Origin of the sequence: Halarcobacter ebronensis (assembly GCF_013201825.1) — a bacterium.
GTDB lineage: Bacteria > Campylobacterota > Campylobacteria > Campylobacterales > Arcobacteraceae > Halarcobacter > Halarcobacter ebronensis.
This window is the reverse complement of record NZ_CP053836.1, coordinates 1,441,786-1,672,471: the sequence shown is the minus strand read 5'-3', so window position 1 is coordinate 1,672,471 and position 230,686 is coordinate 1,441,786. Positions and strand designations below refer to the sequence as shown.

Genomic DNA, 230,686 nt, shown 5'->3' with positions numbered 1-230,686 from the left:
ACAAGTTCAGCTTCATGTATTGAATGTCACTCTAAAATTAAAAGTGATTTACCAAAAGATATGGAACCGTTAGCAAGAGAGATTCACCAATACAATAATGCAAAATCTGTTGAAGATCAAAAACAGTGTATTTATTGCCATAGGGGAGTTGCTCACCACTATAATAAAGAGTGGGCTACAAAACATACTGAAAGTATAAAAAACAATTAAAGCATAAGGAGATGGTTATTCCATCTCTTTATCTTCTTTTATTATTCATTATGAAATAGGATGATAAATTTACATCCCTTTGTAGTATTTTCAACATATATTGAACCTCTAATTAAATCTTGTACAATCTTTTTTGCCATATATAAACCCAAACCTGTACCAAACTTTTTATTTTTTGTACTAAAATAAGGGTCAAAGATTTTTAAAAGGATATCTTCTTTTATTCCGCCAGCATTATCTTCAATAGATAGTTTGTTTTTCAAAATAGTTATTGTAACTCTTTTTTTTGATTCATTTACAGATAGAAAAGCATCCAAAGAGTTGTTTAAAATAATAGTTAAAGTTTGAATTAACTCATTTTTATAATTGGTATATTGCATATCATATACTGTTCTAACAGTTACCTCAACTCTCTCTTTTTTTATTCTGCTATCAAGAAGATTTATAGAGTATTGGCAAGCCTCTTTTAAAGTAAATGTCTCTTTTTTTTGTTTTATAGCAAAAAAGTTTGTAAAGTCATCTATTGTTGTTGACATAAATTGTAATTGACCCTCTGCTTCTAAACTCTTTTTTTCTAAATATTTTGAAGTGAGTTTATTTGATTTATCAGCCAAAAGAATATTATTAAAAATAAGATTTAGATGGTTTAAAGGTTGTCTCCATTGATGGGCAACTGCAGCTATCATCTCACCCATTGCCGCAAAACGAGACTGTTCAAGAATCATTTTCTCATATTTAAAAGATACCTCTTGAGCTAAAATCTTTTCTTTCATTATCTCTTTTAATTTTAGATAGATTGCTAAACTAAAGATAAAACCTTCTATACAAGTAAAAATCTGTTTTGCATTTGTAAACTCAAGATAGAAATCCCAACCAAGTAGTCTCGAGAGATTTACTAAGGCATAATAACTTACAAATCCTAGAAATCCAAACGCATAGATTAAAGAGGCAATATTTCCTTTGTATGCTGCATAAAAACCTATTACAATTAAAATGATTTCCCCAAAAGCTCCGTAATAAACTGGACCTCTCATTAAATCAAGTGGTAAAGAGAGAATTATTGACAAATTAAGAAAAGCATCTATTTTAGGCATCTTCTCTTTTGTATTTAAAAATGCTTTTGTAAATATGATAGAAAAAACCATCATACTATATGCATATAAATCATTAAGTAAAATGTGGGCAATAGTTGGAACGTTTTCTAATAATTTATAAAAATATTGCCATGCATCAGATGTTGCAATAACTACCCATGCTTGATATAAACCTAGATATAAGTAGGCTTTCTCTTTAATAATAAAAAAGGTAAAAATACTATAAAGGGTCATTGACAACAATATTCCAAAGAATAGCCCGTGGTGATATAATTTTTCAGTATCCAATAGAAACTGTTTTGCAAGATGTGCATCAACAAAATACATATAATTAAATTGATCTAAACCTTTTTTTGCTTTTACTTGAATATATAAAGTTCTTTTACTTTTTTGTGGTATTGTAATAATAGAAGATTGTTTTAAAAAGTCATTTGAATCAATTATATCTTTTGAGAGAATTTTTTTATTTTCATCTACTAAATATAGCTCAAAATGGCTTCTTTCCCATCTTGTTAGCCAAATTTTATTTATTGGTGAATCGCTGTCATTTACAAGTTGAATTCTTAGCCAAAGATTGTCATTTGACTCATTCCTTCTTAAAACCCTTGTAAAAGCTTTTTCTGTTTTAAAACTGTTTGGCATATTTATTGCTTGAGTAATACTATTTATCTCTTTTGACATATCAATCTCTTTAAAAATAGAGATTTTAGGAATAGTAATATCTATACCAAATAGAGTGTTTATAAAGATTAAAATAAGAAAAATTGACTTTTTCATTTTACTCTTTTAGGATAAGTTTATATCCTAGCTTAGATATATTTTTTATACATCCTTCAGGAAGTTTTTTTCTAAGATTAAATACAAGTGATCTTACAGCAGAATTACTCATTCCATCTTGCCAAATTGTATTTTCAAGCTCATCATATGAGATAACTCTACCAGGAGTTTTTAAAAGAAGTTCGAAAAATATTTTTTCATTATAATCTAAATATACCTCTTCATCATTTATAATTAGACGATTTAATTTTGTATCATAGTAGTCTTTATCATTGAGAAATTTTTTTGGGTTATCCTCTTTTATCATATTACTTATACATATGTTTAAAGCTTTTTCAATCTCTAATAAAGGAACAGGTTTAACTAAATATTTTACAATATTTAACTCAACAGCTTTTAGCAAATATTCAGTATTTGTATATGCTGTAGTAATAATAATTTGAACTTTTTTGTCTGTTTTTCTAATAAGTTCTGTTAATTCCAGTCCATTAAGACCTTCCATCTCAATATCTGCAATAATAATATCTGGTTTCTCTTTTTTATATTTTATGTAAGCTTCATTTCCATTATCTACTGCAATGACATTTACAGATAAAAACTCTAAAAGCTCTATCATATTTTCACGGATAAAAGTCTCGTCTTCCGCATAAAGTATTTTAATATTTCTAAACATTATTTTTGTCCCAATACTTATATTATATATTATACCTAGATGAAGATTAAATACTAAGAAGTAGTCAAAAACTATAAAAAAAGTCTTTTTAATTTAATAAAAAAAGATAAAAAGTAATATAATATTTCCATGAATAATAATTTGTTAAAAGAAGCCTATAAATTAAGATTTGAATACTATAATCTCTATGAAGAGAAAGAAGAAAAATGGCATCAAAAATATAAAAATCATATTTTGTATGAGGTAGTAAAACAGAGTTTTTCTTATAGTTATATAGATATAGCTGAAATTATGCCAAAACTGATAGAAAAAATAAAAATTGAGTAGTTTTTAAATCTTTTCATAATAATTAAAAAGAATAAGAAAAAATAAAAAATTTGAAACTATATATTTAATTATAAAAGAGAATTTTTTTATTTTGTGCTTGTTAATTATTATTGATGTACTTGCACCAATATTTTCTCCTAAAATATAGTAGATAAAAAATATATTCATTTTCTCTTCTTTTTTATAAATTAATTAAAAAATAATTATATATCTATTTAGATTTATTTTTCTATTATAAATAATCAAAGAGTTTTAAACCTAAATCTAATTTTTATTAAAATATAATATTTTATTTGAAGGTAATTAAAGAATGAAAATTAGAGTATATTATGAAGATACAGATATAGGTGGTGTTGTTTATTATGCAAACTATCTAAAATTTTGTGAAAGAGCAAGAAGTAATCTCTTTTTTGAGAAAGGTATGACACCACATCAAGAGAGTGAATTTTTTGTTGTAAAAAAAGTTGAAGCAGATTATATAAAATCAGCTACTTTTGCTGATATTTTAGAAGTTACATCAGAGGTTTTATCAAAAAAAGGTGCAACTGTAGAAATTTTTCATAAGATATTTAGAGGTGAAGAGTTACTCTTTGAAGCAAAAATCATGCTAGTTTATCTAAAAAATAACAAACCATCAAGAATTCCAAAAGAAATTTTAGAAATTTTTTAAGCTATTTATAATAAAAGTGCAGTTTCTTAGTATATACTTAAAATAGGCATTTCCATAATATTAAAGTTTTATTATTTTTTAATAATAATTTTATTACATAACTAGAACATAATAAATATTCTTTTTATTTACTTTTTTTAGATATAATTCCTCCCTTTTCGAAAAAAATCTGTTAGGGTAGTATTGATTTTAGGAGGAGTATTGTGGGTAAATATGTGATTGCTTGTATCGTAAATGATATTCAAATCTTAGATGGACTATATAATAAAATATCTAGAATAGTAGATTCTGACTATATTGTAGAAAGCTATGTAAATGCTGAACAAGCATTAATTGGTTGTTATAACTATATTATTGCAGGAAATGAAATACTTATAACAATTTTAGGTAATAATAATTCAGAAATGTCTATTGATAAGTTTATTGTAGAACTTAACAAAAACTCCCCAAATACAAAAAATATTCTTTTTGAAGATGTAGCAACTATTGATTCTTTAAAAAGAATAATAAATGAAGCCTCTATTTACCAAATAATACCAAAAAGATTTGATCAAGTTGATTTAGAGTTAATAATTCTTGAAGCAATAAAACAAAATGCAGTTGAAAAAAGATTAAAAGATTATCAAAGAGTATTAGAAAGTGCGGTTGAAAGAAGAACAAAAGAGTTAAATGATATAAATGTAAAACTTGAGATTTTAGCTACAACTGACTCATTAAGTGGAGTAAACAATAGAAGAAGTTTTTATGAATCTTCAGGACCAATGATTAGATACTCAAGACGAGAAAATAAAAAGCTTGCTGTACTTATGATTGATATTGATAAATTTAAAATGATAAATGATATTTATGGTCATGCAACAGGAGACAAAGTTATCAAATTGATGGCTCAAAAAACACAAGGTGTATTAAGAAAATCTGATATCTTTGGAAGACTTGGTGGAGAAGAGTTTGCAGTTGTTTTACCAAATACTTCTGAAAGAGGAGCAATGAAAGCTGCAGAAAACATTAGATTTGAAGTTGAAAATCTTGAAATTAAGAGTCCAAAAAATGAGATAGTAAAATTTACAGTAAGTGTTGGTGTTACAATGCTTCATTCAGATGATCCTGATTTAGATACTATCCTTCACAGAGCAGACCTAGCCTTATATGATGCAAAAAGAGCAGGAAGAAATAGAGTATGCCTTTCTAAAACAGACCTTAATGCTGAAGCTTGAGAGAAGTTTTCAATAAACAAAAAGTTCTAAAAGGGTAGAATACCGCTAAATAATAACTTTTAAAGGATAATTTAGTGTTAGAAATTTTTGTTGTTTTATACTGTTTATATTTTCTCCTTACAACTTATACTTCTATAATGCAAATTGGTTTTGTAAAAAATGCGAGAGGATTAAAAGCAATTATTCTTGATGAAAATAGATATCTTGAAGCTGCAAACTATTCAATAGAAAAGGAGAGAATGGCAATTCTCTCTTCTTTTTATAGTTTTATTCTTTTTATTTTGTGGATAGGTTTTGGATTACAAACCCTTGATTCTTTCGTAAATATTGAATCTTCATGGCTCAAAGCAGTAGTTTTTATTGATCTGTTTATAATTATAAATTGGATTTTGGGGCTTCCTTTTGATTTATACTCAACTTTTAACCTAGATAAAAAATATGGCTTTTCAAATATGACACCAGCGCTATTTATCAAAGATACAATAAAAACAGCCATTTTATTTTTGGTTTTTGGCTCTTTAGTTATAGCTGCAATCTCTTGGATAATAAGCAGTTTTAACACTTGGTGGGTTTGGGGATTTGTTTTTATTTTTGCGGTAATTATCTTAATTAATATGCTATATCCAGTAATAAGAGATAAGATGTTTGATAAATTTGAACCTTTAAAAGATAAAGAGTTAGAATCAAAAATAGAGAATCTATTAAATCAAGTTGGATTTAAAAGCAAAGGAGTTTTCTCTGTTGATGCTAGTAAAAGAGATAATAGATTAAATGCTTATTTTGGTGGTCTTGGAACTACAAAAAGGGTTGTCTTATTTGACACCTTAATAGAAAAACTCTCTCATAATGAACTTTTAGCAGTTCTAGGTCATGAGTTGGGGCATTTTAAAAATGGTGATATCTTAAAAAATATAGCAATCATGGGATTTGTTATGTTTGTATTTTTTGCAATCTTTGGAAACATTAGTGAAGAGATGTTTTTAGGACTTAGATTAAACAATGAACCCTATGCAATTATTGCAATATTTTTAATTTTTTCACCTATTTTTTCATTCTTTTTAATGCCATTAATCTCTTTGATTTCAAGACATAATGAGTATGCAGCAGATGAATTTGGCTCAAATATGCAAAGTAAAGAGGATTTGGTTAGTGCTTTATTAAAATTGGCAAATGAGAATAAATCATTTCCTCTGTCTCATCCTTTGTATATATTCTTTTATTACTCTCATCCTCCTTTGGTTGAAAGGTTTAAAGAGTTAGGTTTTGATGTTCATGAAAAAAGTGATGAGGCTTTGAAAGATAGTATTTATGCAAATTGATACAAATCTTTATTTAATTATTTTTTTTACTTTTCTCTTAGGTGCAGCAGTTGCAGTATTAGTAACTTGGCTAGTTCTTAAACAAAGGGTATCCCTTTTGGAAGAAAAAATTGAACTAACCCATGAATCTTATGAGAGTTTGGTAGAGAATTTAAAAACCTCTATAATGAAACTTGAAGAGGATCTACTCTTAAAAGATAAAACAAATGAAGAAAAAATCTCTCTTTTGGAGAAAAATTTTGCAGAAAAAATGGAGTATGAAAAAAATACTGCCAAAATAAAACAAGACTCTTTGACTCAATCTTTTGAAGATAAAAAAGAGCAGATAAAAGGTGAGTTTGCTATAAAAGAGGAGGCTTTAAAAGAAAAAATTGAACTTTTAGAGTCTTCAAAAGAGAAATTAAAAATAGAGTTCGAAAACCTAGCAAATAAACTTTTTGAAGAGAATCAAAAAAAATCTACAAATAACTTGACTCAAATGTTAACGCCTTTTAAAGAGCAATTGGCAAGTTTTGGGAAAAGAGTAAATGATATCTATAATGATGAAACAAAACAGAGAGTCTCTTTATTAACAGAGATTAAAAACCTAAAAGAGCTAAATAACCAAATCTCTCAAGATGCAATAAATCTTACAAAAGCACTAAAAGGTGAAAATAAAACCCAAGGTGATTGGGGAGAGTTGATTTTATCTAAAATTTTAGAACAAACAGGACTTAGAGAGGGAGTAGAATATACAACTCAAGGCTCTTTTACAGATGAAAATGGTAAAAGACTAAGACCAGATGTAATTGTTCATTTGCCTCAAGATAAAGATATTGTAATTGATTCAAAAGTCTCTTTGACTGCTTATTTAAACTATAGTGAAGCACAAGACGATGTACAAAAAGATTTAGCTACAAAAGATTTGATTAAATCAATTTACGCTCATATAAAAGCTTTGAGTGTAAAAAGCTATGAAAATATTGAAGATGTAAAAAGTTTAGATTTTGTTTTGATGTTTATTCCTATTGAAGGGGCTTTTATGCTTGCTGCTTCAAGTGATAATAATCTATTTAAAACGGCCTTTGAAAACAATATCATGTTAGTTTCACCTTCAACACTCTTTGCAACTCTAAGAACAATAGAGAATATATGGAGATACGAACATCAAAATGAAAATGCTCTTATAATTTCAAAAAAAGCAGCTGATCTTTATGACAAGTTTTCAAATTTTGTAACTGATATGGAAGCGATTGGATTAAATATTGCAAGAAGTCAAAAAGCTTATGATGATGCTATGAATAAACTAAGTACTGGAAAAGGAAACTTATTAAGAAGAAGTGAAGAGTTTATTGAACTAGGAGTTAAAGCTAAAAAGAGAATTGACTCCAAAAAAATGATTGGTGAATAGTTATGTTATATATTGAAAAGTTTTTATCTAATTTTTTTCTACTTATTGATGCTATGTCTTTATATATAATGGTTGGACTTTTAATTGCAGGGATTTTAAAACAGTTAATACCTGATAACTTTATCTCAAAAAATCTTGGTACAGGTTCTACCTCCTCTGTAATAAAAGCAACACTTTTTGGAATACCTCTTCCTGTTTGTTCTTGTTCTGTAATTCCAATAGCTCAAGGGCTTAAAAAAGAGGGTGCTAGTAAAGGTGCAGTACAGAGTTTTTTAATCTCTACACCTATAACTGGAGTTGACTCTATTTTAGCAACTTTTTCTTTTTTTGGTTTATTCTTTACAATTTTTAGAGTAGTAAGTTCAGTTATTATTGCTATATGTGTGGGATTGATTCAAAACTTTTTTGATAAAAAAGAGGAAATTAAAATTGTAAAACCTCTTTTTTCAACAGCTCCTATACAAAAAGAACAGAGTAGTAGTTGTTGTAGCTCATCTTGTGGTTGTTCTGAAAAATCAAAAAGTTTTTCTATAAAAGGAGTTTTTACTTATGCATATGTAACTCTTTTCTCAGATATGGTAAAAGCACTTTTTGTTGGACTTATCTTGGGAGCTTTGTTTACAACTTTTGTTCCAAGAGAGTACTCTTCATTACTTTTTGAGAATCAAGTTTTAACATATTTTGTGATTTTATTAATTGCTATTCCTCTTTATACTTGTGCAACAGCTTCACTGCCAATTGCAGCTGCATTAATGATTCAAGGTATGAGTGCAGGTGCTGCATTTATTTTTTTAACAGCTGGTCCTGCAACAAGTGCTGTTACTATGAGTGTAATATTTAAAATGTTGGGTAAAAAGTCTTTAATAATATATGTTTCAACTATCGCAGTACTTTCTGTTGTTTTTGGAGTTCTTTTTGATACTTTTTTGGGTACAGTTGAACTTTTAAATATTAGTAGTAGTGAAGAGAATTACTCAATTTTTAGTAGAATAAGCTCAATTATAATGCTTCTTTTAATCTTTTATTATCTATTAAAACCTTTATTTAATAAAAAAGAGAGTTGTTGTAGTGGTGAAAAGAGTAGTTGTTGCTCATAAGAGTTCTTTTACTTCTTATTCTTTTATAACCCAGAAAAACTGGGTTATTTTTTTATAAATAGTGAAAGATAAATTCCAAGAGCAATAAATAATGCTCCTATTAAGTGGTAGAGATATGGAACTTCTCCCAAAAAAATAAAAGCTAAAATTGCACCAAAAAGTGGCATTAAGTGAGTGAATTGTCCAGTTCTTTCAGCTCCTATTGTATCTATTCCTATATGCCAGAAATAAAAAGATAATAAAGAAGCAAAAACAGAAACATAGATAAAAAAATACCAATTGTCTTTTAGAATCATAATCTCTTTATCTAAACTATAACCTTGAGATAAATACCAAGGTAATAAGAAAATAAAACCTATATAAACTACTAATATAAATAGTTCCACATGATTTAAGTCTTTTGGTTTTAACTTTATAAAAGTAGAGTAGGTTGCCCATAAAAGTGAACTTACAATAACCCATAAGTCTCCATGGGTAAATTTTAGATGAAAAATATTTGTTAAATCTCCTTTAAGCACTAAAAATATAACACCAAAAGTTGATATAACTATTCCTGTTGTTTGTACCTTTGTAATTTTGCTTTTTAGTATTAAAAAAGAGAAAAGAAGAATTAGAATAGGAATTATTGAGTTAATCAATAGAGCATTGGTAGCTGTTGTTGTATGTAAAGCTATATAAAGAACCGTATTAAAAAGAGTAATCCCTACAATAGCTAAAAATGTTAGAAAAATAAAATTCTTTTTATATATAGTAATAACTTTTTTAATATCAATTTTAAATAGAAGTGGTATTGTAAGAATAATAACAAAAAACCATCTAAAGAATGCCAATTCTACTGCTTGAATATCTCCACTTACAAATCTTCCTAAAATAAAGTTTCCTGACCAAAATAGAACACACAATCCTAAAAGTAGATATACTTTTTGTTCACTCATACTATTATTTCAATTCATTTAATAAAATGATATCAACTAAATCATTAGCTTTTATATCTTGACTATCCTCTTTTTGTATTAAAAGAGCAGGATTTTCTAACATATTTGTTAAAATAGCACTTGTACCTTGTTTTTTACCATCAAAATCTATTTTATACTCTCCTTCAATATATTTAACATTACAAGCAGTAAAGATGGTTTTTTTCATAAGTAGTGGAAAATCTCTATCTATTCTAGCTTTTACTATTGGAAGTTCTCTTTTTGTTCCCATAAACTTATAAATCATAGGAAGAAGGTAGATAATTGCACAAACTGTTGATGAGTATGCAAATCCTGGCAGAGAGACAATAAGTTTATTCTCTTTTTTTGCTATTAAAATAGGACCACCTGGTTTAACTTTTACACCATGAAATAAAACTTCAGCTTTTAGTCTATCTTTTACAACATCTTGTACAAAATCATAATCTCCTTTAGAAACACCACCTGTTGTTACAACAATATCTGAATGTTCTAAAGCATTTGTCATCATTTCAGTAATACTATCCATATCATCTTTTACTGTCCCCATTTGAATAGTTTTAGCTCCAGCTTTTTTTGCTAACGCTTCAATGGTAAAGTGATTTGAACTTCTTATTTGAGAATTATTTGTTTGCTCTTCTCCAATATCAAGTATCTCACTTCCTGTACTTGCAATACTAACTATTGGTGCGCTATATACATAAATTTGAGATATATTAAGTGAAGCTAAAACTCCTATTTCAGCAAAACCAATAAGAGTTCCTTTTTTAATAAGAACTTCTCCTTGTTTATAGTTTTCACCTATTGCTCTTACTGCAAAACCTTTTGCAACTTTTTGCGTTATATAAATTTTATTATCTTTTACTTCAACATTTTCAATTGGTATTAAAGTATCAGAACCTTTTGGCATAAGTGAACCTGTAAAAGTTTTAATAGTTGTTCCATTAGTAACTTCAGATTCTATTACTGTCCCTGCAGGATTTTTATCAATAATCTCTATAAATTCTTTTTCCTGATCTTCAAATCTGATTGCATAGCCATCCATCCCAGAAGTTGGTAGTATTGGTGAATTGTCATTCGCAATTATATCCTCTGCAACGATTTTACCGAGAGAGTTTGTTAAAAAAGATTTTTCCTTATTTTTAACTTTAAATTCGATATTACTTAAGATTGTTAAAGACTCATCATAATCAATAAATTTTTTCATAAATTACTCCATTAAATAATGTTTGAATATTAACATATACTTAAAAAAAGTTAACTTTATGAGGTAAATTTGGCTGTTTTTTAAGCCTAAAATAGCTTTATAATAGCATTATTAACTATTTTGTTACAAAAAGGAATAATTAATAACATTCAATAAAAAATAATTGACTTAAGAAAGAAAAATCGTAATAATAGATTTATCGTTATATAACAAAAACTTATATAATTGGCTATTATAATTGATATAAGTTTAAATTAACATGTTTTCTTTAGTTACCAATATTAGAGGCAATTATAATAACTATAAGAAAAACAAATTTAATTTAGACATTTTCATTATAATTGATTTTTCAAGGAGGAATAATGACAAAAGTTACTAATACTTCTGAAAATTTTCCCGATGAAGTTTCTGATAAAAAAGAGCTTAGTAGGAGAGATTTTTTTAGAAAAACTGCAGTCTATTCAGCAAGTGCTATTGCTGCAGCTAATGTTTTGTCTCCAGTTAATTTAAAAGCTGATGATCCCGCAATTATTGATGAAGCAGAGTGGGGGACAAAACTTGGTGACATGGTTACAAAAAATTTATATGGTATGCCTTCACCTTATGAACATAATGTTGTAAGAAGAACTACAGATTTACTTTCATCAGGTGATATGTATGCTTCTGTATCTATGTGCCCAGTACATGAATTAAGTGGAATAATCACACCAAATGGATTATTCTTTACTAGAAACCATGGTGGTACAGCTCATGTAGATCCAGCAGAATTTAGGTTAATGATTCATGGTAAAGTTAAAAGAGAGGTTGTTTTAACTTTAGATGATTTAAAAAAATATCCAAGTGAAAGTAGAATATATTTTATAGAGTGTCCTGCTAATGGTTCCACTGGTTGGAGAGGACCACAATTCAATAACTTACAATTTATGAAGGGTATGATGAGTTGTGCAGAGTGGACAGGTGTTATGCTAAAAACTGTATTAGATGATATTGGTTTAGAAGATGATGCAGTATGGATGCTTTCAGAAGGTAGTGATAATGCTGGAAATCCAAGAACAATTCCTGTTGAAAAAGCACTTGATGATGCAATGCTTGTTTGGGGACAAAATGGTGAAGCATTAAGACCTGAGCAAGGTTATCCTTTAAGACTTCTAGTTCCTGGATGGGAAGGAAACTTAAATACTAAATGGCTAAAAAGATTAGAGTTCTCAGACAAACCTTGGCACTCTAAAGAGGAGACTTCTAAATATACACTTCTTCAAAAAAGTGGTAAAGCAATTCAATATTTTTGGCCAAATGAAGTTAATTCAGTAATTACTTCTCCTTGTCATCAAAAACCTTGGACAAATCTTAAAAAAGGTGATTTAATTGAAATCGAAGGATTAGCTTGGTCTGGACACGGTACAATCAAACATGTTGACATCTCTTTCGATGGTGGTGACAACTGGGTTGAAGCTAGTTTAAAAGGCTTAGTTTTACCTAAAGCTTGGACTAGATTTAGCTACATCTTTAAATGGGAAGGGAAACCTTTACTTTTAACAAGTAGAGCAACTGATGATTCAGGTAATACTCAACCAACGATAGATCAAGAAACAGCAGCAGTTGGTGTTGAATCAATCTATCATAGAAATGGGATGGTTACTTGGGAAGTATCAGCAAATGGGGAGGTTAATAATGTTCACATTAGAAAACATAAGGCTTAATAAAATAGTAGTAAGTTCTACTGTAATAGCTACAGCATTATTAATTTCTGCATGTTCTACAACAACAAGATCAGTTGATGGTGCTGTTAAGTATGAAGTTAAAGATGGTAAATATACCTCTTATCATGTAAACACTCAAAAAGTAGTTGGTAAATATAACTATGGAAGAACTCCAACAAAAACAGAAATTGCAGCTTGGGATAAAGATGTTATGCCAGATGGAACAGGATTACCTGAATATGATGTGAAACAAGGGAAAGTTGTTTTAGATGATGATGGTAAACCTAAAAAAGCTGAGGGTTCAGTTGAGTGGGGTGCAGAGTTATATGATGAACAATGTGCAATGTGTCATGGTGAATTTGGAACAGGTGGTAAAGGTTATCCTCCATTATCAGCTGGTACTGCTTCAACATCATCATTGAAAAATCAATTGTTAAATCCTGCAGATGAGAATCCAGGAGTTGAGCCTCCCGTTAAAGTGATAGGTACTTATTGGCCATATGCAAGTACTTTATTTTGGTACATTCAAGACTCTATGCCTTTCCCTCATCCAAAATCATTATCTAATAGTGAAACCTATGCATTAGTTGCATATCTTTTAATGGAAAATGGTGTAAAGATTGATGGTGTAGATTTAGAAGATGATTTTGTCTTAGACAAAGAGAAATTCTTAAAAATCAAAATGCCAAATGCAGATGGTTTTTATCCAAATGTAGATACTCCTGAAAACCCTAAAAAAGGTGTTGAAAATATTAAAACATTTTTAAGTGACCCTAAAAATTATGGAACAGGTACAAGATGTATGAATGATTGTATCAAAGGTGATGTTCCAGTTCTTAGAATTAAAAATGAATTAAATGATTTTAACCCTCCAGCTTCAACTGAGAGATCTTGGAAAGAAGTGGGTGCAAAAGAGGTTTCTCAAGAGCAAAAAAATTATGAAACTTATTGTGCTGCTTGTCATGCAAATGACGCAATAGGAGCACCTGTAGTTGGAGACAAAGATGCTTGGGAAGAGGTAGTTGCGCAAGGTATGGATGCAGTATATGCAAATGGTTTAAATGGTATCAATGCAATGCCACCAAAAGGTGGATCAGATCTATCTGATGAAGAGTTTAAAAAAGTTGTTGATTTTATGATCAACTCTAGTAAATAAAAGGAGAAAGCAATGAAATTAATCAAAAGTTTAGTTGTAGCTACAGCTATTAGTACTCTTACTGTTACTTTATCATCAGCAAATGATGATTTAGTAAAAGAAGGTGAAAAGATTTTTAATACAAAAAATCTTGGAAACTGTTTAGCGTGTCATGATGTTAATGGTAAGAAAATTGATGGACCAGGTAGTATGGGACCAAAACTTCAAGCTTTGAAATATTGGCCTGATGAAGCTTTGTATAACAAAATTTATGACCCATATACAGATAATCCAATCTCACAAATGCCAGCATTTGGTAGAAATGGATGGTTAAGTGATTCAGAAATTAAAGCAGTTGTTGCTTATTTAAAAACTGTTGAATAATAAATTTTTAAAAGGAAGAAAAAATGATGAATAGAAGAAATTTTTTAGGTTTAGGTTTAGGTGCATTAGCTGTTTCAATGACACCAACTACATTAAGTGCAGTTAACTTTAGAGAAACAAAACCAAAAGCATTTACTGCAAAGAAAGTTGATGTAGCAATTCAAGAGTTATTTGGTACATCAAAAACAATAGAAGGTAATGTTGAGTTAAAAGCTCCAGATATTGCTGAAAATGGTGCAGTTATTCCTGTTTCAGTAGAAGCAAAATCAGGATCAAAAGTAGCAATCTTCCAAGATGCTAACCCTGAAGCTACAGTTGCTGTATTTACAGTTCCAAAAGGTGGAATTATTGATTATGGTATCAGAATTAAAATGGCAAAAACTGGTAATGTAACTGCTGTTGTTGAAGATGGTGGAAAACTATACTCTGCAACAAAAGCTGTAAAAGTTACAATCGGTGGATGTGGTGGTTGATTTAGTTTTACCACTAATAAAAAGATTTCATAATATATAAAAATAAAAAGGAATAATAATGTCAAGTACAAGAATTAAAGCAAGTTTAAAAAAAGGTGTTGTAACTGTAAAAGCTCTTGCAAAACACGATATGTTAAGTTATCAAGAGGCTGAAAGAGCAAAAAAAGAGGCGAACTTTATTACTTATGTTGTAGCAAAAGTTAATGGAAATATAGTTTATGAAGTATCGACAAGTCAGTTCTTATCTAAGAATCCTTATATGAAATTCTCATTTAATGCAGATGCAGTTGGGGCAAAATCTGGTGATGAGTTAGAGTTTTCTTGGGTTGATTTAAAAGGTAATACTCAAGTAGATAAAGAAAAAATTAAATAATCAATCATTTAAATGATTGATTAAAAGACTATAAGGAGATATGTATGTTATTAAATATTGCAAAGACAACTGCATTGGTTGCGTTAACTGCTTATACATTAAATGCAGCAGATTTTAATGCGCAAGCTGAAAAAGATAGAATTGCTTTAGTAAAATATTTTGAAGCAAAATTTGAAGATCCATTGAAAAACAGAAATACTTTTTTCCCATACTCAACAGATGATGAGTTGGAAAATAATATTATGTCTGGATTAAAATTTGAGGACTTTTCAAAGGGTAACTACTCATTTTCTAAAAATGGAAGAATGTCTTATGATGAAATCAAAGAGATGCCTCCATATGAAGAGTTTGTAGAAAAAGGTGAAGCATTATATGAAAAACCTTTTGCAAATGGAAAATCATTTAAAGACTGTTTCCCTGATCCATCACAAGCAGGTGTAATGTATCCATATTTTGATGAAACAAAAAAGGATGTGCAAACTCTAACAGTTGCAATTAATGAGTGTTTGGTTGCAAATGGAGAAAAACCTTGGAAAACATCAAAAGGACCTATTGCTCATTTGGAAGCTTTTTTTGCTCAATCAGCACAAGATGCTGAAAAAGTTATTGATGTAAAAATTGATAGTGCAACTGCAGCAGAGGCTTATGAAAGAGGTAAAGAATATTACTATACACAAAGAGGATACTTAAAACTAAATTGTGCAGAGTGCCATGTTATTGGTGCTGGACAAAGAGTTAGAAATGAAAGTTTATCTCCATTTTTAGGTCAAGTAACTCATTTCCCTGTATATAGACTTAAATGGGCGGCTAGTGATAAAAATAATGATGGTTTAGGAACTTTAGAGAGAAGAATGTCAGGGTGTATTAAAGATCAAGGTCAAGTACCACCAAAAGATGACTCTAGAGATATGAAAGAACTACTATTTTTCATGGCATATATGTCAAATGGTATGAAAATTGACGGTCCAGATATTAGAAAGTAAGTAGGAGATTATTATGAAAAAACTATTAAATTTATCATTAGCTACAGTTGCTGCTTTTTCATTAACTGCTTGTGTTAGCTCTTCTACACCTAGTATAGAATCAGCTTTAAAAGAGGATTTAAAAACTGTTTGTAGCGTAGAGAAAAGTGGAATTGAAAATGTAATTGCAACAGCAAAACAATATAATGAAGTTGCTAAAGCAAAACATTTAGAGTTTAGAAGACTTGATGTAAATAACAGTGATTTAATTATCTCTGTTGAAGAGGCAATTAAAACAGGTGCAAAAGAAGTTAATCCTAATGACTTTAAAGGAAAACCATCTAAAACAAAATTAGCTACAGATTATGCGGCTGAGAGAGCTTGTAGATTTGCTATATCTGCTTTAATTCAAGCAGATGAGGGTAAAAAAACTTGGAGACTTTCTGTTCCAGGTGATGGGTTTAAATATTAAAATTGTTAGTTAAAAGTCAAGATATCTTCTTGACTTTAACTTAAAATAGATATGAAATGAAATTGGGGATAAAAGTATGACTATTTTAAAAAAGTTACTTATTGCATCTGCTATAGCTGGAGTTTGTTCTGTAACAGCAGTGGCAGAAGATTCTGAAAAATATGTTGCAATATCAAAGGGTGTTAAATCTATTGATATGAATCTAAATGGTGAAAAATTTACTCTAATGAGAAATCAAACTGCAGGAAATAAAATATCATCACTTTATGATACAACGGATAGGGGAGTTCCTCAACCAATGGTTTTAGCTCCTGGAGTTGAAACTTTAGGTGAGTTAGAATTTATTGAGTATATGAAAAAAGCTCAAACTGACACTTCTATTGCAATTATAGATTCAAGAAAACCAGGATGGTTTGCAAGGCTTAGAATACCAGGAGCAGTAAATGTTCCTTATACAAATTTTGATGAGAAAGATACTGCTATTGAGATGATGGAAGATGAGATGGGAGTTGTTCAAAAAGATGATGGAACTCTTGATTTCTCAAAAGCAAAAACTTTAGCATTATATTGTAATGGTTATTGGTGTGGACAAACTCCAGGTATGGTAAAAAATGCAAAATATGCACTGTTAAAAATGGGATATCCAGCAGAAAAAATTAAATACTACAGAGGTGGTATGCAAGCTTGGACATCTTTGGGATTTTCAGTCGTAGGTTCAAGTAACTAATTTAGAATGTCTCTAAATTTATTTAAAGGGATTAATTAAATGAGTAAATTAAGTAGAAGAGAGTTTGTATATATGATGGCACTACTTGGTGCTGCACCGGTATTTGCTAATTCTCACACAAGAATGACAAATACTAATAAGTTGGAAGATTACTATAAGTTAAAGCCATTTGGTAATGTAAGATTAATGCATATGACAGATTCTCATGCACAACTTTTACCAGTGTATTTTAGAGAACCAAGCGTAAATTTAGGATTATTTGAAAACTTTGGTAAGCCTCCACATATTGTAGGTGAAAAATTCCTAGATTATTATGGAATAAAAGGTAATAAGAGATTAGAGTATGCATACTCTTGTGTTAACTTTGAAAAGCATGCAGAAGTTATGGGAAGAACAGGTGGTTTTGCACAGATAAAAACTGTTGTTGATTCTTTAAGAAATAACTTTGGAAAAGAGAAAACACTTCTTTTAGATGGTGGAGATACTTGGCAAGGTAGTGCAACTGCTCTTTACACAAGAGGTAAAGATATGGTTGGAGCAATGAATCTTTTAGGTGTTGATGTTGCTGTTGGACACTGGGAATTTACATATAATGCTCAAGAAGTTTTAGAAAATGTAAAAATGCTTGATGCGGAGTTTATTGCACAAAATGTTAAAGTAAAAGAGGATGCTCTTTTTAATGGAGCACAAGCTTATGACGAAGATACAGGTCATGCTTTTAAACCATATACTGTAAAAAAACTTGGTAATGCAAGAGTTGCTATTATTGGACAAGCATTCCCATATACAACAATTGCAAATCCACAAAGATTTATTCCTGATTGGACTTTTTCTATTAATGATGATGGAATGCAAGAGCTTGTAGATGAAGTAAGAGAAAAAGAGAAACCAGATGCAGTTATTGTGCTATCTCATAATGGTTATGATACTGATAAAAAAATGGCAGAAATTGTTACTGGAATTGATTTTATCATGGGTGGACATACACATGATGGTGTTCCAGAAGCGTATCCTGTTAAAAATGAAAGTGATGTTACATATGTTTGTAATGCGGGTTCAAATGGTAAATTTTTAAATGTACTTGATTTAGATATTCAAAACGGAAAAATCAAAGATTTTAAATTTACACTTCTTCCAATTTTTTCTGATTTAATTCCTGAAGATAAGTCTATGAAAAAATATATTCAAGATGTAAGAGCTCCATACTTAAAAGATTTAACAAGAGAAATTGCAACAACCGAAGAGACTCTATTTAGAAGAGGAAACTTTAATGGTTCATGGGATCAAATTATTTGTGATGCATTAATGGATGTAAAGGGAGCTGATATTTCACTCTCTCCTGGATTTAGATGGGGAACTTCAGTTATGCCAGGACAAGCAATTACTTTTGATGATCTTATGACTCAAACAGCTATGACTTATCCTGAGACATATGCAAGAGATATAAGTGGAAAAGATATCAAACTTATCTTGGAAGATGTTGCAGATAATCTATTTAATCCAGATCCATTTTATCAACAAGGTGGAGATATGGTTAGAACAGGTGGAATCTCTTATAAAATTGATCCTAGTGCAAAAATGGGAGAGAGAATTTCTGAAATTACACTTACTAAAACAGGGAAAAAACTTGAAGCTAGTAAATCATATAAAGTTGCTGGTTGGTCAACTGTTGGTGCTAAATCTCCAGGTGAACCTGTTTGGGAAACTGTAGAAACATATCTTAAAAATGTAAAACATATAGCAAACTTAAAAGTTGATACTCCTGATATTGTTGGAGTTAAAGGTAATCCTGGAATTATCTAACTTTAGAAGAAGAGATTTTATCTCTTCTTCAATTTAATGGATACTCAAAGGAGTATTTTTTAAATTGAAGAAAAGAGGTGTTTTATAATGAGTAGGGCTGTCTTGTTATCTATTTTTCTATTTTTTACAACTATAAATCTCAATGCAGATTTCCATGAAGGGAAAAAGCTTTTTATAGAAAAATGTTCATCATGTCATAAAGAGTATATCTCTTTTAAAAAACTTAAAGAGAATTTCTTTGAAAGAAATAATACTTTATTAAATCTTACTATTCCCACAGAAAATATGTTAGCTTGGGCAATTATGGAGAGCAGTAAAAAAATTGGTGATCCTAATGATAATGAAATGAGAAAAATTGAGATTGAAGATTATTTAAAAACATATTTAGCAAATCCAGATTTAAATGATAGTATTTGTGATTCTCATGTATTGAAATATTATAAGAAAAAAGAACCAATGGAAATAAGTGATGAAGAATCAGAGCTCTTGGCACAATATTTTATGGGATATAAAGATGATAGGTTAAAAAACAATCCTAAACCTGTAAAAATCTTGTCAAAAGATTATAATGAAAAAGAGATTTTAGAAAAGGCAAAAAAAGAGGGCAAAGAAATAATTGTTTTTGCTACTTCACAAACATGTTATTTTTGTAAAAAGATGAAAAAAGAGGTTTTAAGTTTAACAGAGGTTGAAGAGGCTATAAATGAGGATTTTATTTTTTTAGAAGTTGATATTGATTTTGTTAACTTACCCTTTGGTTTGAAAAAATATTTTAAAGGGATGACTCCAACATTTTTCTTTTTAACTACAGATGGACAGTTATTACATACTTATCCAGGAGCTTGGGTTAAAGATGATTTTTTACAAATTTTAAAGGAAAATTTATAATATGTATTTAGGAAAAGTAATTGCTACATTTAGTGCAAAAAAAGGTCAAAGTGGACTTCCTAGACCAAAAGTAGATGATTTAAATCTAATTTTTGGTTTTGGAATAGAACATGATAAGTTTGCAGGAAAAGATGTTGATAAAGCAGTTATGATTGTTGGTAAGTATAGTTATGATTATGCAAAAGCCAATGGAATAGAACTTGAGTATGGAAGTTTAGGTGAAAATATACTTTTTGATTTCAATCCACATGATTTTCCTATTGGTACAGAATTTAAAATAGGAGAGACTGTTTTACAAATCACAGAAAATTGCACAATATGTAACCATTTGGCAGTCTTTGATGATGATTTACCCATTTTATTAAAAGAGTGTAGAGGTTTATATTGTAAAATAAAAGTTGGTGGTAAAATTTCAGAAGATTTAAGTGTAAAAATCTTAGAAGATAAAAAAATAGCATCATAAAAGGAAAAATATGAAAAAAATTTTATTGTTGGCAATAGTTAGTCTATTTGCTTATGCACAGTCAACGTTTAGTAATCCTCAACCAACTTTTGAAAATCCGAGAAAAGTTGCAATACAGCTTTATGATTCTGATTTAAAGAAAGTAAATCATAATTTGAGTACTATTTATAATATTTTAAAAGAGTATCCCCAAGAGAGCTTGAAAGTAGTTGTTATAGCTTATGGAAATGGAGTTAGAGCTTTGAAAAAAGATTATGATAAACAGGCTTTAACTAGAATTAACTCATTAATGGAATATGATGTTGAATTCATAGTATGTAGAAATACAATGGAAACTATGAAATGGACTGAAGATGATTTTATTGACGGAGTTTCATATGCACAAGCGGGAATTGTTGAGTTAATTGAGAGACAAATTGCAGGATATATTGGTATTATCGCTTATTAGAAGTTATAAATTTATAAACAAGATTGCAAGATAAATTATTTTTTAAGGGTAATTTATTAAAATAATAACTTAAAAAAGGAGTTTTTATGATTAATAGAATTTTTTTAGTTTTAATATTTATTGTTTTTTCTCTTTCATTAGAGGCAAAAAAAATTAGTGAAAGTGAATGTTTAGCAACAGAAGAGAATTTTATTTATGCTGGTGGTGAGTGCGTAGAGTATAGAGCTTATAAAGGTGATTCAGATGATAAAATCATTATTATAGTTCATGGTACTTGGGATGAAGGAACAAATACTTTAGGAAGATATGCTCCTTTTGCTGAGACACTTAATATGAATACAGATATCACAACAGTGGCTGTTGCTCTTCCAGGTTATTCAAATTCTTCAACTAATAATTTTACCGCTTTATCTCATGAAGGGGTTAAAAATCTTGCTGCAAAAAAAGAGTATGTTGAATTTTTGGGTGATTTAGTAAATGAATTAAAAGAAAAATTTGAGGCAAAAGAGGTTACTTATGTAGGTCATAGCGCAGGAGCTATGATGGGTGCAACATTAACAGGACTTAGACCAGGGTTAATACAAAATATTGCATTAGCTGGGGGTAGATATGATATTCATCAGACAGAAAAAGGCAATGATTTAATATCTTTTATTGATGTAATTGATAATGTTGATAAAAATACAAAATATCTGTTTATCTATGGAAGTGAAGATAAAATTTCTAAACCAGAAGTTACAACAAGTTTTTTTAAGATTGCAAAAGAGAAAGGTCTTAATGCAAAACTGATAAAAGTTGAAGGTGCGGAACATTTAGATTTAGATATGACAAACACTTCTATTGATGCAATTACTAAAATGGTAGAGGGAGAATAACTCTCTTCCTCTTACTTTTCAACTTTTGGAATAATAATTTTAAACTCTATACCATTTAACTCTTTTCCCTCAAAAATATAGTTACTGTTTTTTACATCAATTACTCCATTTAGGTGTTTATTTATAATTTGATTTGTAATATATAGACCCAATCCTGTACCTAAACTTTGGTGTTTGGTTGTAAAGTATGGCTCAAATATTTTACTTATAATTTCATTTGAAATTCCACCTGCACTATCTTTAAAAATAATAACTATTGTGTTATCTATAACTTTTGCATCAATAAAAATATATCTATAATCTTTATCTATGTTATTTTTAATAAAAGCATCAAGTGAGTTATTAAAGATATTTAACATTGCTTGCATAAAAAAGTTTTCATTTGAGTAAGTTATTATATTCTCTTCAATATTTGTATGACACTTAATATTCTCACTTTTTCGTGACTCTTTAAAAATTTCTTTAATCTTTACAAAACTATTAGAGAGGTTATAATTCTCTCTTTTTTGACTATTATTTTCAAAATATGAAGAGAAATCATTAACAATTTTTGCAAGATAATTTCCATTTTCTAGTATTTTATCTGTGTATTTAATTATCTCTTCTTTACTTATATCTTGTTTTAGTTCATATGAAAGTTTTATAGCACTTGCAAGGGTAGTTATTGCTGATAATGGTTGTTTCCATTGATGGGATATATTTTTTAACATTTCAGAGATAGCAGAAACTTTTGCTTGGTTGTGAATCAAAATTTCTTGTTCTTGAACTTTCTCTTCATTTAGTTTCTTTTGATGGATATTTCTTAATATTCCACAAGCTTGAATTACTTTTCCATCAAAATCTTTTTGGACAGTTCCTCCCACACATTCAACCCAAATATATTCATTATTTTTATTTAATACTCTATACTCTATAGAAAAAGAGATATCATCTTCCAAATCTTTTTCAATCTTTGATATTACAAACTCCAAATCTTTTGGATGAATTTTATCAAACCAATCTTTTATGCTATTGCTAAACTCTTCTCTTTTTAAACCAAGCATATTAAGCCATTTATCATTAACTTGTAGCCAGTTTGTATTTTTATTCCAATCCCAGTATCCCAATTCACTACTATTTATTACATTTAATAGTTGCATTTTTGAGTTATTAAGCTCTTCTGTTCTCTCTTTTACTTTATTATCCAAGCTTCTATTTAATCTTTCAAGTTCTAAATTTTTAATATAAATTTTTTTATTGTAGTTATAATAAAAATAGACAAAAATAAAAGTTGCAATAAGTATATAAATAGCAGTTTTTAATGTTTGGTCAAATGCTTTTATGTAAGCGTTATCTAAAGGTTTTTTTATTGATAAAATAGCTTTCATATTTCCTTCTTGCTCTCCAAAACCAGCTTTATTGCCATATAATTCTACTAATTGTTTAGGTGCAGCTTCAGGTGTTGAGTGACATTTCATACACTTTGCTTCCAACTCTTTTGTTGGCAAAGCAACATATAAAATATCTCCATTTTCACCTTTTTTTATCTCTTCATATCTTTTGATTTTTTTATCAAGGAATGTATTTAATATTTTTTTTTCTTCTTTAGTTACTAAATTGTAAGGGTTTCTAGGATTTGGTGAAGCAAATCTTATATCTGTTGTGGGAAGATTTTTTTCTTTTCTTATTTCATTGTAATAATCATTTATTTTATTTGCACTGTATGTTGATGAAAGTAGGGCAGGAGTAAAATAATCATAAGAGATTTTATCAGCTGCTTGTAATTTGTCAATCTCGTCTTTTTGATCATCACCCACATATTTTCTTATAGCTTGAATTTGAATTAAAACATCTTCTATATTTGTTATCTCATTGTCAATTTCACTCTTTTTATTATCTTGATAAACAAGGTATATAACTAAAATATATAGACAAAAAGCAATTGCAACAACAAGTTTAAATTTATGTATATTTGGATAATGCAAATAAATCTCCATTTTGAAAAGTAATTATTATATATTTTTTTATATTAAAAATATATTTTATGATTACTTTTTTCTTATTTACACTAAATTTAGTTATTCTATAGTAGCATTGTAAGAGATAAAAACAAGGATTATCATGGATAAAAAAAGAGAAATTCTATTTAACATAAACAATTTTTCTTTTGCCTTTTCAAAAGCGTTAGATTCTATAGAAATGGAATATTTTTTTGTTTCAAATGGACACTCAAGAAGGGTTGCTTATGTCTGTTTAATGCTTGCAAAAGAGTTTAATTATTCAAAAGAGGGATTAAGTGATATTTGTGCTTACTCTTTATTACATAATATTGCTTTAAAAAAAACAAAAAGTAAAAATAAGCAATACTGTGATTTTTCTCAAACTTATATGCAAAGTTTTCCTTTCCTTTTAAAAGACCAAGGAGAAGTTTTAAAGTACCAATGTGAACATTTTGATGGAACAGGTATTTTTGGTTTAAAAGAGAGTGAAATACCACTTTTTTCTCAATTTATTTCATTTGTTGATATTATTGATACAAAATTTGATTTATCAAAAGGTGATGTACAAAACAGAGAGAAAATTCTAAACTTCATTAAAGAGGGTGAAAACAGACTTTTTTCAAGTGATGTAGTTGAGTGTTTTGTTGAGTTTTCACAAAAAGAGAGTTTTTGGTTAGATTTACAAAATGAAGATGAAATTGCTGCTTATATATTTAAATCATTATCAGATGTTTCAATAGCTTTAGAGTATGAAAAACTTTTAGAGATAACATCAATTTTCTATAATTTAGTAGATGAAGATGGAAAACTCATTGAAAATTGTTCAAAATTAGCAGATTTATATAATTTTGATCATAAAGATAAACAAACCTTTTTAATTGCTGCAAGTTTAACAAATCTTGGAAAGTTTTTTATTAGTGACTCAATATTAAATAAAAATTCAAGTTTAGATACCCATGAGTATTTAAAGATTAAATCTTATCCTTACTATACTAAAAAAGTATTATCTGATGTTTTAGGTTTTAATGATGTTACAACCTGGGCTACAAGAGTTCAAGAGTTTATTAATGGTAAAGGGTATCCTTATGCTCTTGAAGGCAAAGATTTAAGTTTAAAAGATAGAGTAATGCTTATTTCAAATATCTTTACCTCTTTAACCTCTAAAAAGAGTTACCGAGATGCCTATAAAAAAGATGAAGCTTTTAAAATATTAGATGATATGGCAGAAAATAGTTGTATTGATAAAGCAATAGTAGAGGATATAAAAGAGGTTTTTAAATAGTAGATTACAAAAGTAATCTACTATTCAGATGTTGTTGTAAGATTTAACATCTTCCACGAGTACATTCCACCTCTATACCATTTTATTTTTTCTTGAGGATACCCTAACTTAATAAGATTATTAATTGCAAAAGTTGATTGTGGACACCAAGCTCCATTACAAAAAAGAACAAGCTCTTTTGCTTTGCTAAAATCATATTTGTCTTTTGAAATCTCTTTTACTCCAATCATTTCAAGAACATCATAGAAGTCATCAGGATATTTACTTTTATCAAAATATGTAAAAGGGATATTTTCTGCTGTTGGGATACTCATTTGCAAGAACCAATCAGGAAGTCTTGCATCAATTAAAAGCATATTTTTGTTTGTTTGTGCTTTTTCAATAAAATCAATTACTTCAAGTTCTCCTATTGTTTCAATTTTATCATTTATTTTCATGGGAGTTATTTTCCCAACAGTGGTAACAAATTTTTTTACGCACTTTTCAGATAATCCTTCTTTAGCATAATTACCTGACCATATATTTTTAGGATCAGCTCCATTGATTTTTTTACACTCTTCATCGGTAATTCTTTTTATGATATATGAGTTATCATCATAATTGATTTGAACACCATCACCTCTTAAATCATAATCATTTGCATAAGCTAGTCCAGAAACAAAAGCTAAGGCAACAAATATCCTAGAATGTATAGTTTTCATTTTCTATCCTTTTATAATTTTCTTATATATAAAAATATATTCAATTTTTATATTAAAAAAACTTAAGTTTAAAAAATAATTTTTATTAATAATATAGATTATAAGAAGTATATTTAAAAGTGTTAATATTTTAAAATTAAGTAAGTTTAAAAGGTAATATGTGAATTTAGTTTTTACTATGTTTCATCATCATTATTTGTTCATAAAGCATATTCCCAAAACCTTCAGGTAGTTCTTTATGTTCTCTTTCAACAATAGTTATAATCTCTTTAATCTGTGCATTTGTCATTGATTTTACAACAGGAATTATTGAATTCGCTATAGTCTTTTTAAATTGGGTAATCTCTTCTTTTGTCATTGTTATTCTTAATTTTGATTATTGTTAATGTGAAATTATATTTATTTTTTCTAAAAAATTAGTTAATTGAGCTTTACAAATTATTCTAATTTAATTATTTGAGAGATTAGACTTGATTTAATGGTATTAAGAATAAATTATGCTATAATCGCGAAAAAATTATAGGAAAGTACGTTTTGATTGAATTAAGTAAAAAGATATCTAAGTTAGTTGGAAAGACTAATGCAGAGTATGAATTGATAAAAGAGGGAGATAGAGTTCTAGTTGGCTTTTCTGGTGGAAAAGATTCTACTACTTTAATTCATTCTTTAAATCACTTAAAACGTGTTGCTCCATTTAACTTTGAGTTTAAAGCAGTAACAGTAACTTATGGAATGGGTGAAAGAGTTGAATTTTTAGCTAAACATTGTGAAGAACATGGAATAGAACACGAAATAATTGATACTGAAATATTTGAATTAGCAGGGGAAAAAATTAGAAAAAACTCATCTTTTTGTTCTTTTTTCTCTAGAATGAGAAGAGGGTATTTATACTCTACTGCACAAGAGCAAGGGTATAATAAGCTAGCTTTAGGGCACCATTTGGATGATGCAATGGAATCTTTTTTTATGAACTTCTTATACAATGGTGCTTTAAGATCAATGCCTCCAATTTATAAAGCTGAAAATGGTTTGGAAGTTATTAGACCTCTTATTTTTTGTAGAGAGAGACAATTAAGAGCATTTGCTCAAACAAATGAGATTAGTGTAATTGGAGATGAAGCTTGTCCTGCAATGAGATTTGATATTAAAATGCCTTATGCAAGAGCTAAAACAAAAGAGTTACTTGCAAAAATGGAAGAGGAAAACCCACAAATGTTTATATCAATGAAAGCTGCTTTTAATAATGTTCAAACTTCGACATTTTTTCAAAAAGAGTTTTTAGACAGAGATTAAGATGAAAATACTAATTTCTGCCTGTCTTCTTGGAGAAGATGTTCGATATGATGGAGAAAACTCATCTATTGCATATGGTGCAAATTTCACCTTTGCCCAAAAAGAACTCTTTATGGATATCTTATGTGATAATGAAATTTACTCTTTTTGTCCAGAGGTTTCGGGAGGCTTACCAATACCAAGAGAACCCTCTGAAATAGTCTCTTTAACAAAACCTTTTATAATTAAAAATAAAGAGGGAGAAGATGTAACTATTAATTTTCTTTTAGGTGCAAAAAATGCTTTGGATTTATGCCAAAAAGAGAATATTACTATTGCCCTTTTAAAAGCAAATTCTCCTTCATGTGGTAATAAAAATATTTATGATGGAAGTTTCAGTGGAAACTTAATTCCTGGAGAAGGAATAACTGCAAAACTATTAAATGAAAATGGTATAAAAATTTTTAATGAAAAAGAGTTGTTGGAGTTATCAAAGTTTCTAAAAATGAAACAAGTTATTTAAAAAATTATTGATTGAATTTTTGTTATAATTTTAATAAATGTAAAAGGATTTATTATGAAAAGATTTTTATTATTTTTAGTTTTTTTCTCTTTAAATTTATATGCTTTTGATAGGGTGAATTTTGAATATGCAGCTTGGAGCAAAGATATAGATATTTTTGGAATTGGATTACAAAAGGATTTAGATTATAAAATCATTGAGAATACAAAGTTGAGTGTTGAAGTTGATGCTGAATATGTAGATGGTGAAAATGATGATATGTATATTTTAAGTGCTCAACCAATGATTAGTTATGATTTAACTTCAAAACTATATATTCAAGCTGGAGTAGGTTTTGCTTATTTTAGTGAAAAAAGCTTGGATGATAAAAGATTTGGTATGCATTTTCAGTTTAAAGAAAATATTGGATTTGGCTATAGAATTACTGACAACTTTGAAACTACTTTAAAATATACACATTATTCAAATGCGGATTTGGATGATGAAAACTCTGGAATTGATTCTGTTGGTTTAAAATTTATTTATCTATATTAATCTAAAAAACTATTAATCAAAGAGGATAGGGTATGTGCATCCATTGCTCCACTAACTCTTTTTGCTTCAATTCCATTTTTATAAATGATTATAGTTGGAATAGATCTTATGCCATATTTCGAAGCTAAGATTTGTTCCTCTTGCGTATTAACCTTTGCAAATAGTATTTTTAATGGATATTTTTGAGAAACTTCATTAAAAACTGGTGCCATCATTTTACAAGGACCACACCAAGAAGCCCAAAAATCTACAATAACAGGGATATCTGAGTTGACAACAACATGATCAAAATTTGATTCTTTTAGATTTATAGGCGTTGTATCAAGTAGTGAAGCTTTGCAATTGCCACAATTTGCCTTAGTATAACTATCTTTTTTTGGTATCGAGTTAACTTTTAAACAGTGTGGACAGACTACATTTATTTTTGACATTTTTTATGCTTTAATATCTAAAAGTGAATCCATTACTTCCATTTGTGTTACTATTCCTGTTTCATTTGCAGAGTATGCGATAGTTTGAGGAATTTGTTCAATAAGTGAAGAAGTTAAATCAGAAGCCATATCTCTAAGTTCAGGGTCTGCTACAACTTGTGAAACTTGAGCAATATTTTGAGCCATTTGATTAACTTCCATTTGGATAGCAAGCATACTAGATAGATTATTATTAACTGTCATTAAAAACTCTCTTCTTGACTTTGAAGTAACATTCTATTTAGATTTGCAGTTTTAGCAATTTGAGCATCTGCAGCACTCAACTCATTTGGAGCAGAAGCAGCATTTTGTAACTGTTCTAGTTTATAGTTTGCACTTCCTTCATCTTCAGGAATTGATGTATCATATCGCACTGAACCTCCATTTGCATAAAGTTTGCCATCTGGTCCAACTTGATAATTATAGTTTATTGGTGTAGTTGTTGGTGCATTTGCTGCATGAGCTTGTTCATGTGCTTTTGTTTCTGTATCTAGTTTTTTAAATTTTCCAAGAACTAAATCATAATCTTTTTGATCATATTTACTGTTTGTTTCATTAGTTTTATCATATGATTCTTGAGTATTTTTTTCTTGTTCTTTTTTATCAATATTGGCTAAATCAGCCCTTTTTTGGGCAAGTTGCATATATATGTTTGATCTAGATACACTATTAATCGCTTCCATGCTATCACCTTTTAGTCATATTTATAAAATTCTATCACAATTTTAAGGATAAGTAAAGAAAAGTATAAACTTAATAGTTAATAGCTACTTTATAGCTTGGATCATCCTCTTCATAGGTACAAAATGGACCTGCATCCTTAAGGATTTTTTTACAATCTTCGCTTAAGTGTCTTATAACAAGTTTTTTATCTGCTTTAGCATACTTTTTAGTAATTGTATCTATTGCTTCAACTCCAGAGATATCCATAACTCTAACATCTTTGAAGTCAAGTACAATATTTTCTGGATCATGATTAATATCAAATAATTCAAAAAATGAGGTTGTAGAACCAAAAAATAGGGGACCATCTAGCTGATATATTTTTTTATTTCCCTCTTCTCTTTTTGTTCTACATCTAACTTTTGAATGTTTCCATGCAAAAACTAAAGCTGAGATTATAATTCCTGTAATAACAGCAATTGCAAGATCTGCAAAAATTGTTATTACTGTTACAGCTATTAAAACAAATCTATCAGAGTTTGGCATATATCTAATTCTATTTGCACTCTCCCATTCAAATGTACCAATTGAAACCATAAACATAATACCTACTAAAACAGCAACAGGAATTAATGAGATAAAAGAGGAGAGGAAAACAACAAAAGAGATAAGTAAAATTGCAGCTGTAAGTCCTGAAAGTCTTCCCCATCCTCCATTTGAAAAATTAATTATTGATTGTCCAATCATAGCACATCCAGCCATGCCTCCAAAAAAACCGCAAACAACGTTTCCTGTTCCTTGGGCAATGCACTCTTGGTTTCCACTTCCTCTTTTCCCACCCATTTCGTCCAAAACTGAAAGAGTAAGCAAAGATTCAATAAGACCAACTAATGCAACTAAAACTGCATATGGAAGAACAATAAGTATAGATTCAAAATTTATATGAAGAGTAGGAATTGCAAAACTTGGAAGATTTCCAGAAATATTTGCCAAATCACCAACTCTTTTAGTATCTAAATCAAAAGCAATTACAACAGCTGAGATAACTATAATTGCAACTAAACCTGAAGGAATAGTTGTGGTAATTTTAGGGAAAATTTTTATAATAATCATTGTAGCTAAAACCAAAAGATACATAATCCAATTTTCACCTTTAAAAAGTGGAAATTGTGCCATTGCAATTACAATTGCAAGACCATTTACAAAACCATACATTGCAGGTTGTGGAACAAGTCTTATTAGTTTTCCAAGTTTTAAAACTCCTATTGTAATTTGTATTAATCCAGCAAGAATTGTTGCTAGAAGAATATATTGTAAGATATATGAAGCCAATTCACCATTTTGTGTTAATTGTTCAAGCATTGATAGGCTTAAAGACTCTTTTACTTTTACTCCAAGTCCAACTAAAACAACTGCAACTGCACCTGTTGCACCACTTATCATTCCTGCTTTTCCACCAATTATTGCAGTAATAAATCCTAAAATAAAAGCAGTATATAATCCAACAAGTGGAGAAACACCAGCAATAATCGAAAAAGCAATAGCTTCAGGAACAAGAGCAATAGCAACAACAATTCCTGATAGAACATCATTTTTTATAGAGTGACCGATAAATGTATCTTTTATATTTAGCAAAATTATCCTTTTTTTAAGTAAAGGCGCGATTATATCTAAAAAAGTATTTAATAAAACTTTAAGCTTTGCATAATCTTAATTATTAGTTTTTTGGCTATAATTACAGCCATGAAAAAAGAGTTCTATAAAAGTGTTAGTTTTAAACTTAGTGTATTAAGTATTATTATTCTTTTGTCGTTGTTAACATCGGCTTTTATGTTTAATTCTCAAATCGATAAATTAAAAAAAAGAATTGATTATATCTACTTTGGTAACTACATTCCTGTCCTTAAACTTCATACAATAGATGATACTTATAATGCTTTAATTGAGTGTATGAAAAAGTATAAGAGATGCGACAGAAGTTCATACTTTAAAAAGATAAGAAGTGAGTGGAAATATTATAACAATGCTTATAAATCTGATTCTGAAAGAATGGTTGTTAACAAAGTTGATAAAAGTGTTATGAATTCATTAAATAATGAGGCTAAAATCCCAGTTTATAATAGTGTTATTAATGAAATAAACTTTTTAAAAGAGCATGAAAAAAAAGTTGCATATAAGAAAAGAAAAGAGTTTTTAGAAGAGTATTCATCTATAAAAGATTATCTTTTTTATAATATGATAATATTAGTTTTTATCTCATTTATTTTTATTGCTCTTATTATCTATTCAATTATAAAAAAAGACAATCAACTTAAAATTTTGACTAAAAAGTATAAACTTGAAGCTATTACTGATGGTATGACTAAACTTTACAATAGAAAGTATTTTGACAAAATTTTTGATAATATGCCATTTATCTCCAATGCAAATAAGTGGAAATGTGCTTTTATAATCTTGGATATAGATTTTTTCAAACAGTACAATGACACCTATGGACACGACATGGGAGATGTTACTTTAAAAGCTGTTGCATCTACACTTAAAAAATATTTTAATAAAGAGTATGAATATGTTTTTAGACTAGGTGGAGAAGAGTTTGGAGTGATTTTGTTTGATACAGATGAAGCAATATTAGAAGAGTGTCTAAAAGATGTAAATAAAAGTGTAGAATCATTAAATATTGAGCATAAAAATAGTAAAATCTCCAGTGTTGTTACAATATCAATTGGAGCAATAATTTATGAGCCAAATAGTTATGTATCTTGTAATAGGTTATATAAATTGGCTGATGAATCTTTGTACAAATCCAAAGAGAATGGTAGAAATCAATACACAATTTATAAAGAGGAATAATCATAATGTTTTTATTTAACAAGATGAATCATTTTAACCTGGCAAATTTAGCTACATTTTTTAATATAGCTTCAGGAATGATGGCAATATATTATTTAACTCACGATGAGTTTATAGCAAGTGCACTTTTTGCTTGGTTAGCTGGTGGGTTTGATATAGTTGATGGCAAAATTGCAAGAAAATATAACTTATCAACAGAGTTTGGAATACAGTTAGACTCATTTGCAGACTTTTTATCATTTGTAATTGTACCTACAATGTTTGTGTACTTTGCAATAATTGATGGGAAAGAGTTAATGCTTTTTACGCCATTAGTTGCTTTTGCCTTTATTTACTATGTTATTTCAGGACTTAGAAGATTGATTCAATTCAATATAAATGCCCATGAAGGTGAAGTTGAAAGATATTTTACAGGAGTACCAACCCCTCTTGGAGCTATTTTATTATGGGTTGTTTATCTGATTTGGCTTACAGGTTTTATAAATGAATATGTAGTTCTTGTTGCAATGATTATAATAGGATATCTTCTAAACTCAAAAGTTAAAATCAAACACCCATAAATGAATAAAATTACTACAATTGACTTAGGTTCTAACTCTTTTAGAGTATTGATATATGATTGTACAAATCATAAAATTTTAGATGAGTATAATGAAGTTGTTGGAATGGCTGATGGAGTCAATGATACAGGTTTAATATCTATTGAAGCTCAAAGAAGAGTTGTTGATGCAATTAATAAATCAATAGAAAAACTTAAATATGAACCAAATAAAGCTGTTTGTGTAACAACAGCAGCCATGAGAATGGCAAACAATAGTAAAGAGGTTCTAGACTATTTTAAAAAACATTGTGATGTTGATTTTAAAATAATAGATGGGCAAGAGGAGGCTAGACTCACTCTTCTCGCTGTACAGTATGCTTTAAAAAGAGAAAATATTGACTCTTCAAATTTTATACTGCTTGATATTGGTGGTGGTTCAACTGAAATAATTGTAAATAAAGGTGCAGAGTATTTTTCAAAAAGTTTTAATTTTGGAATAGTGACTTTAACACAAAAATATTTTTCAAAAGATGAACTAATCTCTCAATTAGAGGTTTATAAAAGAGATATAAAAGCATTTTTAGATAGTTTAGATATTGACTTAAACCCTTTTACTTTCGTTGCAACAGCAGGTACCCCAACAACAATTGCTGCAATAAAATTAGGGCAAGATTTTTTCCACTATGACAAAGAAAAAGTAAATGGTTCAACTGTAAATTTATATGATTTAGAGGACTGTTTGAATATTTTTAAAAATGAAACTAAAGAGAATATTACAAAATTAGTTGGTAAAGGAAGAGTCGAGTTTATAGAAGTTGGAGTTTTTATTTATAAATCTATCTTTGAAGTTTTAGAAAAAAATGAATCAATTGTTCTTGATGATGGTTTAAGAGAAGGTGTAGCAATAGATTTCTGTATAAAATCTAAATTAGCTTAAGAGTCTTACACTTTGCTCTTGCACAATATTAGCTTGTGAACTTACTAAATAACCAGAGTTTGAACTTATATTCTCTTTTGTAAAATCATTAGACTCTTTAGGAAAATTAATAGTGCTGTTCTTTTTATTTTGATTTGACAAAGAAGTTTGTTCTTGTATTGATTCTCTTGCACTTTTTTGAAGATTAGTTCTTAACTCTTCAAGTTGAGACTCAATATTTTTCAGGTTTTCAATACCCTCATCTAAACTATTAAGGCTATTAGATATTCCCTCTTTTGTATTCAAATCATTTTTCCCTATTTCATGGGAAATAGCAGAAGCTATTTGAGGCGTATTTGGTTTATTTATTGAGTAATAAGTTTCAATTGTTGAAACTTCAATTGTTTTATTTTGGTCATAATTATCAACAGAAATAAGTTTCTCTCTATTGTAAGTAGTTTGAAAAGCAACTTCTCTAAATTTTAAAAGCTCTTTATTTATCTCTTCTTTAATTTTATTGTTGTTTGTTGATTGAGTATCTTTTTCATTAATATTTTCAAGTTTATTTTTCATATTTTGAAGAAACTCTTGTTGTGTTTGAATACCTTTTTGTGCAACGGTAGTTTTTCCCATTCCTGTATTATATGCTTGTAAAGATGCAGATAACTCATCTCTTCTTTTATTGTACTCTTTTATTGAAAGGGAATAAGAATCACTCTCTTCATATTCAGCATTTGTTTTTGCTGATGACGTGGCAATATTTTTGTTATTTGAAAGACTATTAACAGAAGCTAAATTATTGTCAATGTTATTAATATTCATGTGTCCCCTCATTTATATTAGAATTCTACAAAAAAAATTATTAATTTAATATAAACTTAATTTATTAAGAAGGGCGTATTAAAGACACTATTAATAAAAAATTATGTAAAATATCTGACTAATTTATAATAGGAGAGACAATGAAAATAACTGGCGCAAAAATGGTTATAGAATCATTAAGAGAGGAAAGGGTTGACGTAGTATTTGGTTACCCTGGAGGCGCTATTATGAATGTCTACGATGAAATTTACAAACAAGGATTTTTTCAACATATTTTAACTAGACACGAGCAAGCTGCAATTCATGCCGCTGAAGGGTATGCAAAATCTACTGGAAAAGTTGGAGTTGCAATTGTTACTTCAGGTCCTGGATTTACCAATGCAGTTACTGGTCTAGCTGATGCTTATATGGATTCAATTCCATTAGTTGTTATATCAGGACAAGTTCCAACTACGATTATTGGAACTGACGGATTTCAAGAGATTGATGCAGTAGGTATATCAAGACCTTGTACAAAGCATAACTATTTAGTAAATGATGTTAAAGATCTTCCTAGGATTATCAAAGAGGCATTCCATATAGCAAGTACAGGAAGACCAGGTCCAGTCCATATTGATATTCCAAAAGATGTTACAGCTGATGTTGGAGAGTTTAAATATCCAAAAGAGGTAGATTTACCAACTTATAAACCAACTGTTAATTACAATAAAAGACAGTTAAAAAAAGCAATGACAGCTATTGCTAAATCAAAAAAACCTCTATTTTATGTAGGCGGAGGAGCAATTTTAGCAAACTGTGCTTATGAAATTAGAGAGTTAGCAGAGTTAACTAATATTCCAGTTGTTGAAACATTAATGGCAAGAGGAGTTATGGGAGATGACCATAAACTTTTAATTGGAATGTTGGGTATGCATGGAGAGTTTGCAGCAAATATGGCAGCACACGATACTGACTGTATTATCTCGCTAGGAGCTAGATTTGATGATAGAGTTACTGGAAGATTAGATGAATTTGCTAAAAAAGCAAAAGTAGTTCATATTGATATTGACCCAACTTCAATTGCAAAACTTGTGCATACAAATTATCCAATTGTTGGTGATTTGAAAGTTACTGTTGAAGCTATGATAGAGACAGCAAAAGAGACAGAGTTTAATGACTATACAAATTGGGTTTCATTATTAAGAGATTATAGAGAGAAAGAGCCTTTAAGATTTAATGATTCTGATTCTGTAATTAAACCTCAATGGGTTATAAAAAGAGTAGGGGAGTTACTTGGAGAAAATGCAATAATCTCTACTGATGTTGGTCAACATCAAATGTGGACGGCGCAATTTTATCCTTTTTCATTTCCAAGACAATTTAATACTTCTGGTGGTCTGGGAACAATGGGATTTGGGCTTCCTGCAGCTATGGGTGTTGCAAGAGGAAATAAAGATAAAATCTCTATTAACTTTACAGGAGATGGTTCAATTTTGATGAATATCCAAGAGTTAATGACTTGTGTAGAGAATAAATTACCAGTTATTAATATTATTTTAAATAATAGTTATCTTGGAATGGTAAGACAGTGGCAAACACTATTTTATGAAAATAGAATTTCTCAAACTGATTTGTCTTTACAACCAGACTTTAAAATGCTAGTTGAAGCTTTTGGTGGAGTTGGATATAGAGTAAAAACGAAAAAAGAGTTTGAAGAGGCATTAAATGATGCAATTGAAAAGAAAAAACCAGCAATGATTGATGTTGTTGTTTCAAGGGATGAAATCGTTCTTCCAATGGTTCCAAATGGCCATGCATTAAATGAAATGACACTTATAGGAGATAACAATGAATAATTTTAACCACTATTATGATACTGAAACAATAAGAAGAGTTATCTCAGTAATTGTCATAAATGAACACAATGCCCTTTCAAGAATTGTTGGACTATTCTCAGCTAGAGGTTATAATATTGACTCTTTAACCGTTGCTCCAATTATTGGTAGTGAGTACTCTAGAATGACCATCGTTACAACTGGTGATAAAAGAGTGATAGATCAAATTGTTAAGCAGTTGAATAAGTTAATACCGGTTTTAAAAGTAAACGAACACCAAAATGTAATAGAGAAAGAGACTGTTTTAATTAAAATACCAATTGATCAGCCATTAAGTGATATTGATGTTATTGCAAGAGCTTATAATGGACATATTCAAAATGTTACAGATGATGCAATTGTCATCTCTGCAACAGATGAACCAAGCAGAATTGCAAATTTTACAAATATAATGAGCAAATTTAAACCACTTGAAGTTGTAAGAAGTGGTGTTGTAGCAATGGAAAGATAGGAGATTCTCTTCTATCTTTTTTATTTAAGGATAAAAATTGAAATTAAATGAAATTGCAAAAAATTTAGGATTGAAGTGTGATAGTAATATTGAAATTACAGCTTTAAATTCACTTCTTGATGCAAATGAAAATCAACTAACTTTTTTTGAAAATAAAAAATATCTGCATGATTTAGCAAAAACAAAAGCTGCAGCAGTATTTATAAGAGAGGAGTTTGTAAAAGAACTTCCATCAAATACAATTGCATTAGTTTGTGAAGAGCCTTATTTAACTTTGGCTTATGCTTCAAAATTCTTTGCACCCAAAATAGTAGAAGAAGAGGGAAGTGAATGTGTTATTGGTAATAATACAAAAATATTACCAAATGTTTATCTTGGTAAAAACTCATCTATTGGTTCAAATTGTACAATAATGTCTGGAGTTTACATTGGAGATAATGTAACAATAGGAGATAACGTAACAATCTATGCAAATGTCTCTGTTTATAGAGATTGTAAGATAGGAAGTGATTGTATAATCCATGCAGGAACAGTTATTGGAAGTGACGGTTTTGGTTTTGCACACACAAAAGATGGACAATATATTAAAATATACCAAAATGGTAATGTAATTATTGGAAATAGAGTAGAAATAGGAGCAAATACCGCTATTGATAGAGCAGTATTCAAATCTACAATTATTGAAGATGGTGTTATTATTGACAATCTTGTTCATATTGCCCATAACTGTAGAATTGGTCATGGTTCTATTTTAGTGGCACAAGTTGGTCTCTCTGGTTCAACTATTCTTAATGAGTATGTAGTAATGGGTGGACAAAGTGGAACATCTGGGCATCTTGAAATTGCACCATTTACAACAATAGCTGCACGTGGAGGAGTAACAAAAAGTATTACAACTCCTAAAAAACAGTGGGCAGGTTTTCCTTTGTTTGAGCATAAAGAGTGGTTAAAACTTCAAGGTAAAATCGCAAGATTATTAAAAAAATAAAAGGCTTCAAAATAGTTAAGAAAATTTTATCTTCAATATTTTTATTTATTATTGTTTATTTCGAGTATGCGACTTTTGTAAATGATAAAGTTAGTGTTGGTAAAGTAGGCTCAATTTTTGCTACTTTCTCTCATACTTATTTTGGGTTTTTATCTTACTTTTGTTTACTCTTTTTTCTATACCCTTTATATCTTATAAGTATAAAAAAAGAGTTTGATGTCAACGAATTTTTATTAAAGAGTTCTTCTATAATATTGCTTCTTGTCTCTTTGCTTGTATTTCAATCATTAGTAGTTGAAAAGGGGATTTATTCAGGAGAAATTGGTAATTTAATTGTCTCTTCAATTTTTCCTTTTATTGGCTTGGCTGGAGTTTGGATATTTGTAATTGTTGGTTTAATTATCTCTTCACTAATTCTTTTTGAGGATTCAAATATAAAATTTAATCCAAGAAAAATGATTCCTAATTTTAAAAGAGTAGATACTTCAATTAAACCAAAACGAATAGAAAATAAAAGAAAAGATAAAAGAGAAAGAAGAACAGCTCCTGTAAAAGAAGAGAGAGTTTTGGTTAAAAATGAGGGCGACATTGCTGAAATAGTAATTGAAGAGATTGATGAGAGTTCATTAGCTGATATAGAAGTTGATGACCTAAATATTATAAGCTTAAATCAATTAGATGATGAAAATATAGTTGATACAAGAAGTAAAAATATAGTTTCATTAGATGATAATGATATTGAGGATGTAATAGATGTGGAACAACCTCATGCCTTAATTGTTGATGAATTAGAAGAGAATAAAAAACTTTTAGATGAGATAGAGTTAGGTAAAACTGAAAAACCTAAAGATTTTGAGCTTCCTTCAACTAAGTTTTTTCAAGCTCCACCTAAAGAGAATAAATCTAAAATTTCTGAAGCACAAATAGATAAAAAGATTGAGGATTTACTTGAAAAACTTTTAATGTTTAAAATTGAGGGTGATGTTGTTAGAACATATACAGGTCCTGTTGTAACAACTTTTGAGTTTAAGCCTGCACCAAATGTAAAAGTTTCTAAGATATTAAACCTACAAGATGACCTAGCAATGGCTCTAAAAGCTCAAACTATAAGAATACAAGCTCCAATTCCAGGAAAAGATGTTGTTGGTATTGAAGTTCCTAATGATGATATGCAAACTATTTTTATAAGAGAACTTTTAGAGAGTGAAATTTTCCAAAATGCAAAATCACCTTTAACCATGATTCTAGGTAAAGATATTGTTGGAAAACCTTTTGTAACAGACCTTAAAAAGCTTCCTCACTTGCTAATTGCTGGAACGACTGGATCAGGTAAATCTGTTGGTATAAATGCGATGATTTTATCTCTTTTATATAAAAATTCACCAGATAATTTAAAGCTGGTTATGATAGATCCAAAGATGCTAGAGTTTTCAATGTACAATGATATTCCGCATCTTTTAACTCCTGTTATTACAAAACCTACAGATGCTATTAATGCTTTGGCAAATATGGTTTCAGAGATGGAGAGACGTTATACTCTAATGTCAAAAACAAAAACTAAAAATATTGAGAGTTATAATGAAAAAGCACAAAGGGATGGGTTTAATCCAATTCCATATATTGTAGTTGTAATTGATGAATTGGCAGATTTAATGATGACAAGTGGAAAAGATGTAGAGCTTTCTATTGCGAGACTTGCACAAATGGCAAGGGCTTCAGGAATCCACTTAATTGTTGCAACACAAAGACCATCTGTTGATGTTGTGACAGGTCTTATTAAAGCAAATCTTCCAAGTAGATTATCATATAAAGTAGGGCAAAAAGTTGATTCTAAAATTATTCTAGATTCACTTGGTGCTGAGTCTTTATTAGGACGAGGAGATATGTTATTTACACCTCCAGGAACTTCTGGATTAGTTAGACTTCATGCGCCTTGGTCTATGGAGACAGAGATAGAGAATGTTGTAGATTTCTTAAAAGATCAAAAAGAGGTCGAATATGATATGAATTTTGTTAAAGATAGAGCTGAAAGTTCTTTATCTTCTGGTTCAAATAGTTTAGAGCTAGGGGAGTTAGATGAACTCTATGAAGAAGCAAAAGAGGTAGTATTAATTGATAGAAAAACTTCAATCTCTTATATTCAAAGAAAGCTAAGAATTGGTTATAATAGAGCTGCTACAATTGTTGAGCAGTTGGAACAAACAGGGGTTATCTCAGAAGCAAATGCAAAAGGAAATAGAGAAATTTTAGTATAAATTGTATTTTGTTACTTTTTATTAAACTTTGTTTATTAAAATTATTCTTTATTGTAAAGGATAGATGTGATAGAGATTTTAATGATTGAAGACGACCTAGAATTAGCAGAAATTCTAGTGGATTATTTAGATCAATATAATATAAAAGTTACAAATTACGAATCCCCTGAATTGGGTATTTCTGCCCTGCGAGTTAAAAAATATGATTTAGTTATTTTAGATTTATCTTTACCTGAAATAGACGGCATTGAAGTGTGTAAAATGATACGAGCTCATAATGATATTCCAATTATTATTTCTAGTGCAAGATCAAATATTGGCGATAAAATTGCATGTTTTAGTTATGGTGCTGATGATTTCCTACCAAAACCATATGATACTCAAGAACTTATTTTTAGAATTAAATCAATTCTTCGTAGATGTAATTTGAATATTACAAAAAAAGAAGAGGTACAAAAGAGACAAGTTTTTATTCATGATGAAAGTAGAATGGAAATTAGAAAAGAAGATGAGCTTTTAAACCTAACTAATGCTGAGTATCATATACTTGCATATATGATTAAAAGAGCAGGTTTTGTTGTTTCAAGAGAAGAGCTGCTCTCAAATGTTGAATCAATAAAATATGAGAGCAGTTATAAAAGCATTGATGTTCTTATAGGTAGAGTAAGAAATAAAATTGAAGAGAACTCTAAAAAACCTAAATATATACTTTCTATTAGAGGAGTAGGTTATAAATTGGTTAATGAGTAAGAAAAATTCAATAATTTTTCAAATAACCCTCTTTTTCTTTTCTGTTTTTGTTCTAATAAATTTTTTAATTTATGTACAATTTAATCTTGATAATAATAGTTTTAAAGCATTAAAATTTAAGCGTTATTTTTCAGTTTTCAAAATTGTTGAAATCGATTTAAGGAAAGGCATAGATAAGAATAGTATAAATGATAAAATATCTACATTTAGTATGAAATTATCAGATAAAAAAATTGAAGAGATTAAATCATTAAATCCTATAAAAATAGAGTTTGAAAAGGATGAACCTATTGAGCTTTTTAGATTAGATAATAAGCTATACGTATATTTTAATCCAAAACCAATGCCAATTGGAACAGAGCTTCCTCCTCCTTTTATCCCAAAAGAGTTAGATTTTTTAGAGAAAATGAAACCTCCTTCTATATTATTAATTGATGAATCTTCTGAGTCTGACCATAAACTTTTTTGGTTGATGATGCTTATAGCAATTGATATAACCCTTTTATGGTTTTATTATTTTTTATATAAAAAATTCAAACCACTTATAAAACTTAAAAATGAGATAAATAGATTTTATGAAGGTGATTTAAATATAGACACCAGTATGAAAGGAAAAGATGAAATATCAGAAGTTTCAAATGAGTTTAATAATGCAATAGAAAAAATTAGAGATTTAAATAACTCTAGAAAACTTTTTATGAGAAATATTTTGCATGAATTAAAAACACCAATAACAAAGGGTAAATTAATATCTGATACATTAGAAGAGGGAAGAAAAAAATCTATTTTGCAAAGAGCTTTTTTAAGATTAGAATTTTTATTAGAAGAGTTTGTAAAACTTGAAGAGATTACTTCAGGAAAAATAGATCTAAACAAAAAAGAGTATAGGATTGTTGACTTACTAGATCAATCTTTAGATATTCTATTAATTGATAAATCACAAGTTGAAATTTACTCAAATCTAACAAAAATTGAGGTTGATTATGACCTTTTTGCAATCTCTTTAAAAAATTTAATAGACAATGCGATGAAATATAAAACAGAAGGGAAACCTGAAATTGTTATAAATAGTGATAATTTAATAATCAAAAATCATGGAAAACCACTTAAGAAAAATTTTGACGAATATATAAAACCTTTTAATCGAGAGTATGAGTCAATTGATAAGGGTTTAGGATTAGGACTATATATTACTAATAATATTATAAAACATCATGGCTTTAATCTCTACTATTACTATAGTGACGACTATCATATCTTTAAAATACAATTTTAAAATTCTGTTACTTTTTATTTACTTTATGCTAATATAATTCAAGTAGTGAAATATTTTTGTTTTTAAGCAAAATGCAAGAAAGGAGTTTCCTATGGCAACAACTAGTGCAACTAGTGGAGTAACAACTTCAACTGGAACTGATGCTTATGGTAATACGTATACAACAAGTGTTAGTGCAGATGGATTACAAAGTGAAGATTTTATTAAACTAATGCTAAAAGAGTTATCATTACAAGATCCAACAAATCCTGTTGATTCTTCGTCAATGTTAGATTCTCAATTGCAATTGTCTACTTTAGAAGCTAACTTGGCAACTGTAGATGCAATGGGTACATTAACTGATACTTTTCAACAAAATGCATTATCTAATGCTGCCTCTTTAATAGGTAATATTGTTGAAAACGGAGAGAAAGATGATAGTGGAAATGTAAAACAGTATAAAGTATCTTCTGTAGAAGGTAGTGATGGAAAAGTTTATCTTACTGCCTATGAAATTACTGGTTATTATGATGTTTATACCTTTGCAGAGACAGAGAATTCAAATGACTCTTTAGATTCAACAAATAGTGAAGATAGTATAACTTTAACTGATTCTAAAGGTGAAACACATACAATTGAAACTAGTGGAAAAACTTATGATCAATTAGCAGAAGAGATAAATGCAATTAGTGGTGTTAGTGCTTCTATGGCAGAGAATGCTAGTGGAAAATATCAGATGGTTGTTTATGTAAATGGTGGTAATAGTTCTATTAATTCAACAGGTGATTTAAATATGTCATATAGTATCAATAGTGCAACTACATATAATGAAGAGGCTGATACTTTGTTATATTCTGGAATTACCAAAATATATTGATTATGACTTCTAAATTTACAAAAGTTTAGATATAATAGAATAAATATGCAGTTTTTATATCTGCAATACAATTAAAAGGATTTAAAATGATTGGTGCATTATGGACTGGAATTTCAGGATTATCGGCAGCTCAAGCTGCAATTGATAATGAGTCTAATAATATAGCAAACGTTAACACTGTTGGTTATAAAGCTTCTAGGGTTTCTTTTGCTGATTTGATGTATCAAGACAGTATAGGTAAAGGGGCAACTGTTACAAGTGCTGAGAAACAGTATGTTCAAGGAAGCTTAAATCTTACTGGCTCAAATTATGACTTGGCCCTAAATGGGGATGGATTTTTCGTTGTATCAAATGTAAATGCAACAGGAACTTCTGAAACTTACTATACAAGAGCTGGAAATCTAAGAATGGGAGATAATGGTACTTTACAAGATGCTAATGGCTATGAAGTACAAGGTTGGGCTATGAGTACATTAGACCCAACAAGTGATGTTATCTCTACAAATAAAAACTGGACCTCTTTTAATGATAATTTTACAGAAATTGCTGGTAATCAGATTATAAAATTTTCAAATAAAATTGAGACATATGCTGCAAAAATGACAGATTATCAAACTAGTGCAAAAAGTGACTCTTTAGAGCTTACAGGTTCAGGTATAAAATCAAAATCATCTAAAATCTCTGATATTGAGCAACTTATTACTAAATATACTAGTGCTTTAGAAGATTATGCAGAAAATCCAAATGCAACTTCTTCTCCATCAATTGCACAATCAAGTGTAATTGATTTTCCAAGTCTTACAAGTAGTTCTTTAAATGGTGAGAAACAACAAATTTATGTATATATTGATGGAAATAAATATCCAGTGGATTATGTTAATACAACTGCTAATACAGAATTAAGAGCAGAACTTGAAGCACTATATGATGCTGGGATGACTGGTTTAGATTTAGATGGAGATGGTGCAGCAGACTTATCTGATGAAGAGTATAATATTTTAGCAAGTAGGGCGGCAACTTATAAAGCCTTAGCTGATAAGATTTCAGATATTACAGGATTAGTAGCTTATACTGTAGATGCATCAAATAACCCATCAACAAATATTGCAGATGTTTTAGAAGGAAGAATTAGAATAGATTCAATCAATCCTGGAGAAGATTTTCTTATAGGAGATGTTTCTGAATTTTCCAATTCGACTGAACTTGAAGGTACAAAAGTAAATATAACTGAAGCCGTTGCTGGAACAGGCGAAGGTGCTGTTGAGTCAGCAATGAATGCATTAAGAAATGCTGTTGCTGGTAAACAATATGATGTTTATGAACAAAATGATATTGTCTCAGATGATGATGGAAACCTTATAACATGGGATGATGGTACTGCTGGTACAGGAGATACAATAAGTTTTAGTATGACAATTGATGGAATTGTTCATACTGTAACAAGTACTCAAGGTGTAACAGGAACAGAGGTTTCATATAAAGAAGCAGTTACAGATTTAATCTCTCAAATAAATCTAGATCCAGATTTAAGTTTACTTGTTGAAGCAAAAACAATCAATGGAAAACTTGTTATTGAGTCAAAAACAACAGGTGAAGAATTCACTGGTATTATTAGTTATACAGATGATTCAACGGCAACAACTTATACTAAAGAAAAAGATTTAGAACTTAGTGGGAATACAGGTGCTGGTGCAGAATTTATGCAAATAATCTCTAATGTTGATCAAGAGACTTCAAAAACTTCATTACAGTTAAAACTTGATTCATTAGGTCTTACAGATGAATCATTTGGTGAGTTTAATGTGGATGAAACAGGTCTTATTACAATTACTCAAGATGGAGTGGATTATGTTGTTGGTCAAATTGCAATTGCACAATTTGCTAATAATATTGAGTTAAAAGCTATTGGTAATAACCTTTTAGCAGAGACTACATCAAGTGGTAAACCAATTTATACAATCAATAATGATAACTCTACATTAATTAGTGCTAAAACATTAGAATTAAGTAAAGCGGATTTAAGTGAAAGTTTGGTTAATCTTATGGTTTTTCAAAGAGCTTTTGAAGCAAACTCAAAATCAATTACAACAGCTGATGAGTTGTTAACAACTTTAATTCAATTAAAGAGATAATAATTAGGAGTGTAGTATGGTTAAGTCTATTTCTCAAATAAAATACAATCTTTCATTACTAGATGAGAGAAATGCTAAAGTTAATACTGCTTTAGGTACAAAAGAGGCTTTAGAGTATGGAAGTGATAATGCAGTTCTATATAGTCAAATATTAAACATTCAAAATGATAAAAATGGCTATACTGCAATTTCACAATATATTACACTTAGTCAAGCTTTTAATACTATTAGTGATGATACTATGGCAGAAGTTAAAAATACTACACAATCAGTTATAGGTGATTTACTTGAAGCAAATAATGATACTACTGCTCAAAGTCAAAGAGAAATTATAGCTACTCAATTAGAGGATTATAGAAATTCTCTTTTAGCTCTTGCAAATACTAATGTAAATGGACAATATATTTTTTCAGGCGTAAATACAAGTACGATACCTTTTATAAAAGATGCAAATGGAGTAATATCATATCAAAGTGATAATTCGACAAGAAAAGTTAATGTTGAAGATGCAACATACACAGCACAAGGAATTAATGGCATTAAGGCTTTTTATTATGTTAATAATGAAGTAAGTAGTGGAGCAAAATATGAATATGGTTCAACTTTCACTGTAGATTCAACTGAGACTATTGTTGATCAAGATGGGAATAGTTGGCAATTTGTTGATACTACCATTCCTGCTGATGGTACTTTTGATGGTTTATACATGAATGGTGATACATCAACTACTCCAATATCTATTGTAGATAATGGTGATGGTACAATAACAATAACAAATGATTCTCCATCAACTGAACTTAATATTACTAGTGATGGGGAGTCTTTTACCTTCACTACAAATGAAATTATATTAGATAAAGATGAAAACGAATGGAAATTGATGGATACAGACAATGACGGAACTTTTGATGGCTTGTATATGAATGGTGATACTACAACAACACCAATTACTGTTACTGATAATGGTGATGGAACTATTACTACAACAAACACATCAACAGTTGATCTTGATGTATATCATTCTGTTTTTGATGATTTAACTGATGCAATTAATGCTTTAAGACTTGTAGATAATAATGGAAATACGATTACTAAAGTTGAGCAAAGAAATGTTCTTACTAATGTTATTGATAAAATGAATGATGCATATGAATCACAAAACATTGCTCATTCTTTAGTTGGAACAAGAACAAGTACAATTAATGCATATGCAAATATTGTTTCTAGTAAAGTAACAAATCTAAAAATCTTAGAAGAAAAATATGCCTCTGCAGATTTAACTTCTCTTGCAATTGAAGCTAAAGCTTTAGAAAGTACTTATACAGCAATGTATGCTACGATTAGTAGATTAAATAGTATGTCTTTGGTTAAATATTTAAGTTAAGGAAAGGTAAATGATTATGATTTATTATTTTTCTTCTTTTAAAATATTAAGGAGTTCATTATGATGGATTCATTATATATAGCTCAAACTGGGCTTAAAACATCAAGATATGGGGTTGATGTTACTTCAAATAATATTGCAAATGAGGATACAAAAGGATATAAAAAAAGAGTTATCCAAACTAGTGAATTAAATTCATTAGAGAATAATATAGGGAATGGTGTATCCTTTGATGGTGTGATAAGAACTACTAGTCAATATTTGTATAGTCAAATTTTGAATCAAAATAGTTATTCAACTTATTATACTCAACAAAATAGTACATTAAGTAGTGCAGAGATGATTTTTAAAGAGACTGCAACAAGTGGATTTTCAGTAACTTTAAATAATTTCTTTACTGCTGTTGAGAGTTTAAGAGGAGAACCCACATCATCAACCTATCAAGCAGAAGTTGATACACAAGCTCAAATGGTTATAACTGGAATAAAAGGTGTATATGCTGATTTAGAAGAGTTACAAGATGATAATTTGTCTTTACTAAAGGATCAAGTTGACGAAGTAAATTCAATATTAGAACAAATTGTTCATTTAAATAGAAAAATGGTTGAAACAGGTGAAACAAATGATCTTCTTGATAAGAGAGATGCTTTGGAAAGTCAGTTATCAGATTATGGAGATATTGATGTAAGTACAGCAAATGGTAATTATACATTAAAAATTGGAGGTGAAAATGTAATATTTAATACTTCTAGTTTTCATAAATTATCTATTAATGAAGAGTATATTCAACAAAAAGACATATATACAACTACAGAATTAGAAGATTCAAATGTATCTGATGGAGATACAATTACTATTTCACTTAATAATACAACAACATTAACATTAAGTGCAAATGTTAGTGGATTACCAGAAAATGAATTAAAGCAACAAATTGTTGATGCAATAAATAGTAATCCTGCTTTTAATTCAGTTGAGGCATATCTCGACTCTTCTAATAATCTTGTAATTAAAGGAGTTGAAGGTGGTGAAGATAATGCCTTTGATATAAAAATTACTGTGAATAATGCAACATTAGAAAAAGATGCAATTTCACAAGAATCCTTGGACCATGTGTCTGTTGCAGTTTATAATAATGAGTTAAATTTATCAGGTGGTTCAATGAAATCTTTATCTGAAAATTTGACAAGTGAAACATCTGAAATATTATCATATAAGCGTGCCTTAAATGATTTTGTAAAGGCATTTGTTGAAGCTTATTCTAAAGATAATAGTACAACACTATTTACAGGTACAAGCGTAAATACTTTAAGTTATGTAAAAAATAGTACTTTTTCTTTAACAGCGGGTGATTTAGAAGCTATTTCACAAGTACAATGGAATGATAATTTATCAATAGGTAATGATAGTTCAGTATCATTAGATGAATTTTATAAAAAGTTATTAGTTAGAGTTTCAACAGATGTTGAAGATAATTCTTTTAATTCTGAGTCTCAAGATGCAGTTTTAAACTCAATGTTAACAACTTATGAAAATTTAACAAAAGTTGACCCAGATTCAGAGATGATTAGTTTGATGCAATATCAAGCTGCATATGAAGCAAATGCTAAAGTAATTACAGCAGTTGATGAAATGTTACAAACTATTTTAAATATGTAGTAAAGGATATATTATGGCTGAAGGAATTTTAGGACTTGGAAGTTCAGGCAGTTTAGAATTAAATGATGAGTTAATTGAAAAGCTAAAAACAGCTGAAACTACAGCATATGTAGACCCTATTGATGACAGTATTGAAAAGAAAGAAGCAGAATTAACTGCTTCAGAGAAGATTGCAGATAAAATTGCAGAGTTACTGACTGTAGTTGAAGGATTTGATTTATATACATCCGATACTAATGTATTTGACCAAGTTACTGCTTCTACAACAGGTACTTCAGCAAGTTTTGATGCTACTGACACATCAAATTTAAATCCTGGGACAATTGTAGTCAATGTTACACAACTGGCAACTAAAGATGTTTATCAATCTAGCTTAATTAGTGATCCAACTTCATATATTGGGGCTGGAAAATTAACAATTACTGTTGGTGAAGATAGTTATACTTTTGACACAACAGATGAAATGACATATGAAGATTTAGTTACTAATTTGAATTATACAAGTGCTCTTGATGCTTCTTTAGAAAAAGTTAGTGACAACTCTTATAGATTAGTTATTAAAAGTTCAGAAAGTGGATTAGAAAATGCAGTAACAATTTCTCAGACAGATATTGATCTAGGATTTGGAGCAGATGAAAGTCATATTCAAACATCACAAAACTTTATTGGTACTATTGACGGTATTAGTTATAATATGTCTTCAAATAAAATTACAATGAATAATGGACTTATTATTACAGCTGTTGATGAAGGAAAATCTTCTATATCAATTTCAAATGATGATTCATACATTACTGAACAAATTTCAAAAATGGCAACAGTTTATAATGAATTAGTTGATTTGGTTAGTTCTTCTACTACGGCAGATGATGATGGAAATGTTTTGATTTCAGATTCAAGCGCAATAAAATCAATTTTAAGTGATATTAAAAATATGTTTTTTGATTCATATGGATTAGAAGATGAAGAAAATATTTTTGTTTATGGAATTTCTTTTGATACAAGTGGATACATGCAAATTGATGCTTCTGAACTTGCAGAAGCAGTTACAAATAACTATGATGATTTAAAAGAGTTATTTGTTGGGTATGCAGAGAAAGAAGGAATTGGTACTAAGTTAAGTACCTATCTTGATGATTTAGACAGTAGTTCTGGTACTTTAACAACTTTTTTAAATAAAGTGCAAAGTAGTATTGATGATTTGAATGATAATAAAGAAGAGGAAGAGACTAGAATTGATACTAAATATCAACAATTGTCAGAACAATTTGCTGCATATACTGTAATTATTACTCAAATGGAAAATGCATTTCAATCTCTAAAAATATTAATGGACAGTAACAATAACGATAACTAATTAGTGTTACCCTTTATTTACTAAAAAGTTATAGAATTTCATAATTGAAGGAGAATATTATGAATACTATAACTTCGCAAAATTCAGACTTGCTATCTCTACTCAATATAATCTCTGATAACTCTTTAAGACGGAATGATACCAATAGTGATGGTGCTTTAAGTATTGATGAAGTTGATTTAGAAGATGATATATTCAGCTTAATGGATAGCGATTCAGATGGTTTATTAACTCAAAGTGAAATAACAAAAGCAATAGATAGTAAGCTTTCAGAATATAGTGAAATGCCTACATCAGAAGAGTTTGCTTCTTTATTGACAGATCTTGGTTTGCAGATGCCAGATTCACCCACTCAAACCAATAACACAAACAGTAGTGATTTTGTTTCAGAATTAATCTCTGCCTATGATACAAACAAAGATTCAATTCTTAGCGAAGATGAACTATCTTTATTAACCAGTGAAGAATTTACTGCATTAGATAGTGATGGTGATGGTTCAGTTACCACAGATGAATTAACTGCTGCTGTTGATTCTATTGCCGCAGGTTCAACAGCTCCAGTTGCTCCAGGAGGTTCATCTTCATCAAGTAGTAGCGAAAATGAAGAAGATTACGATATTATGGATACAAACAAAGATGGAGTTGTATCAAAAGAAGAGATGGAAGCTTATTATGGAATTAGTAATACTAGTGAGTCAAATAGTTCCAATTCTAAAGCTAGTAATAACGATTCTATAGAGAATATAAAAAAGCTATTTGATGTTATAAAAAATACTACACAAGATGATGAAGAAGATCTAAAATTAAGTAATTTTAGTAATATTATGAAGATGTTCAATAATGAAAATAACTCAAATGAATTTAATACGTATGTAAATAATTTATCTGATAAATCTTCATCCTTGTATGGTTATGCATAAAATTATATGATTTATATAAAAAAGCAATAGTTTTTAATTGCAATTTTATGTAGAATAATTTAAGTATATTTTTATATTTGCATAATAATTTGTTAATTTTAATATAGTAGAATTTCCATAATTTTACTATATTAAAAGAAAGACTATATGAAGAGATTAATACACTTTTTTCTAGATAATGCTAGGCTAAACTACACAATACTAATTTTTTTAATTTTCATGGGGATTAGTTCATATATAAAGATACCTAAAGAGGTTTTTCCTATTGTTGCAGAAAACCAAATTGTTGTTAGAGGAAGTTATGTAGGCGCAAATGCAGCAAGTTTGAACTCTTTTGCTGTAACAGAGATAGAAAATGAACTTGAGAGCGTAGTAGGGATAAAAGAGATTGAATCAACTATTCGTTCAGGCTCTTTTAGTATTGTTTTATATTTAGAAGATTCTTACGAACCAAATGATTTAATAAATGATGTAAAAGATGCAATAAGTGTTGTTAGAAGTTCCCTTCCTAGCGATATGGATGAACCAACTGCATCTGTTGTAAAAAGAACAATGTCTTTGTTAACAATTGCCCTAACAGGCGATGATGAAAAAGAACTTTTAGATATCTCTAAAGATTTAAAAACTGAAATTTTCAAATTTAACCATATAAATGAGATACAAATAAGTGGTGATTCTGATTTACAAATTGATATCTATTTAGATGAAGAGAAACTAAATGCTTATGGAATAAATAGTAAATCACTTATTTCACAAATTCAAAATCTATCATATATCTACCCTGTGGCTTCAATTGAGCAAAAAGGGAACTATGTTTATGTAAATACTACAGATAAAAAATTAGTTGATAATTTTTGGGAAAATTCATTAATAGAAGTTAATTCAAAAAAACTCTATCTTTCTGATTTGGCAACTATAAAAATTCATTATCCAAAAGAGGACACAATTGCAAGGGTAAATGGTAAAAGTTCCATTACTTTAAATATTTACAAAGATGAACAAGCAAATGTAATTGAGCTCTCTAAAGAGGTTCAAAAATATCTACAAGAGTTCAAAAAAAATCATAAAAATATAAATATTGAAGTGATTCATGATGATGCAAAACCAATTAAAGAGAGACTAAATACAGTAATCTCAAATATTTCATTTGGATTGGTTTTAGTTGGATTATCTATGTTTGTACTTATTAGTCCAAGAATATCTGTGGTTGTAGTTCTAGGTATTCCTTTCTCATTTATTATAGGTGTAATTACTTTTTATTATGCAGGTTATAGCCTCTCTATGTTATCACTTTTAGCTGTTTTAATTATGATAGGTATTATTGTTGATGATGCAATTGTTGTAAGTGAAAATATTCAAAGATATTTAGATGAAGGCAAGAGCATAAAAGATGCTGTTTATAAAGGAACTATTGAGATGCTTCCTCCTGTATTAGTTGCATCTTTAACAACTGTTTTTGCTTTTTTACCAATGTTATATCTATCTGGAAGAATAGGCTCTTTTATTAGTATTATTCCTATTGTTGTTTCAATATTAATTGTTGCCTCTTTAATAGAATCATTTTTATTTCTTCCAATACATGCAAAACACATGTTAAAACCAAAAGAGAAGATGTTAAACTGGGCACCTGTTTATAAATTTTATGAGAAAATTCTTCATCTGCTTATTCATAATAAATTTATTTTTCTTGGAACTTTTGTAATAGTTGTACCCTTAGCAACTTTTTTTATGGCAACAAGTATGAGATTTCAATTTTTTCCAAATATGGATAGTGATAGAATCACACTTTCAGTAAAGTTTGATGAATCAAAATCTTTAGAAGACTCTTCACAGATTGCAAAAAGTTTTGAAAAGGTACTTTTAGATAATAAAAAAGAACTTAATCTAAAAACTTTACAAAATAGAGTAGGGCTCTTTTCTTCTTTAAGTGGAGATAGTGAAAGTATAGAAAATGCCTTTACTATGAGTTTGATGCTTGAAGATTTCAAAGAGAACAACTGGATACAAAACTATTTACAACCTATTTTTACATTCTCTTTTGATTTTGAACAAAAAGAAAAAACAAGAATTAAAAAAAGCTTTGAGATTCAAAAAGAGGTTCAAACTTTAATTGAACCTCTATTAAAAAAGTTTGATGTTACGGACAAAACTCTTACAACCACTAGAATTGGTATTGTAAGAACCGATTTAGAGTTTAAAATCTCTTCAAAAGATTCTAATTTGATTCAGGAATCAATACAAAAACTAAAAGAGGAGTTAGCGAAAATTGATGGAGTTGTTGATATCTCTGATAATGCTGAGCTTGGTAAGTATGAGTATAGATATAAAGTCAATAATTACGGGGAATCTTTAGGGTTAACAGAGAGTTATATTGCAAATGCTTTAAATAGCTATTTTATGGAAAGAGATCAAACTAAAGCTGTTAGTATTGATGGTCTTGTTGATGTAAAAACACAGCTTTTAACAAAAGATAATTTAGATTCATTTAAAAACTTCCAATTACCTCTTGAAGACGGTAGATTTGTAGAGTTAAGTAAAGTTGTTGATTTTACCATTACAAAAGATTTTGAGACTTTAGAAAAAGAGAATTCAAAAATTATAAAAACAGTTTATGCAAATGTTGAGTTAGAAAAACTAACTTCAAGCGAAGCTCTAGACAAAATAAGACCTGCATTAAATGAGATTGAAAAAAGTGGTGTTGAGATAATACTAGGTGGTGAATTTGAGCAAAATGAACAATTAAAAGATGAGTTAAGTATTGCAGTAATGATATCAATATTTTTGATATTTATAGTACTTCTAATTAACTTCCCATCTTTTAGAATCTCTTTTATTATCATTTCAGTAATACCTTTTTCTCTTATAGGTGCTTTATTAGGGCACCTTGTTATGGGTTTAAATATTATGATGCCTTCATTAATTGGTATGTTGGGACTTGCAGGAGTTGTTATCAATGATGGTATTATTATGCTTGATTTTATAAAAAATACAAAAACAAAAGAGGAGTTTTATAGTAGGGCAAAATTAAGAATAAGACCTATTTTAATTACCTCTATAACTACACTTTTAGGATTATCAACTTTGATCTTTTATCCATCGGGTCAAGGAGTTGTTTTACAGCCCCTTGCAATATCTTTAGGATTTGGTCTTTTATGGGGAACAATTCTAAACTTAATATATCTACCTGCACTATATGCAGTACTTTTTAAACTAAAGGATTAATATGAAATATTTACTGATTTTTTTACCAATTTTTATCTATGCAAAGAGTTATATAGGTGTAGTTGAACCTGTAAATGAGTTTACAATATATGCTAAAACTTCGGGGGAAATAGTATCTTTGGATAAAAATGATGAGATGAAAATATTAACAAAAGATATTATAAAAATTGACAAAAGCTTAGAAGTTGATACTCTAAAACTATATGAAGAGCAGTTAAAACTATATAATCAAAAGCTTGAGATTATGCAAAGTAATTATGAAAAATACATAACAATAAGAGGAATGAGTAAAGTTGATAAAGATAATAAACTATTGGAGATAATTGACCTAAAAAACTCTATTGCAACTCTTAAAATATCAATTGTAGATTTGAAAAATAGTATTAAAGATAAAACCATAAGTATTAATAATCTATATTTAAAAGAGTTTTTAGTAAATAAATATGATTATTTAACAGCTGGAACAAAGGTTGCTACTGTTTATGATATGTCAAAATCAAAATTAACTGTTTATGTTAATGCTGAAGATTATAAAAACATAAAAAATAAGCTTATATATATTAATGATGTAAAGAGTGATTATAAAATAAATAAAATAGATATTACAACAGATACTACATATATATCTTCTTATAAAACAGAAGTTTTAATAGATTCTAAAGAGTATGGAAAAACTTTGAAAGTGGAGTTTAAAAATGAATAAAAACCTTTTATTTATAACAATTCTTTTCTCTTTTGGCTCTTTAATACAAGCAGAAGAGCTTGAAATCTTATCTCCAACACAAAAGAGTATTTATAATACAAAGAAAAAGATAATAGAAGAGGATAAAAAGATTAATGAAAAGAGTTGGTTGTCTAATATAAATCTAAATAGTTCAATTGTTCGAGATAAGGATGAAAAAGATACAAAAGAATTTTCTCTCTCTTATGAACAACCAATATTCAAATTTGGAGGGATTTTAAATACAATAGATGTTGCAAAGATTCAAGAACAATATGATTTGATGGACTTGAATATAACTTTTATAGAGTATATAAATACAATTTATACTACTGTAGTAAATCTAAAACTTACAGATCTGAATATAGAAAAACAGAAGCTCTCTATTGAGAATAAAACAATTAGTTTAGAGATAATAAAAGCTGAGTATAAAGCAGGTCAAACTGATGTTACAAACCTAAATGACACAATAATGGAAAAAAATGCTTTGGAAGAGGAGTTAGCTGAACAATTAAGAACAAAACAAGAGTATCTTTCTACTCTTTCACAATATACCAAACTTGATTATAAAAAAATTGATATTCCTAATTTGAAATTAAAAGAGTTAGATAGCTATTTAAAAGATTCAAGAGAGATTAAATTAGCTAAATATAATGAAGATATCTCTAAACTAAACTACAAAATCAAAAAAAGTGATTATCTCCCTGAACTTTCATTAACTTCAAACTATGGTTATGATTTTACTAAGTCAGATGGAGAGAATAGTTATAACTATGGAGTTAAGATTTCAATTCCTATAAGTTTTTCTTCAATTAATGAGATTGAAAAATATCAATTAGATTACCTTTTATCTCAAAAGCAAAAAGAGCAAAAAGAGATTGATGAGACTGTTGCATATAATAAAATTATTGAGAATATAAGGAAATATAACAACTCTACAAATATTGCTTCAAAAGATATAAAACTTTATGAAGAGCTTTTAGATAGCGTTAGTCAAGAGTATAATGCAGGATATAAAGCAATTGAAGATGTAGAGATTTTAAGTAATACAAAAAAAATGAGAGAACTTGATGTCGAAATAAACAAACTTAATATTTTAACACAACTAATTGCAATGTATTACTAAGCCTTTTTTACCCATATTTGAGGTATTTTTTTATACTATGACTATTAATTAAACATTTGTATGATAAAATTAATTAATTATATAAGTAAAAGGAGTATGTTATGAATACAAGTATTGTAGGAAGACACATAGAATTAACTGAACCTATTAAAGATTATGTTAATAGTTCAATTGAAATTTTCAAAAAATACAATTTAGATATTATATCTGTAGGTGCGATTATTTCACAAGAAGAGAAAAATGGTAGAAAAGCTTTCACATTTGAATTTACATTAAATATAGCGCATTTAGACACTGTTGTTGTTAAACAAAAAGATAAAGATCTATATTCTGCAATTGATATAGCTGTTGATAGAGTATCTAAAGTTTTAAGAAGACATCACGATAAAATTACAGGGCATAAAGCAACTAAACTTAGTGAAGTTGAAGCAAATGAAATCGAAGATGAAGTTGCTGCACAACTTGAAAAATTCGAAAATGAGATTATTCCTGTAAAAATGGCTTCATACAAACCAATTGACATTGAAGAGGCTTTAAATGCTTTAAAATCAGGTGATGATGTATTTAAAGTGTTCTACGATAAAGATCATAACTTAAGAGTACTATATAAAACAAAAGAACAAGGTATATTTGGATTATACTAAGAGTTTCTAAGAACTCTAAAAAGGTATTAGTCTTTTGGCTAATACCTTTTTTTAATTTAAAAAGGTAATAAGATAGAATGAATAATGAGTTAAAAAAAATTGCTTTAATTGGTCAACCAAATGTTGGAAAGTCATCACTTTTTAATAGAATTGCAAAAAAAAGAATTGCAATAGTATCTGATATGGCAGGAACTACAAGAGATATAAGAAAACATCAAGTTGAGATTTTAGATAGAGATGCAATTATGCTTGATACAGGTGGTATTGATGAAACAAATGATGAGATATTTTCAAATGTAAAAAGAAAAGCAATAGAGTGTGCAAAAGAGGCTGATATAATACTTTTTATGGTTGATGGTAAAAAGATACCTGATGATAAAGATAAAGAACTATTTTATGAGCTTCAAGCACTTAATAAAAAACTTGCATTAGTAGTTAATAAAATTGATAATGACAATGAACTAGAGAGACTTTGGTCTTTTTATGAATTTGGAATTGATGAGGATAATCTTTTTGGTATCTCAGTTTCACATAACAGAGGTACAAAAAAACTTTTTGATTGGATTGCTGTACAACTTCCTCCAAGAGAGGTTGTTGAAGAGCTAAATATTGAAGATGATGAAGATGATTTTCTAGAAGATTTTTTAAATCCTATTGAAGATATTAATGAACAAGCTGAATCTGAAGAGGATGATGAATTAAGAGTAGCAATAATAGGAAGAGTAAATGTTGGTAAATCTTCAATTTTAAATGCACTTGTTGGTGAGGAGAGATCAGTTGTATCTTCAGTTGAAGGAACAACTATTGATCCTGTGGATGAAACTTTTGAATATAATGATAGAAAAATCACTTTTGTTGATACCGCAGGACTTAGAAGAAGAGGTAAAATTGAAGGTATCGAAAAGTTTGCTTTAATGAGAACCAAAGAGATGTTAGAGAAAGCAAATTTAGCTCTACTTGTATTAGATGCTTCTAGAGAACTTGTAGATTTGGATGAAAAAATTGCAGGTTTAGTTGATGAATATGCTTTAGGAACAATTATTGTTTTAAATAAATGGGATGAAAATATGGATACATTCCAAGATTTAGAAGAGAAAGTTAGAAGTAAATTTAAATTTCTTTATTATGCTCCAATAATTGCAGTTTCAGCAAAAACAGGAAGAAGTATAGATAGATTAAAAGATAAATTAATAGAGATTTATGATAACTATTCACAAAGAATACCAACATCAGTATTAAATAAAACTATCGAAACAGCAACAATGAGACATGCTCTTCCAAGTCCATCTGGAAACTACCTTAGAATTTATTATGCTACACAATTTGAAACAAAACCTCCAAGAATCGCATTAATTATGAATAAACCAAACCTTTTACACTTCTCTTATAAGAGATATTTGATAAACTTCTTAAGAGAAAATATGAATTTCGAAGGAACTCCAATTCACATAATTGCTAGAAAAAAAGGTCAAAGGGATTTAAGTGATGAAGAACTTGAGGAGTTTAATTAAAATAGGAGTTAATCCTTGATAAAAATAAATAGTTTAAAAAATGATTTTTTTGGTGGAGTTACAGCTGCTGTTGTAGCTTTGCCTTTGGCTTTAGCGTTTGGTGTAGCAAGTGGAGCTGGACCAACTGCAGGTCTTTATGGTGCGATAGTTTTAGGCTTTTTTGCTTCTTTGTTTGGTGGAGTGCCCACACAAATATCTGGTCCCACTGGACCAATGACAGTAGTTACGGCAACTGCTATTGTAGCTTTTCCAGATGATTTTCAATCTGTTATTAGTGTTATTTTTTTAGCTGGATTGATACAAATCTCTTTTGGTATTATAAAGATTGGTAAATGGGTTAAGTATATTCCTTATCCTGTAATTTCAGGTTTTATGAGTGGAATAGGTATAATTATTATAATTTTGCAGATAAATCCATTTTTAGGTGTTGAATCAAAAGGTTCAATTATCGAGACATTGATTGCTGTTCCTAAAAATTTTGCTATTACAAATATGGATTCAATAATATTGGCTTCAATTACTCTTGTTATAATGTTTTTTACTCCAAAAAAAATCTCTAAGATTATCCCTTCCGCTTTAATTGCTTTAGTTATTGTAACGCTACTATCTTTTTATTTAAACTTTGAAGTACCAACAATAGGTCAAATACCAATGGGATTGCCTGAAATAACTATTCCTACAAAATTTAATATTTTGCAGTTAAATACAATTATTACTCTAGCCATTACCTTGGCTCTTTTAGGATCAATAGATACCCTGTTAACATCGCTTGTTGCAGATTCAATGACAAAAACAAATCATAAGCCAAACAAAGAGTTAATAGCTCAAGGAATAGGGAATGCTCTTTGTTCTTTTGTTGGAGCAATTCCAGGAGCTGGGGCAACAATGAGAACAGTAATAAATATTAAAAGTGGTGGAGAGAGTAGGTTATCTGGAATGATTCACTCTGTTACTTTACTTTTAATTGTACTTTTTTTTGCTCCTTTAGCTTCAAAAATACCACTATCGGTACTTGCTGGTGTATTAATAAAAGTTGGTTTTGATATTTTAGATTACAAATTTTTAAAGATTATGAATAGAATTCCAAAAGTGGATTTATTGATAATGTTAACAGTGTTTTTTTTAACTATCTTTGTAGATTTGATTATGGCTGTTGGTGCAGGTATAACTTTTGCTTCTATAATTGCAATTTATAAAGTATCAAAAAGAACTAGAATGCAGACAAAAAATATGTCTAAAAAGATAAAATTTGACATAAGTATAGACAATAAAGAGACTCAAATTTTAGAGATTGATGGTTCTTTGTTTTTTGGTACAGCATCAATTTTAGATAGAAAAATTGATAAGATTAGACCTCAAACAAAATTTGTTATATTAGATTGTTTGAAAGTACATTTTATAGATCTTTCTGCAATATTTATCATTGAAGAGGAGATAAATAAGTTAAAGGCAAAAGATATTCAAACTATTTTGATACTAAAACACTACCAAAAAAGAAAACTTTTAAAATTAGATGTTAATGACATTTTTAAAAATACAGTTATCGTAAGTAATATTGACAGTGCTGTAAATACAATACAACACAACGAATACAATGAGAATAAATGAGTAAAATCTATCTTTTAAATAACCAAAAATATGAAGGTGTTGAAAATATTGAAGTTTTTAAAATAGATTATATTAATACTTATATAGATTTTTCAAAGTATGACGCACTTATCTTTACATCTAAAAATGCAGTTTTATCATTAGACAAGATTTCAAATGAATGGAAAAATGTTCCAAGTTTTGCAATTGCACAAAAAACTGCTGATATTATAAAAAAGCTTGGTGGAAAAGTTGAATTTATTGGTTCACATGGTCATGGTAATGATTTTGCAGATGAATTAAAATATTTTTTAGTTGGAAGAAAAGCACTTTATATTAGAGCACAGAAAGTAGTATCAAATTTAGTTAAAAAATTAAAAAATAGTCAAATAGATATTTCTGAAGTTATTACTTATAAAACTGTTTGCAATGATAAGATAGATACAAAATTAGAAGAGAATGCAACGATAATTTTTACCTCTCCTTCAAGTGTAGAGTGTTTTTTTAATAAGTTTGAATGGAAAGAGACTTATAAAGCAATTGCAATAGGTAAAACAACAGCAAATTATTTACCTGAGTATGTCAAATATAAGATTAGTGATAAAACTTCAGTTGATGAGTGTATAAAACTTGCTATACTGGGTAGTTTTTAATCTTTAATTCAAAGATAATTAGTTAAAATAAGAGATATCTAAGTAGCGCGGGATTTCCATTGTTGAGGGTCCGATACATTTTTATTGCGGACGATTGTAACTTATATGGTGTGTAGCAGTTATTTCTGCTCCTGAAATATGATTCTCGTCTGCTATCGTTGGCTTTTAGGGCCATTTTGATGGTTAACGACTACTTGGATACATATTTTTATTACTTTTTTTAAGGAAAATCTAGTGAACATTTTAATTCTTGGTAGTGGTGGTAGAGAATACTCTATAGGGTTAGCTATATCTAAAGAGAAAGAGAACCATAACTTATATTTTATGCCTGGAAATGGTGCAACTGATAGTTTAGGAACAAATATTGATATTAAAGATTATAATAAACTAGCAGCATGGGCAAAAGATAATAACATTGATTTAACAATTGTAGGACCAGAAGCTCCTTTAGTAGATGGTGTTGTTGATATTTTCAAAGCAAATGATTTGGTAGTTTTTGGACCAAGTGCAAAAGCAGCACAACTTGAAGGTTCAAAAGTATATATGAAAAATATTTTAAAAAAATATAATATACCAACAGCAGCATTTATAGAGACAAAAAGTGAAAAAGAGGCTCATTCTTTTATTGATACAATGAAGGAACCAATTGTTGTTAAAGCAGATGGTTTATGTGCAGGAAAAGGTGTAATAATTGCTCAAACAAAAGATGAAGCTAAAAAAGCAGCTACTGATATGTTAAGTGGTGAATCTTTTGGTGATGCAGGAACTTCAATTGTTGTTGAAGAGTATCTTGATGGATATGAATTATCAATATTTGCAATTTGTGATGGAGAAAATTATAAAATATTGCCTGCTGCACAAGATCATAAAAGAGTGGGGGATGGCGATACTGGTCCTAATACTGGAGGGATGGGTGCTTATGCTCCAACACCACTTGTAAATGATGAAATTTATAAAAAAGTTGAAGAGAGAGTTGTAAAACCAACATTAAAAGGAATGCAACAAGAGGGAGCACCTTTTGAAGGTGTACTTTTTATTGGCGTTATGGTAGTAAAAGGTGAGCCAATAATTTTAGAGTATAATGTAAGATTTGGTGATCCAGAGTGTGAAATTCTTATGCCTCTTCTTGAAACGCCAGTTTCAGAACTTTTTTATAAAGGGGCAACTAAACAATTAGATAAACTAGATATCAAAATCAAAAATGAGTTTGGTGTTGCAGTTGTTATGGCAAGTGCAAACTACCCTTACAGCTCTTCTGCGCCAGCTGAAATTATCGTTGATGAAATAGTTGATGAAGAGATTTTAAATAATACTCATATTTCATATGCAGGTGTTTCAAAAGAGGATGGAAAACTTTTTGCAACAGGAGGAAGAGTTTTACTTTGTGTAGGATTCGGAACTACTATTAAACAAGCTAGAGATAGAGCATATAAACTTTGTGGACAAGTACATTTTGCAGGTAAGAAATGTAGAACAGATATTGCATATCAAGCCTTAAAATAAATAGTTGTCTAAATATGAATAAGAGCGAGAACTTAGAACTAGCTAGTATAAGATCACGGGCTTTTGCCTTTGTTATTGATGATTTTTTAGTCACTTTAATTGTTATTTTAATATATTGGGATAAAATAGCAATTGCAGGTGATGATGTAATGTCAGCATTAATTATTATGAATGACTTTATTTTACAAGTACTTTTTTTGAAATTTTTATATCAATCTTTTTTTGTCTGGTATTATGGGGCAACAGTTGGTAAAATAGTTACAAAGATAAAAGTAATTGACTTCTATAATTTTGGAAAAGTTTCTATCACTTCTGCAATGTTAAGATCAATTTTTAGAATAGTAAGTGAAATGTTTTTTTATATTGGATTTATATTCGCATTTTTCAATGATGGAAGACAAACATTTCATGATAAATTAGGAAGGACATTAGTAGTCAATGCTTAAAAAAACACTATTACTATTTATTCTCTCTTTATCTTTCTTATATGCAGAAGTAGAAAGATTTCAAATAATCTCTAATGATTTAGTTACAAAAAATGATATTGTTATTGCAACAGGAAATGTTGTTGCTTTTTCTCCAACTTATTATATAACTGCACAAAAAGCGATTTATGATAAAAACAAAGGTACTTTTGAACTTTTTGATGATGTTGTTATTTTAAGAAATAATAATATTCAAATGAATAGTAATTATGCATTTTTGGATTTAAATACAAATGACATGTATCAAAAACCAAGTATCTATTTTGAAGATTCTAGTTCAATTTGGATTAGTTCGAAAGATTCACAAAGAAAAGGGGATATTGTTTATATTGAAGATTCTATCCTTTCTAGTTGTGATTGTGTGGATCCTGATTGGAGTATAAAGTTTAGTAGTGCAGATTATGATACAAAAGATAAATGGATAAATGCATATAATTCAAGACTCTATTTTAAAAATGTCCCATTATTATATTTCCCATATTTTGGTTTTTCAACAGATAGAACAAGAAGGACTGGACTTTTATTTCCTACTGTAGGTTATTCAAGTACTGAAGGTGCATATTATGCACAACCACTATTTATTGCTCCTGCTCAAAACTATGATTTTGAATTAGTTCCTCAAATTAGGACAAGTAGAGGGGCAGGATTTTACGCATATTTCAGATATGCTGATTCAATTAATTCTATGCTTAGTTTAAGTGCAGGTTTTTTTAAAGAAAAAGAAACATATCAAAAAGAGCATAAACTTAGAAATGATAACCATAACGGTGTAGATTTAAATTATGTAAGAAATAGCATTTTGTCTCCTAACAAACTTGGATATAATGATGGTTTATATGTAGATATAAATTACTTAAATGATAGTGAATATAAAACTTTAGAAGTTGCTGGTGATGAAAACTCAATTACTGAAAAAGTTGAATCAAAAATCAACTATATTTACAATACTCCAAGCTATTTTTTAGGTTCATATTTTAGATACTATATTGATGTTTCAAAAGAGTCAAATACAAGTACAATGCAAGAATTACCAAAACTTCAAGCTCACTCATATACAAAACCAATTTTTTTAGATAAATTAGTTTACTCAACTGATATTAAATATACTAACCATACTAGAGAAAAAGGAATTAAGGCACAACAATATGAATTAAGTCTACCAGTTTCATATTCTCAATCATTTTTTAACAATTATGTTAATTTAATATTAAAACATGAATTTTTAGTTAATAGATATAGTTATTCAGAAGCTTCAAAAAACTTTGATGATGGTACATATGTAGAATCAAAAAGTACAATCTCATTAAATAGTGATTTAGTTAAACCTTATGAAAATTATATACATACAATTAACTTGTTTGCAAATTTAAACAAAGTTGAAGAGATTGAAAAAGATGGTTATTTATATAATATAACCACTACAGATTCTGAATTACAACCTTTTACAATCGATAGAGGTGAAAATAGTTTAGAATTAGGGATCAATCACTCTTTTTATGATAGAGAAACCTTGCAACAAATAGTAAACCATAAGTTAAAAGAAGTGATTTTATATGATAATATAAGTGACTTAAGAACTAGTTATATTGAAAATGAGATTATTTATAACTATATTTTAGGTTCAATTAGTAATAGATTAGTTTATGACTATCAATACAGAAAAGTTGCAGAAAGTTCATCATCATTCTCTTTATCTTATGAGAATTTCTATCTACTATTAGGACATTACCTTACAAAAAACACTCCAAATTTACAAAAAGAAGATTTAGAGTCATATCAAGTTGAAGCAAAGTATAGATTTTCAGATAAATATTCTGTATCTTATTATACAAATTACAATTTATTAGATAATTTAAGAACAAAACAGGGATTAAAATTTAGAATTAGTGAAAGCTGTTGGGATTTAGATATTAAGTTTGAAAAAGAGTTAATTGCAACTTCTAGTACAGACCATAGTTCTATAACACAAAATGCATTTTATCTACAACTATATCTAAAACCAATTGGTGGTATAACACAAAAATATACCTATAATAATGAGGAAAATGTTAATTAAATATGACACCTGATAAAATATATTTTAAAAATAGAGAAGTCGCAGCATACAGACTTATTGATATTTTGCCAATAAATAAGATGAAACTAGAAGAGTGGATTGTTATTTCAACTTCATATAATGCTCTACCCATTGCAAAAATAGTAGCAAATGAACTTGATGCAAAAATGGATTTGATGTTTTCTAGAAAAATCTATGCACCAAATAATGATGAGTGCGAAATAGCAATTGTAACCGAGAGTGAAGAGGTAGTAATTCATGAAGAGTTAGTAAAAGCATTTGAGATAAGCCTAGATTTTGTATTTTCAAAATCTAGATATATCTATGATAACGAATTAACTACTTGTGTTAATAAGTTTAGAGAAGGTAAAAAGCTAGAAGATTTAGAGAATAAAAATGTTCTTTTAGTTGATGAAGGATTAAATACAAGTTTAACTATGATGGCTTGTATTAAAACAGCTATTCATTTAGGTGCTAAATCTGTGTCTGTTGCAATACCAATATTGCCGACTGCAAGTATTCAGACAATTGAGTCTATAGCAGATGATTTATATTATGTTAAGAATCTAGATCATTTTATTTCAATAGATTTTTATTATGACGAATTAGAAGAGATAACATATGATGAAATTAAAAATTATAAAGGATAAATTTTATGTCAACAGTTTGTGAATTTGAGTTAAATGGAAAACAAGAAATTTTTGAGTTTGGGAAAGTTGCCAAACAAGCTAATGGATCAGTATTAGCAAAATTAGGGAATGCTGTTGTATTAGCTACAGTTGTTAGTGAATTTGACAATCCTGTTGAAGAAGATTTTACACCTTTGACTGTACAATATGTAGAGAAGACTTATGCTTCTGCTAAACTTCCAGGTGGTTTTATAAAAAGAGAAGCAAAACCTAGTGATTTTGAAACATTAACTTCAAGAGTTATTGATAGAAGTTTAAGACCACTATTCCCAAAAGGGTATGTTTATCCTACAACAATAACTGTTATGGTTTTAAGTGCAGACAAAAATGTTGATTTACAAGTTTTAGCTTTAAATGCTGCAAGTGCTGCATTGTATACTTCTAATCTCCCAATAAAAAAATCAGTTGTTGGAGTTAGAGTTGCAAAAGTTGAAGGAGAATATATTGTTAATCCTAATTCTGAACAGCTTAATGAATCAACTTTAGACCTTTATGTTGCTGGAACTAAAGAAGAGTTATTAATGATAGAGATGAAAGCTATTTCATCTGAAGAGATGGTTGAAATCGATATTGAAGCTTTTACAAAAGTTCATAAAACAAACGAAATGTCTGAAGATGAACTAGTTGAAGCAATTTCAGTAGCTCAAAATGCGTTAAAAGCATCAAATGAAACTTATGAAATAGGGTTTCAATCAGTTTCAAAAGAGGCTGTTGAAATTAAATTAGTTGAATTTACAATAGATGAAGCTGTTATAAAACATGTAAGAGATAATTATTTAGAAGAGATAAAATTTGCTTTACAAAAATTAGCAAAAAGTGAAAGAGCAACTGAACTTAAAGATGTATCTAAAAAGATTATGGCTGATACTTATTGCAGTTCAAATGGGATTGAATTTTCAACTATTTATGAAGCAGTTTCTTTAGTTAAAAGAGAAGTTGTAAGAGCAATGATTGTAAATGATAAAGTTAGAGCTGACGGAAGAGGTTTAAAAGAGGTTAGACCAATTACTATTGAAACAAATATTTTACCATCTGCTCACTCTTCATGCCTTTTTACAAGAGGTGAAACTCAAGCATTAGTTGTTGGAACTTTAGCAGGAACTAAAGATGGTCAAATGTATGAAGTGTTGACTGAAAAATCAACTAGAGTGGAAAACTTTATGGTTCACTACAATTTTCCAGGTTTCTCTGTTGGTGAAGCAAAACCTATGTTTGGGGTAGGAAGAAGAGAGCTAGGACATGGTAACTTAGCTAAAAAAGCACTTGAAGCAACTATAGATAAGGATTATGAAGATACAGTAAGACTTGTTTCTGAAATTTTAGAGTCAAATGGATCTTCTTCTATGGCAACAGTTTGTGGAGGTTCTTTGGCTCTTAAAGCAGCAGGTGTTCCTGTATCAAGTCTTGTTGCTGGTGTTGCAATGGGAATGGTTGTTGAAGGTAATAATTACTCTGTATTAACTGATATTATGGGATTAGAAGATCATGATGGTGATATGGATTTTAAAGTTGCTGGAACTAAAGAAGGGATAACAGCTCTTCAAATGGATATCAAACTTGGTGGAATAGAGTTATCAGTATTAAGAGAAGCACTATATCAAGCAAAAGAGGGTAGGGAACATATTTTAGGTATTATGGAAGAAGCTGCACTAGAAATTGTACCAAGTGAAGCATTACCTTTAGTTGAACAATTTGCAATTGATCCAAGTAAAATTATGGTTGTTATAGGTAAAGCTGGTTCGACTATTAAAGAGATTATTGAAAAATTCTCTGTATCTATTGATTTAGATAGAGACAGTGGAAATGTAAAAGTAAGTGGTGAAAATAAACAAAATGTATTAGATGCTTGTGAACACATTAAATCTATTTCAAGTAGTTCTAGAAGAGACAATGACAAAAAGAGTATTGACTTTGAAAAACTTTATGAAATAGATGAAGTTTTAACAGGGAAAGTAGTTAGAATTACGGACTTTGGAGCATTTGTTGAATTACCAAAAGGTGGAGAAGGGCTTCTTCATATATCTAAGCTTTCTAAAGAAAGAGTTACAAGAGTTGAAGATGTTTTAAAAGTTGAAGATAATGTTGAAATTAAGGTTTTAAAAGTTAAAAAAGATAGAATAGAATTAGCTTTAAATGGTATTTAAAATCTTAAAGTTAATTTAATATTTCTTTAGTTAAGATAGATAAAATAATATTTTTTTAAAAAATACAAGGGGTTTTTATGGCTAAACTTTTAATCGTGGATGATTCAACAATGTTAAGAGATATGCTGAATTATGCACTTAATGAAGGTGGTTATAATGATGTGATTGAGGCAGTAGATGGAGTTGATGGTTTACAAAAAGCTAAAGCTACTACATTTGACTTAATCATTACTGATGTTAACATGCCAAATATGGACGGATTAACACTAATTGGTGAGCTAAGAAAATTACCTGCATATGCAAGTAGACCAATTTTAGTATTAACTACTGAAAGAAGTGATGAAATGAAAGCAAAAGGTAAAGCTGCAGGAGCTACTGGTTGGATTGTTAAACCATTTGTTCCAGAACAACTATTAAAAGCAGTTAATATAGTATTAAGTAGATAATAAAAAGGTTTAATTATGTCTGGTTTTGATATTTCTAAATATAGAGAAATGTTCCTAGAAGAGGCTGAAGAGTTATTTGAATCAGCTGATAATGTTTTGCTTGAAGCAGAAAACAATGGATCATTAACTGATGAAGAGATGGGACAACTATTTAGAGATGTACACACCCTAAAAGGTAGTGGTGCATCTGTTGAGTTGTCGATGTTTGCAGAATTTACCCATAATGTTGAAAACATGATGGATAAGCTTAGAAATCATGAAATTGAATTCAAACCAGAAATGGCAAGTACTTTAATTGATGGTTTAGATGTAATGAAAGAACTTCTAGATTTAGAAGTTGCTGAGGAGTTAACAAGAGAAACTTTTGAAGAATTAACTGCTGACTTGTTAATTGATATTAAAGCTTATATTAATGGAAAAGTTCCAGAAACAACAGCTGCAGCTGAGCCTGTAAAAGAAGAAAAGACAGTATCTACCCCTGCATCTAAAACTGTGGCAAAAACTTCTAATGATGATATAGGTTTATATGATTCAGATATTAATGATAGTAAATTTAATGTTTCATATGGATTTTTCAAAGATGATGAAATTGGTCATGAAACAGAAAATAGTAATTATGGATTTTTTGATGAAGAGTTAGATAAAAGAATTAGTACTGAAGCTCTTCCTGTAATTACTCATAATGAGAATGAAGATTTTGGATTTTTTGATGATATGCCAAATATAACTCCTGACGCTAAACTTCAAGGAAATAATTCTGATCAAAAAGAGGCTATTTCAGCAACTCAAACTAGAAAAGAACCTGCAAAAAAAGTTGAAGAACAACCAAAAGATGGAGAAGAAACAGAAGAGGCTTCATCTCCAAGAAGAACTCCAAGAGCAGCAACTGGTGCTGCAGCAAAAGAAGAAAAAGATAAAAAAGCTTCAGCTTCGAATAATATTAGAGTAAATCTAGATAAAATTGATTTATTAATGAATAATGTTGGAGATCTAGTTATCACAAATGCTATGTTAACACAGTTTACAAGCTCTATTGAGGATACAAAAACAAGAAATGCAGTATTAGAGAGATTAGAATTGCTTGAACGACATATTAGAGATATGCAAGATTCAATTATGAGTATAAGAATGGTTCCTATGGAATCTATTTACTCAAAATTCCCTAAAGTTGTTAGAGATATTTCTAAAAAACTTAATAAAAAAGTTGAATTTAAACATTATGGAGATAATGTTGAGATAGATAAAGCAATGATTGAAGGTTTAACTGACCCATTAATGCATATTATTAGAAACTCACTTGATCATGGTTTAGAGACTCCTGATGTTAGAAAATCAAGTGGAAAAGATGAAACGGGATCTATTACTATTTCAGCAGAGCAAGCTAATGGTCAAATGATTATCACAATTGAAGATGATGGGAAAGGTATTGACTGTGAAAGAGTTGCACAAAAAGCTCTAGATCAAGGACAAATTGATGAAAATCAATATAATACAATGAGTGATAATGAAAAAGCTATGTTAGTTTTTGGCGCAGGTGTTTCAACAGCAGAAAAAATTACTGATATCTCTGGAAGAGGTGTTGGAATGGACGTTGTTAAAACAAATATTCAAAAACTGGGTGGAGCAATTAAACTAGATACTGAACTTGGAAAAGGTACAGTTATAACAATTATGCTTCCTCTAACATTGGCAATTCTAGATGGACTTGATATTGCAGTTGGAGATCAAAAATATATTTTACCATTAAGTTCTATTGTTGAATCATTGCAACCAACTTCAGATATGATCAAAAAAATTGGTGATGGTTCTCAAGATCTTTTAATGTTAAGAGAAGAGTTTATCCCTGTAGTAAGATTACATCAACTTTTTGGTGTTGATCCAACATTTGAAAAACTTGAAGATGGAATGCTTATTGTTGTAAAATCAGGTACACAAAAAGTTGCAATTTCAATTGATGAATTCTTAAATCAGCATCAAGTTGTAGTTAAACCTTTAGATAAAAACTTTAGAAGTGTTGAAGGTATTGGTGCTGCAACAGTTAGAGGAGATGGAAGTATTGGCTTGATTCTCGATGTTTTAGGAATCATTAATGCTCAAATAAAAATCGAAAAAGATTTGAACAACTTAATGCAAAAAGCATCGTGAGGTTGAATGAGCAGTAGTAATGATTTACACGACAGAGTAAAAAAAATTCTTTATTCTTTAACAGGAATTTCTCTGTCGGAAAATAAAGATATTATGATTGCAAATAGGCTTCATAAGTTAAAAAGAGATACAAGATATGATGGTGATATAGAAGAGCTTTTGGATGCAGTAGAAGAGGGCTCTTTTACAATGGAGTTTATTAACTCTTTCACTACCAATAAAACACATTTTTTTAGAGAAGATTTCCACTTTGCAGACTTAAAAGATAGAGTTTTACCTATCTTTGCTAAAAATTCACAACAAATTAAAATGTATTGTTCTGCTTCTTCTACGGGTGAAGAACCATATTCTATGGCAATGACTGTTTTAGAAGCTAGTGAAGAGTGTGGGAAAAATATCAATGCAACAATTTTAGCTACAGATATTGATACAAATGTATTACAATATGCTGCAAATGGTGTTTATAGATATTCAAAATCTTCTAAAGAGTTTCCTTCATGGTTAAAACCTTCAAAATATTTTAAAAGAAGAGTTCAAAAAACACTTGCAAGTGAAGAGATTTTAATAAAAGTAAAACCTGAATTACAAAAAATGGTTACGTTTAAGGTGATGAACTTAAACGATCCTTCATATCCATATCAAAAAGATTATTTTGATGTAATTTTTTGCAGAAATGTGTTAATCTATTTTTCAAATGAAGATCAAAATAAAATTTTGAAAAAACTTTTTTCTCATTTGAAAATTGGTGGTACATTATATCTTGGACATTCAGAGAATCCACAGGATCTTATAAGTTGTGTTGAAAGAGTAGGGCAAAACATTTTTATCAAAAGAAAGGATTTTTATTGATAATTATAGGGCATAAAGATGGAAGCATTGAAAAAGCTTCTTTATCAAGATTTACTCAAAAAACTAAGGGTTTTAATACTCATACAATAATTGGTGGTGAATTTGCAGTTGGTCCTGATGATGATTTTATTGCATTTAAAACACTTCTTGGGTCTTGTGTTGCAATTATGTTCTATGATAAAGTAAGAAAAATAAAAGGTATGAATCACTTTTTATTGCCAACAACAAATAGTACAAATGATGATATGAAATATGGTTTATACTCAGTAGAAGCAATGCTAAATGAGATGTATAAACTTGGATGTAGCAAATCAAATATGCAAGCTAAGATTTCTGGTGGGGCTGATATTATGCAACTAAATATGAATATGATTAACTCTATTGGACATAGAAATGTTGAGTTTGCAAAAGATTTTTGTAAGTCTGAAGGGTTTAAGATTGTAAGTGAACACACAAGAGGTGAACATGGTAGATTAATCCTTTTGACTGATGATTTTCAAACTTTTATAAAAGTAACTCAAAAATCTGAAACTGATAAGAAAATCTTTAAAGAGGAAAAAGCTCTTCAAACTGAAATTACAAAAGCTCCAGTTATTAAAGAGTATGTTGGTGGTGTTGATTTATTTGGAGCTGATAAAGTTCAAGTTGAACCAGAGATGGAAATTGAACTTTTTTAAAAATAGGGTGGATAGTTTATGTATACAGTGCTAGTAATTGATGATTCAGCTTCAATGAGAAGAATTATAAAAGATATGATAAATGGTATCGATGAATTTGAGGTTATTGCAGAAGCTGTTGATGCATATGATGCACGAGAAAAAATTAAAGAGTATGAACCAGATTTAGTAACAATTGATATTAATATGCCAAAAATGAATGGTGTTACATTTTTAAGAAACCTTATGCGTTTACATCCAATGCCTGCCGTTGTTATATCAGGAGAGAGTGTAAGGGGAAATGATATTTTTGATGATGGTGCGGTAGGGTTTATAAGTAAACCAGAATCAGGTGAACCTATGTCGAGTTTTGCTGCAAGAATAAAAGAAAATTTATTAAATTTAACTTTTCTCTTAAAAAGATATACACAAAAGAAACCAAATCCTATGAAAACAGTTACAAGTGCCAAAGCAAAAGAGATAGATAGAAAAATACATCCAGATGAAGTTATCCCATCATTTCCTGCAAGGCTAGGGGGTAGTAAGGTTATAGCTATTGGATCATCAACAGGTGGTGTTGAATCACTCTTAAGGGTCTTTAATGGTTTAACAAATGATTTACCTCCAATACTAATTACTCAACATATACCTTATGGTTTTTCAAAATCTTTTGCAGATAGATTAAATAATAGCTCTAAATTAACTGTACATGAGGCAACAGATGGGATGATTTTGGAAAAAGGTCATGCTTATTTGGCACCTGGAAATATGCATTTAACCATTGAAAAATGTAGTGCAGGGTATAGAACAAAGCTCCTTGATACAGTAAAAGTTAGCCATCATAGACCAAGTGTTGATGTTCTTTTTAGATCTGTTAATAATGTCGTTGGTAGTGGTGCTATGGCTGTAATGATGACAGGAATGGGTGATGATGGAAGTATTGCAATGAAAGAACTACATGATAATGGAGCATATACAATTGCCCAAAATGAAGAGAGTTGTGTCGTGTTTGGAATGCCAGCAAAAGCTATTCAAAAAGGTGCAGTAAAAGATATTGTTCATTTAAATGATATTGCACAATATATTATAGATTTTAGTAAAGGGAAGATAAGATAGTATTCCCCTTGAATAGTATAGATATTAGTTTGAAAATTATGGTTATCAATTTTAGCTATTATTAAGCTAAAAACGAATAAAATTAAAATTGAAATCAAGGTAAAGACCTCCACGTTTTTACTAAAAAAATAACCTACGCAAATAGGTTTTAAATTAAAGGGAAAAGTTGCCGCTTTTTCCTTTTTTTATTTCTTAACTTTATCAGGGTTATATAACCCAAGAAAGCAAATCAAATCTTCATCATCTAAGTTTAACAAAACTTCTCTTAAAACTTTAGCCCTTGTCAAGCCGTATTTAGCCTTTAAAATTCTTCCTTTTGATTGTATTTTTAATATTTCTTTGTTTGTTAGGACTATGCTAAAGTCTAGTTTACCCTTAGTGTCAGGCTCGGCAATACGGTCAAGCCTTTTCTTTTGCATTTTAAAAAACTTATCTTGATTCTTCAATCGGTCGAATTTTCTCTTAGTTGACATTTTAAAACCTTATATCTTTGATTTTCCTTAATAAACTGTTTATTTTAAATAACAAATGTGTAAACATTGTATATTATACCATAGAGCAAATTTTGCCTTAACCCTAGAGCAAATTTTGCCTTAACCCTAGAGCAAATTTTGCTCTATCTTCTTTAATATAGTATAAGCTTAAGAAGGAACTAAATGACTAAGCTTACTATAACTATATTAATGATTTATTTTGCAAGAGTTATCGCACCCCGTTGGGGTTGCTCTGTCTCACTTCGCTGCGCTTCGTTCGACGTGTTCCTCCGCCTACGGCTCCGTAACACTTTTAAAAGGTGATTTATGCCCCATGCGGGGCAAAATCGTTGTTTTTGAACTCGCCTATGGCTCGTGAAAAGGTGTTTTTCTATCGAAAAACCTTTTTTTAATAGTATCTTCTATGAGAAGATATGAGAAAATCTCATATCTTCATTTTAAAAGGTTTTAACTATTTACCTTAGTCTTACCATTAAATTAACATTATTGATTGAAATTGATATGTTTTTGTTCTTGTATGACTATATTTTAAAGTGTAATTTTAAAAAAATGTAATTTTGATTGAGAGGATATAAAAAAAGTAAAGAAATTTAATGAGATTAAAAAAGGGCGCCGCGCGATTTTATTTGCTGCGCTCTAAAGTAGTAATTCTTTTGTCATGTTGCTCTGTAAGTGTGATTAATTTCTCTAAACCTATATTTATATTGCTAATTGTTGTGTTTACATTATTTGTAAATTTAGCAGCTCTTTTATAAAAAAGAGCCAACAAAATATAAATATGGTCTAAGAGCCATTGAAAGCTATCACTTAATGGAGCAAAAGTGTTTAAGTCTGGTTCAATCATTGTTTAACTCCTGATTTATTTAATATAAAAATACCCAAACCAATTAAAAGAAAGTAGGGTATATATTTTGAAGATGAGGCAAAAGCTTTAACACCATCTGCAAAGCCTGAGGCAACATCATCTAAAAAATTTATAGTTGCTGCAGCTTCACTTTTTAAAACATCAGCAGCACCATTTTTTATTTCTGCGTTGCTTGGAACTTCATAGTCTGGAAGTGTATCCGACACAATTTCATAAATCTTTGTTTGTGTTTCAGGTTTATCAAATGTTTGCAATGTTCCATCTTCATTGTAAGAAGTCCACATATTTGCACCTATGCTAGAGCTAAAGATACACCACTATTTATAACTTGAGTGTCATAAGGGTTATATCCATTCTCATGTAAGATAATAACTGTAACTAAATCATAAATTCTGTCTTTAACAGTTATAGGTTCATTTAGTCCAACTCCTAAATAGTCAGCGACATGAGTTGCGTAAGCATTAGTGTTGTTTTCACTTGCTGGTGCAAATCTACTAATAATTTGATTTACTGTATTTAGTCCGTAAAATTTTTGGTAATTTAGTAAGGTTTTAGCTCCTGCTCTAATACCATATGCAGGACTCACAAAAGTTTCAAATGCTGTATCTTCTCCAACAATTTTACCTTGCCAATCATTGCTTGATTTTCTTATGTTCATAGGGTTATTATTTCTAATCCCTCTTGGCTCTGTATAATCTGACACGATTTCTCCTATTTTTTCTGATACGCTGTTCCTACTTGTAATTAAGTAAAATATTGCAAATAAAATAATTGCTTTCAGCGTTGTTTTTTTGTTCATGTGAACACCTTTTAAGCCGTTGGGCTTAAGTCCTCTAATACCGCAACATTATAAGGCTCTATCAATCTAACTAACTTATAGTTTGTAGGTGCATTTATAAATTTTATTTCAAAGATTGGAAATCCTTCAGAGTCTTTTCCTTTCTCAACTGTTTGCGTATCTACTGCCACTTGATTTTCTTTTAAAAGTGGCTCAATTTCTTCTCTTTGTTCTGCTGTCATTTTTTAAACCTTTTTATTAATTAATTGTAAATAATAAGCACTCGTATTAGTGGTGGAAAGTGAAGAATTAACAATTTTAATTCTTTTTCCTCTAATTCCAATATACTCACCTAGTGTATTCGGAGTCGTTGAGGACCTACCACTTGTAATTGTTCCGTAAGCAGTAGTATAAGGAATGTCATCAATATATAAGTTTATTTTACCATTTGCTTCACCACTTGAAGATGTAGGCGCTTGTAAAGAAAATCTTAATAAATCACAATTTGCAATAGTATCTAATAAGGTTACATTTGAATTGCTTATACCATGTAGAATAGTTGCATTATCATAATCATAAGGTTGTATGATTTTATCAAGTTGCGCAAGTAATGAAGTATCAAAGCTCTTAACATTTTGACTTAAGAGTGAGTTTGTGACTTCCTCTGTTAAATTCATTGTTTGATTGTCTTGCTGTTCAATTTCCATATACTCATTATTGTTATAATCAATGACATCTGTTTGTATTTCAAGTTTTGATGTACTTGTTCCAATAGTGTGAATATATAATTGTGTTGGTGGTTGATATATTCCATTCTTTTTCCATCTTAAAATAGAATTGTTTTTTAATGGAAAGGCATTATCTAAGTCATGCTCTTCGTTTAAAGTTACATAAACTTTTACAGAGCTTGGCACACTTAAACCATGCAAATAGTTGCAAGGGTTAATTTTTAAGTTGCTATGCTCTTGCGCTAAACTTATTGTTCTTAACATTTAACTCCTTTTTTTGTTTTTATTTAAACCTAAGTAAGTTAGGTATAATCCAATTAAAGAAACATAGAGTAATATCCTATTGTTTCTAATCTGCTCATTGAATGATTTTTCTTGGAGTGATATAGTTTTTTCCTCCATGGCAATTTTTGCAATTTCGATTTTTTGCTGGTCTGTGAATTCTCCATCATTTTGCGCTAGAGATTGTTCAATATCAAAGTTAAGCTTATCTCTGTAAACTTTTGCCATTTCTTCAAAATCAAAAACCACGCTTATATCAGTATCATTGTTTAAAGTAGTTTCATTCTTTGTTGTAGTTGTAGTTGTGGAAGAGCTACCACCTCCACCGCCTAAAAGTCCCCCCATTTAAAAGCTCCTTACATATTGATAAACTTCAAAACCATCAATTAGACCTATAAATTTAGTATGATTTTTAAAATCTCTATTTTTCCCAGTCCTATAAATTGGCATATTGAAGCTAAACATTAATTTTTCTATTTTTTTATAGAATTCTAAAAAACTTTTATTTTTTGAATTGGTCCACCCATAAGTAGACCATACCGCACCATTTAAAAAATGAAATACAAAAACATGATTAGGGTTTTCTTTTTTATCAGCTATACAAAAACCATCTTTTAAAAACTTTTGGTTTTTATCTACTTGCCCATCTTTTACAAGTGATTCCAAAAAATCATAGTTTTCTAAGATATACATCATTTAGCCTTTTTCTTTTTCCCTAACATTGGATATAAAAAAAACATAAATGCAGCCGCAATACCTCCAACAATAAAATATGGTTTTGTATCATTCCAATTTACACTATCTTTGATTTTTGTAAAAAAATCATCTATGGGCGCAACATCTCCACTTCTTGCAACACTTCCACCGCTACCACTTCCACCAAGTCCAACACCAACTGACGCTGTTGCGTCTTCTCTAGTTGTTTGCTCTTGTTTTGTTTGCTGCGTTGGTGTTTGGCTATTTGTTGAGTCTGTTGATTGTCTACCATCTCCCACATTAATCGTAAGTAGGTTACTTTGTAATGAGCTATTTTGTAGTGAACTAGATGTCGTTACTTTTGCGCCTAAATCTAACATAATTAAACCTTTTTAATAAGTATTATTGCAGCAATAACACCTATTCCAGCAACTAAAATGTTTTTTGGTTGTGAAAAATCAATACCAAAAAAAGTTGAGCTACTTTCTTGTTGTATCTGTTGGTTTGGTGTTGGTTTTAAGTCACTAGCTTCACTTGTTTGCGATTGATTGTTATTAGTAGGGTTTTTTGCTTCTTCTATGCTAACCCATAACCCACCAATACCAAAAAGTGTGTCTTGAACATCTCCCCAACTCCATCCACTTTCTGTTGTACCTGCCATTTATTATCCTTTCGGCTTTTACGCCTTTTCTACTGTCTCATAGATAATATTTAAAATTGGTTCACTTGCAGCACCTTTGATTACATCGACTTCCAATTTACTATCTACAAAAAGCCCAGTTGTTTTAAGTGCCTCTGTATATTGACCTTGTGCAATATTTAAAACTAAGATACCATCGAAATCACTATCATTGTAATCTCTTAATGTTTCTCTGTTCCATGCTTCAAGTGTTGCAGAATCAACATTTATAAGCTTTTGTGTTGCATTTTTGATAATTACATTTTTAATGTGTCCAGTTGATATTTTTCCACCATCAGTTACATACATCATAATTTTTGAGATTTCAACATTATTTGGAATGTCTAATTCCCAATTTGGATTGCTTGAATTAAAAGAAGGTGTTCTCATAATTGGCTTTTTGTTTAACGGTGTCATTGTTTGTGTAGTTCCATCAGTTGCAATATATTTGTTTAAGACTACATCAGTTTTAAACAGTTCAGTAATTCCAACTATTGTTTTTGTAACTGTACAATTTGATATTTTTGTTCCAGGAGCGGCAACAATTTGAGTTAATAAGTGATCATAGTTTCCTGTATTAAATAAAATTGTATCTTTTGGAGCGATAAAGTCTAAAGATAGGAAATCAATAATTAATTGAATAGTTGATATTTTTCCAGTTCCTGACGTTTTATCAATTGAGTAAACAAGTTGTTTTCTAAGTTCTAACTGTCTTACCAAATGAGCTGTTAGATCTAAGTCATAAATCTCATTCCCCGCTCCAATTTGTAGAGTTAGTTTTGAGAGTGCATTTGCAAGAAAATCATAAATTGTTATAGCAGGATCTAGTGCAGCTGCATTGTCATGATAAACTGTAATTTTATGAGAATAAGCTTGTACAGAGTAAGCCTGATATTTATTCATTTTAACTTGTTCTGTATCATTTGGTTTAATTTCTACAAATTTATTGTTTATGATATTTTGTCTTATCATTATTGAGCCCCTCCCACCATTGAAGTTGCTTTATTTCCGTACTCTTTACCTTTTGAAACTGCTGCTGCAATTCCTCCCGCACCTAATATGAATGCAGCTGCTACTGTAAACCATATATTTTTTTTTGCAAAACTTGTAATTTGTCTTAACATTGTATTTTTTCCTTATTTGTATATTTATAGCATTTGTGCTATTGATTTTTTGAGCTTATGAACTCTCCTATATCCGCGCTTACCGATTATTAGAAATTCTCTAAATTTCAAATTTTTAATTAAATTAGGTAGATTTTTATCCCTCCTTTCAAAAAATTTAAGTGCGTTTGCGCTTTCTATGTTTGAAGTGATGATATAGTCTGCATTTTGTTTTATAACTTCATGTGCTGCAGTTGCTTGTTTATAAATGCAAATAACTTCATGCTCTCTATTCCTAGATAGATATAAAGTTTCATAAATAGGATTTTGAGTTGAGGCTTGATAAACGAAATACAAATCCATTTCTTCATAAACGATAGTAATATGTTTAAAGTCCCATAAGAGCTGCGAACATTTTTCAATCTCTTCACGTTTATTCATATTTTTAGAAAACCGCACTACTATTTGAAGATTTGCTTTCCTAATTGCTTTTAGCCATTTTGGATTATTCAAATAGTAGTACAGTTGTTGATATCCATTTGCTATAAGTCTGTAATCATTTTTTCCAAATTGTGCAGCAACATCAAAGATAACAGTAGGGCGGTTTAATATCTCCATTAATGCGGTTGCATTTGTTGTTTTTCCGTCTCCTTTATCCCCCATAAAGAGATATACATTATTTTGGGTTGCTGTTCTCATTTTATGCCTTTTTTTCTTCTTTTTTAGGTTGTTTTTTTGGAAATATAAAGTTAATAGCTTTCTTTGGAGCTTCTTTTATATCTTTGAAAAGTACATCTAAAAGTAGGGCAGATATAACAATCGTATGACCTATAATTCCCACCTTTTGCATATTTTGAGGTTGTACTTTTTCAAGTAGCCCCTGGGCGGAATTAATAGACCATGTTTTAATCAATTTATTAAGTCCATTTCCATGAAACTCTTTTTTAGCTTCATCAAGACTATTTATGATTTGAGTTGCCAAACTCTCTGCGCCAGTATCTGTTATTCTTGGTTGTGATTCTTCATTGTCTCCTTCTAAAGCAAGTTTAAAAAGATTTGGTTTTGACATTTTTAAGCTACCAATACTTTTTTTAGTAAAACCTTTTTCAATAAGATATTCTCCTATCTCTTTAACTGTGTGATTGTCACTTATTGTTTTTTGATTTGTTTCTAAAAGTTCAAGAAATTCTTCTCTTGATAGTTCTATTTTTGCCATAGTACACTTTCCTTTGTCTGTTCTTTGTTCTGTTGTCTGTTGTCTGCTCCTTGTTCTGTTGTGTCAGTTTCTGACATTTCGGAGTGCCTATTTTTCGACCATCTAACAACAGAAACTACAACGGCAGCAACAACAGAAAAAACAAGCAAGGAGTTAAAGAAACCGCTCTTTTTATCTTCGTTGGTGTTGTTTGTAGTCTCTGTTTTTTGAGCTTGTGCCTTTTGATACTTTGCTTTCTTTTCTCTATCTTGGATTGTTTGAGTAAGCTTTTCTTCATTTTGTTCAATGAACTCTTCAATAACATCATGATTGTCACTATTATCACTAGAATTATTATTGTCATTATCGGAAGAGCTAGAGCTATTATCATCATTAAATGAAGTATTGTTATTGTTTTGAGCTTCAAGGTTGTCATTATCTGCCTCACAATCAGGGCAGATACCATCTGCATTTAAGTTTTTTTTGTCAGTTTGACACTTTTTACATTGTTCCATTAATTCTCCTTTTAAGAAATATATGTTAGAGTTATATATCTCTTTGACGGAGAATTTATTTCATCTTACAAAGTGCCAAAAAGTAAGATGAGCCTTTTACTTATCTTTTATTTTTAAAAGCCTCTTCTAATTTTTCTTTGATTTTTGGTCTATCATCAAACATACTAAATTTTGGTAATTCTTCATAAAATGATAGATAATACTCTTCTATTTGGTTATATGTACCGTTTAAGTATAAATGTACTTCCAAATAATTAACTTTTAATCTTTCATCTTTCATCTTTGAGCTTTTTTCTGTTATATAACCTTTTTTCATTATTTCCCCTTTAAATTAAATTTTGAGCCGATTAGCTCTAAAGCTTGTTTGAATAGTCCTCTCATTCCAGAGATTGACACTGCAAGTAATACAATTATTAAGATATACCAATCGGGCATTAAATCAAGAGATTTAAAAGCTTTTAGAACTTCATCTTGATAACCTATAAAAGCCATAATCATAGGTATATAAAAAATGATAAGTATAAACTCATCTTTATAGGTTTTAGCCATGTCAATAGTTGTTTGCATATCCAAATTATATGTTTGTGCTTGGTCTTGTTCTGCCATTCTTATTTGGCTTTGAGCTTTTGCAACTTTTAACTCATGGTCTAGTTGTACAAGTTCCTTCTTATTTTCAAGTTTGATTTTTTTTATCTCACTTCTGTTACTGTTCCAACTTGAAAAGGCATCAACACCCAATTTAATTAATTCAAAGAGCATCTTTTGTCCTTCTTATCAATTAAGCTTATTTCTGTTTTCACATTTGCATTAAAATCATAAACAATTACTTTCTGTTTACTTCTAACGATTAGTGTCTTTTTAGGTAAAGTAGGGTTACTCATTTTTATTACTCCTTTTAAAATAATGCTTTTCCAACACCAATAATACTTGAAAGAGGGTAGTCTTTTACTTCAAAATCTTTGCAAATTTCGCCTTTTCCTTTGTATTTATGTTCTTTTACGGTTACAATTTCATTTTCGTAACATACATTCTTTATAAACTTCTTAGCGGGTAGGGTAGTAACGATTACTACTTCATCGCCACAACTTAAAAATACGTCCATTACTGCTCCTTATTTTTAGTTTTAATATAATTGGTTATAGTCTCGTGATTTTTATACAACTGTTCCCATAAGTAATAAATAGTTTCTTTTTCAGTAGTAGGGGAGTAAGCTCTATTTAGTTTTGTGTTTTCTAATAGACCTTTATCATTGATTTTAATTGGTACTTTTGTATCATCTGCCTTTGTAATTGTACATTCAAAACCAATAGCCCAAATTTTACACCAATTTCTAAAGTGATGTATAGATTTAAACTCTTTAGGAATAATAGCTTTTTTCTCTTTTTTGTATCTATCTACATAGTATTTGTAGTTTGTGTATATATGCCTTACTGCTTCATTAGGATTATTAACAATTCTTTTCCTATCAACATCAATCCATATAAGTTCTAATTGTGAAAGTTTAGAAACAGCATTTATAACAGTTCTAAGAGAAGTATTACTTGCGCTAGATATTTCTTCATTTGTTAATGTACATTTTTTTTCTTGTGAGCCTATAATATTGTGAATAACTATAAATATGATTTTTTCATTATTGTTTAATAAAGGATTGTTAAATACATCAATAGGGCATGAGGGATTGAATTTAAGATGAAAATTAATCATTTTTTACCTTTCGATAAGTAAAAAAATAATATAATTTATTCATGTATAATATAAAAAAATATATAAGCTTATTATTTACTGAAAAAGTATCAATTCTAAGAGCAGTCGACTCTAAGTAATCCCTTTTTAAGGTACTCTTTGCCATAATAGTTTGAAAATTATGGTTTTCAATACTAATATATTAAAATTATGCTAGAATTAAACAAATATATTAAAAGGTTTATAAATGAGATATGATTTAGACTTCTATGAAAGTTATGATAAAACTCTTCTTTTTTGGATAGAGAGATTTGTTAGAAATAAATTAACTACACTATCAAACTCAAATGTTGTAGATAAAAACTCTCTTGCAGCAATAATACAAAGTTTAGTAAAAGGTACAAAATCTATAGATGAGTTGTCTATTATTGTTAAAAATGCTAGAAATATTGGATTAGCAGGAATCAATACCTATTTTAATCCTTTATTAAAATTATATGAATTTCTTACAAATTTAGGATTAAAATCAATGAAAGAGATTGATGAGGAGTTACTTAGTGATTTTTTAGCAAGTACCACAAGTGGTTTATCTGATGCTTCAAAAAAGAATCACAGAATCGCCCTGCTTTCATTTTTCTCATATATAGATAAACAAAATGAAACTTCAGATGGAAACTCTTATCTTTTTAAAATTGAACTTAAAAACTGGGGAGGACTAAGAGGAAAATCTGGTACAAAACTGCCTGCTTTTATGAATAAAGAGGAGATAAATAGATTTCTTGAAGCAATTGAGAGTTTTGAGTTTTCTATTGAAACCTCATATAGAAATAGACTTATTCTAAAAATTATAATCTATACAGGAATTAGGGTATCTGAGATGTTAAATCTTAGAATTAGAGATATATTTAAAGAGGATGATGTTTATATTTTACAAGTAAGAGGAAAAGGAAACAAACCAAGAGTTGTTATGATAAAAGCTAAAATTATAGAAAATGATCTACAAAATTGGCTAAGTATTCGTGTATGTAATGATGATTTGTTAGTTTGCAATAAAAAAGGGAGTAGATTAACCCAAGCTTATGTAAGTAGAATTGTTGAAAATATATTGATTAGTGCAGGGATTAGAAAAGAGAAAAATGGAGCACATATGCTAAGACACTCATTTGCTACCCTACTTTATCAAAAACATCATGATTTAATTCTTGTTCAAGAAGCATTAGGTCATGCAGATATCAATACTAGCAGAATTTATACCCATTTTGATAAAGAGAGATTAAAAGCAACTACTAATTTAATAGATTAGATTACCAAAGAGAACCTGTTTCATTATCATTAATTGAACTGTCTTCAATCTCTAGATAAATCTCTTCATCATAGTCTAGATAGATTGAATACTCTCCAATATTGATGCTATTTTGAATATTTTTTTTATTTAAATAAGCATCATCTGTCCCATTTGAAAGGTCCGAGAGATAGTACTCAACCATAGAAGGAGCCATTGAAGTAATGACTAAATCTAGAGATTCAAAATTATCAACTCCAAAAGTACTATATAATGAAGTTTTATTTAAAAGTAGAACCATATATTAATTATTGAAGCCATTTAATAAAGAGGCCATTCTATTTAAATCTATTTTATTTTCAGAAGAGTTTGATCCTCCCTCTTCTTTATTATCAACAACGATCTCTCCAAAACTATCCCTTGCATTTTTTTTAGGTTCAGGAGCTTTTTCCACAATAGTTGTTTGTTGTGGTTGATTTGGTGCTTTTGCATAATTTGGTGCGGCAGGGTGATTTTTCTTACTTAGAAGACCTTCTATTTTACTAAGCATTGAAGTGATATTTGATGAGTCTTTTTCTGTACTATCTTGAAGAGTATTTACATTATCCTCTAAAGATCTTTTATCTTTCTCCAATAAAGTGATTTTCTCTTTTAAGTTAGAAATCTCACCTCTTAATTTACTATTATCATTTTGTAATGCATCGTATGAGTTTTGTAACTCTTCATATCCAACAATCAATTTTTCTAGTGCTTCATTTAGTTTTGCTATTGTTTCAGCATTTGTCATGAATCAATTCCTTATAATCTGTACATATTTATTATGGTCATAATTATTACAAAAGTTAGCTAATAATTCCATCAATTTTTAATAAAGAGTCAACACTTGGCTTTCTATTGGCAAATTCAAAAAATAATTCATCCATATTTTTAGAACCACCATTTTTTAAGACAATATTTTTATATTTAACTGCAAGTTCTCTATTTAATACTTTACCTGAATCAATAAACATATAAAATGCATCTGCACTTAAAACTTCTGCCCATTTATAAGAATAGTATCCAGCAGCATAACCACCTGCAAAAATATGAGAAAAACCATTTTGAAATTTATTATATTTTGGAGGTTTTATAACTGAATATTTTTCTCTAATACCATCTAGAAGTTTTTGTATTTCATCTTCATTTGTGTATAATTTTTGATGTAGCATAAAATCAAACAGTGCAAATTCTACTTGTCTTAACATTGATAATGATGACTGGAAATTTTTTGCTGCAATAATTCTATCAATAGCTTCATCACTAAGAACTTCAGCTGTTTTATAGTGTTTTGAAAACAGTTTTAGAACCTCTTTATCGTATGCAAAGTATTCTAAAAATTGTGATGGAAACTCTACTACATCCCAAGCAACTCCAGAGATACCACTTACAAATGGTTCTGATACATTACTTAATAAGTGATGTAAAGCGTGACCCATTTCATGGAATAGTGTAACTACATCAGAGTGTCGTAAAAGAGAAACAGTGTTTTGTGTTGAAGGAGGAAAATTACATACAATATATGCAGTGGGAAGTTGCTCTTTACCATTTTTATCAATATAATATGAGTGCCAATTATTCATCCAAGCACCCCCTCTTTTGTCGCTTCTTGCCTCTAAATCAATATATATTCTTGCAATGATTTTATCATCTTCACTAATATTAAATACTTTTACTTTATCATCCCAAGTTTTTGCATTTGTCTGAGTAAATTTGATATTAAAAACTTCATATAAGAAGTTAAAAAAGCCATTTAAGACAGAGTTTTGTTCTAAAAATGGTCTGTAATACTCTTCATCTAAATCATATTTGGCTTTTTTAAGTTTCTCACTATAATATGATAAATCATAGCTTTTAATATCATTTATTCCATCTTTTTTAGCAAACTCTTTTATCTCTTCAATCTCTTCTAAAGCTCTATGTTCACCTTTTTTTGCTAACTCTTCTAAAAAATAGACAACCTCTTCTTCACTATTTGCCATTTTAGTTGCCAATGAATATGATGCGTAATTATCAAACCCAAGAATCTTTACTTCTTCATCTTTTAATTTTAAAATCTCTTCAATCAATTTTCCATTTTCGGGTGCTCTTGTTGTATAAGCTTTGTATATTTCTTCTCTTTTTTTTCTATTTGTTCCATAAGTAATATATGCAATATATGATGGCATTTGAAGTGTAAATTTATATTTTGTTTTCCCCTCTTCTTCAAACTTTGCAAGTTCTAAATCTGACTGTGGAATCTCTTTTACATCTTCAAAATCTTCTATAATCATCTCATAAGAGTTTGTTGCATTTAGTAAGTTTTGTGAGAACTTATGTGAGAGTTCACTTAGTCTTAAGTTCAACTCTTTAAGTCTAGATTTTTTATTATTATCTAAATGACAACCACTTAATTTGAAGTCTCTTATCTCATTTTCAAGAACTTTTTTTTGTATATCATTTAATGATGTATAACTCTTATCTTGTATATCTTTTAAAGAGGTATAAATATTATCATTTTGAGAAATCTCAGTTTCATAATCTGAGATTAAAGGAAGGCAATCTTCATAAACTTTTTGAGTTATTTCTGAGTTCTTAACTGAATCAATATGAAAGATAGGAGTAATAAATTCATTTATGCTCTCCCCTATTTCTTGATAAGGCTTAACAAAATTTTCATAGCTTTTTTCTTCAATTACTAAAAGCTCATCAATCTTTTTTCTACTACTATTTAAAAGAGTCTCTAACTCTATTTTACTATTTTCAAAATTTTCTAAATTAAATTCATTAAACATATTTTATTCTCCTTGTTTCTATTTTAATTTTGCAACAAAACCTCTGTCAAAATTTTCATAATCTTTATAAAACTCATACTCTTTTATATTTAGAGTATTTAAAACTTTTTCCAAAGGCTCTTTTTGATCATATCCCATTTCACATAATAGGTATGTAATCTCTTTATTGTAACTGTTTTCTATAATCTTTTTTAAAAGTTCATCCCCTATTTCTCCTCCAAAAAGTGCATTTGAAGGTTCATATTTTACATTTTTAGGTAATTTATAGTTATTTGCAATATATGGAGGGTTCGATATGGTCATAAATATATCTGTTTCTAAAACTTCTTCATATAGATTACTAAGTCTAAACTCAATTTTATCTTCTACATTAAACTTTTTTGCATTCTTTTTTGCTAATTCAATTGCTTTTTCATTTATATCAACTGCAATTATTTTTATATCTTTTATTAATAGAGCAAGCATAACTGAGATAATACCACTTCCAACACCTATTTCAACAACTTTAGTTGTAGTGTCTCTCTTTTGCAAAATATCAACTGCTTTTTCAACTAAGAGTTCTGTTTCAGGTCTTGGTATTAAAACACCCTCTTCTACTATAAATGTTTCCCCATAAAAGGAAGCTTTATTTATGATATATTCCAAAGGATAATCTGTGGCTCTTTTATTAACTAGTTTTTCTAGTTCTTTCTCTTTTGTAAATTCAATATTGTAGTTTATATGAAGCCAGATATTGTTTTTATCTAAAAGATGGCAAATGAGAATTTCAACCTCTTTTGCAGGAATATGAGTTATGTACTTTAGTTTTTGAGACTCTTTTTTTACTATCTCTTTTATTGTCATCTATTTTATACCTTTTAAAAATTTTGTATTATAGTTAAAAAATGATTACTCTAATATATAAAGAGCTAATTCATCAGCTAATAAGAAGTTTTTATTATAAATTTGTCCACTTATCTCTTTTAATTTGTCCTCTTCAAGTAGTTCTATTAATCTTTTTAGTTGCTTCTCATTAAGTATGTTTTTATCAAAACCATTACTACATCTAAGCCCTAAAAGAACTTTTTCTACTACTATATCTTCGTTAGATAACTCTTCAATCTCATAATCTAAAGGATTTTTTATATACTCTTCAATTCCTTTTTTAGGATAATATCTATAATTGTTTAAACATCCAACTGCTCCTGCACCAATTCCAAGGTAGTTTTTATGTTGCCAATAGCCATAGTTATGTTTTGATTCGTAATCTTTTTCTCTTGCAAAATTTGAAATTTCATATTGTGTAAAACCATTTTCTTTCAAATAATCAAAAATTTTATATGATAACTCTTCATCATCAATTTTAATCTCAGATTTATTGTAGAATTTTGTTCCCTCTTCAAGGGTTAATGAGTAGGCACTTATATGTTCAATTTTTAGTTTAAAAAGAGTGTCAAAATCCTCTTTTATAAGTTCAAAACTATCATTTTGTACACCGTATATTATATCACAGTTAATACTATTAAAACCTATACAAATGGCATTTTGTATAGCACTTAGTGCTCCTTTTGCATTATGAGCACGATTTAACTTTTTAAGTTTTTCATCATTAAAACTTTGTACTCCAAAACTGATTCTATTTACTCCTAAACTCTTCATCCCTTCAAGCCAAGTTTTTGATGCAGAGTTTGGATTACATTCACTTGTTATTTCACAATCATCTATTATATATGGTTTTATTATTTTAAATATCTCTGTATACTCTTCATACCTAATTGTGCTTGGAGTTCCACCACCAATAAAGAGTGTCTCAATTTTTTTGTCAATATTTTTTAAATCATTTTTTAGTTGTTTTTCCAAAGCTCTCATATACTCTTTTTTCAGGTGAAACCTGTCTGTATAGGAGTTGAATGCACAGTAATGACATTTACTATCGCAAAAAGGAATATGTATATATAAAAGCAATTTTTAATCCTAGTTTTATTATAATTTCAGGCTAATTATAAGGGAAAATTTATTTATGACTGATAAAGAAAACGAAGAAATTACAAAAGAGAAAAAGAACTATAGACCAAATGTTGCAGCAATTGTGTTATCAGCTAAATATCCTGAAAAATGTGAAATTTTTATCGCCTCTAGAACAGATGTTGAAAATGCTTGGCAGTTTCCACAAGGAGGAATTGATAAAGGAGAAAACTCTAAACAAGCGTTATTTAGGGAACTTGAAGAGGAAATAGGAACAAGAGCTATTGAAATAGTAGCTGAATACCCTGAATGGGTAAGTTATGATTTTCCTGCAGCAATTGCTAAAAAAATGTATCCATATGATGGACAAATACAAAAATATTATTTGGTTAAATTAAAAAAAGGTGCAAAAATTAATATAAATACTGAGATTCCAGAGTTCAGTGAGTATAAATTTGTGCCAACTAACAAGATATATGATTATATTACGTTCTTTAAAAGAACAGTTTATAAGCAAGTGTTAAAATATTTTAAAAAAGAGGGTTACATATAGAAAATGTTAAAAGTTTTAAAATTTGGCGGTACAAGTGTAGGAACACTTGATAGAATACAAAATGTTGCAAACATCATTAAAAAAATTAAAGATGAAGGTCACGATATAATTGCAGTTGTTTCTGCAATGAGTGGTGAGACTAATAAATTGATTGAATACGCAGAGTATTACTCAAAAAGTCCAGAACCAAGTGAAGTTGATATGTTATTAAGCTCAGGTGAGCGAGTTACCTCTGCTTTATTATCTATTGCATTAAATGAACAAGGTTATAAAACTACTTCAATGAGTGGGAGAGAAGCTGGTATTTTTACAGATAGTTCTCATACAAAAGCAAGAATTGAAGAGATTGACACAACAAATATGAAAAATGCTATAAAAGATGGCAAGATTGTAATTGTTGCAGGGTTTCAAGGTGTTACAATTGATACAAAAAGAGTATCTACTTTAGGTAGAGGTGGTTCTGATTTAACTGCTGTAGCAATTGCAGGTGCAATTGAAGCTGATGTTTGTGAAATATATACTGATGTTGATGGTATTTACACGACAGATCCTAGAATTGAACCAAAAGCTAAAAAGTTGGATAAAATCTCTTATGATGAAATGCTAGAACTAGCTTCATTGGGAGCAAAAGTATTACAAAATAGATCTGTAGAGATGGCGAAAAAATTAAATGTAAATTTAGTATCAAGAAGCAGCTTTACGCCAGAAGTTGAAGGTACATTAATAACTAAGGAAGAGAACATTATGGAAAAACCAGTTGTAAGTGGTATTGCATTGGATAAAAATCAAATTAGAGTTGGTATGTATGGGGTTATAGATAGACCAGGTATTGCATCGACTATTTTTACTGCACTTGCAGATGCTAATATTAATGTTGATATGATAGTACAAACAAGAGGTGCAGATGGTAAAACTGATATGGATTTTACAATTCCAAGAACTGACTTAGAGATTTGTAAAAAAGTTATGTCTCAATTTAAAGCAGAAGCTGAAAAAATTGATTACAATGATACTATCTGTAAAGTATCAATTGTAGGTGTTGGTATGAAATCTCACACAGGTGTTGCTTCAAAAGCATTTAGTGCATTAGCGAATGAGAATATAAATATAAGAATAATTTCAACAAGTGAAATAAAAATATCAATGATTATTGAAGAAAAATATGCTGAGTTGGCTGTTAGAGCACTACATGAAGCATATCATTTAGATAAATAGGTTTTTATAGTGCAAGAGTTTTTAAATTGGACCGTTGATACAATAAGAGAAGATAGATTAATCTCTCCTTGGTTAGAAGAGAAAAAATATGAATGGGTGCCTTTAGTATCTAAGTCAATAGTAAATATTTTTGAAAGAAGTTGTTCTGTACTTATAATAACAGATAGTGAAAGAGACTGGTTTTTAAAATATATATTGACTAATTTAAACTCAAGCAAGCAAAATAGACCTTTTTTGCCTTTTTATAATTTTAAGTCATTCTATAAAGATTTGGATGACTTAAAAACAGAAGATGATATTTCATTTATAAAAGATATGTTAAATATCTCTTTTCCTAATGGATACTGTTTTTGGTATATTGGGAAAAGTAACGATGTTAGAGCAACTTTGCCAAAATTTAGTAAAAACTCTTTTCTTTGGATTTTTGATGAAGAGATTCAAGATGCATTTAATCTAAAAACAAGTGATGAAGCTTTAGATATGAAACTTCTGCAAATGTTTAGACTTTATGATAAAACTTTGAGTGCTGCACTTTTTGCAGAGATCAATGTTGAACACTAGTTTGGATTCTTTTTTATATGTTTATAGATAAAAAGATTGAAACAGCACAAATACTTATAGTAAATGATGTGGAAGAGGCATTAAATACTCTTTTACCTTTTTATTCAAAACATAATATAAGAGTTATAAAAAATGATCAAAAAGATGAATTTCAAATTGCTCAAGCCCATGCAGCTATAAAAGAGGCATATATCTCTTCAAATGAAAAAAAATATTTGATTTTAGTTGGTAGAAGTTTTAGAAATGAAGCTCAAAATGCTCTTTTAAAAGTTTTTGAAGAGCCTCCTAAAAATATAGTTTTTATTATAATCACAAGTTCAAAATCGTCTATTTTACCAACAATTTTTTCAAGAATTCCTCATAAATATTATAAAACTGTATCAAAAAGAGAAGAGATAACTTTAGATGTTGATAAATTGGATTTAAAAGAGGTTTATCTTTTTCTAAAAGATAGTCAAAGAATTACTAAAGATGAAGCTAGAACGATAATTGAAGCAATACTTTATAAAGTGAGTTCAAAAAAAATTGAATTGAATCAAAAAGAGTTGGAGCTTTTTTCAAAATCTATTAAACTTTTAGAATTGAACTCTAGACCAATAAATGTACTTACCTCTCTTTTACTTATGTTATTAAATAGAAACAAAAGAGTTTAAATGAGAGTTTTTAAAGTAAAGAATAAAAATATTAGCTCTTTCCTTGAAAAACTTGGTTGCGATAAGGGTGGAGTTAATATTTTATCAAAAAAGAGTGAACTTCATACTCTTTATATAAAAGACTTACATGTTGGTGCTGCAAATATTTTAAAACAAGATGCTCTGTCTATTGGTGCAGATTTAGCTGTTCCAAATGGTGTTGTAATTGCAAGTGAAAAATATTTTGATGCTTTGTTAATAGGAACTACAAAACATTTTGAAATTTTAAGTAAAAAAGAGTTAGCTCAGCCTTTTGGACTTAAAAATTTGGCACATTACTTAAAAACATTTATAAATCAAAAAGAGTTTAAAACAAAAATCATGGGTATAGTTAATGCTAATGATGACTCTTTTTTTGAAAAAAGTAGATTTCAAGGTTCAAATGCAATTTCAAAAATGGAACAGATGATTGAAGATGGAGCTGATATTATTGATTTGGGTGGAGTTTCAAGTAGACCAGGAAGTATTGCTGTTCCTTGGAAAGAAGAACTTGAAAGATTAAAACCTATTTTGGATCTAATTTTTGAGCAAAAACTCTATGAAAAAGTAGACTTCTCTCTTGATTCTTATGAACCAGAAGTTTTAAAATATGCATTAGATAGAGGTTTTAAAATTGTAAATGATATAACAGGTCTTGAAAATGATGAAGTTTGTAAACTCTCTGCTTCATACAAGGCACAAGTTGTTATTATGCATATGCAAAAAGACCCAACAAATATGCAAAAAGATCCCTTTTATGAAAATGTAATTCTTGATATTGATGAATTTTTTGAAAATAGAGTTGCAAAAGCAAAAGGTTTTGGTATTGAAAATATTGTTTTAGATGTTGGCATTGGTTTTGGTAAAACTTTAGAGCATAATTTATTACTTCTAAAAAATCTTGAACATTTTAAACATTTTGGTTATGAACTATTAATTGGTGCAAGTAGAAAATCTATGATTAATATGGTTGTCCCCTCTTCTATTGAAGATAGACTTCCAGGAACTTTAGCTATTCATTTGGAGTCAATTAAAAATGGGGCTTCAATTATTAGATGTCATGATGTAAAAGAGCATTATCAAGCTATAAAACTTCAAGAAGCAATACAGAGTGTTGAGATACTTTAAAGTATCTCATGTAAGCTATTGGCTTTTGCCATCCACATTTTTAAATCTTCATAATCTTCATTTTGGACCATTTCTCTAACTTCTTTCATATGGCTTTCAAATTGGTCAATAGCTTTTAAAAGATTTTTTCTATTTTGTTTAAAAATGTCAGTCCACATATTTGGGCTTGATTTAGCTACCCTACTCATATCTTTAAATCCACCTGCTGCTAAAGCTAAAATAGATTTTGGATCTTCATGGTTCATTACTGTATTAGCCAATGAAAAAGATATTGCATGGGGAAGATGAGACATATAACAGGCATGAATATCATGTTCATTTGCATCCATTACTACTATTCTCATCCCAATCTCTTGAAAAAGTCTAAATGCTCTATTTACATGGAGATTGTCATTATCTTCTAGATTACATAAAACAACCGTATTCCCTTCATATAAATTATCAATTGCTGCTTTAGGACCTGACTTTTCAGTTCCAGTCATAGGGTGTGCAGCAATAAAATTTTTTCTGATTGTTGATGGAACACTTTTAATAATAAACTCTTTTGTTGAACCTAAATCCATAATTGTTGTATTTTTATTAATATCTAAAAATTCTGGCAAAATAGATATTATATTATCAACAGGAATAGCTAAAATAATTAAATCACAATTTTTTTTCATTGTATCAATATCTGTTAATTCATCGACTAAATTCAATTCTATAATCTCATTTTTTGATTTTTCACTTCTTGCATATCCATAGATTTTTTTAGCTAAAGAGTATTTTTTTAGTGCTTTTGCTAGAGACCCACCCATCAAACCGAGTCCTATTATACCTATATTCAATTTTTTGCCTTTATAATTTTATTTTAAAAAGGTGATTATATCTTAACCATCCTATAAAGTTTATTTAGATATATTTTAGCCTTGAAATAAAGAGTATAAGGATAACTGTGAAAAGAAAGAGTATCTTATTATCGATTACATTGGCAAGTTTGCTTAATGCAGATACAATAAAGTCTATAGAGTTTATTAATTTAACAAAGATGTCTACAACTCTTGCGAAAGAGACAATTAGTATAAGTGCAAATGAAGATATTAGCACTGAAAAAATCAATAAAGCAATTAAAGATTTTTATGACTATGGATATTTTGAGGATATTACTGTAACACAAGAGAATGGCGTTTTAAAATTCCTTTTTAAAGAGAAACCTTCCATTGCAAATGTTGAGATAACAGGATATAAATCAAGAGAAGACGATAAAGAAGAGTTAAAAAAAGAGATAAATATAAAAAAGGGTATGATGTACTCTACTCAAAAAATTAAAAGTGCAAAAGAGGCTCTTCTTAAAAAATTAGAGGCTGATGGTTATATTAACTCAGTTGTAGAAGTTGAAATTGAAAAATTAAATGAAGATGCATTGGCAATTACCTTTAATGTAAATAAAGGTGATGAAATTATTATAAAAAAAGCTAACTATTTTGGTGCTAAAAATTTAGAACAAAGTGATTTTGAAGAGGTTACTGCAAACAAAGAAGAGGAGTTTGCTTCATGGTTTATTACTCAAAATGGTGGAGAGTTAAATAGTGAACAGTTAGAATATGATGGAAAAAGAATTCAAGAATTATATTTTGAACATGGATATTTAGATGCAAAAGTAGAAGATCCTTTTGTGCAAGTGGATTTTGCTTCAGATCAAGCAGATTTAGATTTTTATATTGATGAAGGAATACAATATAATCTTAAAAGTGTAACAATTTATGTAGATCCAGAATTGGCAAAAGCAAGTGAGCTAAAAGAGGAAATGAAACTAAAAGAGGGTCGAGTATTTAATATTAAAAGAATGAGAGATGATATTGATTTTATTAAAACTAAGATTGCTGACCAAGGGTATGCATTTGCTCAAGTAACACAAGATATTAAAAAAGATGAAAAAGAGGGAATTGTTGATTTAGTTTTAAATGTTATTCCTGGACAGAAAGTATATATAAGAGATGTTAAAATCACAGGAAATAGTAGAACTTTAGACAGAGTTATTAGAAGAAATGTCTACTTAGCTCCAGGAGATCTCTTTTCTCAAACAGATTTTAAAGAATCAAAAAATAAATTAAAACGTACAGGTTATTTTGATGATGTTACAATAGAACAAAAAAGAGTCTCTGAAGATAAAATGGATTTAGTTGTAAAAATCAAAGAAGCGCCAACAGGAAATATTATTCTTGGTGGTGGATATGGATCTTACGATAAAGTAATGATTAATGCTGCTATTAATGAAAGAAATCTTTTTGGTTCGGGAATCTCAACTGCACTATCTGTTGACCTCTCTTCTAAAGAATCTGAGTATACAGTATCTATAGTAAACCCAGCAATTGCAGATAGTAAATATACGGGTTCTTTTGATCTTTATAATAGAGATCAAGAGTATAGTACAAAAGATTATTATGATATGGATAAAACTACAAAAGGTTTTACAATTGGTGTGGGAAGAGAGATTATAAGAAACCTTTATGGTGGATTAAAGTATAAACTTGATTTTATTAAAGAGGATTATGAATATATTTCAACATATACAAAGAAAAAAGCAGAGAATCAAGATTATGTTCAAAGTTCATTAATCCCATATGTTAATTATGATAATACGGATGATTATCTTGTTCCAAGATCAGGTATGAAAGTTGGAACTTCTGTTGAGTATGCAGGGGTTGGTGGAGATTCAAAATTTGTAAAAACAAATGCATATTTCAAATACTTTTACTCTTTAAATACTTTATATGATTTAGACTGGATTTTAAGATATAGAGCACAAGTAAATTTCTTAATTGATAATGGGAAAATAAATCAAGGGGACTCTTTATATTTAGGTGGAACAAAATCATTAAGAGGATTTGAATCTTATGCTTTTGGACCTGATGATCCTGCTATTGATGATCCTTATAAAAGAATGTTTGCTAACTCTTTAGAGTTAAGTTTCCCATTAGTTGGTTCATCTATGAGATGGGGTGTATTTTATGATTATGGGATGATAGGAGAAAATAGTTTTTCAACAATTAAGAGATCTAGTATGGGTGCACTTTTTGAATGGAACTCTCCATTTGGTCCACTTCAACTATTCTTTGCACAACCCCTTGATGATGAACCAGGGGATGAAACATCATCTTTCGAATTTGCACTGGGATCATCGTTTTAATGGTTAAAAAAATGAATACAATAATAGATAAAAGAATTTCAAATGAAGAGGCTTTAGATTTAATTAAAAATGCCTCTTTAGTTGAGCTTGGGAAATTAGCAAGTGAGAAAAAAGCACTACTTCATCCTGATAAAATCACAACTTTTGTAGTTGATAGAAATATTAATTATACAAATGTTTGTTGGGTAGACTGTAAGTTTTGTGCTTTTTATCGACATGGTAAAGATGATGATGCATATGTTTTATCTTATGAAGAGATAGATAAAAAAATTGAAGAACTTTTAGCAATTGGTGGAACTCAAATTCTTATGCAAGGTGGAGTTCATCCTAAACTTAAAATAGAGTATTATGAGGACTTAGTAGAACATATTCATACAAAATTTCCACAAATCACCCTACACTCTTTTTCTGCTATTGAAATTGCCTTTATTGCAAAAATCTCTAAAATCTCTAAATTAGAGGTTTTAAAAAGATTACAAGCAAAAGGATTAAGTTCAATTCCTGGGGCTGGAGCAGAAATTTTAAGTGATAGAGTAAGAGATATTATTGCACCCAAAAAAATTGATGCAGATGAGTGGATAGAAATACACAAACTTGCACACTCAATTGGTATGAAAACAACTGCAACAATGATGTTTGGAACAGTTGAAACAGATGAAGAGATTATTGAACATTGGGATAGAATAAGAAGATTACAAGATGAAACAGGTGGATTTAGAGCTTTTATTATGTGGTCTTTCCAAAGTTCTAATACAAAGCTAAAAGAGGAAATCCCTGATTTAAAACCTCAATCTTCAAATAGATACTTAAGACTTCTTGCTGTTTCAAGAATATATTTAGATAATTTTCCTAATATTCAAAGTTCATGGGTAACACAAGGAAGTTATATAGGTCAAATGGCATTGAAATTTGGTGCAAATGATTTAGGAAGTACAATGATGGAAGAGAATGTTGTAGCAGCAGCAGGAGCAACAAATTGTATGAATCAAGATGAGATGATTCAACTTATAAAAGACGTTGGAGAAAATCCAGCTAAAAGAAATACAGCTTATGAAATTTTAGAGAGGTTCTAAAGTTTTTAATGTTAATTAAAATTTTCAAATCAATAATAATTTTTTTATTTTTACAAGGAATGTTAATGGGTGCTCAAATAAAGCATATTAATATAAAAGGTGTTGAAATACCACTAATATTTGAGAAGGAAAATAGTCTTCCTATCTTAAATTTGCAGCTTGTTTTTACAAATTCAGGATATATGCAAGATGAAGATAAAAGTGGATTGGTATCTCTATCTACAAAACTTTTAAATGAAGGTACAAAAAAACTAGGAACTACAAAATTTGCAGAAGAGTTAGAAAACTCTGCAATTTCACTACATGCAAGTAATGGATTTGAAACTTTAGTTATTGAACTCTCTTCTATAAAAGATGTACATGAAAAAAGTTTAGAGTTACTTAAAACGCTTTTAAAAGATCCAAACTATGATGAAAAAGTTTTAGAAAAACTTAAAACACTTCAAATTGGATCATTAAAAAGAAAAGAGAATGATTTTGATTATATTGCAGAGAAAAATCTCAAAGAGATTATTTTTAAAGGCTCTGCATTGGAAAATCCATCTTCTGGAACTATTGAATCAATATCAAAAATAAAACTAAATGATATAAAAACTTTTTTAACTAAATCATTGGATTTAAATAACTTAATTGTTGTTGTAGGTGGAGATTTTGCCTATGATGATATAGTTAATAAAATTAGTGATACAATAAGTGTTTTAGCAGAAAAAAACAAAAATAAAACAAAAAAAATCAAAATATCACAAAAATCAGAGACAAAAGAGATTATAAAAGAGACTCAACAAGCTTATATATATTTTGGAAGTCCATTCTTTGTTGATGTTAAAGATGAAGATAAATATATGGCAAAAGTTGCTTCATTTATCTTAGGTGGAAGTGGCTTTGGTTCAAGATTAATGGAAGAGATTAGAGTAAAAAGAGGATTAGCTTACTCTGCGTATGGTTATATTTCTGTGAATAAATCATACTCATATTTTACTGGATATCTTCAAACAAAACTTGAAAGTGCAAATGAGGCAAAAGATTTAGTTGTTTCACTTGTAAATGAATTTGTAAAAAATGGAGTTACTGCTGAAGAGTTAGAATCTGCAAAAAAATTTTTACTTGGAAGTGAACCCCTTAGAACAGAAACATTATCGCAAAGATTAAATAGAGCTTTTACTCTTTTTTATAGAGGTTTAGAGCAAGATTATAATGAAAAAGAATTAGAGAAAATTGAGAATTTAAAACTCGATGATTTGAATAAATATATAAAAACACATGATGAAATTGAAAAATTATCATTTTCAATAGTAAGGAAATAAGTTGTTGAGATTTGCACAAAGCCTTATGCATAGTTTGCAGCTTAACGATTTAAGAATTGCAATATTTAACTATATATTATCAAAACAGTTAAATGAGCCTCTTATGTTAGTTGTTAATGATTTAGATAAAAAAAATATCATTGAAGGCAATGACAAAGAGATAATTGAGCTTTTAAATCTTTTTTCTATTGATTTTTCACAAGTTGTATATCAAAGTGAAAATTTAAAATATCACCAAAAACTTGCAATGCAATTAATGGGTCAAAAAAAAGCTTTTGCTTGTTTTTGCTCAGATGAAAAATTAGATGAGTTAAAACAGGAAGCAAAAAAAGAGAATAGAGCTTTTTATTATGATGGTTTCTGTGCAAGCTTGTCTGATGAAACAGTTCTAAATTGTAATGCACCATTTACAGTAAGAGCAAAAATGCCAGACTCAAATATTGTTTTTGCAGATCTTTTAAAGGGAGATTTTAATTTCGAGCCATTTGCTGTTGACTCTTTTATTATATTAAATCATGATAAATCAGCTACATATAATTATGCCTGTGCAGTTGATGACATGTTATACGATATATCTTTAGTAATTAGAAATGAAAAACATATTTTAGATACACCAAAACAGATTCATATTAGAAATCTTTTAAATTATGGCAAAGAGCTTAAATATCTTCATTTAACAGATATAAATTTTAATAAAGATGATGAAAAACACTCTGTTAAATATTTTATTGATGGAGGTTTTTTACCAAGTGCCATTGCAAATTATCTCGTTTTATTGGGGAATAAAACTCCTACAGAGATATTTACTTTAGAAGATGCAATAAAGTGGTTTGATATAAAAAACTTATCAGCTAGTTCTGTTAATTTTGATATTAATAAACTAAAAGAGATAAATAGAAAACATCTTGAAACTTTAGATGATATGAGACTCTCAAAAATTTTAGGTTTTGCAGATAGTGATATTGGAAAGCTAGCAAAACTATTTTTAAGTGAGGCAAGTACTTTAAAAGAGATAAAATCTAAAATTGAGTTAATTTTCTCTTCTAAGTGTTCAATTAAAGAGTTTGAAAAAGAGTTTAAAGAGATAAAACTATCTATTCAAAAAGCTCCATTTTTTGACAGTTTTAATGATTTAAAAGAGTATATAAGAAATAATACAAAAATAGATGAAAATATAGTTCTAAAACTCTTAAGATATCTATTAACTGGTTGTAATGAAGGTCCAGATATCTCTGATATCTATTTTTTAACTAAAAACTATCTAGGAGAGATTATAAAATGATAGATGCATTATTAAGTTCAATATTTACTGTTGTTTTGGCAGTTATTTCCCTTTACAAATGGGTGATTATTATATCAGCCCTACTCTCTTGGGTAAGACCAGATCCTTATAATCCTATTGTTCAAATGTTGTATAGATTGACTGAACCAGCTTATGCACTTGTTAGAAGATTTATACCAACAGTTGTTGGCGGTATGGATTTAGCTCCACTTATTGTTATCTTTGTTCTTATCTTTTTAGAGACATTTTTAGGAAGACTCTTTATGGGAATGATGTAATAAATGAAAAAACTTCTAATATCTTCACTTTGCGCTATATCTTTATTAGCAAACGAGACATTAGAAGTATCATCTAATCTAAAACAAGAAGAACAAAAATCCTCTTTTCTCTTGGATATTAACCATATTTCAACGTTAGAAAAGGGAATCAAAAGAGACTTTTTTATTAATGAGTATCTAAAAACTAATATTACAAGTGATGAAGCATACAATGTAATATCTTATCTTGATAATATGAGTTTAACAATTTTTAAAAACTTTGCAAAAAAATTTGGACATGATGAAACTTTTGGAGTTGCACAATGTATAAATATGACAAAAGAGGAAATTATTGGTACTTATGCAGACTGTATTGTAAGTGGCTTAGATTTAAAAAAGGCTTCTACTCTTTCATTAATTGATTTGCAAATGATTATACAAAAAACGAAAGATAAGTATCCTCTTTTTGCAAAAAAAATTGCCATTTTATCTTCTTCTATCCCTTTTACAAAACTAATTACACAAAGAGAAGATATTTTTTATGAGCTTTTTTTAAGTGTAGATAATAGTTTTAGAGAAAAATATTTTAATTATAAATTCCCTAAAACAACTTTTGAAAAAATTATTAATGATAAAATCAATTTTAATAAACTCTTAAAAACAACCCTTTCTGATTCCAATATGGATATTTTAAATAGCTCTTTAACTGGTTTAAGTATTGAGAACTTAGATTTGGATTCTATATTTTATTTAGCTTTAAATGCCATAAGGTTAAATGATTTTAATAGTGCATATAAATATTTGCAAGAGGCAAAAAATATCACAACAGAAAAGTATATATTAGATAAGTTTAGTTTTTGGATTTATTTAATAACAAAAGATGAGGAAGAACTAAAAAAGCTTTCACAAAGTGATAATTTGGATTTTTATTCATATTATGCAAAAGAATTATTAAGAGAAGAAGTAGATACTTTAGATTCAAAAAATATTGAATTTATCCATCAATTATTAAAAGATTATGATATTAAAAAAGGTGCCTTGCTCTATTCCATTGCAAAGATAAAATCAGATTTTAATAAAGAGTATATTTCAGAAGATTTTAATGAAGTAGGACTTTTTAAATTAAATCCCAATGAATTAAAGAATAGAAATATTGTTTTTGAAAACGTAGATCTTTTTAATGAAGAGTTTAGTTTAAAATATGCCAATTTGTATTTAGATAGCATGAATTTAGATTTTAAAAGAGTATTAACAAGTTATTTAAAATACTTTAATGATTCAAATGATATCTTAATTTTAGAGTCAAAAGCTGACTCTTTATTGGAATTATTTATAAAATTTGAATCCTTAGAAAATAAAGATATTGAAGAGTTTCTTTTAAATTATTGTTTATATTATAATTTTATGTCAAAAAGAAAAGATAAAATTACTATAAATACTATTTTTGAAAATTTATTAAACTTGTCTCAAAAGTAGGACTTTTTATATCTAAAACTATTTTACTACTTTTTGTAGCATTAAATTCAACTAAATAATATTCAGCCCAGTTATTCTTTAAAGAGATATTTTTTACTAAATCTGATCCTTTATCCAATTTAGTTATTTTAATTGGTTTCTCTCCAATGAAAATATTATTATTCTCTTTAGTAAATTTTTCATCTTTTACTTTTACTTTTTTCCCATCTATTTCTTCTATCTCTTCTTTAGATTTAGAAGTAATAGTAAAATCACTTTTTTGTAAATCAAAATCTTTTTTATCTACATTTTGGAAGCCAACAATAAAACTATCAATATTATTGTTATTGTATTTATTATCCACTAAATTTAAATAAGTAACAAAAAACATAAATTTCACTTCATTATTAACAACAATATCTCTTTTTTTTGTATTTTGCACTGATTTTGCATTAAAATCATTTTTATATGAAAAGCCCAATGAGTTCTTATTTGTACATGAGGTTAAAAACACTAAAGAAAATAGTAAAAAGATTGAGTGAAATTTATTCATTTAAATTGCTCCAAATAATTAATATTTGCTATTTTACACTAATGTAACTTTAACCATCATTTGGATAAAATCCCCCTTATGAGTAAAGAATTTAAAAAGTTAGTAGTGGCCTTTAGTGGACCATCAAATAGTGGAAAAACAACACTTGTTGTAAAGGTTTCAGAAATCTTAAAAGCAAAAGGTTTTGAGGTTTGTATTGTTAAGCATGATCCAAAAGATAAAGCATTTTTTGATGTACCAGGAAAAGATAGTGATAAGTTTTTTAAAACAGGTGCAAATGTGGCTGTGGTAAGTCCTACAAGAACAACACTATTTAGTCATAAAAGATCAGAAATTGAAGAGCTTATTAGACTTTTTGGAGAGTTTGATTATTTATTAGTAGAGGGATTAAAAACTCTACCCTTACCAAGGATTTCTGTTTTTAGAGGAAAACTTGATGAATCTTACTTTCCTGTAACAGATGCAATAGCTCATGATGATTCAATTGAAAGAAGTTTAATACCTACAAATATTGATAGACTTGATTTAAATAATCCAGAAGAGATAATCTCTTGGATAGAAATAAATGCAAAGAGAGTGTAATGGAAGAGATATTAAAAGCAATAGAAAATGCAAGTATTGAGATTAAAAAAGTAATAGATAAAGGAGATACTAGTAAGAGTGAAAATGAAAACTCTACTGGAGATACTCAATTAAAACTTGATATTGCAAGTGATATTATTATAGAAAAGATTTTCTCTACAATTCCTTCAATTAAAGCTATTGTAAGCGAAGAACAAGAATCAATTGTACCTTTACATGATAATGGAGAGTATTTAATAGCTTATGATCCTTTAGATGGTTCTTCATTAGTTGATGTAAACTTATCAGTTGGATCAATATATGGAATCTATAAAAATGAGTTTAATGCAAAAAATATTATAGCAGCAGTTTATGTAGTTTTTGGGCCTAGAATAGAGATGGTTGTTGCTCAAAATAACTCTGTAAAAATGTATAGATTACATGATGGGGAATTTAAATTTATAACAGATATCAACCTTAATGAAAAAGGTATTTTAAATGCAACTGGTTCAACACAAATGTGTTGGCCAACTCACCATAGAAAACTTTTAAAAGAGATGTTTGATGATGGTTATTATTTAAGATATTCAGGAGGAATGGTTCCTGATTTACATCAAATACTTTTAAAAGGTGGTGGATTATTCTCATATCCTGGGACAGCAGATAAACCAAAAGGAAAATTGAGACAGCTTTTTGAAGTTTTCCCTTTTGCTTTAACATACGAGTTTGCAGGAGGAGCAGCAACTGATGGTTTTAAAAGAGTACTTGAAGTTGAAACAACACATATTCATGATACTACTCCATGTTTTTTTGGTTCAAAAGATGAAATAAAAAGAGTAAAAGAAGTGTATAAAGAGTATGGAAAATAATCAAAGATTAGACGAGTGGGATGAAAAACTTGAGTTGAAACTTGTTGAATTAAATGAGTGTCAAACAACTAATGGTTTAGACTCTTGTACTCCTTGTGATAAGTTTTTTGAGTGTGAACTTAGAAAAAGATATATTTTAGCTGTATATGAATCTATGAATAAAGGTTCTGGCGGTGGATTTGAATTTTAATTAGAAAAAGGTATAAAAGGTTATATATGGAAAATAGTTGCAAAAATGTTTATATTACTACTCCAATCTATTATGTTAATGATGTTGCTCATATTGGGCATGCATATACAACAATTATTGCTGATACAGTTGCAAGATACTCTAGGCTTATTGGAGCTGATACTTTTCTTTTGACAGGAACAGATGAACATGGTCAAAAAATAGCTCAAAGTGCAGAAGCAAGAGGTAAAACACCAAAAGAGTATGCAGATGAAATCTCAGGAAAATTTAGAAAACTATGGGATGACTTTGATATTACTTATGATAAGTTTATCAGAACTACTGATGAAGAGCATAAAATTGGAGTTCAAAAAGCATTTGAAACAATGTATAACAAAGGTGATATCTACAAAGGTGATTATGAAGGATATTATTGTGTATCTTGTGAAACTTTTTTTACAGAAAAACAACTAGTTGATGAACAATTTTGTCCTGACTGTGGAAAACCTACAAATATTGTAAAAGAAGAGAGTTTCTTTTTTAGACTATCAAAATATGAAGATAGACTTTTAAAATGGTATGAAGAGAATGAAGATTGTATTTTACCAAGAGCAAAGAAAAATGAGATTATCAACTTTGTAAAAGGTGGATTAAAAGATCTATCAATCTCTAGAACCTCTTTTGACTGGGGAGTTAAACTTCCTGAATCTATAAATGAACCAAAACATGTAATGTATGTGTGGTTAGATGCCTTAATGAACTATATTACTGCTCTTGGTTATGGAACAGATGAAAAAAATATGAACTATTGGCCAGCAAAAATTCATCTTGTTGGAAAAGATATTCTAAGATTTCACTCAATCTATTGGCCAGCTTTTTTAATGTCTTTAGAACTTCCTCTTCCTGAACATATTGCAGCACATGGTTGGTGGACAAGAGATGGAGACAAAATGTCAAAATCAAAAGGGAATGTTGTTAATCCAAAAGAGGTAGCTGATGCTTATGGTTTAGATGCTTTTAGATATTTTATGCTAAGAGAGGTTCCTTTTGGTCAAGATGGAGATTTTTCTCAAAAAGCACTTATTGATAGAATTAACTCTGATTTAGGAAATGATTTGGGAAATCTTCTTAATAGAATCTCTGGAATGAGTGGAAAATATTTTGATTATAAAGTTACTTCAAAAGATGTAGAGAGATTCCATAAAAAAGAGCTTGATGAAGTAAATGAGATATTAGCAAATGTTGAAAGTTATATCTACAAAATGCAACTAAATAGATACCTTGAAGATATTTGGAAAGTTTTAACTATTGCAAATAAGGCAATTGGAGATTATGAACCTTGGACTAAAATGAAAGAAGGCAAAGAGGATGAAGCTATGGCATTAGTTGCTTTAATAACTAATATCATGGCAAGAGTTGCCCTACTTTTAGACTCTGTAATGCCAGAAAAAATTTCAAAAATTGCTGCATCATTGGGTATAAAAATAGATACTGTAACATATAAAAAACTTTTAGTTAACAAAGAGCTTTTAGAGGATACAACTATTACAAAAGTTGAACAACTTTTTCCAAGAATTGAAGAGTTGTTGCTAGAGCAAGCAAAACCAACTGATGTATCTAAAACAGAAACTGAAGAGAAATCTTGTAAAAATGAGAGCACAGTTTTAGAAGAAGATAATCTAATTACAATTGATAAGTTTTTTGAAACTACATTAAGAATTGGAACAATTGTAGAAGCTCAAGAGGTTCCTAAATCTAGTAAACTTTTAAAACTACAAGTTGATTTAGGAGAAGGAAGAAATAGACAAATCTTAGCTGGAATTAAAGAGTATTATGATGCTTCTTCTTTAGTTGGGACACAAGCTTGTGTAGTTGCAAATCTTAAACCAGCTAAATTAATGGGAATGCTAAGTGAGGGTATGCTTTTAGCTGCGCGCGATGAAAATGGACTCTCTCTTGTTAGGCCTGAGACTTCTAAAAAATCTGGGACAAAAATAAGCTAGTGCAAATCTCATCAATATTGGACATTGTTGATGGAAGGTTATTAAACCATCCATCAATCTCTTTTATCTACTCAATAAAAACTAATGCAAAACGAGTTAAAGAGGGAGATCTTTTCATTGTTAAAAATGATGAAGATATAACTTTTGCCGTTAAAAACGGGGCTTTTGCACTAATTGTAGAAGAGAAAATAGATATTATTGATAATGAAATTGCTTGGATATATGTAAAATCTATTGAAGATACTATAAAAAAACTTTTACGATATCTTTTATCAAATATCAGGCTTACAGCATTTTATTGTAATGATGTAAGTTTTGAACTTTTTAAAATTTTAAAGAAACCAACAGTTCATACGAATATAAAACTTGTGCCAAAAGATTTATCAAAATTTTTTAAAGTAATTGATGATTTAGAAGAAAATGATACACTCATTTGCTCTAGTCACAAAGATTTAGATGATATTTATCCCGTAAATTTCAATTTTAATACAAAAGCATATGATATAAAAAACTTAATAGAACACTCTATTTTTGAAACAACATTTAGTTACAAAGAGAGATATTTTTCAAAAGTCAAACTACCTAGTCTTTATATTAAAGAGTTTTTAGATGTATATAGTTTTTTAGGCTTTGATGCAGAGTTAAATAAACTAAAAAAATTCACACCACTAAAACCAATATTTATTGACAAGTTAATAAATCACACAGATTATGGTAAGACTGATAAGTTCCTATTAGCCCAAGAGAATGAAGAGCTAATAGAAAAAGAGATTGAGTATTTAAAAGAGAAATATAAATATGCAAAAATTTTATACTTAACAACTACAGAGATAGATGACCATAAAGATATTGACTATACTTTTATAAATTCACTTTCAAATTTAAAAAGTTTTTTAAAAAAAATTCCTTTTAATGGAGTATATTTTATGGGTGTTAGTTTTGATGAACTTTATGACCAAGTCTCAATTGAGCAAGAAGAGCCCTCTTTAATCTAGTCTTAATAGACCATACCAAAAGAGCTAACTACTTTTCCTACAATTAAAAGTTCACTTTTATCTAAAATTTGCATTGGATAATCTCTATTATCTGAGATAATATCAAATTTTCCATCTACTCTTCTTTGTATTCTTTTTACAAAAAGTCCATAATTTGTAGTAAAAGCATATATTCCATCTCTACTAATATCAGTTTTATTTTTATCTATAAAAATAATATTATCACTGTTTAGAGTTGGTTCCATTGAGTCCCCTACTACATTTATTGCATCAATATTTTTTAAATTCTCTTTTCCTCCTAACATATTTACAAAATATTGAGGAACTTCTAAACTTTCATAACTATCATCATTCTCATAAGCTCCACCTCCAGCACTAACATTTATCTCTGGATAATACCTAATCCAGTATTTATCAGTAGAGTCTACAAGTGAGCCTGGGTTTTGATTGTAAAGTAACCAGTTTATTGATATTTTTTTTCTGGCACAGAAGTCTAGAATATTTGAATAAGGTATCTTCCCTCTGTTTTTCATGGTTGCAAAATTTACTTGACTTAGGTCTAATGCGGTAGCTACATCTTTATCAAAAACTTTTCCAGCTATTCCATCTTTACTCAAGATATCTTTTAGTTTCTCTATTATTTCGCTTACAATTAACATCTCAAACTCCTTTTTTAAAATTATATTACAAAATGCAATATTTTTCAAGATAAATTACAAAAAATTATAAAATTTCTTAATTAGAAAAAAATAGGAGAATAAAATGTCACAAAAAATTGGTAAGGCTACAAACAATATTATGAAATTTTTATATAAAATTGACAATTTATTGCTAATTTGTGGTAACAAAATATTATAAAAACTAATAAAAATCTTAAATTATTAAATTTACTTAAAATAGGGAAAAATCTAAATTTTACTAAAGCTATTTTAATATAGAATTGTATTACTAATTCACGATGGTAACCACGGGGAGTAATATGGAAACAAACTTAATTGTTGAATCAGTGAAGTTCATGATTTTAGGTATGGGAATAGTTTTTCTTTTTCTTATTATAATGGTCTATGCATTGAAATTTCAAGCAAAGATTATTGGAAAGTATTTTCCAGAAAAAAAAGTTAGTCCTGCAAAGTCACAAACTACAACTGCAAATAACAACACTGCAAAAATAGCTGCTATCGTAGCTGCTGTACAACATCACAAAAATCTTAAAGGTTAAAATATATGGCTAAAAAATATATCGATGTCATGGACACTACCTTTAGAGATGGATTTCAATCTGTCTTTGGAGGTAGAGTTCTAATGAATGACTTCTTCCCAGCGGTTGAAGCTGCGAAAGAGGCTGGTATTACGCACTTTGAATTCGGTGGAGGAGCAAGATTCCAATCGCTATTCTTTTATTTACAAGAGAATGCCTTTGAGATGATGGACAAATTTAGAGAAATTGTTGGTCCTGAGGCAAATTTACAAACATTAGCAAGAGGTATTAATACTGTTATGTTGGATACTGGTTCAAGAGAACTAGTTGAGATGCATGCAAAAATGTTTGCAAAACATGGGGTAACAACTATTAGAAACTTTGACGCATTAAACGATGTTCAAAATTTAGAGTACTCTGCTGAATGCATTAAAAAGTATGGTTTAAACCATGAAGTAGTTGTAACTCTTATGGATTTACCTCCAGGTTGTGTTGGTGCGCATGATGTACCTTTTTATGAGAAAACATTAAGAAATATTCTTGATAGTGGAGTTCCTTTTGATTCAATTGCATTTAAAGATGCTTCTGGTACTTCATCTCCACAAAAAGTATTTGATACAATAAAAATGGCAAGAAAACTTGTTGGAGAAGATACTCATATTAGACTTCATACTCATGAAACTGCTGGTGTATCTGTTGCATGTTATTTAGCTGCACTTGATGCTGGTGCTGATGGTATAGATTTAGCTGCTGCTCCTGTATCTGGTGGTACTTCACAACCTGATATTTTAACTATGATGCATGCTGTAAAAGGGATGAATTACGATTTAGGTGGTTTAGAAATTGAAAAAATTCTAAAATATGAAGAGACTCTTAACAGTTGTTTAAAAGACTACTTTATCCCACCTGAGGCTACACAAGTTTCACCACTTATTCCTTTTTCACCAATGCCTGGTGGTGCCTTAACAGCTAACACTCAAATGATGAGAGATAATGGAACTTTAGAAAAATTTCCTGAAGTAATTAAAGCTATGAGAGAAGTTGTTGAAAAAGGTGGCTATGGTACATCTGTAACTCCTGTTTCTCAATTTTATTGGCAACAAGCTTATGCAAATGTTATGTTTGGACCTTGGAAACAAATAGCTCCTGGTTATGGTAAAATGGTTTTAGGGTACTTTGGTAAAACTCCAGTTACTCCTGATGAGCAAATTGTAAAATTAGCTTCAGAGAAGTTAAAACTTGAACCAACAACTGAAAATCCTCTTGATATTGCAGATAGAGATGAGAAAAAAACTATGGCATATTGGGAAGGAAGATTAAAAGAAGAAGGTATTGAAGCTACTGAAGAAAATGTATTTATTGCAGCAGCTTGTGACGAAAAAGGGATTGCTTTCTTAAAAGGGAATGGTCCTTTAAATGTTAGAAAAATCAATGATTCAACTTGTGAAAATGACAAAAATTGTGTATTAGGAGAAAATAAAGGTATGAGTAACGCAACAGGAAACTACACAGTAGTAGTAGATGGGCAAAAATTTAATGTAACAGTAGCAGAAGGAAATGCAGATATTCAAGTAACACCAGTATCTCAAACTTCAACTCAAACAACTTCTTCACCTGCACCAGTAGGTAATGGAGCTGACGTTCCAGCAACAGTTGCAGGAAATGTTTGGAAAATAAATGTGAAAGTTGGAGATGTTGTTAAACAAGGTGATGTTATTGCTATTTTAGAAGCTATGAAAATGGAAATTGATGTTGAAGCTCCTTGTGATGGTACAATTACTGCTATTTTAGTAAATGCTAGTGAACCTGTTGAAGAGGGTCAAACAATAGCTAAAATTGGTTAATTGAAACAAGGAAATTGGAGAATTTAATGAATAAAAAAGTAGTGGCATTTATACTATTACTCTTTTTTGCACTATTTACTACTAACTCATTTGCAAACAGTACGCACGAGGTTGCAAATGAGAGTGCACAAGAAGTAAAACATGAGTATAAACCAAAATCAATTACAGAGCTAATGGCCTCTTTTTATGAAACTACAGGAATTAATGCTATATTAAATCCTAGTGATGATGTTATGACAGCAGAACCTAATCCTGCAGATGCAAGACCAATGACAGCATTTGAACAATCATGGGGTAGAATTATAATGTTTGCAATAGTTATTCTTCTATTTTATTTGGCAATTGCAAAAGGATTTGAACCTCTATTACTTCTACCAATTGCTTTTGGTGGATTATTAGCTAATATTCCACTAGCAAACATGGGTGGAGCGCATGGAATGCTTGGTATTATTTATAATATGGGTATTGCAAATGAATTTTTCCCTCTTTTAATTTTTATGGGGGTTGGAGCTATGACAGATTTTAGTCCCCTATTAGCAAACCCAAAATCAGCAATTCTTGGTGGTGCTGCACAATTTGGTATTTTTGGTTCACTTGTTGGTGCAGTAATGCTTGGATTTGATCTACAAACTGCTTCAGCTATTTCAATTATTGGTGGAGCTGATGGACCTACATCAATTTTTATTGCTAATAGATTAGCACCAGAGATGCTTGGAGCAATTGCTGTTGCTGCTTATTCATATATGGCACTTGTACCAGTAATTCAACCTCCTATTATGAAACTTCTTACAACAGATGAAGAGAGAAGAATTAAAATGCCTAAATTAAGAAAAGTACATAAGTTGGAGAATCTTTTCTTACCAATTGTTATTCTTTTTTTAGCTGTTCTATTTTTACCTGAATCAACACCTTTAATTGGTGCCTTTGCTTTTGGAAATTTTTTAAAACAATCAGGTGTTGTTGAGAGACTTTCTGATACAATGCAAAATTCATTAATCAATATAGTTACTATATTCTTAGGATTAGGAGTTGGTTCAAAACTAGCTGCTGATAAATTCTTAGTTTTAGAGACTTTAGGAATTATGGTTATTGGATTATTAGCTTTTGCTGCAGGGACTGCTGCAGGAGTTATTATGGCAAAAATTATGAATAAATTTTCATCGGAAGAGTCAAAAGTAAATCCACTTATTGGGGCTGCAGGAGTATCTGCTGTACCAATGGCTGCTAGAGTAGTGAGTAAAGTTGGACAAGAGTATGATAGGTCAAATGTATTGTTAATGCATGCAATGGGACCAAATGTTGCTGGAGTTATTGGTTCTGCCGTAGCTGCCGGTGTATTATTATCAATTTTTAAATAAGAAAAAAATAGGGAATAAAATGTCAGAAATCATAGGTACACTTGGACTTGATAATGTAGGAACAGTGTATAGGAATCTTGATGTTGATACTTTAATTCAACATGCAGTTGAGAAGGAAGGGGCCAAGATCTCTTCAACGGGCGCATTAATGATAGATACGGGCATCTTTACAGGAAGAAGCCCGAGAGATAAGTTTTTTGTTAATCAAGATCCTTCAAATAAATATATTGCTTGGGGCGATATTAACTTCAAAGTATCAAAAGAGGTTTATGAAGATTTAAAGAAAATCTCTAAAAAACAGTTAAATAATAAAGATTTATATGTAACTGATGTTTATTGCGGTGCATCATTAGATAGTAGAAAATCAGTTAGATTTATTACAGAGATTGCATGGCAAGCACACTTTATTCAAAATATGTTTATTGTTCCTCCTAAAGAAGATTTAGAAAACTTCGAACCTGAGTTTACAATTTATAACTCTTGTAAAACTGTAGATATGGCATATGCAAGCCATGGGTTAAACTCAGAAGTTTTTGTTATATTCAATGTTGAAGAGAATATTGCACTTATTGGTGGTACGTGGTACGCTGGTGAGATGAAAAAAGGTGTTTTCTCAATGATGAATTATTGGTTACCTTTAGAGGGAAAACTATCTATGCACTGTTCTGCTAATATTGGGAAAGATGGAGATACTGCCCTATTCTTTGGTCTAAGTGGTACGGGAAAAACTACTTTATCAACTGATCCAAATAGAGCTTTAATAGGTGATGATGAACATGGTTGGGATGATAATGGTGTATTTAACTTCGAAGGTGGTTGTTACGCAAAAGTTATTAATCTTGATGCTGAATCTGAACCTGATATATATAATGCAATTAAAAAAGGTGCTATTTTAGAAAATGTTGTAGCAGATGAAAATGGTGTTGTAGATTATACTGACAGTTCTAAAACAGAAAATACAAGAGTTTCTTATCCAATAAATCATATTCCTAATCATAAAAAAGATATGAGGGGTGGACATCCAAACAATATTATCTTTTTATGTGCTGATGCTTTTGGAGTATTACCTCCTGTTGCAAAACTTGATAAAAGACAAGCAATGTACTATTTTTTAAGTGGATATACTGCAAAAGTTGCAGGAACTGAAAGAGGTATTACAGAACCAGTTGCTACATTTAGTTCTTGTTTTGGAGAAGCATTTCTTCCTTTAAATCCTACAGTTTATGCTGAATTATTAGGTGAAAAAATTGATAAACACAATGTAAGTGTTTATTTAGTAAATACTGGTTGGACAGGTGGTCCTTACGGGATTGGTTCTAGAATGAGCATAAAAAATACAAGAGCTTGTATAAATGCAATTTTAGATGGTTCAATTCATAATTCACACTTTGAAACTTTACCTATTTTTAATTTGGAGATTCCAAAAACATTAAGTGGAGTGGAGACTAAAGTTCTAAATCCAAGAAATACTTGGGAAGATAAAGAGTCGTATGATGAAACAGCTATCAAACTAGCTGGTATGTATATTGAAAATTATGCTAAAAAATATTTGACATTAGAGAATGATTACGATTTTACTTCTGCTGGTCCAAAGATTTCATAAAAATATCTAAAAATTAGAATTATTATAAAAGGAGTGATTTTTTATCACTCCTTTTTTTATTTGTAAGGATAAATAAATGAATATAGAAGAGTTTCTAAATAAATTACAAGATAAGTGTGATGAAATAGTCTATTTATGTGCAAAACATATGATAAATAAAAAGTTCAATAATCTTGCTGATATTAAAGAGAAAGAATTAAAAGAATTTTTTATTGATTATAGTAATTATGATACCTATTTAAATGATTATGCAAGCGTAATTTATAATAGATATGAATCATCAAAAGAAGAAGTTTATGGCTCTTTATGCAAATATTTTGACGAAGAGAGTGATAATAGATTTCTCTTTGAATATAGATTAAAAAGAGTTATAAACCAAGATCCCAAAAAATATCTTTTTATTGAGGATGAAGAGATGAGAAATGCTGCAATATATAGAGTTGAGTCTAAAGTTAATATTATTGAAAATTCAAAATTCTATAGAACCAATGAAAAATTAGCAATTGATGAAATCAATGAACTAAAAAGAGTAATAGCACTTGTTAAAAAAACTGTAGGGATAGAGTAAATATCTCTTCCCTACTCTTTTTTAACACTCCATTTGTATCTCTTCAACTATTTCTAAACCAAATCCATTAAGTCCTACAAATGAGTGTTTTCCACCACTTGTCATAAGTTTGATTTTCTTTACATTTAAAGAGTTTAAAATTTGTGCCCCTATTCCATAATCCTTTTGAGACTCTTTATGAGCACTATCATCATTTAAAAAGATTATAAGACCGCCTTTTGATTGTAAAAAGTTAATTGTCTTTAACATTGAGTGAAGTTTTTCGTCATTTAAAAATAGTTCAAGATCAGGGATAATTGTATGAAATTTAACATGGGTTAAATCTTTTGCATCACCAAATTGAATAACAGTATGTACTTGTCCAAAATGATCTTTAAACTCCCTTTTCAATACATCTGTATTAAAAAATCTTGACTCTTCTTGAGTTATCTCTTCTACAAGTTTTTCATGAGATAATCTATATTCAACCAAATCTGAAATAAAAACCTGTTTTAGATTATGTTTTTTAGCAAAAATATCTAAATCATCTCTTCTTGCCATTGTTCCATCTTCTTTCATAATCTCACAAATAACTGCTTCACCATTAAATCCTGCAAGTTTACATAAATCCAATGAACCTTCTGTATGTCCAGTTCTAACTAGAACTCCACCATCTTTTGCAATAAGAGGAAAAATATGCCCAGGTCTAACTAACTCTTGAGCTTTTGAGATTGGATTTGCTAATATTTTGATTGTATCATCTCTCTCTGCTGCACTAATCCCTGTTGCTGCACTTGTTGCATCTACAGATACTGTAAAAGCTGTCTCATATGAAGAAGTATTTGCTGCTACCATAGGATTTAATTCAAGTCTTATCGCAGTCTCTTTAGTAACCGATACACAAATTAAACCTTTTGCATGTGTAGCCATAAAATTAACTTTTTGAGCACTACTTAAAGGAGCTGCATATACTAAATCCCCTTCATTTTCTCTATCTTCATCATCAAGCATAATAACCATATTACCTTTTTGAATCTCTTCTATTGCTTCTTTAACTCTATTAATTGCATTCATATTATCTTCTTTATTTGATTTATAAAATTATATCGAAAATTTCAAAATTTATCCTAAAAACACTTGACAAAATAGGTTATTTCTACTATAATTTCGGCACTTAAAAAGTTGGGGTATCGCCAAGTGGTAAGGCAACGGTTTTTGGTACCGTCACTCGCAGGTTCGAATCCTGCTACCCCATCCACTTTTTAGTACCCATAGCGCGGAATAGAGCAGTCCGGTAGCTCGTCGGGCTCATAACCCGAAGGTCGTAGGTTCAAATCCTGCTTCCGCAACCAATCATTATGATGTCTTATGTCAAGGTAGCTCAGCTGGCTAGAGCGCTGGTCTCATAAGCCGGAGGTCGAGAGTTCAAGTCTCTCTCTTGACACCATATAAATCTGAAATCGTCAGATGGTTATAGACATCATTTCCCCCATTTATTTTTTAATTGTTATATCTAATGGATTGGTTCTTATATGCTGGTGTAGCTCAGTTGGTAGAGCAGCTGATTTGTAATCAGCAGGTCGGGGGTTCGACTCCCTTCACCAGCTCCATTTTGAAATAAAAATGAAATAGTTTTTTTGATAGCTTTAAACATATTTCCCCTAATTATATTAATAGAACAGATTATTACTCTATTTCATTTTATTTCTTTTAAAAGAGGAAATATATTCTAATTATTCTGTAGCTTCGTGTATTGCCTCTTTTGTAGATTCATAGGCATCATTTGTTACATCTTTTGTTGCTTTCCACGCTTTTTTACTTGTATCTTTAGTTGTTTCCCATGCCTCAGAAGAGTCTTTTTTTACACCCTTCCAAGTTGCACATCCTGAAAAAATAAAAGTTAATACAAGTGAAAACAAAATTATATTTTTCATGTTAAAACTCCTTAGATTGTTATCTCTTTAATATCAGCAATAGTTTTAAATGCTTGATATATTTTACCAATAATATTTTTTCTATTTGTTTTAATAGCTTCATTTTCATGATTAACAAATACATTGTCAAAAAAGTTATCAAGTTGTGGCTTTAATCCAAATAGAGCATCAAGCTTATCTTCATACGTTTTATACTCAGTTGAATTTACTTTTTTAAATGCTGCTACTAACTCTTTCTCTTCTTTATCTTCTAATATAGCTTCATCTATATTTAGTGTTATTGTTACATCAATATCTTTTATAATATTTGCAACTCTTTTAAATGTTGCTGAATACTCTTTAAAACTATCACTTAATACAATTGGGTTTAAAGCACATAGTTTTTGAGATATTTCATAAATATTTGTTTCTCCGCTACCTAAAACTGCTTTTAATACCGATGGATTTACATCAAAAATTTTAAATAGTCTTTCGTTAAAGAACTCAACCAACTGTTTTTTATCTAGATTTTTATAATTGTTACTCAAAGCATCAATAATTTTTTCTAAATCAACAGGAAGTTTATGCTCAATTGCAATTTTAACAATACCTGCTGCTGCACGTCTTAGTCCAAAAGGATCCTTAGAACCACTAGGAATCTTTCCAATACTAAAAAGAGCCATAAGATTGTCAAGTTTATAAGACAGGGCTACAATTGAAGAAAAAATAGTTGATGGCAAATCTGATTCTTCCCCATCTGGAAGATATTGCTCTTTTAAAGCTATATATACTTTTTCATCTTCATTTGCAATTTTTGCATAGTAGTATCCCATTAAACCTTGAAGTTCTGTAAATTCATAAACCATTTCAGACATAAGGTCAGCTTTACTTAACATTACAGCCTTTTTTATTAATTCATTATCTTTTAAACCAAAAGTTTCTGCTAAATATTGTGCAATAATTGCTTCTCTTTCACACTTATCATACATTGAACCAAGACCTTCAACAAAAACAAGTTTTTTAAGCCCTTCATTAGATAAACCATTTTTAATATCATTTTTATAAAAGAACATTGCATCAGCTAATCTTGGTCTTAATACTTTTTCATTTCCAGCGGTAATTAATGAAAAATCATCAGTTTTAGAGTTTGATACAACAATAAAATGATTAGTTAATTTATCATCCTTATAAACTGCAAAATATCTTTGGTTCTCTTTCATTGAAGTAACAATAACCTCTTCAGGAAGTGTTAAAAACTCTTCATCAAATTTACCAATTAAAGCTGTTGGATACTCTGTGATTGCAACAACTTCTTCTAAAAGTTCAGTGTCAATCTCAATTTTAACACCATTTGTTGCTTCAATCTCTTTCATTTGATTTAAGATTAATTTTCGTCTCTCATCTGGATATAAAATTACACCATTTTTATCAAGTTTACAAAAATAATCTCCTGCAAAATCAAAGGTAAATGGTTCGTAAGAGACCATTCTATGTGCAAAAGAACTATTTGAAGATTTTACTCCAAAAAGCTCTGCATCTACAATTTCATCACCTAAAAGAATTGCCAAATTTCTAATTGGTCTAATAAAGCTATCACTTCTGCTAGCCCATCTCATTGATTTTCCAAAATTTAGTGAGTTAATAAATTCATTAATCATCTCATTTAATAACTCTTTTGATTGAGTTCCTGAAACCTCTTTTTTATAATATAGAACTTCACCTTTTCCTTGATCAATTTTGCCTAACTCATTAATATCAACTCCACATTTTTTAGCAAACCCTAATGCAGCGCCAGTTGGTTCTCCATCTTTATATGCAATCTTTATTGGTGCACCAAACATCTCTTCAATTGAATCTTCTTGTTTTATTTGAAATTCTCTATGCCATAAAACCAATCTTCTTGGAGTATAAAAGAATTCAAAATCACATAAAAGCCTATTTTTTTCTAAAATATCAGTCCACTTTTTCTCAATATTTGGTAACTCTTTTAAAAATGGTATTGCTGGTAGTTCTTCTACACCAATCTCTATTAACAACGGCTTATTCATCAACTCTATCCTTATTCGAAGTCATCTTTTTCTCATTCTCTTCAAGTTTTTTTCTATGTTTATCTATTTGTTGTTTATTAAAACCTCTTATGAACATAAATATCATGAAAATAAATAGAATAATAATTATAGTATCAAATATCTCTTTCACATTTGTCCTAATTATAGTAATTTAAAAGGTAAATATATTATCAAAATTATGCTTATTCTTCTATTAGATGCCTATGAAATGGCTATTTAAATAGAGATTTAATTTTTTTAAAAGATATTGTTTTCTTCTAATTTTAGTCTATAACCAAAGCTTTTTTTTGATTCAATAAGGTTTTTCCCAAGAATTTTTCGTAAGTGCCAAATATGGTATCTAATTACATCAGATTTTGAGTTTGTATTTGTTGAGTAAGTTTTGTTTTCTAATTCATTATTTGAGACATACTCTCCTCTTCTTTTAATAAGATAGTCTAAGATTAAAAGTGATCTAATCTCAAGTTTTATACTGTGCTCATTTTTATATATTTTTTTATTAAAAAGATCATATTTTATATTATTACCTAATAAAATATACTCTTTATGTGCTTTGTAGGCTCTTCTTATTAACATCTTTATTCTAAGAAGAAGTTCGTCAATATCACATCTTTTATTTAAGAAATCATCACATCCTATTTTAAATGAATTAATTAGACTATTTTGGGTAGAAGTAAGCACCAATTTCATTGTATTATCATTATATTCTTTTAATATTTTTAGGATTTTCATCCCATCAATTTTTGGTACATTTATATCTAAAATATATAAGTCATAAACATTTTCAAATATTTTATTTAAAAACTCTTCTCCATCTGTGCAGGTGTCTACAATGAACTCTTCCTCTTCCAAAAACTCTTTAATAGTCTCTTGGTAAAGAGTATCATCTTCTAAAAAAAGTATTTTTGTACCTATCATTTTTTATCCAGATTTAAATCAAAAGGGAATTTCCCCCTTTTGATTTTTATAATATATTATTAAATAGTATAAACATACCCCAACCGAAGTATATTACCATCCATACAACCATAATACTAAGTGTATAATTACCTAATCTTGTAACAGCTTTATCTTTTGAACCATCAAAAACACTTTTGATTTTTCCAACTTTCCAAGCCATTGTAAGAAGATAAGCTACCCCAATTCCACCCATAATTAAAAATGTAAGTAAAAACATAGTTATTGTAGGAATTTCGAGATTTACAGGATAGTCATAAATATTATATCCCAAACCTGTCATAATATCAAATCTAATAACCTCTCTTAAAGAAGAGATAAGTAATGCAACAACCACAAGTACACCTGTTGTAATATAACTATTACTATTAGAGTATACCATTAAGAGAAGAATTACTACTCCAACAATAATTGCAATACTTACAGGGTTCATTAAATAACCAGCCTTTAACATCCAAATTACAAAAGTAACTGCACTAATAAGTAGACCAACTACACCAATTCTTGTTCCTAAAACGGCACAATAATCTACAAATCTTTCTTCAAAGTCTTTTCTTGTACTTAGAAATCTACTGTAGTTTTGTAAAAAAATACCCACTACAGGAATAGCTAAACTTACTATAAATATCAGTCTTGCTAAATCCATATTAAAGGTCCAACCACTGTTATCAACAACACCATTAGGTGCATACATATCCATCCATTCATTTGGCATAATTGATGTAACTGCAAAGTTATGCATTAAAACTCCGGCAGATACTAAAATAAGAAAAGATACAAATCCAACTAATTTACCTCCACCCTCTTTTGCTTTATTTGCATAGTAATACCAATAATACATTGTATAACCAACAAGTAGTGTATATATAAAGATAAATACCCACATACCTGATAATGTATTTGCCACATACCAATTTGGATCATAAATAACTTGTGTAAATAATAATGGTGCTACACCAAGCACAATAAGAATTGATATACTTATTTTCCCTGTTTGAATTAAGTGTGGTGTCAAAATTTTCCAATAAGGGTCATCTTTTTGTCTAGTTGTTCCATAAAGTGATAATCCCATAGAACCAAGTGCAAGCAAAACAAATGCAGCATGTAGTGCCCAAGTTAAAATATATAAAACTTGAAAAACCACTGGATAAAAAGGTATTCCTGCCGGATCTCTAAGAGCTAATAATACAGATGCGTCCATAAATCCTCCTTAATATTTTAATGATGCAATGTATTCTGCAATTGCATCATATTCTTCGTCTGGTAATTTTAGCTTAGGCATATAAGGGAAACCACCATCACCTATGGCATATAAAATTGATTTAATACCCTCTTTATCTAAACCTTGCAATCTATCCCTTAATGGTCTAAATACACCTGTTTTTTCCAGTGAATGACAGTTTGAACAAGAAATTTTTGTTAATAATTTCCCTGCTTCAAGTCTATTTTCATCTGTTATAACTTTTAAGTTTGCTGGAATAAAAGGATTTACTTGTAATAGTCCCTTTTGGGCAATTATAGGAAGCTCACTTTTAATATTTTTACCCTCTACATCTCTACTAATTATTTGATTTGAATAGATATATTGTCCTGCAACATAAGGTTTTCTCATTGATTCTCTTAGTTTTTCTCCTGGCCATAAACCAGCAATTAAAATTACAAAAATCATTGTTGAAGCTAAAACAGTATTAATAGCTTGTGGTTTTATAATTGCCAACAAGAAATATAAAGAGAAAACCACTGTTAAAATTATTCTACTTTGAATTATAGAACCTTTACTTACATTAAATACTGCATGTGCATTGTCTGGAAGTGTACCCATATACCACATAAAGAAGAACATAGTTATAAATCCACCAAAAATTGCAATATATCCCATTTTTTTAGTAAGTTCAGCTGAAAGCTCTGCATTTTCTTTTTTTATTGCACTTGAAATTACAAGTCCTATTACACCAGACATCATAATCATAAATCCAATTCTTAAGAACATATGAGGAAATGTATTAATACCAAAGAAAGCATCACTTGCACTTCCTGTTGTATAATATGCTTCAGTTCCTGGCCACATCATAAAACTTATGATACCAATAATAAGTGCAAGAGTACCAACAGAGGCTAATGCAAAAGTATATGTTAGTTTTAGATGTGTTTTTTTATCTATTCTATCAATAAAATAAACCAAAACAAAAACACCTATTACTTCGTATACAAAGAATACCCACTCAGTAGCCCAAACCCACACAAAGTTGTGTATTAGAGCACTAATACCCCGTGGACTTGCAGCTGTTGCTGTATACCAAATTCCAGGACCTGTTATTGAACCAATAACATACGAGAAAATTAACAAAAACATACCATATTTTTTCATATATGGGTATAAGTCTGTTCGGTTCTCTTTATATGCTTTGTACGCTAAAAATGCAAATAGCATTGCAGCACCTACAGAAGTATGTGATGCTAAGATATGTATTGTTCCTGTAACACCCATCATCCAAGCACTTCCGTACTCCGGAAAATAAAACAACGGAAATTGTCCTATTATATCCATAAAACCTCCTTATTAGAAAAATTAGTATGAATTATAAAAGCATATTGTTAATTATTTGTTAGTATATTTTTTTAAAAAAAAGTTAAGTTATAGAAGTTTTATAATTGTGTAGAAAAGTAATTTTTAAATAGATTAGTTGCATTAAATAAATTTGCCTAAACAATAAAGTCTAGACCTATTTATTTAATAAATGGGAATAAATAACTCCATCTATTTCTGCAAGTGCAACTTTTTCTATTTCATCAGAAGTTTCAATGATAGCTAATATTTTTGAGTCAAAAATATAGTTTTCAGCAACCTTTTGAATACTACTAGCAAGTTTTTTGTCACAGATTATATATTTTGAATTTAATGCATTACAATAAATTGCCTCTTTAATTGAGTTAACAATTACTGCACACTTTATATCATTTTTTCTACAAAATAATAAAATATTTTCATCATAATTGAAAATTAGTGTTGAGTTTGGTTCAGTATTCTCTATATCCATAATTGAATCTATAAAAAAACATGATTTGTGTGGAATTAGACTATCTCCTATTAAAATCATACAATCATTCCTTCTATTTATTTAAGCACTCTTTTGAGCAGTAATATTTTCCATTACTTAAAATACCCTCTTTTTTAGAAACATATGTTCCACAAGTTGGACACTCTACCATTATATCCTCTATTTTATCATCCTCTTTTTTTACATCACTCTCTCTGTTCTTTTTAAAAAAAATTAAGTAAACTAAAAAAATGACAGCTATTATTGAGACAACTTTAATAATCATTACTTTCCTTCTATATATAAGTAGTTTCTATCTTCTTTGTTTACTACTTTATAATTATTCAATTTAGCCTCTTCTATCTCATCATTTAAAAGGCTCCCTTTGTAAAATAGATAACTACATTGATCTTTTTTAATATTTTGTGTTAAATCTAATAGAAGTTTGGTATTTGTTACAGCTCTTGAAGTTATTAAATCAACTTTTATATTTTCAACATCTTCAACTCTTTTTGCAAGAACTTCTATATTATATAAACCTAAACTATTTTTTACAAAATTTAAAAATGATACTCTTTTTAATCTTGGCTCAATTAAATAAGTTTTTACTTTTGAATTTGCCATAGCAAGAATAAGACCTGGATACCCTGCTCCTGTTCCAATATCTGCCAAACTTTCATAAGAGTTTATAAACTTCAAAGGATAAATAGAATCAATAATATTCTCTATAATATCCTCTTTTGAGAGTCTTCCACTTAAGTTATGAACTTTACCCCATTGCTGAAGCAGAGTTATAAAAGTTTCACATCTAAAGTTAAACTCTTTATCTAAGTTCAACTCTTCTAAAAGTTTGTCAAATTCTATCAAAACATATGTCCCATCTTCTCTTTTTTTGTATTAATATAATGTTCATTATATTTATTTGATTTTGTAATTGCTGGAATTCTTTCAACAATATCAATACCCAAAGACTCAATATATTCAATTTTCTTAGGGTTATTTGTAATAAGCTTTATCTTTTTTAAATTTAAATCTTTAAATATCTCTTTTACGATACTATAATCTCTATCATCTTCTCCAAAACCTAACTCTAGGTTCGCCTCAATTGTATTTCTACCTTTATCCTGTAATGCATAAGCATTAACTTTATTTAGAAGACCAATATTTCTTCCTTCTTGTCTGTGATAAATTACTAATCCACCATGTTTTGCAATAAATTTAAGAGCCAAATCTAATTGATTTTGACAATCACATTTCAAACTTCCTAAAGTATCTCCTGTTAAACACTCTGAATGAACTCTTACATAAGGGATATCTAAAGTGTCAAAATTTTCACTCATGATTGCTAAATGTTCTTGGTGATCTTGTTTGTAGGCTTTTATTTTGAATTTTCCATATTTTGTGGGTAAATTAGCAATATTTGATTTCTCTATATTCATATCCTTTTAAACCTTAAATTGTTAAAATGTCGAGATTATAGCGTACAAAGGTAAATATTATGTTTAAAAGATTTAGAAGATTAAGAATTAATGAGACTCTAAGAAATCTAGTTCAAGAGAGTGTTTTAACTAAAGATGATTTCATTTATCCCCTATTTGTAAAAGAGGGAAAGGGAGTAAAAATAGAGATTAAATCAATGCCTGGTGTTTTTCAAATGAGTATTGATGAGATATTAAAAGAGTGTGAATATATTAGAACTATTGGATTAAAATCTATTATTTTATTTGGTATTCCAGATGTTAAAGACTCTGTTGGAAGTGAGTGTTTATGTGATGAAAGTATAATAGCTAGAACAATAAGAGCAATAAAAGCAAAATTTCCTGATATGTTTATTGTTACAGATTTATGTTTTTGTGAATATACAGACCATGGACATTGTGGTATTCTTGATCCAAAAACTCAAACTGTTGATAACGATAAAACACTTGAGATTTCTGCTCAACAAGCACTTGTACATGCAAGAGCTGGTGCAGATATGATTGCTCCTTCTGGAATGATGGATGGTATTATTGAGACTTTAAGAAGTGCTTTAGATAAAAATGGTTTTGAAAATCTTCCTATTATGGCATATTCTACAAAATTTGCAAGTGCATATTATGGTCCATTTAGAGATGTTGCAGAGTCAACTCCTAGTTTTGGAGATAGAAGAACATATCAGATGAATCCAGCAAATAGATTAGAAGCTTTAGAAGAGTCACTAGAAGATGAGAGACAAGGGGCTGATATTTTAATGGTTAAACCAGCACTTGCTTTTATGGATGTTATTAGAGATCTAAGAAACAATACAAATCTTCCTGTATGTGCATATAATGTAAGTGGTGAATATGCATTATTAAAACATGCTGGAGCTGCTGGTGTAATCGATTATGAAAGGGTGATGTTAGAGACATTAGTAGGTTTTAAAAGAGCTGGAGCTGATATTATTATTACATATCATGCAAAAGAGGCTTGTGAAATATTAAATAGAAAATAGATAAATTATGGGACAAACCTACCAAGAGGCAATTGAAAACTCAAATATAGTCTCAAAGACAAACCTTGATGGGATCATTACTTTTGTAAATGATGAATTTTGCAAAATTTCAGGCTATTCAAAAGATGAGCTAATTGGTAGTGACCATAATATAGTTAGACATCCAGATGTTCCCAAAGAAAATTTTACTATTCTTTGGGAGACAATATTAAGTAAAAAACCATATAAAGCAACTGTTAAAAATATGTGCAAAGATGGTTCCACTGTATATTTAAATACTACAATAACCCCTATTTTAGACAAAAATAATGAGATAAAAGAGTTTATTGCTATTAGATATGATGTTACAAAAGAGGTTGAGTTAAAGAAAGTCTTGCAAAAAAAAGAGGAAGAGTTAGAATACTTAAATAAAACTTTAGAACAAAGAGTTTTAGAGCAGACTGCACAGCTAATTGAGCTTAATCAAACACTAGAGCAAAGAGTACAAGAAGAGATTGTAAAAAACAAAGAGAAACAAAAAATGCTCTTTTGGCAATCAAGAATGGCAAGTTTAGGTCAAATGCTTGCAAATATTGCCCATCAATGGAGACAACCATTAACTGAGCTTAGTCTTACTCTATTTAACATAAAGAAAAGTGCAAAAGCTTCAAAGATGGAGAAGTTAGAGGAGTATTACAAAGACTCTTTAGAGATTATAGAAAATATGTCCCAAACCATAGATGATTTTTCTAATTTCTTCAATCCAAATAAAGCAAAAGAAAAATTTCTTTTAAGTACCTCAATTGATGAAGCTTTTCTAATAACTAAAAAGTTAATACAAAAAGAGAATATTAAAGTTAAAAAAGAGCTTGATAAAGTCGAGGTTTTTGGAGTATTAAATGAGCTTTCGCAAGTTATGATTAATCTTATTCAAAATAGTAGTGAAGCCTTTAAAAGTAAAAAAATAGAAGAGAAAACTATTAATATTAAAAGTTATATTGATTTAAACTCAATTACTTTAGTATATAAAGATAATGCAGGTGGAGTTGATGATAAAACTTTAGATAGAATATTTGAACCATATTTTACTACAAAATATCAAAGTAATGGGACAGGTTTAGGTCTTTTTATGTCTAGAATGATTATTGAAAAGAGTCTAGATGGTCTTATTAAAGCAAAAAATTGTGACGATGGCTTAGAGTTTACAATACAAATTCCTTTAGGAGAATAATTTGAGAGAGAATGAAGATTTACTAAAAGATTTAAAAATCCTCTTTGTTGAAGATGAGGTAAATATTTCAAAACTATTAAAAGATGCTTTGGGTGAATACTTTTACTCTTTTACCATGGCAAACAATGGGGAAGAGGGTTTATCAAAATTTGAAAAAATAAAACCAGATATTGTTATTACTGATATTATGATGCCAAAATTAGATGGTTTGGAGATGACTAAAAAAATACGTCAACTTGATGAAAATGTACCAATTATAATTTTAAGTGCTTTTTCTGATAAAGAGAAGCTTTTAAAAGCAATAGATATTGGTATTAGTAAATATTTTATCAAACCTTTTGATCCAGAAGAGGTTTTAAACTATTTAAGTGATTTAGCAAAAAAAATAGATAAAAATAGAGTTTTAAAGATAAATGAAAATTTCACCTTTGATACTAATACCAAAAATCTATTTGAAAATGATAAATTAGTAAATATAACAAAAAGAGAGAAACAGTTCCTCACCCTACTTCTACAAAATGAGAAAGAGATATTAGCTCCACAAAAAATTAAAGATGAACTCTGGAATGAAGATGTAAGTGATGAAAGATTAAGAACATTTATTAAAAGATTCAGAATTAAAACATCTAGAGAATTAGTAAGAAATATTACAGGTCAAGGCTATATAATTTCTGTTAATAATGAATAGTTATAAGAATTATTTATAACTATTCTCTTTTTTTATTTTTCTTCTTTCCTTATTAATAATAATATATTTATAACAATAATATTAATTTAACTACATAAATATAAGAAATAATCTAGAAATACTATAGAAAAATAATTTTTTAATATAAATATAGATATAATTACAAATAATAATTTAAATAAGAGAAAATGATTTGAAGTCTATTAATACTATATTTAAAAATATAATAGAATATGATGAAAAAGCTATACTAATTCTTGATAATGAATATTATGTAAAATACTATAATAAAAGTTTTGCAAATTTTTTTAAACAATCAAAAAGTGTTTTATCAACTAAAACAAAACTTACTGATGATATTTTTTTAATTAAACTCTTTTCTAAACAGAAATCAATACAATTTTTTGAACTTTTAGACTCAACAATGAAGAGTTTAAAAACTAATAAAAAAATTTTTAATTTCTCTTTTAAAAAACAAGAATACTTTTATCTTTTTACCTCTTCTGCAATATTGAAAAAAGATACTTGTGAAGGAATAGTTTTAACAATTAATGATATTACAAAATCAATTTTTGAAAAAGAAGAGATAAAAAGACAAGAAAATGTATTAATACAAGAGTCTAAAATGGCGAACTTAGGAAAAATTTCCGGTGCTATATCTCATCAATGGAGAGTTCCCTTAAATGCAATTTCAATACTTCTTGGGAATTTAATACAATTTAAACATGATGGTTTATTAACAGATCAAATATTTGAAAAAAATATAAGCTATGCCATGAATAATATAGAGTATTTAACAAATACCATTAATACTTTCAAAACCTTTTATATACCAAATATTAAAATTGAAGAGTTTTTATTGCATGAAGCCCTTGAACAGATTATTAGTATAATTAATCCCTACATAAAAAATAGTAATATTGAGATTAAAATTTTAGGAGATAAAACTCTTAAATGCAAAAATTATAAAAATGAGTTTCAACAAATAATAGAGATACTTTTATTAAACTCAATTGATGCTTTAAAAAATATCTATAAAGAAACTCCCTCTTCAATAAAAATTTATATAAAAAACATAAAGAAAAATTTTGTAATTAGTGTTGAAGATAACGCAGAAGGTATTCCTCTTTCAATCAGAGATACAATTTTCTCTGCTTTTTGTTCAACAAAAAAGAGTAGTGCTAATAGAGGCAGTGGTGTAGGTCTTTATATTGCAAAAACAATTGCAAAAAGAAAATTATGTGGAGATTTATATATAGATTCTTTTAGTAATCCCACTATATTTTCACTTGAAATTCCAAAAAAAATTGACAAAAATGATTGATAAAAGTGTACTAAAAAAACTTTCAAAGATTCGTGTACTTATTGTTGAAGACGATGATATTACTGCATATGCATTAAAACAATCTTTGGAAATGTATTGTAAAAGAGTTGACACGGTATATGATGGATTATCAGGATTTGAATACTTTAAAAAGAACTCTTATGATATTGTAGTTACTGATATAAATCTTCCTGAATTAGATGGTTTGGAGATGATTCAATTAATACATGAAATCTCTCCACACACACCTGTTATAACAATTACTTCATATGATAATAGTAGAAATATTTTAGGAAGTCTAAACCAAAGAGTTTATACTTATTTACGAAAACCAATAAATATTGAAGAGCTTCAAATTGAGATATTAATGGCAACAAAAGATGTTAATAACTCACAAGTAGCTTTAAAAAATGGGTTTACTTATGACAAATACAAAAGAGTCTTAACTAATTCAAAAAACAAAGAGATTTTACTTACAAAAACAGAAAAAGATATCTTACATCTATTAATTTCAAACCTTAATAATATTGTTTCATACTCATCAATTGAGTGTTATGTATGGCAAGAAAAAAGTATGAGTATTGAAGCATTAAGAATGAGAATTAAAGAGATTAGGCATAAAACATATTGCGACATTATTGAAAATATCTCAGGTTGTGGATATAGAATAAAATCTTCTAACTAAGATATTTCATCCTCCTTATTTATCAAAAAATTCCTATTTATCTTTTAGTCTATCCAAAGATTACTTTTTAGTTATTTTTTTATATTAATATTAATTTGAAATTTAATTTTAAGGAGAGAATTATTATGGCAAAAATAACAAGACGTAATTTTTTTAAATTAGGCGCAGTTGGAGCTGGAATGTTGGCTCTTGGAAATAATGTAAATGCTTCAGCAATTGACTCTAAAAAAGTCAAATATGATGAAGAATATGATGTAGTTATAATTGGTTCAGGGTATGCTGCTCTCTCTGCAGGAATTACAGCTGCCAAAAAAGGAGACAAGGTTCTTCTCGTTGAAAAAATGGGAAGAATTGGAGGAAACTCTGTTATAAATGGAGGTCTTTTAGCTGTAGTAAATAGTCCAAAACAAAAAGTTGAAGGAGTTCAAGATTCAATTGATTTGTATATGGAAGATAGTATGAAAGCTGGAAGATATATTAATCATCCAGATCTATTAAAAGTAATAGGTAAAAGAGGAAATGATGCCTTAAAACTTGTAGAAGAATGTGGTGCAAAATTTTATGACAAATTATCACACCTTGGTGGGCACTCTGTACCAAGAACTTATTTAGCAGCAAATGGTAGTGGGTCAGGAATTGTTTTACCAATGTTTGACTATATTGAAAAACTACCTAATGTTACAGTAAAAAGAAGAACAAAATTTGACGATTTTATTCTAGAAGGTGATAGAGTTATTGGTATAACTGCTAGAGAAAAATACAAATTTGATTCAAAATTGAAAGATGATGACTTTGAAAACAAAAGTGGTACTAAAAAATATTTCAAAGCTAAAAAAGGGGTTATCCTAGCTAGTGGGGGATTTAGTTGTGACACTTTTTACAGAACTCAACAAGATCCAAAAATTCCTGCAGATGCTGACTCAACAAATCAACCAGGAGCAACAGCAGGTGTTCTTTTAAAAGCATTTGAACTTGGAGCTGTTCCTGTTCATGTATCTTGGATTCAGTTTGGACCTTGGGCTTGTCCAGATGAGAAAGGTTTTGGAGCTGCTTCAAACTTTAATATTAATGCTTCATTTAGATATGGTATTTCAGTAAATGCAAAAACTGGAAAAAGATATATGAATGAATTAGCAGATAGAAGAACAAGAGCAACAGCAATGTTTAAACTTGTAAATGACAACAAAAACTATCCAATTAATATTTGTGACCAAGTTGCAGTAGATAAAATTATTCCAGATATTGCAGAAAAAGCTTTAAAAGCTGGAGTTGTCAAAAAATATAATTCAATTGATGAATTAGCAGCTGCTTATGGTATTCCAGTAGCAGAATTAAAACAAACAATTGGTAAATATAATGACTACGTAAAAGCTGGTCAAGATCCAGATTTTGGTAAACCAGTTGATAAAACAGATGGTGTTTTGATTGCTAAAGCTCCATTTTATGGAACAAAAGGAGTTCCAAAACTTCACCATACAATGGGTGGTTTGAAAATCAATACTAAAGCACAAGTTATCTCATCTTATACAAAAGCACCTATTCCAGGTCTATATGCAGCAGGAGAGATAACAGGTGGAACACACGGTGCAAGTAGATTAGGAAGTTGTTCAATTCCTGATTGTCTTGTATTTGGTATGGTTGCAGGAGAAAATATATAAATTATGAAAAAAGTATTAATCCTTATATACTTTATCTCTCTTATATCATTAATCTATGCAAATTCACAAAAAGAGGAGAGCAATGCTCTCTCCTCTTCCATAAAAATTACACCTGAAATAAAGAAAAAATATCCTCTAAAACACTCTCATAATAAGTTATCTTTAGACTGTATTTTTTGTCATGTAGGGCAAGGAGTCAATCCTGAAAATTTTGAAGCTGTTGATGAAGATAAATGTCTTTTTTGTCATAAATCAAAAATTTATTTAGCAAAAAGATTAGAATTTATGGATACATTAAAAGCAAATCCACATAATTCAGTTCATGATGGTCCAAATTTATATTGTGATGAGTGTCATAGGGAACATAAACCTTCTGTTAACATGTGTTCAGAGTGTCATTTAAAAGAGATTAAAAATAATATTTGGATGAAGGATACACCATGAAACAAATATTTTTTATATTAATACTTTTAGTTGTAGGTCTCTTTATAGGTATTTTTTTCTCATATGGAGTATATTATGGTATACACAAAACAAGTAGCGAAAACTTTTGTGTTTTGTGTCATGAAATGGATCCAATGGTTATTGCATATAAAAATGATCCCCATGGAGGTAAAAGTAAAATTGGTGCAAGTGCAAGATGTGTTGACTGTCACCTTCCCCATGATAGTTTGGTAAACTATATTTATACAAAAGCAACTACAGGAGTAAAAGAGCTTGGAATACATTTTTTTGGAAATGTAGATGGAATTGATTGGCAAAAAATGAGAGAGAGTAGAGAATCTTTTGTTTATGATGAAGGATGTTTAAATTGTCATGGTAATATTTTTGATAAAAAATTGGCAACTTTATCTACTAAAGCTCAAAAAATGCATAATCACTATAATAAATTAAAAGGAACTGAACAAGAAGTTAAATGTGCCTTCTGTCATTTTGAGGTTGGACATACTGGGTTAAGAAACTATTTAAATTATTACAATCCTGAGCACTCTATTTATAAAGAAAAAATGGAAAACAAAAAAGAGGAGTTGTTAAATGAGTATAAAGAGTATGGAATAAAAACTAAATAGTAGTTTTAGTAATTTCTATACTCTATTTTTAAAGAGCTATTCAAAAGAGTTTTATTTAATATTTTGTTTGGCTCTTGCATATTTCCAAGATTCTCTTGGGTATGAAGGTAGTTTTGTAAATAGTAAGTACCTTTATACTCTCTTTGTTCCAAATCTAAAATAATAGAGTTTATATCCTCTTCATCAATTAGGTTTGGATGTACTGTTGTTCTAACTTCAAAAGGGAAATCATCTTTTATTAACATATCCAAAGTCTCTGTAAATTTTTTATTTGAATTGATTTTAGTTATATTTGTAAATTTATTTTGTGGAGCTTTGTAATCTAAGGCAATAAAATCTATTAGTTGATTTTGTATAAGCTCATTAATAACATCTGGTTTAAGACCATTTGTATCTAGTTTTATTTTATATCCAAGTTTTTTAACTACTCTGCATAAATTAAGAAGATTGTGATTTGTTGCTTCACCTCCACTTAATACAACCGCATCTAAAAGCCCTATTCTCTTTTTTAAAAAGGCAATTAAATCCAAAGGTGTGTAGTTTCCACTTTTTGCGTTGACAATTTGAGAGTTATAACAGTATTTACATCTCATATTGCATGATACAAACCATGCAATACAAGATAGATGATCTTTATAATCAACAGTTGTAAAAGGCGTAATATTATAGATAATCTTTTTCAATAAATTTTACCCTTTGTCTATGCTCACCCTTCTTACCTATGTTGAAACTCTCAACTGGTCTGTGGTATCCCATAACTCTAGTGTAAACTATACACTTTGTTCTCTTATCTTTCAATTTATTAGGCTCTAAGCTTTTCATTGTTTTTTAACTCCTCTTCTAAAATTTCTTCATCACATATTGGACAATATTCATATTCACCGCTAATATATCCATGTTTTGGACACACAGAAAAAACTGGTGAAATTGTTATATATGGTAGAGTATAATTTGAAATAACATTTCTAATTAGCTTTCTACAAGCTTCTGTTGAGCTTATTCTCTCTCTCATATATAAGTGAAGTACTGTACCACCTGTATATTTACCTTGTAAACCATCTTGTAAATCTAATGCTTCAAAAATATCATCTGTAAAATCAACTGGTAGTTGGGTAGAGTTTGTATAGAATATATTTTCTCCAAAACCTGCTTGGTAAATATCGTTGTATCTTTTTTTATCCTCCTTCGCAAATCTATATGTGGTTCCCTCTGCTGGCGTTGCTTCAAGATTATATAAATTTCCTGTCTCTTCTTGATAAGAAACCATTTTTTGTTTCATAAAATCTAATATCTCATTTGCAAATGAAATACCAATTGGTTTAGAAATATTGTATTCTTTTTCACTAAAATTAATAAGCATCTCATTTATTCCATTTACACCAATTGTTGAAAAGTGATTATTGAAACTTGGAAGGTATCTTTTTGTGTATGGGAATAGTCCTCTTTCATATAAATCATTTATAAAAACTCTTTTTTTCTCTAAAGTTGATTTTGCTAAATCCATCAACTCTTCAAGTCTATTAAAAAGAGCCTCTTTATTACCTTTGTACAAATATCCTAATCTTGCCATATTTATTGTAACAACACCAACACTTCCTGTCATCTCAGCACTACCAAAAAGTCCCCCTCCTCTTTTGAGAAGTTCTCTTAAGTCAAGTTGCAATCTACAACACATTGATCTTACATGACCTGGTTTATATGCACGTTCATTTGGTATAAGTTTTCCATTTTCATCTTTTACATATTGACTTCCAATAAAGTTTTGAAAATATGAAGAACCAATCTTTGCTGTATTTTCAAAAAGTAAATCTGTATTTTCTCCATACCAATCAAAATCTTCAGTTATATTAACCGTTGGGATAGGAAAAGTAAAAGGTTGTCCTGTTTGATCTCCTTCTGTCATTACTTCATAATAGGCTTTGTTGATTAAATTCATCTCTTTTTGAAAAGCTTTATATGTCATATCAACTAAAGAGCTATACCCTCTCTCTACGGCTTTTTCTAATAATTGTTTGTCTTCAATATTTTTAAAAATGTGTTCTTGATTTCTTGTTGGTATTTGTCCTTTTAAATCCTCTGGAACTGTCCAATCTATAGTAATATTTGTAAAAGGACTTTGTCCCCAACGTGCAGGAACATTTAAGTTATAGACAAAACTTCTAATAGCTTTTTTAATCTCTTTAAATGATAGTTTGTCTTTAAAAACATAAGGAGCCAAATAGGTGTCAAATGATGAAAAAGCTTGAGCTCCAGCCCATTCACTTTGTAAAATACCTAAAAAATTTGCCATTTGACCTAAAGCTTCTCTAAAGTGATTTGGAGCTCTACTCTCAACTCTTCCTCTCACTCCGTTAAACCCTTCATCAAGTAAAACTCTTAAACTCCATCCTGCACAATAACCACTTAAACAATCTAAATCATGAATGTGATAATCTGCATTTCTATGGGCATAACCTTCCTCTTTTGAATAAATTTTATCTAACCAATAATTTGCAATAATTTTTCCAGCACTGTTATTTATAAGTCCAGCATGAGAATAACCTGTATTTGAGTTTGCATTTATTCTCCAATCTGTACCATTTATATACTCTTCTATAGTTTGAGTTGAATTTACATAAGTTGTATCTTCATTTAAACCTAAAAGATGTTCCCTTTGCATTTTATGCATGTGCCTGTATAGCATAAAAGATTTCATTACATCATAATATCTTGCTTTAAAAAGCTCTTGTTCAATAGAATCTTGAATATCTTCAACTGCAACTACTCTCTTTTTACTTAACTCTTCGAGGACATTTAAATAAATAACAGCATCATATGTTACATGAACACTGCTAAAAGCCTTTTTTATGGCATCTTTTATTTTAAAGTCCTGAAATTTCTCATATTTACCGTCACGCTTGAGTATATTTTCAATCATTTTTTATCCTTTGTCAAGGCAATCATAGGGATATTTCTCTTAAAAAATAATAATATAATCTGTCACACTAATGTCATTATATGGGCTCTAGAAAAAAATTAATAATTTTTTATCTTTTATTTTGTTTGGATTTTTGAATTTAAGTTAAGAGTAAATCATTTTTGGTTAAAATTGATTCTTTTTTTAAATGAAAGGTTAAATCATGAGACATTTTTTAACATTAAGAGACTATACAAAAAGTGAAATCTTAGAAATTTTAGAACTTGCAGCAAAAATTAAAACAGAGACTAAAAATAGAGTTTATAAAGACTATTTACCAAGATATACCTTAGGTATGATATTTGAAAAAAGTAGTACAAGAACAAGAGTTAGTTTTGAAACAGGTATCTATCAACTTGGTGGTATTGGACTATTTCTATCATCAAATGATATTCAATTAGGTCGTGGTGAACCAATGAGTGACACAGCTAGAGTTATATCTAGAATGGTAGATATGGTTATGATTAGAACATTTGAACAATCAAAAATTGAAGAGTTTGCAAAATACTCTAAAGTTCCAGTTATAAATGGTTTAACAAATGAGTATCACCCTGTACAACTAATGGCTGATTATCTTACAATTCAAGAGGCTGGTTTAGATAAAAATCTTGTTGTTGCTTATGTTGGAGATGGTAATAATATGACTCATTCATGGTTAATGTTAGCTTCAAAGCTTGGTTTTGAACTTAGAGTTGCAACACCAAAAGGTTATGAAGTTGATGCACAAATTCTAAAAGATGCACAAGAGTTTTCAAAAGAATCAGGAGCTAAAATTATTATTACAAATGATCCTAAAGAGGCTGTTAAAGGTGCAACAGTTATTACAACCGACACTTGGGTATCAATGGGACAAGAGAATGAGAAAGAGAAGAGAATTAAAGATTTTGATGGCTATATTGTAGATGAAGCAATGATGAAACTTGGTGCACCAAATGCAATATTCTTACACTGCCTTCCTGCTTATAGAGGTTATGAAGTTAGTGAAGGTGTAATTGAAAGCCCTCAAAGCCTTATTTTTGAAGAGGCTGAGAATAGACTACATGCACAAAAAGGTGTAATGGTTTGGTTAGATAGACAAAACAAAAAGTAAGAGTTTTTTATTATGATTGATTTTAAAAAGTTTGAAAAATATTCAAAACCAGGGCCTAGATATACTTCATATCCAACAGCACCTGAGTTTAGTGAAGAGTTTACTCAAGAAGATTTAAAAGAGTATTACAAAAATCAAAGTGATGACAGGAATTTATCTTTATATATTCATCTACCTTTCTGTAGAAGCGCCTGTTATTTTTGTGGATGTAATGTTATCTTTACATCAAAAGAGGATAAAAAAGTTAGATATATTGAGTATCTAAAAAAAGAATTATCACTTTTAAAAAATGTATTAAATACAAAAAGAGTAGTAACTCAAATGCACTTTGGAGGAGGAACTCCAACTTATTTCTCTCCAGAGCAATTAAAAGAGGTAATCTCTTTATTAAAAGAGACCTTCCCTAATTTTAGTAGTGATGCTGAAATCTCTTGTGAAGTAGATCCAAGATATTTTACAAAAGAGCATATGGATGCACTTAAATGGGGTGGATGTAATAGACTTAGCTTTGGTGTACAAGATTTAAATGAAGAGGTTCAGAAAACAATTCATAGAATTCAACCCTATGAGACAACTCAAAATGTAATGAATATAGCAAGAGATGCTGGAATTCACTCAATTAACATTGATTTAATTTATGGTTTGCCTCACCAAAATAGAAAAACATTTCATGAAACAATAGAGCAAATAATAAAGCTAAATCCAGATAGATTAGCTGTATTTAACTATGCGCATGTTCCTTGGCTTATGAAAACAATGAGAAAATTTGATGAATCAACTTTTGCTCCTCCAACAGAAAAATTGGAAATATTAAAAGATACTATTGATTTTTTTACTTCAAATGGTTATAAAATGGTTGGAATGGACCACTTTGCTAAACCTGAAGATGAGCTATTTAAAGCTATAGAAAAAGGTGAACTTCATAGAAACTTCCAAGGATATACTACAAAAGGTGGAGCTGATTTAATAGGTATTGGTGTAACATCTATTGGAAATGGTGTTGACTATTATGCACAAAATTATAAAGATTTAAAAGAGTATGAAAATGCATTAGATAGTGGGAAACTTCCTACTTTTAAAGGGTATAGATTAAGCCAAGATGATATACTAAGACAATATGTTATTATGGAACTTATGAGTAATTTTAGTCTAAACATAAAAAGAGTAGAAGAGAAATTTAATATCAATTTTTATGACTATTTTAAAGAAGATTTAGAGATGTTAAATGAGTTTATTGAAGCAGATTTAGTATCAATTAAAGATGATAAGATTGAAGTATCAGCAACTGGAACAATGTTGATTAGAAATATTTGTATGCCATTTGATGCTTATTTGAAAAAAGTTCCTGAAAATAAAAGAAGATTTAGTAAGACAATATAATGGAAAAAAACGAAAAATTTAATTATACAGCAATTAGCGATGACTGTGTAAAGTGTGGTAAATGTAAACCTGTATGTACTATTTTTAATGTAAATCAAGATGAAACTACAAGTCCAAGAGGATTTATTGATCTTTTAGGAGCATATAAAAGGGATGAATTAGAACTTGATAAAAATGCAAAAGATATTTTTGAATCATGCTTTTTATGTACAAACTGCGTAGATGTTTGTCCTAATGATTTACCAACTGATATGATTATTGAACAAGTAAGATTTGATATTGCAAAAAAATATGGAATAGCTTGGTATAAAAGAGCTTTCTTTTTTCTATTAAGACATAGAAAATTAATGGATATTTTGGCATCTTTAGGTTGGGTTTTTCAAACTTGTGCTTTAAAAAAAGATACGCAGAAGAAAACCTCATTTCTTAGATTTCCTGTTCCTTTAATTAAAAAAGAGAGAGCATTAACTTATGCAGATAAAACAAGTTTTTTAAATAAGTATCCAGAGAATATCCCTTCAAATGAAAAAGTAGAGGGGAAACAACAAAGAGTTGCAATATTTATTGGATGTATGAGCAACTATGCTTACACAAAAACTGGAGATGGATTAGTAAAAATTCTAAAAAAACTTAATGTTGATATTTTTATTCCTAAAAAACAGTTATGTTGTGGAGCTCCTGCATACTTTACAGGAGATTTTGATACTGTTGATTATTTAATAAAACATAATATTGAATATTTTGAGACTTGGTTAGAAGAGGTTGATGCTATTATAATTCCTGAAGCTACATGTAGTGCTATGATTAATCAAGATTGGGAGCACTTTTTACATGACCAACCCCAATGGAAAGAGAGAGCTTCTAAAATCTCTAAAAAAGTATTTATGGCTACAAAATGGCTTGAAGATAATACAAATTTAAAAGAATTACTTGCAAAATCAAATAAGAAATTTGACACAACAGTTACTTATCATGATGCTTGTCATGCAAGAAAAGTGCAAGGGGTTTGGAAAGAACCAAGAGAACTTTTAAAACAAAACTATGTAATGACAGAGATGAGTGATCCAAATAGATGTTGTGGATTTGGTGGAGTAACTATGCAATCAGAAAAATATCATTTAGCAAGAGCAGCAGGACTTCCAAAAGCTGCTATGATAAAAGAGACAAATGCTCAAATTGTAAGTGCCGAATGTAGTGCCTGTAGAATTCAAGTATCAAATTCACTTCATGTATCAAATGTTGATGTGATATTTAAAAATCCTATTGAACTAATTGCGGATGCACTAGAAGATTAGGTCTTTTATGGAAGTTTGGCAAAACATATACTCATATTTTAATCCTGTAGCTTTTAATATAGGCTCAGTATCTGTTCATTGGTATGGGATTATGTATGCTCTAGCCCTACTCTCTGCTATTTTTGTTGCTAAATGGTTTATTAAACATGACAAACTACCAATTACAAATGATCTTTTTGATTCATATATTTGGTGGGCAGAGATTGGTGTAATCTTAGGGGCAAGACTAGGTTATGTTCTTTTTTACGATACACATACTATATATTATTTAACTCATCCTTGGCAAATATTCAATCCTTTTATAGATGGGGTTTATGCAGGAATTTCGGGTATGAGTTACCATGGTGCTTTTATAGGTTTTTTAATTGCATCGCTTCTTTTTTGTAAAAAAAACAAAGTATCTTTTTGGTTTTTAGCAGATATATCTGTTTTAGGAATCTCAGCAGCTTATGTTTTTGGAAGAATTGGAAATTTTTTCAATCAAGAACTGTTTGGAAGGGCAACAGATGTTCCTTGGGGAATATATGTAAATGGCGTTTTAAGGCACCCCTCACAGCTTTATGAAGCATTCTTAGAGGGTATTTTAGTATTTATAATCCTTTTTATCTATAGAAAGAAAAAGGTTTTTGATGGGCAATTGGCAATAATGTATGGGATTCTTTACTCTATTGCTAGGATAGTTGCCGAATTTTTCAGACAACCAGATATTCAACTTGGCTTTTTATATGGTGGATGGTTAACAATGGGGATGCTTATTTCTGGAATATTTGTTCTAATTTGTATTGTAATACTTATATTTATGAAGAAGAGAAAAGCTACTTTGTCGTAGTAGTTAATTGAGCTTTTCCTTTTTCATACTCTTCAATAACCTCTTCTAAGCTTTTAATCTTTTCTCTGTATTCATCAATATAACCTTGAAGAACTTTTATTCCTTCTTGTGATTTTTCAAACTTTTCATTTATAACTTCATATTTCTTTTTTATTTTTTGATATTCATTTGTTGCTGAAGTTGCAGTTGAATAAAGTTTTTCTATCCTCTCTTGATAGTTTTTTTGCATATCATCATTTTTATCCATAGAAGTTCTAAGATGTTTTTCTAAAGAAAGAATTCTTCCTCTGTCATCTGCATTTTTAGTCTTTAGAGTCTTTATTTGATCATTTAATCCTGTAAAAAATTTTGCAACTTGTTTGTCTTTTTCCATTTTTGCATAATGCAGTGCATCATCAAACTCCTCTTGAAGTCTTTTTTGATGTTTTATTTGATGGGTTTTTTGTTGCAAAATATATTTTTTTAGTTTATGTTTTTCCTCTTCATCTTCTGTTATTAAATATCTACTAGAAACATATTTTTCAATATTTCCATCTTCATCTAATAGTGGGAAAATAGTTGCTTTTACATAATAATCATTACCATTTTTTGCTCTATTTTTTAACTTTCCTCTCCATACTTCTTTATTTTGTATTGTGCCCCATAGAGATTCAAAAATTTTTGGAGAAGTATCAGGATGTCTTATTATATTGTGATTACTACCAATAAGCTCTTCTTTACTGTATCCTGAGACTTCACAAAATATATCATTTACATAAATTATTGTACCATTCAAATCAGTTTCACTAATTAAATTTTCTTGATCTAAAACATCTCTATAAAGCTGCAGTTCTTTTTTTTGTTTAAATACAAGCTTTTTATTATATCTATTTGTGAGAATTCTATTCATTACTTTAATAGTTGTATTAACTAAAATTGGTTTTGCAATATAGTCAGAAATATTAAGTTTTATTATTTTAAGTAAAAAATCTGAGTCATTAAATGTAGTTATTATTAAAATAGGTAATTCAAAATCTTCTTTTCTAACCTCTTTAATAAAATCAATTCCACTTACATTTGGCATATTAACATCAGTTAATATAATATCAATTTCATTTTTATTTGCACTATATAACTTCAATGCTTCATTACCATCAAGTGCAATGAATACTTTATTAAAATAGTGTTCTAATACAGGAAGAAGCTCCTCTTTAGTTGCTGCATCATATTCAGCATATAAAATATTTGATTGATTTAATATGTCAATATTAAGATTAAGGTTATTTTGATTCGATAAATCCATACTCTACTGCTAATTCATCAATTTTCTTTTGCAGTAAATCAATTCTCCAACCATGTCTATTTGCAAAACTCTCAATCTCTTGTTCTCTTTCATCAGGGGTACTGAATACAAAAATTCTTTTTAAAAATGGTTTAGGAACTTGAATTGCTATAAGTTGAAAGTAATTCTCTTTGCAGCTTCGCGAACAAAAAGCTTTACTCATAGCTATCTTTTTCCCACAGTACGGACAGTGTGACATTATATCTTCCTCTTTTTTTCTATAATTTTATAAAATTTGGCATTGGTTACGTCTTGCAAAAATTTTGGATCTACTTCATGCAATGCAATTATCTCAACTTCATTTTCCCCCATCATCCAACCTTTTCCAGTGTCTAATAGTTTTTCTTCCTCAAAAAGTTGGATAAGTTCTTCTTTTGATAAAATTTTTTCTTCTTTCATTAAGACTCAAAATTAAAAATTGCTCTATTTTTTAGGTTCATCAATAACATAACCTTTGTTTGAATGATTTTTTATTATCTCATAATACGTTTTTTGTCTGATTTTATTTACAATATTTCTCATTGTATATATTGACATATTTTTGCCTTTCCAAACCACACTCTTAATTGTATCATAATCTATGATCTCCCCTCTTTTAGCAATTAATAATTTCATAAAACCTTTTTCAAGTCTTGTAAAATCAATCAATATTCCACCTGATTTAAAGAATTGATCTCTATACTCATCAAAATAAATTCCATTTTGGAATTCAATTTTATCCCCTCTTTTTGTCTGATTTAGACACATAATAACAGCAAGTTTAATGTCTTTTGATCTTAATGGTTTTGTTAAGAATGTATATGCACTATTATTTATTGCTGTAACAATATTTTCATTATTATCATCATTTGAGATAATAATTTTTGGTAAAGATGGTGCAGCATTTGTCAAACTTGTACAAGCTTCATCAAAATTAATTGCATCAACATCCGTATCAATTATAATCATATCAAAGTTATTTTCTTCAACTTTGTCTATAGCTTGACTAACACTCTTTACTAAAGAGAGTTCTTTAAAGTACTCATCAAACTCTTTTTCTATTGTCGTTCTCAAACTATCATCATTGCTAACAAAAAGTAGCTTAGCATTGTATAGTTTTCTGATATTTTTTAATGTTTTAATCATAATAGACTCTTTTGTAAATATATTTTAGTTTTTTATTCTATCAAAATTGTAGGGAAATGTCAAAAGAAAATTATTAAAAAATAAATAAAAAGTACATAAAATCATTTTTACTTTAACTCCTGCCAAGAGTTACCAATACTTTTAGAAACTTTTAAAGGTATAATTAACTTATATATATTTTCCATTATCTCTACAATATTTTTTGTTATTTTATCAACATTTTCTTCTTTTACTTCAAAAATTAGTTCATCGTGAATCTGTAAAAGCATCTTGACATCAGCATCATTTTTGTATTTTTTGTAAATTTCTAACATTGATAATTTAATTAAATCTGCTGCACTTCCTTGAAAAAGTGTATTTACAGATTCTCTTAAAAAAGCAGCTTTCATCATTTCATTAGCAGAATCAAAATCAAAAACTCTTCTTCTTCCCAATAGAGTTTCTACATAACCATCAGTCATTGCCCTATTTTCAATAGATTTCAAATACTCTTTTACACTTACGAAGTTTTCAAAATATGCATCAATATAAACTTTTGCCTCTTTTGCAGGAATCCCTAAAGTATCACCAAGTTTTCTGCTACCCATTCCATATAAAAGTCCAAAGTTAATTGATTTTGCAATTGCTCTTTTTGAATCAGCTAGTTCTTCACCAAAAATCTTAACTGCTGTTTGCCTATGAATATCTTTATCTTGTCTAAAAGCTTCAACTAATGCTTCATCTTGAGAAAAATGTGCCAAAAGTCTTAACTCTATTTGTGAGTAGTCAATTCCAACTAACTTATATCCATCTTTTGGAATAAAAGCACTTCTAATCTCACCACCTGCATCACTTCTAACTGGAATATTTTGAAGATTTGGATTTTTTGAACTTAATCTTCCCGTTGCAGTTCCTGTTTGTAAAAAAGATGTATAAACTCTATTCTCTTTGTTTTTTAATCCAAGTTCTAGAAGAGGTTTTATATAAGTCGATTGTAGTTTTGATGCCTCTCTATACTCCAATAAAAGAGGAATAATACTATGCTCCTCTTTTAACTTTTGAAGAACAACTTCATTTGTACTATAACCACTTTTACTCTTTTTAGATGGTGGAAGTTTTAATAGATCAAAAAGAATTTCGCCTAATTGTTTAGGTGAATTAATATTAAACTCACTTCCAGCACTCTCATATATTTTAGAGGTTAAATTTTGAATAAATTTACCATTTGACTCTTTTAGAAGTTTAAATTTATTAGTGTCAACTTTTATTCCGTTATTTTCCATATATTCCAATACATATATAAAATCAAACTCATATTTAAAAGCAATATCAACTAACTTTTTTGCATCAATTTTATCAAACTCTTCTAATAGTTTAAAATATAGTTTATAAGTGTAAAGAGCATCTTCAGCAGCATATTTTGTTGCTTCAATAATATCTACATTTGAGAAATCTTCTCCTTTTTTAACCACATCTTTAAAAGCAATCATTTCATGATCAAAAAATTTCTCAGCTAAAGCATCAAGACCAATCTTTTCACTGCTATTTAAAAGCCAAGCAAGTATCATTGTATCAGCATAAAGTTTCAGCTCAATTTCCAATTGATTTTTTATAACGGCATAATCATATTTAAAATTTTGCAATACAAGTTTTTTATCATTTAATTTCTCTATTGCTTTTTTAGCTACATCTATATCTACTTGTTTTGTAACTCCTAAATAGTTATGATTTATTGGAATATAGTAAGCTCTATTTTTTTCAAAACAGAAAGAAAAACCAACCAATGTTGCGTTTTTTGTATCTAAATCTGTTGTTTCAGTATCAAAAGAAACTATTGTATCATTTGGAATATTATCAATTACATTAAAGAGTTTCCTCTCTTCATCTAAAGTGATATATTCGATTTTTTCATCCTCTTTTACAGTTTTTTCAGGAATTTTTGTTTTATAATTTAGTCCCTCTTTATTTACTCTATCAAGAACTCTACTTAAATCATACTCCTGAAGGATATCTGCGATTTTAAGGATAGGGTTTTCTATTGGTAAGGTATAGTTATCAATCTCTTCAATATTGTGACATTCAGTATGTAAAGTTACAAGTTGTTTTGAGATATATGCCATCTCTTTACCCTCTTCAAGAAGGGTTTTCCATCTTGCTTTTTCAATACTCTCAATATTCTCATAAATTGCATCTAATGAGCCATACTCTTTAATTAAAGCCTCTGCTGTTTTTGCTCCAACACCTTTTACTCCTGGAACATTATCTGCACTATCTCCTAATAAAGATTGGTAATCAATAAATTGCTTAGGTCTAACACCATACTTTTCAAAGCATTTATCTTCATTTATTACGCTTTTTTTGATTGGATCAAACAGATATACTCTGTCATCATCAATTAACTGATATAAATCCTTGTCATGGGAAACAATTCTTACTTCCAAATCTTTTATTTTTGCATCATGAACAATTGAAGCAATAATATCATCGGCCTCAAAACCACTTTGCATTGCAGTTTTAAATCCCATTTTTTCTATCCACTCAATTGCAATAGGAAGTTGTTTTAACAAATCTTCAGGAACATCAGGTCTGTGTGCCTTATATTGGTTATAAATCTCATTTCTAAAAGTATCTCCCTTTGCATCAAGGGCAAATACTAAATAATCTGTTTGAAAATCTTTTCCAATATTTGAAATAAAATTCATAAAACCAGTTAATAAGCCTGTTGGAAATCCATCTTTCGATTTTAAAGGAGGTAATGCAAAATAGCTTCTAAATAAAAACCCAAATGTATCAATTATAGTTATAGTTTTTTTCATTAATCTCTTCTTTCATACGCTTATTTAAAGATTTTATAATATAATAATAAGACTTAAAAAGAAGGTTTTAGATTGTCTTTAGAAGAGATAGAGATATTAAAAAAAAATAATCAAGAGCTACAAGAGATAATCAATAACTCTTGGGATGGTATAGGAATAATTGACAAAAAAACAAGGCTGATTTATGTCAATAATGCCTTTATGCCAATACTTGGATTTTCTAAAAATGAACTACTAAATAAAGAGTTTACTCTTTTTATGCAAGATAGATATAAAACTCAATTTTCAAAGCTTTTAGAAGTTGATGGAAAAGATAAAAAATATAAAGCCGAAATAGATATTGTTTGTATAAGAAAAGATAATGTTAATGTATATCTAAAAACAACAATCTCTTCTATGTTAAATAAACCACTTTTTGTAATAAATATTAAAGATATTACTAGTCAAATTTCTACTGATGAAATTTTAGATGACTATGTTTTGTCTATGCATTTTGATTTACATCTGCATATTACTAAAATAAGTACAGCTTTTTTAAAACTTACAGAGTATAAAAAAAGTGATATTGTGGGAAAACCACTAAAACAAATTGTGCACAAAGATACGGATGAACTTATATTTGAAAATATTAATAAAACCCTTGAAACTCTGCAAGAGTGGAGTGGTTTATTAAAAGCAGTAAAAAATGATGGAACATCATTGTGGTTTAATATAAAAATCAAACCAATGTATAATAAATATGGTGATGTAATAGGATATACTTCATTGGTATTTGATGCTACAAAAGAGATAAATCTCAATGATGAATCCTCACTATTACAAAAACAAATAGAAGAAGCAAAAAATCAAATTAAACAAAAAGATCAACTTCTAATTCAACAATCAAAACTCTCAATTATGACAGAAACCTTGCAAAAATTATCCCATGAATGGAGACAACCTTTAAATATAATATCTCTTCAAGCCCAAAAATTAGAGTTTGAATATAGTATGGGTGTTACTCCTGATACAGATAAAACAATTGAGGTTTTAGATAGAATAAAAAATGAAGCAAATGAACTCTCTAAAACAATTGAAAGTTTTCAAAGTTACTTAAAACCAGATACTAAAAAAAGTTTAACAACACCAAAAGCTTTAATAGATAAAGCAATAGATATTTTCAAAACAAATAGTAAAGAAGAGTTAAAAATTGAGAAGATATATGAAGATAATTTTAGCTTTTTTATATTAGAAAAATATCTTGTTGTTGTATTAGTAAATATCTTAACAAATGCAAAAGAGCAGATAATAAGAAATAAAATTGCAAATGCTCTTATAGAAATAAAACAGTACCACTTAGATAATAGTTTGATTATAGAGATTAGTGATAATGGTGGTGGGATTAAAGATGAAATTTTACACAAAATATTTGAACCATATTTTTCTACAAAAGAGAAAAAACATGGTGTTGGATTAGGATTGTATACAAGTAAATTGATTACAAATATAAAATTAGGTGGTGTTATAACTGCATCAAATAGCGAATTTGGCGCAACAATTAAGTTATCAATACCAATTGAAGAGGAGATAAATAGATGATAATTATACCTGCAAGATTAAATTCTAGTAGATTTGAAAATAAAATATTAGTTGATATTATGGGTTTACCAATGGTTGTAAGAACTGCAAAGCAAGTTAGTAAACTAGACAGAGTTGTAATAGCAACTGATTCACAAGAGGTAGTGGATATTGTAAAAAGTTATGGCTTTGATGCAATTATAACTTCAAGTAAGCATCAAAGTGGTACAGATAGAATAAATGAAGCTGTAAATCTATTAGGACTAAGTGAAGATGAAGTGATAGTAAATGTTCAAGCTGATGAACCTTTTATTGAAGAAGAAGTAGTTCAAGCGGTAATAAACAGGGTTAAACAAGTAAAAGAAAACAATGAAGATGTTATGATTGTTAGCTGTTACAAAGAGATTAGTTCTGAACATGCGGATGATCCCAATCTTGTTAAAGTTGTAATAGATGAAAACTCAAATGCAATATACTTTTCAAGAGCAAAAATCCCTTATCATAGAGATCACTTTAAAAGTGCTTCATATTTAGGTCATTTGGGAATTTATGGTTTTACCAAAAAGAGCTTAAATAAATTTTGTCAACTATCTTTGTCAAAACTTGAAAATATTGAAAAACTAGAACAATTAAGAGCACTTGACAATGGATATAATATTGCAATGGTAAAAGTTGATTCAAAATCTTTCGGTATAGATACTGAAGTTGATTTAAAAAATGCTTTGAAAATTTTTTTAAAATAAATAATTAATCTACTTTTTTTATGATATAATCAGCCTAACAATAAGAAAAGGTTATTTTATTAGTCATGAATAAAGAGATATTAAAGAGTATAAATATTCTATATGTTGAGGATGAAGTTGAAGTGAGAGAATTCACAAGCAAAACAATCTCAACAATAGTTAATAAATTAATCGTTGCTGAAAATGGGCTTGAAGCACTTAAAAAATTAGAAGAAAATCCAGATATTAATCTAATAGTTACAGATATAAATATGCCAAAAATGGGTGGATTAGAGATGTGTGCCCAAGTTAGAAAAACTGACTTAGAGATACCTATAGTAATTACAAGTGCACATAGTGATCCAACATTCTTAAAACAAGCAATTGATGTGGGAGTAAGTTCTTATGCACTAAAACCCATTGATTTATATCACTTACTTGAGAGTATGGTTAAAGCTGTTGAACCAATTTTTTTAAAAAATAAATTAATCAAAGTGACAAAAGATTTAGAAAATAGAGTTGAAGAGGCTATTACACAAACAAAGCAGATTTTAGATGCTCAAGATAATATTGTTTTTCTTACAGATTTATCTCAGATTGTACATGTAAATAAAAAATTCCTAGACTTTTTTAATGTAGATAGCTATAAAGAGTTTTTAGAAAAAAAAGGAACAGTTGTTAGTCAGTTTAAAGAAGATAAAAGATTTTTTAACAAAACAGCAGTAGACTCTGATAGCCACTGGATTTTACAAATAAAAAAACTAAGCGAATCTGATAGAGTTGTAAAGATGGAAAATAGTAAAGGTGAAGATAGAATCTTTACAGTAACTATTGATGATTATGAGAATAAAGGAGAACATTTTGTTGTATGTCTTACAGATATTACAACTTTAAAGGAGAAAGCAAATCTTCTTGAATATCAAGCCTCACATGACCAATTAACAGGATTATTTAATAGACAAAAGCTAAATGAGATTTTTCATAAAGAGTTAAAAAGAGACAAAAGATATGAAAATGAACTCTCTATTATACTTTTTGAAATTGATAATTTTGATTTATATCTTAAAGAGTATAAAGAAACAATCACAAATGATGTATTAAAAGAAGTTGCAGATATTGTAATAAATAGTGTTAGAGAACATGATATTGTTGCAAGATGGACACAAAGTGAGATTTTTATCCTTCTTCCTCAAACAAATATAGAAGGAGCATTACACGTTGTTCAAAAAATCAAAAGTTGTTTTGATGATTGTGAAATAAAAGATTTTTCTAAAAAAATTAGTGCTAGTTTTGGAGTAACAAAACTGCTTGAAAATGATAAAGAGGATTCAATTATAAAAAGAGTTGAAGAGGCTTTAAAAACGGCTAAAAATAGTAGTGAGAGTAAGATAGTTTCTAATTAGAAACTAAAACTCTCTCCTAAATAGTGTTCCCTTACACTTCCATCACTTCTTATTTCATCTGCGTTACCAGAAGCTAATAAAGAGCCATTTTTCATAACATATGCCCTATCACAGATTTGAAGAGTTTCTCTAACATTATGGTCTGTAATTAAAACCCCTATTCCTATTTTTGCAACTTCAGCAATAATCTCTTGAATATCTTTTACTGCAATTGGGTCAACACCGGCAAAAGGTTCATCAAGTAATAAGAATTTTGGCTTTGATACAAGTGCTCTTGCTATCTCTGTTCTTCTTCTCTCTCCACCCGAAAGAGATACACCTTTTCTTTGTCTAATAGGTTCAATATTAAAAACTTCCAGCAAATCTTCTACTCTTTTATGTTGCTCTTTTTTATTTTTTGTAACAATTTGTGCAGCTAACATTAAGTTGTCTTCAACAGACAAATCTTTAAAGATTGATGACTCTTGAGGCAAATATCCAATACCTTTTAAAGCTCTTTTGTGAAGTGGTAATTTTGTTATATCTTCTTCATCAAAAAATATTTTACCACTTGTTGGTTTTACAAGACCACATACTGTATAAAAAGTAGTTGTCTTTCCTGCTCCATTTGGTCCTAAAAGTCCTACTATCTCTCCAGAACTTACTTCTAAAGAGATACCATACAAAATTTGAGTCTTTTTTATACTTTTTCTAATATTATCTACTGTTAATTTACTCATTTATTATATATAACCTTTTATCTTCTCTTTTTTCAATTTTTAAAACTAAAACTTTAAAACCATAAGATTTTAGTAACTCTTCTAGTTTTTCATCACCCCACTCTATGAAATGAACACCTTTTTTATCAAACTCTTCAAGCAGACCTAAAGAGATAAACTCTTCCAAAGTTTTATTATAGACATCATAATGATAAATAGTGTTTGCATATATTGATTGTATTGAAAATGTTGGTGATGTCACAAGTTCATCTATGTCTAAATTTTTTACAAAACTCTTTACAAAAGTTGTTTTACCACTTGCTAAATCACCTCTTAAAATAACAATAGTATCTTCTGAGGCAATTAACTCTTTAATAACAGCAACAACCTTGTCAATCTCATCTATCTTAGCTAATATTTCCAAAAAAATGCCTAACTTAATTTAGAAGAGATTTCTACTAATTGATTTAATTTTTTTAGAGCTTTACCACTTTGGATGGTCTCTCTAGCTAATTCTATTCCCTCTTCAATATCTTTTACTTTACTATCTACAACTAAAGCAGCAGCAGTATTTAAAAGAATAATATCAAGTTTTGCACCTGTAATTTTATTTGCAAATATATCTCTTGTAATTTGGGCATTTGTATTTGCATCACCACCTAAAATTTCCTCTTTAGGATAGAGTTTTAATCCATATGTTCTGGGATCAATAATAAAGTCATTTGTTCTTTGATTTACAAGGCTTGTAGCATAAGTAATATCACTAATTGATATTTCATCCATTCCATCTTTAGAACTAACAACCATAGCACTTTGTGTATCTAACAAAGTAAGTGCAGTTGTAATTTTATTAAGGTATGAATCACTAAATACCCCAATCAATTGTTTTGAAACAGTAGCAGGGTTTGTTAATGGACCTAAAATATTAAAAATTGTTCTGTGAGGGATTGATTTTCTAATTGGCATAACATATTTCATTGCAGGATGGTGATTTTGTGCAAACATAAAACAAAAACCACCCTCTTCCAACATTTTTGCAGTATTATCGATACTTAGATTTAAATTTATTCCTAAAGCTTCCAATACATCTGCACTTCCAGATTTGCTTGTAATACTTCTATTCCCATGTTTTGCCACATAACATCCACATGCTGCTAAAACAATTGAAGAGGTACTTGATATATTAAAACTAAAACTTTTGTCTCCACCTGTTCCAACTATATCTATAGCTTTTTCTTTTAGTTCATAATGTAGGGGAAGAGGTATACAATGATCTCTCATTGCACTTGCTGCACCAGCAATCTCTGCTGCAGTTTCACCTCTTTCATATAACTCAATTAGATACTCTCTAACCTCTTCTTCTGGTAATTTATTCTCAAGTATATCATCAAATTTTAGCTTTGTTAAATTAAACATCTATTTTCCCTTATATAATCTCTACATACTCTGACATTTTAGATTTTGGTGTCGACTTTGTCACAGGTATTTGAAGAACCTTGAATTTATCACTCTTTTCAAGATATTTAATCTCGATTATATCACCAACTTTAACCTCTTTTGCTTTTTTTACTGCTTGGTTATTTATAAAGACAACTTTATGTTCAAGCATATCTTCAGCAACTGCCCTTCTCTTTGTAATATTTACTGCATTTAAAAATTTATCTATTCTCATAAAGAAGATTATAGCTAAGATTAGATAAAATATCTACCTAAAAATCGATTGTAATAGGAAATTATAAATGAGTAAAAAAGATGTTAAAAAAGTTGTATTAGCTTATAGTGGTGGGCTAGATACTTCAATTATTTTAAAATGGCTTCAAGATGAATATAATGCTGAAGTTATTACATTTACTGCTGATTTAGGACAAGGGGAAGAGGTAGAACCTGCTAGAAAAAAAGCCCTTGCTTGTGGAATCAAACCTGAAAATATCTTTATTTTAGATATTAAAGAAGAGTTTGTAAAAGATTACGTATTCCCTATGTTTAGAGCAAATGCAATATATGAAGGGGAATATCTTTTAGGTACTTCAATTGCTAGACCTTTAATTGCAAAAAAACAGATTGAAATTGCAAATAAAATGGGTGCAGATGCAGTTGCTCATGGAGCTACTGGAAAAGGGAATGACCAAGTTAGATTTGAACTTGGATGTTTAGCTTTAAGACCAGATATTAAAGTAATTGCACCATGGAGAGAGTGGGATTTAAACTCAAGAGAAAAACTTTTAGCTTATGCAAAAGAGAATGGTATTGAAATTTCACAAAAACATGTGGATGAAAATGGTAATCCAAAAATTAGCCCATATTCAATGGATGCAAATCTACTTCATATCTCTTATGAAGGATTACATTTAGAAAATCCAAATAATGAACCAGAAAAATCAATGTGGCTATGGACAAACTCTCCTGAAGAAGCACCAGATGAAGCAGAATATATTACAATTGAATATAAAAATGGTGATCCAACTGCAGTAAATGGTGAAGCTATGTCTCCAGCTACTCTTCTAAAAAAATTAAATGACTATGGAAACAAACATGGTATTGGAAGAGTTGATATTGTTGAAAACAGATATGTTGGAATGAAAGCAAGAGGTTGTTATGAAACTCCAGGTGGAACAATTATGCTTAAAGCTCATAGAGCAATTGAATCAATCTGCCTAGATAGAGAAGCTGCACACTTAAAAGATGAATTAATGCCAAGATATGCAAAACTTATCTACCAAGGGTATTGGTTCTCACCTGAAAGAGAGATGCTTCAAGCAGCAATTGACAAAACTCAAGAGTTTGTTGAAGGAACAGTTAAACTTAAACTATATAAAGGAAATGTAACAGTTGTGGGAAGAGACTCTTCTAAATCTTTATATAATGATGCTTACTCAACATTTGAAGAGGATGAAGTTTATAACCAAAAAGATGCAGAAGGGTTTATTAAACTTAATGCACTAAGATTTATTATTGCTGGTAAAAGCAGAAACTAACAATATTCATATAGGGTTTAAATATTAAATTTAGACCCTATTTCTTATTTTTACTACACTAATGCTACTTTTAAAAGATAAAATACCTTTTTTAAGGAGTAAATATGCTAATAAAATTTAAAGATAATTATCCAAAAATCAATCCAACAGCTTGGGTTGCACATAGTGCAGATGTAATAGGTGATGTAGAACTTGGTGAAAATTCATCAATATGGTTTCAATGTGTAATCCGTTCAGATATAAATAAAATTAAAATTGGAAAAAATACAAATATACAAGATCTTTCAATGATTCACACAGATGTTGATTCTCAAACAATTATTGGAGATAACGTAACAATAGGACATAAAGTTATGCTTCATGGTTGTATTATTGAAGATAACTGTCTAATTGGTATGAGTGCAACAATTTTGGATAATGCAGTTATCTCTGAGGGCTCAATTGTTGGGGCTAATTCATTAGTAACCTCAGGTAAAAAATTTCCTCCAAGAAGTTTAATAATGGGAAGTCCTGCAAAAGTAGTTAAAGAATTAACACAAGAAGATGTTGATAAGTTGATTAAACATGCAGCTCATTATGTAGAGTATAAAAATCAGTATATCTAAGAGAATAAAGAGTTTACTCTTTGTTCTTATCTCTCAGCACAAAAATATTTTTCTTCGTATTTTCCACTTCTAAAATTTAATCTCATCTCTTTTTTAAGCACTAACCCTTGTGCTCTACATTCACTCTCTGTTACACTTTTATTGCCAGAACAACCAATCATAAATAGTGGTAAAACTAACAACAATGACATTAGATATTTCATCTTTTTTCCTATAATAAATCTAAGGCCTTTAAACAATTATTAAGTAACTCTCTTATATCAAAAGGTTTACTTAAATAATTACATAAGTCACAAGAATCAGCCCTTTCTGCTAATTTTGGATCATATGCCGATGTTATGATACAAGGGATATTTGGATTTACCATTTTAATATCTTGCATCATTGATATACCATCTTTTTGAGGCATATAGATATCTGTAATTATTAAATCAATTTTATTATTGTGAAAGATGTCAAGGCCCTCTTTCCCATCTTTCGCTACCTTTACATCAAAAATATAATTCAAACACTTTTCAACATTTGAACGAATTACCCCTTCATCCTCAACATAAAGTATTGTAAAGTCTTTAAAATTCATAACACACTCCTTAACATATAAGTAGTATATTCAGTAATAGTATCAAAATAGTATTAAAATTAAATTATTAATTTGTAAAAGTATCTAAAATAGGCTTTAAATAGTATTATTTTTTTATTTAATATTAATTCTATATCCAAAACCGTAAACATTTTCAATATCTAATGTTGGTATCTTTTTTCTAAGTCTTGAGATGATATTTTTTAGATTTGAAATATCTGGAAAATTATTTATATCATCCGCCCAAATAAAGTTTAATATCTCTTCAACAGTATGTGTTTTTTCTCTAAATTTAAGAAGAATATCAAGAAGAAGTACCTCTTTTCTTGTTAATTTTATTTGTTGATTATTCTTATATAACTCTTTTAAACTCTTATCCCACTTTAGTTCTTCATCAATTATTACAATTGGAGAGATACTCTTTATATCTTTATTGTTTTCATTATACTCTTTTATCTTAATATATATAGTATTTACAAAACTATCATAATTTATTGGTTTTGTAATAAAATGTGAAATTCCGATATTTATCAACTCTACTAAATATTTTGTTTCACTGTGTGCTGATAATACTATTAATAGTTGTTCTTTATTCTCTTTGTATATAAGTTTAGTAAGCTCAATACCATCCATATTTGGCATTTTAATATCTGTAATAACCAAATCAAAAAATTTATCATTCTCTTTTTTGAAATTTAAAAACTTATCAATTCCTTCTTTTCCATCTCTTGCAATCTCTACATTTGAAAAAATTAACTCTAAAAGTTCACTTGTCTCTTTTATAATATTTTCATCATCTTCAACAAAAAGTACACTTAATCCTTTTGCATACTCTTCTAACATCACATAATCAATCATTTTAGCTCCAAAAAAGAATTAATAAATTATACTATAAAGATATTTTATTTGTAGGTTTTACTATGAAAAACAATTTTTCTGATTCACTTTTTAATAATACAATAGAAGGCATTCTAATAATTGAAAATGGTTTTATAAAAGATATAAACAATACTATGTTAAATATTTTAAATTATGACTCAAAAAATGAGCTAATAGGAAAACTTGCAACTGGTATTTTAATTCCAAATGTAAAAAAAAAGTATCTTGAGTATAACAATGAAACTTATGAAGAGATCACTTTAATATCTAAAAATATTAATATGATTCCAGCAATAATAAAAATTACAGATTTTATAATGGATGATAGAAAATATAAGATGGTTTTTATACAAAACTTAACAGAATTAAAGAAAAAAGAGATGTTACTTTTAGAGCAATCAAGAATGGCAGCGATGGGAGAGATGATTTCAATGATTGCCCATCAATGGAGACAACCCCTAACTTCTATTGCAGCAGCTGTTTCAAATCTAAAGTTTAGAGCAAATTTAGATAAATATGAAAAAGAGACCTTTATTCAAAAACTATCAGATATTGATAAATATTTAAACTACATGTCAACTACTATTGATGATTTTAGAAACTTTTTTAAAACAAAAAAAGAGAAAGAGTATATTAGCTTAGATAGTGTTATTGAAGATAGTTTAAAAATGGTAGAAAAAGCCTTTAAAAATAGTAACATAAAAATTGTAAACAATAAAAAAGAGATGAAAAAGCTTTATTTGTTTAGAAATGAATTAATCCAAGTGATTTTAAATATATTTAATAACTCTAAAGATGCCTTTGCAGAACAAAAACATAATGAAAAGCCAACTGTAACAATAAACTACAAAGATACAAAAGATTACCAAATAATTGAAGTTTGTGACAATGCAGGAGGAGTTCCAGAAAAGATTATTGATAAAATTTTTGACCCTTATTTCTCTACAAAAGAGAATAAAAATGGAACAGGTATTGGTTTATATATGTGTAAGACTATTTTAGAAAAGCATTGTGAAGGTAATATTACAGCTAAAAATATCCCAAATGGTGTCTGTTTTAAAATAAGAGTTAAAAAGTAAATTTATTATTTATCTAAACAGTTTATAACATTAGTTTAGATATCCTAATACCCTTTTAAATGAACATAATAGGTAATACAAATGATGAAAGTAATTACGGGAGTAGTTGGTAATGACATACATGTTGTTGCAAATAGATTAATTGAACTTTCACTGCAAGCAAGAGGTTTTCAAGTATTTAATCTTGGAGTTAATACATATCTTGAAGAGTTTATTGATGCAGTAATAGAAACAGATGCTGATATACTGCTAATTTCATCACTAAATGGTGAAGCAGAGGGTTGGTGTAGAGAAGTAAAACTTTTAAAAGCAAAATATGGATCAATGCTTGATAATGTTGTATTTATGATTGGTGGAAACTTAGTTGTAGGTACAGGAAATGCAAAAGATATTGTTCCTAGATTTAAAAACTATGGTTTTGATTTAGTTTTTCATCAAGTTGACTTAAATACAGGTCTTGACGAATTAGAGAAGTTTTTAGAAGAGAGAAAAAGATGAGTTTACTTCAAGAAGAGAGAAATATAATATTAAGCAACGAGTTTGTAGATAATTTTGATTTTGCTGAAGTGGAAGAGTTTGTAAAAAATGCTTCAAAAGATCTTTTTATCTCATACAACTTTAAAACCAAAAATAAAATGCTTGTACAACCAAGAGGTGGGTTTCCTACATATAATAAAATGTTTGCACTTTATGAGTATTTTGTTGATGCAAATGTTGATGTACTCCCTTGTACAATTGATTCAAATACAAGATTAAATGATTATGCAACATCTCAAAAGATGCTAAGATTGTCTGAAGAGAGTGAAGTTGATATGTTAAATGGTTATCCATTAATAAATCATGGATATAGAACTTCAAGAAAAATGATGACACATTTTAATAAACCAATTTCACTAAGACATGGAACTCCTGATGCAAGACTTCTAATTGAAACTGCAATTGCTTCTGGGATTTTTGAAATAGAAGGTGGTCCAATAACATACCTTCTACCCTACTCTAAAAACTTTCCATTAGATAAAGCATTTTTATATTGGAAATATGTTGAAAAAATCTGTGCAAACTACTCAAAACTTAATGAACCTATAAATAGAGAATCATTTGGTCCACTAACAGCAACACTTGTTCCTCCTTGTATAACAATTGTTATTCAAATAATTGAGATGTTATTATCTCTTGAAGAGGGAGTAAAATCTTTCTCCGTATCATTCTCACAAAGTGGTTCAGTAATGCAAGATATTGTTACAGGAAATGTAATAAAAAGATTAGCAAAATACTATGCAAATGAGATTGGTTGTGGGGATGCTGATATTCATTTGGTTTATCACCAATGGATGGGAGCTTTTCCTGAAGATCAAAACTATGCAACACAACTAATTAGTATGAGTACAGTTGTAGCTTCTATGGTTGGAGCTGATAAAATAATTACAAAAACAAAACAAGAGGCTTCTGGTATTCCAACAAAAGAGGCAAATGCAGAAACTGTTGCAAATACACAATATCTTTTAAGAATTCTAAATGGACTTCCATCTTTTACAGATAAAGAAGAGGAAGAGATATTAACAGCTGAAGTTATGGCAATTATGGAAGCAGTATTTAACGACAGTGCAGATACTTTATGGAGAAAAGCATTTAACTCAATCAAAAGTGGAATTATTGATGTACCTTTCTCTCCACACATTATAAATCATAACAATATGATAACAATTAGAGATAGAAATAAAAATATTAGAATAATAGACAGAGGAAAAGTTCCAATTCCTGATAGATGTTTTGAATATGAAAAATCAAAATGCGATTTAACAAAAGATACTACATCTATTGTAAATGATATTATTCATGATATAGGAATTATGCAATGAGCGAAATAAATGAAAAACTATTAATTGATGTGGGAAGTACATACTTTAAAGTTTGTAGTGCCCATGGTGTTGAACAACACTTTAGAGATTTTAATAAAGATATTTTTGATGACTTAACTTATAAGTGTGGAGATACAATTCATAACTATAAAAAAGAGGATATTTTTATTTGCTCATCTGCAAATGGTGGACTAAGCACATTAATAATTGGGCTTACAAACTCTTTTTCAATAAAATATGCAACAAATATAGCTTTTAACTCAGGAATTAATATTATTGATACTGTTTTATATAAAGATATAGAAAATAGCTCTATTCCTAGTGATTTAATAGATGTAATTATAGTTGTTGGTGGAATAAATAGTGTAGAAAATATTTTTGATGAAAAACTATTTGAATATCTAAAAAAGATAAAATATTCAAATATTGTTTATGTGGGAAGCCAAAATAGTTCTGATTATTTGAAAAAGAATATTGAAAACCTAGTTGTTTTACCAAATATTATTGATGATAGACTTCATGTAAATGAAGAGGATTTAAAAGAGTATTTAACTAATCTTTATCAAGCAGATATTATGGGTAAAGAGGATATTAAACATCTTTATGAGATTACAGATAATCAAATCTACTCTACTCCATATATTGTAAATAAAACACTTCCTATGGTTGGAACTAAATTTGCTGTTGCAAACCCATATATTTTGATAGATATTGGTGGAGCAACTACTGATATTCACTACTCAAAAGATTTAGTTGATGAAAATATTGTAACCGAAAATGAGTATGACAGACTTGTATTTAAAAAACTTGGTGTTTTTAAATCAAGGGAATCTTTGATTTTTACAGCAAAAAACAATGAGTTTGTATATGAACTTTTAGCATATTTAAAAGTAACTGAACATATTTTTGAAGAGAAAAACGAAAAGGCTACAAGAATTTTAATGCAACTTGCAATTTTTCTTGTACTTTGTAAAGTTTCTCATTTTAGAAAAGCCTATATAAATCTAAAACTATTAGCTTTAAACTCTATTGTATTAACTGGTGGTATTACAAAAGTACTAAAAAAAGAGGAGATAGAGGCAATTGTTTCATTCTTCTATAAAAAAATACTAAACTCTAAACACAATCCGAGTGTTGTTATGGATTTAAACTATGACATTTGGACTTTGGGAATGAATAAATAAAGGATATATTATGTCTATTAACTGTATTAGAACACTAATTGAAGAAGCAAATGTTACCCATGCAGATAAAATTGCAATAAAACATGATGATAAAACTATTACATATGGCGACCTACTTAAAAAAGTAAACCAAGTAGCCTATTATTTAAAAGAGTTAGATTTGCCAAAAGGGAGTAGAATTGGAATCTACTCTAAAAAAGGAATTGACCAAGTAATTGCAATTTTAGCTATTCTTTCAACAGATTATGTTCTTGTTCCACTAACAAGACTTCTTAAAGCAGAACAAGTTGAATATATTATAGAAGATTGTAATATAAGATGTATTATCACTGATAGATTAAAACTTGAATCAATTGAAGAGATTAGCTTTGATGGTCATATTATCTCTTATGAAACAACACATAAAGATATTCCCTCTTTTGAAGAGATTTTTAAATATTATAACAAACCTTACTCTTGCCAGGTAAACGGACATGATAATGCAGTAATTACATACTCATTTGGATTAACAGGAAAACCAAAAGGTATTGTTATTTCACATAGAAATCTAATTGATAGCGCAAGGGTTGTATCACAATATCTAAACCTTGAAGAGAGTGATGTTCTTTCAGGAGTACTTATCTTTAATCTTGATTATGGATTAAATCAAATTTTTTGTTCTTTATATAAAAGAGCAACTTTAGCTCTTCATAGATTTATTCTTGCTGGAGATTTTTTTAATCATCTAATAAATGACAATGTAACTGTAATTGCATTAATGCCAGTAACTATAACATCAATGTTTGATGAAGCAGAACATAAACTTCCAAGTGCAGAACTTCTTGCAAATGTAAAAACAATTACCTCTTCAGGGGGAAATGTAACACCTAAAATGGTAAAAAATGTTCAAAAATATTTTCCAAATGTAAATTTCTATTCAATGCATGGTTTAACTGAAGCTTTTAGATCAACATATTTAGACCCAAGTCAAATAAATATAAGACCAGAGTCTATTGGTAAAGCTATTCCAGATGTGGAACTATATGTAATAAATCAAGAAGGGAAAGAGTGTAAACCAAGAGAAGTTGGAGAACTAATTCACAGAGGTGGATATATCTACAAAGGTTTTTGGAATGCTCCAATTGAGACAGCACAAAGATATAAATCAATTCAAATTCTAAAAGATGTAATTAATATTGAGGGACAACTAAGGGATGAGATTGTTGTTGCAACGGGTGATTATGTATATAAAGATGAAGAGGGTTATTTCTATTTTGTATCAAGACGAGATGATATGATAAAAACAAGAGGATTTAGAGTAAGTCCTTATGAGATAGAATCAGTTGTAAAAAAATCGTTACCAACAGTTGATCAATGTGCAATCTTTTCTATTCCAAATGCAGAGATTGAAGAAGAGATTGTAATGGTTTATAGCTCAAGAAGTGAAATTCCACCAAAAGAGATAACTTTTGAACTTAAAAAACATTTAGCTTCATATATGATCCCATCAAGAATCGTATATAAAAAATCACTTCCTCTAGTTCCAAGTGACAGAAATAAAATTAACAAAGAAGAACTAAAAAACGAACTTCTTGACTCTATAAACTAATAAGCTTTTATGTGACACAAAAGTGTCACATAAAAATATTGACCTAAATCTATTTTTTTTCACAATTTTTCTATTATAATCTATTCAAATTATGAATCTTTATATTTTTTTTATATTTTTGTTAATTTAATCAAAAATTAAATAATTATATAGATAAAATATATTAAAATAATTTTAATATAAAGAGGGAAAAGGAATTAGAATGAAAAAAATAGTATTAACAGCTACGCTTATAGCATCAGTTTTTAGTTTTGCAAATGCAAATCCATTATACACAAAATGTATTGCATGTCATGGAGTAAATGGAGAAAAAGTAGCTTTAGGAAAATCAAAAATAATCAAAGATTTATCTAAAGCAGATTTTATTGCAGCAATGAAAGGTTATCAAGATGGAAGTTTTGGTGGACCAATGAAAGCAGTAATGGCTCCACAAGCAAAAGGTCTATCTGAAGCAGATATTCAAGCAATAGCTGACTATATAATTAAATAAGAAGTTAGGGTTATTCCCTACTTTTTATCCAAACTCTATTCTATCTCGGCCATTATCTTTGGCTTTATAAACTCCTTTATCAGCCCGTCTTATCATCTCTTCTTTATTATAATTGCACTCATTGTAAAAAGAGATCCCCATACTAACAGTAACAGCAATATCTCTTTTAGGATGATAAATTCTTTGTGATTTGATATCTTCTCTTAAAGCATTTAACTTTTCTAAAAGCTCATCTTTTTTGATAAAACAAAGAATAATAAACTCTTCTCCACCATATCTGTAAACTTCTCCATTTAGAAGTTTTGCATGTTTTTTAAGTTTATTTCCAAGTAGAACTAAGACTTTATCTCCCGCATCATGCCCAAAGTTATCATTAATCCCTTTAAATCTATCTGCATCAATAAAAATTGCACACAAACTATTTGCATTGTTTTGATTAATAAACATACTTAAATCAGCTTCCATTTTTCTTCTATTATAAACGTCTGTTAAATGGTCTCGATTCATCTTATCTTCAAGTTGAGCTTTTTCTCGCATAAGTTGAATTATCAGATCATCTTTGAAATCCTCTTCCATATCAGTATTTTTTTGTTCATATATTTTTCCAAGATGAAACTCAAAAATATCACTTTTGAAAGAGTAATCGATTTTTTTACACTCAATAATAATCTGAGGTTTATCATCACCCAAACCATTTGTAATTGCAATTTTTTCTAACTGTTTAATTGTGTATTTAATTCTATCTTTCTCTATTATTGGTTGAAGTAACTCTTTTTTCCAATACAAAGAGGTCTCTTTTTCTAACATTGTTATTTTTTTTGATAAGATATCTTTAAAAGTCTCTTTATTTACGGAAATTTTATACATACGAAATATTATCAACAAATTACTATAAAAGAGTTAAATATGAATCTTATATATCATATTATTATAAGTTAAATTTATATTAAAATATAATCTTATTTTAATTAAAACTTATGTAAGATTCACAAAAAAATTATAAATATGAAGGACTATTATGGAATTAAGAGAGAAATTCAACCCCATGTGTTTTCTTGCACCACTAGGAGCAGGAGGGCTTTCTGTGTCATTTTTTATGTATTTAATGTTTCTTGTACCACATGCAGATGTACCAATGGCAACATTTAATCATATATTTCCTGAGCTTATAAAAGGAGGTTGGTTATCATTTGTAATTGCCTTTGCATTGGTTTTTATTATTGCCTTTGCATATTTGCATTTTAAACTGTTAATATTAATGACAAAACAGTTTAATGTGTACAAAAAGAGTGCTGTATATAATAAGCTTATAGGAACAAATTCAGAGATTACTTTGATGACTATTCCTCTTACTTTTGCAATGACAATTAATGTTTGTTTTGTTTTAGGAGCAGTATTTGTGCCAAATCTTTGGAGTGTTGTAGAGTATATGTTTCCTTTTGCATTAATTGGTTTTGCACTAACAGGATATTATGCTCTTAAAATTATCTTTAACTATTTTTCAAGACTATTAATAAGTGGAGATTTTGATTTTACAAAAAACAATAACTTATCTCAAATGATCTCTATTTTCTCATTATCTATGGTTGCGGTTGGTTTTGCAGCACCAGGAGCAATGAGTCACAATCTAACAATAAATACAATTGGAATTTTTGGTGCCCTATTCTTCTCATCATTTGCAGCGCTGCTGTTGATTATAAAAATTACAATGGGTTTTAAAAATATGTTTGAAAAAGGTATTTCAGTTGAAGCATCACCTTCACTTTGGATTATTATTCCTATTTTAACTCTTTTAGGTATTATGATGATTAGAATCTCTTTTGGACTTGATCACAATTTTAACTCAAATATGAGCAAATCGTCACTATTTACCCTAACTTCAGTAATTGTTTCACTTCAAATAATTTTTGGACTTTTAGGTTACAAAGTTATGAAATTAAATGGATATTTTGAAAAATATATTGAAGATTCAAAAACAAACTCAACAGTATCTTTTGCTCTAATTTGTCCTGGAGTTGCTTTTATGGTGTTTGGAATGTTTTTTATCAATTTTGGATTGGTATTTAACAGTGTAGTTGATAAGTATTCGTTAGTATATTTTATACTTATGATACCATTTGTATTTATTCAATTTAAAACTGTAATTTACTTCTTTAAATTGAAAAATAAATTTTCTCTTTAATATCTTGTTTTAGTTTTTCCTGCAAGAAGTTTTAACTTCTTATGCAGGATAACTCATTTCAAGTTTTCTATATAACTCTTCAAAACTTACATTTTCCATTTTTTCTAAAATAGAGACCATTACAACGTTATCTTCATCTCCATTCCAAACTTTTATATAAGTTCCCTCTTTATATCCATGATCTTGTCTAAATTTATTTAAACAGTTTTTTCCTATATAAAGTTTTTGAAGCCAGTTAAATGATAAACCTGAAATTTTACAACATCTAAAGAATTGATCAATAAATCTCTCAACTCCACTAAATGTTGGCATATTTCCAGTTTCAATTGCTAAAGAGATATATGAAAGTTTTTCAGCCTCTTTAACCATAAGTTTAACATCAATATCTTCTAGCGCTTCATAAATACAATGTGTATTTACTAAAGAAACTGCTTTTGGAACATTTGTCTCTTGTAAAATATATGACATTAAAAAGTGCCAAATATCAACAAGTTCAACATGAATATTATTCATATCTGGCTCTGAGTGAATACTTTTCCAGTGTTTCCATGGTGTTGAATCAATAAGCTCTGCAACTTCCATATGAATACATCTTAACCAGTTAATCTCTTTTCCGTGTTTATTTACTCCAAGTTCCCAGTTTTTACCATTTGTAGAATCATTTAACTCTTTTTGTAATAAAAACATCTCTTCTAATTTGTGGGGAAAAGATGAAGCCTCTTCTAATAGTTGTGCCAAAGGCAAACACTCTTCAACTAACTCATCCAAAGCTCTACTTGTTGGTAATTTTTTATCACCTTTTAATAGATGTATAATTAACGAGATTGTATACGGAATTTCATCTTTCTCTTCCCACTCTAAAATATCAGACGGGGTTACTCCAATATAGTGAACAAAATCTTCAATAGATAAAAACCCTAATGATTTAATACTCTCTTTTAACTCTTTATATAACAAATTATCACTCCTAAATATTGTGCAAGTAAGGTTTTTATTTTACTGAAAAATCACTTTAATTATTAAATAATAAATTAACTGCCACTCTTTATCTCAAAAAAAGAGCAATCTGCACCACTACTCTTTTTAACAACTGCAGAAGGTATCTGTTTTGATTTAAACCCATATGCTCTACAGCCATGAGGTCTTGATGGCTCCCAAGTAACAAAATAGTGTTTACACTTTTGACAAACAATCCTTTGTTCCATATCTATCCTATATATTTACTTTACTTTGTATAGCTTTTGCTAATGATAAAATATCTACATTTTCCAAACTAACGCCTGTTGGAACACCTTGAGCAATTTTTGTAAAAGTTATCTCTTTGTCTTTTAGTTTGTCCTCAATATAGAGTATAAAAGCCTCATTTGATAAAGATGGAGTTATAGCAAAAAGAACCTCTTTTACTTTATATTCATTTACAAAAGATAAAAGTCTATTTATTGAATCACCTTCAAGCTCTTCAATAACAAAATATAGACCTTCAAACTGCTTAGACTCCTCTATTATAAAAATATCTTTTGCACTTTGAACTATACACATTTTGTCCCTTTGTCTTCTCTCATCCAAACAGACTTCACAGATTTCATGTTCACTCATTGAGCCACATTTTGTGCATCTTTTAATATGTTTAAGTGCATTTTCAATGCTATGTGATATTTTTATTCCAGTATAGTTATCATTCATAATAATATGATAAGCAAGTCTTAATGCAGATTTTCTACCAATTGTAGGCAGGCTTTCAAATGCATCAACTAAATCATAAAATTTTTCTAATCCTTTTTTCATGGAGGGAATTATACCAAATAGTTAATAATAAATTAGCAATTAAAAATAAAAAGTGCTAAATTTATCTAAAAAGTTTATCTTATTATATGCAACTTTTAGATATAATCCCAAAAAATAATGTTTAGGAGCTAGTAATTGACTGAGATAGATTATTATGAATTATTGGAAGTTACTAAAAGTTGTGATAAAAGTGAAATAAAAAAAGCTTACAGAAAAATGGCTATGAAGTTTCACCCTGATAAAAATCCAGGAGATAGAGAGGCTGAAGAGAAGTTTAAAGCCATAAATGAAGCTTATCAAGTGTTAAGTGACGATGAAAAAAGAGCGCTTTATGACAGATATGGAAAAGCTGGACTTGAAGGACATGGTCAAGGTGGAGGTTTTTCTGGTGGTTTTGATGACTTAGGTTCAATTTTTGAAGAGATGTTTGGGGGAGGCTTTGGAGGCTTTGGTCAAAGTAAAAGAGAGAGAAAAACATATAACTACAACTTAGATATTGCTGTTGAATTAACAGTTGAGTTTAATGAAGCTGTATTTGGTTCAAAAAAAGAGATAAACTATACTTTTAAAGATGCTTGTTCTGATTGTAAAGGAACAGGTGCGAAAGATGGTAAACTAAGTACTTGTTCTTATTGTAAAGGGCAAGGACAAATCCATATGAGACAAGGTTTTATGACTTTTGCTCAAACTTGTCCACACTGTAATGGTTCAGGTCAAGCAGTTGCAGATAAATGTAACACTTGTAGTGGTTTAGGATATAAAGAGAAAAAAGAGAAGTTTGAAGTTAATATTCCTGAAGGTGTAAATGATGGAAATAGAATCAGAGTTTCAAATAGAGGGAATATTGCACCAAATGGACAAAGAGGTGATTTATATCTTCAAATCAAAGTTAAAGAGGATAGTCATTTTATAAGACATGGGGATGATATCTATTTGGAAGTTCCTATCTTCTTTACTCAAGTAGCCCTTGGAGCAAATATTAAAATTCCTGGTTTAAAAGGTGAACTTCAACTTAAAATTCCATCTGGGACAAAAGATAAAGAGCAGTTCAAATTTGAGGGAGAAGGTGTAAAATCTGTACAAGGTTTTGGAAAAGGTGATCTAATTGTACAGATAAAAATAACTTATCCTAAAAAGATAAACAATGAACAAAAAGAGCTTTTAGAAAAACTACAAGAGAGTTTTGGTTTGGAAAGCAAACCCCATGAATCAAACTTTGAAAATATGTTTGACAAAGTTAAAGGCTGGTTTAAATAACTAAAAAGACTCTGAAAAACAGAGTCTTTTTCCCTTCTTTATAATATTTAATTTACTCAACTTAACTATTTTTTTAATTTTCTTATTAAACTCATTATTGTATAACTATAATAAAAAAGGTTTACCTTGCTATATAATTCACAAAGAATGGTAATGTATCCACATCTAAATGCTGCTGGGATACTTTTTGGTGGGCAAGCAATCTCTTGGATTGATGAAGAGGTAATTATTTTTGCAGCACAACTTTTAGATACTCAAAGATTAGCAACTGTAAAAATGAGTGAAGTTTACTTTAAAAATCCTGCAAATATTGGAGATATTGTTGTTATTGGTACAGAACTAATAAAAACAGGTCAAACTTCAATCACAGTTAGATGTGAAATCAAAAATAAAACAACCGATAAAATAATTGTCTCTGTTGATGAAATAGTTGTTGTTGCACTTGATTTTAATAAAAGACCAACAAAACATATACTTGCAAATAGAGATAAAATATTTCCTAAGACTTAAGGAGATTCTCCTTAAATCTTAAATTAATCAAAACACTTTTTTAGGTGCTCTTGTGACATTGGTTTTGTTAGCAATGAAACGATTATTGCTGTTAAAATTGATAGAGGCAAAGAGATAACTAAAGCATCTACAAAGATTATTTTGCCACCAAGTAAAGAATCTACTCCAAAAATAGCTTTAGAGATTCCCAACTCTTTTGCCTCTTTAAAGTGAACAAAAAGAAGCCAAAAAGATGAAACAAAAAAACCAACTAGCATTGATGAAATTGCACCTGCTTTTGTCATTCTTTTCCAAAAAAGTCCACCAATAAATGAGGGTAGAAAAATAGCTGCACACAAAGCAAAAAAGATTGCTGTACTTCTTGCAATAATTGCTGGTTGATTATCAAAAACATAAGCTAAGGCTACAGAGAGAACTATCATCAGAATTATTCCAACTCTTGTAATCATAACAGAGTTACCTCCACCTTTTATCTGCTCAATTAAATCTCTTCCAACAGCAGTTCCCATAGTATGAAATTGAGAAGATAGAGTTGACATTGCTGCACTAATAAGAGCAAATAAAAAAATAAAAGAGAACCATTTTGGCATTGCAGTATTGATAAAATGGGGTATTACTTTTCCAATAGTTCCTGCACTTTGTAGGGCATTTTTTCCTTCATTAAACTCATAATACCATGCGTTTGTTAAAGAGCCTACAATAAAAACAATTCCTGTCATTGCAACAATAAATACTCCACCAATTAAAACAGCTCTATTTAACTCCTGTTTTGATTTAACAGTCATAAATCTAACAACTAATTGAGGTTGAGCTAACACTCCTATTCCAACACCTAAAGTAATTGTAGTAATTACAAAGAGCCAACCAGGACTTAAAAAAGTTGGCATTTTATTCCAGCCACTAAAACCCCAAAGAGTTGAAAGCTTCATCATAAAATCAGCACTTCCTGGTTTAAAACTACTCAACTCTTGTGAAAGAATAGGAGAAACTGTAGTTTCCCATACAATATCTAGTTTTTCAAAAGCACTTTTTATTCCACCTAATGAGTCAAAAGTAAAATAGAGCAAAATAACCATTGCAACAAACATAATAGTTCCTTGCAAAGCGTCTGTTAACATAACACCTTTTAAACCTCCAGCAATTACATAAGCTGTAATAATTATAGAGAAAACTAAAAGAGCCAAATGATAATCCACATTAAAGTAAAGTGTTAAAAAATGAGTTCCTCCAATCAAAACAGCTGTCGCATACAAAGGCATAAACAGAAGGATAATTATAGCTGCAAATAGTTGTATAAATTTAGAATCAAACCTTTTTGCCAAAAGCTCTGGAAAAGTGTGAGCATTTAATCTATAACCCATTTTTCTAGTTGGATTTCCCAAAAAAACAAAAGCTATAAAAATACCAACAAAAATATTAAAAAAAGTAAGCCAAAGAAGTGAATTACCAAGCCAAGCAGCAACTCCACCAAAACCTACAATTGCCGCAGTTGAAATAAATGTTGCTCCATATGACAATGCCATAATAAAAGGGTGAGTATCCCTTCCAGCGACTAAATAATCAGTAGTATTTTTAGTCTGTTTGTACCCTAAAAAGCCTAAATAACCAACAAAAGCTAAATAGAGAATAATTATAATGTTTTCAACTATTCCCATTATAGTGCCTCATCTATTTTATCTTCGTCATTAGCCCAAGTTTTTAAGTTGATATCAACTTCATTATTAGCATCTTTATTCCAATTAATTGCACCATACCATACACATAATAGTGCTGAAGCAATAGTTAACAAAAAAGCTAAGCTAACTCCCAAATCTGCTCCATACATTTACTCTTCTCCCTATTTATAAAATAAAACTTAAGAAAATTCTATATGATTTAGAATTATAAAATAATAAAGTTATTTAAATTATTTGTATATATTGTTTTATTTATAAATTTTTATATTAATTATTGGATTTCTAATCTACAATATTTTAAATAGTTTAATAATTCTAAATATTTTAATCTTATTTTAAATAAAACTTTAAAATAAAGTGTAGTTTTCATAAATTTTGAAATTTTTTATACATAATAAGTTTAAATTTTCTTTAAATCTTAATCTTTTAACATAATAATTTTAAAATATAAAATAGTATTTTTAAATTAACAGAAATATATATATAAATAATTGTATATTTATCATAATAATTAAAATATTTCCAAATATTTGTATAAATATATTACTTAAACCTTAATAAATATAATTATATGTATAATATTTGAAAATTTTAAATATATGGGAAGAATATGAAACAAACATTAATGGGTAATGATGCTATTGCATTAGGTATGATTCACTCTAATATAGATATGGTTTCTGGATATCCAGGTACTCCATCTAGTGAAATTCTAACTAATGTTCAAAAACTAAAAGCTCAATTAAAATTAGACCTTTATGCACAATGGGCAACCAATGAAAAAGTTGGTTTTGAAGTTGCTTATGCTGGAGCTATTGCAGGAAGAAGAGCGGCAGCTACCATGAAACAAGTAGGATTAAATGTTGCAAGTGATCCTTTAATGAGTGCAGCTTACATTGGAAATCTTGGTGCCTTTGTACTTATTGTTGCAGATGATCCTGGGTTTCACTCATCACAAACAGAACAAGATAGTAGAGTATTTGCAAAGTTTGCAAAAATACCAGTATTGGACCCAGCAACTCCTCAAGATGCTTATGATTTTGTCTCTTTAGCTGTTGATATTTCAGAGAAGTTTCAAACTCCAACAATGTTAAGACCTGTAATGAGAGTTTGTCATGCAAGACAAATTGTTGAAGTAAAAGAGAATCATGAGTTTAATCCTAAAAAAGGAAAATTCCAAAGGGAAATCTCAAGATGGGCAGCAGTTCCTAGAGCAGGAAGATTAAGACAAGGTTATGAGATGATTGATAGAATAAACGCTATCAAAGAGTATAACTGGGAAGAGTTAATCAAACCTGAATTTGAAGCCTGTAAAGGTGGGAAACTTTTAGTTCTTACTTCTGGAACTGGATATGGTTTTGCAAAAGAGGCTTTAGAGGATTTAGGAATTAAAGCTGATATTGTTAAATTTAAAATGCCTTATCCTCTACCTGAAAACAAAATCAGAGAACAGTTTGCAAACTATGAGCATATATTAGTTGTAGAAGAACCAATGGCATGTATAGAAGAGCAAATTATGGCTTCAAATGTACATGGTAGACTTGATAATACAATGAATGTAATTGATGAATTACAGAAGATATATATTCAAGATGCCCTAACAAAATTAGGACTATATAAGGGTGAAAATCTATATCCATCAATTCCTTTTAAAGATGAGATTCCTGCACGTCCACCAAATTTATGTCCTGGATGTCCACACAGAGATGTATATTACTCTATCATGAAAGTATTTAAAAAGAAAAAATCTATCTATCCATCAGATATTGGATGTTATACCCTAGCAATAAACCAAGAAGCTATTGATACTGTTTTATGTATGGGAGCTTCTGTATCTATGGCAAGTGGTTTTTCAATTGCTGACCCAGAAAAATATACTGTTGCAACAATTGGAGATAGTACCTTTTTCCATGGAGGAATTCCTCCTCTAATAAATGCAGTATATCAAAAACACAAATTTTTACTTGTGATTTTAGATAACTCAGTTGTTGCTATGACAGGAAGACAAAAACCACCACAAAGACAAAATGGTGAAGTAGATATTGTAAAAATTGCTGAAGGTTGTGGAGCTGAAACTTATGAGTATGTATACTCAAATGACCTAAACGATACTATCTCTTTTTTTAAGAAAATGAAAGAGAAGTATGAAAATGCAACAGGACCAATAGTTGCAGTTGTTAGAGAGTTTTGTGTACTTGATAAAGAAGTAGTAGGACAACATATTCATGGTGAATTTGCAAAAGTTATTGCTGAAGAGTGTGTTGCCTGTGATCACTGTACTACGATATATAAATGTCCTCCTATGGGATATAACGAAGAGGGAAAAGTTGAAATTGACCCATTTTTGTGTATTGGTTGTGGTTCATGTTTAAATGTAGTATGTCCAACAGAAGCCTTTACTGTAGATGAAGAAAGGAGCAAATAATGAGATATCAAGTTGTAATTGCAGGATTTGGTGGGCAAGGTTCTGTATTTTTAGTAAAAATATTAGCTCTTTGTGCAGGTAATAAAAATGTAGCTTGTTTAGGAACAGAAAATCATGGTATGTCTCAAAGAGGTGGTGCTGTTTCATGTACTATTAAACTTGGAGACTACTCTAATCCTATAATTGATCCATCACAAGCTGACCTTCTAATTGGTTTAGAAAAGAATGAGGCATTAAGAAATATAAACTATTTAAAACCATCTGGAACACTTGCAGTTAATGCAGAAGATAGTTTTCCAAAAGATGATGTAAGTGCAAAAGTGATTCAAATAGATGCTTTTACTAAAGCAAAAAATAGAGAGTTTCCTATTCAAGGATTAAATGTATATATGTTAGGTGTGGTTTTGGCAAAATGTGAAGATTTTCCTTTTACTTTAGAAGATGTAAAAGAGGCACTTGTACAGTTTAATCCAAAAGTTGCCCAAGAGAATATTGAAGTACTAGAAAAAGCGATTGAAGATATAAAAGGAAAATAATGATTTGGAATGATATTGAATGTGCTAAAAAAGAGGAGTTAAAAGCACTTCAAATAAGTAGATTAACGGAGACTGTTGAAAGAGTCTATACTTTAACTCCTTTTTATAAAGAGAAATTTGACGAACTAAAAATAAAACCATCTGATATTAAATCATTGGATGATATAAAAAAATTGCCCTTTACAAAAAAACAAGATTTAAGAGATCATTATCCTTTTGGTCTTTTTACTGTACCTATGAGCCAAGTAGTTAGAGTTCACTCATCATCTGGGACAACAGGAAAACCAACAGTTGTTGGATATACAAAAAGAGATATGGATGTATGGGATGAGGTTATGGCAAGAGTTTTTACTATGGCTGGAGCTACCCAAGAGGATATTGTTCATAATGCTTATGGATATGGACTTTTTACAGGAGGTCTTGGTTTTCATAGTGGAGCTGAAAAAATTGGAGCAACTATTATTCCAAGTTCTGGTGGATTTACAGATAGACAAGTAATGCTTATGAAAGATTTTGGTGTTACTATTTTAGCTTCAACGCCCTCTTTTGCTCTTCATATAGCTGAAGTTGCTTCTAAAACAGGTGCAAATTTTAAAGAGGAATTTAAACTAAAAGCTGGAATATTTGGTGCAGAACCAACCTCTAAAGGACTTAAAGAAGAGGTAGCTAAAGTTTGGGGAATTGATTATCATGAAGTATATGGATTATCTGAAATAATTGGCCCAGGAGTTAGTTGTTCATGTAAAAACTCTGAGCACCTTCATATTTTTGAAGATCATTTTTATCCTGAAATTATTGATCCAAAAACAGGAGAACAACTTCCAGATGGCAAAAGAGGTGAGCTTGTAATAACCTCTTTAACTAAACAGGCTCTTCCAATTATTAGATATAGAACTGGAGATATAACTTCGCTTATTAGAACTCCTTGTAAATGTGGAAGAACAATGGTTAGAATGGAGAGTGTAGTAGGAAGAGTTGATGATATGATAATTATAAATGGTGTTAATGTATATCCATCACAAGTTGAACATGTTATATCTCAAACAGAAGGGTTAAGTTTAAATTATCAAATTGTTGTTGATAAAAAAGGTCATCTGGATCAGCTTGATATTTTAATTGAAGTAAGTGATGAAATTATGATAGACTCAGTGGGAGAAATGGAAAAAATCAAAAAAGATATTCAACACAATCTCTTAACAAACCTATATATCAAAACAAATGTAAAACTTGTTGAACCAAGAAGTATTGAAAGAAGCGTAGGGAAAGCTGTTAGAATAATAGATAAAAGGAAATAGATTTGAAAAATGCAATAAAACAATTATCAATTTTTTTAGAGAATAAAAAAGGTGAATTAACAGATATTACAAATGTATTATCAACAAATAAAATCTCTATAAAAGCTTTAAATCTAGTTGATAGTAGTGATTTTGGTATCTTACGACTTTTAGTTGATGATATACAGAGTGCAAAAAGAATCATGGATGACAGTGGTTTTTCATCAACAATAAGTGAAGTTTTTGCTGTATCTATTGAGGATCATATTGGTTCATTTAATGAGGTGTTAACTCTTTTATCACAAAATGATATAAATATAGAGTATACATACACAATAAACTCATCGCTAAATGGTGCTTTTATCTTTAAAGTATCAAAAGATGATTTTGAAAAAGCTACTAAAGTTTTAGCAAAATCAAAAGTTAAACTTCTTAAAGTAATATAAAAAGAGAGTCTCCTCTCTTTTTATTATTATTTAAAAAAACAATAAATTATAAAGAATTCTTAACAACTATTAGAATATAATCAATAACTTTTATATGAGGAATTCTAATGTTAACTCCCAAAGAGATAAGCTTACTTTTTGAAGTTCAAATAAACACCCTATACAATTGGAGAAAAAGCAAACCTAAGCTTTTTGCATATTTGCAAAATGCCGATTATAATTCAAAAATCAATAATGAAATCAATGCTTTGTTAGACTATTTTTCAAATACTATTGAGAAGGATTTTACACTAAAAGAGATTGATTTTTTAATAACAAGTGATTTTGAATTAAACTCAATTGAAGAGGTAAATGAGTTTCAAGACTACTTTATAAAAGCAAACTATAAAATGCTTCCAACAAAGCATAAGTTTGTTTTAGAGATCTATAACAAAATAAAAGAATTAAACATAGTTGAGAAATATCTTTTATATAAAAAAGTATTCAAAATTAGAAAATTTGGGGATAAAAACAGAGCAGAATTCTTCAAAGAGTTTTTAAAGAAGGAGAAAAATAATGGCTGATTATTTAAAAAAGCATCCCGATAAAAAGGGTTATTTTGGAAGATTTGGAGGTTCATTTATACCACCAGTTTTAGAAGAACCTTTTGCAAGGATTACTAAAGAGTATGAAAAACTAAAAAATGATCCACAATTTATAGAAGAGTTAAAATATGTTAGAAAACATTATCAAGGAAGACCAACTCCTATCTCTTATGCAAAAAATCTAACAAATTTTTGTGGTGGAGCTAAAATATATCTAAAAAGAGAAGATTTAAACCACTCAGGAGCACACAAATTAAACCACTGTATGGCAGAAGTTATTTTAGCTAAACACATGGGATTTAAAAAAGTTATTGCAGAAACAGGGGCAGGACAACATGGAGTTGCCCTTGCAACTGCTGCAGCTTATTTTGGCTTGGAATGTGAAATACATATGGGTGAAGTTGATATAAAAAAAGAGCATCCAAATGTTGTTAGAATGAAAATCTTAGGGGCAAAAATTATCCCCGCAACACATGGATTAAAAACACTTAAAGAGGCTGTTGATTCTGCTTTTGAAAGTTATATTGGTCAAGCTGATACCTCTATATATTGTATTGGTTCTGTTGTGGGACCTCACCCTTTTCCAATGATGGTTAGAGATTTTCAAAGTATAGTTGGATTTGAATCAAAGGAGCAGTTTGCAGAACATGAAAATGGTGCATTGCCAGATAATATTGTTGCTTGTGTTGGTGGAGGTTCAAATTCAATGGGAATTTTTTCAGCATTTATAGATGATAAACAAGTAAATCTTTATGGGGTTGAACCAATGGGAAGAGGTGATAAAATAGGCGAACACTCTGCAACTCTAACTTATGGTGAAGAGGGAGTTATGCATGGGTTTAATTCAATTATGTTAAAAGATGAGAAGGGAGAACCAGCTCCTGTTTATTCTATTGGTTCAGGAATTGATTATCCAAGTGTTGGACCTGAACATGCTTACTTAAAAGATATAGGAAGAACAAAAGTTGGACTTTGTGATGATAAAGAGGCAGTTGATGCCTTTTATAAACTATCACAACTTGAAGGAATTATTCCAGCTTTAGAATCAGCTCATGCAGTTGGTTTTGCTATGAAGTTAGCAAAAACACTTCCAAAAGATAAAACTATTTTAGTAAATGTAAGTGGTAGAGGGGACAAAGATATAGATTTTGTAGTTGAAAATCACCCTATTCCAAATGCAAAATTTTAGTGTATAAAAGGTTTTACCTTTTATACATAACTTTTAAAAGCTATACACAAATCCTCTAAATTTTTATACTCATAGGCATCTAATTTTAAAGTATTATAACTATCATCACTAGCTGTTTGAAGATGAATAGGAATAAGTCCAAAATCATGTGCCCCTTTAATATCAGTTTCATAAGTATCACCAATCATTGCAATATATTCTCTTGGCACATTTAATTTTTTGATTGCTGTTTCAAAAGAATATTTTGAAGGTTTGCCTATAATTATTGGCTCTTCCCTAAGATGTGGTTTAAATAGTTCTACCATTAAACCACACTCAAAATCATATCCACGTAAAGTTGGAGTGTAATAATCAGGATTTGTAAATATTACCTTTTTGCCCTCATGAATATGTCTTCTAATATTTGATAAATCATCTATGGAAATTTTTGGATCCATTCCTATTACAATAATATCTGCATCAACCACACCTATTTTATACTCTTGATAGATAACACTTTTTAAAGCTTTACTTCCATAAACTTTTACACTTGAACTTGGGAAATTCTCTTTTAAGTAGTCTCTTGCAAGTACTGAGGAAGTTATAATTTGATCTTTTTCAATATAAACTCCAACTCTAAAGAGTATTTCATGGAGTTCATCGGGTGTTTTTGTAGTTAAATTACTTAGAAAAACAAAAGGAATATTATTTGATTTTAGAGTCTCAATAAAATCTTTACCACCAGGTAAAATATGAAAATCTTTAAAAAAGCCCCCATCAAGGTCAATAATAAATCCACCTATATTTTCAAACATTATTATCCTAAAGTAAAATATTTTTGAAAGTATAGCTAATAAAATATGATAAAAACTAGATTTTTATGTAATCAATTTGTAATCAAAAATTAAACTCCTCATCATCAATTACATATCTATATTTAAGCTTTATTCTCTTATTTTCAATATACTGCATAGTTTCATGAGATATATGCATCAAGTAACCATTTTTGGTCTCTATTTCATCTAAAATAGCGCTTGCTTGAAGATAATTAAGATGATTTCCTGAATTTTTTCTCTCATCATAACAAGCGTCAATAAAAGTATAATCAAGATCTTTTTCTTTTAAAAATTCCAGTGTTGAAGAGGGTAAAGATGAGGCATCAGTTAGATATGCAATAGTTGTGTTATTACTCTTTATAAAATAACCAAAACAGTTCTTTGAATGTAATAGAGGTAAAGCTGTAACAGTAATATCTCCTATTTTTATCTCTTCAAAAGCTTTTAGCTCTTTATATTCAATTGAGTGTTTATGTTTAAATAAATCAGAAAAACCATTTTGGTCAGATGGATGATAACACTCCAAAGCAATTGCAGAGTATCTTAGTCTTAAAAGTCCCATACAATGGTCTGCATGAAAGTGAGTTAGAAATATTGCTTTTAACTCTTTTAAGTCAAAAAAAGTGTTAATAGAATCATCTCCCGCATCAAATAGAATATAAGAGTTATCAACTTCTAAAAAAGCACAAGTTGAAAGATTTTTTTTATTTCTTTTTCTATAATCTTTACATATATTACAACTACAATTTACCACAGGAATTCCAGCACTATCAGAAGAACCTATAAATTTTAATTTCAAAAAAAACCTTTATAAAAAATTTATAATATTTAATAAACAGTGGTGATCACTAAAACCTTTTAACATAACCTTTGAGTCAACCTCTATTTTCTTGTTTGTTTTAGTAAAAATATAGTCTAAAATAACTTTATCTTCATGGGTAAAATCTCTATTTTTATCACTAAAACCAAACTCTTTTAATAGTTTAATCTCTGTATAACCTGGAAGAGCATTAAAATCACCACAAAAAAGCACCGTGTTAAACTTTTTATACTCTTTTATCTTTCTTATTATTGCATTTATCTGCTCTATTCTATTTTGGCTGTTTAAGTGACAAAGGTGAGTATTTATCAACAAAATATCTTTCCCTTTAAAACTTATTTTTGAAAAAAGTGCTGCTCTTTCTGTATCCTCTTTTCCTTTATTAAAAAAAAGAGTATCCAAATAGGTAATAGGATATTTTGAAAGGATTGTAAGATTAGAACTACTATTTATCCCATTTCTTATTTTTTGTCTTGTTTTTGTTGTCAAATAGTTGTAATTTAGCTCAATATTTAAAAATTTTCCAACTGAGAACTTTTTTGAATCAAAATCCTCTTGCAAACATAAAATATCAAATCTATTTTTATAAATAATATTAGATAAACTAAATATTCTATCTGGAAATTTTCCACTATCTTTATCTAAATTTAATGTAGCAATTTTTAGTTTACTCATTCTCAATTCTTTCTAAAAGTTCTAGAAACTTCTCTTTTGACTCTTCAAGTAAAGCAGAGTTATCAAACTCAATTAGTTTTTTGCACTCAATCTTTTCATAATCTCTATTTAATCTCTTTTCAATCTCTTCTAATGACTCTCTATCTCTACTTATAAGTCTTTGTCTTAATTTCTCTTTTGGAAGAGTGATATTTAGAGTTATTACATCATCATATTGCTTTTCAAAATCTTTTATTTTTGACCTTGAAATAGAGATTAGATTTAAACCATTTTCAATAAATCTTTTAGGAATTCCATAAAAATTCCCATGGGCACTCCAACTTGAAGCAAAATAACCATTATGTTTTAATATTTCAAAAGCATACTCATCAATATAATAGTTGTTTTCATTTGCATCAGCTTCTCTAGTTATATATCTCTTTACAAAATTCACCCTTTCCCCTAATCTCTGTTTTGCATATCTTAAAAGTGTGTCTTTCCCAGCTCCACTAGGTCCTACTACTAATACAATTTTACTTTTCATAACAGGCTCCTATTTTGAGTATTTATAGATAAACTCTCTAATATCTTTTAAATCCTCAATTCTTTGTTTTATCTCTTTATGGCTCCAATTCCACCAAGCAATCTCTTCTAATACTTTAATTATATCCTTAGAAAACCTATATTTTAAAACTTTTGCACTTACTCCTGCAACTATAGCATAAGAGGGTACATCTTTAGTTACAACTGCATTTGAACCTACTATTGCTCCATTTCCTATTTTAATTCCAGGCATAATTATTGCACCATGCCCTATCCAAGTATCATGCCCTATTTCTACCCTTTGAAGCTCTCTAAAATTAAAAAAGGCTCTATCATCTTCACCAAAACCATACATCTCTTTTCTATACAGGAAATGGTGTTGGCAAGGCATTTCATAAGGATGAAAACCTGGATTTATTCTAACATTTGCAGCAATATTTGAAAACTTTCCTATCGTACTTGAATATATTTGTGTATATTCACTAACGTAAGAGTAGTCATCTAATGTTGAATTACTTATATTTGCATACTCTCCTACTTCTGTATATTTTCCAAAATATGAATTATCTATTACTGCACCTGTAGCTATATAGGGTTTTTCTCCAAGAGTAACTTGCTCTTTTTTATTTAAACTCTCTATTTTTACCACTTTTACTCCTAAAGCCTAAAACCTCTAATACCATTGTAAATAGACTCTCCATCTTTAATAGTTAGGATAACTTTAGGGATATTTGTATCATCTATTACAATAATATCTGCTCTTTTCCCCTCTTTTATCTCTCCCCTATCATACAAATGTGCATATTTTGCAGGAGTTGAAGTAATCATTGAAAAACCTTTTGCAATATCTAAATTTGCATCTTTTTTCATTCTATAAACTGCTTGTAACATAGAAGTTGGATGATAATCAGAGCAAAGGTATTTACAAACACCCTCTTTAACCAAATCAATTGCAGCAATATTCCCACTTTGACTTCCACCTCTTACAATATTAGGTGCTCCCATTCCTGTAGCTATTCCTTTGTCAACAGCATATTTTGCAACCTCTAAACTTAGTGGAAATTCTGAAATTTTAACTCCAAGTTTAAGTAATCCATCAAGCTTTTGCATACAATCATCATCATGGCTTAAAAGGGTAATACCCTTATCATTTACAAAAGTGATTAATTCATTAATTTTCTCTTCATTTTTGTTCATCTTTTTATCAATTACAGCTTTTATATCTTCGTCATCCAAACCGTAGTGTTTCCCATAAAAAGCTTTAAATGTTTCCAAAGTTTTAAACTGTCCTTGTCCAGGAGAGTGATCCATAAGTGATACAAGTTTTACCATTCCTTTATTTATAACCTCTTTTATTGGCTCAACCGCTTCACTTGAACTTAACTCAAACCTTGCATGAACAAAGTTATCAACCCCTAAATGTTTCTCATTTGCATAAAAAATCTCTTCAATTTGATGAATTGCTAAATCAATTGATCTTCTCTTTTTTGGATTCTCTTCAAAACCTATTGCATGAAACATAGTTGTAACTCCTGCCATAGAGAGCTTTTTATCAAGTTCTGAAATTGCAAGTTCAACAGGAAAAGTAGCATTTGGTCTTGGTTCTATCTCTTTTTCTATTGCATCAGAGTGCAAATCAACAATTCCTGGAACAATCTTTTTATCCCCTAAATCAACTGCAATTTCATTTTCTCCATACTTATCTACTCTTTGAATAAACTCTCCTTGAATTACCAAATCAGCAGCTATAAACTCTTCATCTATTAGTACATTTGTACTTCTTAAAATAGTTTGCATTATTTAACTCTCTTTAACTTATATATAATGTCGCTTATCATCTCCATAGCCTCTAAATCATGAAAAATACCAACCATTGCAACACCTTGTTTTTTTAACTCTTTTAACTTTTCAACTACTTTCATAGTATTTGTTTTATCCAATGAAGCTGTTGGTTCATCAAGTAAAAGTAGAGATTTTGGAGCAATAATTCCTTTTGCTATATTTACTCTTTGTTGTTCTCCCCCTGAAAAAGTAAGTGGTGACAAATCAAAAAGCTCTTCTCTAATTGATAGATAATCTAACATCTCTTTTGCTTTTAATCTTGAAGCTTTCTCTTCTTCCCCTTTAAAGATTAATTGTTGCGCAACCACATCAACAGCACTTATTCTTGGCAAAACCTGTAGAAACTGTGAGACATAACCAATTTCTGAATGTCTTAACTCTAAAATCTCACTTTCACTAGCTTTAGCTACATCTATAACCTCTCCACTATCTCTAAAAAAAAGTATCTCACCTTTTGTAGTTGTATAGGTTCTAAATAGGGTTTTTAATATTGAAGATTTACCTGCGCCACTTGGTCCAAAAAGAGATAAAAACTCTCCATTTTTTACACTAAACTCTATATTTTCAAAACCATTTACCTCTATTCCCCCTTGAGTATAGAGCTTAAATCTCTTTTGTAAATTATTAACTTTTAATCTAACCATTATAAATATCCTATAAAACTGATGATACTAAAAGTTGTGTATATGGATGTTGGGGATCTTCTAAAATTTGATCAGTAAGTCCTCTTTCAACTATCTCTCCATTTTTCATAACAACTGTAATATCTGTTAAGTGTTTAATTACACCCAAATCATGAGAGACAACAACCATTGCAAAACCAATTTCATGTTGTAGCTCTTTTATCAAATCCAAAATCTTTGCTTGAACAGATAAATCAAGTCCGGTTGTAGGCTCATCCAATAATAAGATTTTTGGATTAGATGAGAGTGCTTTAGAGATTTGTATTCTTTGTTGTTGCCCACCTGAAAAATACTCTGGATAATCATCAATTCTACTTGTTGGAATCTCTGTTTTATCTAAAAAATATAAAGCTTTATTTCTAATCTCTTCATACTTTTTATTTCCACTCATTATTACCTTTTGAGCAATATTTCCTCCAGCAGAAAAGTTGTAATTTAGACCTAATCTTGGATTTTGATAAATCATAGACATAAGCTGATTTCTCAAATATGAAAGCTCATTTAGGTTTGCATCTAAAATATTTTTTCTTTTTCCATCCCGTCCAACAAACTCTTTTACAAAGATTTCACCCCTTGAAGCTTTTTGATCTTGGTATATTAGTTGAAGAAGAGTTGACTTTCCAGAGCCACTTTCTCCAACTATTCCTAATACTTCACCTTGTTTTAAAGCTAAAGTTACACTGTTTACTCCAACCACGCTTTTACAAGTAGGACAAATAGAGCTATTATATTTTGCTCCTGTTTTATCTAGACAATCTTCACAAAAGCTTCCAAATACCTTTGAGAGATTCTTTATATCTAGTATCATTTTTGTCCTTTCATATTAAGATTTTTGTCACAATAATCTGTATCATTACAGTAATAGTGAACTTTTCCTTCATCATCATAAACTTCATCCAAGAAGCTATTTTCACATCCACATCTTTGACAAACTCTTCCTTCAAAATTTTCAACTTTAAACTCTTTGTCTTCAAATTTAAGAGGTTCAACTTTTGTATAAGGAGGAATAGCATAAATCTTTTTCTCTCTTCCTGCTCCAAATAGTTGTAAAGCCTTTGAATTATGAAGTTTTGGTGTATCATATTTAGGAATTGGACTTGGATCCATTGCATACCTGTTGTGAACTAAAACTGGATATCTATTTGAAATTCTTGAGTCACCAAATTGTGAAGTATCCTCATATAAAAGTACCCAAAGTTTAGAGTAGTCTGCATTTGCATGCATTATTTTTGCTTTTGCAGTATTTGGCTCAACTGTTTCTAAAATATCTGGCATAGGAACTTGAAATACTAAAGTCTGTTTTTCACTTAGTTCAATTTCAGGAATTCTATGTCTTGTTTGTATAATAGTTGCCTCTTTTGTACTTGTTGTTGTCTCCACATTTGTAACAGATTTAATAAAATTTCTAATATTTACAGCATTTACACTTCCATCACAACCTTGATCAATTACTTTTAGGGTATCTTGTTCATTAATTATTGAAAGGGTTACTTGAAGTCCTCCGGTTCCCCATCCTCTAGCAACAGGCATCTCTCTACTTGCAAATGAGACTATATATCCTGGAATTGCCACTGCTTTTAAGATTGCTCTTCTTATCTCTTTTTTTGCTTCTTCATCTAAAAATGCGTATCTCATACTATTTATTATCCTCTTTACTTTCCACATATTTTTGAGCAGACTTAAATATTTGATAATCTGTTTGAAAGGTAACATAGTGTGGCAATTTGTAGTGATTACAAAAACCAAATGATTCAATACCATCCACATGGTGCATAATCATCTCAAAATCTGCTGCAACTATTTGCTCTGTACCTACGCTATAAGATCTATTGTAAAGGGTTAAATCAATAATAGACATAGCAATTGCTTTGGTCTCATTTTTACCAAAACAGAAACCAAAACCAGTAGTTAATTTTGTATCACCCTTCTCATCTTTGTTAAATGTTCCCACACACTCAACAGCTGTTGCTTCAATAGTTCCAATTTTTACCTCTTTTTTTGAAAAAGGGTGGGTAAACTTAATATCAAGCTCTCCTACTCTTAAATCTCCAATAGTAGGATGGACATCCCCATAACCTCTCATAGAGGTATAAGCAAATCCCAAAACACTTCCACTCTCTCCCCTTGTCATAGTCTGCAAAACTGCACTTCTTGGATAAGGAGCAGTTGGAAAAGTTCTTGTTATATCCCAAGCAGTTTCCTCTTTTGGAAGTTTTTTAATTAAGTTATCATTTCTTAACGGCGTTAAAGCTGATTTAACAACACTGCTTTTTTTATCAAAATTTTCAAAATCTAAATTATCTTTTTTTATATCTATTAAAAGTTTTATTTCGTAGTCATTTGAAGCTCCTAAAAGCTGACCACCCTCTATATCTTTAAAAGCTGAAGAGACTCTTCTTTTTAGTCTCATCTCATTTACATCAAGTTGTTTACACTCTCCAACTCTTTGGCAAGAACTTCTATGAGCTCTTAAGAAAAATGAAGCATTAAGCAAGTCCCCTGCACTTCTTTTTATTGCTTTACTTGCTAGTTTTTTTGAGTATAATGAGCCTTCACTAATCACTTTGTCTATTGAAAAAGTTAAACCCTCTATTAAACTCTCATCATCTAAAGCTTGAGCATTTTGTGTTATTTCGCTATAAAACTTCAAAGAGTTATTAATAGCCTCTTCTCCACCTTTTACTGCATAATATGCCATTATAAAATCTCCAATTTACTTGTACGTGAGAGTCCTAAAATCTCTGCATTTTCATTTATAAAAAAGACCTCATTTCCTAAAGGGAAATATGAATTTTTTTCATTAAACTTACTAATAAACCCTTTACTAATAGGCAAAGAAGTATTAAAAGAACCATCAATTCCTGGACCACTTATTTTTACTTTTGTTCCACAAAAATCTTTGCATTTAAATATATATGTAGAGGAGAATTCAGGGTCTTTCATGGTACCTACTTTCCCTGCTTCAAAAAGGTTTTCATCTATGGTGTCACAAAATAGATAATCTGCCTCTTTCTCATTGGAATCTTTTGCATTTGTAATTGCATTTATAAGTTCAAAATCTTCATTACCTTTATAGAAGTATGAAACCTCTGCATAAAGAAGTGTATTTGCTATTGCCAAAAGATGTGAATCAAAAAGTGGTTCAATTCTCTCTATGCTCCCTGGTCTTGATAATGCATTCATCATTGATCTGAAATTCTCTCTATTTAATCTCTCTATATCAATCTTTTTCATAATCTACCTTTACATTAAATCAAAAGAGACTCTTGTTGAGTTTACTTTTTTATTAATTATCTCTTCTTGTTTCTCTAAATTAAAAGCTGTTTTTTCAAGAAGAGAGATAATCTCCTCTTTATATATTTCTGCTTCAAATGAAGCATCTAAAACAGCTGTTTGTAAAGATAACTCCTCATTCAAATCCATAACCATACTCCAACCCTTTACACCATTTACTTCAACAATAGTTGAAGTGACAAGAACTTCTCCTGCATAAAACTCCCCTTCTGAAATAGGATCTTTTACAGGAACCAAAAGTGTTTGCTCTGTTGGATTTGTTAAGATTTTAATTGTATGATTCTCTTCAATTTTTTTATATAACTCTTCTAATCTCTTTTTTTCTATAAACTGAGATATAAAATTAATATCCTCTCTACTCATTTATATAAACCTTCTTCTTATAATTGCGCTTACTTTATCTAGTGACCAAACAGTTGTAATAATTACAATAATAATGGTACAAACATCACCGTTTTCAAAACCTCTCATTTTGTCAAATAGATAAAAACCAATACCTCCAGCACCAACAAATCCTAATATTGAAGCACTTCTAACATCTGATTCAAATCTATATAGAGCCATTGAGACAAAGTGTGGCATTGTTTGAGGAATTACTGCATATATCAATACTTTTATAAACCCTGCACCTGTTGTTGTAAGGGCTTCCACTGGACCTGGATCTATTGATTCATTTCCTTCACTTAAAAGTTTTGATAAAACTCCAGCTGTATGAACACCAAGGGCTAAAATACCTGCCATAGGACCAAGACCAACTGCACTTACAAAAATAAGTGCCCAAATAATCTCATTTATTGACCTAAAGATATTTGCCACTAATGTAGCACTTCCATATATCACTCTTTTTGTAAAGATATGAAAAGGGGTTTTCCCTGGTATTAAAATATCTAAGATATTTCTTGAACTTAAATATGATAATGGAACTGCTACAATTACTGATAAAACTAAAGCAATAACAGCCATTTCAATGGTTTCAATCATTGAAAACACATAAGTAATAACATCATTTTTATTTAGATTTGGAGGGAAAAATCCACTATTTGCAATATTAGGGTTACCTGAAATATAATCAATCATATAATCCCAACCACTAATTAGTGAGCTAACACTCATCTCTGTATCTTGCCAACTCTTTATAAATATCACTAAAAAGACCACTATTACAATGGATTTTGAAAGAGAAAAAGGGTTACTCTTTTGCTTTAATTCTTCTATATTCATCAACTTTCCTTAAATTAAAGTAGGCAAAAGCCTACTTTTAAATTATTGTTTATTTTTTAACTCTTCTTTTAATTTCATTAAATCTCTAACTGGATTATAAACTGAGTCATCACCTTTGATAAATCCTCTGTTTTTAAGTCTTTTTAATCCTTCTGGATCATCATAAGAGATAAATGCACCTTTTAGAGCCATTTTTAAAGAAGTTGGTAAATCTTTTCTTGCTGCCATTGGAGCACCAGGAATTAAATCAGAAGTCCAAAGTACATTAAAGTCTTCTTTTTCCCAATTTTTTCCTAAACCTCTGTTAAAATCTAAGTTATTTGTTGAAGCTGCATCAACTTTTCCAGCTTTTACTGCTAAAATAGAAGCTTCATGACCACCAGAGTAAAGAACTTTTGAGAAGTATTCAGTTGGGTTTATACCTTTTTTAGAAAACATAACAGTTGGAACTAGCGTACCTGAAGTTGATTGAGAAGATGTAAATGCCCAAGTTTTACCTTTGATATCTTCTAAAGTTTTAAGACCACTTCCTTTTTTTGTGATGATAATTCCATTATATCCAGGAAGTCCAGACTCACCATCAACTTCAACAACAAGCGCTTCAGCATCTGCTCTTTTTGCAGCCTCAACATATGATTTTGGTCCAAAATAAGCAACATCTATATGTTTATGTTGCATACCAGTAATAATACCTGTATAATCACCTGCTAATTTAAGCTCAACTTTAATACCTAAAGACTTTTCTAAATAATCTGCCAATGGTCCAAAGTTCTCTTTCATAGAAGTTGAACCAGCAACAGGGATTACACCAAAAACTATTTTTTCTGGCCATTTTTCTTGTCCTAACATTGAAGTTACACCTAAAGTTAATGCTAAAGCACCTACAACTAGTTTCTTAACTATTTTCATTTTGTTTCCTTAATTAAATTTGATGCTACTACTTAGCAGCATAGATTTTTTCAACTAACTCATCTGTTAGTTTTTCACTGTTGTCGTCAAAGATTACAGTACCACTATTTACACCAATAATTCTGCTACAATACTCTTTGGCATACTCCAAATGATGAAGGTTTGCAACTACTGTTACACCATACACTTCATTTACCTTTTTCAATATTCCCATCACCTTCTTTGCACTCTTAGGATCTAAAGCCGACACTGGCTCATCAGCTAAGATTATCTTCGGTTCAGCGGCCAAAGCACGCGCGATAGCAACACGCTGCCTTTGACCTCCCGAAAGTTCATCACATCTCTTTAAAGAGTGTTTTGTAATATCAACAATGTCCATATACTCTTTTGCTTTTTCTAGCTCCTTGTCTTTATAAAGTTTAATGATTGCCCTTGAAAGAGGAATATCTTTTAACATTCCACTAACCACATTATCAAGTACACTTAATCTATCAACCAAGTTGTACCCTTGAAAAATAACACCAATTTGCTCTCTTAATTTGATTAGATTTTTCTTTTTAATATTTTCCAAATCAAAATCCAAAACCTCAAACTTTCCATCAAATACTTTTATTCCACCAGTAATTGACATCAAAAGTGTTGACTTCCCTGCTCCACTTGGACCTATAATTCCAATAAACTCACCTTTTTTGACTCTTAAATCCACATCTTTTAGAATCTTCTCTTTTTTGTAACCTAAGGTTAGGTTTTTCATTTTTATCACTTATCTCTCCTAAACTAAATCTACTTTTATTTTCACTGCATCAGCTCTTGAATAAGAACTTCCATACTCAACAAACTCTCCATATTGATTTTTAGACAAAGTTGATGCAACTATTACAGGGGTATTTGTTGGCATCATTAGATAATCACTTATCTCATTTGTTGGATTTTGAGCTTCAAAAACTGTAGATATTTTTGTAATTTCCATATCTGGATAACATTTATTTAAAATGTTGTATAAAGAGAAGGGTTCCATATTAAGATTATCAATAATCTCTCTGTAGTAAAAGGCATCAAAATAAGAGAAAGATACTGCAATTGGCAAATCATTAACATATCTTAGAAGTTTTAATTCAATAACATTAACTTTGCAATTCAAACCTAGTTGCTTTGCAATATATTCAGAAGGTTTAATAATATCAGCACTAAGCAATTTTGTTTTTGGCTCATATCCCAAATCCATAATTTTTTGTGAAAATGAACTTTTATCTGAAATCGTGTAAGGAATTTGAATATTTGAAATATAATTTCCTTTTCCTTTAACAGTATAAATAAAACCTTCATCTTTTAATAAAGAGAGTGCCTGTCTAACGGTATGTCTATTTACGCCAAACTCTTTGGCAAAAATATTTTCAGAAGGTAATTTGTCACAGCAGCTATATTTTTTACTCTTTATATTTTGTAAAATCTCATTATAGAGTTTTACATACAATGGTTTTGAGATTGTTTTCACCAGATTAAGCCTTTACTTGTCTATACAACTTTTTCTGACGAAAGTATAAAAGAGGAAAATTACACCTTAGTTACAAGTTGTCTATACAAGTGTAATCCCTTGTATAGAAACAAATATAAAGTGGTTTATTTTAGGGAAATAAAAGTTAGTTACAATCCTCTTTTTTAGATAGAAACTTCAGTTCATCACAAGAAAAACCAGCCTTTTTTCTTGCATTAAAATTTAGTTCATATTTTCTTTTAGTACTTCCAGGAAAAACCTTTTCTAATATTTCAAAATAGGTTTTTTGTGGTTCAAGCTCTAAATTTTTACAAAGATATTTAAACCATTTGTCTCCTTTGTAGACATGGGTAATCTCTTCCTCTAAAATCACATCTAAAGCTCCTAAGATTTTTTTGTTAAACTCATCTGGATTTGAGATTAGTTTTTCCATAATTTTTGGATTTTGTTCTAATCCATTTGCCTCAAGATATCTTGGAATTACCGCCATTCTTGAAAGAGCATCAGGAGTCTTTTTCATTGCTTCAAAAAGATTAGTATGAACTTCTAATTCTCCATAAAAAGAGCCTAACTCTTTTAAAAGAGTCTCTATCATTAAAAAGTGTCTAATTTCATCTTCTGCCACTTCTAACCAATTTTCATAATACTCTTTTGGCATATCTTGAAATCTTAAAGCAGCATCTAATGCTAAATCAATTGCTGAGTACTCAATATGAGCAATTGTATGCAAAAGATTTATTTTGCCCTCTTTTGTATTTACATATTTTCTCTCTATAAGATTTTTGGGAGGAACAACTTTTAAAGAGGAAATATATGAGGGTTCTTCCATTTTATATGGTAAATAATTTTTTTCAAACTCAAAATTATTATTTTTAAAATCTCTATAAAACTCATTGAAAAGTTCGATTTTTTGGGAAGGTTTTTCAGCTAAAATCACTTTTTCTAATGAAACATAATATTTTTTCATAAACTACCTTACAGCTTCTATTATATATACTATACTATAATAACTATTAACAAATTAAATATAGTGAGGGGAAATGGATATAAAAATTCAGCCAATGGGAGACTATCAAACTAACTGTTACATCGTAGATGTAGATGGGAAAGAGTTTATTATTGATCCAGGTGTTGGTGCAACTTCTTGGGTTAAAAACAATGTAAAAAATCCAGTTGCAATACTAAATACACATGGACATTTTGATCATGTTTGGTCAAATAAAGAGGTTAGTAACCTTTTTAATATAAAAATATATACTCCAAGAGATGATAACTTTATGTTAGAGAAAGACCCTTACGATTTAGGTATGCCCCCTTCTAGTGCAGATTATTTAGTTAAACCTGATGAAGAGTTAGATTTTGATGGGATTAAGGTAAAATTCCATTTTTTCCCTGGTCATACACCAGGATGTTCAGCAATAGAGATAGATGATAATCTATTTTCTGGGGATTTTATCTTTAATAACTCAATAGGAAGAACAGATTTTCCTTTTTCAAATCCAAATGATATGAAAAAGAGTATTGATAAGATATTAAGTTGGGATAAAAATATTAGAATTTATCCAGGGCATGGGTCTTCAACTACCCTAAACCAAGAGCGTAGCTCTTTGGTAAACTGGAAAAAATACTTATAGGAATAGAGATGATAAATAGTTATAATTTTCAAGCTATTATTGCTCTAAATGAGTATCTTATAAGAGTTAAAAAATTAGATGATGTATTAGCACATCTCTCAACTTTTTTAAAAAACGATTTCTCAATTACAAAAATTGAGATAAAACTTGAAGGGCATACTCTTTTCAAAAGTTTTTTAGATAAAAAAGAGTTAATGGTTGAAGAGTTTAGTATTAATATAAATGAAGATAAAGATTTAAATATTTTAATATATTATTATGAAAGAGAAAAGAATGATATATTTGATAGTTTAGAGTTAATCAAAATGACTTTCAAAGTAATATCACAGACTCTGTACAACAGATATTTGGAGTTTAAACTAAACGAATCTAGTTTAAAAGATAGTTTAACAGGACTCTATAATAGACAGTTTGTGAATGAGTATCTAAAATCTGTACTTCCCCTTTCTAAAAGGGAAGAGAAAAAACTAGCTTTTTTAAAAGTTGGTGTAGATCATTTTAAGGCAGTTATTGATGAGTTCAATTATGAGATTGGAGATAGGGTTTTAAAGGAGCTTGCTAAAAGTTTAGAAAAGTCAGTTAGAAAATCAGATATCATTGCCAGAATTGATGCAGACGAGTTTTTAATAGTTCTACACAACATTAGTAGCGAAAATAATGCTATAATAATTGCAAATAAAATAATTGAAAATTTCAAAGATGTAAAAGTTGTTGTTGATGAAGATTCTAATCAAACTCTAATGAAAACTATTTGCACAGGAATCTCTATTTATCCAGATGATGCTGAAGGTATTGAGGAGATATACAGATCTTCTGATATTGCCCTTTATGAGGCGAAAAATAAGGGCAGAAGTCAATTTGTTAAATTTAAAAAAGATGAAAGCAATACAGTAGAATTGTTTTAAGGTATATTATGAAAAACACGATATTAACACTTATAAAAGAGTCTGCAACTAATAAAAAAGCATATGAAGCATTGGAAAAAATATATAAACTTTATGATCAGCTTCAATACTCTTCAAATATTAAACAGATGGCTGAAGATATATATCTTTGGCTTCATTCTAATTTTGATATTGATAATGTTACAGTCTCACTTTTTGATATTGAAAGAAATAATAAAGAGAATATTTTTATAGAAGGAGATGAGTTCTATTTAGATGACTCTTTATCTTTCTTTTTTATTGTAAATACCCATACAACTTTAAATGCAATAGTCTCTTTTTCTGCTTCATCACAAGAGCATTATGAGATAATAAATAGCCAATATAATACAATTGAAGCGGCACTATTTCAGGTTTCTCCAATTTTACAAAGTGGAATTATTAAGAAAAATTTTATTGAATCAATCTCTTTAGACTCTGTAACCAAAGTTTATAATAGACACTATTTAATAGAAAATCTAACAAGACACATAAACCTATCAAAAAAAGAGTATAAAGAGATATATTTTATGATGATTGGTGTTGACCACTTTAAAGCTGTAATTGATGAGTTTGACCATGATATTGGAGATCAAGTTTTAGTAGAACTTGCTAAAGTAATTCATACAAATATTTGTGAGTTTGATATGGTTGCAAGACTAAGTGGTGATGAATTTTTAGTCTCAATGTTAAGCACAAACAATGAAGAAGATATAACAAGAATAGGTAAAAATATAATAGAAGACTTTAGTAAGGTTGGTGTTCAAGTTGATAAAAGTGGACAAATCTTGAAAAAAACAATCTGTATTGGTGTTGATATCTATGAGACTTCTAATAGTGAAGACACCTTTGACAAAACTATAAAAAATGCTGATATTGCTTTGTATGAAGCAAAAAATAGAGGAAGAAGTCAATTCTTCATCTTTAAAAATCTAAAAGCTGAAGATACAATAGAACTTTTCTAATCTACTGTATTTTCTTTGCTTTCATATATACTCTTTTGGGTGCTGGATACCCCTCAACTGTTTTACTACTATCATTTGGATCTAAAAAATCTTCCAAACTTTGATCAAAAGACCAAGTGGTTTTTCTCTGTTCTTCTGTTGTTGTTGTTGTAATTGCCAAAACCTCAATCTCTTCAAAACCTGCTCTACTTAGCCAGTTTTTAAGTGCTGAAACTGTTGGAATAAAATAGATATTTGGAATTTTAGAATATCTCTGATTTGGAGTTAAACATATCTCTTCCTCTCCATCAATCATAAAAGTATCAATTAAAATCTCACCTTTACTATTTAAACCTCTTGCCAAAGATTTAAGTGTACCAACAGGATCTGGTCTATGATACAAAACTCCTAGCATAAAGATAAAATCAAATTTATGATTATAAAACTCCAAATGCTCAACACCCAACATCTCATATATAATATCTGATTTTACAAAATGATTAATAAACTCAAATTGATGCAGAGTTAAAGGTGAAGGATCAAAACCAATCAATCTTTTTGGTTTATCTTCAAGCATTCTAAACATATAATATCCATTGTTACAACCAATATCTGCAACAACTTTATCTTTTAGGTTAAAAAATGGTCTAATAAGATTATATTTTATATTACTTTGCCATTCACTATCTATTTCTAAACCAAAGATATTAAAAGGTCCTTTTCTCCAAGGTATAAGTTTTTTTGCTGTTTCTTCTATTAGAGCAAACTCTTGGTCTGTAAGATTTTCCCTCTTCCCTACACTAAACCAATCCTTATAATCTATTTTAAGATTGCCCTTATTTAACTCAAAAACTTTTTGTAGTTGTTCATACCAAGGGTTGACATTTTTCCAATATCTACACTCGTCTTTTTTCTTTTTTAATTCTTCTAATTCCATACGCAATTATATTGTGAATTTATTGAATTGCTGATTATAGTCAAGGATTTAAAATATCTTTTGAGATATAATTAAAAAATTTTTTAACTAAATAATTTTCTCTCCACATAAAGTGCATACAACAAAGGTATAATTTAGTGGATTTAAAAAAATAAAAGGATTATTGTGAGGAAAGTCTTAGATATACTGTTTTCCTTTAAAATCACATTGGTTTTATTGGCAATATTAGCTGTAGGTGCAGGAGTAGCAACATTCATTGAAAATGATTTTGGTACATCATCTGCAAGAGTTCTAGTCTATAACAACATTTGGTATGAAACAATCTTAGTTTTAACAACTGTAAACTTAATAGGGATTATTCTAAAATTTAAAATGTGGAAACATCCACCTAGATTTATTTTTCACCTTTCATTTGTAATTATTTTAATTGGTGCAGGTGTTACAAGATATATGGGTTATGAAGGGATAATTCATATTAGAGAGGGTGCAACAGAGAATAGAATGATTTCTCTTGAACCTTATCTTCAAATTAATATCAAACAAGAAGATGGATCTTATTACAAAGAGTATCCTCTTGAACTAACTGCTCTTGGAAGCAATAACTTTAGCCATACAATAAAATTTAATAATAAAGAGTTAGTTGTAAAATATAAAGATTTTATGTATGCTAAAAAAGGTAGAGACGATATGAGTATCCTAACAGTAGATGTTGTTCTTAATGGACAAACAAAAGCTGTAAAACTACCAGGTAAAAGAGGAATGGAAGGATTCCCAAAAGTTGAAGACTTTGGAGATACAGTTGTAACTTTAGAGTATGGTTCAAAAGTTTTAGAACTACCTTTTTCTATTAAACTAAGAGATTTTCAACTAGATAGATACCCAGGAAGTATGGCTCCATCTTCTTACGCATCTGAAGTTACTGTTATGAAAGATAACAAAGAGTATGACTATAGAATCTTTATGAATAGAACTTTACATGAAGGAAATTTCTTATTTTTCCAAAGTTCATATGACCAAGATGAACAAGGAACAGTATTGTCAGTTAACAACGACCCAGGAAAATGGCCTACATATTTAGGATATTTTCTACTAACTTTAGGACTTATTTTAAACCTATTTGATAAGAAATCAAGATTCTGGAAACTTACTAAATATGTAAGTTCAAAAAATGTAGCTGCTGCGTTTTTAGCTGCATGTTTTATTTTTGCAGGCTCTCCTCAAGGCTTACAAGCACAAGAGCAAACAACCAATACTACAACTAACACTCATGGTTTAGATTTTGAAAAAACAAAAAATGATATGTTAGCTTATTTAGAAAACTATCAAAGTACTTCAAAAGCTACTGCTGAAAAGTTCTCTAAAATTGTTGTTCAAAGTAATGGTGGAAGAATGAAACCACTAAATACGCTTGATTATGAGATTGTAAATAAACTAACTGGTAAAAGTTCAATGTTTGGTATGAATGCAGACCAAATAGTTCTTGGAATGTTAACAAGACCTGAGATTTGGAGAAATGTTAAGATGATTAAAATCAAAACTCCAAAACTAAAAAAAGTATTAGGGATTGAAGAATCAAGAAACTATATTGCCTTTTCAGAAGTTTTTGATAAAGAGGGAAGATATATCTTAGCACAAGAAGCACAAAATGCTTCAATGGCAAAACCAAATGAGAGAGGAACTTTTGAACGAGAGATTATTAAACTTGATGAGAAATTAAATATCTCATATCTTGTGTATAATGGAAATCTCTTTAATATGTTTCCTTCACAAAATCTTGATGACAATAATAGATGGTATAACCCTTTAGAAGCTATAAATACCTTTAAAGGTGATAATCAAGTGGCAATAGAATCTTTAATTAGAGGATTTATTAGCTCAACAGTTAATGAAAACTGGGATTTATCAAATAGTTTTATTGATATGATTATTCAATACCAAGAGAAAGTTGGTTCAGAAGTAATCCCTCCTAAATCTCAAATAGAAAATGAAATACTATTTAATAAACTAGGTATTTTCCCTAAACTTACAATTGCATATATGATATTAGGACTAATAATTTTAATTGTTGCATTTATAGTTGTATTTAACCCTAAAATTAAACCAAAGAAAACAACATTTGTATTCTTTATTATTTTAGCAATCCTTTTTGCACTACATACATTTGGTATGGGATTTAGATGGATAATCTCTGGACATGCTCCTTGGTCAGATACTTATGAATCACTGTTATATATCTCATGGTCAGCAGTTTTTGCAGCGGTAATATTCTTTAGAAAATCTCTACTTGCATTAAGTGCTGGTGTTATTGTTGCAGGTATTTTCATGTTTACAGCTCACTTAACAAGTATTGATCCACAAATTACAAACTTGGTTCCAGTACTTAAATCATATTGGCTTACAATTCACGTATCAGTATTAACTGCCTCTTATGGATTTTTTGGACTTAGTGCAATTTTAGGATTTATGTCTCTTATTATGTTTATTTTTAGAAAAAATAGACCTCACTTAAATGAGACAATTAAACACATTACAGCAATTAATGAAATCTCATTAATTATTGGACTTAGTGCTATTACTATAGGAAACTTCTTAGGTGGAGTTTGGGCAAATGAGTCTTGGGGTAGATATTGGGGATGGGATCCAAAAGAGACATGGGCTTATGTTTCAATTGTAATTTATGCCCTTGTTGTACACCTTAGATTTATCAAATCTCTAAATACACCATTTACTTTATCTGTTGCATCTTTATTAGCATTTAGTACAATCTTAATGACATATTTTGGTGTAAACTTCTATCTATCTGGAATGCACTCTTATGCAACTGGAGATCCTGTTCCAATCCCTATGTGGGTATATTATGTAACTGCAACAGTTTTTGTAACAATTGCCCTTGCATATAAAAATAGAGATATAAAAGACACTATCTCTGATACTTAAAGTAACTGCTTCTTGATTTAAGTCTCAAAGACTTAAATCAAGAGTGGATAATTCATCTCAATTAATATTATTATTTATTTGTTTTTGTTATAATCTATAATAAAATAAAATAATAAACTATCAATAGTATTTATCATTATATTAAATTGTTAAAAAAGGGATAATATTTAATGGATGAAGAGAAATTAAAAAAAATTATTTCTACTACAAAAAAATTAAATGCACTCTATATTGAAGATAACAGCGATGTTAGAGAACAAACTTTAAAGATGTTGAATCTTTTTTTCAACAGTGTAACAATAGGGAAAAATGGAAAAGAGGGATTTGAACTATTTAAGGAAAATCCATCCTTTGACTTAATTATTACAGATATTGAAATGCCTGAGATTGACGGTATTACAATGATAAATAGTATTAGAGAAATTGACAAAAAAGTTCCCATACTAATCTTTTCAGCCCACAGTACAACTGACTACTTTATAAAAACAATTGATGCGGGAATTATAGGTTATATCTTAAAACCCTATGATGTAAACCAAATATCAAACTCCCTATTAAAACTTATTGATAGAGAAGATCATCAAGAGGATGATAAACTATTTTATCTTGACGATGATTATATTTGGAACAATGAAGAAAATGCTTTATACAAAAACGGTAAATTAGAAAAATTAACTAAATCTGAAATCAAACTCTTTGAACTATTTTCAAACTCTAAATGTACACTAAAAAGTTATGAGGAAATTGAGCTCTCTGTTTTTGGAGATATGTCTTCAAATAGTAAAAGAGTTAGAAATCTAATGTCAAGACTAAAAACTAAACTAGACTTTGATCTTTTTGAATCAATATATGGTCATGGTTACAAAATCAAACAAAAGAAGGAGTGAAAACTTCTTTTATGACAACTTATAATGAATAATATTTTAAAAATCATCTTTATCTTACTTATCTTTATAGGTACTCTTTACTCTTCAAACACTATTAACTTAACAGAAAAAGAGAAAGAGTTTTTAAAAAACAATTCACCAATTAGAGTTCAAAATGAGATGAACTGGCCACCTTTTAATTTTAATGAAGATGGCATTCCAAAAGGTTTTTCTGTAGATTATATGAACCTTCTTGCAAAAAAACTAGGAGTAGAACTAGAATATATAACTGGTCCATCTTGGGATGAGTTTATGCAAATGCTCCAAGAAGATAAACTAGATGCAATTATAAATATCTCAAAAAATAAAGAAAGAAAAAAATCTATTGCATTTACTTCCATATACCATACAGCAGCAAATGCAATTTATGTTAAAAAAGGCAATGAAGAGCTAAATACCCTTGAAAAATTAAAAGATAAAGTTCTTGTAATGCCAAAGGGTTTTTTTGCACAAAAGGCATTAGAGAAATATTATCCGCAAATAAAACAGATATTAGTAAAAGATAGTTTAGAGGCATTAAAATACCTCTCTTTAGGAAAAGCAGATGCAACCATAGGCAAAAAAAATGTTTTAGATTACATCATAACCCAAAATAATATTTCAGGAATCTTACCAACAAACTATATAGATGATAATAGAATGGTAAGTCTTATACGTGTTGGAGTTGCAAAAGAGAAAGTAATACTAAGAGATATTATAGAAAAAGCACAAAAAAGTGTAAGTGATAAAGAGCTTTTAGAACTAAAACGAAAATGGTTTGGGACAAGAGATATAGAGAGATTTACTCTAAAAAATTTTTTAAATGTTGATGAACTAAGTTATATATCTCAAAAAAGAGTTTTTAATGTATGTACAAGGGAAGATCTTCTTCCAATAGAGTTTGTTGAAGATGGTAAAAACAGAGGGATTGTAATTGATATTTTAGAAAAAATATCAAACTTTACCAATATGAAATTTAATTATATAAATGTCACCTCTTTTAATGAAGCTAGCTACTTTTTAAAAAGTGGGAAATGTGATATTATCTCAACAGTTACAAATGAAAATGAGTTAAATAGTTTCTCTTTTAATACAAACTCATACCTAAATTTTAAACTTGCAATTATCACTCAAAAAAATCAGCCTGTTGTTTCAAGTTTAAATACAATTTTAGATAAAACTGTTGCTGTTAGAGATGATTCTGATTTGATTCCTCTTTTACAAACTCTTAATCCAAATATTAATATTCTAAAATCAAAAAATCATAGAAGCACACTAGACAAGGTTGCTTCAGGAGAAGCTTATTTTGCCCTTGAGCCTTTGCCTATTGCTTCATATTATATATCAAAGTTTGCAATGAAAAATCTCTATATTTCAAGATATACAAATCTTTTATATAGTGTAAATATGTCCGTTACAAAAAGAGATTTGGAACTAATAAATATAATAAACAAATCTCTTAATATGATTACCGAAAAAGAGTATATGGATACTATTGACAAATGGTCAACAATCTCTTTTGAGACAATTTTTGATTTCACCTATTTTTGGGAAATTGTAATAACTTTGACACTCTTTATAACAATATTCTCATATAGACACTATATTTTAGATAAATTAAACAGGGATTTAAAAAAAGCTAATGAAGTAATTGAAAAAAAGACTATTGAATTAGCAAAACAAAAAATGCTTTTTGAAACACTCTATTATAAATCTGCAGATGGTGTAATACTAATAACTAATGGCATTTTTACTGATTGTAATGAGTCAATATTAAAAATTTTAAAACTAAATAAAAATGAGATTATAAACTCTACTCTTGAAGATATTTCTCCTATATTACAACCTAATAATCACTTCTCTAAAGAGTTAGTGCATGTATATATTGAAAAGACTCTAAAAGATGGAGTAATTGACTTTGAATGGGTATTAACAGATGGAACCCATAAAAATATCTGGACTGAGATTGTATTAACAGCAATTGAGATTGAAAATAAAAAAGTGATACATGCAGTAATTAGAGATATAACAAACAGAAAAATACTTGAACAAAAACTTGAAGATTTAAATCTGAATTTGGAAAAAAGAGTTGAAGAAGAGATTAAAAAGAATGAGATAAATACTCAACAATTAATCCAACAAAACAGATTGGCTCAAATGGGAGAGATGATATCAATGATTGCCCATCAATGGAGACAACCTCTCTCTGCAATTGCTGCAACAACAAATAATCTAGTTCTTAAAATGATTATAGATGATAACCTAGATAGAAAATATTTTGAAAAAGAGTTAAAACTAATTACAAACTACTCACAATATCTCTCTTCAACAATTGATGATTTTAGGAACTTTTTTAAATCTGACAAAGAGAAAGTTGAGTTTGAACTTAAAGATATTATAGAAAAATCTATCTCCATAATCAAAACCTCTATGGAATCAAATGAGATAAAAATAGATGAAAATATTGAAGATGAAATCTACTTGTATAGTTATCCAAGTGAACTTCAACAAGTTATTTTAAATATCCTAAAAAATGCTGAAGATGCCTTATGTGAGAGAAAAGGAAAGAATAGAAAAATATTTATTTCAACCCTAAAAGAGAAAAATAAAGTAGTAATCTCTATTTTAGATAATGGGGGAGGAATTGATAAAAATATTATTGATAAGATTTTTGACCCTTATTTCTCAACAAAAAATAAAAAAGATGGCACGGGATTGGGACTTTATATGAGTAAAATTATTATAAATGAACATTGTAAAGGCTCTTTAAAAGTATCTAATTATCAAAATGGTGCCCTTTTTTCAATTGAATTGCCCTATAAAGAGAGTTAAATAATGTATAAAGATTTAAAAGAGTTATTAAAATATAGTCATACAATAAAAATTCTTCTTGTTGAAGATAATAGTGAAGTAAAATCTCAGCTAATAAAACTTCTTAAAAACTTTTTCACAGATATAGACTCTTGTGATAATGGTATAGAGGCTCTACAAAAATATATTAATTATGAAAAAATATATGGAAACTTTTATGATTTGATAATTACAGATATTAGTATTCCAGGATTAAATGGGATAGAACTCTCAAAGAAACTATTACAATGTAATCCAAAACAGGCCATTCTTGTTACTTCTGCTTATATTGAAAAGTTTAATGAGTTTGAAAATATTGGCGTATATGAGTTTTTGGAAAAACCAATTGATTATGAGAAAATGGTAAAAACCTTTACTTCAATAATCAAAAGGTTAAAACAGAGTTAAAAGAGTCTATATCTCTTCTAACTTCTTATCATACTCTTGTACAAAAGCATCTAATTCCAACTGATTTTTTTCTAACTTATCAAATAGTTTATCTATCTCTTTTTCTTTATTTGCAATATCTTTTGATAGCTCCATTATTTTGCTGTTATCTCCAGAGTTTGTAGCTTGAATTAGTTGAGCCTTTATTTTCTCAACACTATCTTCAATCTTTATAATCTCTTCCTCTTGCTTTGAAATAGCATTTTTTAAAGGAGTTGTTAGTTTATTTCTCTCTTGTAGTATTTCTGCTCTTAATCTTTTACTCTCTTTTTTATTTATCTTTGTTTTTTTAACCTTAGTTTCACTCTCTTCTTCGTCCCAACCAATTTTTTCTAAAAACTCATCATATGTTCCATCAAAATATTGGGCACCCTCTTTTGAAAATACAATTAATCTATCACAAACATTTCTTAAAAGTTCTTCACTGTGTGTTACAACAATAGTTGAACCCTCAAAATTTTTAATTGCTGTTGTTAAAGAGTCAATTGATTGCATATCAAGGTGGTTTGTTGGCTCATCCAGGAAAAGAATATTTACCTCTTTAGCTATAATTTGTCCCAACATTACCCTACTCTTTTCTCCCCCTGATAATAGTGAAATCTTTTTCTTCGCATCATCACCACTAAACATCATGGCTCCACAAATACCTCTAACTATAGCTTCAGAGAGTTTTGGTTGTGAAACATAAATCTCTTCCATTATTGTATTGCCTGGATTTAAGTGATTGATATTTGTTTGACCAAAGTGCCCAAAATCAACACTTACATGGTAATCAATACTCCCACTTAAAGGTGTAAGTTCTTTTGCTATGTTATTTAATAAAGTAGATTTTCCCTTACCATTTTTACCTATAATCCCAAGAGTCTCTCCCTTTTTTAGTGTAAAGGAGATATCTTTGAAAAGAATATTATCTTCACTATATCCAAAGCTTAAATCCTTTACATCAAGTAATACTTTTGCAGGAGTCTCTTTATAGTTAAAATCAAATTTAAGAGTTGCCTCATCTGCAATGGCATCCATATCTTCCATTTTCTCTAAGATTTTAACTTTAGATTGAGCTAAAGCTGCTGTTGAAGCTCTTGCTTTATTTTTTGCTATAAACTCTTCAAGCTCTTTTCTTTTTTTATCGTGTGCCTCTTTTTGCTTCTCAAAGTGTTCATCATTTGAAGCTATCTGCTCATAAAACTTGTGAGTTCCACCCTCTATAACAAATAGTGATTTTCTAACAATTCCCATTGTATGCGTTGTAACGCTATCCATAAAATCTCTATCATGGGTAATAATAATAACCTCTCCACTAAAACTCTTTAAAAAGGCTTTTAACCATCTTAAAGACAAAATATCCAAGTAGTTTGTAGGCTCATCAAGCAGAAGCATATTTGGTTCTGTTAACAATAGTTTTGCTAAATTTATACGAATTTGATAACCTCCAGAAAAAGAGAGTGGATCTTTATACAAATCATCTTCAGTAAACCCTAGTCCAAAAAGTATCTTTTCTGCTTTGTAAATTGAGTATTTATCCTCTTCACTTAAAGCAAGTGCAGTTTCATCAATAAGTGTACTCTCTGTAAAAACCAGATGTTGTTTAAGTGCACCAATTTTATAACCTTTTGGGATTAAAATCTCTCCTTCATCAGAGACCTCTTCTCCAAGGATTAGTTTAAACAGTGTTGATTTTCCTGTACCATTACGTCCAACCAAACCTATCTTTTGACCAGCATTTAATCGCAGATTTAACTCTGTAAAAAGAGTCTTGTCACCAAAATGTTTTGAAATATTTATTAACTGTATCATAGTGCTCTTTATTCTATAAATTGTTTTGAAAACGCATTATATTATAAACTCTGTTATGTTGAACTCAAAAGAGAATATTATTGGCAATTAATATCAAAATAAAATAAAAAGTGTAAAACTTTTCTAATATTTTTATGCTAAGATATAAGTATGAAAATATTTTTAATATTAATAATTTTTGTAAATTTCTTATTTTCTTACAATGAAGACTACTCTTTTCGTAAATATAATCATATAAAAGAGTTTTACAAACCTATTATCAAAGAGACAATTAAAATTGCTCTTAAGTATGATATGCCACCAGCAGCAATCTTAGCAATGGCAAGTGTAGAATCAGGATATGGCAGAGGTTATGTTGCAAAAATAACAGGAAATATCTTAAGTCTTGGAGCAGGAAAAAGTGAAAAAGAGCTTCCCTCTTTATATCTTCCAAATCTAAAAAAACCATATAAAGTTCTTTATAATGAAAAAGAGATAAAAAAATATAAAAAATCTCAATTGGTTTGGAAACAAAGACCCAAAAGTCTAAAAAAAGATTATAGACCCAATAATCTTGCAGGTACAACAAAAAATTTAGACTATTTTGACTACCATAAACAAGAGAGAATTAAAGCAAATCTAAAAAATATAGAGGAGTTTTGTTCAAAATGGATAAATCTAAAAAGTAACTATAAAGTCTTTAGAGATGCAAGAAAACTTCTAAATGAAAGAGTTAAAATGTATGGTAAAGGTGTTTTATTTACCAAAGAGTTAAATACTGAATTTATAAATAGTATTGGTGGGAAACCAAACTCTTATAACTATAGAGAAGCCTGGCCTAAAAAGATTGTTAAGGTTATGGAAAAAACGGGACTTATTAGACTAAGTGAGGATATTTATCTCAAAAGGGATTTTGAGAAGGTTTGGTAAATAAAATTTTATTTAACAGAAATTCTTTTTTTATAAATTTCCCATATTTTATTGAAAGTTAAAACTATGAAAAAAAATTGTATTTTTTGTAATATTGTCGAAGATAATAGCAAATGCCACAAAGTATGGGAAGATGAAAACCATCTTGCCTTTTTATCAATCTATCCAAACTGCGAAGGTGTTACTGTTGTAATACCTAAAAAACATTACTCAAGTTATGCATTTGAATTAGAAGATAAAGTTTTAAATAATCTAATACTAGCAGCAAAAAAAGTAGCCCTACTCTTAGATAAAACATTTGATGATGTTTCAAGAACTGCAATGGTCTTAGAAGGTTTTGGAGTAGATCATGTTCATGTTAAACTTTACCCTTTGCATGGTACACAAGAGTATAAAAACTCTTGGAAAGAGATAAAATCAAACAAAGATGACTATTTTGATAAATATTTGGGATATATCTCATCTCACGATTCAAATAGAGCTAAAGATGAGGATTTAGAAAAACTTGCTAAAAAGATTAGAGGGGAAATTTAAAAATTTAATCTACTGCGTGTGTCATGATTATAACCTTTTTTATTAAAAGCTAAAGCATTTAAATCTTTCTTGTGCACACATGAGTGTGTCACGCTTACAACTATTTTTACAAAAGCTAAAGCTTTTATTCCTCATGAAAGCCTAAAGGCTTTCGCTTTTATCACTTTTTGGTGGCAAAAAGTAATGTAAAAAGCCACCAACGGCTTCACTGTTTGCTAAAGCAAATACCCTCAAAAATATAAAAATATTTATTGCGTTGCGGAACTCATAAAAAAAAGAGAATTTGTCTCTTTTTTTTATTCAAACAATCCTCACGCTTTTCATAAATATTTTTATCTCTTTTCGGCAGTTGCAGAGGTTGGAAAGGATATTGATAAAAAATCAAAGATTTTTTAATGTATTAAATTTCGCGGCTAGCTCTTTAGTCCAGACTTTCACGAATAAGTTTAATTTGACACCAACTTAAATAAAATGGTATTAAAAAATCAAATGTCCTTATCCTATTCCCTACATTTTTGAAGCCGAGTGTTTATTTATCTCTTTTCAAAACAAGTGAGTAAACTGTTTGAAGCGTTAAAAAGAGTGCTTTAACGCACTCTTTAGCAAGTTTTTACTCACTCAAAAAAGAGAAATAAAAAACGAGGGAAGCTTCGCCTTCAAAACTTTGTAGGGTGATTTCTTTGCTACTTTCTTTTTCACAAAAGAAAGTCGATATATAGTAAAATATAGTTAATATATAAAATAAAGATTGGACTAAAATTGAAACAAGATCAAGAATTAGAAAAATGTCAGAAAATAATGGATAAAAGCATAAAAGAATACATATACTTACTAAATAAAAAAAGTCTTCTGAAAGAATCTTTGAAAAAAAATTATAATAATTCTAATAATTTAATTCATTCAATAAGAATCATTCAAGAAACACTTTATAGTTCTTTATTAATAGATGTACATGCATGGCTATTTGATGAATCAAGAAACAGAAAAAATTTGAGTCTTTATAAATTATTAGAAAAACTTAAAAATGAAAATCAAAAATTCCTAAATATTCTTAAAGAATACTATATTACTCCTCCTTCAGTAGTTAATTTATCTAATGAAATAAATATTGATTTTTGGGAAAAAGAACATAAAAGAAAAAAAGCAAAAGAATTTGATGAAAAAATAATATTATGTATAAATACATATAATAGTTTTATCAACTCAGAAATTGGTATAAATATAAAAAACATTAGAGACAAAGTATTGGCTCATAAAGAGAATGGATATATAATAGAAAATAAAGGACATTATATAGGTGAAGCAATTGAAGCAATGGAAAAAATGAACATAATTATTAGACTTCTTAATGAAATATTTCAAAAAAAATATTATCCTATAGATGAGGAAGAAAAAAATTCAAGTAAAAAAGCAAAAGTATTTTGGGAATATATTTATAATAACCCATCTTCTAAAAAAGAAAATGGGTTTGAAGAAACAGTTTCAAAAACTATTTCTTCTTAACAGCCTTAGCATTAGGCATATCAGTTATACTACCATGGAATATTTCTGCAGCCATTCCAACAGATTCATGTAGCGTTGGGTGTGCATGAATTGTAAGAGCAATATCTTCCGCATCACAATCCATTTCAAGTGCTAATGAGATCTCTCCTAGAAGTTCTCCTGCATTATCTCCAACAATTGCTCCACCAATAAGTTGGTCTGTATCTTTATCAAAGATAAGTTTAGTTAGACCTGCTCCTGATACATCTGAAGCAATTGCACGTCCAGATGCACTCCAAGGAAATGATGCAACCTCATAGTTTATTCCAGCCTCTTTTGCCTCAATTTCACTAAGTCCTGCTGTTGCAATCTCTGGGAAAGTATAGGCAATTCCTGGGATTTGTTTAGGTTCAAAATATGCTTTGTGTCCAGCAATAACCTCTGCTGCCACATGACCTTCATGCACAGCCTTATGTGCTAGCATAGGTCCTCCAACAATATCTCCAATAGCAAAAATATGAGGAACTTTTGTTCTCATTTGATTATCAACAGAGATAAACCCTTTGTCATCTACTTCTACATTTGTATTTTCAAGTCCTATTTTAAGTCCATTTGGAGACCTACCCATAGCAACTAAAACAACATCATAAGTTTTAGGTTCTGGTGCATTATCCCCTTTAAACTCAACATAGATACCCTCTTCTTTTGGAATAATAGCTTGAGTTTGAGTTTTAAACATAAAGTTAAATCTCTGTTCATTTGCTTTTGTATAAACCTTTACAATATCTTTGTCAGTTCCAGTCATAACTTGAGGTCCCCTAATTACAACATCAACTTGGCTTCCTAGTTTTTGGTAAACTGTACCCATTTCAAGTCCAATAATACCACCACCCATAATTAACATCTTTTTAGGTACTTCTTTTACCTCTAAAGCGTTTGTTGAGTCCCAAATTCTAGGATCTTCATGTGGGATAAATGGCATTTTTGAGCTCTGAGAACCAGCTGCTATAATACAGTTATCAAATTTTACAACTGTTTTTTTATCCTCTTTTGTATGATTAACAATTACAGAGTGTTCATCAATAAAACTAGCTGTTCCTTGAATAACTGTTATATTTCTCATTCTAGCCATTCCAGAGAGCCCATCAGTAAGTCTTTTTACAACACCACTTTTATAATCAGCTACACCTTTTAAATCAATCTCAGGTTTAGCAAATTTAATCCCTGCATGACTAATATGTTCAGCCTCTTCAATTACTTTTGCAACATGAAGTAGGGCTTTTGATGGAATACAACCTACATTTAGACAAACTCCACCTAAAGTATCGTGTCTCTCAACTAAAACAGTTTGTAAACCTAAGTCTGCACATCTAAATGCCGCTGAATAACCTCCAGGTCCAGCTCCAATTACTAGAACTTGACCTTTTACTTCCCCTGCCCCACTTGCATCAACTGTAGTTGGTGCTGGTTTTGAAGTAGCTTTTGGAGCCTCTTGTTTTGGCTCTTCTTTAGGTGCTGTAGCAGCTACATTATTATCATCTTCCACTTCAACTTTTGCTATTAAATCACCTGAATTTACTTTGTCTCCAACTTTAACTAAAATCTCTTTTATGATTCCTGCTTGTGTTGTTGGCACATCCATTGATGCTTTTTCAGTCTCTAAAGTGATTAAACCATCCTCTTCTTCAACTCTGTCACCAACAGAAACCATAATATCAATTAAATCTACATCTTTATCAGGACCTAAATCTGGAATAACTATATCAACTATTTTACCCATCTTAACTCCTTATAGATTTAACAATCTAATATCACTTAAAAGTTGTGATAGTGTTGTTGTAAATCTTGCACCATCTGCACCATCAATAACTTTATGATCATAAGACAGAGATAGAGGTAACATCAATCTTGGTGCAAAATCTTTACCATTCCATACAGGTTTAATTTGAGATTTTGACAGTCCTAAAATTGCAACTTCTGGTGCGTTTATAATTGGAGTAAAATATGTACCACCAATTCCACCTAGACTAGAGATTGTAAAACAAGCCCCTTGCATATCTGTGGCTTTCAACTTTCCATCTCTTGCTTTTTTAGATAGATCAGCTAACTCTAAAGCTATCTCTTTAAATCCTTTTTTATCTGCATCTTTAATAACAGGAACAACCAAACCGTTTGGAGTATCAACAGCAACACCAATATGGAAATACTTTTTCATAACTAATGCTTGTCCATCAGGAGTTAAAGATGAATTAAATTTTGGATGAATAGCTAATGCTTTTGCAGCAGCTTTAATAACAAATACAAGAGGTGAAAGTTTAAAACCATCTGCAATTGCATTTTGGGCTTTTCTAAACTCTTCAAGTTCAGTTATATCTGTTTCATCAAATTGTGTAACATGAGGCATAGAAACCCAGTTTCTATGTAAGCTTGGTCCTGAGATTTTTTGAATTCTATTTAATTCAACTGTTTCAATCTCTCCAAAGGCAGAGAAATCTATCTCTTTTAATTCTGGGAAAGCAAAACCAAGACCAGTTCCACCAGCAGCAACAGCAGGTTTATTTAACTGCTCTTTTACATAGGCTTTAACATCATCTTTTAAAACTCTTCCTTTTCTTCCAGTTCCCTTTACAAAACCTAAATCAACACCAAACTCTCTAGCTATTTTTCTAACAGAAGGTGAAGCATGAACTTTTTTTGCTTTCTCTTGCAGTACATTTGTACTATCTGCTGTTACACTTGCAGTTATTGCTTGAACGGTTGTAGCAGCTTTTTCCTCTTTTTTCTGTGTTGTTGGTTCAACTTTTGCAGGAGTTGGAACTTTATTCTCCATAACAACTGTTCTAATAGCTTTTGCAATCAAGTCCCCAGAGTTTACTTTCATACCAGCTTTAACATGAAGCTCTATAATCTCTCCTGCAAAAGGAGCTGGTACATCCATAGAGGCTTTTTCAGTTTCTAAAGTGATTAATCCATCATCAAGTTCAACAGTATCTCCAACAGATACCATTACATCAATTAAATCAACATCTTTATCAGGTCCTAAATCTGGAACATGAATCTCTTCAACAACAGAACAAATTGTTTGTTCATTTACAAATTGACAAGATACTTCTGCACCATTTGCAGAGATCGCTTTTAACTCCTCTTCTGCTGATTTTAAATCCACAGAAGAGTTAGAATCAGTTTGAGTTGTAGCCTCTGCTTTTGTTTCAGTTTTAGATTCAGGTTTATTCTCTTTAGAATCACTTTGTGATCCCTCATCTTCTACTTCTATTTTTGCAATTAAATCTCCAGAATTAACCTTATCACCAACTTTTACAAAAATCTCTTTAATAACTCCTGCATATGTTGTTGGTACATCCATAGAGGCTTTTTCAGTCTCTAGGGTGATCAATCCATCTTCAACTTCAACTCTATCACCAACAGAGACCATAATCTCAATTAGGTCAACATCTTTATCAGGTCCTAAATCAGGAATAAAAATATCTTGAATCTTACTCATAATTTACCCCTTACGCTTTTAGCGGATTGATTTTTTCTGGATCAATACTGTATTTTTTCATAGCTTTTTCTAAAACAGCTTTTGTAATTTTACCTTTTCTAGCAAGTAAAGCTAGGGTTGTAAATACTACAAAATCAGTATCCACCTCAAAGAAAGATCTTAAATTTGCTCTACTATCACTTCTTCCAAATCCATCAGTTCCAAGTGCTTTAAAAGTTCCTTTTACAAATGGAGCTAGTTGTTCTGAGTAAGCTTTGATATAGTCTGTTGCTGAGATAATAATTGTATCATCATCACTATTTAATGCTGTTTGAATATATGGGATTTTGTCCTCTTCATTTATATGAAGAAGGTTATATCTTTCAACCTCTTGCGCCTCTCTAGCTAACTCATTATATGAAGTAACAGAATAAAGCTCTGATGCAATTCCATACTCATTTGCTAACACTTCAGCTGCAACTCTAACTTGCTCTAATATAGAACCAGAACCTAAAAGTTTAACTTTATAGTTGTTTTTAGCTTCTACATCTTTTAGTTTGTATATCCCTTTTAATATCCCCTCTTCTACACCTTTTGGCATAGCTGGTTGAACATAGTTTTCATTTAGGGTTGTAAGATAAAAATAGATATTCTCTTGATTTTTACCATACATTCTCTCAATTCCATTTTGAATAATAACTGCAACTTCATAACCATAAGTTGGATCATAAGTCACACAATTTGGAATCGTATTAGCAATTATATGAGAGTGTCCATCTTCATGTTGTAAACCTTCACCATTTAGTGTAGTTCTTCCTGAAGTTCCTCCAACTAAGAAACCTCTTGCCATTTGATCTCCAGCTGCCCAGCACATATCACCAGTTCTTTGGAATCCAAACATTGAATAGAATACATAAAATGGAATCATTGGGCAATCATTAACAGAGTATGAAGTAGCTGCTGCAATCCATGATCCCATAGATCCTAACTCATTAATACCCTCTTGTAAAACTTGTCCTTTTTTATCCTCTTTATAGTATGCCACTTGGTCTTTATCTTGAGGAATATATTTTTGCCCCTCAGATGAATAAATTCCCAATTGTCTAAACATACCTTCCATACCAAAAGTTCTAGCTTCATCAGGAACAATTGGAACAATACTTTTACCAATATTTTTATCTTTTACTAAAATATTTAGAATTCTTACAAATGCCATTGTAGTTGAGATCTCTCTATCTCCACTACCCTCTAAAACAGCAGAAAATTTATCTAAAGTTGGTATCTCTAAAGTTTTAGTAAATTTTTCTCTTCTTTGTGGAACAAAACCACCAAGCTCTGCTCTTCTCTCTTTCATATATTGAAGCTCTAATGAACCTTCTTCTGGTCTATAGTATTTTAAATTTTCAACATCTTCATCAGAGATAGGAATATCAAATCTATCTCTAAATTGTCTTAATATAGAAGTATCAACTTTTTTAACACCATGGGCAATATTTTTACCCTCAGCTGCTTCACCCATACCATAACCTTTTACAGTTTTAGCTAGGATTACAGATGGTTTACCCTTAGTTTCATTTGCTCTTTTATATGCTGCATAAACTTTAATAGGGTCATGTCCACCTCTATTTAATCTCCAAATCTCATCATCACTCATATTTTCAACAAGTTTTGCTGTTTCTGGATGTTTATTAAAGAAGTGTTCCCTTGTATAAGCTCCACCTTTTTGTTTAAAGTTTTGGTACTCACCATCAACAGTTTCATCCATAAGTTGTTTTAACTTACCAGATTTATCTTTGTCTAATAAAGCATCCCAATGTCTTCCCCAGATAACTTTGATAACTTCCCATCCAGCACCTCTAAATTGTCCTTCAAGTTCTTGGATGATTTTGCCATTTCCTCTTACAGGGCCATCAAGTCTTTGTAGATTACAGTTAATTACAAATACCAAGTTATCTAAACCTTCACGTCCTGCAAGTCCAATTGCACCTAAAGATTCTGGCTCATCACACTCACCATCCCCCATAAAACAATAAACTTTTTGTTCACTACAATCTTTGATACCTCTGTGTGTTAGGTATTTTAAAAATCTTGCTTGATAGATTGCTTGAATTGGTCCAAGTCCCATAGATACAGTTGGAAATTGCCAGTAGTTTGGCATAAGTTTTGGGTGAGGATATGAAGATAAACCATCTGCAAAAGCCTCTTGTCTAAAATTATCCATTTGCTCTTCAGTTAATCTTCCTTCAACAAATGATCTTGCATATATACCTGGAGAGATATGCCCTTGATAAAATACTAAATCTCCACCATCTTTTTCGTTTGGAGCTCTAAAAAAATGATTAAAACCAACATCATACAAAGTTGCAGATGATTGGAATGATGCAATATGCCCTCCAAGTTCTAAGCTCTTTTTTGAAGCTCTTAAAACCATAGCTTGTGCATTCCATCTTATAATAGATCGAATTTTTCTCTCTAAATCTCTATCCCCTGGCATTTTTGGTTCTTGATCAACAGGAATAGTATTAAGATATGAGGTATTACCACTATGTGGAATATCTGCACCATTTCTTCTAGCACTATCAATTAATTGATCTAATAGATAATGTGCTCTTTCACTTCCTTCCTCTTGAATTACAACTTCAAGAGCTTCTAGCCACTCTTGAGTCTCTTGTGGATCAATGTCATTTAAGTTTAAATTAGACATAAAGACTTCCTTAATAAAGATATTTATTAAATTCGTATATAATTTCTACACTCAATGAGTGAACATATGTTCATTATGTAAAAATTATGTATCTAGAGATACCATATAATCGAATTATGAGCATATGATACTTTATTTAACTTAAAATTTTTTTATATTTTTTTTTACAGTTTTTGCATAAGTTTTAATCTATAAAAATGAAATTATAATGAAAAAATAGAGCAAAATATACATTATTTATTAGTATATAAACTCTAATTATTATAATAGAGTATAATGAAATATGAAAGAATAGTCAATGTTTAATAGTAAAACAAAATATAGGATAATATTATCTAACGAAGCCTCATCAAAAGAGAATATGGCTATTGATGAATCTCTTTTATTAAACTTTAAAGAGGGTGATTTACCAATATTTAGACTCTATTTATGGAATAAAAACAGCGTGACTATAGGTATTTCTCAAAAGTTAGAAAACTATAGTTATAAAAAAATGGCAAAAAGAATAACTGGTGGTGGAGTTTTGTTTCATGGACATGATGTCTCATACTCACTAATAATTCCAGTTGAATTACTAAAGGGCTTTTCTATAAAAGATTCTTATGAAAAGATTTGTCAATTTATTCTTAAATTTTATAAAAATTTAGGATTGAATGTATGTTATGCAAAAGATAATGAAGAGATAAAACTTTCAAAAAGTGAATTTTGCCAAGTTGGTTTTGAAGCTTATGATATTTTAGCAAATGGCCATAAAATTGGAGGAAATGCTCAAAGAAGGACAAAAAAGGCAATTTTTCAACATGGCTCAATTCCAATTAAGAGTGTGAAAAATGGTAACATTATTGATGAAAAAATTGGAATCTCTTTAGAAGATATTGATATAAATATCACCTTTGATGGAGCAAAAAAATATCTTGTGGACTCTTTTAATGAGAGTTTTAATGTTGAATTAATTAGTTCAGAATTAACACAAGAAGAAGAGAATACAAAAAAAAGATTACTAAAGGAAAAATATGAGTGTTGTAGTTAATCAAAAAAAAGTTGATTTTAAAAAACCAGAGTGGCTTAGAAAAAAATTAGTTCCTTCAGCACAAAAAGAGATGGAGTCTCTTTTAGGGGAACATGGGCTACACACTATTTGCCAAGAGGCAAAGTGTCCAAATATAAGTGAGTGTTACTCAAAAAGAAATGCAACTTTTTTAATCTTGGGAAATATATGTACAAGAAGATGTACCTATTGTAATGTACACACAGGAGTTCCTATAGAAGTTGATTTAAAAGAGATAGAAGGAGTTACAACTTCAGTTTTAAAACTAGGTCTTAGATTTGTAGTTATTACAAGTCCAGCTAGAGATGATTTAAAAGATGGTGGAGCTGAACAGTTTTACAGAGTAACAAAAAATATATTAAAAGAGTCTCCTAATACACAAGTTGAGATTTTAATTCCAGATTTTAAAGCAAAAGAGGAATCACTTCAAAGGGTAGTTGATAGTGGCGCAGTTATTATTGGACACAATGTTGAAACCGTACCTTCACTGTACCATATTAGAAGAAATGCCTCTTATGAGAGAAGTTTACAAGTTCTAAAAAGATTAAAAGAACTAGGTGGAGAGAAAGTAAAAACTAAATCAGCTCTTATGGTAGGTCTTGGAGAGACTGAAGAAGAGATGGTACAAGTATTTAAAGACCTACTTGAAGTTGGATGCAAATTTTTAAGTATTGGTCAATATCTTGCTCCTTCTGGGGATTATGAAAAGGTAAAAGAGTTTGTTAAACCTGAACAATTTGAAAGATACAAAAAAATAGCTTTAGATTTAGGCTTTGATTTTGTGCACTCAACTCCATACGCTAGAAGCTCATATATGGCTCACGAATATTTGGCAAATCAAAAAGGTAGTCTTTAAAAACTACCTTTAGAAATTTGCGTTTACAAGTTTGAAAATCTCTTGTCCAAATTTGTGAAGCTTCTCCTCTTCAAGTCTAACAGAAAGCCCAGAGATACCAACAGTTCCTATTAGTTCACCTTTTTTATTGAAATATGGAACTGCCACTGATTTTAAACCAAACTCATGCTCTTCACTTCCTGTTGCATAACCTCTTTGTTTAATAATTTCTATCTCTTTTTCAAGTTTAGAAACTGTTGTTATTGTATTCGAAGTAAATTTTGTTAGTTTTAAAGAGTTTATATCAACATTTCCAAAAGCTATAAGAACTTTCCCAAAAGCATTTGAATGTAAAGGGGAATGAAGTCCAATAGAATCAATTGTTTTTATTACCCTATTTGATTTGTCTACTTGATTTAAATACAAAGTTGCATTGTTATCAAGTATTCCCAAATATGAGGCCTCATTTGTTAAATAAAATATCTCATCAAGAAGTGCCCTACTCTTTTCAATTACTCTTTGTCTATCATCTTTATGTACAATATTTCTTAAAATATCACTTAAAATAATCTCTTTACTGCTTCCTTTATACTCTATAAATCCTTCGCTCATCAACGTTGTAATAAGCCTTGACATTGTACTTTTATCAATATCAAGCTTTTGACATAAAGAGTTTGCTGTTAAAGGCTTAGAAGATCGCATTATCTCTTTTAAAACTTGAAGACCCTTTGAAAAAGATTTATTTTGGTTTTGCAATTTTTTCTCTTTTTTACTTGTTTTTCCTATCTTATCATCTTTTAAATAAAGAATATTAGTACAAAAACAACTACTTATGTTACAAAAAAAATCAAGTGAGTAAAAAATAAGCACAAATATAAAAATTTTTATTTTGCATATTAAGATTATTTTTGAGATTTTTCTCATAATATGAAACTATCATATTCTCATATTGTACAATCCTTATTTTATGGTATCTGCAGTGTTAATAAAAACAAACTTAAAATATAAACTAATTTAAAAATTACCATTTCGCATTATTTTTTATATGGATAAATTGCTTCGTTGAAAGAACATATTTAGATGTTTATAAAAAATAAAAAGAGGAAAAAGTTATGAATTCATCTTTTGTAGATTTATCAAAACTAACAGCAAATGACGATTTAACTCCGGTACTTGGTGGTAAGTGGCCAGGAATTCAAATATATTATCCACCAATTAAATTTAATCCACTTGATGGAACATACGAGACTATGGAGCAAGCTAAATATAGGCTTCAAAAACATGCATATAAAACAAAAGCTCATACAGTTTTATTTGACCTTGAAGATGGGTGTAGACAAAAAGCTATGAGTAGAGAGCTTCTTATCCAAGAGCTTCCAAAGTTTCCTGAGAGAAACTTTCAAATAGCAGTTAGAATAAATCCTTTTAGAACCCATGAGTATGAAGAGGATTTAAAGATGCTAAAACAGATTCATAAATATATTGATGCAATTGTTTTAGCAAAAGCAGGGGAAGTTTATGGGGATGCAGAGATTAGAGATTTATCTTCTTGGCTTATGTCAATTGGAAGTTCTCTTCAAATTCAGCCAATTATAGAACACCCAAAATCACTACAAATTGCAGATAAGTTAATGAGTCATTCTACAGTTCAACATGTGGTATTTGGTATCCATGACTTTTCTAAAGCTATGGCATATAAAATCACTCCTGAAAATTGGATTGATGAATTAGAGACTTTCTTTAATATGCTTACTATGGAAGCAAGAATTAAAGGTAAAGGTGTAATTGGAGGGGTTGAAGTATTACTTACACCAAACTCACTTCCAGATTCATGTGTAGAGAAAAAAGATATTAGAAGATGGTTGGATTTACATGGAGATGATGCTTCAAGACATGTTTATGCCCATGCAAAAAGAGAAACAGCTATGGGATTAACAGGAAAACAAGTAATTACACCAAACCATATAAATATTTGTAAGGTTGCTTTTACTCCAAGTCCCAATGCAATAAAAAGAGATATAGAGATATTAAAAGCTGCAATAGAAGCAGATGCACTTCTAAGTGGAGCTATTAGACATGAAGGGGAGATGTTAGATCCACCAATGTTTGGTAAATCTTTGCAAAATATTTTAAGAGCAAATGCCCTTAATAGTTTACAAAGAGAAGATTATGAGTTTGCAGTAAAAGTTTTAAATAAAATGCCACTGCATACATTTAAAGAGAACTGGCCTTATGGTCAAATATAATTAGGGAGTTTGAAGATGAGTACAAATCTAAAAATTGAAGTACCTGAATTTTTAAATATTGGTGTAGCTTGTACATCAAAACATTTAGGAACTAAAAAAGAGAACAGTACAGCTATGATTATTGAAGATGATAAGCTTGGTACTGATGAGATTACATATAAAGAGTTATCTGAAAAATCAGATCAACTTTGTAACTTCCTAACTTCAATTGGAATTGGACCAAGGGATAGAGTTTTAGTATGTCTAAAAAACTCACTTGCTTACCCTATCTCTTTTTTTGGAAGTATTAAAGCTGGAATTATTGCAGTTCCAACTTCAACACTATTAAGTGGTTCAGAGGTTAAATATCTTGCTGAAGATTCACAAGCAAGTGCAATTGTACTGTCAGCTTCTATGTATGAGAACCTAGTTCCATATTTAGAAAATATTGATAACTTAAAAACAATTATTGTTGCAGCTATAAATAGTGTGGAGGAGCTTAAAAAACCAAAAGGGATAAATGTATACTCTTTAAATGAGATATTAAAAACAGCCGATAAAACACCAAATCACTACAACTCAAAAGCTGGTGAACCTGCATATTTGGTATATACTTCTGGGACAACTGGATATCCAAAGGGAGTTTTACACTCACATAGGTCACTAATTGGAAGAACCCCTGCAACTGAGTATTGGTTTAACTTTAAAGAGAATGACAGAATTATGCACTCTGGAAAGTTTAACTGGACATATGTATTGGGTTCTGCTCTAATGGATCCACTGTACAATGGGCACACTGTAATAGCTTATGAGGGTTCAAATGATGCATCAACGTGGATTGATTTAATCAAAAAGCATAATTGTACAATCTTTATTGGTGTTCCAACTATTTATAGACAGATTATTCAAAAAACAGATTCTACAATAGAGGATTGTTCAAGTTTAAGATACTGCATGAGCGCAGGTGAACACCTATCTGATGAGATGATTAAACTTTGGCAGGAGAGATTCAAACAAGATATTTATGAAGCCATTGGTATGAGTGAATGTTCTTATTATATTTCTCACTCTATTTATAATCCTATTAGACCGGGAAGTGCAGGTTTTGTACAACCAGGACACACTGTAAAACTTCTAAATCCTGAAACTTTAGAAGAAGTTGGTCTTGAAGAGGAAGGAATGATTTGTATTGGAGTTGATGATCCTGGACTATTCTTAGAGTATTGGCATTTAGAGGATGAAACAACAAAAGCAAAGCATGATGGATACTTCTTTACAGGAGATTATGCAAGAAAAGACAAAGATGGCTATATCTGGTTTATAGGTAGAAAAGATGATATTATCAATACCTTTGGATTTAGAGTATCTCCACATGAGATTGAAAGAGTTGTTAAAACACACGAATTAGTGGCTGATTGTGTTGCTTTTGGATTAGATATTGAAAAAGAGAAAACTCTAGTTGCAATAGCAGTTATTGGGCATCGTGAGCTAACAAAAGAGCAAGAAGAGGAAGTTTTAGCCTACTCTCAAAAGAATCTTGCGAAATATAAAGCTCCAAAGATAATCTATGGTTTAAAAGATTATCCAAGAACAAAAAATGGAAAAGTTCTAAGAAAACAGTTAGTAAAACAGTTACATGAACAATACCATGCAAAACAAAGTGGTGAAGAGATAATAGAATATAAAGCAAGAAGATCTATGCTTTTTGTTCCAGCATATAATAAAAAGTATCTACAAAAAGCAAAATCAATCTTAGCAGATTGTGTGGTGTTTGATTTGGAAGCAATCTTACAAGAGCAAAAAGAGGTTGCTAGAAATACTATTAAAGAGATATTTGATAAAGAGGGTTCTAAATTTGGTGAAAGTGAAAGAATTTTAAAAGTTAATGTTATAGGAACACCTGAGTTTGAAAAAGATATGAAACTAGCTTCAGAGCTTGAAATAGATGCAATTTTATTTGCACAAATTGAAACACCAGAACAAGTGTTACAAGCAGAAGAAGCTTTGATGGAACTAAATCCAGAACTATCAATGATGGTTATGATAGAGACACCTTTAGCTATTCTAAACTCACCTGAAATATGCAGAGTTAGTTCAAAACTTGAAGTTGTAGTTGTTGGTTCAAATAAGCTGGCAAATAGACTTCAAATAGATATAAAAAGAGGTTCTAAGGCTATGTTTAATTACCTAGCTAGAATTGCCCTATCAGCAAAAGCTTATGGGAAAACTGTAATTGATGGTGCTCACTATGATGTGCATGATGAGTTTGCTTGTGAAGACTCCACAAAAGATGCTTTTGATATAGGATTTGATGGGAAGGCTTTAATCCACCCTGTACAAGTTGAGTATATAAATGATATCTTCACTCCAAAGCAAAAAGAGGTTGAAGAGTATGAGCAGATGATTGCCAAATATGAAGAGGCAGAGAAAGATGGTAAAGAGGTAATTCTATTTAAAGATAAGCTTATTGATAAGTGTAAGATTAGATGGGCTAAAAAAATGATTACCCTTTATGAGACATATAAATCTTTAGGTCAAAATCTATTTGGAAAATAAGGAGCAAGATTTGTCAAAAATTAGTACTAAAATAAATATGGGTAACTTTTTTGAAGACTTTTTTATGGGTCAAGAGATAGTTCATCCCTTGCCTAGAACAATTAGTGAGGGTGATGTATCTCTATATATAGCTTTCACTGGTTCTAGGTTTGCCCTACACTCTTCGGATATTGTAGCAAAAGAGCTTGGATATGAGAAAAGACCAATAGATGATATTTTGATGTTTCATCTAACCTTTGGAAAATCTGTTCAAGATATCTCTTTAAATGCTATTGCAAATTTAGGTTATGCGGAGATTCGTTTTCCAACTTCTGTATATGTTGGAGATACAGTCTCTATGAGTTCAACAGTTATTGGATTAAAGGAGAACTCAAATGGAAAAAGTGGAGTTGTATATGTGCACTCTATAGGAAAAAATCAAAGAGATGAAGAGGTATTAAACTTCAAAAGATGGGTTATGGTTCATAAAAGAGATACCCAAACTTTAAGTAAAATTAGTGAAATACCAAGTTTTAAAGAGGCAACTCCTATTTTAGAAAAGATTAATATTCCAAAAATAGATGAAGTTAATACAGATGCAACTGGTGGAAAGTTTTTCTTTGAAGATTATGAGGTAGGAGAGAGATTAAATCACCCTGAGGGTATTACAATTGATAATAGTGACCACACTTTGGCAACAAAGCTTTATCAAAACAATGCAAAGGTGCACTTCAATGACCATATGATGAAAAGCTCTCCTATGGGGCAAAGATTGATGTATGGAGGTATTATTATCTCAATTGCTAGGGCAATATCATTTAATGGTTTACAAAATGCCCAATGGGTATATGCAATAAATAGTGGAGCCCACTGTAATCCAACCTATGCTGGAGATACTATCTATGCTTACACAGAAATTTTAGAGAAACTTGAGCACAGTAGAGAAGATATTGGGCTTTTAAGATTAAGAACTATTGCAGTTAAAAATCAAGCTTCAAGTGAAATTGAACAGCCAAAAGATGAAGAAGGTAAGTACCTAAAAAATGTGGTACTTGATTTGGATTACACTGTAATCATACCAAAGAAAAAAACAGGTAAATAAGTTAAGAGCAACTCGTTGCTCTCTTTAGGATTTTCTCGAAGAGAGTTTAACCAACAGGATTCTTTTAATAGAAATTTATTTTCTATGCTAAAAAGAAGAAAACAAAGTAAAGGTTCCCTTAAAAAATGGGAACCAATTTTTTAAGGAGAAACTATTATGACACACCCAAATGAAGCACTATTTGAATCAGGTAAATCTTTGCCAATTATTCCAGCTTGCGAGCACTTTGCAGGAAGTGAAAAACTTATTAAAAAAGGTTTTGAGATGCAAAAAAAGCTTGGACCTGTATTTGATATTACTTGTGATTGTGAAGATGGAGCAGAAACAGGAAAAGAGGTAGAGCATGCACAAATGATTGTAAGAGTTGTAAACTCTGATGAGAATCCATACGCTATGGCTGGAACTAGAATACATGACCACTCTCACCCAGATTGGAGACAAGATGTTGATATCCTTGTTCCTGGAGCTGGCGAGAAGTTAGCATATATAACTTTGCCAAAATCAACTTGTTATGAGGATGCTAAGATGCAAATTGAGTATATTCAAAAAGTGGCAAAAGAGGCAGGAATAAAAAGAGAGATTCCAATTCATATTCTAATAGAGACTCACGGGGCTTTAAGAGATGTGGAGCAAATAGCAACTTTACCTTGGCTTCAAGTACTTGATTTTGGTCTAATGGATTTTGTATCAGGGTACCAAGGGGCAATCCCTGCAATAAATATGAGAAGTCCAGGGCAGTTTGAACATAGACTAATTGCAGCAGCAAAAGCAAAGGTTTGTCAAGCAGCAATTCAAAACCATGTTATCCCTTGCCACAATGTAACCCTTGATTTAAAAAACCCATACCAAACATATAAAGATGCTGAACGTGCTAGAAGTGAGTTTGGGTTTATGAGAATGTGGTCTATTTACCCAACACAAGTTCAAGCAATTGTTGATGCTATGAAACCAGATTTTACAGAGCTTGAAGCTGCTCAAAATATTCTTATAAAAGCTCAAGATGAGCAGTGGGGACCTATTCAATATGATGGGGAGCTACATGACAGAGCTACATATAGATACTTTTGGGAACTTGTTCAAAGGGCAAAATTCTCAGGAACCAAACTATTAGAGGAAGCTGAAAAAAGATTCTTTGCATAAAAATTAAATAATAATTTTAAGGAAAGAGGAGTATTCTTCCTCTTTCAAAATAATAAGAAAGGATGAAAGATGAAAAACGCACTTGCCATGCTCGTCAAAAACTATAGTGAGAAGAGTTTATATCCCAGTAGATTTTAAAGACAATAGACACAACTACTCATAAACTTCTCTAAAATATTCTCACTTTAAATCAAATCACAAAATAAAAAACTTATTGTCAATATTAAATAAAGGTATTTATAATGGACAAATATAGTATTAATCTTGAAGATTTAAAAGATTATTTAGGTTTTGGTGTTGCAGGAAACTTTGCAAATCACTTAGGTGAAGCAGGTGAAGCAGACGGGTTTAAAGATATAAAAACAGAACAAAAAGATGCTCCAAAGGGACTTTTTCCTTTTTATATTCCAAAAGATAGTTCCCATTTAGGAAATTTTCCTTACTCTACTCATAGTATCAATCATAATAATATTGAAAAACTACAAGTTGAAGCAGAAGTTGCTTTGCTTTGTGATTTCAAATATAAAAATGGGAAATTGGTTGATTTAATTCCAAAATATTTTGGAGCCTTCAATGATTGCTCAAATAGAGTTCAAGATGGAAATAAACTAAGCACTAAAAAAAATTGGGGAGATGCTTCAAAAGGAATAGCTCCTGAGTTTATTAAAATTGACAACTTTGAAGAGGAGGGAATTTTAGGCAAATATCATATTGCTTCTTTTGTAAGAAGAGATGGAGTTTTAAAAAACTATGGAGCAATAAGTGCTGTAAAATCATACTCATACTTTTTTACTCAATTAAAAGAGTGGATGATAAAACAGTTTAATAATCAACCTGATTTAGGACCTCTTGAAGGCTTACCTCAATATTTAGAGACAATAAGCAAACACAAGGGATTATTAATAGCTGCAGGGGCAACTGCATATACAGAGTTTGGTAAAAAAAACTATTTACAAAAAGGTGATGAGATCTTTATTTATGTGTATAATGCACATTTCCACTCTTTTGAAGATATTAAAAGAGATATGGCAGGAGATAATATTCATCTTTCACAATGTAGTAAACTATATCAAGTAGTTGAATAATAAGTAGCTTTTAAAAGCTGCTTATAACTCTTGATAAAAACCATCTATATATTTTGTCTCTCCAAGTAAAATGAGTTGATCATCTTTTTCTACTTTGTAGTTTGAATCAACGCAAAAGAACCACTTGTCACTACTTTTATAAGCTACAATTTTAAAGTTGTTATACTCTTTTTCTATACTTGTAATTGTTTTTCCAACTAAATTATCCCCAACAACTAGTTTAACACCTTTTATGCTATCACTAATATCTATCTCCTCAATAGGTATATCGTCCACAAATTTTTTAACCAACATCCTTCCTGCAATTTTTTCAGGATAGATAACTTTAAATGCACCGATTTTAGCAAGAATCTCCCCGTGGGTATTTGTAATAGCTTTTGCAATAATTCTTTTATTATTCAGATCTTTTAGCGCCATTACGGTTAGAATACTTGCTTCAATATTCTCACCTATACTTACAATTACTGTGTTAAGATTATATATTCCCACCTCTTCCAAGGCTTGTTTACTCGTACTATCAATAACAAAGGAGTTATCAACATATTCACTTATCTCTTGAACCTTTTTTTCATCATTGTCAACAGCAATAACTTTTACATTTAGTTTTGACATTGACTTTGCTATATAAAATCCAAATTTTCCTAATCCTATAACAGCAATAGTTTTCATATGATTATCCTTTCTGTAGGGTATTTATAGTGTTTTGTTTTTGCTTTGCCTAGAAGGACAAGACCAAAACCAAAAACTCCAAGTCTTCCAGCTAACATCATTACAATTATTACACTCTTTCCAAATGTATCAAACTGTTGGGAAAAGCTTAATATGCCATTATTCCCTGTTGATAAACCAACTGTACCAAAAGCAGAAGTTACTTCAAAAAGTATCTTTAAAAAGGGTAAATTTTGAGTCTCTACAAGAATTAAAGTTGCAAAAAGAACAAAAAAGGAAGAACATATAATAATAGCTAAAGCTCTATTTATAACCTTTTGCTCAATAGTTCTTTTAAAAATACTTGGTTGCTGATTACTCTCTTTTAAAATATATAAAACTGTAACAATTAATATTGCAACAGTAGTAATTTTCATACCTCCTGCTGTACTTCCTTGTCCAGCACCAGTCATCATAAACAGAGTTGAAAAAAACAGAGAAGACTCTTTTAATGAACCTATATCTATTGAGTTAAAACCACTTGTTCTAAAATTTATAGAAAGGAAAAAGGAGTTTAAAATCTTTTCATAAATGCTTAGAGGACCAAAAGTTTTAGGATTGTTCCACTCAATTGATAAAAAAAGAATCATCCCTGCAACTATTAATATAAGAGTTCCTATAATCATCAACTTTGTATTAATTGTATATCTTCTAGATAATCTTCTATTTTCATATATTTCAATTAAAACAAAATAACCAAGACCTCCAAAAATTACCAAAAAACTAATTGTAATAAGAATAATTGCATCATCTTGAAATCCACTGAAACTGTCAGAAAAGAGTGAAAACCCAGCATTATTAAAAGCACTTATACTATGAAAAACTCCATACCATAGAGAATCAAGAAAATCGTACTTTTTAAAAAATTGTAAAGAGAGAACAATGGCGCCTATTAATTCAAAAAGAAGAACGGAAAGAAGAATCTTCTTTAAAAATGATATTACATGTAGATTTGGTAACTCCAAGGATAGTTTTAAAGCTCTTTTTTCATCAATATTTAGACTATGTTTTATAAATATAAAAAAGATTACAACCAAAGACATATACCCTATTCCACCCATTTGAATAAGAGCTAAGATTATCAAATCTCCAAGCAAAGTGAAGTTTTCAGAGGTACTTGTTACGCTAAGTCCAGTAACACAAGCAGCACTTGCAGCTGTAAAAATTGAATCTATAAAGGAAAGGTCACCCTTATGACAAATAGGTAGAGCTAAAATAATTCCACCTAAAAAAATCATCAAAAGATAGCCAATAAAAATCGATTTTACATACTTATATTCCATCAAAACTCTTAATCAATTGAAAACCTATAACCTATGCCTGAAACTGACTTTATCAATTTCGGTCTTGTGCTATTAATTTCTATTTTTTTTCTTAAAGTATTTACATACGTTCGTAAGTATTGCATCTCATTTTGATAACCAATTCCCCAAACCTCTTCTAATATCTGTTTATGTGTTAGGGTTTTATTTGAATTTATAATAAAATATTTTAATAGGTCATACTCAATAGGAGTTAATTTTAATAATTCACCTTTTAAGATTACATCCCTTGAACTAATATCTAACTTTAGTTCACCAACTTCATAAACCTCTTTTAGAGCCTCTTTATCACTATGCCTTCTAAGATTTGCTCTAATTCTTGCAAGAAGTTCATTTACAAAAAAAGGTTTAGTCATATAATCATCAGCCCCAGCATCCAATGAAGCAACTATTTCACTCTCATCATCCCTTGCTGTAAGGACAATAATTGGCACTAAAGAGAGTTCTCTAATACTTTTAATAAACTCTTTTCCATCCCCATCAGGAAGCCCCAAATCCAATACTATCAAATCTGGTTGATGGCTTAAAAACATTGTCATTGCAACTCTGCGATTTTCACATGAGATATAACTAAAGTTGTACTCTTTAAAGCTTATCTCTAAAAGTTTTCTTACTGATATGTCATCTTCAATAATCTGTATTAATTGTTTCATTATATTCTAACTTTTTTTATTATTGGCAGATCAACTTCAATTGATATACCATTATTTTTTGCTATCGCTTCTATTTTTCCATTATGTAGTTTTACAATACTTTTACATATTGACAAACCAATTCCACTTCCTAAAATATCATTTGAATCTTCTGCTCTATAAAATTTATCAAAGATACTTCTTAATTTCTCTTTATCAATAATCTCATTTTCATTAAAAATTTTAATCTTTACATGTTTTTTATAGTTTGTTATCTCAAAATAGATTTTAGTGCCCTTTTTAGAGTATTTAAAAGCATTGTCTAGCAAATTTATAAATAGTTGTGTTAGTAGAGTATTGTCACCCCAAAATAGGCTTAGTTCATCAATCTTTATAATAAGTTTTTCATCATTTTGCATTTGTGAAAACTCATCTAATGCAACACCTAAAATATCCTCAAAATCACACCATTGGTGTTTTATATCAATATTTTTATTTGATAATCTTGTACTATCTAAAATATTTGTTATTAATCTTTTCATTCTTTGAGAAGAGTAGTTTATATCCTCAAGAAGGCTATATTTACTCTTTTCATCCAAATTTGAATTTGAAAGCATTAAATTAACACTTCCTTGTATTGTTGATAGTGGAGTTTTTAAATCATGAGAGATAATATTAAGCAAACTCTCTCTTATCTCATTTTGTTTCTTTTGAGAGTCTAAGTTTTTTGCCTGATAAGTTATAATTCCACCTATTACCCCAAAAAATATAAAACTTAAAATATGATAATCATTGTGTACTGAAAAACTATATAGTGGTGGGATATGAAGAAAATTTAAAAGAATTACACAGATAAAAGCGATCAATAAAGTTGATCTTAATTTTCCATTGATTGCAACAATTATTACAGGAATAATATGTAATAAAGTAATATTAATAACATCTAAATGATTTCTAAAAAGATGACTTATAAGTGTAATAAAGATTAATAGACCAAAAATATTAACAATATATTTATGCTCTTTGTATTTTGAAAAAAGTAATTTCATTTTAAACTTTTAATAATTTAATAAACATCAATAGTGTCAAAAGTGACAAGACCAAACACATTACAATATTTGAAACAGCCATTTTTAATACCTTCTTTCTATTTTACTACTATTATATTTTAGATAATGTAAAAAGAGAATCAAAAATTCATAAATAAAATAAAAGTTTTATAAAGAAAATATAAAGATTTTATGAAATAAAGCAATTAATAATACTAAATTAGTTCCTTAATAACAAAAATTTCGCTAAAATAAAATTGATAATTAATCAAGGAAAAAAAATGAAAAGTATTAGTTTTGGTAATAAACTTCTAATCAAAGTGTTAGGTGTGACAATTGTTGTATTTGCAACAACTATGTTTTTTGTTGCAAAATATTCTTATGAAGCGGCAGGAGAGGATGCAAATACTTATATAAAAGAGAAGGCAGATAAGTATGCTAACCGTATCAAGGGTAATATTGATTCATCTATATCTGTTGTAAAAACTCTTGTTTCAGAATTTCAAGAAGCAATTAATTACAATAAAAAGCTAAATGATGAAGAGACAATTGCAATGTTAACTTCTGTTTTAAAAAACAATGATCAAATACTTGGACTTTGGTGGTCAACAAAAGAACCTGATGTTCTCTTCAATATAAAAGAGGATGGAAAGCAGATTCATAAAAATTGGTATACAGAAAAAGGAGAATTTAATCCTTATGTTACCCGTTCAAAGAGTAAAATAATTGTTCAATTAGGTTCAGAATATAATGAAGAAAATATTTGGATAAAAGGTCCCAAAGAGGCAGGAAAACTCTTTATAACAAAGCCTTATGTATACAAAATTGATGGAGTTGATACTCTTATGCTTACTGTTGCAGCACCTCTTTATAAAAATGGAGAGTATGTAGGTGTAATGGGAGCTGAACTTGAATTGAAGAGCTTTGTAGAGATGACAAAAGATGCAGATTTATATGAGAGTGGATATTTTTTCATTTTAGATCATTATGGAATAGTTTTAGGGCACCCTGATAATAGTTATATTGGGAAAACTATTTTAGAAAGAACAAATAATAGTAAAAGTTATGTGACAGTAATCGATAAAATGAAAGAAAACAAACCATATTCTTACTCAAAAATTTCAAATAGTACCGGATTAGAAGCTACTTATTATTCAAAACCTTTTAATATTAAATCTGCTGATGTAAATTGGGGAGTTGTAGTAACCGCTCCTGTAAATGAGTATATGGGAAATGCAAACCATATTAGAAATTTTTCAATTATTGCTTCTATAATTGCTTTTATAATTATTGGTTTCATTATATATCTAAGTGTAAGACAATTAAAAATAAACCTTGATAAAATAACAAATGGTCTTAACTCTTTTTTTGATTACTTAAATAAAGAATCAGATAATACAAATCCAATCACTCTTGATTCAGATGATGAATTTGGACAAATGGCAAACAGAATCAATACAAATATAGATAAAATTAAAAAATCAATTAATGAAGACAATATTCTAATTGAAAATGTAAAAGAGATTGTTAATAGAGTTGGAGAGGGATATTTAGATAAAAAAATCTCAAAAAATAGCCAAACAGATACATTAAATGAACTGAAAAATCTATTTAACAATATGCTTGAAAATCTTGAAAAATTAGTTGGTACTAATATAAATATATTAAGTCAAACTCTAGAAAAATACTCAGAAAGAGATTTTACAGTTAAACTAGATGAGAGTAGATCTGGAATCATTGGAAAAGAGTTAATGAACTTAAATAAAATGATGACTGAAATGTTACAAGATAATCAAAGAGATGGTTTTTCACTAAAAGGAAGTTCTGATGAATTAACAAGAAGTGTACATACTCTAAGTAAAAATGCAACTGAACAAGCGGCTTCACTTGAAGAGACAGCTGCTTCAATTGATGAAATAACTGGAAATATTAAACACACAAGTGAAAAAGCTCAAGAGATGTTAAATGTCTCAAGTCAAACAAAAAATTCTGCAGCTGAAGGTAAAAAACTTGCAAATGGTACAGTTAGTGCAATGGATGAGATAAATGAAACTGTATTAAATATTAATGAAGCAATCTCGGTAATTGACCAAATCGCTTTCCAAACAAATATTCTTTCATTAAATGCAGCTGTTGAAGCGGCAACTGCAGGGGAAGCAGGAAAAGGTTTTGCAGTTGTTGCCCAAGAGGTTAGAAATCTAGCAAGTAGAAGTGCAGAAGCAGCTAAAGAGATAAAAGAGTTAGTTGAAAGTGCTACACAAAAAGCAAGTAACGGTAAAAATATCAGTGCAAAAATGATAGAAGGTTTCTCTCAACTTGAAGAGAGAATTGAGTTTACAAATAACTTGATTGATGATGTTTCAAATGCGGCAAAAGAGCAAACAATAGGAATGACTCAAATAGCTGATGCAATGAATCAACTTGATAGATTTACCCAAGAAAATGCTGCAATTGCAGATAAAACAAATGGTATTGCAAAAGAGACAAACAGTATTGCTTTAGATGTTGTAAATAATGTTGATAAAAACAACTTTGATGGAAAAAATTCTGTTAAACAAAATACAACACCAGCTCCTAAAAAAGAGAAAGTAGTAGAAAAAAATGTTGTTCAAAAACCAACTGTTAAAAAAGATACTGTAATTAAAGCTAAAAAAGAGGACGAAGATGAGTGGGAGAGTTTTTAAACTCCCCCCTCTTATAGATCAACCATTGCTTTAAAATAAGCTCCATTTCTTCCTAAATTATCAACATAAACATGTGATTTTTCATCCAACCTATTATCTTCAATATACTGTTTTTTTATCTCCAAAATAATTGGAGTAGTTTTCCCTGGAATATCAACTTGTGAATAAAACTGACAAAAAAGTGCACTTTGAGAAGAACTAATCATAGCAGGATAATCCTCTAACACTTTTTTTGTTTTTATACTATATTTTTCAATTTCACTCTCATCTTTTTCTAAAGGCATTGCACAGTTTTTTGCATCTTCACAGTTATCTTTATTTACAAAACATATAGTTGCTTTTTTATGTTTTAAAATATTAAAAAGGGTATCTTTTGGACCTCCATCCTCTTTTTTACCTATTGATACAATTACAACAGCTGGATTTGAAGACAAAGGAACAAAATAAGAAAAAGGAGCAGCATTTATAACTCCTTCATCTTCTGTTACTATCCAAGCAATTGGTCGTGGAACAACAGTATCTGACATAAGTTTATATCTGGTTAAATCATTAACTTCTTCATAATCTAAAATCATTTAATTTCCCCTATTTTTTGATAATAATATTATAAAAAAGAGTTAAAGTGGAGCTTAAAAGAGTATCATTATAGAATATAATTTTAATAAAAATTAGTTATAATTTTTCAAAAAGGTATAAAGTTGATAAGTGTTATAGAGATTTTCAAAGAGATTACAGCTATTCCTAGATGCAGTGGTACATATGAGCCATTTATAAACTATATAAAAGATTTTGCTTCAAAAAATGATTATGACTGTTATGTGGATAATTATCACAATATTTTATGTAAAAAAAGCAATTCTAAGGCTAAACTATCAATACAAAACCATTATGATATTGTTTGTCTAAAAGAGAATTGTATCCCTACTATTATTGAAGAAGATGGATTTTTAAAGGCAAAAGAGTCAACTCTTGGTGCTGATAATGGCATTGGATGTTCTTATATGCTTTGGCTAATGACACAAGGATACGATTGCGAATTTTTATTTACTTCAGATGAAGAGATAGGTCTTATTGGAGCAAATAATTTAGAGCATCAACTAAACGCAGATTATATGCTAAATATTGATAGTGAACAAGAGGGTGAAATCTGCATAGGTTGTGCTGGAGGAGTTGATATATTTGGTAAAAGTAGTTTTAAAAGTATTATAGAAAATGAGGAAAATTATAAACTATATGAAGTTGAAATTTCAAATCTTCCAGGGGGTCATAGTGGTGTTGATATTCATAAAAATGTTCCAAATGGAATCAAACTTATTGGGGAACTAATTGTTGAAAACAATGCTCTTTTACTTGATATAAATGGGGGAGAGAGAATTAACTCTATTCCTGTTAATGTTAAAGCGATAATCGCCTGTAAGCATAAACCAAAGGAGATTCCTCACGATAACATACGTATAAGAAAAATTGCCACTAAGAGTGAACACTTAAATGTATGGGATAGAAATATTGCCACTTTTATTTATACATTTGCAAATGGAGTTAGAGCCTATGATGAAAAACTAGGAGTTGTTCTAAACTCAATAAATCTTGCAAAAATCACAACAAAGATTGATGCAATTGAGGTTGAATTAAGCGCAAGATCAATGGATAATGATGAGCTTAAAAAACTCAAAAAAGAGACTACTGTTCTTTTAAAATCTTTTGGTTTTGATGTTACCACAAATGGTAAATATTCTGCTTGGAGACCAGATATTAATGAGTTTACAAATAGAGTTTTAGATATCTATAAAAAATATGATGAAGATGCTTCTTTAGAAGCAATTCATGCGGGACTTGAATGTGCAATTTTTAAGAAAAAATTTCCTCATATGAAACTAGCTTCAATTGGACCAAATATTTTTAATCCTCACTCAAATAGAGAAAAGGTTGAGATTGCTTCAATTGAAAAATTATCAAAAATTGTAAAAGAGATAGTAGACTCTTTTTAGGTCTAAACATAATGAATATTTTTAAAATTGAAGGGCAATGGAAATATTTTAACTTAGAACCAAAGATAAAAGAGTTAAAAGAGTTTTACAAAAAAAATCTTAACTCAAAAACTCTTACTTTGGATTTTAAAAACCTTGAAGATATTGACTCTTCTGGAATTGTCCTTATTATTAGATATATTAAACTTTTTGAAAAAAATAGCACTACAGTTGAGATAATAAATATTAGCTCAATTCATAATAAAATGCTAGAACTTTATAAAACAAACTATGTACATAAAGAGAAAGATAAAGATACAAAAGAGAATTTTTTTGAAAAAGTTGGCAAAGAGATTTATGACTCTTATGATAGTTTTAAAGGTTTTTTATATTTTGTTGGAAAACTAAGTGTTTATCTCTTTTATTTAATCTCACATCCTAAAAAAATTAGATTTAAAGCAATTATAAATCAGATAGAGATTGCTGCCATTCCAATTTTACCTATTATTGCTTTGGCACTTTTTTTAGTTGGATTTGTAACTGCTTATCAAGGTTCAGACCAGTTAAATAAATTTGGTGCAGCAATTATTGTTATTGAGATGTCAACAATGTCTATGTTTAGAGAGATTGCTCCTTTTATAGCTGCTGTTATAATTGCTGGTCGTAGTGCCTCTTCTTATACAGCACAAATTGGAACAATGAGAATAACAGAAGAGATAAGTGCCATGAGAACAATGGGCTTTGATATTGATATTTTTCTTATTATTCCAAGGGTTATTGCTTTAATAATTATTCTTCCACTTATAGTTTTTTTTGCAGATATGGCTTCACTTGTAGGAGAGATGATTATTGTAAAATATCATTTAGGAATTTCGTATAGCCAATTTGTTGACAGAATTTATGAATATGTAGAGATTAGACATATTCTTTTGGGTATTCTAAAAGCCCCATTGTTTGGTCTTTTAATTGCTGTTATTGGTTGTTATAGAGGACTTCAAGTAAAAAGTGGAACTGATATTGGAAAATATACAACAAAAGCTGTTGTTGACTCTATATTTTGGTTGATTGTGGTTAATGCAATTATCTCACTTTTGTCTATTCAGTTAGGATTTTAGATGATAAAAGTTAAAAATTTATCAACTGCTTTTGAAGAGAAAATTGTACACAATAATATCTCTTTTGAGGTAAAAGAGGGAGAGATTTTTGGAATTCTTGGAGGGAGTGGAAGCGGTAAAAGTGTACTTCTTAGACAAATTATTATGCTTGATGAGATACAAAAAGGGAAAATAGAAGTATTTGATAAAGATATTAATAAATTAAGTATGAAAGAAAGAGAACAGATGAAAAAAGATTGGGGAATTCTTTTTCAATTTGGTGCCCTATTCTCTTCTTTAAATGTTATTGAAAATATTGGAATTATGTTAAAAGAGAATACTAAACTACCACAAGAGTTAATAGATGATATAGCTTACACAAGACTAAAGATGGTTGGTCTTGATGCAAGTGTTGGTTTACTTTATCCTGAAGAGTTAAGTGGAGGTATGAAAAAAAGAGTTGCCCTTGCAAGAGCCTTGGCCCTTGATCCTAAAATACTATTTTTGGATGAACCAACTTCAGGGCTAGATCCCCTTAGTGCAAAAGCTTTTGATACACTAATCTCTGAATTAAGGGAGCTGTTAGGCTTAACTGTTGTAATAATAACCCATGAATTAAATACAATAAAAAATGTTTTGGATAGATTTTTGATACTTTCAGACTCAAAACTTGCAATAGTTGGAACCTATGAGGATGCAATTAATGCAAATGATGCGGTTATTAATAGATTTTTAAAACTTTAGAAGGAAAAATTTTGGAAAATAAAGCAAAATATACAACTGTTGGACTTTTTGTTTTACTCTTTGCTGTTGCAATGGTTCTTTTTATTCTGTGGCTTGCAAGATATGATATGAAAGACAACCATGCAAAAGAGTATAGAGTCTATACTAAAACCTCTGTTGCAGGACTAAACAAAAATTCTATTGTTGAATACAAGGGTTTGGATATTGGAATAATAAAAGATATTAGAATAAATTCTGAGAATTTGGAAGAGATAGAGATTCTTTTGGAAATTACTAAACCTGAGCTTATAAAAATTGATACTTTTGTAACAATAGAGTCTCAAGGAGTTACAGGGAATAAACTTCTTGAAGTAAACGGAGGAATGCAAAGTTCAGAACTTCTACTTCCAGAAAATGGCAAAGATTTTGCTGTTATTCCTCTTAGTAAATCTTTTTTTGACAAGTTAACAAGCAGTGCAGATAATATTACACAAAATATTGAGAGAGTTTTAAATAGATTTGAGTTTTTACTTAATGAAAAGAATTTAACTAATATAGAAGAGTTATTAAAAAATAGTAATCTCTCTTCAGAAAACCTAAATAGAGTTTTAATAAAAATGCAAACGCTAATTGACAAATCTTTTACAAAAACTCTTAATGACTTAGATAAAGTTATTGAAAATGATATTTCAGCAAGTGCAAAAAATATTAATGAGTTATCAAAAAACTTTAATAGTGTGAGCTTAGATATTAAAGAGTTAATAAACAAGGATGTAAAAGATTTAATAGAGAATTTAAAAGATACAACAAAATCTTCTAAAAATATCGATGTAATAATAGACAAACTTGAAACAACCCTTGATAAGATTGATACCACCGTTGAAAACTTCAATAATGGTGGTGGAGATATGATATTTAAGACAAGAGAGATAAATTATGGGCCAGGAGAAAAAAATGAGAAATAGTCTAATTGCTATTTTAGTAGCAGCTCTGTTTAGTGGATGTATCTCAATTACTAAAGAGTTACCATCTTTTACCACATATAATTTATCAATTGAAAATAAGATAAACAATGATGATGTTTATATTGATAAAAGTATAAATATATATGAACCAAAAACCATAGAGAGTTTAAATAGTAGAGATATTTTATATGTTCAAAATGGTTTAGAATTTAATAAATATGCACTTAGTAAATGGCTTGACAAACCCTCTAAACTACTTCAAAAACAAGTTGCAAATTATCTTTCATTGACTAACTCATATAAATATATTACTACTTCAAATTTAAAAGTTGATAGCGATTACAGTTTAGTTAGTGAACTTGTAGATTTTTCTCAAGAGTTTAAAGAAGATGACTCTTTTGCAAAATTTTCAATTCGTATCTATTTAATTGATAATAAAAATGATAAAACATACTATAAAAATTTTGCATATTATGAAAAAGCACCAAGTAATGACTCTTTAGGTTTTGTTAAAGCAATGAATAAAGTAACAAATAATTTTTATGAAAACTTAAATATTTTTATAAAAAACAAATTGAAATAAAGATTAAATATAATATAATAATTATTCGAAGGACTTTAATGAACGATAAGAACGAAAGAATTATTCTTTTAATAATAAAATACACCCCACCTTTTTTTATTATATTTCTATCTATATTAATGTCTTTTATTCTCTTTAAAAGTAATAATAGTGTATATGAAAAAGAGAAAAATATTACAAAACAACAGCTAATTGAAAGTAATAAAAAAATTGTTAAAAGTGAAGTTATAAGACTTAATAGATACATTGACAATGAAGCTAACCAAATTGAAGAAAAACTAAAAGAGGCCCTAAAAAATAGAGTAAATGAGGCCTATACAATTGCTTTAAATATTTACAATAATAACAAACATTTAGGGAAAGAGGCTGTTACAAAAATAATCAAAGATGCCCTAAGAGATATAAGATTTAACAAAAATCGAGGATACTTCTTTATTCACTCATTTCAAGGTAAATGTATACTTCTTCCTATTGATTCATCAAAAGAGGGAAAAATTTTACTTAACTACAAAGATAAAAATGGAATTGCAGTAACAAATGAGATTATGAAAAAACTCAAAGAGAGAAAAGATAATGTTTATTTCACTTACTATTTTTATAAGCCAGGAGACAAATCTAAAGAGTATAAAAAAATAAGTTATAGTAAATATTTTAAACCTCTTGATTGGTTCATTGGAACAGGAGAGTATATTGATGATTTTGAAAATGATATAAAAGAGGATATTGCTTCTAAAATCAAATACCTAAACTCTTCTGAAATTATTAGTGACTATTATTTCATTTTTGACGCAAAGGGTAAAACTATTGATAATCATGAATCAATGAATAACCCAAATCAAAAATATACAAATCCAAATACCATTTCAAAAATAATAAAAGAGACAAAAGAGAAAAAAGAGACTTTTGTAACATATTTACAAGATAAAAAACCAGGAACAAATATGGCTACAAACAAAACAAGTTATATTATCTATAACTCAAGATTGGATTGGTTTATTGGAAAAGGTTTTTATGAGGATGAGATACATAAAATTATAAGTTTAGAAGAGAAAATTATTAGTAAAAGACTAAAAGAAAATCTAAAAAAACTGATTGTTTTAACAATTTTTCTAACCTTTGTTCTTCTTTTTGTTTCTTTATATATGTCAAATTTCCTTGAGAGAAAGTTTAAGAACTATAGAAAACAAATAGAGTCAAATCTACAAGAGATTACTAAACAACAAAATATCTTAGCCCAACAGTCAAAAATGGCTGCAATTGGTACAATGATAGGAAATATTGCCCATCAATGGAGACAACCACTCTCTTTAATATCTACAATTGCAACTGGTCTAAAGCTTAAAAAAGAGCTTGATACTCTAAGTGATGAAGATTTTTATGAAGGGATGGATAAAGTAAATGATACTACTCAGTATCTTTCAAAAACAATTGATGATTTTAGAAACTTCTTTAATTCAAATAAAGTTAAAAAAGAGTTTACCATAAAAGATGCTTTTGAAAACTGCTTTAACTTAGTTAATGTTCAATTTAAAAACCATGATATAAATATTATTGAAGAGATTGGTGAAAGTAAAATTTATGGAATTCAAACTGAATTAGTACAAGTTTTAATAAATATACTAAATAACTCAAGGGATGAACTACTAAAACTTGAACCTGAAGAGAAAAGATATATCTTTATTAATACAAAAGAGATTAATGATGAATTAATTATTACAATAAAAGATAATGCAGGTGGAATTAAAGAGGAGATTTTAGATAATATTTTTGAACCATACTTCACAACAAAACATCAGTCACAAGGTACTGGTATTGGACTTTATATGAGTGAAGAGATAATAGTAAAACATATGAGAGGAACTATTACTATTGAAAATGCAGAGTATGATTATAAAGGTAAACCATACATAGGTGCATTAGCTACAATCAAACTAAAAGTTTGTAACTAATTGTAAATATATTTATTAAAATCTAGTATAAAAAAACCTTTTACTAACAATTAAAATAGATTTGAATAAATACTTCCCATTACCATATCAAAATGAACTAAAAGTGACTTTTTTAAACTTTAATTACTTAAGATTTGATATAATAATTTAAATTTCACAAAAGGTATTTTTAATGGCTAGAATAACAGAAAACGATATAAAACAGAGTATAGCAGATGCAGTACAATATATTTCGTACTACCACCCAGAGGATTTTGTAAAAGGGATGGTAGAAGCATATGAGAAAGAGAAGAGTGAAGCTGCAAAAAATGCAATAGGACAAATATTAATAAACTCAAAAATGTGTGCAATGGGACATAGACCATTGTGTCAAGATACAGGGAGTGTAAATGTATTTGTAAAAATAGGAACAAAAGCCGAGCTTGATATAACAAATGAATTAGAAGATATTATAAACGCAGGTGTTGCTCAAGGATATACACATCCAGATAATACCTTAAGATACTCAATAGTAAGTGATCCAGCAGGTGAAAGAAAAAATACAAAAAATAATACACCAGCAGTAATTCACTATAGTATTGATAACTCAGATAAAATAGAGTTTACAGTAGCAGCAAAAGGTGGAGGAAGTGAAAATAAATCTAAATTTGCAGTGTTAAATCCATCTGACTCTATTTATGATTGGGTTATGGAAAATGTAAGAAATATGGGAGCAGGATGGTGTCCTCCAGGAATCTTAGGAATTGGTATTGGTGGAAATCCAGAAAAAGCAATGCTTATGGCAAAAGAGTCTTTGATGGGTCATGTTGATATTCATGAACTAAAAGAGAGAGGTGCACAAAATGCTCTTGAAGAGTTAAGACTTAAACTATATGAAGATATTAATAAAATAGGTATTGGAGCACAAGGACTTGGTGGTATTACAACTGTACTTGATGTTAAAATTTTAGATTACCCATGTCATGCAGCATCATTGCCAGTTGCAATGATTCCAAACTGTGCTGCAACAAGACATATCCACTTTGAATTAGATGGGAATGGAGCAGCTAAATTTAATAAACCAGATTTAGATTTGTGGCCAGATATTGAACTACCTATGGATACAATTAAAAGAGTAAATATAGAGGATTTAACAAAAGAGAAACTTCAAGAGTTTAAATCAGGAGATACTCTATTATTAAGTGGAAAAATCTTAACTGCAAGAGATGCAGCCCATAAAAAAATAGTTGAATATAAAAATGCTAATAAACCATTGCCAAATGGAGTTGAACTAAAAGATAGATTTATCTATTATGTTGGACCAGTTGATCCAGTAAGAGATGAGAAAGTAGGACCAGCAGGACCAACAACATCTACAAGAATGGATAAATTTACAAAAGATATGATGGAGATTGGTATTATGGGTATGATTGGTAAGGCTGAGAGAAAGCAACCAACAATTGATTTAATCAAAGAGTATAAATCAATGTACCTAATTGCAACTGGTGGAGCAGCATATTTAATTTCACAATCAATCAAAGATGCAAAAGTATTAGCATTTGAAGAGCTTGGTATGGAAGCTATTTACGAGTTTGACGTAAAAGACATGCCTGTTACTGTCGCTGTTGACACTGAAGGTAATTCTATTCACACTACTGGTCCAGCTAAATGGAGAACTATCTAAAATTAACTATACAATAAGAGGAACTTCTCTTATTGTAACTCACTAATTCAAACTTCCAATAAAAAATTAATTCAAAAGTGTTATAATCACATAAATTTCCAAGAAGGAGTCTTTATGGATTATAGAATTGAAAAAGATACTATGGGTGAAATAAAAGTTTCCAATAATAAATATTGGGGAGCACAAACTCAAAG

The 230,686-nt window shown here is 29.3% G+C and carries 236 protein-coding genes and 4 tRNA genes (2 of these 240 running past the window's edge); 140 read left to right on the top strand and 100 right to left on the bottom strand.

Annotated elements, in window-relative coordinates:
• Positions 1-210: the 3' portion of a NapC/NirT family cytochrome c gene (locus tag AEBR_RS08245; RefSeq protein ID WP_129087983.1), read on the top strand. It extends 369 nt beyond the left edge of the window; 210 of the gene's 579 nt are visible here — the last part of the coding sequence; its start codon lies beyond the left edge, outside the window; it ends in the stop codon at positions 208-210.
• A gap of 41 nt (positions 211-251) precedes the next feature.
• Here AEBR_RS08245 and AEBR_RS08240 read toward each other — a convergent pair whose 3' ends face one another.
• Both AEBR_RS08240 and AEBR_RS08235 read right to left on the bottom strand, forming a co-directional pair.
• Positions 252-2,081, bottom strand: a complete 1,830-nt coding sequence (locus tag AEBR_RS08240; RefSeq protein ID WP_129087984.1) for a sensor histidine kinase — start codon at positions 2,079-2,081, stop codon at positions 252-254.
• A gap of 1 nt (position 2,082) precedes the next feature.
• Positions 2,083-2,754, bottom strand: coding sequence for a response regulator transcription factor (locus AEBR_RS08235; protein ID WP_172658879.1), 672 nt, complete (start codon positions 2,752-2,754; stop codon positions 2,083-2,085).
• 129 nt (positions 2,755-2,883) lie between these two features.
• Here AEBR_RS08235 and AEBR_RS08230 point away from each other — a divergent pair, with 129 nt between their 5' ends.
• The 6 genes from AEBR_RS08230 (at position 2,884) to AEBR_RS08205 (ending at position 8,771) form a co-directional block, all read left to right on the top strand.
• Entirely contained in the window at positions 2,884-3,081 is a 198-nt protein-coding gene (locus AEBR_RS08230; RefSeq protein WP_129087809.1) for a hypothetical protein, read from the top strand.
• A gap of 310 nt (positions 3,082-3,391) precedes the next feature.
• A complete protein-coding gene (locus tag AEBR_RS08225) occupies positions 3,392-3,751 on the top strand; it encodes a YbgC/FadM family acyl-CoA thioesterase (RefSeq protein WP_129087810.1) in 360 nt (119 codons plus the stop codon).
• Positions 3,752-3,954: 203 nt separating this feature from the next.
• Positions 3,955-4,965 (top strand): GGDEF domain-containing protein, encoded by a 1,011-nt coding sequence (locus AEBR_RS08220; protein ID WP_129087811.1) that lies wholly within the window; start codon positions 3,955-3,957, stop codon positions 4,963-4,965.
• Positions 4,966-5,039: 74 nt separating this feature from the next.
• Positions 5,040-6,284, top strand: a complete 1,245-nt coding sequence (locus AEBR_RS08215; RefSeq protein WP_129087812.1) for a M48 family metallopeptidase — start codon at positions 5,040-5,042, stop codon at positions 6,282-6,284.
• Positions 6,274-7,674, top strand: coding sequence for a DNA recombination protein RmuC (locus AEBR_RS08210; protein WP_129087813.1), 1,401 nt, complete (start codon positions 6,274-6,276; stop codon positions 7,672-7,674). Before AEBR_RS08215 ends, AEBR_RS08210 begins: the two co-directional genes overlap by 11 nt.
• Before the next feature lie 2 nt (positions 7,675-7,676).
• Positions 7,677-8,771, top strand: coding sequence for an SO_0444 family Cu/Zn efflux transporter (locus tag AEBR_RS08205; protein WP_129087814.1), 1,095 nt, complete (start codon positions 7,677-7,679; stop codon positions 8,769-8,771).
• A gap of 44 nt (positions 8,772-8,815) precedes the next feature.
• Here the strand turns inward: AEBR_RS08205 and AEBR_RS08200 are convergent, their stop codons facing one another.
• A complete protein-coding gene (locus tag AEBR_RS08200) occupies positions 8,816-9,706 on the bottom strand; it encodes a DMT family transporter (protein WP_129087815.1) in 891 nt (296 codons plus the stop codon).
• A 4-nt stretch (positions 9,707-9,710) separates the two neighbouring features.
• A complete protein-coding gene (locus AEBR_RS08195; RefSeq protein ID WP_129087816.1) occupies positions 9,711-10,931 on the bottom strand; it encodes a molybdopterin molybdotransferase MoeA in 1,221 nt (406 codons plus the stop codon).
• 362 nt (positions 10,932-11,293) lie between these two features.
• On the opposite strand from AEBR_RS08195, the gene soxC reads away from it, so the two are divergent.
• The 13 genes from soxC to AEBR_RS08130 all read left to right on the top strand — a co-directional run bounded on the left by soxC (position 11,294) and on the right by AEBR_RS08130 (position 21,634).
• Positions 11,294-12,631 (top strand): sulfite dehydrogenase, encoded by a 1,338-nt coding sequence (gene soxC / locus AEBR_RS08190; protein ID WP_129087817.1) that lies wholly within the window; start codon positions 11,294-11,296, stop codon positions 12,629-12,631.
• Positions 12,603-13,787, top strand: coding sequence for a c-type cytochrome (locus tag AEBR_RS08185; protein ID WP_129087818.1), 1,185 nt, complete (start codon positions 12,603-12,605; stop codon positions 13,785-13,787). The genes soxC and AEBR_RS08185 overlap by 29 nt, the downstream gene beginning before the upstream one ends.
• Before the next feature lie 12 nt (positions 13,788-13,799).
• Positions 13,800-14,150: a sulfur oxidation c-type cytochrome SoxX gene (gene soxX / locus AEBR_RS08180; protein WP_129087819.1), complete on the top strand. Its 351-nt coding sequence runs from the start codon at positions 13,800-13,802 to the stop codon at positions 14,148-14,150.
• Positions 14,151-14,176: 26 nt separating this feature from the next.
• The gene (gene soxY / locus AEBR_RS08175; RefSeq protein ID WP_228712195.1) at positions 14,177-14,623 is read left to right on the top strand and encodes a thiosulfate oxidation carrier protein SoxY; all 447 of its coding nucleotides are present in this window, start codon (positions 14,177-14,179) and stop codon (positions 14,621-14,623) included.
• Between the two features lie 58 nt (positions 14,624-14,681).
• The gene (gene soxZ, locus AEBR_RS08170; protein WP_128978156.1) at positions 14,682-14,996 is read left to right on the top strand and encodes a thiosulfate oxidation carrier complex protein SoxZ; all 315 of its coding nucleotides are present in this window, start codon (positions 14,682-14,684) and stop codon (positions 14,994-14,996) included.
• A 44-nt stretch (positions 14,997-15,040) separates the two neighbouring features.
• On the top strand, positions 15,041-15,979 hold the full coding sequence (gene soxA, locus AEBR_RS08165) for a sulfur oxidation c-type cytochrome SoxA (protein ID WP_129087821.1): 939 nt from the start codon (positions 15,041-15,043) through the stop codon (positions 15,977-15,979).
• A gap of 13 nt (positions 15,980-15,992) precedes the next feature.
• The gene (locus AEBR_RS08160; protein WP_129087822.1) at positions 15,993-16,430 is read left to right on the top strand and encodes a hypothetical protein; all 438 of its coding nucleotides are present in this window, start codon (positions 15,993-15,995) and stop codon (positions 16,428-16,430) included.
• Between the two features lie 76 nt (positions 16,431-16,506).
• Entirely contained in the window at positions 16,507-17,157 is a 651-nt protein-coding gene (locus tag AEBR_RS08155; protein WP_129087823.1) for a rhodanese-like domain-containing protein, read from the top strand.
• A 39-nt stretch (positions 17,158-17,196) separates the two neighbouring features.
• Positions 17,197-18,960 (top strand): thiosulfohydrolase SoxB, encoded by a 1,764-nt coding sequence (soxB, locus tag AEBR_RS08150; protein ID WP_129087824.1) that lies wholly within the window; start codon positions 17,197-17,199, stop codon positions 18,958-18,960.
• A gap of 87 nt (positions 18,961-19,047) precedes the next feature.
• Entirely contained in the window at positions 19,048-19,848 is an 801-nt protein-coding gene (locus AEBR_RS08145; protein ID WP_129087825.1) for a thioredoxin family protein, read from the top strand.
• Position 19,849: 1 nt separating this feature from the next.
• Complete coding sequence (locus tag AEBR_RS08140; RefSeq protein ID WP_128978168.1) at positions 19,850-20,311, top strand: MOSC domain-containing protein; 462 nt, start codon at positions 19,850-19,852, stop codon at positions 20,309-20,311.
• A 10-nt stretch (positions 20,312-20,321) separates the two neighbouring features.
• Positions 20,322-20,759 carry a DsrE family protein gene (locus AEBR_RS08135; protein WP_129087826.1) on the top strand — a complete coding sequence of 146 codons (438 nt, stop codon included), beginning with the start codon at positions 20,322-20,324 and terminating at the stop codon, positions 20,757-20,759.
• An 86-nt stretch (positions 20,760-20,845) separates the two neighbouring features.
• The gene (locus AEBR_RS08130; RefSeq protein ID WP_128978172.1) at positions 20,846-21,634 is read left to right on the top strand and encodes an alpha/beta hydrolase; all 789 of its coding nucleotides are present in this window, start codon (positions 20,846-20,848) and stop codon (positions 21,632-21,634) included.
• An 11-nt stretch (positions 21,635-21,645) separates the two neighbouring features.
• On the opposite strand, the gene AEBR_RS08125 is transcribed toward AEBR_RS08130, so the two are convergent.
• Positions 21,646-23,598, bottom strand: coding sequence for a c-type heme family protein (locus AEBR_RS08125; protein WP_164969511.1), 1,953 nt, complete (start codon positions 23,596-23,598; stop codon positions 21,646-21,648).
• Between the two features lie 136 nt (positions 23,599-23,734).
• On the opposite strand from AEBR_RS08125, the gene AEBR_RS08120 reads away from it, so the two are divergent.
• Complete coding sequence (locus AEBR_RS08120) at positions 23,735-24,895, top strand: HD-GYP domain-containing protein (protein ID WP_129087828.1); 1,161 nt, start codon at positions 23,735-23,737, stop codon at positions 24,893-24,895.
• 20 nt (positions 24,896-24,915) lie between these two features.
• On the opposite strand, the gene AEBR_RS08115 is transcribed toward AEBR_RS08120, so the two are convergent.
• Positions 24,916-25,596, bottom strand: a complete 681-nt coding sequence (locus tag AEBR_RS08115) for a rhodanese-like domain-containing protein (RefSeq protein WP_129087829.1) — start codon at positions 25,594-25,596, stop codon at positions 24,916-24,918.
• Between the two features lie 166 nt (positions 25,597-25,762).
• On the bottom strand, positions 25,763-25,954 hold the full coding sequence (locus AEBR_RS08110) for a hypothetical protein (protein ID WP_129087830.1): 192 nt from the start codon (positions 25,952-25,954) through the stop codon (positions 25,763-25,765).
• Between the two features lie 176 nt (positions 25,955-26,130).
• Between AEBR_RS08110 and AEBR_RS08105 the strand changes: the two genes are divergently transcribed.
• The 3 genes from AEBR_RS08105 to AEBR_RS08095 are packed head-to-tail and all read left to right on the top strand — an operon-like array spanning position 26,131 to position 27,925.
• A complete protein-coding gene (locus AEBR_RS08105) occupies positions 26,131-26,889 on the top strand; it encodes a tRNA 2-thiocytidine biosynthesis TtcA family protein (RefSeq protein WP_129087831.1) in 759 nt (252 codons plus the stop codon).
• A gap of 1 nt (position 26,890) precedes the next feature.
• Positions 26,891-27,391: a 2-thiouracil desulfurase family protein gene (locus tag AEBR_RS08100; RefSeq protein WP_129087832.1), complete on the top strand. Its 501-nt coding sequence runs from the start codon at positions 26,891-26,893 to the stop codon at positions 27,389-27,391.
• A 54-nt stretch (positions 27,392-27,445) separates the two neighbouring features.
• Positions 27,446-27,925, top strand: coding sequence for an acyloxyacyl hydrolase (locus AEBR_RS08095; protein WP_129087833.1), 480 nt, complete (start codon positions 27,446-27,448; stop codon positions 27,923-27,925).
• Here AEBR_RS08095 and trxC read toward each other — a convergent pair.
• From trxC to AEBR_RS08075, 4 genes are all read right to left on the bottom strand, one after another.
• The gene (gene trxC / locus AEBR_RS08090) at positions 27,922-28,356 is read right to left on the bottom strand and encodes a thioredoxin TrxC (RefSeq protein ID WP_172658878.1); all 435 of its coding nucleotides are present in this window, start codon (positions 28,354-28,356) and stop codon (positions 27,922-27,924) included. The two genes, AEBR_RS08095 and trxC, sit on opposite strands and share 4 nt — an antisense overlap.
• A gap of 3 nt (positions 28,357-28,359) precedes the next feature.
• The gene (locus tag AEBR_RS08085) at positions 28,360-28,599 is read right to left on the bottom strand and encodes a hypothetical protein (RefSeq protein ID WP_129087834.1); all 240 of its coding nucleotides are present in this window, start codon (positions 28,597-28,599) and stop codon (positions 28,360-28,362) included.
• The gene (locus tag AEBR_RS08080; RefSeq protein ID WP_129087835.1) at positions 28,599-29,078 is read right to left on the bottom strand and encodes a putative metalloprotease CJM1_0395 family protein; all 480 of its coding nucleotides are present in this window, start codon (positions 29,076-29,078) and stop codon (positions 28,599-28,601) included. Before AEBR_RS08080 ends, AEBR_RS08085 begins: the two co-directional genes overlap by 1 nt.
• A gap of 70 nt (positions 29,079-29,148) precedes the next feature.
• Complete coding sequence (locus AEBR_RS08075; RefSeq protein WP_129087836.1) at positions 29,149-30,693, bottom strand: SulP family inorganic anion transporter; 1,545 nt, start codon at positions 30,691-30,693, stop codon at positions 29,149-29,151.
• A 90-nt stretch (positions 30,694-30,783) separates the two neighbouring features.
• Here AEBR_RS08075 and AEBR_RS08070 point away from each other — a divergent pair, with 90 nt between their 5' ends.
• From AEBR_RS08070 to AEBR_RS08060, 3 genes are read left to right on the top strand one after another with little or no spacing between them, the layout of a single operon-like run.
• Positions 30,784-31,911: a GGDEF domain-containing protein gene (locus AEBR_RS08070; protein ID WP_172658877.1), complete on the top strand. Its 1,128-nt coding sequence runs from the start codon at positions 30,784-30,786 to the stop codon at positions 31,909-31,911.
• A 5-nt stretch (positions 31,912-31,916) separates the two neighbouring features.
• A complete protein-coding gene (locus AEBR_RS08065; RefSeq protein ID WP_420370925.1) occupies positions 31,917-32,471 on the top strand; it encodes a CDP-alcohol phosphatidyltransferase family protein in 555 nt (184 codons plus the stop codon).
• Positions 32,472-33,389: a Ppx/GppA phosphatase family protein gene (locus AEBR_RS08060; RefSeq protein WP_129087838.1), complete on the top strand. Its 918-nt coding sequence runs from the start codon at positions 32,472-32,474 to the stop codon at positions 33,387-33,389.
• Here the strand turns inward: AEBR_RS08060 and AEBR_RS08055 are convergent.
• The gene (locus tag AEBR_RS08055; protein WP_129087839.1) at positions 33,381-34,190 is read right to left on the bottom strand and encodes a hypothetical protein; all 810 of its coding nucleotides are present in this window, start codon (positions 34,188-34,190) and stop codon (positions 33,381-33,383) included. The two genes, AEBR_RS08060 and AEBR_RS08055, sit on opposite strands and share 9 nt — an antisense overlap.
• Positions 34,191-34,330: 140 nt before the next feature.
• Between AEBR_RS08055 and AEBR_RS08050 the strand changes: the two genes are divergently transcribed.
• From AEBR_RS08050 to AEBR_RS07910, 29 genes are all read left to right on the top strand, one after another.
• Positions 34,331-36,025 carry an acetolactate synthase large subunit gene (locus AEBR_RS08050; protein WP_128978202.1) on the top strand — a complete coding sequence of 565 codons (1,695 nt, stop codon included), beginning with the start codon at positions 34,331-34,333 and terminating at the stop codon, positions 36,023-36,025.
• Complete coding sequence (gene ilvN / locus AEBR_RS08045) at positions 36,018-36,515, top strand: acetolactate synthase small subunit (protein WP_128978204.1); 498 nt, start codon at positions 36,018-36,020, stop codon at positions 36,513-36,515. Before AEBR_RS08050 ends, ilvN begins: the two co-directional genes overlap by 8 nt.
• 37 nt (positions 36,516-36,552) lie before the next feature.
• Positions 36,553-37,503, top strand: a complete 951-nt coding sequence (gene lpxD, locus AEBR_RS08040; protein ID WP_129087840.1) for a UDP-3-O-(3-hydroxymyristoyl)glucosamine N-acyltransferase — start codon at positions 36,553-36,555, stop codon at positions 37,501-37,503.
• 11 nt (positions 37,504-37,514) lie between these two features.
• The gene (locus AEBR_RS08035) at positions 37,515-39,758 is read left to right on the top strand and encodes a DNA translocase FtsK (protein ID WP_129087841.1); all 2,244 of its coding nucleotides are present in this window, start codon (positions 37,515-37,517) and stop codon (positions 39,756-39,758) included.
• Positions 39,759-39,824: 66 nt separating this feature from the next.
• The gene (locus AEBR_RS08030) at positions 39,825-40,508 is read left to right on the top strand and encodes a response regulator transcription factor (RefSeq protein WP_129087842.1); all 684 of its coding nucleotides are present in this window, start codon (positions 39,825-39,827) and stop codon (positions 40,506-40,508) included.
• Positions 40,501-41,784: an ArsS family sensor histidine kinase gene (locus tag AEBR_RS08025; protein ID WP_216843181.1), complete on the top strand. Its 1,284-nt coding sequence runs from the start codon at positions 40,501-40,503 to the stop codon at positions 41,782-41,784. Before AEBR_RS08030 ends, AEBR_RS08025 begins: the two co-directional genes overlap by 8 nt.
• A 91-nt stretch (positions 41,785-41,875) precedes the next feature.
• Complete coding sequence (locus tag AEBR_RS08020; protein ID WP_129087844.1) at positions 41,876-42,640, top strand: flagellar hook capping FlgD N-terminal domain-containing protein; 765 nt, start codon at positions 41,876-41,878, stop codon at positions 42,638-42,640.
• An 86-nt stretch (positions 42,641-42,726) separates the two neighbouring features.
• Positions 42,727-44,772 carry a flagellar hook-basal body complex protein gene (locus tag AEBR_RS08015; protein ID WP_129087845.1) on the top strand — a complete coding sequence of 682 codons (2,046 nt, stop codon included), beginning with the start codon at positions 42,727-42,729 and terminating at the stop codon, positions 44,770-44,772.
• A gap of 16 nt (positions 44,773-44,788) precedes the next feature.
• On the top strand, positions 44,789-46,156 hold the full coding sequence (locus AEBR_RS08010; protein ID WP_129087846.1) for a flagellin N-terminal helical domain-containing protein: 1,368 nt from the start codon (positions 44,789-44,791) through the stop codon (positions 46,154-46,156).
• A gap of 60 nt (positions 46,157-46,216) precedes the next feature.
• Positions 46,217-47,815: a flagellar hook-associated protein FlgK gene (locus tag AEBR_RS08005; protein ID WP_129087896.1), complete on the top strand. Its 1,599-nt coding sequence runs from the start codon at positions 46,217-46,219 to the stop codon at positions 47,813-47,815.
• 13 nt (positions 47,816-47,828) lie between these two features.
• Entirely contained in the window at positions 47,829-49,172 is a 1,344-nt protein-coding gene (fliD, locus tag AEBR_RS08000) for a flagellar filament capping protein FliD (protein WP_129087847.1), read from the top strand.
• A 59-nt stretch (positions 49,173-49,231) separates the two neighbouring features.
• Positions 49,232-50,092 (top strand): EF-hand domain-containing protein, encoded by an 861-nt coding sequence (locus AEBR_RS07995; RefSeq protein WP_129087848.1) that lies wholly within the window; start codon positions 49,232-49,234, stop codon positions 50,090-50,092.
• A 147-nt stretch (positions 50,093-50,239) separates the two neighbouring features.
• Complete coding sequence (locus AEBR_RS07990; RefSeq protein WP_129087849.1) at positions 50,240-53,314, top strand: efflux RND transporter permease subunit; 3,075 nt, start codon at positions 50,240-50,242, stop codon at positions 53,312-53,314.
• 1 nt (position 53,315) lies between these two features.
• On the top strand, positions 53,316-54,017 hold the full coding sequence (locus AEBR_RS07985; protein ID WP_129087850.1) for an HlyD family secretion protein: 702 nt from the start codon (positions 53,316-53,318) through the stop codon (positions 54,015-54,017).
• Complete coding sequence (locus AEBR_RS07980; protein ID WP_129087851.1) at positions 54,010-55,161, top strand: TolC family protein; 1,152 nt, start codon at positions 54,010-54,012, stop codon at positions 55,159-55,161. Before AEBR_RS07985 ends, AEBR_RS07980 begins: the two co-directional genes overlap by 8 nt.
• Positions 55,162-55,262: 101 nt before the next feature.
• Positions 55,263-55,805 carry a ribosome hibernation-promoting factor, HPF/YfiA family gene (hpf, locus tag AEBR_RS07975; RefSeq protein WP_128978229.1) on the top strand — a complete coding sequence of 181 codons (543 nt, stop codon included), beginning with the start codon at positions 55,263-55,265 and terminating at the stop codon, positions 55,803-55,805.
• 77 nt (positions 55,806-55,882) lie between these two features.
• A complete protein-coding gene (der, locus tag AEBR_RS07970) occupies positions 55,883-57,316 on the top strand; it encodes a ribosome biogenesis GTPase Der (protein ID WP_129087852.1) in 1,434 nt (477 codons plus the stop codon).
• A gap of 15 nt (positions 57,317-57,331) precedes the next feature.
• Positions 57,332-58,924 carry a SulP family inorganic anion transporter gene (locus tag AEBR_RS07965; RefSeq protein WP_129087853.1) on the top strand — a complete coding sequence of 531 codons (1,593 nt, stop codon included), beginning with the start codon at positions 57,332-57,334 and terminating at the stop codon, positions 58,922-58,924.
• The gene (locus AEBR_RS07960; RefSeq protein ID WP_129087854.1) at positions 58,921-59,556 is read left to right on the top strand and encodes a uroporphyrinogen-III synthase; all 636 of its coding nucleotides are present in this window, start codon (positions 58,921-58,923) and stop codon (positions 59,554-59,556) included. Before AEBR_RS07965 ends, AEBR_RS07960 begins: the two co-directional genes overlap by 4 nt.
• A gap of 234 nt (positions 59,557-59,790) precedes the next feature.
• On the top strand, positions 59,791-61,059 hold the full coding sequence (gene purD / locus AEBR_RS07955) for a phosphoribosylamine--glycine ligase (RefSeq protein ID WP_129087855.1): 1,269 nt from the start codon (positions 59,791-59,793) through the stop codon (positions 61,057-61,059).
• Positions 61,060-61,073: 14 nt separating this feature from the next.
• Positions 61,074-61,505: an RDD family protein gene (locus tag AEBR_RS07950; RefSeq protein ID WP_128978238.1), complete on the top strand. Its 432-nt coding sequence runs from the start codon at positions 61,074-61,076 to the stop codon at positions 61,503-61,505.
• A complete protein-coding gene (locus AEBR_RS07945; protein ID WP_129087856.1) occupies positions 61,498-63,600 on the top strand; it encodes an LPS-assembly protein LptD in 2,103 nt (700 codons plus the stop codon). The genes AEBR_RS07950 and AEBR_RS07945 overlap by 8 nt, the downstream gene beginning before the upstream one ends.
• A 2-nt stretch (positions 63,601-63,602) precedes the next feature.
• Complete coding sequence (locus tag AEBR_RS07940; protein ID WP_128978242.1) at positions 63,603-64,250, top strand: phosphoribosyltransferase; 648 nt, start codon at positions 63,603-63,605, stop codon at positions 64,248-64,250.
• 5 nt (positions 64,251-64,255) lie between these two features.
• Entirely contained in the window at positions 64,256-66,433 is a 2,178-nt protein-coding gene (locus AEBR_RS07935) for a polyribonucleotide nucleotidyltransferase (RefSeq protein ID WP_129087857.1), read from the top strand.
• Between the two features lie 77 nt (positions 66,434-66,510).
• The gene (locus AEBR_RS07930; protein ID WP_128978246.1) at positions 66,511-66,879 is read left to right on the top strand and encodes a response regulator; all 369 of its coding nucleotides are present in this window, start codon (positions 66,511-66,513) and stop codon (positions 66,877-66,879) included.
• Positions 66,880-66,894: 15 nt separating this feature from the next.
• Positions 66,895-69,024 carry a chemotaxis protein CheA gene (locus tag AEBR_RS07925; protein WP_129087858.1) on the top strand — a complete coding sequence of 710 codons (2,130 nt, stop codon included), beginning with the start codon at positions 66,895-66,897 and terminating at the stop codon, positions 69,022-69,024.
• A 6-nt stretch (positions 69,025-69,030) separates the two neighbouring features.
• The gene (locus tag AEBR_RS07920) at positions 69,031-69,873 is read left to right on the top strand and encodes a CheR family methyltransferase (protein ID WP_129087859.1); all 843 of its coding nucleotides are present in this window, start codon (positions 69,031-69,033) and stop codon (positions 69,871-69,873) included.
• Positions 69,870-70,550, top strand: coding sequence for a chemotaxis protein CheD (locus AEBR_RS07915; RefSeq protein ID WP_129087860.1), 681 nt, complete (start codon positions 69,870-69,872; stop codon positions 70,548-70,550). Before AEBR_RS07920 ends, AEBR_RS07915 begins: the two co-directional genes overlap by 4 nt.
• Positions 70,551-70,568: 18 nt before the next feature.
• Entirely contained in the window at positions 70,569-71,645 is a 1,077-nt protein-coding gene (locus AEBR_RS07910; RefSeq protein WP_128978255.1) for a protein-glutamate methylesterase/protein-glutamine glutaminase, read from the top strand.
• Between the two features lie 185 nt (positions 71,646-71,830).
• Here the strand turns inward: AEBR_RS07910 and AEBR_RS07905 are convergent, their stop codons facing one another.
• The 20 genes from AEBR_RS07905 to AEBR_RS07810 all read right to left on the bottom strand — a co-directional run bounded on the left by AEBR_RS07905 (position 71,831) and on the right by AEBR_RS07810 (position 80,684).
• Entirely contained in the window at positions 71,831-72,118 is a 288-nt protein-coding gene (locus AEBR_RS07905; RefSeq protein WP_129087861.1) for a hypothetical protein, read from the bottom strand.
• A gap of 643 nt (positions 72,119-72,761) precedes the next feature.
• Entirely contained in the window at positions 72,762-72,983 is a 222-nt protein-coding gene (locus AEBR_RS07900) for a hypothetical protein (protein ID WP_129087862.1), read from the bottom strand.
• Positions 72,980-73,288: a hypothetical protein gene (locus AEBR_RS07895; protein WP_129087863.1), complete on the bottom strand. Its 309-nt coding sequence runs from the start codon at positions 73,286-73,288 to the stop codon at positions 72,980-72,982. Before AEBR_RS07895 ends, AEBR_RS07900 begins: the two co-directional genes overlap by 4 nt.
• 8 nt (positions 73,289-73,296) lie before the next feature.
• Complete coding sequence (locus AEBR_RS07890; RefSeq protein WP_206732679.1) at positions 73,297-73,707, bottom strand: hypothetical protein; 411 nt, start codon at positions 73,705-73,707, stop codon at positions 73,297-73,299.
• Positions 73,708-73,814: 107 nt separating this feature from the next.
• Complete coding sequence (locus tag AEBR_RS07885) at positions 73,815-74,024, bottom strand: hypothetical protein (protein ID WP_129087864.1); 210 nt, start codon at positions 74,022-74,024, stop codon at positions 73,815-73,817.
• A 3-nt stretch (positions 74,025-74,027) separates the two neighbouring features.
• Positions 74,028-74,774 (bottom strand): hypothetical protein, encoded by a 747-nt coding sequence (locus tag AEBR_RS07880; protein ID WP_129087865.1) that lies wholly within the window; start codon positions 74,772-74,774, stop codon positions 74,028-74,030.
• Positions 74,775-75,137: a hypothetical protein gene (locus AEBR_RS07875; protein WP_129087866.1), complete on the bottom strand. Its 363-nt coding sequence runs from the start codon at positions 75,135-75,137 to the stop codon at positions 74,775-74,777.
• Positions 75,138-75,485: a hypothetical protein gene (locus tag AEBR_RS07870; RefSeq protein ID WP_129087867.1), complete on the bottom strand. Its 348-nt coding sequence runs from the start codon at positions 75,483-75,485 to the stop codon at positions 75,138-75,140.
• The gene (locus AEBR_RS07865) at positions 75,485-75,868 is read right to left on the bottom strand and encodes a hypothetical protein (RefSeq protein WP_129087868.1); all 384 of its coding nucleotides are present in this window, start codon (positions 75,866-75,868) and stop codon (positions 75,485-75,487) included. The genes AEBR_RS07870 and AEBR_RS07865 overlap by 1 nt, the downstream gene beginning before the upstream one ends.
• A gap of 2 nt (positions 75,869-75,870) precedes the next feature.
• Positions 75,871-76,149 (bottom strand): hypothetical protein, encoded by a 279-nt coding sequence (locus AEBR_RS07860; protein WP_129087869.1) that lies wholly within the window; start codon positions 76,147-76,149, stop codon positions 75,871-75,873.
• An 18-nt stretch (positions 76,150-76,167) separates the two neighbouring features.
• On the bottom strand, positions 76,168-77,139 hold the full coding sequence (locus AEBR_RS07855; protein WP_129087870.1) for a hypothetical protein: 972 nt from the start codon (positions 77,137-77,139) through the stop codon (positions 76,168-76,170).
• Positions 77,139-77,291 (bottom strand): hypothetical protein, encoded by a 153-nt coding sequence (locus AEBR_RS07850; protein ID WP_164969512.1) that lies wholly within the window; start codon positions 77,289-77,291, stop codon positions 77,139-77,141. The genes AEBR_RS07855 and AEBR_RS07850 overlap by 1 nt, the downstream gene beginning before the upstream one ends.
• Before the next feature lie 24 nt (positions 77,292-77,315).
• Complete coding sequence (locus tag AEBR_RS07845) at positions 77,316-77,969, bottom strand: hypothetical protein (RefSeq protein WP_129087871.1); 654 nt, start codon at positions 77,967-77,969, stop codon at positions 77,316-77,318.
• 1 nt (position 77,970) lies between these two features.
• Positions 77,971-78,486 (bottom strand): hypothetical protein, encoded by a 516-nt coding sequence (locus tag AEBR_RS07840; RefSeq protein WP_129087872.1) that lies wholly within the window; start codon positions 78,484-78,486, stop codon positions 77,971-77,973.
• On the bottom strand, positions 78,474-78,980 hold the full coding sequence (locus tag AEBR_RS07835) for a hypothetical protein (RefSeq protein ID WP_129087873.1): 507 nt from the start codon (positions 78,978-78,980) through the stop codon (positions 78,474-78,476). Before AEBR_RS07835 ends, AEBR_RS07840 begins: the two co-directional genes overlap by 13 nt.
• Positions 78,981-79,080: 100 nt before the next feature.
• A complete protein-coding gene (locus tag AEBR_RS07830) occupies positions 79,081-79,296 on the bottom strand; it encodes a hypothetical protein (protein WP_129087874.1) in 216 nt (71 codons plus the stop codon).
• On the bottom strand, positions 79,296-79,739 hold the full coding sequence (locus tag AEBR_RS07825) for a hypothetical protein (RefSeq protein WP_129087875.1): 444 nt from the start codon (positions 79,737-79,739) through the stop codon (positions 79,296-79,298). The genes AEBR_RS07830 and AEBR_RS07825 overlap by 1 nt, the downstream gene beginning before the upstream one ends.
• Complete coding sequence (locus AEBR_RS07820) at positions 79,724-79,861, bottom strand: hypothetical protein (RefSeq protein WP_164969513.1); 138 nt, start codon at positions 79,859-79,861, stop codon at positions 79,724-79,726. The genes AEBR_RS07825 and AEBR_RS07820 overlap by 16 nt, the downstream gene beginning before the upstream one ends.
• Before the next feature lie 14 nt (positions 79,862-79,875).
• Positions 79,876-80,082, bottom strand: a complete 207-nt coding sequence (locus tag AEBR_RS07815; protein WP_129087876.1) for a hypothetical protein — start codon at positions 80,080-80,082, stop codon at positions 79,876-79,878.
• Positions 80,082-80,684, bottom strand: coding sequence for a helix-turn-helix domain-containing protein (locus AEBR_RS07810; protein ID WP_129087877.1), 603 nt, complete (start codon positions 80,682-80,684; stop codon positions 80,082-80,084). Before AEBR_RS07810 ends, AEBR_RS07815 begins: the two co-directional genes overlap by 1 nt.
• A 226-nt stretch (positions 80,685-80,910) precedes the next feature.
• Here AEBR_RS07810 and AEBR_RS07805 point away from each other — a divergent pair, with 226 nt between their 5' ends.
• Positions 80,911-81,966: a tyrosine-type recombinase/integrase gene (locus AEBR_RS07805; RefSeq protein WP_129087878.1), complete on the top strand. Its 1,056-nt coding sequence runs from the start codon at positions 80,911-80,913 to the stop codon at positions 81,964-81,966.
• Between the two features lies 1 nt (position 81,967).
• On the opposite strand, the gene AEBR_RS07800 is transcribed toward AEBR_RS07805, so the two are convergent.
• Genes AEBR_RS07800 through hemW form a run of 5 tightly spaced genes read right to left on the bottom strand, consistent with a single transcriptional unit; the run spans position 81,968 to position 86,699 of the window.
• Positions 81,968-82,246, bottom strand: coding sequence for a hypothetical protein (locus AEBR_RS07800; RefSeq protein ID WP_129087879.1), 279 nt, complete (start codon positions 82,244-82,246; stop codon positions 81,968-81,970).
• Positions 82,247-82,249: 3 nt separating this feature from the next.
• Complete coding sequence (locus AEBR_RS07795; protein ID WP_129087880.1) at positions 82,250-82,732, bottom strand: coiled-coil domain-containing protein; 483 nt, start codon at positions 82,730-82,732, stop codon at positions 82,250-82,252.
• 55 nt (positions 82,733-82,787) lie between these two features.
• Positions 82,788-84,755, bottom strand: coding sequence for a M3 family metallopeptidase (locus AEBR_RS07790; protein WP_129087881.1), 1,968 nt, complete (start codon positions 84,753-84,755; stop codon positions 82,788-82,790).
• An 18-nt stretch (positions 84,756-84,773) separates the two neighbouring features.
• Positions 84,774-85,598: a peptide chain release factor N(5)-glutamine methyltransferase gene (gene prmC, locus AEBR_RS07785; protein ID WP_129087882.1), complete on the bottom strand. Its 825-nt coding sequence runs from the start codon at positions 85,596-85,598 to the stop codon at positions 84,774-84,776.
• 45 nt (positions 85,599-85,643) lie between these two features.
• Positions 85,644-86,699: a radical SAM family heme chaperone HemW gene (gene hemW, locus AEBR_RS07780; protein ID WP_129087883.1), complete on the bottom strand. Its 1,056-nt coding sequence runs from the start codon at positions 86,697-86,699 to the stop codon at positions 85,644-85,646.
• A gap of 55 nt (positions 86,700-86,754) precedes the next feature.
• On the opposite strand from hemW, the gene AEBR_RS07775 reads away from it, so the two are divergent.
• Genes AEBR_RS07775 through folP form a run of 5 tightly spaced genes read left to right on the top strand, consistent with a single transcriptional unit; the run spans position 86,755 to position 90,827 of the window.
• Complete coding sequence (locus tag AEBR_RS07775; RefSeq protein ID WP_128978269.1) at positions 86,755-87,252, top strand: RNA pyrophosphohydrolase; 498 nt, start codon at positions 86,755-86,757, stop codon at positions 87,250-87,252.
• 3 nt (positions 87,253-87,255) lie between these two features.
• Complete coding sequence (locus AEBR_RS07770; RefSeq protein ID WP_129087884.1) at positions 87,256-88,467, top strand: aspartate kinase; 1,212 nt, start codon at positions 87,256-87,258, stop codon at positions 88,465-88,467.
• Between the two features lie 9 nt (positions 88,468-88,476).
• Complete coding sequence (locus AEBR_RS07765; protein WP_128978273.1) at positions 88,477-89,028, top strand: HobA family DNA replication regulator; 552 nt, start codon at positions 88,477-88,479, stop codon at positions 89,026-89,028.
• Between the two features lie 17 nt (positions 89,029-89,045).
• Positions 89,046-89,681, top strand: coding sequence for a DNA polymerase III subunit delta' (locus tag AEBR_RS07760; RefSeq protein WP_129087885.1), 636 nt, complete (start codon positions 89,046-89,048; stop codon positions 89,679-89,681).
• Entirely contained in the window at positions 89,682-90,827 is a 1,146-nt protein-coding gene (gene folP, locus AEBR_RS07755) for a dihydropteroate synthase (protein WP_129087886.1), read from the top strand. It begins immediately after the preceding gene.
• On the opposite strand, the gene AEBR_RS07750 is transcribed toward folP, so the two are convergent.
• Entirely contained in the window at positions 90,824-91,654 is an 831-nt protein-coding gene (locus tag AEBR_RS07750; protein WP_129087887.1) for a prephenate dehydrogenase, read from the bottom strand. The two genes, folP and AEBR_RS07750, sit on opposite strands and share 4 nt — an antisense overlap.
• A gap of 107 nt (positions 91,655-91,761) precedes the next feature.
• Between AEBR_RS07750 and bamA the strand changes: the two genes are divergently transcribed.
• From bamA to AEBR_RS07720, 6 genes are all read left to right on the top strand, one after another.
• Positions 91,762-93,996: an outer membrane protein assembly factor BamA gene (bamA, locus tag AEBR_RS07745; RefSeq protein ID WP_129087888.1), complete on the top strand. Its 2,235-nt coding sequence runs from the start codon at positions 91,762-91,764 to the stop codon at positions 93,994-93,996.
• 11 nt (positions 93,997-94,007) lie between these two features.
• Complete coding sequence (locus AEBR_RS07740) at positions 94,008-95,069, top strand: dehypoxanthine futalosine cyclase (RefSeq protein ID WP_420370938.1); 1,062 nt, start codon at positions 94,008-94,010, stop codon at positions 95,067-95,069.
• A gap of 65 nt (positions 95,070-95,134) precedes the next feature.
• Positions 95,135-96,373 (top strand): M16 family metallopeptidase, encoded by a 1,239-nt coding sequence (locus AEBR_RS07735; protein WP_129087890.1) that lies wholly within the window; start codon positions 95,135-95,137, stop codon positions 96,371-96,373.
• A 1-nt stretch (position 96,374) separates the two neighbouring features.
• Positions 96,375-97,655 (top strand): glutamate--tRNA ligase, encoded by a 1,281-nt coding sequence (gltX, locus tag AEBR_RS07730; protein WP_129087891.1) that lies wholly within the window; start codon positions 96,375-96,377, stop codon positions 97,653-97,655.
• The gene (locus AEBR_RS07725; protein ID WP_129087892.1) at positions 97,652-97,933 is read left to right on the top strand and encodes a YggT family protein; all 282 of its coding nucleotides are present in this window, start codon (positions 97,652-97,654) and stop codon (positions 97,931-97,933) included. Before gltX ends, AEBR_RS07725 begins: the two co-directional genes overlap by 4 nt.
• A gap of 3 nt (positions 97,934-97,936) precedes the next feature.
• On the top strand, positions 97,937-99,388 hold the full coding sequence (locus tag AEBR_RS07720) for a lysozyme family protein (RefSeq protein WP_129087893.1): 1,452 nt from the start codon (positions 97,937-97,939) through the stop codon (positions 99,386-99,388).
• Here AEBR_RS07720 and AEBR_RS07715 read toward each other — a convergent pair.
• Complete coding sequence (locus AEBR_RS07715; protein WP_172658876.1) at positions 99,351-99,920, bottom strand: hypothetical protein; 570 nt, start codon at positions 99,918-99,920, stop codon at positions 99,351-99,353. The two genes, AEBR_RS07720 and AEBR_RS07715, sit on opposite strands and share 38 nt — an antisense overlap.
• 78 nt (positions 99,921-99,998) lie before the next feature.
• Between AEBR_RS07715 and mobB the strand changes: the two genes are divergently transcribed.
• From mobB to AEBR_RS07690, 5 genes are read left to right on the top strand one after another with little or no spacing between them, the layout of a single operon-like run.
• On the top strand, positions 99,999-100,502 hold the full coding sequence (mobB, locus tag AEBR_RS07710) for a molybdopterin-guanine dinucleotide biosynthesis protein B (protein WP_128978294.1): 504 nt from the start codon (positions 99,999-100,001) through the stop codon (positions 100,500-100,502).
• Positions 100,502-101,350, top strand: a complete 849-nt coding sequence (locus tag AEBR_RS07705; RefSeq protein WP_129087705.1) for a class 1 fructose-bisphosphatase — start codon at positions 100,502-100,504, stop codon at positions 101,348-101,350. The genes mobB and AEBR_RS07705 overlap by 1 nt, the downstream gene beginning before the upstream one ends.
• Positions 101,340-101,540, top strand: coding sequence for a hypothetical protein (locus tag AEBR_RS07700; RefSeq protein ID WP_129087706.1), 201 nt, complete (start codon positions 101,340-101,342; stop codon positions 101,538-101,540). The genes AEBR_RS07705 and AEBR_RS07700 overlap by 11 nt, the downstream gene beginning before the upstream one ends.
• Before the next feature lie 26 nt (positions 101,541-101,566).
• Positions 101,567-103,522: a methionine--tRNA ligase gene (gene metG / locus AEBR_RS07695; RefSeq protein WP_129087707.1), complete on the top strand. Its 1,956-nt coding sequence runs from the start codon at positions 101,567-101,569 to the stop codon at positions 103,520-103,522.
• The gene (locus tag AEBR_RS07690) at positions 103,522-104,517 is read left to right on the top strand and encodes a peptidoglycan synthetase (protein ID WP_128978304.1); all 996 of its coding nucleotides are present in this window, start codon (positions 103,522-103,524) and stop codon (positions 104,515-104,517) included. The genes metG and AEBR_RS07690 overlap by 1 nt, the downstream gene beginning before the upstream one ends.
• A gap of 2 nt (positions 104,518-104,519) precedes the next feature.
• On the opposite strand, the gene AEBR_RS07685 is transcribed toward AEBR_RS07690, so the two are convergent.
• Positions 104,520-105,176: a S24 family peptidase gene (locus AEBR_RS07685; protein WP_129087708.1), complete on the bottom strand. Its 657-nt coding sequence runs from the start codon at positions 105,174-105,176 to the stop codon at positions 104,520-104,522.
• Between the two features lie 320 nt (positions 105,177-105,496).
• On the opposite strand from AEBR_RS07685, the gene AEBR_RS07680 reads away from it, so the two are divergent.
• From AEBR_RS07680 to AEBR_RS07660, 5 genes are all read left to right on the top strand, one after another.
• Complete coding sequence (locus AEBR_RS07680) at positions 105,497-105,736, top strand: OadG family protein (protein WP_128978308.1); 240 nt, start codon at positions 105,497-105,499, stop codon at positions 105,734-105,736.
• Positions 105,737-105,741: 5 nt separating this feature from the next.
• A complete protein-coding gene (locus AEBR_RS07675) occupies positions 105,742-107,559 on the top strand; it encodes a biotin/lipoyl-containing protein (RefSeq protein ID WP_129087709.1) in 1,818 nt (605 codons plus the stop codon).
• A 26-nt stretch (positions 107,560-107,585) separates the two neighbouring features.
• A complete protein-coding gene (locus AEBR_RS07670) occupies positions 107,586-108,917 on the top strand; it encodes a sodium ion-translocating decarboxylase subunit beta (protein ID WP_128978311.1) in 1,332 nt (443 codons plus the stop codon).
• A gap of 19 nt (positions 108,918-108,936) precedes the next feature.
• Entirely contained in the window at positions 108,937-110,520 is a 1,584-nt protein-coding gene (pckA, locus tag AEBR_RS07665) for a phosphoenolpyruvate carboxykinase (ATP) (protein WP_129087710.1), read from the top strand.
• Between the two features lie 76 nt (positions 110,521-110,596).
• Positions 110,597-111,088, top strand: coding sequence for a hypothetical protein (locus tag AEBR_RS07660; protein ID WP_129087711.1), 492 nt, complete (start codon positions 110,597-110,599; stop codon positions 111,086-111,088).
• A 21-nt stretch (positions 111,089-111,109) separates the two neighbouring features.
• Here AEBR_RS07660 and AEBR_RS07655 read toward each other — a convergent pair whose 3' ends face one another.
• Positions 111,110-112,141, bottom strand: coding sequence for a bifunctional 3,4-dihydroxy-2-butanone 4-phosphate synthase/GTP cyclohydrolase II (locus tag AEBR_RS07655; RefSeq protein WP_129087712.1), 1,032 nt, complete (start codon positions 112,139-112,141; stop codon positions 111,110-111,112).
• Between the two features lie 109 nt (positions 112,142-112,250).
• Between AEBR_RS07655 and AEBR_RS07650 the strand changes: the two genes are divergently transcribed.
• The 4 genes from AEBR_RS07650 (at position 112,251) to AEBR_RS07635 (ending at position 112,677) form a co-directional block, all read left to right on the top strand.
• Positions 112,251-112,325: transfer RNA gene (locus tag AEBR_RS07650), tRNA-Gln, on the top strand.
• Positions 112,326-112,342: 17 nt separating this feature from the next.
• Positions 112,343-112,419: transfer RNA gene (locus AEBR_RS07645), tRNA-Met, on the top strand.
• Positions 112,420-112,437: 18 nt separating this feature from the next.
• Positions 112,438-112,514: transfer RNA gene (locus AEBR_RS07640), tRNA-Met, on the top strand.
• Positions 112,515-112,601: 87 nt separating this feature from the next.
• A tRNA-Thr gene (locus AEBR_RS07635) sits at positions 112,602-112,677 on the top strand.
• A 123-nt stretch (positions 112,678-112,800) separates the two neighbouring features.
• Here the strand turns inward: AEBR_RS07635 and AEBR_RS07630 are convergent.
• The 10 genes from AEBR_RS07630 to ribA form a co-directional block, all read right to left on the bottom strand.
• Positions 112,801-113,001 (bottom strand): hypothetical protein, encoded by a 201-nt coding sequence (locus AEBR_RS07630; RefSeq protein WP_129087713.1) that lies wholly within the window; start codon positions 112,999-113,001, stop codon positions 112,801-112,803.
• A gap of 11 nt (positions 113,002-113,012) precedes the next feature.
• Positions 113,013-115,028 (bottom strand): glycine--tRNA ligase subunit beta, encoded by a 2,016-nt coding sequence (gene glyS, locus AEBR_RS07625; protein ID WP_129087714.1) that lies wholly within the window; start codon positions 115,026-115,028, stop codon positions 113,013-113,015.
• Positions 115,021-115,179 (bottom strand): hypothetical protein, encoded by a 159-nt coding sequence (locus tag AEBR_RS07620; RefSeq protein ID WP_164969505.1) that lies wholly within the window; start codon positions 115,177-115,179, stop codon positions 115,021-115,023. The genes glyS and AEBR_RS07620 overlap by 8 nt, the downstream gene beginning before the upstream one ends.
• 107 nt (positions 115,180-115,286) lie before the next feature.
• Positions 115,287-115,967, bottom strand: coding sequence for a response regulator transcription factor (locus AEBR_RS07615; RefSeq protein ID WP_129087715.1), 681 nt, complete (start codon positions 115,965-115,967; stop codon positions 115,287-115,289).
• A 46-nt stretch (positions 115,968-116,013) separates the two neighbouring features.
• Positions 116,014-117,207, bottom strand: a complete 1,194-nt coding sequence (locus tag AEBR_RS07610; protein ID WP_129087716.1) for a hypothetical protein — start codon at positions 117,205-117,207, stop codon at positions 116,014-116,016.
• 9 nt (positions 117,208-117,216) lie between these two features.
• Positions 117,217-118,554: a c-type cytochrome gene (locus AEBR_RS07605; protein WP_129087717.1), complete on the bottom strand. Its 1,338-nt coding sequence runs from the start codon at positions 118,552-118,554 to the stop codon at positions 117,217-117,219.
• A 175-nt stretch (positions 118,555-118,729) separates the two neighbouring features.
• Positions 118,730-119,104, bottom strand: coding sequence for a hypothetical protein (locus AEBR_RS07600; RefSeq protein WP_129087718.1), 375 nt, complete (start codon positions 119,102-119,104; stop codon positions 118,730-118,732).
• Between the two features lie 13 nt (positions 119,105-119,117).
• Entirely contained in the window at positions 119,118-119,330 is a 213-nt protein-coding gene (locus tag AEBR_RS07595; protein WP_128978332.1) for a PP0621 family protein, read from the bottom strand.
• On the bottom strand, positions 119,330-119,911 hold the full coding sequence (rsmG, locus tag AEBR_RS07590; protein WP_129087719.1) for a 16S rRNA (guanine(527)-N(7))-methyltransferase RsmG: 582 nt from the start codon (positions 119,909-119,911) through the stop codon (positions 119,330-119,332). Before rsmG ends, AEBR_RS07595 begins: the two co-directional genes overlap by 1 nt.
• Entirely contained in the window at positions 119,908-120,483 is a 576-nt protein-coding gene (gene ribA, locus AEBR_RS07585; RefSeq protein WP_128978336.1) for a GTP cyclohydrolase II, read from the bottom strand. Before ribA ends, rsmG begins: the two co-directional genes overlap by 4 nt.
• Before the next feature lie 59 nt (positions 120,484-120,542).
• On the opposite strand from ribA, the gene hemB reads away from it, so the two are divergent.
• The 8 genes from hemB to AEBR_RS07545 all read left to right on the top strand — a co-directional run bounded on the left by hemB (position 120,543) and on the right by AEBR_RS07545 (position 128,152).
• Complete coding sequence (hemB, locus tag AEBR_RS07580; RefSeq protein ID WP_129087720.1) at positions 120,543-121,517, top strand: porphobilinogen synthase; 975 nt, start codon at positions 120,543-120,545, stop codon at positions 121,515-121,517.
• Positions 121,518-121,524: 7 nt separating this feature from the next.
• The gene (locus AEBR_RS07575) at positions 121,525-122,727 is read left to right on the top strand and encodes a PAS domain-containing sensor histidine kinase (RefSeq protein WP_129087721.1); all 1,203 of its coding nucleotides are present in this window, start codon (positions 121,525-121,527) and stop codon (positions 122,725-122,727) included.
• A gap of 1 nt (position 122,728) precedes the next feature.
• Positions 122,729-123,415, top strand: a complete 687-nt coding sequence (locus tag AEBR_RS07570; RefSeq protein WP_228712191.1) for a response regulator transcription factor — start codon at positions 122,729-122,731, stop codon at positions 123,413-123,415.
• 193 nt (positions 123,416-123,608) lie between these two features.
• Complete coding sequence (locus AEBR_RS07565; RefSeq protein ID WP_129087722.1) at positions 123,609-124,739, top strand: sensor histidine kinase; 1,131 nt, start codon at positions 123,609-123,611, stop codon at positions 124,737-124,739.
• Positions 124,732-125,424, top strand: a complete 693-nt coding sequence (locus AEBR_RS07560) for a response regulator transcription factor (protein ID WP_129087723.1) — start codon at positions 124,732-124,734, stop codon at positions 125,422-125,424. Before AEBR_RS07565 ends, AEBR_RS07560 begins: the two co-directional genes overlap by 8 nt.
• A gap of 125 nt (positions 125,425-125,549) precedes the next feature.
• Positions 125,550-127,082, top strand: a complete 1,533-nt coding sequence (locus AEBR_RS07555; protein WP_129087724.1) for a flavocytochrome c — start codon at positions 125,550-125,552, stop codon at positions 127,080-127,082.
• 3 nt (positions 127,083-127,085) lie between these two features.
• The gene (locus AEBR_RS07550) at positions 127,086-127,526 is read left to right on the top strand and encodes a cytochrome c3 family protein (protein WP_129087725.1); all 441 of its coding nucleotides are present in this window, start codon (positions 127,086-127,088) and stop codon (positions 127,524-127,526) included.
• Positions 127,523-128,152 (top strand): cytochrome c3 family protein, encoded by a 630-nt coding sequence (locus AEBR_RS07545; RefSeq protein ID WP_129087726.1) that lies wholly within the window; start codon positions 127,523-127,525, stop codon positions 128,150-128,152. The genes AEBR_RS07550 and AEBR_RS07545 overlap by 4 nt, the downstream gene beginning before the upstream one ends.
• Before the next feature lie 5 nt (positions 128,153-128,157).
• On the opposite strand, the gene AEBR_RS07540 is transcribed toward AEBR_RS07545, so the two are convergent.
• The 3 genes from AEBR_RS07540 to AEBR_RS07530 are packed head-to-tail and all read right to left on the bottom strand — an operon-like array spanning position 128,158 to position 131,069.
• Entirely contained in the window at positions 128,158-128,835 is a 678-nt protein-coding gene (locus tag AEBR_RS07540; RefSeq protein WP_129087727.1) for an anaerobic ribonucleoside-triphosphate reductase activating protein, read from the bottom strand.
• On the bottom strand, positions 128,816-128,974 hold the full coding sequence (gene nrdD / locus AEBR_RS15555; RefSeq protein WP_128978354.1) for an anaerobic ribonucleoside-triphosphate reductase: 159 nt from the start codon (positions 128,972-128,974) through the stop codon (positions 128,816-128,818). The genes AEBR_RS07540 and nrdD overlap by 20 nt, the downstream gene beginning before the upstream one ends.
• Positions 128,955-131,069 (bottom strand): ribonucleoside triphosphate reductase, encoded by a 2,115-nt coding sequence (locus AEBR_RS07530; protein WP_129087728.1) that lies wholly within the window; start codon positions 131,067-131,069, stop codon positions 128,955-128,957. Before AEBR_RS07530 ends, nrdD begins: the two co-directional genes overlap by 20 nt.
• A gap of 202 nt (positions 131,070-131,271) precedes the next feature.
• On the opposite strand from AEBR_RS07530, the gene argF reads away from it, so the two are divergent.
• The 4 genes from argF to lgt are packed head-to-tail and all read left to right on the top strand — an operon-like array spanning position 131,272 to position 135,702.
• On the top strand, positions 131,272-132,198 hold the full coding sequence (gene argF, locus AEBR_RS07525; RefSeq protein WP_129087729.1) for an ornithine carbamoyltransferase: 927 nt from the start codon (positions 131,272-131,274) through the stop codon (positions 132,196-132,198).
• Positions 132,199-132,210: 12 nt separating this feature from the next.
• A complete protein-coding gene (gene hemN / locus AEBR_RS07520) occupies positions 132,211-133,578 on the top strand; it encodes an oxygen-independent coproporphyrinogen III oxidase (protein WP_129087730.1) in 1,368 nt (455 codons plus the stop codon).
• Complete coding sequence (locus tag AEBR_RS07515; protein ID WP_129087731.1) at positions 133,578-134,873, top strand: (Fe-S)-binding protein; 1,296 nt, start codon at positions 133,578-133,580, stop codon at positions 134,871-134,873. Before hemN ends, AEBR_RS07515 begins: the two co-directional genes overlap by 1 nt.
• A gap of 7 nt (positions 134,874-134,880) precedes the next feature.
• On the top strand, positions 134,881-135,702 hold the full coding sequence (lgt, locus tag AEBR_RS07510; protein WP_129087732.1) for a prolipoprotein diacylglyceryl transferase: 822 nt from the start codon (positions 134,881-134,883) through the stop codon (positions 135,700-135,702).
• Here lgt and AEBR_RS07505 read toward each other — a convergent pair.
• The 5 genes from AEBR_RS07505 to polA all read right to left on the bottom strand — a co-directional run bounded on the left by AEBR_RS07505 (position 135,689) and on the right by polA (position 140,943).
• Entirely contained in the window at positions 135,689-136,984 is a 1,296-nt protein-coding gene (locus AEBR_RS07505; protein WP_129087733.1) for a hybrid sensor histidine kinase/response regulator, read from the bottom strand. The two genes, lgt and AEBR_RS07505, sit on opposite strands and share 14 nt — an antisense overlap.
• Entirely contained in the window at positions 136,962-137,222 is a 261-nt protein-coding gene (locus AEBR_RS07500) for a DUF2116 family Zn-ribbon domain-containing protein (RefSeq protein WP_128978368.1), read from the bottom strand. Before AEBR_RS07500 ends, AEBR_RS07505 begins: the two co-directional genes overlap by 23 nt.
• Entirely contained in the window at positions 137,222-137,422 is a 201-nt protein-coding gene (locus AEBR_RS07495) for a hypothetical protein (protein WP_129087734.1), read from the bottom strand. The genes AEBR_RS07500 and AEBR_RS07495 overlap by 1 nt, the downstream gene beginning before the upstream one ends.
• Before the next feature lie 24 nt (positions 137,423-137,446).
• Positions 137,447-138,148, bottom strand: a complete 702-nt coding sequence (locus tag AEBR_RS07490) for a response regulator transcription factor (RefSeq protein ID WP_128978372.1) — start codon at positions 138,146-138,148, stop codon at positions 137,447-137,449.
• 107 nt (positions 138,149-138,255) lie between these two features.
• A complete protein-coding gene (gene polA, locus AEBR_RS07485) occupies positions 138,256-140,943 on the bottom strand; it encodes a DNA polymerase I (protein WP_129087735.1) in 2,688 nt (895 codons plus the stop codon).
• A gap of 72 nt (positions 140,944-141,015) precedes the next feature.
• Between polA and AEBR_RS07480 the strand changes: the two genes are divergently transcribed.
• From AEBR_RS07480 to AEBR_RS07470, 3 genes are all read left to right on the top strand, one after another.
• Positions 141,016-142,521 (top strand): PAS domain-containing sensor histidine kinase, encoded by a 1,506-nt coding sequence (locus tag AEBR_RS07480; RefSeq protein ID WP_129087736.1) that lies wholly within the window; start codon positions 141,016-141,018, stop codon positions 142,519-142,521.
• Positions 142,518-143,243 carry a 3-deoxy-manno-octulosonate cytidylyltransferase gene (gene kdsB / locus AEBR_RS07475; RefSeq protein WP_129087737.1) on the top strand — a complete coding sequence of 242 codons (726 nt, stop codon included), beginning with the start codon at positions 142,518-142,520 and terminating at the stop codon, positions 143,241-143,243. The genes AEBR_RS07480 and kdsB overlap by 4 nt, the downstream gene beginning before the upstream one ends.
• A gap of 65 nt (positions 143,244-143,308) precedes the next feature.
• Positions 143,309-144,625, top strand: coding sequence for a diguanylate cyclase (locus AEBR_RS07470; protein ID WP_129087738.1), 1,317 nt, complete (start codon positions 143,309-143,311; stop codon positions 144,623-144,625).
• On the opposite strand, the gene lptB is transcribed toward AEBR_RS07470, so the two are convergent.
• Genes lptB through AEBR_RS07450 form a run of 4 tightly spaced genes read right to left on the bottom strand, consistent with a single transcriptional unit; the run spans position 144,622 to position 146,995 of the window.
• Positions 144,622-145,344 carry an LPS export ABC transporter ATP-binding protein gene (gene lptB, locus AEBR_RS07465; RefSeq protein ID WP_129087739.1) on the bottom strand — a complete coding sequence of 241 codons (723 nt, stop codon included), beginning with the start codon at positions 145,342-145,344 and terminating at the stop codon, positions 144,622-144,624. The genes AEBR_RS07470 and lptB overlap by 4 nt on opposite strands.
• Positions 145,337-145,747: a tRNA (adenosine(37)-N6)-threonylcarbamoyltransferase complex ATPase subunit type 1 TsaE gene (gene tsaE, locus AEBR_RS07460; RefSeq protein WP_206732678.1), complete on the bottom strand. Its 411-nt coding sequence runs from the start codon at positions 145,745-145,747 to the stop codon at positions 145,337-145,339. The genes lptB and tsaE overlap by 8 nt, the downstream gene beginning before the upstream one ends.
• Positions 145,748-145,755: 8 nt before the next feature.
• Positions 145,756-146,739 carry an anthranilate phosphoribosyltransferase gene (gene trpD / locus AEBR_RS07455; protein ID WP_129087741.1) on the bottom strand — a complete coding sequence of 328 codons (984 nt, stop codon included), beginning with the start codon at positions 146,737-146,739 and terminating at the stop codon, positions 145,756-145,758.
• A 10-nt stretch (positions 146,740-146,749) separates the two neighbouring features.
• Positions 146,750-146,995, bottom strand: a complete 246-nt coding sequence (locus AEBR_RS07450; protein WP_128978389.1) for a S4 domain-containing protein — start codon at positions 146,993-146,995, stop codon at positions 146,750-146,752.
• Between the two features lie 67 nt (positions 146,996-147,062).
• On the opposite strand from AEBR_RS07450, the gene AEBR_RS07445 reads away from it, so the two are divergent.
• Positions 147,063-148,298, top strand: coding sequence for an argininosuccinate synthase (locus AEBR_RS07445; RefSeq protein ID WP_129087742.1), 1,236 nt, complete (start codon positions 147,063-147,065; stop codon positions 148,296-148,298).
• A gap of 104 nt (positions 148,299-148,402) precedes the next feature.
• Complete coding sequence (locus tag AEBR_RS07440) at positions 148,403-148,903, top strand: gamma carbonic anhydrase family protein (protein WP_128978393.1); 501 nt, start codon at positions 148,403-148,405, stop codon at positions 148,901-148,903.
• A gap of 26 nt (positions 148,904-148,929) precedes the next feature.
• Here AEBR_RS07440 and AEBR_RS07435 read toward each other — a convergent pair whose 3' ends face one another.
• The 3 genes from AEBR_RS07435 to AEBR_RS07425 all read right to left on the bottom strand — a co-directional run bounded on the left by AEBR_RS07435 (position 148,930) and on the right by AEBR_RS07425 (position 150,341).
• Positions 148,930-149,106 carry a hypothetical protein gene (locus tag AEBR_RS07435; RefSeq protein ID WP_164969506.1) on the bottom strand — a complete coding sequence of 59 codons (177 nt, stop codon included), beginning with the start codon at positions 149,104-149,106 and terminating at the stop codon, positions 148,930-148,932.
• A gap of 8 nt (positions 149,107-149,114) precedes the next feature.
• Positions 149,115-149,483: a response regulator gene (locus AEBR_RS07430; RefSeq protein ID WP_129087743.1), complete on the bottom strand. Its 369-nt coding sequence runs from the start codon at positions 149,481-149,483 to the stop codon at positions 149,115-149,117.
• A gap of 114 nt (positions 149,484-149,597) precedes the next feature.
• Complete coding sequence (locus AEBR_RS07425; RefSeq protein WP_129087744.1) at positions 149,598-150,341, bottom strand: response regulator transcription factor; 744 nt, start codon at positions 150,339-150,341, stop codon at positions 149,598-149,600.
• Between the two features lie 62 nt (positions 150,342-150,403).
• Between AEBR_RS07425 and AEBR_RS07420 the strand changes: the two genes are divergently transcribed.
• From AEBR_RS07420 to AEBR_RS07395, 6 genes are all read left to right on the top strand, one after another.
• Positions 150,404-151,441 (top strand): sensor histidine kinase, encoded by a 1,038-nt coding sequence (locus AEBR_RS07420; RefSeq protein WP_129087745.1) that lies wholly within the window; start codon positions 150,404-150,406, stop codon positions 151,439-151,441.
• Between the two features lie 81 nt (positions 151,442-151,522).
• Positions 151,523-151,939: a methylaspartate mutase subunit S gene (gene glmS, locus AEBR_RS07415; RefSeq protein WP_228720443.1), complete on the top strand. Its 417-nt coding sequence runs from the start codon at positions 151,523-151,525 to the stop codon at positions 151,937-151,939.
• Complete coding sequence (locus AEBR_RS07410) at positions 151,936-153,300, top strand: methylaspartate mutase (protein WP_128978401.1); 1,365 nt, start codon at positions 151,936-151,938, stop codon at positions 153,298-153,300. The genes glmS and AEBR_RS07410 overlap by 4 nt, the downstream gene beginning before the upstream one ends.
• Positions 153,297-154,484 carry a glutamate mutase L gene (locus AEBR_RS07405; protein ID WP_129087746.1) on the top strand — a complete coding sequence of 396 codons (1,188 nt, stop codon included), beginning with the start codon at positions 153,297-153,299 and terminating at the stop codon, positions 154,482-154,484. Before AEBR_RS07410 ends, AEBR_RS07405 begins: the two co-directional genes overlap by 4 nt.
• Before the next feature lie 10 nt (positions 154,485-154,494).
• Complete coding sequence (locus tag AEBR_RS07400; protein WP_129087747.1) at positions 154,495-156,072, top strand: AMP-binding protein; 1,578 nt, start codon at positions 154,495-154,497, stop codon at positions 156,070-156,072.
• A 202-nt stretch (positions 156,073-156,274) separates the two neighbouring features.
• The gene (locus AEBR_RS07395) at positions 156,275-156,562 is read left to right on the top strand and encodes a c-type cytochrome (RefSeq protein WP_129087748.1); all 288 of its coding nucleotides are present in this window, start codon (positions 156,275-156,277) and stop codon (positions 156,560-156,562) included.
• Positions 156,563-156,586: 24 nt separating this feature from the next.
• Here AEBR_RS07395 and AEBR_RS07390 read toward each other — a convergent pair whose 3' ends face one another.
• Positions 156,587-157,429, bottom strand: coding sequence for a GGDEF domain-containing protein (locus tag AEBR_RS07390; protein ID WP_129087749.1), 843 nt, complete (start codon positions 157,427-157,429; stop codon positions 156,587-156,589).
• 151 nt (positions 157,430-157,580) lie between these two features.
• Between AEBR_RS07390 and AEBR_RS07385 the strand changes: the two genes are divergently transcribed.
• Positions 157,581-158,744, top strand: coding sequence for a TsoY family (seleno)protein (locus tag AEBR_RS07385; RefSeq protein ID WP_129087750.1), 1,164 nt, complete (start codon positions 157,581-157,583; stop codon positions 158,742-158,744).
• 39 nt (positions 158,745-158,783) lie between these two features.
• On the opposite strand, the gene AEBR_RS07380 is transcribed toward AEBR_RS07385, so the two are convergent.
• The 3 genes from AEBR_RS07380 to recR all read right to left on the bottom strand — a co-directional run bounded on the left by AEBR_RS07380 (position 158,784) and on the right by recR (position 160,529).
• Positions 158,784-159,701, bottom strand: a complete 918-nt coding sequence (locus AEBR_RS07380; protein WP_129087751.1) for a dUTP diphosphatase — start codon at positions 159,699-159,701, stop codon at positions 158,784-158,786.
• A gap of 74 nt (positions 159,702-159,775) precedes the next feature.
• Positions 159,776-159,949 carry a uracil-DNA glycosylase gene (locus AEBR_RS07375; RefSeq protein WP_128978415.1) on the bottom strand — a complete coding sequence of 58 codons (174 nt, stop codon included), beginning with the start codon at positions 159,947-159,949 and terminating at the stop codon, positions 159,776-159,778.
• Between the two features lie 7 nt (positions 159,950-159,956).
• Complete coding sequence (gene recR, locus AEBR_RS07370; protein ID WP_128978417.1) at positions 159,957-160,529, bottom strand: recombination mediator RecR; 573 nt, start codon at positions 160,527-160,529, stop codon at positions 159,957-159,959.
• A gap of 135 nt (positions 160,530-160,664) precedes the next feature.
• On the opposite strand from recR, the gene dnaJ reads away from it, so the two are divergent.
• Together dnaJ and AEBR_RS07360 are read left to right on the top strand one after the other, a co-directional pair.
• Positions 160,665-161,786: a molecular chaperone DnaJ gene (dnaJ, locus tag AEBR_RS07365; protein WP_129087752.1), complete on the top strand. Its 1,122-nt coding sequence runs from the start codon at positions 160,665-160,667 to the stop codon at positions 161,784-161,786.
• A 126-nt stretch (positions 161,787-161,912) separates the two neighbouring features.
• Positions 161,913-162,296, top strand: coding sequence for an acyl-CoA thioesterase (locus AEBR_RS07360; RefSeq protein ID WP_129087753.1), 384 nt, complete (start codon positions 161,913-161,915; stop codon positions 162,294-162,296).
• A 23-nt stretch (positions 162,297-162,319) separates the two neighbouring features.
• Here AEBR_RS07360 and AEBR_RS07355 read toward each other — a convergent pair whose 3' ends face one another.
• Together AEBR_RS07355 and AEBR_RS07350 are read right to left on the bottom strand one after the other, a co-directional pair.
• Positions 162,320-163,951: a sodium:solute symporter family protein gene (locus AEBR_RS07355; RefSeq protein ID WP_129087754.1), complete on the bottom strand. Its 1,632-nt coding sequence runs from the start codon at positions 163,949-163,951 to the stop codon at positions 162,320-162,322.
• Complete coding sequence (locus AEBR_RS07350) at positions 163,951-164,121, bottom strand: symporter small accessory protein (protein ID WP_164969504.1); 171 nt, start codon at positions 164,119-164,121, stop codon at positions 163,951-163,953. The genes AEBR_RS07355 and AEBR_RS07350 overlap by 1 nt, the downstream gene beginning before the upstream one ends.
• A gap of 461 nt (positions 164,122-164,582) precedes the next feature.
• On the opposite strand from AEBR_RS07350, the gene AEBR_RS07345 reads away from it, so the two are divergent.
• The 6 genes from AEBR_RS07345 (at position 164,583) to trpB (ending at position 170,426) form a co-directional block, all read left to right on the top strand.
• On the top strand, positions 164,583-166,397 hold the full coding sequence (locus AEBR_RS07345) for a thiamine pyrophosphate-dependent enzyme (protein ID WP_129087755.1): 1,815 nt from the start codon (positions 164,583-164,585) through the stop codon (positions 166,395-166,397).
• On the top strand, positions 166,397-166,933 hold the full coding sequence (locus AEBR_RS07340) for a 2-oxoacid:acceptor oxidoreductase family protein (RefSeq protein ID WP_128978423.1): 537 nt from the start codon (positions 166,397-166,399) through the stop codon (positions 166,931-166,933). The genes AEBR_RS07345 and AEBR_RS07340 overlap by 1 nt, the downstream gene beginning before the upstream one ends.
• Entirely contained in the window at positions 166,933-168,228 is a 1,296-nt protein-coding gene (locus AEBR_RS07335; protein WP_172658875.1) for a phenylacetate--CoA ligase family protein, read from the top strand. Before AEBR_RS07340 ends, AEBR_RS07335 begins: the two co-directional genes overlap by 1 nt.
• Before the next feature lie 2 nt (positions 168,229-168,230).
• Positions 168,231-168,653, top strand: coding sequence for an amino acid-binding protein (locus AEBR_RS07330; RefSeq protein ID WP_129087756.1), 423 nt, complete (start codon positions 168,231-168,233; stop codon positions 168,651-168,653).
• Positions 168,654-168,760: 107 nt separating this feature from the next.
• The gene (locus AEBR_RS07325; RefSeq protein WP_128978425.1) at positions 168,761-169,216 is read left to right on the top strand and encodes a hypothetical protein; all 456 of its coding nucleotides are present in this window, start codon (positions 168,761-168,763) and stop codon (positions 169,214-169,216) included.
• The gene (gene trpB / locus AEBR_RS07320) at positions 169,209-170,426 is read left to right on the top strand and encodes a tryptophan synthase subunit beta (protein ID WP_420370936.1); all 1,218 of its coding nucleotides are present in this window, start codon (positions 169,209-169,211) and stop codon (positions 170,424-170,426) included. Before AEBR_RS07325 ends, trpB begins: the two co-directional genes overlap by 8 nt.
• Positions 170,427-170,446: 20 nt before the next feature.
• Here trpB and AEBR_RS07315 read toward each other — a convergent pair whose 3' ends face one another.
• The 17 genes from AEBR_RS07315 to AEBR_RS07235 form a co-directional block, all read right to left on the bottom strand.
• Positions 170,447-171,220 (bottom strand): HAD-IIA family hydrolase, encoded by a 774-nt coding sequence (locus AEBR_RS07315; protein WP_129087758.1) that lies wholly within the window; start codon positions 171,218-171,220, stop codon positions 170,447-170,449.
• Positions 171,221-171,302: 82 nt separating this feature from the next.
• Positions 171,303-172,040, bottom strand: a complete 738-nt coding sequence (locus tag AEBR_RS07310; RefSeq protein ID WP_172658874.1) for an MBL fold metallo-hydrolase — start codon at positions 172,038-172,040, stop codon at positions 171,303-171,305.
• A gap of 9 nt (positions 172,041-172,049) precedes the next feature.
• Positions 172,050-172,736 carry an endonuclease/exonuclease/phosphatase family protein gene (locus tag AEBR_RS07305; protein WP_129087760.1) on the bottom strand — a complete coding sequence of 229 codons (687 nt, stop codon included), beginning with the start codon at positions 172,734-172,736 and terminating at the stop codon, positions 172,050-172,052.
• Positions 172,729-173,259 (bottom strand): phosphonate metabolism protein/1,5-bisphosphokinase (PRPP-forming) PhnN, encoded by a 531-nt coding sequence (locus AEBR_RS07300; protein ID WP_129087761.1) that lies wholly within the window; start codon positions 173,257-173,259, stop codon positions 172,729-172,731. The genes AEBR_RS07305 and AEBR_RS07300 overlap by 8 nt, the downstream gene beginning before the upstream one ends.
• 9 nt (positions 173,260-173,268) lie before the next feature.
• Positions 173,269-173,907 carry a DapH/DapD/GlmU-related protein gene (locus AEBR_RS07295; RefSeq protein ID WP_129087762.1) on the bottom strand — a complete coding sequence of 213 codons (639 nt, stop codon included), beginning with the start codon at positions 173,905-173,907 and terminating at the stop codon, positions 173,269-173,271.
• 8 nt (positions 173,908-173,915) lie between these two features.
• Positions 173,916-175,055 carry an alpha-D-ribose 1-methylphosphonate 5-triphosphate diphosphatase gene (locus AEBR_RS07290; protein ID WP_129087763.1) on the bottom strand — a complete coding sequence of 380 codons (1,140 nt, stop codon included), beginning with the start codon at positions 175,053-175,055 and terminating at the stop codon, positions 173,916-173,918.
• On the bottom strand, positions 175,055-175,744 hold the full coding sequence (gene phnL, locus AEBR_RS07285) for a phosphonate C-P lyase system protein PhnL (RefSeq protein ID WP_129087764.1): 690 nt from the start codon (positions 175,742-175,744) through the stop codon (positions 175,055-175,057). Before phnL ends, AEBR_RS07290 begins: the two co-directional genes overlap by 1 nt.
• A gap of 10 nt (positions 175,745-175,754) precedes the next feature.
• On the bottom strand, positions 175,755-176,591 hold the full coding sequence (locus tag AEBR_RS07280; RefSeq protein ID WP_129087765.1) for an ATP-binding cassette domain-containing protein: 837 nt from the start codon (positions 176,589-176,591) through the stop codon (positions 175,755-175,757).
• A complete protein-coding gene (locus tag AEBR_RS07275) occupies positions 176,588-177,418 on the bottom strand; it encodes an alpha-D-ribose 1-methylphosphonate 5-phosphate C-P-lyase PhnJ (protein WP_129087766.1) in 831 nt (276 codons plus the stop codon). The genes AEBR_RS07280 and AEBR_RS07275 overlap by 4 nt, the downstream gene beginning before the upstream one ends.
• A 1-nt stretch (position 177,419) precedes the next feature.
• Entirely contained in the window at positions 177,420-178,481 is a 1,062-nt protein-coding gene (locus AEBR_RS07270) for a carbon-phosphorus lyase complex subunit PhnI (RefSeq protein ID WP_129087767.1), read from the bottom strand.
• Positions 178,481-179,017 (bottom strand): phosphonate C-P lyase system protein PhnH, encoded by a 537-nt coding sequence (locus tag AEBR_RS07265; RefSeq protein WP_129087768.1) that lies wholly within the window; start codon positions 179,015-179,017, stop codon positions 178,481-178,483. Before AEBR_RS07265 ends, AEBR_RS07270 begins: the two co-directional genes overlap by 1 nt.
• A 9-nt stretch (positions 179,018-179,026) precedes the next feature.
• The gene (locus AEBR_RS07260; RefSeq protein ID WP_129087769.1) at positions 179,027-179,440 is read right to left on the bottom strand and encodes a phosphonate C-P lyase system protein PhnG; all 414 of its coding nucleotides are present in this window, start codon (positions 179,438-179,440) and stop codon (positions 179,027-179,029) included.
• Complete coding sequence (gene phnE, locus AEBR_RS07255; protein ID WP_129087770.1) at positions 179,441-180,298, bottom strand: phosphonate ABC transporter, permease protein PhnE; 858 nt, start codon at positions 180,296-180,298, stop codon at positions 179,441-179,443.
• A gap of 42 nt (positions 180,299-180,340) precedes the next feature.
• A complete protein-coding gene (phnD, locus tag AEBR_RS07250; RefSeq protein WP_129087771.1) occupies positions 180,341-181,207 on the bottom strand; it encodes a phosphonate ABC transporter substrate-binding protein in 867 nt (288 codons plus the stop codon).
• A 28-nt stretch (positions 181,208-181,235) separates the two neighbouring features.
• Positions 181,236-181,961: a phosphonate ABC transporter ATP-binding protein gene (gene phnC, locus AEBR_RS07245; RefSeq protein ID WP_228711952.1), complete on the bottom strand. Its 726-nt coding sequence runs from the start codon at positions 181,959-181,961 to the stop codon at positions 181,236-181,238.
• A gap of 18 nt (positions 181,962-181,979) precedes the next feature.
• Positions 181,980-182,702: a GntR family transcriptional regulator gene (locus AEBR_RS07240; RefSeq protein ID WP_129087772.1), complete on the bottom strand. Its 723-nt coding sequence runs from the start codon at positions 182,700-182,702 to the stop codon at positions 181,980-181,982.
• A gap of 145 nt (positions 182,703-182,847) precedes the next feature.
• A complete protein-coding gene (locus tag AEBR_RS07235; protein ID WP_129087773.1) occupies positions 182,848-183,669 on the bottom strand; it encodes a ferritin-like domain-containing protein in 822 nt (273 codons plus the stop codon).
• A gap of 73 nt (positions 183,670-183,742) precedes the next feature.
• On the opposite strand from AEBR_RS07235, the gene AEBR_RS07230 reads away from it, so the two are divergent.
• From AEBR_RS07230 to AEBR_RS07220, 3 genes are read left to right on the top strand one after another with little or no spacing between them, the layout of a single operon-like run.
• Positions 183,743-184,336: an MBL fold metallo-hydrolase gene (locus AEBR_RS07230; protein ID WP_129087774.1), complete on the top strand. Its 594-nt coding sequence runs from the start codon at positions 183,743-183,745 to the stop codon at positions 184,334-184,336.
• A gap of 8 nt (positions 184,337-184,344) precedes the next feature.
• Complete coding sequence (locus tag AEBR_RS07225; RefSeq protein WP_129087775.1) at positions 184,345-185,241, top strand: GGDEF domain-containing protein; 897 nt, start codon at positions 184,345-184,347, stop codon at positions 185,239-185,241.
• A gap of 8 nt (positions 185,242-185,249) precedes the next feature.
• Positions 185,250-186,224 carry a GGDEF domain-containing protein gene (locus AEBR_RS07220; protein ID WP_129087776.1) on the top strand — a complete coding sequence of 325 codons (975 nt, stop codon included), beginning with the start codon at positions 185,250-185,252 and terminating at the stop codon, positions 186,222-186,224.
• A 1-nt stretch (position 186,225) separates the two neighbouring features.
• Here AEBR_RS07220 and cmoB read toward each other — a convergent pair whose 3' ends face one another.
• Positions 186,226-187,140 (bottom strand): tRNA 5-methoxyuridine(34)/uridine 5-oxyacetic acid(34) synthase CmoB, encoded by a 915-nt coding sequence (gene cmoB, locus AEBR_RS07215; RefSeq protein WP_129087777.1) that lies wholly within the window; start codon positions 187,138-187,140, stop codon positions 186,226-186,228.
• A 165-nt stretch (positions 187,141-187,305) separates the two neighbouring features.
• On the opposite strand from cmoB, the gene ccsA reads away from it, so the two are divergent.
• The 4 genes from ccsA to AEBR_RS07195 all read left to right on the top strand — a co-directional run bounded on the left by ccsA (position 187,306) and on the right by AEBR_RS07195 (position 194,240).
• Positions 187,306-190,077 (top strand): cytochrome c biogenesis protein CcsA, encoded by a 2,772-nt coding sequence (gene ccsA, locus AEBR_RS07210; RefSeq protein WP_129087778.1) that lies wholly within the window; start codon positions 187,306-187,308, stop codon positions 190,075-190,077.
• Positions 190,078-190,247: 170 nt separating this feature from the next.
• A complete protein-coding gene (locus tag AEBR_RS07205) occupies positions 190,248-190,964 on the top strand; it encodes a response regulator transcription factor (protein WP_129087779.1) in 717 nt (238 codons plus the stop codon).
• 24 nt (positions 190,965-190,988) lie between these two features.
• A complete protein-coding gene (locus AEBR_RS07200; RefSeq protein ID WP_129087780.1) occupies positions 190,989-193,814 on the top strand; it encodes a transporter substrate-binding domain-containing protein in 2,826 nt (941 codons plus the stop codon).
• A gap of 3 nt (positions 193,815-193,817) precedes the next feature.
• Positions 193,818-194,240: a response regulator gene (locus AEBR_RS07195; protein WP_129087781.1), complete on the top strand. Its 423-nt coding sequence runs from the start codon at positions 193,818-193,820 to the stop codon at positions 194,238-194,240.
• Positions 194,241-194,246: 6 nt separating this feature from the next.
• Here the strand turns inward: AEBR_RS07195 and AEBR_RS07190 are convergent, their stop codons facing one another.
• Positions 194,247-196,073 (bottom strand): ABC-F family ATP-binding cassette domain-containing protein, encoded by a 1,827-nt coding sequence (locus AEBR_RS07190; protein WP_129087782.1) that lies wholly within the window; start codon positions 196,071-196,073, stop codon positions 194,247-194,249.
• Positions 196,074-196,223: 150 nt separating this feature from the next.
• On the opposite strand from AEBR_RS07190, the gene AEBR_RS07185 reads away from it, so the two are divergent.
• The 3 genes from AEBR_RS07185 (at position 196,224) to AEBR_RS07175 (ending at position 199,019) form a co-directional block, all read left to right on the top strand.
• Positions 196,224-196,982 (top strand): lysozyme family protein, encoded by a 759-nt coding sequence (locus AEBR_RS07185; protein ID WP_129087783.1) that lies wholly within the window; start codon positions 196,224-196,226, stop codon positions 196,980-196,982.
• Positions 196,983-197,048: 66 nt separating this feature from the next.
• On the top strand, positions 197,049-197,516 hold the full coding sequence (locus AEBR_RS07180) for an HIT family protein (RefSeq protein WP_129087784.1): 468 nt from the start codon (positions 197,049-197,051) through the stop codon (positions 197,514-197,516).
• 759 nt (positions 197,517-198,275) lie between these two features.
• Entirely contained in the window at positions 198,276-199,019 is a 744-nt protein-coding gene (locus AEBR_RS07175) for an AbiU2 domain-containing protein (RefSeq protein WP_129087785.1), read from the top strand.
• On the opposite strand, the gene lpdA is transcribed toward AEBR_RS07175, so the two are convergent.
• From lpdA to aceE, 3 genes are read right to left on the bottom strand one after another with little or no spacing between them, the layout of a single operon-like run.
• A complete protein-coding gene (gene lpdA, locus AEBR_RS07170) occupies positions 199,006-200,778 on the bottom strand; it encodes a dihydrolipoyl dehydrogenase (RefSeq protein WP_129087786.1) in 1,773 nt (590 codons plus the stop codon). The two genes, AEBR_RS07175 and lpdA, sit on opposite strands and share 14 nt — an antisense overlap.
• A 9-nt stretch (positions 200,779-200,787) precedes the next feature.
• Positions 200,788-202,500: a dihydrolipoyllysine-residue acetyltransferase gene (gene aceF, locus AEBR_RS07165; protein WP_129087787.1), complete on the bottom strand. Its 1,713-nt coding sequence runs from the start codon at positions 202,498-202,500 to the stop codon at positions 200,788-200,790.
• Positions 202,501-202,510: 10 nt separating this feature from the next.
• Positions 202,511-205,183, bottom strand: a complete 2,673-nt coding sequence (gene aceE, locus AEBR_RS07160; protein WP_129087788.1) for a pyruvate dehydrogenase (acetyl-transferring), homodimeric type — start codon at positions 205,181-205,183, stop codon at positions 202,511-202,513.
• 298 nt (positions 205,184-205,481) lie between these two features.
• On the opposite strand from aceE, the gene AEBR_RS07155 reads away from it, so the two are divergent.
• Both AEBR_RS07155 and lipA read left to right on the top strand, forming a co-directional pair.
• The gene (locus tag AEBR_RS07155; protein ID WP_129087789.1) at positions 205,482-206,213 is read left to right on the top strand and encodes a lipoate--protein ligase family protein; all 732 of its coding nucleotides are present in this window, start codon (positions 205,482-205,484) and stop codon (positions 206,211-206,213) included.
• Positions 206,197-207,087: a lipoyl synthase gene (gene lipA / locus AEBR_RS07150; protein WP_129087790.1), complete on the top strand. Its 891-nt coding sequence runs from the start codon at positions 206,197-206,199 to the stop codon at positions 207,085-207,087. Before AEBR_RS07155 ends, lipA begins: the two co-directional genes overlap by 17 nt.
• 9 nt (positions 207,088-207,096) lie before the next feature.
• Here lipA and AEBR_RS07145 read toward each other — a convergent pair whose 3' ends face one another.
• Positions 207,097-207,822 (bottom strand): IclR family transcriptional regulator, encoded by a 726-nt coding sequence (locus AEBR_RS07145; protein ID WP_164969507.1) that lies wholly within the window; start codon positions 207,820-207,822, stop codon positions 207,097-207,099.
• Positions 207,823-208,178: 356 nt separating this feature from the next.
• Here AEBR_RS07145 and AEBR_RS07140 point away from each other — a divergent pair, with 356 nt between their 5' ends.
• The 5 genes from AEBR_RS07140 (at position 208,179) to AEBR_RS07120 (ending at position 215,153) form a co-directional block, all read left to right on the top strand.
• On the top strand, positions 208,179-209,312 hold the full coding sequence (locus tag AEBR_RS07140; RefSeq protein ID WP_128978492.1) for an HpcH/HpaI aldolase/citrate lyase family protein: 1,134 nt from the start codon (positions 208,179-208,181) through the stop codon (positions 209,310-209,312).
• Positions 209,313-209,327: 15 nt separating this feature from the next.
• Positions 209,328-211,847, top strand: a complete 2,520-nt coding sequence (locus tag AEBR_RS07135) for an aldolase/citrate lyase family protein (protein ID WP_129087792.1) — start codon at positions 209,328-209,330, stop codon at positions 211,845-211,847.
• 10 nt (positions 211,848-211,857) lie between these two features.
• Positions 211,858-212,928: a MaoC family dehydratase gene (locus AEBR_RS07130; RefSeq protein WP_228712192.1), complete on the top strand. Its 1,071-nt coding sequence runs from the start codon at positions 211,858-211,860 to the stop codon at positions 212,926-212,928.
• 156 nt (positions 212,929-213,084) lie between these two features.
• Positions 213,085-214,068, top strand: a complete 984-nt coding sequence (locus AEBR_RS07125) for an HpcH/HpaI aldolase/citrate lyase family protein (protein WP_129087793.1) — start codon at positions 213,085-213,087, stop codon at positions 214,066-214,068.
• 242 nt (positions 214,069-214,310) lie between these two features.
• Entirely contained in the window at positions 214,311-215,153 is an 843-nt protein-coding gene (locus tag AEBR_RS07120) for a DUF5718 family protein (RefSeq protein ID WP_228712193.1), read from the top strand.
• Between the two features lie 21 nt (positions 215,154-215,174).
• Here the strand turns inward: AEBR_RS07120 and AEBR_RS07115 are convergent, their stop codons facing one another.
• The 4 genes from AEBR_RS07115 to AEBR_RS07100 are packed head-to-tail and all read right to left on the bottom strand — an operon-like array spanning position 215,175 to position 218,864.
• Positions 215,175-215,822, bottom strand: coding sequence for a potassium channel family protein (locus AEBR_RS07115; RefSeq protein WP_128978498.1), 648 nt, complete (start codon positions 215,820-215,822; stop codon positions 215,175-215,177).
• Positions 215,819-217,144, bottom strand: a complete 1,326-nt coding sequence (locus tag AEBR_RS07110; RefSeq protein WP_172658873.1) for a TrkH family potassium uptake protein — start codon at positions 217,142-217,144, stop codon at positions 215,819-215,821. Before AEBR_RS07110 ends, AEBR_RS07115 begins: the two co-directional genes overlap by 4 nt.
• Before the next feature lie 8 nt (positions 217,145-217,152).
• Entirely contained in the window at positions 217,153-217,836 is a 684-nt protein-coding gene (locus AEBR_RS07105) for a response regulator (RefSeq protein ID WP_129087795.1), read from the bottom strand.
• Positions 217,836-218,864 carry a sensor histidine kinase gene (locus AEBR_RS07100; protein ID WP_129087796.1) on the bottom strand — a complete coding sequence of 343 codons (1,029 nt, stop codon included), beginning with the start codon at positions 218,862-218,864 and terminating at the stop codon, positions 217,836-217,838. Before AEBR_RS07100 ends, AEBR_RS07105 begins: the two co-directional genes overlap by 1 nt.
• A 281-nt stretch (positions 218,865-219,145) precedes the next feature.
• Here AEBR_RS07100 and AEBR_RS07095 point away from each other — a divergent pair, with 281 nt between their 5' ends.
• Positions 219,146-221,548 (top strand): methyl-accepting chemotaxis protein, encoded by a 2,403-nt coding sequence (locus tag AEBR_RS07095; protein WP_172658872.1) that lies wholly within the window; start codon positions 219,146-219,148, stop codon positions 221,546-221,548.
• Between the two features lie 11 nt (positions 221,549-221,559).
• On the opposite strand, the gene AEBR_RS07090 is transcribed toward AEBR_RS07095, so the two are convergent.
• Positions 221,560-222,123, bottom strand: coding sequence for a flavin reductase family protein (locus AEBR_RS07090; RefSeq protein ID WP_129087798.1), 564 nt, complete (start codon positions 222,121-222,123; stop codon positions 221,560-221,562).
• A gap of 123 nt (positions 222,124-222,246) precedes the next feature.
• Here AEBR_RS07090 and AEBR_RS07085 point away from each other — a divergent pair, with 123 nt between their 5' ends.
• From AEBR_RS07085 to fumC, 8 genes are all read left to right on the top strand, one after another.
• Positions 222,247-223,536, top strand: a complete 1,290-nt coding sequence (locus tag AEBR_RS07085; RefSeq protein ID WP_129087799.1) for a M20/M25/M40 family metallo-hydrolase — start codon at positions 222,247-222,249, stop codon at positions 223,534-223,536.
• An 11-nt stretch (positions 223,537-223,547) separates the two neighbouring features.
• Positions 223,548-224,630 carry an ABC transporter permease gene (locus AEBR_RS07080; protein WP_129087800.1) on the top strand — a complete coding sequence of 361 codons (1,083 nt, stop codon included), beginning with the start codon at positions 223,548-223,550 and terminating at the stop codon, positions 224,628-224,630.
• On the top strand, positions 224,631-225,353 hold the full coding sequence (locus tag AEBR_RS07075; protein ID WP_129087801.1) for an ABC transporter ATP-binding protein: 723 nt from the start codon (positions 224,631-224,633) through the stop codon (positions 225,351-225,353).
• An 11-nt stretch (positions 225,354-225,364) separates the two neighbouring features.
• The gene (locus tag AEBR_RS07070) at positions 225,365-226,297 is read left to right on the top strand and encodes an MlaD family protein (protein ID WP_129087802.1); all 933 of its coding nucleotides are present in this window, start codon (positions 225,365-225,367) and stop codon (positions 226,295-226,297) included.
• Positions 226,287-226,880 carry an ABC-type transport auxiliary lipoprotein family protein gene (locus tag AEBR_RS07065; RefSeq protein WP_164969508.1) on the top strand — a complete coding sequence of 198 codons (594 nt, stop codon included), beginning with the start codon at positions 226,287-226,289 and terminating at the stop codon, positions 226,878-226,880. The genes AEBR_RS07070 and AEBR_RS07065 overlap by 11 nt, the downstream gene beginning before the upstream one ends.
• 38 nt (positions 226,881-226,918) lie before the next feature.
• Positions 226,919-228,829: a sensor histidine kinase gene (locus AEBR_RS07060; protein WP_172658871.1), complete on the top strand. Its 1,911-nt coding sequence runs from the start codon at positions 226,919-226,921 to the stop codon at positions 228,827-228,829.
• Positions 228,830-229,001: 172 nt separating this feature from the next.
• Entirely contained in the window at positions 229,002-230,492 is a 1,491-nt protein-coding gene (locus tag AEBR_RS07055) for a fumarate hydratase (protein ID WP_172658870.1), read from the top strand.
• Between the two features lie 114 nt (positions 230,493-230,606).
• A protein-coding gene (gene fumC, locus AEBR_RS07050) for a class II fumarate hydratase (protein WP_129088445.1) crosses the window boundary here: on the top strand, positions 230,607-230,686 show its beginning. 1,318 nt of this gene lie beyond the right edge of the window; 80 of the gene's 1,398 nt are visible here — the first part of the coding sequence; the start codon lies at positions 230,607-230,609; the stop codon falls past the right edge of the window.

Bases quoted from the DNA above. Each gene is read 5' to 3' on its own strand.
- AEBR_RS08130 (WP_128978172.1), top strand. From the start codon at position 20,846: ATGATTAATAGAATTTTTTTAGTTTTAATATTTATTGTTTTTTCTCTT.
- folP (WP_129087886.1), top strand. From the start codon at position 89,682: ATGAGAGTTTTTAAAGTAAAGAATAAAAATATTAGCTCTTTCCTTGAA.
- AEBR_RS07395 (WP_129087748.1), top strand. From the start codon at position 156,275: ATGAAAAAAATAGTATTAACAGCTACGCTTATAGCATCAGTTTTTAGT.
- AEBR_RS08145 (WP_129087825.1), top strand. From the start codon at position 19,048: ATGAGTAGGGCTGTCTTGTTATCTATTTTTCTATTTTTTACAACTATA.
- AEBR_RS08115 (WP_129087829.1), bottom strand. From the start codon at position 25,596: ATGAAAACTATACATTCTAGGATATTTGTTGCCTTAGCTTTTGTTTCT.
- hemN (WP_129087730.1), top strand. From the start codon at position 132,211: ATGATTGATTTTAAAAAGTTTGAAAAATATTCAAAACCAGGGCCTAGA.
- lptB (WP_129087739.1), bottom strand. From the start codon at position 145,344: ATGAGTAAATTAACAGTAGATAATATTAGAAAAAGTATAAAAAAGACT.
- AEBR_RS07610 (WP_129087716.1), bottom strand. From the start codon at position 117,207: ATGGACGCATCTGTATTATTAGCTCTTAGAGATCCGGCAGGAATACCT.
- soxZ (WP_128978156.1), top strand. From the start codon at position 14,682: ATGTCAAGTACAAGAATTAAAGCAAGTTTAAAAAAAGGTGTTGTAACT.
- mobB (WP_128978294.1), top strand. From the start codon at position 99,999: ATGAGTAAAGAATTTAAAAAGTTAGTAGTGGCCTTTAGTGGACCATCA.
- AEBR_RS07065 (WP_164969508.1), top strand. From the start codon at position 226,287: ATGAGAAATAGTCTAATTGCTATTTTAGTAGCAGCTCTGTTTAGTGGA.
- AEBR_RS07190 (WP_129087782.1), bottom strand. From the start codon at position 196,073: ATGATACAGTTAATAAATATTTCAAAACATTTTGGTGACAAGACTCTT.
- AEBR_RS08095 (WP_129087833.1), top strand. From the start codon at position 27,446: ATGAAAAGATTTTTATTATTTTTAGTTTTTTTCTCTTTAAATTTATAT.
- AEBR_RS07180 (WP_129087784.1), top strand. From the start codon at position 197,049: ATGAAAAAAAATTGTATTTTTTGTAATATTGTCGAAGATAATAGCAAA.
- AEBR_RS07060 (WP_172658871.1), top strand. From the start codon at position 226,919: ATGAACGATAAGAACGAAAGAATTATTCTTTTAATAATAAAATACACC.
- trpD (WP_129087741.1), bottom strand. From the start codon at position 146,739: ATGTTTAATTTAACAAAGCTAAAATTTGATGATATACTTGAGAATAAA.
- phnC (WP_228711952.1), bottom strand. From the start codon at position 181,961: ATGAAAAACCTAACCTTAGGTTACAAAAAAGAGAAGATTCTAAAAGAT.
- AEBR_RS07810 (WP_129087877.1), bottom strand. From the start codon at position 80,684: ATGATTAATTTTCATCTTAAATTCAATCCCTCATGCCCTATTGATGTA.
- AEBR_RS07935 (WP_129087857.1), top strand. From the start codon at position 64,256: ATGTCAACAGTTTGTGAATTTGAGTTAAATGGAAAACAAGAAATTTTT.
- AEBR_RS08160 (WP_129087822.1), top strand. From the start codon at position 15,993: ATGAAAAAACTATTAAATTTATCATTAGCTACAGTTGCTGCTTTTTCA.
- AEBR_RS07090 (WP_129087798.1), bottom strand. From the start codon at position 222,123: ATGATTTTAGATTATGAAGAAGTTAATGATTTAACCAGATATAAACTT.
- phnL (WP_129087764.1), bottom strand. From the start codon at position 175,744: ATGGTTAGATTAAAAGTTAATAATTTACAAAAGAGATTTAAGCTCTAT.
- AEBR_RS08120 (WP_129087828.1), top strand. From the start codon at position 23,735: ATGGATAAAAAAAGAGAAATTCTATTTAACATAAACAATTTTTCTTTT.
- AEBR_RS07820 (WP_164969513.1), bottom strand. From the start codon at position 79,861: ATGAGTAACCCTACTTTACCTAAAAAGACACTAATCGTTAGAAGTAAA.
- AEBR_RS07595 (WP_128978332.1), bottom strand. From the start codon at position 119,330: ATGATTATTAAAGTTGTCTCAATAATAGCTGTCATTTTTTTAGTTTAC.
- AEBR_RS07290 (WP_129087763.1), bottom strand. From the start codon at position 175,055: ATGCAAACTATTTTAAGAAGTACAAATGTACTAATAGATGAAGAGTTT.
- nrdD (WP_128978354.1), bottom strand. From the start codon at position 128,974: ATGAAAAGCTTAGAGCCTAATAAATTGAAAGATAAGAGAACAAAGTGT.
- AEBR_RS07420 (WP_129087745.1), top strand. From the start codon at position 150,404: ATGAAAAACAATTTTTCTGATTCACTTTTTAATAATACAATAGAAGGC.
- AEBR_RS07450 (WP_128978389.1), bottom strand. From the start codon at position 146,995: ATGAGAATAGATAAATTTTTAAATGCAGTAAATATTACAAAGAGAAGG.
- AEBR_RS08200 (WP_129087815.1), bottom strand. From the start codon at position 9,706: ATGAGTGAACAAAAAGTATATCTACTTTTAGGATTGTGTGTTCTATTT.
- AEBR_RS07705 (WP_129087705.1), top strand. From the start codon at position 100,502: ATGGAAGAGATATTAAAAGCAATAGAAAATGCAAGTATTGAGATTAAA.
- prmC (WP_129087882.1), bottom strand. From the start codon at position 85,598: ATGACAATAAAAGAGATAGTAAAAAAAGAGTCTCAAAAACTAAAGTAC.
- argF (WP_129087729.1), top strand. From the start codon at position 131,272: ATGAGACATTTTTTAACATTAAGAGACTATACAAAAAGTGAAATCTTA.
- lgt (WP_129087732.1), top strand. From the start codon at position 134,881: ATGGAAGTTTGGCAAAACATATACTCATATTTTAATCCTGTAGCTTTT.
- AEBR_RS07555 (WP_129087724.1), top strand. From the start codon at position 125,550: ATGGCAAAAATAACAAGACGTAATTTTTTTAAATTAGGCGCAGTTGGA.
- lipA (WP_129087790.1), top strand. From the start codon at position 206,197: ATGAGTGTTGTAGTTAATCAAAAAAAAGTTGATTTTAAAAAACCAGAG.
- AEBR_RS07305 (WP_129087760.1), bottom strand. From the start codon at position 172,736: ATGAGTAAACTAAAAATTGCTACATTAAATTTAGATAAAGATAGTGGA.
- AEBR_RS07075 (WP_129087801.1), top strand. From the start codon at position 224,631: ATGATAAAAGTTAAAAATTTATCAACTGCTTTTGAAGAGAAAATTGTA.
- AEBR_RS07825 (WP_129087875.1), bottom strand. From the start codon at position 79,739: ATGCTCTTTGAATTAATTAAATTGGGTGTTGATGCCTTTTCAAGTTGG.
- polA (WP_129087735.1), bottom strand. From the start codon at position 140,943: ATGAAAAAAACTATAACTATAATTGATACATTTGGGTTTTTATTTAGA.
- AEBR_RS07185 (WP_129087783.1), top strand. From the start codon at position 196,224: ATGAAAATATTTTTAATATTAATAATTTTTGTAAATTTCTTATTTTCT.
- AEBR_RS07445 (WP_129087742.1), top strand. From the start codon at position 147,063: ATGAGTAAAAAAGATGTTAAAAAAGTTGTATTAGCTTATAGTGGTGGG.
- AEBR_RS07400 (WP_129087747.1), top strand. From the start codon at position 154,495: ATGTCTATTAACTGTATTAGAACACTAATTGAAGAAGCAAATGTTACC.
- AEBR_RS07335 (WP_172658875.1), top strand. From the start codon at position 166,933: ATGATTTGGAATGATATTGAATGTGCTAAAAAAGAGGAGTTAAAAGCA.
- AEBR_RS07870 (WP_129087867.1), bottom strand. From the start codon at position 75,485: ATGTATATCTTAGAAAACTATGATTTTTTGGAATCACTTGTAAAAGAT.
- fliD (WP_129087847.1), top strand. From the start codon at position 47,829: ATGGCTGAAGGAATTTTAGGACTTGGAAGTTCAGGCAGTTTAGAATTA.
- AEBR_RS07800 (WP_129087879.1), bottom strand. From the start codon at position 82,246: ATGGTTCTACTTTTAAATAAAACTTCATTATATAGTACTTTTGGAGTT.
- AEBR_RS07855 (WP_129087870.1), bottom strand. From the start codon at position 77,139: ATGATAAGACAAAATATCATAAACAATAAATTTGTAGAAATTAAACCA.
- AEBR_RS07670 (WP_128978311.1), top strand. From the start codon at position 107,586: ATGAATAAAAAAGTAGTGGCATTTATACTATTACTCTTTTTTGCACTA.
- AEBR_RS08025 (WP_216843181.1), top strand. From the start codon at position 40,501: ATGAGTAAGAAAAATTCAATAATTTTTCAAATAACCCTCTTTTTCTTT.
- AEBR_RS07055 (WP_172658870.1), top strand. From the start codon at position 229,002: ATGGCTAGAATAACAGAAAACGATATAAAACAGAGTATAGCAGATGCA.
- glmS (WP_228720443.1), top strand. From the start codon at position 151,523: ATGATGAAAGTAATTACGGGAGTAGTTGGTAATGACATACATGTTGTT.
- ilvN (WP_128978204.1), top strand. From the start codon at position 36,018: ATGAATAATTTTAACCACTATTATGATACTGAAACAATAAGAAGAGTT.
- AEBR_RS08065 (WP_420370925.1), top strand. From the start codon at position 31,917: ATGTTTTTATTTAACAAGATGAATCATTTTAACCTGGCAAATTTAGCT.
- glyS (WP_129087714.1), bottom strand. From the start codon at position 115,028: ATGAATAAGCCGTTGTTAATAGAGATTGGTGTAGAAGAACTACCAGCA.
- AEBR_RS08225 (WP_129087810.1), top strand. From the start codon at position 3,392: ATGAAAATTAGAGTATATTATGAAGATACAGATATAGGTGGTGTTGTT.
- AEBR_RS07390 (WP_129087749.1), bottom strand. From the start codon at position 157,429: ATGTATAAAATTTCCGTAAATAAAGAGACTTTTAAAGATATCTTATCA.
- AEBR_RS07100 (WP_129087796.1), bottom strand. From the start codon at position 218,864: ATGAAATTACTTTTTTCAAAATACAAAGAGCATAAATATATTGTTAAT.
- aceE (WP_129087788.1), bottom strand. From the start codon at position 205,183: ATGTCTAATTTAAACTTAAATGACATTGATCCACAAGAGACTCAAGAG.
- trpB (WP_420370936.1), top strand. From the start codon at position 169,209: ATGGCTGATTATTTAAAAAAGCATCCCGATAAAAAGGGTTATTTTGGA.
- ribA (WP_128978336.1), bottom strand. From the start codon at position 120,483: ATGAATATAGAGAAATCAAATATTGCTAATTTACCCACAAAATATGGA.
- AEBR_RS07435 (WP_164969506.1), bottom strand. From the start codon at position 149,106: ATGAAATATCTAATGTCATTGTTGTTAGTTTTACCACTATTTATGATT.
- phnE (WP_129087770.1), bottom strand. From the start codon at position 180,298: ATGAATATAGAAGAATTAAAGCAAAAGAGTAACCCTTTTTCTCTTTCA.
- AEBR_RS08015 (WP_129087845.1), top strand. From the start codon at position 42,727: ATGATTGGTGCATTATGGACTGGAATTTCAGGATTATCGGCAGCTCAA.
- AEBR_RS07300 (WP_129087761.1), bottom strand. From the start codon at position 173,259: ATGAAAAGTAAAATTGTATTAGTAGTAGGACCTAGTGGAGCTGGGAAA.
- AEBR_RS07795 (WP_129087880.1), bottom strand. From the start codon at position 82,732: ATGACAAATGCTGAAACAATAGCAAAACTAAATGAAGCACTAGAAAAA.
- aceF (WP_129087787.1), bottom strand. From the start codon at position 202,500: ATGAGTAAGATTCAAGATATTTTTATTCCTGATTTAGGACCTGATAAA.
- AEBR_RS07885 (WP_129087864.1), bottom strand. From the start codon at position 74,024: ATGACAGCAGAACAAAGAGAAGAAATTGAGCCACTTTTAAAAGAAAAT.
- AEBR_RS07155 (WP_129087789.1), top strand. From the start codon at position 205,482: ATGTTTAATAGTAAAACAAAATATAGGATAATATTATCTAACGAAGCC.
- AEBR_RS07355 (WP_129087754.1), bottom strand. From the start codon at position 163,951: ATGGGAATAGTTGAAAACATTATAATTATTCTCTATTTAGCTTTTGTT.
- AEBR_RS08235 (WP_172658879.1), bottom strand. From the start codon at position 2,754: ATGTTTAGAAATATTAAAATACTTTATGCGGAAGACGAGACTTTTATC.
- AEBR_RS07685 (WP_129087708.1), bottom strand. From the start codon at position 105,176: ATGTTAATTGTAAGCGAAATAATAGAGAAACTAAAAGATATCTTGAGT.
- AEBR_RS07530 (WP_129087728.1), bottom strand. From the start codon at position 131,069: ATGATTGAAAATATACTCAAGCGTGACGGTAAATATGAGAAATTTCAG.
- AEBR_RS07875 (WP_129087866.1), bottom strand. From the start codon at position 75,137: ATGGGGGGACTTTTAGGCGGTGGAGGTGGTAGCTCTTCCACAACTACA.
- AEBR_RS07775 (WP_128978269.1), top strand. From the start codon at position 86,755: ATGACTGATAAAGAAAACGAAGAAATTACAAAAGAGAAAAAGAACTAT.
- AEBR_RS07840 (WP_129087872.1), bottom strand. From the start codon at position 78,486: ATGGCAAAAATAGAACTATCAAGAGAAGAATTTCTTGAACTTTTAGAA.
- AEBR_RS07550 (WP_129087725.1), top strand. From the start codon at position 127,086: ATGAAAAAAGTATTAATCCTTATATACTTTATCTCTCTTATATCATTA.
- AEBR_RS07325 (WP_128978425.1), top strand. From the start codon at position 168,761: ATGTTAACTCCCAAAGAGATAAGCTTACTTTTTGAAGTTCAAATAAAC.
- AEBR_RS08110 (WP_129087830.1), bottom strand. From the start codon at position 25,954: ATGACAAAAGAAGAGATTACCCAATTTAAAAAGACTATAGCGAATTCA.
- AEBR_RS07880 (WP_129087865.1), bottom strand. From the start codon at position 74,774: ATGTTAAGAACAATAAGTTTAGCGCAAGAGCATAGCAACTTAAAAATT.
- phnD (WP_129087771.1), bottom strand. From the start codon at position 181,207: ATGAAAATAGTTAAGAAACTAGTTGTAGGTGCTTTAGCATTAACTTTA.
- AEBR_RS07115 (WP_128978498.1), bottom strand. From the start codon at position 215,822: ATGAAAACTATTGCTGTTATAGGATTAGGAAAATTTGGATTTTATATA.
- AEBR_RS08155 (WP_129087823.1), top strand. From the start codon at position 16,507: ATGACTATTTTAAAAAAGTTACTTATTGCATCTGCTATAGCTGGAGTT.
- recR (WP_128978417.1), bottom strand. From the start codon at position 160,529: ATGAAAAAAGGATTAGAAAAATTTTATGATTTAGTTGATGCATTTGAA.
- AEBR_RS07990 (WP_129087849.1), top strand. From the start codon at position 50,240: ATGAAGAGATTAATACACTTTTTTCTAGATAATGCTAGGCTAAACTAC.
- AEBR_RS07910 (WP_128978255.1), top strand. From the start codon at position 70,569: ATGTATACAGTGCTAGTAATTGATGATTCAGCTTCAATGAGAAGAATT.
- lpdA (WP_129087786.1), bottom strand. From the start codon at position 200,778: ATGGGTAAAATAGTTGATATAGTTATTCCAGATTTAGGTCCTGATAAA.
- AEBR_RS07860 (WP_129087869.1), bottom strand. From the start codon at position 76,149: ATGGCAGGTACAACAGAAAGTGGATGGAGTTGGGGAGATGTTCAAGAC.
- AEBR_RS07225 (WP_129087775.1), top strand. From the start codon at position 184,345: ATGATAAATAGTTATAATTTTCAAGCTATTATTGCTCTAAATGAGTAT.
- AEBR_RS07760 (WP_129087885.1), top strand. From the start codon at position 89,046: ATGTTTATAGATAAAAAGATTGAAACAGCACAAATACTTATAGTAAAT.
- AEBR_RS07280 (WP_129087765.1), bottom strand. From the start codon at position 176,591: ATGATACTAGATATAAAGAATCTCTCAAAGGTATTTGGAAGCTTTTGT.
- AEBR_RS07700 (WP_129087706.1), top strand. From the start codon at position 101,340: ATGGAAAATAATCAAAGATTAGACGAGTGGGATGAAAAACTTGAGTTG.
- AEBR_RS07905 (WP_129087861.1), bottom strand. From the start codon at position 72,118: ATGTCAACTAAGAGAAAATTCGACCGATTGAAGAATCAAGATAAGTTT.
- metG (WP_129087707.1), top strand. From the start codon at position 101,567: ATGGAAAATAGTTGCAAAAATGTTTATATTACTACTCCAATCTATTAT.
- AEBR_RS07945 (WP_129087856.1), top strand. From the start codon at position 61,498: ATGCTTAAAAAAACACTATTACTATTTATTCTCTCTTTATCTTTCTTA.
- AEBR_RS07925 (WP_129087858.1), top strand. From the start codon at position 66,895: ATGTCTGGTTTTGATATTTCTAAATATAGAGAAATGTTCCTAGAAGAG.
- AEBR_RS07900 (WP_129087862.1), bottom strand. From the start codon at position 72,983: ATGATTGAACCAGACTTAAACACTTTTGCTCCATTAAGTGATAGCTTT.
- AEBR_RS08005 (WP_129087896.1), top strand. From the start codon at position 46,217: ATGATGGATTCATTATATATAGCTCAAACTGGGCTTAAAACATCAAGA.
- der (WP_129087852.1), top strand. From the start codon at position 55,883: ATGAATAATGAGTTAAAAAAAATTGCTTTAATTGGTCAACCAAATGTT.
- AEBR_RS07350 (WP_164969504.1), bottom strand. From the start codon at position 164,121: ATGTATGGAGCAGATTTGGGAGTTAGCTTAGCTTTTTTGTTAACTATT.
- kdsB (WP_129087737.1), top strand. From the start codon at position 142,518: ATGATAATTATACCTGCAAGATTAAATTCTAGTAGATTTGAAAATAAA.
- AEBR_RS07995 (WP_129087848.1), top strand. From the start codon at position 49,232: ATGAATACTATAACTTCGCAAAATTCAGACTTGCTATCTCTACTCAAT.
- AEBR_RS08240 (WP_129087984.1), bottom strand. From the start codon at position 2,081: ATGAAAAAGTCAATTTTTCTTATTTTAATCTTTATAAACACTCTATTT.
- AEBR_RS07630 (WP_129087713.1), bottom strand. From the start codon at position 113,001: ATGAAAAATATAATTTTGTTTTCACTTGTATTAACTTTTATTTTTTCA.
- hpf (WP_128978229.1), top strand. From the start codon at position 55,263: ATGAATACAAGTATTGTAGGAAGACACATAGAATTAACTGAACCTATT.
- AEBR_RS07430 (WP_129087743.1), bottom strand. From the start codon at position 149,483: ATGAATTTTAAAGACTTTACAATACTTTATGTTGAGGATGAAGGGGTA.
- AEBR_RS07260 (WP_129087769.1), bottom strand. From the start codon at position 179,440: ATGAGTAGAGAGGATATTAATTTTATATCTCAGTTTATAGAAAAAAAG.
- AEBR_RS07405 (WP_129087746.1), top strand. From the start codon at position 153,297: ATGAGCGAAATAAATGAAAAACTATTAATTGATGTGGGAAGTACATAC.
- AEBR_RS07815 (WP_129087876.1), bottom strand. From the start codon at position 80,082: ATGGACGTATTTTTAAGTTGTGGCGATGAAGTAGTAATCGTTACTACC.
- AEBR_RS07315 (WP_129087758.1), bottom strand. From the start codon at position 171,220: ATGTTTGAAAATATAGGTGGATTTATTATTGACCTTGATGGGGGCTTT.
- AEBR_RS07440 (WP_128978393.1), top strand. From the start codon at position 148,403: ATGCTAATAAAATTTAAAGATAATTATCCAAAAATCAATCCAACAGCT.
- AEBR_RS07805 (WP_129087878.1), top strand. From the start codon at position 80,911: ATGAGATATGATTTAGACTTCTATGAAAGTTATGATAAAACTCTTCTT.
- AEBR_RS07205 (WP_129087779.1), top strand. From the start codon at position 190,248: ATGGATGAAGAGAAATTAAAAAAAATTATTTCTACTACAAAAAAATTA.
- AEBR_RS07340 (WP_128978423.1), top strand. From the start codon at position 166,397: ATGAGATATCAAGTTGTAATTGCAGGATTTGGTGGGCAAGGTTCTGTA.
- AEBR_RS07850 (WP_164969512.1), bottom strand. From the start codon at position 77,291: ATGTTAAGACAAATTACAAGTTTTGCAAAAAAAAATATATGGTTTACA.
- AEBR_RS07770 (WP_129087884.1), top strand. From the start codon at position 87,256: ATGTTAAAAGTTTTAAAATTTGGCGGTACAAGTGTAGGAACACTTGAT.
- AEBR_RS07375 (WP_128978415.1), bottom strand. From the start codon at position 159,949: ATGGAACAAAGGATTGTTTGTCAAAAGTGTAAACACTATTTTGTTACT.
- AEBR_RS07675 (WP_129087709.1), top strand. From the start codon at position 105,742: ATGGCTAAAAAATATATCGATGTCATGGACACTACCTTTAGAGATGGA.
- AEBR_RS07195 (WP_129087781.1), top strand. From the start codon at position 193,818: ATGTATAAAGATTTAAAAGAGTTATTAAAATATAGTCATACAATAAAA.
- AEBR_RS07425 (WP_129087744.1), bottom strand. From the start codon at position 150,341: ATGATTGATTATGTGATGTTAGAAGAGTATGCAAAAGGATTAAGTGTA.
- AEBR_RS07345 (WP_129087755.1), top strand. From the start codon at position 164,583: ATGAAACAAACATTAATGGGTAATGATGCTATTGCATTAGGTATGATT.
- AEBR_RS08195 (WP_129087816.1), bottom strand. From the start codon at position 10,931: ATGAAAAAATTTATTGATTATGATGAGTCTTTAACAATCTTAAGTAAT.
- trxC (WP_172658878.1), bottom strand. From the start codon at position 28,356: ATGTCAAAAATAAATGTAGTCTGTCCACACTGTTTAAAAGTTAACTCG.
- AEBR_RS07865 (WP_129087868.1), bottom strand. From the start codon at position 75,868: ATGTTAGATTTAGGCGCAAAAGTAACGACATCTAGTTCACTACAAAAT.
- AEBR_RS07515 (WP_129087731.1), top strand. From the start codon at position 133,578: ATGGAAAAAAACGAAAAATTTAATTATACAGCAATTAGCGATGACTGT.
- AEBR_RS07490 (WP_128978372.1), bottom strand. From the start codon at position 138,148: ATGATTAAAACATTAAAAAATATCAGAAAACTATACAATGCTAAGCTA.
- AEBR_RS07660 (WP_129087711.1), top strand. From the start codon at position 110,597: ATGAATATAGAAGAGTTTCTAAATAAATTACAAGATAAGTGTGATGAA.
- AEBR_RS08140 (WP_128978168.1), top strand. From the start codon at position 19,850: ATGTATTTAGGAAAAGTAATTGCTACATTTAGTGCAAAAAAAGGTCAA.
- AEBR_RS08055 (WP_129087839.1), bottom strand. From the start codon at position 34,190: ATGAATATTAATAACATTGACAATAATTTAGCTTCTGTTAATAGTCTT.
- AEBR_RS07385 (WP_129087750.1), top strand. From the start codon at position 157,581: ATGGAATTAAGAGAGAAATTCAACCCCATGTGTTTTCTTGCACCACTA.
- AEBR_RS07220 (WP_129087776.1), top strand. From the start codon at position 185,250: ATGAAAAACACGATATTAACACTTATAAAAGAGTCTGCAACTAATAAA.
- AEBR_RS08010 (WP_129087846.1), top strand. From the start codon at position 44,789: ATGGTTAAGTCTATTTCTCAAATAAAATACAATCTTTCATTACTAGAT.
- AEBR_RS07930 (WP_128978246.1), top strand. From the start codon at position 66,511: ATGGCTAAACTTTTAATCGTGGATGATTCAACAATGTTAAGAGATATG.
- AEBR_RS08080 (WP_129087835.1), bottom strand. From the start codon at position 29,078: ATGGAAGCGATTAATAGTGTATCTAGATCAAACATATATATGCAACTT.
- AEBR_RS07920 (WP_129087859.1), top strand. From the start codon at position 69,031: ATGAGCAGTAGTAATGATTTACACGACAGAGTAAAAAAAATTCTTTAT.
- AEBR_RS07505 (WP_129087733.1), bottom strand. From the start codon at position 136,984: ATGGATTTATCGAATCAAAATAACCTTAATCTTAATATTGACATATTA.
- AEBR_RS08060 (WP_129087838.1), top strand. From the start codon at position 32,472: ATGAATAAAATTACTACAATTGACTTAGGTTCTAACTCTTTTAGAGTA.
- AEBR_RS07500 (WP_128978368.1), bottom strand. From the start codon at position 137,222: ATGTCACACTGTCCGTACTGTGGGAAAAAGATAGCTATGAGTAAAGCT.
- AEBR_RS07235 (WP_129087773.1), bottom strand. From the start codon at position 183,669: ATGAAAAAATATTATGTTTCATTAGAAAAAGTGATTTTAGCTGAAAAA.
- AEBR_RS07135 (WP_129087792.1), top strand. From the start codon at position 209,328: ATGAGTACAAATCTAAAAATTGAAGTACCTGAATTTTTAAATATTGGT.
- pckA (WP_129087710.1), top strand. From the start codon at position 108,937: ATGTCAGAAATCATAGGTACACTTGGACTTGATAATGTAGGAACAGTG.
- AEBR_RS07495 (WP_129087734.1), bottom strand. From the start codon at position 137,422: ATGAAAGAAGAAAAAATTTTATCAAAAGAAGAACTTATCCAACTTTTT.
- cmoB (WP_129087777.1), bottom strand. From the start codon at position 187,140: ATGGAATTAGAAGAATTAAAAAAGAAAAAAGACGAGTGTAGATATTGG.
- hemB (WP_129087720.1), top strand. From the start codon at position 120,543: ATGTTTAAAAGATTTAGAAGATTAAGAATTAATGAGACTCTAAGAAAT.
- AEBR_RS08020 (WP_129087844.1), top strand. From the start codon at position 41,876: ATGGCAACAACTAGTGCAACTAGTGGAGTAACAACTTCAACTGGAACT.
- AEBR_RS07200 (WP_129087780.1), top strand. From the start codon at position 190,989: ATGAATAATATTTTAAAAATCATCTTTATCTTACTTATCTTTATAGGT.
- AEBR_RS08230 (WP_129087809.1), top strand. From the start codon at position 2,884: ATGAATAATAATTTGTTAAAAGAAGCCTATAAATTAAGATTTGAATAC.
- AEBR_RS07080 (WP_129087800.1), top strand. From the start codon at position 223,548: ATGAATATTTTTAAAATTGAAGGGCAATGGAAATATTTTAACTTAGAA.
- AEBR_RS07845 (WP_129087871.1), bottom strand. From the start codon at position 77,969: ATGAGAACAGCAACCCAAAATAATGTATATCTCTTTATGGGGGATAAA.
- AEBR_RS07720 (WP_129087893.1), top strand. From the start codon at position 97,937: ATGAAAAAACTTCTAATATCTTCACTTTGCGCTATATCTTTATTAGCA.
- AEBR_RS07560 (WP_129087723.1), top strand. From the start codon at position 124,732: ATGATTGATAAAAGTGTACTAAAAAAACTTTCAAAGATTCGTGTACTT.
- AEBR_RS07120 (WP_228712193.1), top strand. From the start codon at position 214,311: ATGGACAAATATAGTATTAATCTTGAAGATTTAAAAGATTATTTAGGT.
- AEBR_RS07110 (WP_172658873.1), bottom strand. From the start codon at position 217,144: ATGGAATATAAGTATGTAAAATCGATTTTTATTGGCTATCTTTTGATG.
- AEBR_RS07715 (WP_172658876.1), bottom strand. From the start codon at position 99,920: ATGAATAAATTTCACTCAATCTTTTTACTATTTTCTTTAGTGTTTTTA.
- AEBR_RS07985 (WP_129087850.1), top strand. From the start codon at position 53,316: ATGAAATATTTACTGATTTTTTTACCAATTTTTATCTATGCAAAGAGT.
- AEBR_RS08135 (WP_129087826.1), top strand. From the start codon at position 20,322: ATGAAAAAAATTTTATTGTTGGCAATAGTTAGTCTATTTGCTTATGCA.
- AEBR_RS07940 (WP_128978242.1), top strand. From the start codon at position 63,603: ATGACACCTGATAAAATATATTTTAAAAATAGAGAAGTCGCAGCATAC.
- AEBR_RS07140 (WP_128978492.1), top strand. From the start codon at position 208,179: ATGAATTCATCTTTTGTAGATTTATCAAAACTAACAGCAAATGACGAT.
- AEBR_RS07105 (WP_129087795.1), bottom strand. From the start codon at position 217,836: ATGAAACAATTAATACAGATTATTGAAGATGACATATCAGTAAGAAAA.
- AEBR_RS08100 (WP_129087832.1), top strand. From the start codon at position 26,891: ATGAAAATACTAATTTCTGCCTGTCTTCTTGGAGAAGATGTTCGATAT.
- soxY (WP_228712195.1), top strand. From the start codon at position 14,177: ATGAATAGAAGAAATTTTTTAGGTTTAGGTTTAGGTGCATTAGCTGTT.
- AEBR_RS07270 (WP_129087767.1), bottom strand. From the start codon at position 178,481: ATGGCATATTATGCAGTAAAAGGTGGAGAAGAGGCTATTAATAACTCT.
- AEBR_RS07605 (WP_129087717.1), bottom strand. From the start codon at position 118,554: ATGGATATAATAGGACAATTTCCGTTGTTTTATTTTCCGGAGTACGGA.
- AEBR_RS07895 (WP_129087863.1), bottom strand. From the start codon at position 73,288: ATGTGGACTTCTTACAATGAAGATGGAACATTGCAAACATTTGATAAA.
- AEBR_RS08050 (WP_128978202.1), top strand. From the start codon at position 34,331: ATGAAAATAACTGGCGCAAAAATGGTTATAGAATCATTAAGAGAGGAA.
- soxB (WP_129087824.1), top strand. From the start codon at position 17,197: ATGAGTAAATTAAGTAGAAGAGAGTTTGTATATATGATGGCACTACTT.
- AEBR_RS07740 (WP_420370938.1), top strand. From the start codon at position 94,008: ATGAATACAATAATAGATAAAAGAATTTCAAATGAAGAGGCTTTAGAT.
- AEBR_RS07275 (WP_129087766.1), bottom strand. From the start codon at position 177,418: ATGAGATACGCATTTTTAGATGAAGAAGCAAAAAAAGAGATAAGAAGA.
- AEBR_RS07575 (WP_129087721.1), top strand. From the start codon at position 121,525: ATGGGACAAACCTACCAAGAGGCAATTGAAAACTCAAATATAGTCTCA.
- AEBR_RS07725 (WP_129087892.1), top strand. From the start codon at position 97,652: ATGATAGATGCATTATTAAGTTCAATATTTACTGTTGTTTTGGCAGTT.
- soxA (WP_129087821.1), top strand. From the start codon at position 15,041: ATGTTATTAAATATTGCAAAGACAACTGCATTGGTTGCGTTAACTGCT.
- AEBR_RS07680 (WP_128978308.1), top strand. From the start codon at position 105,497: ATGGAAACAAACTTAATTGTTGAATCAGTGAAGTTCATGATTTTAGGT.
- AEBR_RS07830 (WP_129087874.1), bottom strand. From the start codon at position 79,296: ATGAAAAAAGGTTATATAACAGAAAAAAGCTCAAAGATGAAAGATGAA.
- AEBR_RS07655 (WP_129087712.1), bottom strand. From the start codon at position 112,141: ATGAATGCAATTAATAGAGTTAAAGAAGCAATAGAAGAGATTCAAAAA.
- AEBR_RS07230 (WP_129087774.1), top strand. From the start codon at position 183,743: ATGGATATAAAAATTCAGCCAATGGGAGACTATCAAACTAACTGTTAC.
- AEBR_RS07735 (WP_129087890.1), top strand. From the start codon at position 95,135: ATGGGTGCTCAAATAAAGCATATTAATATAAAAGGTGTTGAAATACCA.
- soxC (WP_129087817.1), top strand. From the start codon at position 11,294: ATGACAAAAGTTACTAATACTTCTGAAAATTTTCCCGATGAAGTTTCT.
- AEBR_RS08205 (WP_129087814.1), top strand. From the start codon at position 7,677: ATGTTATATATTGAAAAGTTTTTATCTAATTTTTTTCTACTTATTGAT.
- AEBR_RS07265 (WP_129087768.1), bottom strand. From the start codon at position 179,017: ATGAAAAAGATTGATATAGAGAGATTAAATAGAGAGAATTTCAGATCA.
- AEBR_RS07410 (WP_128978401.1), top strand. From the start codon at position 151,936: ATGAGTTTACTTCAAGAAGAGAGAAATATAATATTAAGCAACGAGTTT.
- AEBR_RS07980 (WP_129087851.1), top strand. From the start codon at position 54,010: ATGAATAAAAACCTTTTATTTATAACAATTCTTTTCTCTTTTGGCTCT.
- AEBR_RS07470 (WP_129087738.1), top strand. From the start codon at position 143,309: ATGAATAAAGAGATATTAAAGAGTATAAATATTCTATATGTTGAGGAT.
- AEBR_RS07790 (WP_129087881.1), bottom strand. From the start codon at position 84,755: ATGTTTAATGAATTTAATTTAGAAAATTTTGAAAATAGTAAAATAGAG.
- AEBR_RS07950 (WP_128978238.1), top strand. From the start codon at position 61,074: ATGAATAAGAGCGAGAACTTAGAACTAGCTAGTATAAGATCACGGGCT.
- AEBR_RS07095 (WP_172658872.1), top strand. From the start codon at position 219,146: ATGAAAAGTATTAGTTTTGGTAATAAACTTCTAATCAAAGTGTTAGGT.
- AEBR_RS07125 (WP_129087793.1), top strand. From the start codon at position 213,085: ATGACACACCCAAATGAAGCACTATTTGAATCAGGTAAATCTTTGCCA.
- AEBR_RS07835 (WP_129087873.1), bottom strand. From the start codon at position 78,980: ATGGAACAATGTAAAAAGTGTCAAACTGACAAAAAAAACTTAAATGCA.
- AEBR_RS07545 (WP_129087726.1), top strand. From the start codon at position 127,523: ATGAAACAAATATTTTTTATATTAATACTTTTAGTTGTAGGTCTCTTT.
- AEBR_RS08185 (WP_129087818.1), top strand. From the start codon at position 12,603: ATGTTCACATTAGAAAACATAAGGCTTAATAAAATAGTAGTAAGTTCT.
- AEBR_RS07960 (WP_129087854.1), top strand. From the start codon at position 58,921: ATGAGTAAAATCTATCTTTTAAATAACCAAAAATATGAAGGTGTTGAA.
- AEBR_RS08210 (WP_129087813.1), top strand. From the start codon at position 6,274: ATGCAAATTGATACAAATCTTTATTTAATTATTTTTTTTACTTTTCTC.
- AEBR_RS08085 (WP_129087834.1), bottom strand. From the start codon at position 28,599: ATGACAGTTAATAATAATCTATCTAGTATGCTTGCTATCCAAATGGAA.
- soxX (WP_129087819.1), top strand. From the start codon at position 13,800: ATGAAATTAATCAAAAGTTTAGTTGTAGCTACAGCTATTAGTACTCTT.
- AEBR_RS07615 (WP_129087715.1), bottom strand. From the start codon at position 115,967: ATGATAGGTACAAAAATACTTTTTTTAGAAGATGATACTCTTTACCAA.
- AEBR_RS07600 (WP_129087718.1), bottom strand. From the start codon at position 119,104: ATGATTTTAATAGGAGATAGTCTAATTCCACACAAATCATGTTTTTTT.